Genomic DNA, 230,686 nt, shown 5'->3' with positions numbered 1-230,686 from the left:
AAACATCGTTGACATGTTCACGAACATTCGCAAAACGCATAACCAAGGCGTATTTGATGCATATACACCAGACATGAGAGCAGTACGTAAATCCGGCGTTATCACAGGTCTTCCTGATGCTTACGGCCGTGGACGTATTATCGGCGACTACCGCCGCATTGCTCTGTACGGTATTGATTTCTTGATTAAAGACAAAAAGCAACAACTAGCTGAGCTTGAAGTTGATTCCATGACAGAAGAAGTAATTCGTTTACGTGAAGAACTGTCCGAGCAAATTCGTGCACTGGGCGAATTGAAAGAAATGGCAGCTGCTCACGGCATGGATATTTCCAAACCAGCGATGAACTTCAAAGAAGCTACTCAATGGGTATACTTTGGATATCTGGCAGCAGTTAAAGAACAAAATGGTGCAGCGATGTCCCTGGGACGTGTTTCTTCCTTCCTAGACATTTATGCAGAACGCGATATTGAAGAAGGTACTTTGACTGAAGAACAAGTACAAGAAATTGTCGATCATTTCGTAATGAAACTGCGTATCGTGAAATTCTTGCGTACACCTGACTATAATGACCTGTTCTCCGGCGACCCTACTTGGGTAACTGAATCCATCGGTGGTATGGCTGAAGATGGAACCACTCGTGTTACCAAGAACAGCTTCCGTTTCCTGAACACCCTGTACAACTTGGGTCCAGCTCCGGAACCAAACTTAACTGTACTTTGGTCCGAAAGATTGCCTGAAGGTTTCAAAAAATATTGTGCTAAGGTTTCTATCGAAACTAGTGCAATTCAGTATGAAAATGACGATCTAATGCGTCCATACTGGGGTGAAGATTATGCGATTGCTTGCTGCGTATCTCCAATGCGTATCGGTAAACAAATGCAGTTCTTCGGCGCTCGTGCCAACCTGGCAAAAGCTTTGCTGTATGCTATTAATGGTGGTAAAGACGAAAAATCCGGAGCACAAGTTGGACCGGAATTCCCAGCTATCACTTCTGAATATCTAGATTATGACGAAGTAATGAAACGCTTCAAACCGATGATGGAGTGGTTGGCTAAGACTTATGTTAACACTTTGAACATCATTCACTATATGCATGACAAATATTCTTACGAACGTATCGAAATGGCACTGCATGATCGCGACATTCTGCGTACAATGGCTTGCGGTATCGCTGGTCTGTCCGTTGCAGCAGACTCACTGAGTGCGATTAAATACGCGAAGGTTAAACCAATCCGTAACGAACAAGGTATTGCAATTGACTTCGAAACTGAAGGCGAATTCCCTTGCTACGGTAACAATGACGATGCTGTAGACAACATCGCAGTAGAATTGGTTGAAACCTTCATGTCTATGATCCGTAAACACAAAACATATCGTGATGCTGTACCGACTCAATCGGTATTGACCATTACTTCGAATGTAGTGTACGGTAAGAAGACAGGTACAACACCTGACGGACGTAAAAAAGGCGAACCATTCGCACCAGGTGCTAACCCAATGCACGGACGCGACAAGAAAGGTGCTCTGGCTTCACTGAACTCTGTAGCCAAACTGCCTTACTCCGATGCACAAGATGGTATCTCCAATACGTTCTCTATCGTACCTAAGGCACTGGGTAAAGACGATGAATCCTGTAAGTCTAACCTGGTACACATGATGGACGGATACTTCCATAATAACGCTCAGCATTTGAACGTTAACGTATTTAACCGTGAACAGCTGATGGACGCTATGGATCACCCTGAGAACTATCCACAATTGACTATCCGTGTATCCGGTTATGCAGTTAACTTCATCAAGTTGACTCGCGAACAACAAATGGACGTAATTAACCGTACTTTCCACGGTTCAATGTAATTTGTTTATATTTATAAAGATCTTTCATTGAGATATGCTCTAAAATATTTGCAAGGAATTACCGCTCTTGTTTCAAGGGCGGTAATATCTTGTTCAAGAATCATTAAAATTTTAAATTTTACGGTCGCGATTAAGGAGAACACAGTCTTAAAGGCAGGGATTCTTCTTCGTGAAAGATGGACTGTTAGTCAGTCCTGGAGAAAGGATGACATCCTATGATTAAAGGTCGCATACACTCCTTGGAAACCTTTGGAACCGTTGACGGACCTGGTATTCGATTTGTCTTATTTATGCAAGGGTGCTTGCTGAAATGCCAGTATTGCCATAACCCTGATACTTGGGCTTTAGATGAAGGTAAGGAAATGACTCTAGAAGAAGTGCTTTCGGAGATCGAGCCATATTTAAACTACTATCGTTCATCCGGTGGTGGGTTAACAGTATCCGGCGGAGAACCAACTTTGCAGGCGCTATTTGTAAAACAATTATTTACGGAAGTTAAGAAGCGTTGGAATCTGCACACCACATTAGATAGTAATGGTTATAACGAAGGTGACAAGATTAATGACCTATTGGATGTTACGGACTTGGTGATGCTCGATTTGAAGCATATTGATGAAGAAGCACACATTAAGTTAACTGGTAAATCTAATGATCGGACCTTGAAGCTTGCACGTTGGCTGTCAGATCATAACCGTAAGATGTGGATTAGACATGTATATGTTCCAGGCATTCATGACCGTGAAGAGGACCTTATCAATCTAGGTCGTTATATTGGAACCTTAAATGGCGTTGAGAAATTTGAAATCTTACCTTATCATCAAATGGGTATCTATAAATGGGAAATGCTCGGCAAGGCTTATGAATTGGATGGAGTGCCATCCCCTACGGATGAAGAAGTTCAGCGGGCGTACCGCTTAGTCGAAGAAGGTCGTAAGCAGACAGCGTTGGTATAATTTATACCTACATTAAGTGGAGCCGTTCCTTCAGTGATTTACTGCTGAAGGAACGGTTTTTTTGTTATGAGGGACGTCTGATGTCATTTAAAGGGGTAATTTTGTATTTTCGCTTTAAAAAAATGATATATTTACAGCTGTTAATTAACCAGTTGGAAATACGTTATGATATATATTGTATCATTGCATTGAGTTTTTATTATTATTTTCAAAGTGTATGTATGGTTAAATTACGCCATAAAGCTTTTAATCGTAATAATTACTGAAATAAAGTTATATTATATTACATATCGTGTAGTTGATTCCGCTTTCATTAGAGATTTTTATCCCTATAGTGGATGAATCTTAACCTTACGAGAATGGAATCTGTTTTCTATAATAAGAAGTGTAAAGCACAACATTATATGGGGGGTCACAAGAAATGAAAAAAGGTATGACTTTGCTATTGTCCCTGATTTTTGTATCATCAGCTTTACTGGCAGGTTGCGGAGGCAACAACAATGCATCTTCTAACAAAGGAGATGGAAACGCTACCGCGACGAATTCAGCGGATGCTACAAATGCTCCAGCAACAGAAGAACCGGTTAGTAGCGAGCCGTTCGAAATGACGATTCGTCACACTCAAATCGGTGCCGACAAACAGAAGCGTTTAGCTATTCTGCAAGAAGTAGTGAAAAAGGTAGAAGGCGATGTACCGGGTCTGACTTTTAAGCTTGATGGAGTAGATTCAGATGTAAACCGTAAAGAAAAATTACGTGGTGAAATGGCTGCAGGTAATCCACCAGAGATCTTCGATCTTTTCGGAAGCCCTGACTCTAAGATCTATGCTAAAGAAGGTAAATTACTCGATCTGACTCCAATCCTAGAGGAACTTGGAATTAAGGATAAATTCTCAAATCTTGATCCTTTCACTTATGAAGGAAAAATTTACGGATTGCCTATCGGTGGATCTGGTGAAGGCTTCTTCTACAACAAAGAATACTACAATAGCAAGGGTTGGAAAGCTCCAACAACATTTGCTGAATTGGAACAACAATTGGCTGACATCAAGGCTGACGGCAAAGTACCTTTGGCTGGTGCATCTAAGGCTGGTTGGGTACCACTTATGCTAGCTAACCACTTGTGGTCACGTTATGCAGGTCCAGATGTAACCGCTAAGTTTGCAACAGGCGAAGCTAAATGGACTGATCCAAACGTTGTAAAAGGTTTTGCGAAGTACAAAGAATGGGTTGACAAAGGATACTTCAAAAAAGGCGAACTTGGTTTCGAGTATGCTGAATATACAACACAATTCACTAGTAGCGAAGCAATCCTCTTGTATGATGGTACTTGGAAATCTTCCGTATTTAAAGAAGGACAATCTGGCGAAGGGTTGATCGGTAAAGTTGGATTCTTCAATATTCCTCCAGTTGATGGTGGCGTAGGTGACCAAACTGCATTGATGCGTGATGTGAACAATGGCTACGGTTTCTCTGCTTCTGCTGAGAAAGATCCACGTCAATTGGCTGCTGTGAAATCTTTCATCAAAAACTTGTTTAACGAAGAAATGCAATTACGTGGTCTTGTTGAAGATGGCGTATTGCCAGCAATGAAGATTGATCAAAACGTGCTGAATGAAAATATTACGGATGATCTGATGAGCGAAATCGTAGGTGTACTTAATAACTCACAATCTTCGTTCCCAGCATTTGACTCACTTGTTCAAGCTGATGTAACTACAGAAATCAGTAACATTCAAATTCAAAAGCTAATTGGTGGTCAGACAACTCCAGAGAAAATGGGCGAAGCTTTACAGAAGGTACAAGAAGAAGCAAACGCAGCAGTTGAATAAGTAGCTGCAAATTGAATGTACCCTGGTGCCAGAACCAGGGTACATTTTTAAACTCAAAGAATTTATGTGTTTGCAAAGATCTAAAACATTCATTGTTCGCCAGATGTCAAAGCAACCGGAGGTAGTCATGAATAAAGCACTAAGAAATCCATTGGTATTTTTCCTTTTTATTCTTCCAGCACTGATCTTGTTCACGATGTTCTTCATCTATCCCATCTTTAGTTCAATCTATTACAGCTTTACTAGCTGGAATGGGGTATCTGACACAGTCAAGTCTGCCGGAATCAGTAATTTTGAGAAGGCATTAGGAGACGAACGATTCTGGATATCTGTCAAAAATAACGGTTTCTTTATTCTTTTCTCCTGTTTTGTACAGGTACCGTTAATCATATTCTTCTCGTTATTGATATCGAATGTAAAGAAGCTAAAAGGCTTGTATAAGACAGCGGTCTTCATGCCTTCTATTATGTCTACAGCAGTTATCGGTATTCTATGGGGCTTCATTTATGAGCCCAACATTGGACTTTTAAATAAGGTTCTAGGCTTAGTTGGTATTGATCCACTATACTGGCTGTCGGATGAAAGATTCGCAATGTTATCCATCCTGATCACGAATGCTTGGCAATGGACCGGATTCTACATTGTAATGGTACTTGCAGCTATTCTGTCGATACCAGGTGAATTGGATGAAGCAGCTGCCATTGATGGCGCAACTGGATTCCAACGTGCTACACGTATCACGCTTCCTTTAATTGTTCCGATCATTTCTGTTGTAATCATGTTGTCCATTGCTGGAGCAATGAAAGCGGCGGATATCGTCATTGTAATGACTAAGGGTGGACCTGCTGGTTCAACCGATGTAATGGCAACTTACATGATTAAATATGCTATCACTAACTTTAAGTACGGGTACGGTAATGCCATTGCAGTCCTGATCTTTGTATTTACATTGGTGGTTACAGCTATTTATCAGCTGCTGATAGCCCGACGCACAGAAAGGATTGAATACTGATGCCACGCGCCCTGAAAAAAAGTCTGCCACACGTCGCACTATTGTCCTATCTACTAGTTATTCTATTTCCTTTCCTGTTCGTGTTATTCTCCTCTGTGAAAAAGGATAACAATGCAATAGCGCTTAACCCTTTTGGGATTCCAAAGGAGTTCGTCTTCAATAACTACGTTGAAGCTTGGGTAAATGCCAAGATCAGCACCTACTTTTTTAACAGTTTGTACATTTCCATATTGGCTTCTGTAGTATCTATCATTCTAGCGTCTATGTTTGCTTTTGCAGTTACTCGGATGCGCCAAGGCAAATGGAATACGATTTTGTTCACCTTAGTTATGGTGGGAATGCTCATTCCAAACAACGCATTGATGCTTCCTATTTATACGATTGTACGTAAGATGGGAATTCTGAATACGCACTGGGCGTTGATTATCCCTTATATCGCGAATGCAATTCCGTTTACGATAATTATATTGGCTGCATTTATGCGCTCGTTGCCTAGAGAAATTGAAGAGGCAGCGGTCATGGATGGGTTGAAGGCACCAGGTATCTTTGCTAAAATTATTGTACCTCTAACCGTACCTGCCATGGTTACTGTATTCATTGTTAATTTCCTGGGCAATTGGAACGAATTCTTGCTGGCAAACTACTTCCTATCAAATGATGAACTACGTACGCTCCCAGTGGGTATGGTTCAATTCCGTGATCAATATCAGATGAACTATGCACAAATGTCAGCGGGTATCGTCTTCAGCGTTCTGCCAGTAATTGTGATTTATGCGATTTTACAGGAAAAAATTATTGAAGGCGTAACTGCGGGTGGCGTAAAAGGATAACTTTTTTTCTCAGTCAGGAGCACTAGCCGATGAATTTGCGCTATAAATTATTTACGGCATTTTTGGGCCTGATAATCATTCCCTTATTTATTCTAGGCATGCTTATGTTTTTCGTGACTTATAACTCAATTGAGAAGAAGTACAGTCAACAGTCGGAATACTCACTCAAAGCAATTAGTTACAGTATTTCAAATGTGTTAAAAGATATGGATAACGTTACAGACAACGGAATTGCTACCTCGGTTTTTCATATGGCACTTAGCGCAGAAGATCCTTCTAATCAAGATTTGACTGATGCTGAGCAACTCAATTTGAATGCAAGCCAGCGCAATTTCCGTAGTCTGTTGTTTAACCATCCATCGATTAGCTATGCTTTTTTATACAATTTTAACGGTAGAGGTAACTCTGAAATCGTGTCGCTTTTTAATAAGGAAAATTTCCGAACGCTACCCTATGATACTTTCAAAAAAAGTGATTTGTACCAGGAAGTAATGGATTTGAATGGCGTGCCAAAATGGCTGGCTCCTCATGAGTATCCCGAACTTACAGGAACTGAACCTGTGTTTACACAAATTCGACTCGTGAAGGAACTGAGCTTCTTTCAGAACATAGGTATTCTTGTTGTACAGATCAAAAATTGGGAGCTCGAATCGATATTTCGCAATTTAAAAATTGGGGATAGTAATCAGGATGTTTCGTTTATGCTAGTAAATGATGACGGAATGATTCTATTTGACCCAGATCAAAAGCTGGATGGGCAGGATATTCAGTCATTCGCGAATAAAGAGATTACCTTCAAAAAAGGGTTTCAGAGTTTTAAAACAGAGTATAACGGGGAGAAAAGTATTCTCTCCATGTATCATTTAAAAGATTATCCCTGGAGTCTAGTGTCTGTAACCTCATGGGACTCTTTATCTCGAGAAGTTACAGTATTTGCACGCTGGTTTGTTGGGGTTATCTTCCTTTGCTTTTTGGCAGCGGTGATCTTCAATCTATTCTTTATGAATCGCATTACTGGTGCAATAGCCGTAATTGTTCGTTTTATGCGACGTGTTGAGGATGGAGATCTAACTTCGCGGGTAGAAGTGAAGGGGAATGATGAGTTAACGCTTCTTGGTAAGGGCTTTAATGATCTTATGGATAAAATTAACCGATTGTTTAACAGAATCCATTTGGAACAGCGTCGCAAGAATCAAGCCGAGATGCGTGTTCTACAGGCTCAGATTAAACCGCATTTTTTATTCAATACGTTAGAGTCGATTAATGTTCTGGCTATACAGAATGAAGGCAAAAAAGTCAGTGAGATGGTCTACCGACTGGCAAGTATTTTACGTATTAGCATTCAGGATCGAGAAGAAATTACACTGGATGAAGAGATTAAACATCTGCGCAATTATTTGGATATTCAAAAATTTAGATTTGAGGATTTATTTGAATACGATATTGATATCCCACAAGAATTGATGAGTTGCGGCATTTTAAAGCTTACTTTGCAACCGCTTGTAGAGAATAGCATTCAACATGGATTTGAGGGTATTGATTACAAAGGTCAAGTTTCTGTGAAAGTTTGGGAGAAGCAAGGGGACTTAATTTTACGAATTGAAGATAACGGTATTGGAATTACACCATCTCAGTTGTCTATTTTCCAATATATTGTGAATGATCCTGTGGAGCAAGAGGTTGAAGTTGAACGGGAAAACCGGATGAATCTTGAACGTAGAGGCCTTGGCATTCGCAGTGTAGCGGATCGCATCCGCATTGAATACGGTGACAGATATGGAATATTTATTTGTTCCAGTCCAGGATATGGTACTATTATTCAATGTGTCATACCTAAATACGAGCAGGGGGAAGATCATTATGCTAAAAGTATTATTGGTAGATGACGAAGCCCCAATTCTGAATAATCTGAAGAGAGTGTTGCCATGGCAGGAGATGGGAATGGAGGTCGTCGGTATGGCGCGAAGCGGTATGGACGCCTTGCGCATTGCTGAAGAGGAGCAACCCGATCTTGTGTTGAGTGACATTCGTATGCCAGTGATGGACGGGTTAACTTTTGTAGGAAAGCTGCGGGAATTGGGATTGGATAGTGAGGTACTGCTTCTTACCGGGTATCAGGAATTTGACTATGCACGGGAAGCGATCCGGCTTGGGGTAAAAGAATACATTTGTAAGCCGATACATTATGAGGAGCTTGGCAATAAGGTACGTGAGATCGGAGCTAATATCCGTAGTAAACAGTTTAAGAATAAACTGTATAATAGTATCCCTTTGTTTCAGGAGATTCCTGAAGTTGACAATGGCAAAAAAACGCCGGATCAGCTAATGAACTTGGCCGCTCAATACATCACTGAACATCTTCATTCAGATATCGGGATTGAGGAAGTGGCGAATAAGATCGGCATTAGTGGCAGTTACTTCTGCCTCTTGTTTAAGAACCGTTTTGCAATGACTTTCGTGGAATACGTAACACAACAACGAATTGAAGCTGCCAAGTTTATGCTTACTAACAGCGATAAGAGCATTACGGTGATTGGTTCCGGAGTCGGTTATCAGGAACGACGTTATTTCACGAAGGTATTTCAGAAGCAGACGGGGATGTCTCCTAAGGAGTATCGTGACCGAAACGCGGTGAGGTCGGCTTCACTCTGAGGATGTTTGGACTTCCGGTCGCTGTTATCCTCGGATTTCTTGATTGGAAACCGCTGCTTGCGGTTGAAATCCGAGGATAAAGGCGAACGCTCCGCTCCTACAGTTCCAAACCTCCTCTCCGTTCCTTCTCCCTCACCACACTTCGTTGTGGGTATGGGGTCATCCCACTCCTGCGGATGTGGGGACTCCCTTGGGAATGCATGGGCTATCGATCAGCCTGCGGCTGTGATAAAGGTACATAAGTTATAACCAATTTAATGATTTTAAACAGTAGAGATGATTATCCTTAGTTATTAAGGATAATCATCTCTTTTTTTATAGAAATATAATATGCTCCCTATACTCCCAAAATTTATCATATGTTTTAATTAGAGTGTAAGAAGGAAGTGCAAGGCGATAGCCAAGCAAGCGTGAAAAAGGCTCTAGATTAGGATGATGGGGAAATGGGGGAACAGAACATGAGTGTGACGAATCCTTCCGTCAGCTTATCAGAAGTAAAAAAACGCGGCAGGGGGAGAGTGCCGAATTTTCTGAGAGTAATGAAGAAATATTGGGTGTTCTATTTGATGATGCTCCCAGCCATTATTATTCTGATCATCAATAACTACATACCGATGTTAGGGACGGTAATTGCTTTTAAGGATATCAATTACCAGAAGGGCATTCTAGGCAGTGATTGGGTCGGGTTCTCGAACTTCAAATATTTATTCTCGACAGAGACGGCGTGGATCATTACAAGAAATACCTTATTGTACAACACTGCGTTTATTGTACTCACACTATTTTTTTCACTGGCTTTTGCGATTATGTTTAACGAAATGCGCAGCAGATGGCTATCGAAATTCCATCAGAGTGCGATGTTTCTCCCATATTTTCTCTCATGGGTCGTCGTCAGTTATTTAGTATACGGCTTTCTAAGTGCAGAGCACGGGTTCATGAACAAGACACTGCTTCCGTTCTTTGGGGTTGATCCAATTGAATGGTATTCGCAGTCGCAATATTGGCCTGGGATTCTAGTGATAGTAAAGCTGTGGAAAGAGATTGGCTATACGACGGTCATTTATATGGCCGCGATCATCGGCATAGATCACGAATATTATGAGGCTGCGCTGATTGACGGTGCTTCTAAATGGAAGCAGATTCGTAAAATCACGCTGCCGCTGATCAGTCCGGTTATCATCGTAATGACGCTACTGCAGATTGGTAGGATTTTTAACGCAGACTTCGGATTGTTCTTTCAGGTGACTAGAAACGCAGGAGCATTATACTCCACTACGCAAGTTATCGACACCTATGTATATCAGACCTTCCTGGCGATTGGTGATATTGGGATGTCCTCTGCCGCGGGTCTCGTTCAATCTATTGTAGGATTTCTACTGATATTCTTAGCAAATCTAGCAGTACGACGAATAAGTAAAGATGATGCGTTATTTTAGAGGGAGGTGGGCGTGTTGAGCCAGACAGAAACTGCAATCGGGCCGTCGGGTCGTACAGGAAAGAGAGCTAAACGGCAAAGACAACCCAATGAAATTTCTAATATCTCCAATTTGTTAATTAATATATTCTTCTGGATCTATACGGCGATTTGTGTGGTCCCACTGATCCTCGTGATTATCGTATCGTTCTCAGATGAACAATCGGTTGTGCAGCACGGCTACAGCTTTTTCCCGAACAAGTGGGATATCTCGTCATATGAATTTCTGTTAAAAGATTATTGGCAAATCATAGATGCGGCTGCCGTTTCCTTATTTGTGACGGTGGTTGGAACGATTCTGAGTCTCGTAATTATGGCAATGTATGCCTATCCTATCTCGCGTGGGGATTTTCCACATCGTAATTTCTTTTCGTTCTTTATGTTTTTTACACTTTTGTTTAATGGAGGCTTAGTGCCCTGGTATCTAGTTTATACTCAAATGATGCATTTGAAAGATACGCTATGGATTCTGATTATGCCACTGCTGGTTTCAGCATTCTTTGTCATCATTTTACGAACCTTTTTTGCAAACACAATCCCGCCGGCACTAGTTGAATCCGCTAAAATTGACGGGGCACCGGAGTTTCGGATCTTCGTTCAAATCATTCTGCCTTTGTCGTTACCGGTGCTAGCTACAGTGGGATTATTTCAAACCTTGGCGTATTGGAATGACTGGTATCTAAGCTTGATCTTTATTTCACCCGAAGGGCATGTCAATCTGCAATATCTAATGTATAAGACGATGTTGAACGTTCAGTTCCTGACTGCAAGCCCTCAAGCGATGGCTGCCTTAGCTGCACAAGGTGTAGAAATCAATCTGCCGACAGAGACAGTAAGAATGGCAATGGCTGTTATTGGGATCGGTCCTATCGTATTCGTTTACTCCTTCTTCCAAAAGTATTTTATCAAAGGACTTACCGTTGGTGCTGTTAAAGGCTAATGAGGATTGGAATGGCTTAATTCGGCGTTCCATGCAAGTGTGTGAACGTCCGATTCAGCATATATAAATATTTTGAGGGAGGTTATGGTGTACATGAAGGCTATTCGAACAAGCACACTTTTAACGCTGATGCTTATCGTAGTACTCAGTCTTAGCTTAGCTGGATGCGGAGGGAATAACGGGAATAATGAAGGAGCCTCACCAGCGCCAAGTGAAAATGCAACCGCTACCAATGCTGTGGCAACAGATGAGCCCGCTGCAGATCCTACAGCTGAACCGGAGAAGAAATTAGATCCTTATACTGTTAAGTTAATCTATGTCGGTGCCGTTCAAAAGGATGAGCAGGTTGTAGAAGACGCTATCAATAAGCTTCTGGAACCTAAAATTAACGCCAAATTGGATATCGCACCGATCGACTGGGGTCCATGGGACAATGATGTTAATCTGAAGATTGCCAGTCAGGAGAAATTCGATATTATTTTTACAGCCCAATGGAAAAATTATGTAACCAATTCAGCTAAAGGTGCTTACCTCCCACTTAATGATGATAACGGCAAGTACGGTAATCTATTGAACGAATATGGCCAAGGGATTCTTAAAAATCTCGACCCGCAATTCTTAAAAGGTTCTGCGATCAATGGTGTGAATTATGCCGTTCCTACGAATAAGGAGCTAGCAGCACAAGGCGGGATCGTTTATCGCTCCGATATTGCTGATGAACTGGGTATTGATATGACGAATGTAAAGACCATTCAAGATTTGGATGCCGTGCTCAAAGTCGTAAAGGAGAAGAGACCAGACCTAACCCCACTGTACTTCAAACAAGGAGAGACCTTTAACTCCCAGTACATGGCGCAGTACGACACGCTAGGTGATGCTTCAATTCCGGGCGTTCTGCTTAAGGATTCATCGGATACTAAAATTCAATCCATGATTGAACTGGACCGTTACAAAGAAATCATTAAACTTACTCGTGAATATATGAAGAAAGGTTATATTAACAAAGATGCGGCCGTGGCTACAAATTCAACGCAAGATGCAATGAAGGCCGGTAATGTCTTTATGACAGTACAATCACTTAAACCTGGTAAAGATAGTGAATTGGCTAATGCTACAGGTTTGGTCGGAAAACTGAAACAAATTGCTTTTAACGAACCGACGATTTCTACTAGTGATGCAGCAGGATCAATGTTAGCGATCTCCGCTTCCTCGGGTGATCCAGCTCGTGCCATGATGGTATTAGATCTTTTGCACACGGATAAAGAAATCAATAATCTGCTCGTATTTGGTGTAAAAGGTGTCCATTATGATGTCGTTAGCGGTGATACGATTAAAGCTACTGAGAAAACGGGTGACTATAATACCGCTGCCGCCTGGATGCTTGGAAGCCAATTCCTGAATCCTGTATGGGAAAGTGAAGCTCCAGACAAATGGGAGCAATTCAAGGCCTTCAACTCCAAAGGTAAAGCTTCTGTTGCGCTCGGTTTTAACTTCGACGCATCCTCTATGAAGACTGAAATGGCAGCTTGTAAAGCTGTTATGGATGAATATGACATCAGTTTGGATACGGGTTCTGTTGATCCCGATACCGTATTGACTAAGTACGCCGACAAGCTGAAGAAAGCCGGACTTGATAAGATTATTGCAGAGAAACAAAAACAACTAGATGCTTTCTTGGCTGCTCAAAAATAAATACTTTAAATGAAACTAAAAGGCTATCCCCGGCATGATTAATGCGCTGGGGATAGCCTTTATTGTACGCTTGGTGAATAGGTTAGCGGAAAGAAGTATCTATTTTTTGCACTACCTGAATGGCAAGTGACCAAGCCTGCTCGGGATCTAGCTTACCTTGCTCGGCTTTGTTTAAATACTCGAGCATATTTGTTTCTACATCGGCGTGGTGCGGACCGTAGTAGGTGGGAACTACTTCTTGTGCTGCTGTAGAGAGGACACGTCCAACCTCAGAATTAGGAAAATAGGGATCAGACAGGTTATGGATCTCGGGATCGTCATAAATTTCGGGCGTGGAGGGAAATGCCCCTTCTGACTTAAATGAAATTAGCTGTTGTGCGGGCTCGGTTAACCATTTGATAAGCGCGAATGACTCCTCTGGATGACTGCCTGTTCTAGGCAAGGTAAGGACGGAACCTCCTCGATTAGCGCTATTTCCTGGGATGGTCGTTACATTCCATAATCCGCTGGCTGTTGGAGCACTACTCTTGATATGATCAATCATCCAAGCCGGACAGAGCATCACTGCAAAGTCGCCGTTTAGCAGACCTGCGCCCCAGCGCTGTGTATCTACAGCAATACCTGCGGATAGATTCAGCTTCAGAGCTTGAATTGCAAAGTCCCAAGCCCCTTTTACTGCTATATTATTTCCTATGATCAGCTCTTGGGAAGTGGGGCTGTAATATTGAAGCTTGGACTGACGCAGAAGGGTTAGATAAAGATTCTCTAAGTCATTGACAAAGGCTTTGCCTGTTGCCTCATGGACTCTAGTGCCGGCTTTGAGGAATTGGTCCCAAGTTTGGATTCGCTTTGCTACTTCTTCAGGTTTGGTAGGGAGTCCAGATAACGCGAAGATGTCAGTCCGATACAACATAGCATAGGGACCAATATCAGTCGGTAATCCGAAGATAAAATCATTACCGAGCACCTCCTGCCATTTCCAACTCAGAAATTGATTCTTTAGATCATTCGCTCCAAATGTTGTTAGATTATAAAAATAATCGGGGAACTGCTTGAAACGATCCAAATAGCTAATATCAATGGCCGCCACATCAGGGGAACTATATCCTGCTGCGAATGAAGTTTGCAGCTTGGCGGGAAGCTGCGTGGAGGTTGAGGTCTGAATATGGATTTCTAGCTCGGGATGCTGCAATTGATACTCTGCTATATGCGGCTCAAGACCTGATCCAGCCGTAAGCCAGATGTTCAGCTGGATCGGGTCTTGAAGGTCGATATCTTCCTTAGAAGGAGAGATCTGGCAACCGCTTGTATGAAGCAGCAATCCAAAGCTTAACAGGATAGTCAACAACTTAGCATTCACATGCAAGAGAACACACCTCGTCTTTATTTGTTGTGCTTCTGAAATTCCTGAGGAGTCATACCCATGTATTTCTTGAATATGAGGCTGAAGTACGCAGGATCTTTAAAGCCAACTAATTCGCTAACTTCGTAAACTTTGAGCGTAACATTATTTAGCAGTTCTATCGCTTTTTGAATACGAAGCTTGGTAAGAAAACTAGAGAAGCATTCTCCTACATCGTCTTTGAACAGACGGCCCAGATAGGTTGGATTCATGTATAATTCATCTGCAATCATTTTGAGAGAGAGGTTCTCTTGGAGTCGCGAATTCATAGCCTCAATCATCATAGAGATTACCCTGCGTGTAGCCTTCACCTGTAGTTGTTCCGTAAGCTGAGGAGAAGCTGAGCACATGGATACATCACTATAATAGATAACGGGTCGGGTACTATCCTTTTTGAGCTGTTGGCATGCCTGCAGGCTCTCATGATAAGCTGTTGCGAGGGCTCCAAGATCATAGTGAGGGTTGGAGACACCCGCGCTGAAAGGCGATTTCAAGAGGCTAGACAGCTTAATCATTATTTCCTGAGTTAGCGCCTCATCGATTCTTTCGGATTGTTCATCGGGATAAAACAACATGATTATCGCTTCTTGCTCCTCTTGAATGCCGACAACATTAGCGTAAAGCGAAAAACACTCTTCTAATATATTGATTACGGCCGCATACATCGCTTGTTCAGACCAGTACTGTGGCATAACATCACCTAGGTGATTTACAGTAATGATGACAAAAGAATGAAAGGGAGGTATGAGCTGTTCTTCAAAGTAGGGTAATGGAATGCCATAAAGTAGATCAGAAAGGCGTTTTTCCCGAAGATTCTTTTCTCGCAGCTGCGAGACTTGCCTGTGTTGCTTCTTCAATTCCAGACGTTCATACACACTTGTTACGACTTCGAGGATATTTTCAACTGAATTTGGCTTGACCAGATATTCTCGTACACCGTACCTTATGGCTTGGCTGGCATAGGAGAAATCCTGATAACCAGTGAGCAGTATCGTCTCGGTGTCAGGGTGACATTCATGGATATGCTTAGAAAGCTCGAGTCCATCCATGCCAGGCATACGTATGTCTGATATTACAAGGTCAATTGTCTGCTCCTTTAACAGTTGTATCGCTTCTAATCCGTTCTCTACTGAACCAATGATGCTAAAATTATGGTTCGCACTTCCCAGCATTTCTGACAGGGATCGTCGGACAAAACTTTCGTCGTCAACAATTAACACTTTCATCACTTCGCCCCCTACCCTTGATCGAACTGTAATGGAACAGTGACTTTTACGAGTAAGCCTCCGAGCTCGCTGGTTGATAAATGAAGGCCAAATCCATGTCCATAGATTAGTTCTATACGATGATTCAGATTGGAGAGACCGATACCCGTGTGGAGCAGCTTCTCCGGATTAACCTCGCCGCTGATTAAGGCCTCTTCCATTCTTGCCTCGCTCATGCCTTCTCCGTTATCTTCTACTGTTAGCACAAGTGAGTTGCCTTCACTATAGGCCCGAATACGTATAAGCCATACTTCGCGTAGTGTAGGTTCAAGTCCATGCGTGATAGCATTCTCTACAAGGGGCTGAAGGGTTAGCTTCATAAGCTGCCTATTCATGACCTCAGGATTCACGTGCAGATCAACCTGTAGTTTGTCCTCGTAGCGTAGTTTTTGCAGGTAAATGAACCTTTCTAGTTGTTGTAAATCCTCATCAACCGTAACAAATTCCGATCCACGATCAATGCTGTATCGAAGCAAATCGCTTAGTGCAATAACCATCTGTGACTCTTCTCGCATATGTTTATTAGCCAGTGACCAATAGATGGTGTTCAATGTATTGTAGAGAAAATGAGGGCGAAACTGTGCTTTAAGAGCTACGATCTGAGCTTGTTTTTCACTGATTTGTTTGCTTGAGAGGTCAGCAATCGTATGGTCTAGGTTTTGAAGCATGGAGTTATAGCTTGAGTATAGGATAGCCATTTCTTTATTCATGGTTGTTTTTACAAACGGTAGCGTGGTTCCGCGTTCAACGTTGCTTAGCTTGGTTGCGAGATTACGAAGCGGCTTAGACAGTGTCCACGAGAAAAAGAAGGTAAATAATAACGCTGCGGCCATCCCGAGCAGGCCAATTAAAATAATATTTCTGCGAATGCCATTTAAATCTTTAACAGCTTCTTTAGAATCAATGTAAGCAAAAATGCTCCACTCGCTGTAGGGGGAATAAGCGTAGGATACGAACATATTGCGGGAGTTTATGGTATTTGGGATGATTCGTGCTTTATGATTACTGAATTGACTTAGAATTCTATCATCCATATACAGACCTATCTCATCTGGATCGGTGGAATAAACAATAGTGTTGAAGGAATCAACAATTTGAATTTTCTCATTCTTACCAAGATGAAATTGGCTGACAGCGTTATGGATAACCTCCACAGGAAGGACGAGAAATAGGGTTCCTAGCCGATTTAAATCATTCCAATCATTAATTTGCCTAGCTCCCATGACCACTGGGATCGTGCCGTTCTGCCATACATCTACACCAAACCAGAGCATACGGCCGTTATTCTGGGCTATAGCTGGAAACCAATAGGCGCCGCGGATTTCTCTCTCGCTGTCCCAGATTACTTTTAAGGAGCTGCTATTGGTATATACCTGATTATCTGAAAGTCCGAGCAGCTTGAACTGGATGTCATAATTGATGGAACGTGTCTGTTGATCGATGTAGCGGGTGATATCCATAGCGTCAGTAGGAGGTGTGCGGGATTCTGCTAAGTCTCCTAGTGTTTCTTGAATCAAGGGACTGAACATGATCGTAGAAGAGAGTTTGTCGTTATCTTGAAGGATAGCGTCCATTTTACCTTGAAGCTGTTTGACGGACTCCAGAATATATTGGTTCGACCGGTTAAGAACGGCTTGGGATGACGATCGGTAGGACAAAAAAATCGTAAAGGCTACGATAGTGAAAATGATCAGTGAGAAACCCATGATTAATTGAACGAGGATGGAGATTTTCTTGGACATGTCATCACCCGCATGAAAAGATATTCTTCCATACATTGTAACAAAAGCAAATGAAAGCGAATATACCTTGCCGTAAAATACACATATTTATATGGATAATCTCATATTTTTCGGGTAGCGGATGAAAGGTTGTTTTTGCTTGTTTTAATACTGGGTTAATCTTTCTTTACTTTAAAATGAAACTTTTTGCGGTCGGATGCGTCTAATACTATGTTTTGTTATAACGAACGTGGCAAAAAGCAATTCTTCCGCTCCGCTGAGAGCGGTTGCGTTTTTGCGGGGAATATAAGAGGAGTATGAAAAAGACAGAGACCTACTTATATTTACAAATAGGAGCAGAGGAGTCATATCATGGATTTGAAGAAATTAACGTTAGTTGCTGTTTTGGCCATATCTCAGGCCGCCTCGGCAGTGCCGGCTTTTGCTGAATCTGTCAATAGTACCTCAGGTAATACCAATGCAGTAGGAGCAGCTGCCACATCCGCGACGGATGTAATGCCAGAAGCTACTGACCCATTACCGCCAATGCCAACTGAGGTACCAGGGGGAGTCGTATCACCTACACCAACTCCAACTCCAATCCCTGGGGCAACAGCTGAACCGACGACAACAACTGAACCGACAACAACATCCGAACCTACAGCAACAACTGCACCAACTGCTACACCACTCCCAAGTGCAACACCTGAAACCACTACACAACCTACACCAACGGATGGTGTTCGTGCTGCAGCTAGTAATCAGCTTGTACTTATGATGAACAGCAACAAAATGTACCAAAACGGCGTTGAGTATTTGGCTAATCAGCCAATGGCCGTGAAGAATGGCGTCTCATACGTTTCGATCCGAGCTATGGTAGAACGCGTAGGTGTGAAATACATTTACGATTATAAAACGAAAGAGACCATTGTTACCAAAGGAAGCGACGTAATGCGCTTTAAAACGGACAGTAAGATCTATTCCGTTAATGGTAAAAATGTGACGATGAAAGGTCCAGCTTACCAAACTAATGGTACATTCATGGTTCCTTTGACGTCCATCACCGGGGCATTAGGCATTCCTTATACCGTTGATAATGTGCAAAAACGAGTAATTCTTACGTTGAACACGAAGCCAAAAGCTTCTTTTACAGTGCCAACTGAAATTTATGCTGGTGATCCTGTGAATTTTGTAACTTCCAGCTCTTCACCGAATGGTACGGCCATTGTCGATGAACGCTGGGAAGGAAATAAGCAAGATATCTATGATACACCAGGATTTTATGTAGTATCCTATTCCGTTATGGATGCGAATGGACAGTGGAGTGATCCTTACTCTGTGACCATCAACGTACTAAAACCAAATACACCACCAGTCGCTAATTTCACGACAGACAAAGATTCTTACAAGATGGGTGAAATGATCACTTATTCGGATCTAAGCAGCGACCCAGACGGTGATCCAATTGAAGTGACTTGGACGAACAAAGCAGAAGCTTTCTTTACACCAGGTCCAGCAACAGTCGCTATTCAAGTTAAAGATTCACATGGCGCAATCAGCACTTTTGAGAAAACCATTAATATTTCAGATGAAATCTTGTACAGTAAAGAAGATTTCTATAGATTATTCGGTGCTCCGGGTAGCGTATTTAACATCGACGGATCGATGGTTCCAACTTGGCAGAAGGTAGCCTATAATCTTTCTTCTGAGCCATATAACCTTATTCGCAGTAATAGTCCAGAAACAGTGAATACGGAAGGGATCACGTATAAAGAAACATCATTCGGCGGAACTCGCTTTTTGGTCCACCACAAGAATAATATGAATATTAAAACGAAAGTGTATGTGATTGCTAAGAATAACAATCTGTACCCTACGACAATTACAACAGAGTATGTAGGCTTTGGCGGTCCAAGTTCATTTCCAGAAGGCACTGGTAAAATGTCTGTGGAACGTTACTGGAAGTCTATGATTACTAGGGAACATTATAAGACAACGGTCCTTCAACCAGGAGAAAGCGTATCGATTCTTACGGACCTAAACAAAATTGCAATGAAACCAGGCGAGATTGTATCCCTCCAAGCGGATTTATTTAGCGATTATCCTATTGAATATAATGTCATGATGATCGAAGCGAATAAAGATCCTCTAACTACACTTCCTACACTTCCAATATTGGATCGTGATGGGGTGCATAACCGAGGAACTTATGCTGATTCTACACGCATCATCACGGTTACCGACGAAGTAGGAACAACTCCTGCGAGACTTCTTCTCGGTGACAATTCGAGTGATTTGAATTTGACCGGTGTAGACCCAATGAATGGTACTGAAGCATCCAATGCAGGTAATTTTGGTGTGTTATACAAAATCAAATTCGACCGTGTTGCACCTAATTCATTGATTACGTTTAATCCACGTGGCGGTAATTACATGGGACCAGTCATGGTTAATGGTCAAATCGTACAAATGCCGAATTCAGGAAGTCTCTCTAGTGCTGACATGAACAGTGTGATTTATCGTACTGGCGATTATGGCGGCTCCGTGGAGATTTTGTTCACAGCAGCTTCTGGTAGTAACTTGCCGGTGAATTTCCTGGTTACACCGCTGCCAGCGAAGAAATAACAAAATGGGTCCATCCATTAAGTTATTTGGGATTCACCTGAAATAAAAGTCCGGCTGAATATTCCGCAAAGGAATACTCAGCCGGACTTTTTGTATTTATATGTATGATTTTACTCTGATGAGCGCTCATACGCTTGGTTGTTTCATTGACGGGGCATTTATTTTGGGGCATTATTAAGAGAGTGAAATATAAATGAACTGAAATGTTATGGGAGATGAGCGTATGCTGTCGACAGAACAAATATTAGAGGTCATGTCGGGGCAAGGTCTGCGAATCACCGACCAACGCAAAACGCTTGCCAAGTTATTCGGCGAGAATAAGGGTTATTTGTCAGCGAAGGATGTCTATGAGCATATGGGCCGCAAGTATAGCGGACTTAGCTTTGATACCGTGTACCGCAATCTGCGTGTAATGGAAGAGCTTGGTGTACTTGAACAAATCGTCTTTGAAGACGGAGTGAAATTCAAGGGAAGCTGTAATCATCAGGATCACCATCATCATATGATCTGCCTTCAATGCGAGAAAACCTACCCGATTAATTTCTGCCCGATGAATTTAACGGATACTCCTGATCAATTCCGGGTAGTCAAGCATAAATTTGAGGTGTTCGGTTATTGCAAGGAATGTGAAGAGAACCGGGAAGAAGAACTAGTCGCAGCAGCTAATCGCAAAAAAGGGGTCTAAGAATGGCGACCCTTCGTAGAACGATCCAGGCTCCCATTCGGGTGTACCGCAAGTACATTTCCCCGATTAAGCCTGCCACTTGTCGCTTCTATCCAACCTGCTCTGCCTATGCACTAGAAGCTATTGAAGTCCATGGTCCACTTAAAGGTTCATGGCTTGCTGCCAAGCGGATTGCTAGATGCCATCCCTTCAATCCAGGGGGACTTGATCCGGTTCCGCCTCTTGAAGAACACCCCACGAAGAAGGATTCTGCTCGCGCGACTTGACACGAGCCCTTGCCATTGGGTATATTCACAGGTAATAGTATGAATTCCGAGGAACGGATGAGTAAATCGGTACGCCCATTACAGAGAGCCGGAACGAGCTGAAAGCCGGTATGGAGCGTTAGATTGAATATGGTCCGGGAGGAACTGTGTTCGAGCGGGAACTGCAATTGAGGTTCACGTAAGATAACGGCGTGTTCCAGCGTTAATGGACAGTTCCCGAGAGGGAACTGGCGAAGCCTGATCTCTGTGAAGAGACAGGAAATTTGGGTGGTATCGCGTGAGTTATACTCTCGCCCCATTAAAGGGGCGGGAGTTTTTTGTCTTTTTATGAAAGAAAGGATGATTAATCAATGAGCGAAAAGAAAACTTTTTACTTAACTACACCTATCTACTATCCGAGTGATAAGCTGCATATCGGACATGCTTATTCTACCGTAGCTGGAGATGCAATGGCCCGCTACAAACGTCTACGCGGCTATGATGTAAGGTATCTTACAGGTACAGACGAGCATGGTCAAAAGATTGAACGGAAGGCAGAGGAAGCAGGTAAAACCCCTCAGCAGTTCGTAGATGACATCGTTGTTGGCATTAAGGAATTATGGCGCAAGCTAGACATCTCCAATGATGACTTCATCCGTACAACGGAAGAGCGTCATAAAAAGGTTGTTCAGGATATTTTTGATCGACTGCTCAAGCAAGGTGACATCTATAAAGGCGAATATGAAGGCTGGTACAGTATTCCGGATGAAACCTTCTATACAGAAACACAATTGGTTGATATCGTTCGAGATGACAATGGCGTAATCATTGGTGCAAAAAGCCCTGATAGCGGTCATCCGGTTGAACTGGTGAAGGAAGCGAGTTATTTCTTCCGGATGAGTAAATATGCAGATCGATTGCTGCAATTTTATGAGGAGAATCCGGAGTTTATTTTGCCGGAATCCCGTAAAAACGAAATGATCAACAACTTTATCAAGCCTGGTCTGGAGGATCTTGCGGTTTCCCGTACGACTTTCGATTGGGGTGTTAAGGTTAAAGGCGATGAAAAGCATGTAGTGTACGTATGGATCGATGCATTGACAAATTACATTACTGCTTTGGGTTACGGTTCCGAGGATCGTAGTCTGTACGATAATTTCTGGCCTGCTGATGTGCATATTGTCGGCAAAGAAATCGTCCGTTTCCATACGATTTACTGGCCAATCATTCTAATGGCGCTGGGTGAGCCTCTTCCGAAAAAGGTATTTGCTCATGGTTGGCTGCTCATGAAGGATGGTAAAATGTCAAAATCCAAAGGGAACGTAGTAGATCCAGTTACATTAATTGATCGTTACGGCCTGGATGCACTTCGTTATTACCTGCTACGGGAAGTACCATTTGGTTCGGATGGTACATTCACACCGGAAAGCTTTGTAGATCGGGTTAACTATGATCTTGCTAATGACCTTGGTAACCTGTTGAACCGGACAGGTGCGATGGTAGAGAAGTATTTCGGTGGAGAGCTTCCAGCGTATGAAGGAAATGTAACAGCATTTGATGGTGAGCTTCAAGCTGCGGCAGAGAATACTTATGCCAAAGTAGAAGAAGCGATGGAAAAAATGGAGTTCTCCGTAGCGCTAACAGCGATCGGGATCTTTATCAGCCGCACCAATAAATATATTGATGAGACACAGCCTTGGGTGCTTGCTAAGGATGAGAGCAGAACAGCTGAGTTGGCTTCCGTAATGAGACATCTTGTGGAAGGTCTTCGCACCGCTTCCATTCTACTGCAGCCGTTCTTGACGCAAACCCCAGCGAAGATTTGGGAACAGCTTGGCATCGAAGTTGGTGAATTAACGACATGGGACAGCGGCAAGACCTTTGGTCTGATTCCGGCAGGAACAAAGCTGGTGAAAGGCAATCCAATCTTCCCTCGTCTGGATGTGGAGCAAGAGGTAGCTTATATCGCCGAAGCCATGGGCGCTGGTAAACCGGCTGCTGAAGCGACCGAAGCAGCACCTGCGGCTCCTGTGGTATCCGAGCCTGAGGAAGAGCATAAAGAAGAGATCGGCATCGACGATTTCGCCAAGGCTGAGCTTCGGGTAGCTCAGGTCATTGCAGCTGAGCCTGTGAAGAAAGCCGACAAGCTGCTGAAGCTGCAGCTGGATCTAGGTTATGAGCAGCGTCAAGTCGTTTCTGGTATCGCGAAGTTTTACACACCGGAAGAGCTGGTAGGCCAAAAAGTGATTTGTATTGTGAACCTGAAGCCAGTGAAACTGCGCGGAGAATTGTCCCAAGGGATGATTTTAGCGGCTTCTAAAGGTGACCAGTTAACCATCGCCACAGTTCCAGATAGCATGCCAAATGGAGCTATTGTGAAGTAAGATTCGTTATGTAGAATCTATATATGTAATTGTTATATAAGAAAGGGAATGCTCCTTCAGCCAGCTAGGCTGTGGGAACATTCCTTTTTTCAACGTATAAGAAGGGATAAAATTCAGAATCATCTTATTAGGATTTATTGTTGACTTATCGTAATGATTACTATTATACTTCTAATAGTAAAGATTACGATTTGAGAGGGAGATCAATTTAATGGTTGCTATGAAGTCACGAATAAGTCTGCTTATACTTGCATTGGTGCTTGTATTTACACTCACTGCATGTGGACCTAAGAGCAGTGGAAGTATAGTTGAAGGGAAAGTAAATGTTGTAACTACTTTTTATCCTATTTATGAGTTTACTCGGGAAATTGGTGGAGATGATATAAATGCCATTAATCTTCTTCCGGTTGGTGTAGAGCCGCATGATTGGACACCACGCAGTCAGGATATTGTCAATACCTCCAAAGCGCAACTATTCTTGTACAATGGAGCAGGGCTTGAGGGATGGGTTCCTAATTTTCTAAAAGGACTTGATAGTAGCAGTAAAGTGGAAGCTGTTGAAGTAAGTAAAGGTGTTAATTTAATAATGACCGATGAAGATGACGGACATGATCATGGGGGAAGCGGCGAAGAGGATCATCACGAAGATGATGCTGATCATAATAGCCATTCTTCTGAGGATAGCCTTCATACGGACCCACATACCTGGGTAAGTCCAAAATCAGCGATCATCATGGCGCGCAATATAAAAGAAAGCCTTCAATCTGTGGACCCTGAGCATAAAGATGGTTATGAAGAGCGTTACAATAAGCTTGCTGAACGTTTACAGGCTTTGGATAGTAAATTTGAACAGGAGCTTACCAAGCTGCCTAACCACAAAATTGTAGTTTCGCACCAAGCTTTTGCCTATCTTGCCCGTGACTATAAGCTTGAGCAGCATGCGATTATGGGATTATCCCCAGACGCTGAGCCGCGTGGACAGGATTTAGTAAACCTGGCGAAGATGGTTAAAGAGGAGAAAATTCAATACATCTTTTTTGAAGAGCTTGTCTCCGATAAACTGGCTAAGACGTTAGCGGCTGAAGCTGGTGTGTCTACTATGGTTCTTAATCCGGTAGAGGGTCTTACTGCGGAGCAAGAAAAGAACGGGGATAACTACTTCACCTTGATGGAGAAAAATTTGCAAAATCTGATTATGGCTTTACAATAAAAAGGAAAGTATAAGGAAAAGGCGGTGCTAAAGCATGCAATCGGTATCCTTGGACTGCCATCAGCATATCATCGATATACAGGATCTTTCTTTTTCATATGGTGAACAGAAGGTGATCTCGAATCTTAACTATAGTGTAAGAGAACGAGACTTCCTTGGTATCATTGGTTCTAATGGCGCTGGTAAAACAACACTGATGAAGATGATCGTCGGTTTGCTTCCGGCAAGCAGTGGTGAAATCAAACTATTTGGAACGCCTGTCCGCAAGTTTAAAGACTGGGAACGGATAGGTTATGTTCCACAAAAGAACGCCTTCAACCCGCTGTTTCCAGCAACGGTGCGTGAAGTAGTGCTATCTGGTTTGTACAACAACAAGAATCTTATTCGAAGAGTATCTAAGGCTCAGCATCGTCAGTGCGAAGATGCACTTGAAGTGATGCGGATACAGGATATTGCGGAGAAAAGAGTAGGCCAGCTGTCAGGCGGTCAGCAGCAACGTGTATTTCTAGCACGTGCGTTGATCAACCATCCGGATCTGCTGATTTTGGATGAGCCTACAGTCGGTATTGATGCTGAATCACAAGCAGGATTCTTTGAATTAATTACACATATGCATGCCCATCATCATATGACATTCCTAATGGTGTCGCATGATATTGACATGATTAAGAATTACTTAGGGAATGAACCTGTGCAAACGAACGGTAAGATTAACTTTTTCTCCCGTCATTCTCATGATTTGCAGAATTGTACAGAGGAGAACCTGCAGCACACACTCTCTTAGGTCATAGTTAAACTCTGGTAGTAAAAGGGAACACTCGATTATTGGGGGCGTACATAGAGAATCGGATATGTTCAGTAACCCCACCTCCTACGCCAGTTGCACTTGACGGGTGTCTAGAGGGCAGAGCCCTTGAGGCCCTCCCTTAGGAGGGAGGGGTTGGGAGGAATCAAAAAAAGATTTTAATAAAAGCTTTTAAAAATGTTTCAATTGTTCTACGGAGGAGAGTTAAAGTTGGAAATTCTATTTAGCGATTTTTTTCAGCGAGCGCTTGCGGGCGGTCTTCTGATAGGCATTACAGCGCCGCTTATAGGCGTTTTTCTTGTGCTCAGACGTTTATCTATGATTGGGGATACGCTGGCTCATGTTACGATTGCCGGTGTGGCACTTGGTTTTTTGACAGGATTTTACCCGCTGGGAGCAGGTCTTATTTTTGCAGTGGTGGCTTCCTTCGCGATAGAGAAGCTGCGCAAGGCTTATAAGAGTTATGCAGAGCTCTCGATAGCCATAATTATGTCGGGCGGAGTGGCTTTAGCCTCACTCTTTTTCACTTTAGGAAAAGGTTATAATGCAGATGTTATGAGTTACTTGTTCGGTAGCATTTATACGCTAGACAATACCGATTTAATCGTAGTAGGGATCGTAACGATAGCAGTTGTAGTAGTAGTATCTCTGTTCTTTAAGGAGTTCTTCTTACTTAGCTTTGAAGAGGATGCTGCGAGTGTCAGCGGACTCCCAGTGAAGCTGCTTAACATGTTGATTACCATTCTGACGGCGCTTGTAATCAGTACTGCGATTAAAATTGTTGGATCTTTGCTGGTATCAGCTCTACTGACCATTCCTGTGGCCATCAGCTTATTGTTATCTCGAAGCTTTAAATCCTCAGTCATTCTATCCGTCATCATTTCGGAAATTGCTGTTGTAGGCGGACTAGTGGTTGCAGGAGTTTGGAATCTGGCCCCTGGTGCAACCATTGTGCTTTTACTCATATCACTATTAGTGTTGACTTTGATTGGTAAAAAGGGTTTGCCAGCATAAACAGCGAATAAAATATAGGGTATGCCCTGAAGTGACTCGAATGCTGGAAGGAGAGCCGCTACCTTGTCTAATATCAATGCAGGAATAGCCTTAGCAGCAGGGATAGCATCGTTTATATCACCTTGCTGCTTACCGCTTTATCCCTCTTATTTATCGTATATTACCGGATTATCCGTTCAGCAATTGAAGTCAGGCAGCAATACCAAAGAGGTCCGTATACGCACAATAACCCATACATTGGCATTTATTTTAGGTTTTTCAGCGGTTTTTTACACTTTGGGATTTGGTGCAGGACTATTTGGACAATTTTTTAATGGACAGCGTGATCTGATCCGGCAATTATCGGCGATTTTGATTATTGTGATGGGATTATTTTTGCTTGGGATCTTTCAGCCGCAATTTCTACTTCGCGAACGTAAGCTTGATTTAAAATGGAAGCCGGCGGGTTATGTGGGATCCTTTATTTTTGGTATCGGTTTTTCAGCGGGCTGGTCTCCATGTATTGGACCGATTCTGACTGCGATTATCGCACTTTCTGCAAGTGAGCCTGGCACGTGGTTTACGTTAATTACGGCTTATAGCATCGGGTTCGCATTGCCATTCTTTGTCTTAGCCTTCTTTCTTGGAGGAGCCAGACGTATCCTTAAATATTCAAATGTGCTGATGAAGATTGGTGGCGTTCTCATGGTATTTATGGGCGTTCTGCTCTTTACAGATCAAATGTTTCGGATCACAGTTTGGCTACAGGGAATCACACCAGATTGGCTCATTTTTTAAGTGAAATAATCAATTCCTGCTTCTGGAAAATGTTCGAATATCCGCTCTGTGATAAACTCTCGCAGGGCGGTTTGCTGTTCATCTGGATAGACATATTTATTTTGTCCCCAGCGCCCCCATTTCTTCTTACGCTTCTCCATGTCCATTTCTAGCTTGGATTTGGGGTAGCGCTTCTCTATAACCGTCTTAGCGGTTTTGGTGAATCGATGCTGAATCATTTCGAAGGTTAATCCTTTTCCGACTTCAGGGGGGAGGGTCTGGGCTAACTTGGCCAGTAGCTCAGCATAACCTTCTTGCCAGCCGTCATACCAAATAATTGGAGCAATGATAAAGCCAAGAGGATAACCCGCCCGTGCTACCTTTCCAGCGGCTTCAATACGCTCCTCAAACCGGGAGGTGGCAGGCTCGAAATTTTTAATTACATAATCTGCGTTCACGCTGAAGCGAACTCGGGTATGTCCGTTATGTTCCAAAGCAAGCAGTGGTTCAACATGTTGGTATTTGGTCACAAAGCGCAGGCGGCCAAGGGGTTCTTTTGCCATAAATGTAATCAGTTCTGCCAGAGAGCCGGTAATATGCTCAATTCCTAAAGGATCTGATGTGCAGGCAGCTTCAAAAGTGGTGATTTCTGGATTGCGCTCCTCAATATATTTTTTGGCAGCATCTATAATGTCACCTGTGTTTACATATACGCGAATGTAGGGCTTTGCTCCTAAGGTAGTCTGCAAATAGCAATAATGGCAGTGCCCCATACAGCCGGTGGCAATGGGAATAGCATAATCAGCCGATGGCTTGGATTGGTCAAATTTCAAAGTTTTGCGTAGGCCGACAACAAGCGTTCTTTTGGCAATTTTATATTGCTCGACCTCCGTTTCACCAGGGAAATTCATAATACGATTATGTGATGTGGTCATACGATATGGGATATTGTTAGCCTTTACCCATTCCATTATTTTTTCACCTTTAGGGTAATTTAAAGCATTCGGTTCAAAGAAAACAAGCTCTGGAAGAAAAAGTGCAGTAGGTTTTCTGGGTCTTTTTACAGTAGAGGGCTCTGGCGTCACTATAGTCATAAATTCACGCTCCTTTTGAATGACGAGTATGTTTATTATGTCTAACTCAGCCCCAATAGAAGCATGGCAAACATGTGCAACTCATCTGTAAGTTCCTTTGAAGGACTTGCCAAGGTGCGTTAGAAACATGTATCATTGTTAGAGCAAGGTTTGGCCCGGCGCCATGCTCATTATAGAAAAGAGGTAAAGTTTAATGCCAACACCCAGCATGGAGGATTATTTGGAGCGCATATACAAGCTCATAGATGAGAAAGGTTATGCGCGGGTCTCGGATATTGCCGAGGGACTGGAAGTACACCCCTCCTCTGTGACCAAGATGATCCAAAAACTGGATAAGGACGAATATCTCATCTATGAGAAATATCGTGGGCTTGTCCTAACCAACAAAGGGAAAAAAGTAGGAAAACGTCTGGTTGATCGCCATCAACTATTGGAGGAATTCCTCGGGTTGATCGGAGTACAGCAGGAATACATTTATAATGATGTTGAAGGAATCGAGCATCACTTAAGTTGGGATTCGATTACGCGTATTGAAACATTGGTAGAATATTTCCGCCGCGACGAAGAACGTGTACAGACTTTATATGCGATTCACAACGAACTGACAAGCGATTCTTGAAATGTTTTTCCCGAAACGGATACTGTCCTAAAAGTTATGCGCAGCAAGGCTTTCGTGAGCATAATCAGTGGATAGTATAGCCGTTTCTATTTTGTTTAGTGCAACCTTTCCCAGTTTTTAGCGTCAAAACGGATACAGTCCTTTTAAAAATATAAGAGAGTATGAGTTTTATTCGGTACTTCTTATATTTTTTGCAGAGACAGATACCCCCTTTTTAGAAGGAGGCATTCTCTCATCTGCTTGAAGGATTTATCCGTTTTTTCTTATTTTTTGGATACATATTTTTTAGATTTGGGGAGGAATTATGAATTATCGTAAATGGATGTTGAGTTTGTTAGTACTTATGTTGTTTCTGCCTTTATGGTCTCCTGGTGCACGCGCGGCAGCGGTGCAAATTACGATTGAACTGGATGGAGAGGCGCTGGTTAGTGATGTGCCTCCGTATATCACAACTTCCAATGTAACGATGGTGCCAATAAGTGTGATCAGTAAAGGATTAAATGCCGGCGTAGTATGGAATCAAAATAGTAAGACTGTAACGATCACTCAAGGAGATACGATTCTCAAGCTGACCAGTGGCCTGAAAAACGCATGGGTAAACGATACTTCGGTAGCGCTGGATACATCCGTGCAGATTAAGCAGGGGCGGGTAATGGTACCCATTCGTTTTGTAAGTGAGCAATTGGGACTGCAGGTGTTATGGGATCAGGTTAATAAGCATATTTCCTTGATCTCCAACACTGAACCACCACAATCTGTCGATCCAGAAAAACCAACGACACCAACGACACCAACAGTGCCGACGTTACCGACTATCCCTGGTGGATCGACTGGTAAGGAGATGAAGGGGGCTTGGATCTCTACCGTATTCAACCTGGACTGGCCTTCAACGTCTTCGGCAGGAAATGAAGCGAAACAAAAGCAGGAGTTTGATAATTTGTTAGACAAGCTAAAGGCTGTTGGCTTTAATGCTGTATTTGTTCAGGTTAGACCTTCAGCAGATAGTCTGTATCCATCGACTTTAGTTCCTTGGTCTAAGGTATTGACGGGTACACAAGGGAAGAATCCGGGATATGATCCTCTAAGCTATATGGTCAGTGCTGCGCATTCCCGCGGCATGCAGTTTCATGCTTGGTTCAACCCATTCCGTGCAACGACGGATGCTTCCACCTCAGCGTTAGCAAGTAACCATGTGGCAAAAGCACATCCAGAATGGATTGTGAATGCCGATGGTAAGAAATACATTAATCCAGGTATTCCGGAGGCTCGCCAGCATATCATCGACACGGTGATGGAAGTGGTTAAAGGTTACGATATCGATGGTGTCCATTTGGATGATTACTTTTATCCTTCAAATGTTACTTTTGCCGATGATGCTGCTTATTCTACCTATAATACGAAAAAGCTTTCTAAAGCTGATTGGCGCCGAGATAATATTAATGAATTTGTGCGTCAGTTGGGAGAACAGATTCATAAGGTGAAGCCAAAGGCTTCTTATGGAATCAGTCCTTTTGGAGTATGGCGAAATATTAAAAATGATAGTACAGGTTCGGACACGACTGCAGGGGTATCTGCTTATGACAGCATGTATGCGGATGTTCGGACATGGATTAAGCAGGGCTGGATTGATTATGTCGCTCCGCAAATTTATTGGAGTTTGTCCTTTAGCACAGCTCGTTATGACAAGTTAGTAGATTGGTGGGTAAAAGAAGTCGAGAATACGAATGTTAAACTCTACATCGGGTTAGCTGGTTATAAGGTCGGAGCCAGTGATCAAAAGGCTGAATGGCAAAGTGGAGATCAAATTATTAATCAGCTCAAATATAATGAGAAGTACGAAGAGGTTGCAGGTAGTATTATGTTTAGAGCGAATGACGTCGTAGTCCGCAATCCGTTCGGATTGTCGAGCTTACTGACCTTTTATTTTAAATCCTAATAGTTTAGCTGTTATTCATAAGGAGTCATGAATGTTCCCCCGTGCTCATAGATAAGCAATAGAATCTATGGGAAACGGGGGATTTTTGTGTATGGAGATTAACGCAGTATTTGAAGGAGGAGGCGTAAAGGGGATTTCTCTTGCGGGAGCAGTTGAAGCTACAGAAAGGGCAGGCTGGACTTTTAAAAGGGTAGCAGGAACCTCCTCAGGTTCGATTGTAGCCACTTTACTAGCAGCGGGCTATGAAGGGGAGGAAATGTGTCGGATAATCCAAGGAACATCCTTTTCATCGTTTCTGAAGCGAGGTCCCATTTATAATACGACTATCGTTGGTCCTGCGCTGCGAGTGTTATTGAAGAAAGGATTATATTCTGGAGAAGCCTTGGAGTCATGGATAAGAGCATTATTACTGAAAAAGGGGATCATCACCTTCCGTGATCTGCCTGCCGGTAAATTATCTATCATCGCATCCGATATCACAAATGGAAGGATATTGGTCTTGCCAGATGGCTTGGAGCAGTATGGGATCTCTCCGGAGCATTTTGAAGTGGCCAAGGCAGTGCGAATGAGCTGCAGCATTCCTTATTTTTTTGATCCTGTAATGTTAAGACTAAACGGGCAGGCAGCAAGAGGGAAATCCTTTGCCGAGCAGTTTGTGTATGTTGTAGATGGTGGGCTCTTGAGTAACTTTCCGTTGTGGCTATTTGACAGCAAGAATAATGGGAGCAAACAACCTGGGAGCAGAATTCCTACGGTAGGTTATCAAACGGTAGGTAAGACCGATCCACAGCCGCATAAAATTAGAGGGCCATTCAGTATGCTCCAAGCTATGGTAACCACCATGCTCTCTGCTCATGATGAGAAGTTTATTGAAGGGGATAAATTTGTTCGTACGGTAAAAATTCCTACGCTTGGGATTGGGACGACTCAATTTGAAATTACAAAAGCGCAAAGCGATGAAATGTATGCTGCTGGACTTAAAGCAGGAGAAGATTTCTTTAAGGAGTGGCGACCAAGATAACGAACATGATAATATCCATATGAGAAAAAAGCATCCCGCACGTTACTTAAAACGTGGAGATGCTTTTTGGAGTTCTTATGAAGTTAGTGATACTTCGGAAGCTGATCGTCATTTTTCCCTTTACTTCCTTCGATCACTTGGAAAGGATAGCTTTTGCGTTTGCCTGGTGCAGCTTGAGTCTTACGAATTCCTGCTACCTTTGACATGGTTTTCTGGGAAGGCTTCACTTTAACCTTAGATCCACTGCTGCTACGAGCGTATTTGCCTGGTCCCATTTTTTTGTAAGCATAATAAATGATTGCTAACAGTACTAGGGGGAGAATCAGCTTCGACAGCGTAAAGAAGGGCTCAGTCAAGACTCCAATCACAAAACCGAAAATCGCAAGCGTAACCGTAATCCAAAAAATTAAAGCATGCCTGATCATAGATCACTCATCCTTTCGCAGGATCCAATATGCCGCCTGACACACTTGCCTCCGAATATCCTCTTGCTTCAATCGCAGCATCAAGCTCACGCATACGGTTAAAAGAGGCAATAGATACTTCTACCTGATCGTCTTTTGGCTCTTTGGTTGTAAGGAGTTGCAGCCACAATCCAGGGTAACCCAGATATTTAAGGCCTGGTACTTCTCTTACCGCATTGGTTCCCTTTAGAACTTCGAACGACACACCAATTACGACTGGCAACAAGATAATCCGCTGGATCACTCGTTCCCAAAGATTATCCCATGGGACTACGGAGTAAATGATCACACCGAGGATAATCGTCAGCATCATAAAGCTACTTCCACAGCGGTAATGCAGACGGCTGTATTTCTGAACGTTCTGAACAGTCAGTTCTTCGCCTGCTTCAAAAGCGCTGATGACTTTATGTTCGGCGCCGTGATACTGGAACAGTCGCTTGATCACAGGTGTTTGAGAAATCGCCCACAAATAGACCAGCAAGAGAATCATTTTGATGCCGCCTTCTATGAGGTTGTGCAGTACGTAGTTATCAAATACATTTTTAAATAAAAAATCCTCTACAAATACCGGAACAAGCGTAAAAATGAGCTTTCCGAACAAGAAGGAGAGAATACCCATTACAGCAACCCCAAAAATCATTCCAAGGCTCCAGCCCTCATCCTTTTTCTTAGGCTTCGCTTTTTCCTTCTCGATATCTTCCGGTTCCAATTCATCTTCAGCGTAGGATTCGGCTGAATAGTTCAAGTGCTTAGAGCCTTTAGCGCTGGCATCTATTATACTGACAAGGCCGCGAAGCAGCGGAATCTTGCGCAGTTTCGTGACCCAGCTCTTATCGCTTTTGGGTACTTCTAAAAATGTGATTTCCTGATTCTTGCGTCGCACGGCTGTTACATTGATATGCTTACCGCCGAACATGACGCCTTCAATGACGGCTTGGCCGCCGTAACTGGGGGTTTCCTGGGACAACCAATTCACCTTCTCGTATTTAATATGATTTATATAATACATTGTAACTAATTTTTGAAGACATTACTAGTTGGATCGCCTTTTGCTGTACATACTATCTTCTAGAGAGAACGAGAGAAAAATCGGCATTGAAAATAAAGAAAGCGAGGCAATTTCATGAGCAAATCTCATCAACAACAATCGGGGCATACAAATATTTGGCTTTTTGCACTCGAATTAGGTTTTTTTGCAGGATTAATTTGGGGTGGGCTTCATTGGCTAGTCTATTGGTTCAGTTTTACCAAAGTAAGCCCTGGCTTTATCGCAGAGCCTTTTTTCAGGCATGCGTTTTTGACAACAGCATTTGGACATTTCGTGGGATATATGATGTTTATTGTATTTTCGGTCATCGCCTCCATGCTGTATGTACTGCTTCTCCGCAAGCTGAAGGGACCTTGGCCAGGCCTGGTCTACGGCGTTTTATGGTGGGCGATTATATTTATTCCTGGTTCGCAGATGTTTCTTATGCAGCCCCCATTCAAGCTGCCTTGGAACACGGTCATTAGTGAGTTCTGCATTTTTCTGCTATGGGGAATGTTCATTGGATATACAGCAGCGATCGAGTATACGGACGAACGGAAGCGTGAGCAAAGTACAGCGCTTGCCTAACGGCGCGAAAAAACTTCTCAAGGGGATATCCCTATGTTAAAATACAATGTGGCTATTTCGAGAGGAGAATGAAAATGGGTAACAAGCGTGTCTCCAAGCTGCGTAAGGTTTTGCAGGATCAAGGATTGGATGCAATGTTGATAACTAGCGGTTATAACCGCCGCTATTTAAGTGGATTTACCGGATCGTCCGGTTATGTACTGGTGACAAGTGATGATTGTTATCTGCTGACTGACTTCAGGTATATGACACAGGCCGCGGACCAAGCAATGGGGGTTAAAGTTGTAGAACATACAACTAAGTTCATTGATACAGTTCGCGAGCTTCTGCCTTCTGGTAAAGAGGTACGTATCGGTTTCGAACAGGATGATGTTTCATTCAGCGCGTACACCTCATATGCAGAAGCACTTAAGCCGGCAGTGTTAGTTCCAATTTCCAAAGCTGTGGAAGACCTTCGTATGTTCAAGGATGAGGAAGAGCTTGCCGTTATGCAACGTGCAGCAGATCTGGCCGATGCTACATTCAGTCATATTCTGAACGTGATCAAGCCGGGCATGACTGAGCGCGATGTTGATTTGGAAATGGAATTTTATATGCGTACCCATGGTGCAACTTCTTCATCGTTTGATACGATTGTTGCTTCAGGTGAACGCTCGTCCATGCCACACGGCGTAGCAAGCAGCCGTGTAATTCAAGGCAATGAATTCATTACCTTTGATTTCGGTGCATTACTTGATGGCTATTGCTCAGATGTGACAAGAACCATCGCACTCGGAGCACCGGATCCGAAGCTGAAAGAGATCTATGATATTGTGCTGGAAGCTCAGTTACATACTTTAGCACATATCAAGCCGGGTATGACTGGACGGGAATGTGATGCCTTGGCACGTGATATCATTGCTAGCTACGGATATGGTGAACAATTTGGACACAGCACAGGCCATGGACTTGGAATGGAAGTTCATGAGTGGCCGCGTTTGTCCAAACTTAGCGACGATATTATGCAGCCGGGGATGGTAGTAACTGTGGAGCCTGGTATTTATTTGCCGGGAATTGGCGGAGTACGTATTGAAGACGACATTGTGATCACGGAGAGCGGAATATCACTGCTGACCCATTCGTCTAAAGAATATACAGTACTGTAAGTAAGTGTGAAGTATTAGATTGATTATAAATTTTGGAGGGATTTTTAGTGATTTCAGTAAATGATTTTAAAACAGGTTTGACCGTAGAGGTAGAGGGAGATATTTTTACCGTTATTGATTTCCAACACGTTAAGCCAGGTAAAGGCGCAGCATTTGTTCGTTCCAAGCTTAAGAACTTGCGTAACGGTAATACAGTAGAGCGTACATTCCGTGCAGGTGAAACGATTGGCCGTGCTATTATCGAAAACCGTGGTGTACAATATCTCTATGCCAGTGGATCGGACCACGTTTTCATGGATAACGAAACTTATGACCAATTCGAATTGTCCGAAAAGCAATTGGAATGGGAATTGAATTTTCTTAAAGAGAACATGACTGTAAACATCGTTAGTTACAAAGGTGAGATTCTTGGGATCAACCTTCCTACCAGCGTAGAGTTGAAGGTTGTTGAAACTGAGCCTGGCGTTAAAGGAAACACTGCTCAAGGTGCTACGAAATCGGCCAAGCTTGAAACCGGACATAGTGTTCAGGTTCCATTGTTCATCAACGAAGAAGACATCTTGCTGGTTGATACTCGTGAAGGTAAATATATCTCCCGCGCGTAGGAAACAGAACAATAACCTAGATATTACCAGAAGAGCCTCCCCGTTTATACGGTGGAGGTTTTTTTATGAACAGTAACGGATAAAGATGCTATGGAAACCTACATTAAAATACTGGAAGTTGAGTAAAATAAGCACAGCTGAAGGGTTGATGCTGACCTTATCTTTTTTTTCACAGCGGGGAAATTTAATAAATTTTTTATGAAACCATTAACGCAAGGCACTGTTTTCGTATTATACTGATTTAAAGCGGGAAACCGATTAGAAGCAACTACATAGACCGATATGGGGAGTGAATGGGACTTTGTCACTTTATGTTATGAAATTCGGAGGCAGCTCCGTCGGCGACACTGAACGAATGAAACGCGTCGCCAAGCGCATCGCAGACAAGCAAGATGAGGGACATCGCTGCGTTGTGGTTGTATCTGCAATGGGGGATACAACAGATGATTTGATCGATACGGCGAAGCAACTAAACGGGCAGCCGCCCGCACGTGAAATGGATATGTTGATGACGACAGGTGAACAAATCTCCGTCGCTCTATTGTCCATTGCCCTGCATGGGATCGGGCGGAATGCAGTTTCTTATACAGGATGGCAGGCTGGATTCCGAACAGACGAAACTCACGGCAGAGCTCGTATCAATGAAATTGACCCGCGTCGTGTATTAGCGTCTTTGGAGCGTGAACAGATCGTGATCGTTGCAGGCTTTCAGGGAATGACTGTGGACGGTGAGATCACCACATTAGGCCGCGGTGGTTCGGACACTACAGCCGTAGCATTGGCTGCTGCTATTCAAGCTGATGTATGCGAGATCTATACCGATGTAGATGGTATTTACTCCACTGACCCACGTATCGTGAAGACGGCACGTAAGCTGAAGGAAATCTCTTACGATGAAATGCTGGAGCTTGCCAATCTGGGAGCGGCTGTATTACATCCACGTGCAGTGGAGTACGCTAAGCGTCATCAAGTTAAGCTGGTCGTTAGATCGAGCTTTAATCATAATGAAGGTACTGTTGTGAAGGAGGAAACAAGCATGGAGCAGGGAATCGTAGTTAGTGGTATTGCATTTGATAAGAATGTAGCACGTGTCAGTATTCTTGGAGTTCCTGATGTACCAGGTGTACTCGCTCAGGTCTTCGGCAAGCTTGCTGAAGAGGGCGTTAACGTAGATATCATCGTACAAAGTGGTGTACAGAATGAGCAGGCTGACTTCTCATTTACAGTTTCTCTTGATGAACTGGATCGGGCGAAGGAAGTAATTAAAGAAATTCATAAAACTTTGCCTTATCGTGAAGTTACCTCCGAGGATAACCTGGTGAAGGTATCCATCGTTGGTGCTGGTATGGTCAGCCATCCAGGGGTAGCGGCTCAAATGTTTGATGTACTCTCCCAAGAGGGTGTAAGCATCAAGATGGTCAGCACTTCTGAGATCAAAGTATCTTGCGTCATTGAATCAGGCAATTTGCCATCAATCATACAGGCGCTGCATACCGCCTACAATCTCGATACAACAGAGCAGGCTTTCGTCGGAGGTCCTAAAGATCGCCGATAAGAGCTGTGGGGAAATAAAAAGGGATGCTTACAGCTAAATGGCTGTAAGCATCTTTTTTTATTGTTTAGTAAATTATACAATACAAAAAAATGTGGATAACTCCGAAGAAAGAGGAAGGAGGGGTGAACGTGAAGAAGCAGGAAACATGGAATAAACGAGGAGTCATCCGTCAGTTTCTAAAAACCGAGCGGACCTTATATCCTCCGAAATGCATGTTTTAGTCGAGCCTACGGACAAATGTATGCGAATAATCGAATACAAATGTGCCGCCGGTAAAGTAAACGAGCCAAATGTATGCGAAAACCGAATACAATGTGCCGCCGGTAGCGTAAACGAGCCAATTGTATGCGAAAAATTGAATACAATGTGCCGCCGGTAGCGTAAACGAGCCAAATGTATGCGAAAAATCGAACATAATGTGCCGCCGGTAACGTAAACAAGCCAAATGTATGTGAAAAATCGAATACAATGTGCCGCCGGTAGCGTAAACGAGCCAAATGTATGCGAAAAACCGAATACAATGTGCCGCCGGTAACGTAAACGAGCCAAATGTATGCGAAAAATCGAATACAATGTGCTGCCGGTAACATAAACGAGCCAAATGTATGCGAAAAACCGAATACAATGTGCCGCCGGTAACGTAAACGAGCCAATTGTATGCGAAAAACCGAATACAATGTGCCGCCGGTAACGTAAACGAGCCAATTGTATGCGAAAAATCGAATACAATGTGCCGCCGGTAACGTAAACGAGCCAGCGCTGTTATTCGCCCCAGATCACCGGGAAGGGGCTTGTTATTAGGGAATAAGTGCAATACGGTCCGTCCCTAATAGATGTGCTCATTTCATCGAAATAAAGCCATTCGGTCCGCAAGCGGAACCACACTACGAAGGTGTATATGGATACGAGTATGGAATTACGGATGTACTCAGCTTGTAACTCTACCTCCATGGACGACGTCAGGCGTTTTTCTTGTTTAGACTTATAAACCGAGTTTGTTGCGGTATTCCTGCGGTGTTATGCCATAATGCTTCTTGAATAGATGAATGAAATAGCTAGGTTTTTGATAGCCAAGCAAGGTAGAAATTTCATAGATTTTTTCAGGCGACTGCTCTAGCAAGAGGATTGCCTTCTCCATACGAACACGAAGCGTATATTCACTGATTCCTTCACCAGTTTCAAGCTTGTAAATCTTAGAGAGATATGAAGGATTCAGATATACGCTTGAAGATATAGTCTGTAGTGAAGCTGTACCAGGGTTCTGCGCGATGTAATCCTGTACCTTGCGGATAATGGAGTTTCGGGAATCCTTCTCCACACTGCTAACCGAGCGTCGGTAGCTGGCGATGACCCGTTCACTCCAGTTGCGTAGCTCATCGACTGTTTGCATAGGCTGCCCGCTAGTAACGGTGTAGAAATCTTCACCGATCGTGTCAGCCAGCCATTTTTTGGTGCGATGAATAAGAGAAGAAATGGAGGAGGCAATGGCGAAATAAGCTTCAAGGATATGCTCCTGTGAGTCTCGCCATTCTTCTTCCAGCTCTTTCAGGATTGCTGCCAGCTTATCGTTGGCTGCTTCCCATTGGCCCATTTCCAGCAGCAATCCGAGAGTCGGCGTTAGGTAGAGCTCATTTAGCTGCTGCATTTCACCGCGGTTTGGTTCCTTGGCTAGTGAAATGAACAATTCGGTATCCCTTCCGATGAAATGCCTGAAACTCGCCAGTGAGGACTGATACATGGTCCGGATATCTTGCGGAAATTGGCCTCTTTTACTCGTTAGAACGGATACGCCTACCTTTAAGTAGGATTTAGCCGCACGTTGGAGCTGAAAGGCCTGTGTTTCAATCCAGACATCGAGTTCCTCTTCTTCGCTTATCTTTGTTGATTCAATCGTATTTGGAAGGGACTTGTCTGACAGCAAGCAGACGATAAATCCGTGCATATCTGTACAATGCCATAACGCCATACGGGGGCCGAACAGCTCAGCAGCAATGTTAGTCAGTGCATATTCAATGAGTGTCTCATCACTTTGATCGTACTCACCTTCTGTTGTGTCTATCCGCAGCAGCATCATGCTGTAGGAAGTGCCTCTGGCAATGGGAACTTCATACATTTGAAGTTTTTTGGAAAGTGGACCAATGGCCGGGTCCTGCTTGCCGGTAATCAGATCCCTCAGTAGATATTCCCGTAGCTTAGGCAGCTGTTCTCTAAGCGTATAATTAATTTTTTGAATCGAAATGATTTCTTGCCACTCTTGTTCAAGCTCGTCTAGTGCTTTGCGAACGGCGCTCATTAATTCTTCGTCTTCAACTGGTTTAAGGAGATAATCGCTGGATCTCAGCTTCAGCGCCTGTTTGGTATATTCAAAATCGGCAAAACCTGTGAGCAGAATGCATTTTGTATGTTTCCAGTTACGTCTGATTTCGGCAATGAGATCGAGCCCTGACATTCCCGGCATGCAGATATCAGTTACAACGACGTCGATCGAATGTTCATAGAGTAGTTCTAGTGCTTCACGTCCAGAGTAGGCTTTATGAACAATGTCGATGCCTATTTCGTGCCAGGGAAGCATATCAGCTAAATCATCTGCAAGGGCTGTCTGATCATCTATGATTAACAGTTGGTGCATTTCATGTTCCTCCTTGATGTAAGCCAGTTATGAAGCACTATCGTAATCTGACTGATTAGGCCAGTATAGCTGGGTTTCAACTCCGCCTTCCTCCCGCCTGATAATACGCAGCCCGGCTTCTTTCCCGAACTGTAGCTGTATTCGTTGCCTTGTATTCCATAAAGCACAGCCCTTATCTTCGACAGGAGGAAACGCAATCTGCCGCTGCAATGAGATAAGCTTTTCTTCCGTAAGACCAATCCCGTCATCCTGAACTGCGATAATATTATACTCTTCGGTGACATAGGCACTGATATGAATACTTCCGCAGCCTACCGGCTCTATCCCGTGCAATACGGCATTTTCAACTAGTGGCTGAAGGATAAGACGCGGCAGCTTAAGCCCTGCAAAGTCACTGGGGATATCAATCTCGTATTTTAAATCCTGAACTTTGATCGCCTGAATGGCGAGGTAGCTTTGAACCAAATCGATTTCCTCTTTCAGCTCGGCGGTTTGCCGCTCTGAGTAGGTCGTGTAGCGATAATATTTACTTAGATGCATCGTTAGCTGCATAACCGTCTCTTTCTCACCTAGACGTGTCAGACTGCGAATGAGTGTGAAGCAATTGTATAGGAAATGCGGATTAATCTGCGATTGCAGCTGCTTCAGGTTGGCGTCTCTTGAAGCTATCTGCTCCAGGTAAACATTCTGTATAAGCTGTTCAATCTGCGTGGCCATATCATTAAAGCTGACCAGTAGGAAGTGAAATTCATTATTTGGATGCAAGACATTGATCGTTGTGTAATCTCCACGTTTGACTCTGCGCACTCCACGAATAAGTTCACGAATAGGTACTTGAACGGTGTTGTATAGGAAGTACGCTGCGATAGTACTACCTACAAGCAAGAAGAAAATCGAGCTGTAGAATAAATAGCTGTTTGTTGTAATCGGCCGTACTACATCCTGAATTGGCAAATAATCCACCAGATATTGTCTGAGCTCCGGCATCCAGACGCAACTGACGGCGTATTCGCTTCCAGAGAGTGTAAGCCGTGTGAACGGATGTTTAGCGAGAACCTTCAGATCGATCTTTTCAATTAGCTCTTTCTGTAGCTTCTGATCCGCATCTATGGCTTGTATCACACTATGATCGGATGAAATAAAAAAAGGATCACCTTTGCCTCCTTTTTTGAAACGATCCAGTGCCTTGATCAAATCCGTGGCAGGAAAGCTCATTTCAACAATCAGCTTCGCCTGATCCAAGGAGGAATTAAATGGTTCGGTAATATGACGAACAAAGCGTTGCTGCCCACGATAGAAGGAGGGTACATCGGTCGTTATTTTCCAAGTCCGAGAAAAGTTGCGCCGTAGTTGGTTGTTGTCAAACACATTGGAAACATTGGAGGAAACAAAAGTTCGTGTGTCGGGGGCATAGATGCTAAGTGTTGTGTCCCATGTTGAGGAAGCGATTACAAGTTTCAGCTTGTCATCAATTTTGAGCTTTTCATTAGTCTGCTCATACAGTGTCATAATTTCGATGAATTCGAGCGCGCGTACATTGATATCTTCGCTGAGGATAAGTCCGCCTTTTGAGAGCTGCGCGGCGACATTGTCAGTCTGCACGGCAAAGTATGTAAGGTCCTTGTACATCGATTTCTCAATTTCGTCCGAGACCACACGCAGGCTTGTCTGGTTGGAGAACCAATATAGTCCCACGAGCGGAATTAGCAGGATCAGGACCAAAGAGATGATTTTTGTAAATGTATTAAAGCGTGTGTTCATGCTTGCGACTCCTTCGCTTCATGAAAGTAAGGAAACAAAAAATCAGGCATTGTTCCAAAAATCTCGGCGCAGACGACCTTATAAGGCGATTGTATACTTACTATTGCAGGATGATGTTGAAGATGTCAATCCTAAAAAATGATGGTAGAGAGGATTATGGGGATGGAAACAGCAAAAAAGATGAATGTAAAAGGCACACTGGTCTCGCGGCCCTGGCTGAAAGGATTCCTAAAACGAACATGGCCACTGCATGTAATGTTGATACCTGCTGTTGTGCTACAGTTCATCTTCGGTTATTTGCCACTTGGGGGACTTGTGATCGCTTTCAAAGACTTCAAGCCTTATGACGGAATATGGGGATCAAAGTGGGTTGGACTTGAACATTTTCGCTTTATGTTTGAATACCCGGACAGTAAGAAAGTTATTGTTAATACCGTTCTGATCGCCAGTTTGAAAATTATATTGAATGTCATCGTGCCGTTTACATTTGCGCTTCTGTTGAATGAAGTCCGGCGAAATTCGGTCAAAAGAACGGTGCAAACGCTCGTATACTTACCTTATTTCATCTCTTGGGTATTTCTCGGAGGCATCTTGACGGATATGTTATCCGCTGACGGGATGATTAATTCTGTATTACAGAATTGGTTTGGCATTGAGCCTATCCTATTTCTAGCCAGCGGCAACTGGTTCCGTTTTATCGTAGTGGTGACCGATGTGTGGCAACAATTTGGGTATGGTACGATCGTCTATTTGGCAGCGTTAGCGGGTGTGAATCCGTCGCTATATGAAGCAGCTGAGGTAGATGGCGCGAACCGTTGGAGACAAACTTTAAGCGTAACGATTCCGTCGCTGGTACCTATTATCATTGTCGTTGCTACTTTGGCTATTGGTAATATACTTAACGCTGGTTTTGACCAAATCTTTAATATGTATAACCCGCTTGTATACGATAAAGGCGATATCATTGATACGTTTGTGTACCGAACCGGTATCTTAAATGGCCAGTATAGCTTTGCTACTGCTGTTGGCGTGTTTAAATCATTGGTTGGTTTTTTACTCATAGTGGTTGGTTACAGAGTGGCCTATAAATTGGCTGACTATAAAATATTCTAGGAGGTTCAGGGATGTATTACAAAACAAGAGGATACCAGTTGTTCACAATACTTAACTATTGCATTCTTGTCATAGCTGGACTGCTCTGTATCCTGCCGATTATTCATATTTTAGCGATTAGCTTCAGTGCAAGCGCACCGGCTAATGCTCATCTGGTCGGACTTTGGCCAGTCGATTTTAATATCGAATCCTACACCAAAACCTTGAACAATCCCAATTTCTTACGGGCATTTTTTATTTCAGTGGGTCGGACGATTCTTGGCACATTTATGACGATGAGCGTGATTACCCTTGCTGCTTATTCCTTATCGAAGGATTCGTCAGTACTCAAAAGCCGTAACATCTACGCTTGGTATTTTGTCTTCACGATGCTGTTCACAGGCGGGATGATCCCTTTATATATGGTCGTGCGGAATTTACACATGATGGACACGATCTGGGCGCTTGTGTTACCGGGTGCAGTGCAAGTATTTAATATGATTCTGCTCATGAATTTCTTCAAGGCGACGCCAAAAGAGCTGGAGGAGGCTGCGTTGATTGATGGAGCAGGACACTTTACCGTACTGTTCCGTGTGTATCTCCCATTGGCTATGGCTTCTATTGCCACATTGTCGTTGTTCTCAGTTGTCGGTAGCTGGAATGCATGGTTTGATGGTTTACTATATATCAATAATTACCGTAACTATCCGCTTGCCACATTCCTACAGACGGTTATTGTATCGCAGGACTTCAGTAAGTTGACGGCGAATCCTCGTGATCTGCTGAATATCTCTCAGCGGACAGTGAAAGCTGCACAGATTTTCATAGGCATGTTGCCAGTACTGTTGATTTATCCATTCCTACAGCGGTTTTTCGTGAAGGGGATAGTATTAGGAGCGATTAAAGAGTAATAGTAAAAAGATAAAAAAATTAGTATCAGCACCAAATATCGGGTATTTCCAAATTTTTCATCGAGAATTATAGTTTGATATGTAGAGCAGGGGGAAGCGCTCTCAATACGATCTAGGGGGAAAAGAAGAAAATGCAATACAAACGGATAAGCAACATATTAATGGCTTCGGTAATGGCGCTAAGTCTGGCGGCTTGCTCAAGTAATAATAACAACAGTCCGGCAGCTTCAAACGATGCGACAAAGAAAGAAAACAGCACTACTGATAATGCAGCACAGCCAAAAAGTAATGTTGACGAAACCGGTTGGGATGGCAGCAAATATGTTGAGCCAATCACACTTACAACGGTTAAGGCCATCGGTAATAACTATTACTATAAAACCGGCGAGAGTATGGAGAACAACGTTCTTAACACTTATATGAAAGATAATCTGGGCATTGATGTGAAATATGATTGGGTTGTCACCGACACCAACCAGGCCTATCAGACGAAGATTAGACTTATGTTGTCTTCAGGTGATAAAATGCCGGACGTGATCACTTACCGCGGCGATATGGAAACGGTCAATATGCTGATTGACTCCGGACAGTTCACAGATGTTGGTGGCTTGATCGACAAGTATGCTGGCGATGTATACAAGAAGGGTATGGAGCTGAATCCGGATACCTTGTTACCAGTAACACGCGATGGCAAAGTTATGGCGCTTCCGGTTCTGGATTACGCTTATAATGACGACATGGTTCTCTGGCTGCGTCAAGATTGGATGGATAAGCTGGGTCTGCAGGCTCCTAAGACACTTGCTGATTTTGAGAACATCATGGACGCTTTTGTAAACAAAGATCCTGATGGCAACGGTAAGAAAGACACTCTTGGTCTCGCAACCGGTTTTAAAAATACTTACTTGAACTGGATCGCTGATATCAGCTGGTTGTTCGGTGATTTCGGCACCATGCCAGAACAATGGAACAAAGGTGCAGACGGTACGCTGAGCTATGGCTCGATCGATCCAGGTGCGAAGCAAGCACTGTCTACACTGAAGACATGGATGGAAAAAGGCTATATCACTAAAGATGCAGGTCTTGTCGATGAAAATGGTGGTTACGAACAATTCACTAAAGGTCAAGCGGGTGCAATTGTAGGCCGCAACTGGCTTCCTGACTGGCCGTTTGGTGATCTGCTGAACAACGTACCTGGTGCAAAATACAAAGCTTATGCAATTCCTGCCGGTCCTGATGGCAAAATTGGTACACAAAGTGGTAACCCGTCTGTTAACGGATGGATGCTGATCAATAAAGATTCGAAGCATCAAGAAGCACTGCTGCGTTATTATAACTTCTTATTCGATAACTGGGCGAATCCACAAAAAGGTGGCATTTTCGAAAATGGCTTTGCTGAAGGTTATGACTATGCCAAGCAAGCAGATGGTACTGTAGTAAAGGACCCGGCGAAATATCCGGATCTATTCCCGGGCTATGGTGACCGGACACATTTAGTTGAACCGATCTACTACTCTCTTACTTTTGACGGTGCCCGTGAGCCGGGATTGTACGCAGAGACGATGAACAAACTGGCAAATGGTGGTACGCCTGAAACACCGTATGAGATCGCTACAGCTGCGGTTCGTAAACCGGAGAATATTGAAGCCATGAAGATCGTCTTGGAGCAAAAGGATATTCGTATGAAGAATTACTTCCAAGGACCTCTGACTGAAACCATGAAATCCAAAAATGAGCTATTAAAGAAATTGGTACTTCAAACGTACTCCAAGATCATTTACGGTCAATCCCCTATCGAAGAGTTCGATACGATGGTGGCCAACTGGAAGAAATCTGGCGGTGATGAAATTACTAAGGAAGTGAATGACTGGTATATTTCCGCTAGTAAAAAATAAGCAAATAGCATCACTTATAAATGAAAAGGAACGCTGCAGATTTGAATGCAGCGTTCCTTTTCATTTATATAACAGCAAGGGAGGTAGGTCCCTGAATTTATCCTAATCGTTTGAACCGGCCCTGAATCTCTACAGTCTCCACAACATTGACGAAGGAGCTTGGGTCTGCCTCAAGAATAGTTCTCCGCAGATTTGCAAGTTCATACCGAGTCGTTACAGTCATTAGCATGGTATTTCCCTCATGACTGTATCCACCCTCTGCATTGACGACAGTGATGCCATGAGGTAACTCTCTGAGACGGGTCAGCATCATCTCCCGTTCTTTGGTAACGATAAAGCAGGTCAGCTTCACATGGCGAATATGGATCATATCGACTACTCTACTCTTTACAAAAATACAGAGCATAGCGTATAAGGCGGAATCCCAGCTTTTAAAGAAGCCTAAACTCAGAATAACTAATCCATCCATTAAGAACATGATATTCCCCATGGGAATATCCCGTTTACGTGAAATAATCGAGCCTAATATATCAAATCCCCCAGAAGAGCCCCCAGTACGGAGAGAAAAACCAACGCCCCCAGCAATAATTACTCCACCGAAAATACTTGCAAGAATGGGGTCCTTGGTCATTTGCACCTCAGGAATAATGGTAATGAACCAGGTGGTGGCCACGACGGAAAGCAAGCTTAGTAAGATGTATTTTTTCCCTACTGCAATAAATCCCCAGACAATTAAAGGAAGGTTTATTACAAAATAAAGCTTAGAAATGTACTTCGGATCCGTTAAATAACCGACGACCGAAGCCACCCCTGCTACCCCACCGCTCAGAAGCTGATGAGGAATTAGAAACAATCGCATCCCGCTTGCAATTAAAAAGGCTGAAAAAATAATGATAGCTACTTCCTTGAGTGGTCTGACTACGGTCCGCATGTTTTGCGGTAACCCGTAACTTCGAACTTGCATGACACAAATCCCCTCTTTTTCTTATGTCTTTATAGTCTGCTCTTTTTGAAAATATAAACCCACTATATTTCCAATTAACAAGGATACCACAGATGGAAGTGTTCGTAAAAAAATAATTTTATCGTACTGATTATATTTATTTATATAGGTGTGTACTATGAACTCTTTCACAGTTGGACTTGCAATTCTGTCATTTCTCCTTGTCTAAAGTGAGTAATTATCGCATATCCATGGATAAGAGAAGGACAAACCAGCCCTGAATATCATTCTGTGTGAAATAGTAAAAGTTAGGAGTGGAGTGGATTGGACAAGTATGTAAGCTGGATGGCGACTCTTCGGCTGTTCTCGGGTAGTGCGGAGATTATAGCTGCACTGATTATGCTGCGGTTGAATCAGGTAGACAAGGCGCTTGCAGTCAATTCTGGACTAGCTTTGGTAGGCCCGACGATCTTGATATTGACGACAGCGATCGGACTTACAGGGATGGCTCAGCAGTTGTCCTGGAGCAAACTGGGCTGGGTCGGTTGCGGTGTAGCCTTTCTCTTAATCGGGATTCTAAAAAAATGATAGATGATAGGCATATTGAGCGCGTACAAGCATAAATATGGAATAAAGCAATTAGATAGAGGACAACTTGGGGGTACTTTGTATGGCAGATGATTGGTTGCAATTGTTTCCTGAAAAAGTAAGAGCACTATTAAAGTGCCTTCCCCTTCCGCTACTTGGAATGGTGGAAGAGATTCGGGTCCGTGAAGGTCGTCCGCTGGAGATTAACTATTCAGGTAAATATCACTTTCTTAGAGCAAATGGCAGCGTAACGCAAAGGCCGGAAGAAGCCTATAGGCCGGATCGGGAGGACACTCATAGACTGCTAGATCTGATCAGCAACCATTCATTATATACGATGGAAGAAGAGCTGAGAAAGGGATTTATTACGATTCCTGGCGGCCATCGAATAGGACTTGCTGGTCGGACGGTGCTGAGTGGTGGTGGTGTGGAGCATCTACGCGACATTACAAGCTTCAATGTCCGCATAGCCCGTGAGGTTCCCGGAGTCGCGGATAAAGTGCTACCTTATCTGCTGGACAAGGGGAGGCAGCGAATGATGCACACCTTGATCCTCTCGCCTCCACAGCACGGGAAGACAACTCTTCTTCGCGATATCGCAAGACAAATCTCCTTAGGAGATTTGGGGAAACGTGAAGGCGGAAGACCCGGTTTGAAGGTGGGGATTGTCGATGAACGTTCTGAGATTGCCGGAAGTAGACGCGGGATTCCCGCCTTTGATGTTGGTCCGCGCACAGATATCCTCGACGGCTGTCCCAAAGCTGAAGGCATGATGATGATGATTCGTTCCTTGTCACCGGATGTATTGATCGCTGATGAGATTGGTCGTCCTGAAGACGCTGAAGCAGTCACTGAAGCGCTGCATGCTGGAATATCAGTCGTTGCTTCGGCTCACGGTAAAGAAGTAATAGAACTGGCTCGTAGACCCGGGCTTGGCGGGCTATTGGAACAAAAAATGTTCGAAAGATACGTCATTCTGCATCGCTCAGAAGCAGGGCTCTCCTTTCGTGTTCTGGATGGACAGAAACGCGGATTACTTCTTATCTCACCCGTGGATCGATTAGGTGGTGATTTACATGCTTAAGCTATTCGGTGCCGTTCTGATTGTGCTGGCTGGTACGCTAGCAGGGCTCCAATTTGCAAAACAATATGCAGACAGGCCAAGACATATCAGAGGCTTGATAGCAGCGCTACAGCGGCTGGAAACAGAAATTATGTACGGATTTACCCCATTGCCTGAAGCTATGAGGCGTATTGGGATTCAGTCTAAGGAACCGCTCAAAACATTGTTTATTAAAACAGCTGAGGAGATGAGCCCGCCCCATGATCGAAGTGCCCAGGATGCCATTCAGAGGGCTATGGACTCGCATTGGAAGTCTACCGCATTGAAGGGGACAGAAAAAGAGATTCTCCGCCAGCTCAGTTGTACTCTCGGTACAAGCGATAGGTCCAATCAGAGCACTCATATCGCGTTAGCATTGCAGCAATTGAAGCAGGAGGAGTCGGTGGCCAGAGAGGATCAAGGCAAATATGAAAAATTGAGTAAAAGCCTGGGTCTGCTGCTTGGAGCATTGATCGTCATTTTGATCTTTTAGCGAGGTGCCAGGAATGAATATTGAAGTCAATGCGATTTTTCAAATTGCCGGCATTGGCATAATTATCGCCATGATACACACGGTGCTTAAACAGATGGGAAAAGAAGATTTCGCACATTGGGTTACCGTGATCGGGTTCGTCGTTGTGCTATTTATGGTTATTCGAATGCTGGACGGACTGTTGCAGGAAATAAAAACGATCTTTCTTTTTCAATAGGCGTGCTATGGAGATCATTCAAGTTGTTGGAATAGGGCTGATATCGACCATATTGATTCTCGTGCTGAAGGAACAAAAACCGATGTTTGCCTTTCTCCTCGCTACTGCCACAGGGATTCTGATCTTCCTGTTTCTAATCGGCAAGATTGGAATGATACTTTCCACACTGGAGCGGGTGGCAGAGTCATCGGGGATGGAAATGATCTATTTGAAGACCGTGTTCAAAATCATCGGAATTTCATATATCGCTGAATTTGGAGCACAGATTGTGCGTGATGCAGGGCAGGAATCGATTGCTTCCAAAATAGAGCTCGCCGGAAAAGTCCTCATTATGGTACTAGCTGTACCCATTATCAGCATCATTATTGAAACGGTCATGAAGCTGCTACCTGCTTAAAGCAATTGAAGGAAGCTAAGCAACGATTAGGGAGGAGAAGTTATGCAAAAGTGCAGTGTTTTTCGTCCTCCAAAATTAAAAATAATACTGTTGCTGCTTCCATGCTTCTTCATTCTATGGTTTGCAGGTACAGCTCAGGTGGCCATAGCTTCTCCAGCAACTCCAGCACCTGGATCGGGGAACTCCTCCCCAGTAGACCAGTGGGTCAAGGGTCAGGTGAACAATCTGCCAACAGATAAGGTGGAGTCGTACTGGGATCAACTGATGAAGGATTACGGAGGTTTTTTTCCAGACGGGGCAACACCATCACTTATGGACATGCTGCTTCCAGGGGATAAGGGACTCAGCTTACAAGGTGTATTATCCGGGCTTCTTGGATTTATGTGGCATGAGGTGCTGTACAACGGAAGGCTGCTGGTCACGATTGTCATGGTCAGTGTGCTCAGCATGATACTGGAGACGCTACAAACCGCTTTTGAGCGAAAAACGGTCAGCAAGGTGGCTTATACGCTCTGTTATATGGTAGTGCTCGTTATTGCCGTGAACAGCTTCAATATCGCTATAGGTTATGCGAAGGATGCTATCGACCGGATGATTGATTTTATGATGGCCATGATTCCGCTACTGTTCGCGTTACTAGCTTCCATGGGGAACATTGTTACCGTCTCGGTCACACATCCACTAATTGTTTTTATGATTCATACCGTTGGCACACTGATCCACACCGTTGTCTTTCCACTATTATTCTTCTCGGCGGTGCTGCATCTCGTAAGTGCATTGTCGGAGAAATACAAGCTGACCCAGTTGGCGAATCTGCTAAGAAATATCGGAGCCGGATTACTAGGAGTACTGCTCACTGTGTTCCTCGGTGTGATTTCAGTCAGGGGAATTACGAGTTCAGTGACAGATGGTGTTACGATCCGGGCCGCTAAATATATTACAGGCAACTTTGTTCCGGTCATCGGAAAAATGTTCGCAGATGCAACAGACACAGTGATCTCAGCTTCACTCCTGGTGAAGAACGCTATTGGGCTATCCGGAGTGATCATCATTTTGTTCCTTTGCGCTTTTCCGGCGATCAAAATTCTGGTGCTTGCTCTGATCTACAATGTAGCTGCTGCTGTAATGCAGCCATTAGGAGAGACGCCGATTGTGGTCTGCCTCCAGACCATCGGAAAAAGCATGGTGTACGTATTCGCTGCTTTGGCAGCTGTATCGTTAATGTTTTTTATGGCCGTCACGATCATGCTAACCGCTGGCAATTTAACCGTCATGATGAGGTGAGCTTGAAGGCTATGCTAACAAAACTTAGCGGGTGCTTACGAAGCTAGTTTAGTACGAAGAAATTCTCTGAAGGCTATGCTAACAAAACTTTTAGGAGGGAAACGATGAGCTGGTTGGGCGATTGGCTACGAGAGATCATACTTGTCGTGCTGCTTGCATCTTTCGTTGAATTACTGCTCCCAAGCAAATCCATGGAGCGTTATGCAAGGCTGGTGCTGAGCCTCCTGATCTTACTTACCATGCTTAGCCCGATCGTTTCTCTCCTTAAAGGTGACGCAATAGCCGAGCTGAGTATAGCCATGGGGCGTCAGGAGAAAGAGGGAGGCTTATTCACAGGAGGGGGAAGTGGAGATCCCTCTTTGGAAAAGATTCTGGCAGATGGTCAAAAGCTTGCACAAGGGCGACAGGATCAAAGCCTAAAGCTGGCCGCAGAAGAGGTTGCTGAGCAAATGAGGGAGCAGATCATCAGCGAGACCGGCAAACGCGGGGTTAATGTCACTGTAACGCTCGGCATGGGGAAATCCGGCGGCTCCGGTAATGAAGATATTCCTGTCATCTCTGCAGTGAAGGTCTCAATGTCCCAAGCAACAGCTAATTCCATAGGGGCTTCAGGTAATTCCAGCGCAGCCGCTGCTCCGCCGATTGCAATCGCTCCTGTAGAGCCTGTAGAAGTAAAGATCGGTACAAATCCAGAGAGTGGATCAGCTTCTGCAGATGAGCCCAAAGCAGTGAACGGAAATGTAACAGAAAATAACACGACTTCAAGTGAAACGGAGTCCATCGTAAAGATGTTGGAACAAAAATGGGATTTGGATCCCGAAGTAATCCAAGTGGATGGCGGCGTTGTGAATAACGTCAAGTTATGAGTCTGTAGCTTCTAAACTATCAATGTTAGGAGGGATAGGAGTGGGCAATTGGCTGAAAAAGCTGGAGCAATGGGCTGGGGGTGGGGCTGGCAGTCCGAAGAGAAGTCATACTTTTCGCTGGCTAATCATTCTGGGTCTGCTGGGCGCAGCGATTATGCTGTTTAATTCCTTCGTCAATGTGAAGAAGATTGATAACGAGAATACGGGGCGTGAGCCACCGCTGAATCAGTCCTCCCAAACGGCGCTGGTACAGAGTGATCCTGGAGCTACTAACTCGTTCGAGAGTATTGAACAGACACTGGAGAACCGGACGAAGGAGATTTTGGAAAAAATCGTTGGTGTCGGTACCGTTGATATCATGGTCACTGTGGAATCCACGGAAGAAATTGTCGTGGTGCGAAATATGAACGACTCCCAGCAGCTTAGTGAGGAGACGGATGCCAGTGGTGGAAAACGTCACACGACACAATATACGAGGGATGGCGAAATCGTAACCTACTCGCAATCGGGTGATGAAACACCTATTGTGACGAAGCGGATTAAGCCTCAGGTACGCGGCGTACTGGTAGTTGCCAAAGGTGCAGAGAACAAAGTCGTTCGTGGACTTATCGAGCAGGCTATCGAAAAAGGCTTGAATGTCCCAATTCAGCGCATTTCAGTAGTACCACGCAAACAAGAGTAGCAGGAGAAAGTCAAGAAGTGAGTGCTTCCGAAGCAGCCACTAGATTAAATTTTAGGAGGAATTAAGAATGAACGGCAAAAGACAAACAATATGGTTGGTTTCTATGCTCAGTTTGATGGTTGTACTCTCGGCATACTATTTATTTACTGAAGATTCAGGTGCATCGGTTCCAAAAGACACAGCAGGAACTATGCAGGTAGACTCCTTGAAAAAAGATACAGCAAACGCAGCATTACCAACGGTTGGCGACAAAGGTATCGTTGTGAACGAAGTGGTCAATCAAGGAGATGTTGTTGCTGATGGAGGCGTTGTAGATAACGCTACAGCCACTGACGATAGTGCAGCTACTGCAACTACTGATGACAGTGCAACTACAGCGGTTAAGGATGATAGCAGTAAAGCTGCAGCAGACAGCGGTAACTCTGAGAAAGCTTCGACGGACACTGCTGCAAAAGACTCCAGTAAAACTTCTGACACGGCAGCTAAGGACACAGCAGCTAAGGACACAGCAGCTAAGGATACAGCAACTAAGGATACGGCAGCTAAGGATACAGCGGCTACTACAACATCCAAAACCCCTGCTAAGAATGATAAAGAAATCCTGGATGAAGTAGCTTCACAAAGTGTATCGGCGAGCAGCATGTTCACTAACTACCTGTATGAACGTGAGCAAAAGAATCTAAAGAGCCAACAAGACTTACTCGCTTTGATTAACGATATGGAGAAGACGCCTGCTGATAACGCAGTTGCTCAAGAACAGCTCCTTAACCTTGAAGAAAAAGAATCTAAAATTACGGGCATCGAAGAACAGCTTCAACAAAAATATGGGGAAGCCATCGTGAAGGAAGAAGCTGGGGACAGCTATAAAGTAGTCGTACTGAGTGACAAGCTGGATGTAAAACAAGCGGTTAGCATCGTTGATCTCGTAATGAAGGAACTGAGTGTGTCTCAGGATAAAGTTAGTGTTCAATACGTTTCCGAGAAATAATAAGACGTGAAATTATAGGGAAAATGACGAAAGAGCTCGGGTTCTCCCGGGCTCTTTCCATTTCTAGCGTTTATGATATAATACATAAAGTTATCTTGTCCGCTTAAGAAGTGGCTTCGAGAGAAAGCTGAAGGAGTGAACTAATGTATGTTCAAGTTGAGCGAAATTAAGGAATTAATTAAATTGCTGGACCAGACCTCCTCTGTACATGAGTTGGAGATCGAAAGCGAAGGAATGAAGCTTGCAATTCGCAAACCGGATCGCCCTGAAGCTGATGGAACAGCAGTACAGGCGACTCCTTATAATGCCTATCCCTTTACGCCTGCCCCGCAGCCGCAGAGCGTGCAGCAAGTGTCCTATCCAGTAATCAGTGAGGTTCCTCCAGCGCAGCAGCCACAAGCCGTCGCAGAAGGCAAACTACATAAAATTGTATCTCCAATGGTGGGAACATTTTATAGTGCCGCTTCTCCGGAAATGCCATCGTTCGTTAATGTTGGAGACCGTGTTGGTGAGAAAACAACGGTATGCATTATCGAAGCGATGAAGCTGATGAATGAGCTGGAAGCGGAGATTAAAGGTGAAATCGTGTCCGTACTGGCCGAGAATGGTCAGCTTGTAGAATACGGTCAACCACTATTCTTGGTTAAACCGGAATAAATACCGCAGATTACTTATGGAGCGGAAGCTTCGCAAAACTTTGGGAGGAAACGCATGAACATTCAAAAAGTGTTGATTGCCAACCGCGGCGAAATCGCGGTCCGCATTATTAGGGCCTGCCGAGAACTGGGCATTTCCACCGTCGCGGTCTATTCGGAACCTGACCGGGATTCACTGCATGTCCGGTTGGCTGATGAAGCTTACTGCATCGGTCCGATGCCGTCCAAGGACAGCTATCTGAACTTTACAAATATTATGAGTGTAGCCACCTTAACAGAATGTGATGCCATCCATCCTGGTTATGGATTTTTAGCTGAGAATGCAGATTTTGCAGAAATTTGTGAATCTTGCAATATTATCTTCATTGGGCCATCTCCAGATGCAATCAACCGTATGGGTGATAAAGCTGTGGCGAAGGAAACCATGAAGCTGGCTGGAGTTCCGATCATCCCGGGCTCAGATGGCCTTGTAGGTGATGTTGAGGAAGCCGTCATGCTGGGTCGTGATATCGGATACCCGATTATCATTAAGGCTACCGCAGGTGGCGGGGGTAAGGGCATTCGGATTGCTGAGGACGAGGAATCATTGGTGAAGCAGATTACTGCTGCACAACAGGAAGCGCAGAAGGCGTTCGGCAACGCTGGTGTATATTTGGAAAAGTACCTTACAGGTATGAAGCACGTAGAAATTCAAATTATTGCAGATAAGCATGGTAATGTAGTGCATTTAGGTGAACGCGACTGTTCCGTACAGCGTCGTCGCCAAAAGCTGATTGAAGAGGCACCTTGTTCTGTACTTACACCGGATATCCGTGAAGCGATGGGGAATGCAGCAGTTCGTGCAGCACTCGCTGTGAATTATTCGGGAGCGGGAACGCTTGAATTCTTGCTTGGACCGGATGGACAGTTCTACTTCATGGAGATGAATACTCGTATTCAGGTAGAGCATCCGGTAACGGAAATGGTTACGGGTGTGGATTTGATCAAGGAAATGATTTCGGTTGCAGAAGGAAATCCTTTGTCATTTACACAGGAAGATATCGTGATTAATGGCTGGTCTATTGAATGCCGTATCAATGCGGAAGATCCAGAACGTAATTTTATGCCTTCACCAGGTAAAATCGGCTTTTATTTGCCGCCTGGAGGTCTCGGTGTTCGTGTAGACAGTGCGGCGTACCCTGGTTATACGATTTCCCCTTTCTATGATTCTATGATTGCAAAGCTGATTGTATGGGCACCCACACGTCAGGAAGCGATTGCAAAGATGAAGCGCGCCTTGGCTGAATTTGCCGTGGAGGGAATCCATACTACGATCCCTTTCCATCAGAAACTGTTGGAGCATCCTGTATTTCTGGATGGTAATTTTGACATCAAGTTTCTGGAAGAGTATGAAATTTAGGACGACTTCGCTTTGTTTGTCATAAAGTTCGTCAAATGATATAGTATGTTTAATAAGAGACGTGCTTTACGCTTGAATTTATGAGAATCTTTGTTGAAAGGTGTGAAGTCTAAAATGAGTACATTGCCGACAGAATACGAACGGACAGAAATCGGTGAGATCCAGATTGCTCCTGAAGTGATCGAGGTGATCGCAGGTTTAGCGACCGTTGAGGTTAAAGGTGTAGCTGGCATGAGCGGTGGTTTCGCCGGTGGTATTGTTGAGCTTCTCGGACGTAAGAACTTGTCTAAAGGAGTTAAAGTAGAGGTTGGACAACGCGAAGCTGCAGTGGATGTTTCTGTAATCATTGAATATGGTAACCGTCTTCCTGAAGTGGCTGCTGAAATTCAGCGTAATGTTAAGCGTTCCATCGAGACTATGACTGGTCTGACTGTTGTGGAAGTGAATGTGCATATTCATGATGTACAATTCAAGAACAACAACACTGTAGACAAGAACGAGGAAGCTGAAACGGTTCTTCGCGTGAAATAACAGTCGTCGTTCTTCCATAAACCCCCGACAGTAAAGTCGAGGGTTTACTCTAATTTAAGGAGGTTATGAGACTCGTGGCAAAAATTTTGGACAGACTTTTGCTGTTTGTCTACAGCTTAAGTATCGGAATATTATCTGTTATTGCCATCCTCCTCTTGAGCGGTGCTATTCCTAAAACTTTGGAGATTGAGAATGGACCAGCAGCTTATATTACTGCAATTGTAGTAGCAGTTGTCTTGTTCCTTCTGAGCATCCGATTTTTCTACATCTCTTTGCGTCGTGATCGCGCTTCTTTACCTTCTGTTGATCAGCGTACAGAGTATGGGGATATCCAGATTTCAGTGGAGACCATTGAGAATCTGAGTCTGAAGGCTGCCGGTAAAGTGAAGGGAATCAGAGATCTCAAATCGCGTATTCGCGTTTCTCAGGCGGGCCTTGAAATTACAATTCGCGCAGTAGTGGATGGTGAACATTCATTGCCGCTACTAACCACAGAAGTGCAACGTCAGGTGCATGATTTTGTGCAGGAGACAACCGGTATTCCGGTTGCTGATGTGTCTGTATACATTGCTAACCTCACGCAGTCTCCAAGCTTCAAAAGTCGAGTGGAATAGAGGTGAATTTCCCTTATGTCTTGGAAAGAAGTATGGGAAAGTCACGGGGGTAGAATCGCCGGAGTGACTTTCGGCATTGGTCTAGGTTTGATATATTTAATTTGCGGTTTTTGGGATATGTTGTTCTTTGCACTGGTAGTGTTCATCGGATATACGTTCGGCAAAAGAAAGGATAACGCAGAGGCTCCCCTGTTTCAGTGGCAGGAGCTGATTACGCGTCTATCCGGACGCTGGCGTCCCTTCAAGTGAACCGCGATAGTCTTTTTCCCGGAGCAGGAAGCCGTAAGTTTGTGTTGTCCAATGCCCCTGGAAGAAAGACTTTGCGGTTTTTTTAATTGTGAAAGATATCTTTAACGGACATCGGACAATAATCCTCTAAGGATTAGGGATAGAATTCGAAGGATTTGGGCTTAAAATAATTATAGGCGATGTGATTAAAGTCTGAATTATTATCACACTTGAGGTGTGAAGTTATATTTATGGTTGCCCGACGTTATAGAAGTTTGAGTAAAGATGTTAATGCGATATAAGATTTTAGGAGGAACACATGAAAAGACGTATAGCGAGAGAGATTATTGTCCAAAGCCTGTATCAGATGGAAATGAACGATGTAGAGAGCGCGGAAGCTGTGGAAATGCTGCTGGAGGAAGCTTCAGAGGAGAATGAAACAGAGCGTGTAATTACGGACGAAATTCAGCTTAAGCACTATGTGGTGGAGCATGTAAACGGTGTGTGGGAGCACAAGGTTGCAATTGACGATATGCTTGAACATTACTTGAAAGGCTGGCAAATGAGCCGTCTGTCACGTGTGGATCGTCAAATTTTACGTCTTGCGGCGTATGAAATGGTGTTCGCGAATGATGTTCCGGCTAAGGTTGCTGTGAATGAGGCTATAGATTTGGCCAAGCATTTTGGAACGGATGATTCCGGTAAGTTTGTAAACGGTGTGCTTGGTAAGATGATCCAGGAGATCGATACAATTAAAGCTGACCATTCTTAATTTTTAAAAATATAAGCAAGTATAAGTTATTCACCTATTCTTTATGTTTTATATTTCTCGCATAAACGCTTACCGTCCACGTAAGGACGCCGAAGGTGTTTATGCTTGTACAATAGTAAAGTATATAAAAGGGGAGAGACTATCATGACAGCAGCAATCATCAGTGGTAAACAAGTATCTGAGGAAATTCGTATTGGTATTGCCCAGGAGGTTGCTGAACTGGCGAAACGTGGCGTGAAGCCCGGTCTGGCAGTAATTCTAGTAGGTGAAGATCCAGGATCACAAGTTTATGTTCGCAACAAGGAAAAATCTTGTATCAGCCTTGGTTTCCATTCGGAAGTGCATAAACTGGATGAGTCTACTACTCAAGAAGAATTGCTGGCTCTCGTAGCGCAGCTTAATGGACGCGATGATATTGATGGGATTCTAGTTCAACTTCCATTGCCTAAGCATATTGAGGAAAAAGCTGTTATTGATGCGATCTCCGTGGAGAAAGACGTTGACGGCTTTCACCCTGTAAATGTAGGTAACCTAGTGATTGGTGCTGACAGTCTGCTTCCTTGTACACCTGCAGGTGTAATTGAACTAATCAAACGCACAGGAACAGGAATGGCTGGTAAACATGCTGTAGTCATTGGCCGCAGTAATATAGTAGGTAAGCCAGTATCTTTGTTATTGCAACGTGAGAATGCTACTGTGACGATGTGCCATTCCCGTACAGCTAATATGCAAGAAATTAGCCGTCAAGCAGATATTCTAGTTGTTGCGATCGGACGCGCGAATTTCATTGACGCTTCGTACGTGAAACCGGGTGCTGTTGTCATTGATGTGGGTATGAACCGTCTGGATAACGGTAAGCTTGCGGGTGACGTTGATTATGATAGTGCAAAAGAAGTTGCCGGATACATCACACCTGTTCCGGGTGGGGTTGGACCGATGACGATTACAATGCTGATGAGCAACACGCTGATTGCGGCTAAACGCCGTCACGGCTTGGAATAGGGGTAGGAATTCATGGCGGCAGAGCGGCAGGTCTATTCGATAAAAGAACTCAACCGTTACATCCGCATGAAGCTAGACTCGGATAATTTACTTTCGGATGTATGGATTCGCGGAGAGATTTCCAACTTTACGCATCATGGTAGCGGTCATATGTATTTCACGCTAAAGGATGAGAGCAGTCGGATCAAGGCGATTATGTTTGCTTCTCATAACCAGCGCCTACCCTTTATTCCGAAGGAAGGTGCTCGGGTAATTGCTAGAGGTAATGTGACCGTATATGAACGGGACGGGCAGTACCAGTTCTATGCCACACACATGCAGCCTGATGGAATTGGTAGTCTATATTTAGCCTATGAGCAGCTGAAGAGCAAGCTTGAGCAAGAGGGGCTGTTTGCAGAAGCGCGTAAACGCCCTTTGCCTCGCTTTCCAAAGTGCATTGGCGTGATTACTTCGCCAACGGGGGCAGCTGTGCGGGATATCGTGATTACACTCCAGCGGCGGTTTCCGCAGGTGGCTATTGTGATCTATCCCGTACTGGTGCAAGGCAAAGGCGCCGCGCCTTCGATCGTGAAGGCGATTGGAGCGCTGAACCGCATGGGTGAGGCCGACGTGCTTATCGTCGGCCGCGGCGGCGGTTCGCTCGAGGAGCTGTGGGCGTTTAACGAGGAGGAAGTCGCGCGAGCGATATCGGCATCAAGGATTCCGGTCATCTCGGCCGTTGGCCACGAGACCGATTTCACGATTGCCGATTTCGCCGCCGATCTCCGCGCGGCTACGCCCACAGCGGCCGCGGAGCTGGCCGTGCCACACGCCGGCGAGCTAGCTGCGCAGCTTCGCCAGCAACAGCAGCGGCTCCGCCAAGCGCTGCAAAGACGCGCCCTGCGCGGACGCGAGCGTCACGCGGGGCTGGAACGCTCGCTGGCGCTGGCAGGCCCGCGCCGCTCGCTGATGCAGCACACGCAGCGGCTGGATCAGCTGCGTGAGCGGCTACAGCGCTCAGCGGATGCACGGCTCAGCCGTTCCCGCGAGCGCAAAGCTGTGCTGCATCATAGTCTGCAGCGGTTCCATCCGCACGGCAGTGTTGCCGCTGCGCGTCAGCGCACTGAAAGCATGCGCCGTGAGCTGATGGGTGCTATGCTGGCCCGCCTGCAGGAGAAGCGAGCTCGCTATGTAGCGGAGATTCGTCATCTGGATGCACTGAGCCCTCTTAAAGTTATGTCGAGAGGCTACAGCTTAGTCTATGACGAAGCAGAAGAACATTTAATTAAATCGCTGACCGAAGTACAGCTTGGCGATCTTGTAGTGATAAAGATGAATGACGGACAGCTGAACTGCCAGGTATGGGGAATGAAGGAGGATGGCAAAGACGATGACGAAGGAAGCGGAACTTGATTTTGAAGGCGCCATGGACCGGCTGGAGGAAATCGTACGTGAGCTTGAACACGGCGACGTTCCCCTGGAGAAGGCCATCGATTTATTTCAGCAAGGTATGAAGTTATCTCAGCTTTGCGGCAGCAAGCTTGAGCAGGTAGAGCGTAAGATCGAAATGATTACCCTAGAGGACGGAGAACTGCGTAAGAAGCCGTTTGGTGCACGTCTGGAAGGGGACGCCGATGACTCGCTTTGAGCATGAGCTTGAGAGAAACTCTGAAGGAGAAACAGTGCGTCAGCCACTGGAGGATTACATCGCGTCCTTAAGCGATCTAGTCTCACATGAACTAGAGGTTATTCTCCCCACACAATGGATGGTTCCAGAGAATTTGCAGCAAGCCATGAAGTATTCACTTATGGCTGGGGGCAAACGCCTCCGGCCACTGCTGGTGATTATCGCATGTGAAGCACTAGGAGGAAATCGAGAGGCTGCCCTGCCTGTCGCTGCTGCTATAGAGATGGTACATACCTATTCGTTAGTTCATGATGATTTGCCTGCCATGGATAATGATGATTATCGGCGCGGGAAGCTGACGAATCATAAAGTCTTCGGGGAAGCGACCGCTATTCTTGCGGGTGATGCCCTTCTGACCCATGCTTTCTACAGTGTGGTACAAGCCTCGCGTAAATTTGGCGTCCCTGCGGAAAGTGTACTATCCATCGTGGAGGATTTGGCGGAAATGGCAGGCCCTCGTGGTATGGTTGGCGGTCAGATTGCAGATATGGAAGGCGAGCAGGGTCTAACCGATCTTGCACAGCTAAAGTACATTCATCTGCATAAGACAGGAGATTTGATTATCTTTTCGCTACTAGCTGGCGGTCGTATTGCAGGTGCTAACGAGCAGCAGCTTGAGGCTTTGCATAAATTTGGAACAGCCATTGGACTCGCTTTTCAAATCCAGGATGACATTCTAGATTTGGTTGGAGACGAAGGTAAACTTGGCAAAAAAACAGGCAGTGATGTTAAGCAGCATAAAGTAACCTATCCTTATTTTATCGGTCTCGAAGCATCGCGAGAAGAAGTGAAGCAGCTTACAGAAACAGCCCGAAATGCTGTTCTGAACGGTGGTTTTCATGACAGCCAGCGCCTGCTGGAAATTGCAGATTACTTAATGGCACGTGATCACTAATTATGAACTTTCGAAACGGCTGTATTTCGACAGCCGTTTCGTTTGTGTTATAATGGGTTTTATATAATTTACAACATCTAGGAAAGCGGGGAACTATACGTGCTGCTTCCACAAATAAATGATCCTAAGCAACTAAAATCATTGTCAGTCGATGAATTAACTACCTTAGCGGAGGAAATTCGTCGATTTCTGATTGAGAAGCTTACAGCAACTGGGGGGCACCTCGGATCCAATCTGGGAGTCGTGGAGCTCACTTTGGCTTTGCATTATTGTTATAACAGCCCTCGTGACAAAATGATTTACGACGTAGGGCACCAGGCTTATGTCCACAAGATTCTGACTGGTCGTCAAGACCGCTTCGATACCCTTCGTAAATATCAGGGCTTGTGCGGCTTCGTTAAGCGCTCCGAGAGTGAGCATGATGTATGGGAAGCTGGACATAGCAGTACCTCATTATCGGCAGCAATGGGGATGGCGATGGCTCGCGATCTCAAGGGTGAAGACAATAAGGTTATTGCCGTGATTGGTGACGGTGCTCTTACTGGCGGTATGGCGTTTGAAGCACTTAACCATATTGGCCATGAGAAGCGTAAGCTGATGGTTATTTTGAACGATAATGAAATGTCAATTGCTCCTAATGTAGGAGCGATGCATAATTATCTAAGCAAAATACGTTCAGATCGCCACTATTTGCGTGCCAAAGACGAGGTAGAAGGACTGCTTAAGAAGATTCCGGCCATCGGAGGACGATTAGCAAAGACTGCTGAACAGTTAAAAAATAGTCTCAAATATATGATGGTACCTGGAGTATTGTTTGAAGAGCTCGGCTTTACGTATCTCGGTCCTGTAGACGGACATGATCTGGAGAAGATGATTGATACCTTCCACCAAGCAGATAACGTGGCTGGACCTGTGTTGGTACATGTATTAACAACTAAAGGTAAGGGCTACAAACCCGCTGAGACCGATTTCTATAAATCACATGCCATTTCACCATACAAAATTGAGTCGGGTCAGGCGCTTAAAGCTGTGGGTCCTCCAATGTACACGGAAGTATTTGGCGAGACGCTGATCGAACTGGGTCGGGAAGATTCCCGTCTGATTGCAGTTACACCTGCGATGCCAGGAGGTTCGGGCTTGTTTCCTTTTGCTAAGGAATTTCCGGATCGTATGATTGATGTCGGGATTGCGGAGCAGCATGCGGCTACTCTGTGTGCAGCTTTGGCTATGGAAGGGATGAAGCCGGTATATGCGGTGTATTCTACCTTCATGCAGCGTGCCTATGATCAGATCGTCCATGATATTTGCCGGCATAACGCGAATGTTATGTTCGCCATTGACCGCGCGGGGTTTGTAGGTGCGGATGGTGAGACTCATCAGGGTGTGTACGATGTTGCTTTTATGCGCCATATTCCGAATATGGTGATGATGATGCCAAAAGACGAAAATGAGCTGCGTCATATGATGAAGACGGCGCTTGAATATAATGACGGTCCGATTGCTTATCGCTATCCGCGTATTAACGGTACAGGTGTAGCAATGGATCCTGAACTGCGTACTATTCCAATCGGATCATGGGAACGACTGCGTACAGGCGAAGGTTATGCTGTTGTAGCCTGCGGACCTATGGTTCAAGTGGCTGAAGAAGCCGCTGATTTACTCAAGCGGGAAGGGATTCAGGTGGGCGTCGTAAATGCGCGATTCTTGAAGCCACTCGACAACTCCATGCTGCTTGATTTGGCTCACGCTGGAACCAACATGGTTGTTATTGAAGAGGCTTGCCAAGCGGGAAGTCTCGGCAGCTCGGTATTAGAATTCTACGCAGAGAATGAAATTTATGATGCTCGTGTACATCTGATGGGTGTACCTGACATCTTTGTGGAGCACGGCTCTATTAAAGAACAGCGCCAGGAAACAGGTCTTACTGTAGAAGCGCTATGTGCACGTATCAAGTCCATGATGGCTTTGAGTGCTTATAACTACAAAACAACTTCGTCTTCCTAAATGGAAGGCGGAAATTAGCAACCCTTTGAACGATCGGGAGATGACCATGGAACACCGTAAAGAACGGATAGATGTACTACTTGTTGAGCAAGGTTTTTATGAAAGCCGTGAGAAGGCTAAAGCAGCCATTATGGCAGGACTGGTGCTCGCGGATGAAGAACGCATTGAAAAGGCTGGTATGAAGGTGTCACGGGAGGCCACCCTTAAAGTTAAAGGCTCTGTGCATCCATATGTCAGTCGTGGGGGCCTAAAGCTGGAGAAGGCTCTACGCCAATTTAATATTGATCTTACGGGACGGACCATGCTGGACATCGGTGCTTCTACTGGAGGCTTTACGGATTGTGCACTTCAGAATGGAGTAAGCCATGTGTACGCGATTGATGTTGGCTATAATCAGCTGGATTGGTCGCTGCGTAATGATGAACGCGTTAGTGTGATGGAACGAACGAATTTCCGATATATGACGCCTCCAGATTTGGTGGGTCCGATTCCAGATTTTGCGAGTATTGATGTTTCATTTATCTCCTTAAAAATAATTCTTCCACCGCTCAAAGCTTTGCTTAAGCGCCCGACGGATATTGCTGCGCTGATCAAGCCACAGTTTGAGGCAGGACGGGAGAAGGTTGGTAAATCAGGTGTAATTCGTGATTCTGCTGTTCATAAAGAGGTATTAATTAATGTACTGACCATGGCGGCAGAGCTGGGTTACCAGCTGCAGGGATTAACCTTTTCACCGATTACAGGCGGGGAAGGCAATATTGAGTTTCTTGCTCACTGGAGACTAACGCCTGAATTGGCGGAAGCTGAAGAAGGTATATTACAGCCTTCAGATGCTGTATCATCAGTCATTCCAGTGGGGGATTTTCCATCCCTAGCGGATGAAGTGATTAAGCAGGCTACGGGTACTTTTAATGTAAATTCGACTCATGGAAACTCATCGCGCCGGTGAGTTTCTTTTTCCATATGGAAAATAACAATTATTCGGAAAGCTTCTAAAAAGGCAGCTTAGAAGAAGGAATTGGCATGGCTTCACGCGAATAAATCACCGAGGTGATTGATAGTGGCGGGTAGCTCTGACAAGGTCGTCATGGCGTTTATTGGAGTAGCATTATCGATTTTTATAATTTATCGGATATATATATGGCTGCAAAATTCTCCGCGTTCTTTCATGAAGGATCAGATCCCGTTTAATAAAGTGATTATTCCTCACCCATCTATAGACATACTAGAGGATGAAGGGTACGAGGTCGTTGGAGGGAAGCTCAAAATCCCGTTGTCCTTCAACGTAAACGGGGCGCAGATGTATAGCCGGTTATTTATAGATTATGTGGCGACTAAAGAGGAAGGATCAATATATTTGGTTATCCTTTCTAGACCACGGAAACCTTTGGATTTCACAGGCAGTGGCTTACGAGATACCTTGCTTCCGTACTTGCTGATTTATCCGGAATGTAGCGGAGTTTTGTATGTTAATACTGCGGCGGGATCTATTCAAGTGATTAAGCTTGGCAGAGATGACGGAGAATCAAACTGAGTCCATATTTAACTAGGTGTATGCTTCCGAAGTAGTTTTGCCGAAGCAATTCGGGGAGCATCGCTTACAAAACTAAGTTCATGCTTCCGATGTAGTTTTGTCGCTGCTAATCTGGAAGTGTCGCTTACAAAACTTTTAGGAGGCAACAATGAAGGGTCAACGACATATTAAGATACGTGAGATTATTACGCAAAAGGATATCGAGACACAGGACGAGCTGGTAGAAGCCTTGCGTGAATCTGGTTTTCAGGTTACTCAAGCTACAGTATCTCGAGATATTAAAGAGCTATTGCTCATCAAGGTGCCTATGGATGATGGAAGATACAAATATTCGCTTCCAACTGACCAACGGTACAATCCAATACAGAAGCTGAAGCGCGTTTTGGTGGATAATTTTGTGCAGATCGATTCATCGGCTAATCTTGTGGTGATGAAATGCTTACCGGGAACGGCTAACTCAGTCGCTGCTTTGATTGATAATATTGACTGGCCACAAATTATGGGGACCATCTCTGGTGATGATACCATTCTAATTATTTGCCGCCAGCCTGAGGACAGTAAGACTGTAATTTCACAAATCATGGGTTACATTTCTTAAATTATAAGAAAGTATAAATTTCATTCTATCAAATTCTTATCATCTTCTCGGAGGTGCTCTATTAGTGTTAGAAACCTTGTCTATCCGCAATCTAGCCGTCGTTGAGGCGGTAGATGTGCATTTTTATCCTGGCTTCCATGTGCTCACAGGGGAGACTGGGGCAGGTAAATCCATTATTATCGATGCGCTTGGACTGATTGCCGGAGGGCGCGGCTCCGCGGATTCTATTCGTTACGGTTGTGAAAAAGCAGAGATGGAAGCGCTCTTCAGCCTCCCAAGCGGTCATCCCGTCTGGGATACTTTAGAGCGTCTTGGCATTGAGGCTCAGCGTGAGGAGCATCTTATAATACGCCGTGAACTCACCTCTCAGGGTAAAAGTACATCACGTGTAAACGGACAGATGGTCAATCTTACTATGCTACGTGAAATTGGCGAGCAGCTGGTTAATATTCATGGACAGCATGAACACCAAAACCTATTGAAGGCAGAACGACATTTGGGACTGCTGGATACATACGGAGAACCCATTATCGGGCCGCTAAAAGCGGTATATCAGGAAAAGTATTCAGCCTTTGCGAAAGTGGAGAAAGAGCTCCGAGAGCTGCAGGAATCCAGCCAAAAGGCTTATCAAATGCTTGATTTGTACCGTTTTCAGTTAGAAGAAATTTCATCTGCAGCATTAAAACCGGGAGAAGATGAATTACTTGCCGAAGAACGGGTCAAACTATCCCACAGTGAGAAAATGATGGATTCCGTATCCGGTGCATATGAGCTTCTCTACGATAGACAAGGCTTAGAATCCATAGGTAATGTCATTTCCAGACTCGAGGATGCGGTTCGTTATGATGAAAAGGGTCTTAAATCCGTGCTTGAGCAGCTGCAATCTTCTTATTATCAACTAGAGGATGCTGCATTTCAGCTTCGTGATTACCGAGAAGAGATCGAATTCAATCCACAGCGACTCGAAGAAATCGAGAATCGTCTCGATTTAATTACCGGACTCCGCCGTAAATACGGAGATAGTGTAGAACAGATTTTAGCTTATTATGAACAAATCCATCGGGAAACCGATCTGCTTGAGAATAAAGATGAATATCTGGAGAAACTGACGACCAAACGCGATGCATTGCTTTCTGTATTGATGGATGCAGCTACTGAATTAAGTGAAGCACGGAAGCTGTGTGCGTCTGATTTAGCCACGCAAGTGGAAAGTGAGCTTAAAGATCTTCAGATGGAAAGAACCTCGCTACAGGTTAAATTAGACACGTTGGAGGACCCACGTGGAGTTGATTATAAGGGTCGGCGTATTCGTCTTACAAGACAAGGGATCGACAGTGCGGAATTTATGATTTCCCCTAACCCTGGCGAGCCGTTAAGACCTCTTGGCAAAATTGCCTCGGGTGGTGAGTTGTCGCGAATTATGTTGGCAATGAAGAGTATTTTTGCGCGTCATGATGCGATTCCAGTTCTGATTTTTGATGAGGTAGATACCGGTGTGAGTGGTCGGGCTGCTCAATCCATTGCAGATAAACTGTATAAGCTGTCCTCCACTTGTCAGGTGTTCTCCATTACGCACTTACCGCAGGTGGCTTGTATGGCTGATCATCAGTACTTAATCCGCAAAAAGGTTGAGGACGGAAGAACCATGACGGAAGTGGAATCACTCTCGAATGATGGACGTGTAATGGAGCTGGCCCGAATGCTGGGTGGGGTGGAAATTACCGAAAAAACATTGCACCATTCGCAGGAAATGCTTAATTTGGCCGAGGCAAGTAAGGCTGCAACAAGCTAAGCGGAACAATGATTGACAGTAATAAAAGCCTGGGGGCAAGGTTATCTTATAGGTACGCAATTGGCGACCACCTTTTTCGTCAAGCGAAAGAAGCAAAAGGGAGCGTGACAGCCATTGAAGCCTAACCTCAGGAAGTTAATGCCAGGCCTTTTATTTGCCTTCTTTCTTAGTTTATCGGGCATAACGGGAACCCACCAAAGTTTTGCCGCACCACTGAACAGTGAACCTGCCAAGGTGACTGCGCATGGAATGAAACCGGAACTGAAGGTGATCCCGGGAGGTCAAACGATCGGAGTAAAGGTGAAATCAGCAGGTGTTCTGGTTGTTGGACATCATCTGATTGAAGTATCCGAGAAATCCAAGCTTTCCCCAGGTGAGGTCAGCGGTTTGGTGCCAGGTGATTTGATGATCTCCATTGATGGAGAGAAGTTGGACGAGTTATCTAAGGTGGCCAAGCTTGTGGATCGTGCTGGAAAAGCGAATAATTCTCTGACGATTGTCTTTAAACGCGCTGGGAAAGAGCATACAGCCAAGCTGAAACCCGCGTATGATATTAATGACAAAGTCTGGAGGTTAGGCCTGTACATTCGAGATTCTGCAGCGGGTGTCGGCACGTTAACTTTTTATGCCCCGAAACAGGGGGTTTATGGAGCTTTAGGACATGTGATTACGGACATGAATACAGGAACACCAATTGTTGTTGGCAGTGGTCATATTGTTCAGTCCAGTGTAACTTCGATTTCTAAAAGCCAGGATGGCGATCCGGGTGAGAAACGAGCTCATTTCTTGAAAGAAAGCCAAGTGCTTGGTAATGTGGAAAGTAACACAGATTTTGGTATCTTCGGTAAAATGAGTCGTAATCCCGAGCATAGTCTTTATAAAGAACCTATTCCTGTGGCCATGAGCAATCAAGTCAAGGAAGGTCCTGCTGAAATTCTTACCGTTGTAGATGGGCAGCAGGTGGAGCGATTTAAGGTTGAGATCATTCATGTGGCACATCAGCAGACGCCAGCGACAAAGGGTATGGTCATTCGTATCACAGATCCGCGACTGATCGATAAGACAGGTGGTATCGTTCAAGGGATGAGCGGAAGTCCAATCGTTCAAAATGGACGGCTCATCGGCGCTGTAACTCATGTGTTTGTAAATGATCCTAAGTCCGGCTACGGTTGCTTCATCGAATGGATGCTTAAGGATTCTGGTGTAACCCTACAGGAGAATAGGTATCCATTAAATCTTAAGGCGGTTTAGCCTTAAGATTTTTTTGTCGAAGAATTACGAAGATCATCGAACTTTGAAATAAAATATTTAATTATAATCCATGCCAGAAAAAAAATAAAGAAAAATAATTTTCGACAGAAGGGAATTCAATCTCCATGTCGAAAATGTTAAGAGACAAGAAAAAAATGTTATTTTCGAATAGCAGATATAATTAAGGAGGAAGCAGCCAGTGCAGAATATTGAAGTGTTGTTGGCCGATGATAACAGGGAGTTTACGAATTTGCTTTCCGAATACATTTCTGAACAAGAAGATATGACGGTAACGGGTATCGCCTACAATGGTGAAGAAGTGCTTCAAATGCTAAGCGAAGCACGCAAAGTTCCCGATGTCCTTATTCTTGATATCATCATGCCACATTTAGACGGTCTGGGTGTCTTAGAACGTCTGCGTGATATGGATCTGAATCCTCAACCGAAGATCATCATGCTGACCGCTTTTGGTCAGGAGAACATCACTCAAAGAGCTGTACAGCTTGGTGCATCCTATTATATTTTGAAACCGTTCGATATGGAGGTCCTGGCAAATCGTGTACGTCAGCTTGTAGGGGTCCAAGGCAGCATGAGCTCATCCTCTAACATGTACAACTATTCGTCGACGTCCAGATCGAATGTAGTGCCGCTTACGAAGGGCAAGAATCTTGATGCTAACATTACCTCGATCATCCATGAAATCGGTGTTCCAGCACATATCAAGGGCTATCAGTACCTGCGCGAAGCGATCACCATGGTATATAACAATATCGAGATCCTTGGTGCGATTACAAAAACACTCTATCCAGCCATAGCAGAGAAATTCAAGACCACGCCTTCACGCGTTGAACGTGCCATTCGCCATGCGATTGAAGTGGCTTGGACCCGTGGCAACATCGACTCCATCAGCCATTTATTCGGCTACACGATTAATATCTCCAAATCTAAGCCTACTAACTCGGAATTTATTGCCATGGTAGCAGACAAGCTGCGGATTGAGCATAAGGTTAGTTGAAAGGGTTAGGGGCACTGCGGGGTAAGGGATTGTGGGTTGCTGGAAGGTGTTTACAGACAGTATATAAAAACCGATAGACTTGTTTTGAATCCGATAAACTTTTTCCATCTCACCCGATAAACCTTTTTGGTTTATTGGGTTTTGTTTTTGTAGGAAAAGAGATGGAGGATTTGTATGGAGTTATCGGATTTGGAGTTTTTTTTAGAAGACTTTTTAGATTGTCAAAACAAGAATTTATCACGTAAGACCGTTAACTCTTATGAACAATCTTTGAAGTTATTTGTTGCTTATTTAAAGAATCAGCATGATGTTGATAAGGTGAAAGAAGTACGAGTTGGACATATTAGGCAGTACATTGCTTATTTACAAGAGCGGGGTAAATATACGGTAGTAAATCGTGAATCTTCCAAATTGGTCAATTTTCCAGAAAACAGAGTAGACTTTAAAAAAGAAGTTTCATCAATCACAATTAATAACTACATTCGTAACATTAAGGTTTTCTTCAATTGGTTGAAACAAGAAGGAGAGTTGCTTAAAAATCCTGTTGAGAATATCTCACAAATTAAAACTGTAAGAAGACAGAAAAAGGGGATAAGTCAAGAAGAGTTTAATGGATTGATTGAAAAGTTTGATTATACTAAGTTTCATGGATATCTAAATAAAATCATCGTATTATTGTTACAAGATATACTGGCATGAGAATTGGTGAATGCTTAGAAGTAACAGTAGATGCAATCGACTTTAAGAGTAAAATGATTCTATTGACTAAAACTAAAGGTAGAATAGAACGGTATGTTTATTTTTCCAATGTGATGCAAAGAGAATTAAAGCAATATCTAAAATTTAAAGACCGATACACAGAATCGAAATTACTATTTCCAACAACCAAAGGGACTCCTTTAAGTATCCAATCGTTTGAGAAGCAATTAAAGGATGCTAGCAAGATGGCTGGGATAGATGTTCATCCTCACATGATTCGGAATAATTTCGCAAGGCACTATCTGTTAAATGGCGGAGATTTCTTTACGCTGTCTCGTATTCTTGGACATAGTTCAGTTACGGTTACAGAGCAAGCTTATATGGATTTAACACGTGAAGAAATAGCGAGGAAGTATCAAAATCATTCACCACTTAGCAAGTGGAAATTGCAAAATTAATACACTATGAGGAGTGAGGATTATGGAATACATCTTTAAAGCCGATCTTTTTAATCTTGAACTTGCTGATCAGATACATCTTGCTATGTTACCAGTAATAACAGAATTAAAACATGGAGATAATTATGCATTAACAATTAGCTTCATGTTGAATTGCTAAATGATTCTCGTATGGATTATGTAGATGTTCCTTTGAAAAAGTGGGAGACAAGTAAAACTAGGGAAGATAAGATATATCAATTACTCGGATTTCAGTTGGGGAAAATTGATGAGTTACTATGTAATAATGGACTTAAAGTAATCAGATCTACTATTCAAGGTGAGAAATTAGAATTTAACGACATTATCAAAGTTCAATTATCTCTAAAAGAGCAAAAGCATAACCTTTCTAAAAATAGAAAAACAAACAACCCACTAAAGGTGAAAAGTGTAGTACCTTGTTTACCATTTACTCAAGGTATTGTTTCCGATTTTGCAAGCGAGAGACTTTCAAAGATGTATATTGATTTAATGAAAGTAATACGTAGCAAAAAATTAATGTCTGAAATCCTAGAAATTGAAGTCACGGAAGATGAGAGAAAGCTATATAGTGCTTTTTGTAAGCAATATGGGGAGTTATGGCTGCCTACAGATGATACAAAACAAGCGCTTTTCGATAAGTTGAGAAAACGAGTAGAAAAAGTATTAGAAAAACAGTCTGATAAAGAACATTCCGAAATGTAAGTCTCACAATATAGGATTAAGCAGTTAATGCTTAGTCCTTTTTTGTTTTTATCGAACAAATTAATTGATGCTCATACACTAATTGATATGGTAAAATAATCCTATATTATCTTTATTATATTTTTATAAGAGCAGAGATCCCCAATAATATTATGTAGTGAATTTTAAGTTCCGAAGAAATTTTTGATTCTTTTCAACTTATGAATAAGACAAGCTAATATATCTTTAAGAGTGAGGTTTAAAAATGTTTTTTGGTACTTATAAGTTTATTGCGAATATGATTAGAACGAACCTACGATAGTTTGATTAAATAACTATTTCATGAGGCAGTGAGATGTTTAATAGTGTCAGAGATGAGGTTTAGTTTAGTCTAGAACGATACATCATAAATGATAAGTGCGTAAACGAAATCATGATAAAGTACGGATGTCTATGGATGAGTTTGAAGAAATTGATTCATTACTAAATATTTTATCTTCATTCACATATTAAAATTAATTTCGAGAGGTGTAAAGACATGAAAACTAAATTTTTAACTACTATATTTGTTTTGATTGCATTTCCTTTGTTATTGACTGGTTGTATTTATGCTAATGCTACTGTAGATATAAAAGCAGATGGATCAGGTAAGGTAAAAATGGTTGCTGGATATTCTAAAGAAATCCTTAACAAACTTGGACAAACACCAAAGGATTTTTCTGGTAAATATAACGAATACTACGAATTAACATCTAGTGGTAAAAAATATCTTGCTGAAACTTGGGAAGACGCATTTTTAGGACCAGATGACATGAACACAGCAGGCGTAGGTACTATTTCTCAAGAGATGGGACTTGTTGAGTTAGTTAAGCTTAATGGTGGACTTCAGTTAAATGTAAATCTTAATAGTTTTCTAGGTCCTGACATGAAAACTGATCGCATGCTCCCCAAGTTAAAAGATATTACAAAAGAATCTCTTAAGGACATGAAACTTTCTGATCTTATTGCTCAAGATGCTGATGGATTAGTACTTAAAGCAACATTTAACATGCCTTTTAATGTAAAGCAAATTGCCGGAAGTACTGATGGAGTTGTTGTAAAGGGCAAAACAATCAGCCTTGACTATCTGAAGATGATTGATTCTGGTAGTCGTGAATGGAAATTTGAATCTTTAAATCCAAATGCAGATAAAAATAAACCATTATTTTCTGATGTTAAGAGCGGTGCCTGGTATGCAAAACCTATTGAATCAGCAGCAAAAAATGGCCTTCTAAACGGATTTTCTAACGGAACATTCAAACCAAATAACTACCTAACCCTTGCAGAGCTATGCAAGATTACTCTAGCTATAGCTGGATATAAAATGGACAACAATCCAGAATACTGGGCTATGGGTCATGTTCTGTTTGCGCAGGACAATGGTTTTGTTCTTTCAGATGCTCCAGTAACGGCTGAAAATTGGGACGTTCCAGCAACTAGAGAAGAAGCAGTTTATGCCATTACGTTAGTAACAGGATTTCAAGAAGCGGTAGGAAATGTAAAAAGCGAGGACATCAAAGACTGGAACAATATTGACTCAAGAATGAAGAAAACCATTCTTGCTGCGCACAATGCAGGAATTGTTAAGGGAAATCCTAACGGGTCATTTAATGCCAAGGGCAATATTACCCGTGCGGAAATTGCACAAATTTTATCCAATATTAGCGAACAAAAGTAAATAAATAATGGTTTGAACTTATTTAGGGAGCATTAACATGAAGATCGCAAAGTTTTTAGAAAGAGTTAATTTCTTAAAAATATTAAGGAATTTATTTGACCTACTCAGTATTTCAATAAGCAAAGCGATTCGGAATTGGATTACGGCTAAGCAGGCGTCTTACACCATTCCGCCTAAAGCGAATAGTCAAAATTCATGGAAAGTCGATTGGTATCGGTACAAAGAACAGCACTTGGTTGAGTGCTTTTTCAATAAAATTAAACACTTTCGCCGTGTGGCAACTCGTTACGACAAGTTGGCCAAGTCACTCTTGTCGTTTGTATGCGTGGCTGCCATTTTTAAATTGACTGAATGATGAGTTTTCAGACACATCCTAGCACAAAGTAATAGATATTTATTGATTAGTAAATCATCAGAGAGCATTGTTCTATCTGATCTACCAACTAATTATCTGGATTCGTTGATAAAAAAGACTTCGAATAACCCGAATAATGCTATGGTTTTAACTGAGATTCATCGAATTATAAATTCAAGAAAAGTCACGATCAAATGACTGTTTTGGGGAAAGATGGTGGATTATTTTTGGCAAATGAGGAGAAGAAACATATCACCGATATGACCTTATTAGAGCTATTAAACAAATATCAAAAAGAAAAAGAAGAATTTAAACAATACGCAGATAAGACATTTATGAAAGACGTAGACGAGAAGGATGAAGTCACAAAGAAACGATATATTAAGATATATGATGATATAGAGAAGAGATAATGAATACTGCTTGCTTTATAGCAGAAAAACTATTGAAGTAATTGAGAAAAAGTTAAAGTAGTTTTCAATGAAATGGCTATTTTACGGACATATATTGAGGAGGGAACATCGCTATGAAACGCCATGTTCAAATTTTATTTATATCCTGCATTCTTTTCGTTCTAGTGGGTTGCTCTAACGAGTTAAAGGAAGCAAAGGAAAATGCTAATGCTGGTATGCATATATACTTGAGTTCACAGCAAGACTTAGAAGGCGATAATAAAATTGAAATTGGACTCAAATGGCTATTTGGGATTTTAGATGATACCGATATTCCAAAAGAAAAAATGGATGACGAGCTAACTGAAATAAGAGAAGAGGTTATGAATATACTCTCTACTACGTACATGATAACAGATGAGGAAGTCCAGAACATTTCAAGTACTAAAGATGAAGATCAGCGAAGTAGCGAAATTGAGAAGATATCAAGGATAATAGCTGAGGACATGAATCAAAAGTAACCATGGACAGTTTGGATATAATAAAGGGCATGTTTCATTAAATCTAAAGGAGTGCTCAGATGTTGAAGATGAATCTAGTTGAAAATGGTGTTGATTCATTGAAAAGCTATTAGATTTGCACGATAATATCGGTTTAGAGCACAATTTAAAAGATTCCGTTCTTTCTCTTAATTATGGTATTGAAATTTTACTAAAGTATGTTTTAGGAGAAAAGAATGAATATTTAATCTTTACTGATTTAGAAAGTATATGAGTGCTAAAGCGAAGATGAAGAAGGACGACAGTTTGCTAACAGTGTTTGACGCAAAACCAAATCTTAGAACTGTAACAATGTTTGAGGCAATTAATCGAATTAAGTTTCTTTGCGATATTGATATTCCTGAAGATCTGGAAATCCCCCTTATTTATCTGAATAGATAAGAAATAATATTATGCATTATGAAAAAAACTTAACTGATGATCAATAAAACAAACTATTCAAAAGCTACAGATGGGCTTTGATCATTGTATTTAATTTTTAGAGATACAATTTCCGATATAGGAGTGGTTTATGATAGAGCTAGAATCGAACTTACAAGAGAGCAGTACGAACTTACGATGATGGATATTCAAGTCGATATGATGCGAGATGAAAGATGGTGAAATGCAAGTTTTATTTACTAATTTGGAGGTTGTAAAATGGAACCCTGGAGTTTGAACGAAGAAGAGTATAAGATTCTTCTTTCATATATTGGATGTGGAGAAATTCCAAAAGCAGATATACTAATCTTCGGAAATGAAGAGGGCACAGGTGGATATAGTGTAACTGCAAATGTTAAAGCCAGAACACAGTTGTTTGGAAGAGATGAAATCTCCGGCTCGATAAAACATTGTATTGAAGAGAATAACTGGAGGGAAGGGTTTTATCAACCGGATGCACAAACTGGAGGAAAATTAGTTGAACAGTTTCTTCTTCCGCATGAGAAAAAACATTTAAATGACTTTACTGGCGGTGTATTCAATGCTGCTATTGCAAGACTATGTTTGGCGAGTGAACGGAGCGGTGAAGATAATTGGTTCCAAGGATCTGCTAACACTACAGCATTCAACACAATCAAAGAGTATATTCGCCAAAATCTTTACAAACCTAGAACCGAAGGTATTCAGACTGCTCTGTTAGATTGGAGACCGTTACCAAGACTTACAGAGAGCAGATGGTATACAATTGAGTATGGAGCGGTAGCGTTATCGCCCGAAAATAAGCCTAATCAAGAAAACCCATATTTAGCAGTATTCAATAAACCCAAGGCTAAGTATAACCCGAAAAGATATTCTACATCAGGCTTTAGTGACTTTAAAGAGGATATGGAATTTAGAACAAGAATAATAAAAAACGCTCTAATAAAATCAGATGCACAGATTCTACTTGGTATCGGCGGAGCTGGAGGCTTTAAAAAAGATGCTCTTGAATTAATGTTTGGTTCGAACATATTCACACCAGTACCATTTTCATGCGATATGAGAAACAGCAAGGGGCAACTGCAAAAGGCTTTTCAAGCAAATGTTCCTTTGCAAAACAAACACTTACATATATTCTTGATACCATTTCCATCTGCAGGGCAAGGATTTGTCTCACAACAGAATGCACTTAGCATGCTAGAAGAATTATCTATTAAAATGAATAAAATACTGTTGACTAAGTAATGAGATAGTGACTTAAAGTAAAAGGATTATTTCATGAGGAGTGAACGCATATGGCTAGAAGTCAGCTTTTGAAAGATTTGGTGGGCAGTAACGCAGATTTGGAAAGTGTACTCACCAGATTGAAAATTATATTAACTGATATTGATAATGAACTTTTAATGAATTGGATTGACGGAGAATTAAGAGGTTATACTGAAAATCATGAACTTCCAGGATATAGAACTATTAGTGGTGTTATTATAGGAACTTATGTTATCAATTATCGTACACAGTATACAAATTCAGAGGTTCCACTTGAATTATTGCTTTCACAAGAGATGGTTGATGAAATAAAAGTAGTGAATATTACAGATGGTATTGCGAGTATACAAAAATTGCTTAATGGGGAAAGCAGAGATAGATACGCTAAACAAATACCCACAGCTTTCTGTCACAAGATTTCAAAAGGGACGTTTCAGATTGCTCAGATGAGAGTTAATATTCCTTCTAATAATGTAGAAGGGATTGTTGCAAATGTAAAATCCAAACTGGTTGATGTGGTTATGGAACTTGAAAAACAATTCGATAATTTAGATGATCTCGATATTAAATCTCAAGTTGAAGAAGATCAAATTAAAAGAGAGCAAGTTATATATAACATAGGTCAGATAGTGTACGAAGGCTCAGTAGAAATAGGAGATGGAAATAAAATTAAAAAATCGGGCATTGGAAAATGGCTGGGGGGTGAGAAGTAGTGGGAGACATAAAAATTGGAAATGGCAACAAGATAAATAAAACAACAATTGGTCATCAACAGAACTCTAATAACAACTTGAACAACAAACCTCCAAAGAAAAAGTCTTTCGCTGAAAGACATCCTATATTACTCTCTGTTATTATTTCGCTAATTACAGGTTTTGTACTATTGTTTTCATTTTGGAAGCAGATTGTTTATTTTATCGAGAATCTATTCTAGTGAAACGATGATTTTATTATAAAGGATAATAATGGAGGGGAATATAATCGACTGGAGCATCTTGCTGACAAGTACTGCAGTTAATGCAGTAATTGTTGGCGTTGTCGGAGTTTGGTTGAGGGGACGTATAGATCAAAAAGTTGAAAGAAATAAGCAACATTTTGAAAGAGAAAAGATGGTATTGTCTAATGAAACACAAAAAAGCATCGAAATTTTAAAGTCAAATATAGGTCAATTGAGCAGTCTAAAGCAAAAAAACCTAGATCATTATCACTCTGTGAGTCAAGGTGTGCAAAATAAAAGAATTGAGGCGATTCAAAGCGTGTGGTGTGAATACTTAGATATTCGCAATAGTACTTCGCCTTTAATTAATTTCTATTCGCTTTTGTTGCCAAAGGAGTACCTCAATGAAATTAATAAGATAGACGAAGAAGATAAATTACGATTGAAAACTATTGAGGAAACATATCTCCCAAATGGATTAGACACTCTTCCTTCTTTGTATAAACTGGAAGTTCAACGTCCCCTACTTGGTGAGATAGTATATTTTAAATTTCGGTCAAGTATTTTGATTTTATACAGACTAAGATATCTATATTCAAGCATGGTCAGAAAAAAAGAAGCGATTCTTTGGACTGAGGATAGGTTGTTTATAGATCATGTTAATGTAGTTTTTAGCACAGACACCTTAACTCCTGGAGAAATTCCACTAGTTTTAGATAATCCTTTAAAACTGTTACAGTTGTTTGGTGCAATTGAATTAGAGATAAACAGAACTATTGAAAAAGTAATCTCGGGTGATGTTAGTGCAGAACTTAGCATGGAGAGAGTGAAGAAGTTAAATCAGGGATACCAATAAAATTGGCATTTTATGTTCCAATAGAAGTTACAAGATTGCTTTTACAAAAAAATCCTCTACAGCTTGCAATCCTTTTTTGTGTTCTTCTGGATCACCTGAAACAAGAATATCAATTTCAAAACCTCTCTTGTTTTTCTTTTTGTAGATTCTTTTCGAACCATCTTCAAATTCTTCGTAGTTATATAATTCTCCACTGAAAAAGATCTTTTTACTCTAATTCATCTCTCCTCAAAATACATTTTAGTTTCCTGTTTCAAATTGCACATTTATATTCGTATAATTTACTTTTATTAAATGTATTTGACGGTCTTCATAAAGAAGATAAGATTCCCTTGATGTTGGAAAAGATAATGGATTCGACGTACTTAGTGGAATTAAGCAGAACAATAATTACGTATTATGATTTCTCAATTATAAAAAGTGAAAACCATGATTTTTTATTAAGTGATCATTATGTGACTACTTCGGCATTAAGTATTAAGGGGCAGTATGTGAACGTAAGTAATCGACATCTGGGATTAAAAGATGTGCTAGTACTAATACCCTTATCTAGCAAATACTACATTGCTTACTTCAATGGAGATAAGCCAAGTTATCTAAAAACAAACCAGATTAATTTACTGGATCATGAGCAAGTTAAACAAATAAACAGAACAATCTTAAATAATTCCTACACTAAATGTATAGGACAGAATAGAGAATCAATAGAGGCAATTGTAGACGATTTTAAATATGAATCCCCTTCACGAGCTGTAGTAGGATATGAGTCAGGAAAACAGACTGCAGCACTGAGAAAGAAAGAAAGAAGTATTCTTTTATGATAGAGATATTGAACAATGGACTTTCTTCCGAGAACTAAAACATACTATTAATAGATTCACTGAAAGGAATGAGATTTGTAAATGTGGAAGTGGACTCAAATATAAAAAATGTTGTTTGAATAAAAGTGAAAGAAATTATTCGATTGTTAACAATATGCACAAAGAAGGACACCTCATAAAAATCAAAGCTCATCCAGAAGCATTGGTAGAAAAAGCTATTGACGAGTATAGTTTTATGTCTAAATAAAATATGACTTTGATTAAAAGGTAGGTGATACGTCTGATCTATATAACAGGAGATATTCACGGCTCAATAAGCGTTGGTAGTCGCTTTAATACCAAGAACTTTCCCCAAGGCAAGAAGTTAACCAAACAAGACTATGTAATTATAGTAGGAGATTTTGGCCTATTATGGGCTAATGACAGGGAAGATTTATTTTGGTTAAAGTGGCTAACCAATAAGCCATGGACAACATTATTCATTGATGGAAATCATGAAAATTTTAATCTACTCGAAGATTACCCCATAAGCGAATGGAATGGTGGCAAAGTTCATCATATTACACCAAGTATTATTCATTTAATGAGAGGTCAAGTATTTGAGATAGAAGATAAGAAGTTTTTCACTTTTGGAGGAGCTGCCTCTCATGATAAGGAGTATCGCAAGCCAGATAAATCATGGTGGGAACGTGAGATGCCAAGCGAAGATGAGTACAAAGAAGGGCTTGATAGTCTCAATATGAACTATTGGGTTGTTGATTATGTATTAACACATACCTGTTCCTACGATGCTTTAGAATGGATTTCTCAACGTTACGGAGTGCACATGGAAATAGATCAGATGCATAAATATTTCAATGAGATTAAGTCTAAATTGGAATATCAAAAGTGGTTCTTTGGACATTTTCATTATGATTCTGAGCTGCCAGATAGTCAGAGATTATTATATAGCGATATCATTAGAATTTAGTAGGATGAAAGTGGCACTTCATTAGAGGCCTGACCTGAGAAGGGAAGGGAATTGATAGGGGGGATTTAACAAATGAACTACCCTTGGAGTAAAGATATTGACTGGAAGTTACAGTCAAAAGACAAACGAGTGTACATTATGCGAGACCATAATTGGGCATTTGCTGCTTGGGAAATATCTAAAATAGAGAATAGAATTCAAGAAGGTTCAATAGTTGTTCATGTTGATTCACATTTTGATGATGTGCCAGATGGTTTAATAGTAAAAGGTTTATTTGAAGCAAAATCCAAAGAGGATATCATGAAGGTAAGTAGAAGCTATGACAGATCATCGAGGCAAGTTCCTGAGTCGAATTTGATGCACATAGACAATTTTATTTGGGCATCTGTAGGTAGAGAAACCATTGAAGAAGTGATTTTTGTTTCAAGAGACAACCTAGAACTTAACGATATCTCAAATGTACGAGAAGAGTATGCACATTGTCTCCACAGCAACTGCAAGTATAGTTCAAAACTATTCCGTCATAGTGGAGAATTTTTGAGTTCATATGACAAGAAAAGCTTTGCAGAGTACATAGGAAATAGGTCTGCTATTCTAGACCTTGATATTGATGCTTTTAATAATAGCGACATCATAGGAGATTCCGATTTTATTTCAGAAGCAACAATAAGAGAGTACGTTAAAGGCTTAAATGAGTTATATTCATGGAATTTAATAACAATCTCTATTTCGCCTGATTATTCTGGAGGAGCTACAGGGGCATCATATTTGTTGGATATAGTCTTGAGTGAGTTGGAGATAGGTTTAACCGATATGGAGAAATGGTAGGGTAAGTTTATAAAACAAATATTTTATCTAAAAGGAGACATATGAACTTGAAAAAATAGTGGGAGTGTGAAATATGAAAAAAATATTATTGGTTTGTATTATGATAATGTTGATGCTAGCATCGGCTTGTGCAAATGTTGAAATGACATCAAATCCAAATACCTCTAGTGAGCCTAAATCTGAAACAGATGAGTCTATTATTCCAAAAAACACATCCGTTTATTGTGCTCAAGAAAGTATAAATTTGGATAGTGAAACTGAAAAATATTTCTATGGAACTTGGAAAGTTGAGAAGCTTTTAGGATTTGCAAATTCATATAATGATGCTTCTGAATATCCAACAGGGCAAAATTTATTGGAGATGAAATTATCATCAAAAAAGACTTTTTTTCATCAAAAGGACTTAAAAACTATAGTGTTTATCAATATGAACTAAAAAAACCATTATATGAGATTACAGCGACATGTTATAACTCTGACTCTTTTTATAGATTATATAAAATAGATATCCCAGACTTAAATATAAATGATGTAGTAAAAGTAATAAATATAAGTGACCCTTCTACAAACCTTGGAATACCTTTAAGTTTTTTTGTTGTTAATAACGATAGGCTTATCTTGTTAGCAGAGGCAACTATTTTTGAGCTTAAAAAAATTACTGATTAAACGAATGCGATTCTGAAAATACTTGATATGGAATGGCGTTTATTATTTACGTTGTATTATAAATAGAGATCCCAACAAATTTCTATGACCAAAAATGTGTTGGGAAAGATTTTTAATGATAAGTGAACCACTGTCCGATTCAAGAGATATCAACAAATCAATGCAGTAAAAAGACACTGAGATCTTATCCATCAGTGTCTTTTTAATAGACATTTTCCCGCCAGAGGGTTGTAGTTTAAAGCAACTTAATCAGCTCTTCTAGCTCGTCAACCATACCTTTTGCAAGTTCAAAATTATTGTCTTTTAAAGCTAATTCTATTTTCATTTCAACTGCTTTTTTATTTTGTTCATTTTCTAAATAATCTTTATCAAAATGACTGGCATAAATCATCTTTCTGAATTTTCGCATACTCATTTTTCTAATCGTCTTATCGTCAATGATTAATACATAATCCATACCATTTACTACAGAATAGAAATCATGAGAAATCATGAGAATCGCACCTTTATAGTCTTCAATGGCTTTCTCCAGTGCGATTTGTGTATAGGTGTCTAAATGGCTTGTCGGTTCATCAAGAAGCAATAAGTTTGCTTTGCTAGCAGAAACTTTTGCCAATTGCAGTATATTTTTTTCGCCACCAGATAAAGATTCTATCTTTTGATTAAGAATTTCTCCTTCAAAGCCATAGTTTGAAAGATGTGCTCTAATCTCGTCATAAGTTGCAAACCCAGCATCGATGAAGTCTTCTAGTATGGTATTAGAATCCTTTAGCACTTCGTCTTGAAGCTGAGAAAGATATGCCACTTTAATATCAGCATTTATTTCAATTGAATCATGATTATTTTTAAAGATATCTCGGAGTAAAGTCGTTTTCCCGGTACCGTTTGGACCGATAAGGGCTACTTTATCTGTAGGTTTCATCTCAAAGTTAACATTTTCTAAAATCAACTCATCAAAGGAAACACTATAATTATTCACATTTAAAACAGTGATATCTTCTTCAATTTCATTGTCCACACCAAAACTGATTTTCGGTTGCTTAATATCAACGAATGGCGCTTTAATTTTTCGCGCTTCCAATCTTTCTTGAAACTTAACCCTAGCTTTTAACGCTCTCCCTCTAGATGCTTCTGAATTATAGGTTGCGATCGCTCTAAGATTATCAATAATGTTATCGTATCTCTCTATTTCTTCTTGTTCAGCGACTGCGATTTCTTGTAACTCAATTTTCGTCTGAAGTAATGAGAAGTTATACTCAATATATCGCCCATCGAACTCTTGGATCTCCATGTTTTCAAGGTGTATAATTTTGTTAAAACAATGATTCAATAGATAACGGTTATGCGTAACAACTAGCAATATTCCTTTGTGAGCATTAATAAGATTTTTAAGTGCATTTAGGTTTTCAAAATCTAAAAATACATCGGGCTCATCCATAATCATTAAGTCTGGACTAGTCAGCATTTCCTTCATCACTTGAATAAGCTTGAATTCCCCACCACTTAGATCGGATACCCTAGCATCTTTTAGCTTCAAAAGGTTGGCTAAATTTAGTTTCTTATTAATATTGCTTTCAAAATCATTTCCATCCATTAAATCAAAGGCATCTAGAGCTAATTGATACTTTTCGAGTAATGAATCAATATCTGATGATGTTTCCATTTCAGTGAGAATAGCTGTTATTTCATTTTGTATCTTAATAAATTCTTCTCCTATATATTCAAAAACGGTTGTTTCTTTAGTTCTGTCTACTTGTGAGAACTGACTTACATATCCAATTTTGCAGGTTGGGTCAATTTCTAACTTGCCTTCGAACAAATATTTTTCTGGATCCATCAGTATATCGATCAGTGTACTTTTACCACTGCCACTTGTTCCTATAAAAGCGCAATGTTGTGCTTCTTCTAACGTAAATGAAATGTTTTTATATAGTTCTTTTTGCGGAAATGCGAAGGATAAGTTATCAACTTTTATCATAGTATTACCTTTCTTTATAACTAAATTAGTGAATATGAATAGAAAGATTGAAGATCATAGATTTTGAGTTTACCGTTGATAGAGTAACACTGTTTACATACAACTTCAATCATTTCGAAATAAAGTTGTTTGTGAAATCGAAAAATCCGACTTAGAACAATAGGATCACGCCTGCACAGGTGTCGTCTTATAGCTCGATTACATCTGGCAGAAGTAAATGAAACAGTAATTTAAGAAGAGCTTGATATACAAAAAAACACTCCTTTATTGGGTTCGGAAAATCCAATAAAGGAGTGTTTTTTTGATTGAATCTAAAATTCACAAATCATTGCTCGCCCAATTCTTTTACTTTAAATTATGAATTTATGATTTAGTAGGGCCCACGAATTGATTTCTAGAAGCACCTAGACCAAATATAAAGAGTAAGACAGATGCGCCAACTAATATGAAGAGTGGAAGGGTCCAACTGTTTGTTACATCATGCAAATATCCGATTAACGCCGGGCCAATTGCAGCAAGCAGGTATCCAATGGATTGTGCCATACCGGATAGTTCTGCAGCCTGATGTGCATTAACTGTACGTAAGCTGAAAAACATCATGGACAAACTAAAAGCGAAACCTCCTCCGATTCCGAGTATAATGATCCACAAAAGAATCATACTTGGACTCCCGTAAATTAATCCTAGTGTTCCAATCAAAAGCAGAGTCGATGTAATGGCAACTAAAGAACGTTGGCTAGACATGCGCCCAGCAATGATAGGAACGATAAAAGTAAATGGAAGTAGTGCCAGCTGCATAATTGAGAGAAACCAACCCGATTGACTAGAACTGATGCCTTGATGTTTTAGGATTTCAGGTAACCATGCAATTAGAACATAAAATATTGTAGATTGTATCCCCATAAACAAGGTGATTTGCCAAGCAAGCGGGGATCGCCATATATTCATATGATTGTTGACCACCTGCTTATTGCCATCAACAGAAGTTTGTTTCGTCCGATATTTCATTTGTGGTAACCAAAAAATTATGGATACAATGCTTAGAATACCCCAGATTCCCAACGCACCTTGCCATTTCAAACCTAATCCAACTGCAAGAGGAATACTAATACCAGAAGCAATCGCGCCACATAGATTCATGGAAATGGCATAAACACCTGTCATCGTACCAACTTGTTTAGGAAACTCCCGTTTAATAAGACTCGGCAATAATACATTACACACTGCGATTGCAAATCCAATGATAGCCGTTCCGATATACAAATTAACCGCTCCAGTTAGGGAACGTAAAGCAATGCCAATGGTTAAAAAAATGAGGGAAATCAGAATGATGAGTTCCGCTCCAAACTTTCGACCTAATTTAGGCACAAAAGGTGATAACAAGGCAAAAGCAAGCAGAGGGACTGTGGAGATCAAGCCTGCTAAAGTATTGGAAATATGAGTGTTGTCCCGGATGAGACTTACTAAAGGTCCAACCGAGGTTAGGGGAGCACGTAGATTTGCCGCAATAACAATAATCCCCAGTATAATTATCCATCTTGCAGATTGCATGTGGTTTTTATGACTTGATGTTTCATCTTTACTATTAATAAATTGGTTTTGCGAACTCATGATGTCTCCTCCTACATAATTATCTTAAAAATAAATCAATACTTGTACTATCTTTTTATCTATTCTTCTGATCTTTAAAATCTTAACCATTCGCGCGAATAAAATAAGTATATTATAATTAATATATTATAACAACTGGTATATTATAATGTATTAATGTGAATTCAACTTCTTTATATTCATAAATCTTTAATTGGTTATTTTTAAAATGAGCAAAAAAATTACACAAAGAATCCTCGTTGAATGAAGATTCTTTGTGTAATTTGATAATAAAACAAACCGGAATTTTCCGAATATTAAATTCCATATTTTAAGGTGATATGTAGAACAACTTCGCTGTTCGTATGATTTGAATATGAATGTGAACCATCTGCACGAAAACTAATCGAATCATATTGATTCAATGTGTAGATTTCTTCATTAACATGAATGGTAATGGTGCCTGTCATTACCGTCGCAATTTCGGTTGTATTCATATGATGAACTTCCGGATGGTAAGAGCTGTTAGGTTGTAAATATGCACGGTACATTTCGATATCATGGCTTGCATTTTTAAATATTGGTTCAACGACCCAATTCTTTTGATCACTAGCAAATCGTAGTCCTTCACCGGCTCGGTAAAGATTTACAGGATTTTCTGATGAGAACAAAGCCATAAACGGTAAAGATATGCCTTTTGAGATTTTCCATAACATTCCAACCGTTGGATTTGTTTCTCCGCGTTCAATATTTCCAAGGGTAAGTTTGCTCACACCCGTCAGTTCTGATAATTCTTCAAGGCTCAGTTGTTTTTCTTTTCGAAGTTTTTTGAGTGTTGAGCCAACCTGTAATATAATTTGTTTTGGATCATCAACTTCCACTTGATTTCCACCTCATTCGTAGCAAATATATTGTTAAGTATATTAGTTTTCAGGATTCATTACAAAGTCAGTTTGTCATCCTAACTGAAATTTGTATTAGTTCAAATTAAGTTTCAAAGCATAGTCCATCAAATGAACTTTTTGCGAAGAAAAGAGGTTCGATATGATAAATGTTTATCTTGATGATTTGCGAGACTGCCCAGAAGGATTCACTTTGGCTAGAACATTTGAAGACGCTGTAAAACTTTTTGAAAATAATGAAGTGAATATTCTTTCGCTTGACCATGATCTAGGTGAAGACATCGAGGGAAATGAGCTGAAGAATGGGTATGATTTTGTGAAATACTTTTGTGAGCATGGTTTAAGAGCAAATAAAATTTATCAACATACGGATAATCCTGTAGGCAGAATGAATATGTACGAGACCTTGTTGGCTGCTCAACGAAGAGGTTTTATAAATAAGGATATAGAAATTTATTATTATCCCATAACAGTTAATAAGTATAGTGGAGGTTGATAAAAGAGGATTCAGAGGTTAGATTTGTTATACTTCATGTAAAGATGTCCTAATTACTACATAACTTTATACCCTAAAAGCGAGGCGTAACGAAATGAATACATCTGAGTTTCAACAGTATGTGAAGAAGTTCAGTGAAACCAAAGGTTTTGACACGAGCTCCATTGAGCAGAGAATGCTGTACTTAATGACTGAAGTAGGGGAATTGTCCAAAGAGGTGCTATCCGTATCCTTCGACCCCGGTGCAGAGAAGAAAGAAAACTTGGGATTTGAGATGTACGACGTGGTGTGGAATATTTTTGATCTGGCCAATAAACTGGATATTGATCTAGAGCAGGCATTTAAACGTAAGCTGGAAATCAATGAACAGAGATCATGGGAGTAATACAAAACAATCCAAGGACATCCCGCTCGGGAAGCCTTGGATTTTTTGATTTATAATTTTTTATTTAAATGAAGCATAACCTTCATCAGCCATTACAACACTACCGTTAATTGCACTAGCTTCTGGTAAGGAGAGCAAGTATACAGTGTCTGCAACTTGTTCAGGCAATGTTAATTTGTTACCCATTACTTTGCTCTTCATCTGGTCGACCATTCCTTGATCTTTATATCCTTGGATAATTGGCGTATCTACAGCGCCTGGAGCAACGGCAAGCACGCGGATGCCATGAACGGACATTTCAAGTGCTGCGGATTTAGTCATCATAATGACCGCACCTTTGGAAGCGTGATACGCGAATGTACCTGGGGAAGCTAGGAATCCAAATACAGAAGCTGTATTGATGATGACCCCTTTGATGCCGAGCTCACGCATTTTTTTACCTGCTGCGATAATACCGTGGGCAACACCATGCTGATTGACATTAATAACACTATGATAATCTTTAAGGTCTTGGTCTAGTACAGGAGTGACGCGGCCGATCCCGGCATTGTTGAACATAACGTCAATTCTTCCATATGTGGCAACGGTTTTCTCAACCAGTGCTTCTACCTCTTCGTATTTTGAAACATCCGTTTTGACGAAAATAGCTTCGCCACCATCCTTGATAATCTGTGCGACCGTTTCTTCACCTAATTGTTGATTGAAATCGGCAACGACCACTTGATCACCTTTACTTGCAAATTTAATTGCGGTTTGTTTCCCGATTCCACTGGCTCCACCTGTAATTACGGCTACTCTTTTGTCTGTCATTTGGGACTCCTCCTCGAGAAATATAGTTATACTAGAAATATAGGTTCATAAGGTGAAAAGGTTATATACTAACTTATTTACATTGTAGCACTTGTCTAAATTAATTAAAATTTAAGTAAATTTAATAGGTGTTAAGTAAATATTAACTTAGGGAGTGATTCAAATGAATTTAGAGCAATGCGAGAATATCGTAGAAGTCGCAAAGATTGGTTCACTAACCAAAGCTGCTCAGAATCGTCATATCACCCTGTCTGCCATAAGCCAGTCCATAACACTGCTGGAAGCGGAGCTTGGAGTTACTTTGTTCATTCGTTCGCGAGGCCAACGAGCAGTTCCCACAGCAGAGGGACAAGCCATTATCGGCAAAGCAAATGAAGTCTTGATGAAAGTAAATGAATTAAAAGCTGAAGCACAGATCTACAGCGATGCGCTTAGTGGTCATTTGAAGATTGCTACGATTCCGGGACCCATGCATCTAATCGTGAAGGTCATATCCGGTTTTAAAGCGGATTTTCCAAATGTGAAAATAGAGATTTTTGAAAAGGGACCTAAAGAAATTCTGGATAATGTGCTTCAGGATGAAATGGATATCGGACTGATGGTCTCGCCAGAGGGCTTATCAGAGAAACATAAAGGGGTCGTATTCGAGGAATTAATGGAAGGTAAGATTGTTGTAGGCGTACATCCTAAATCACCACTAGCTTTAAATACAATAATTACGCCCGAACAGTTAGTAGGCCAGACGTTGGTTTTATACGATGATCATTACATACAGGACTTTGTGGAGCGTTATTTACTGAAAGTTGGGCCAATGAATATTCTTTTTACAAGCAATAACACCCGTGCCATTGATAATGCAGTTGCGTCAGGACTCGCGATCACGATTGGGATGGATTATTCTTTTCTAAAAACATTTGAGGGTTCTCAGAAGATCATGAAGACGATCGAGCTACGATCACCAGATCATAATACTCCGGGGTCCATTGTTTCAGCTTCTAAACAAGGATCGAAAACGGTCAGAAGATTCATCAACAGGTTGAAACATGAATTTGAGGAGGGGATTAGAAGAAGTTAACAGTATGCCTTGGTAGATTTTATCTAACCTTTACGCTTCCTAGTTAATATGAACCCTATGATGTTGTCCATTTCAGATCGTAATAAGGACAGCCAAGTGGGGAGGATGTCAACACAGTGAGAAGGTATCTAAGGCAAATTAATGTGGCAGTTATTTTTGTTTTGTTGATTTCGTTGTTGCAGCCGGGAGTATTTGTTCACGCTTCCATTTCTGATCTACCAGCAACAAACTACGGAACCGTTATTGATATACGGCAAACAGAGCTTGCACCTGGGGCGATGTACACCTGGATGGATCTTCAGAATGAACGTGGTTTACAAAAGATACATGCAGTGGAGTTCAACCCAGGGCAAGGCCATTTAGAACTGCGGGCAGGTACGAAGGATGGAAAGGTATACGGTATGAAGGGTGCTACAGAAATGGCGGCTTATGCGGATTCGGCTGGAAACCGGGTGATCGCAGGGATTAACGGTGATTTTTATGAAATCTCCGGTTTTGCCACGGGTGTTCCAAATGGATTATTTATGGATGATGGTGTAATCCTGAACAGTTCAATTTCAGCTTTTACTTTCGGTTTAAAAGAAGATGGCAGCTCGATTTATGGGGTGCCGAAGCTGACCAAGAACGTAACGATTAATGGAAAAACAACTAATCTAACCAGCATCAACCGTTATCGAAATACGAATGAGCTGGTTCTTTATACGGAAGATTATAATACAACTACAAAGTCGACCAATGAGGGTGACGAGGTTGTTCTAGATATTGTCGAGGGAGAAGTGAAGAGCGGTCAGACCTTGAAGCTGAAGGTATCTGAGATTCGCAACAATCAAGGCAATACGCCGCTTACCAAAGGAAAAGTAGTTTTGTCTGCTAACGGAACGTCTCGTGCTGTTCTGCAGGGGTTATCGGTTGGCGATAACGTTACTGCGACCTTTGCGCTTAGCGGAGAATGGAATGATGTGAAGGTAGCCATTGGCGGCGAAGGGCCGCTGGTAAAAGACGGAGTAGTTCAACAAGGTGTAGGGCCTTTAGGAATTCATCCACGTACAGCCATTGGGACAAAAGCGGACGGAAGTCTCGTTCTATTCGAAGTGGATGGAAGATCTCCAGGTTTTAGCGAAGGTGTAGATACGGATGAGCTTGGCTACATTCTGAAGGATATGGGCGTTGTGAACGCCATGAATCTGGATGGTGGCGGCTCTTCTACTTTTGTGGCCAGAATGCCGGGTGCATCTGGTGTCAAAATGATGAATCAGGGCTCTGATGGCTATGAACGTAAAACCGGCAACGGTTTGCTGGTCGTCAACACAGCCCCAGAGCAATCTACAGCTTCTAAGCTGGTTGTGCAGCCGAATGCGGAACGTATTTTGCAAGGCTCCAGCTTTATGTTCAAAGCAGCAGGAGTGGACGAGAACGGCCATCCGGCACCTTATTCGGGTACGCTGAATTGGCAGGTGGACGCTGACCTTGGTACTGTCGATGCGAACGGAGTCTTCACCGCAGGAACCACTGCCGGCACAGGAACGGTAATTGTAGAGGCTGGGGCAGTCAAAGGCAGTGGGGAAATCGAAGTCGTGGATAAGCTCACAGACCTTAGGTTTCCTGATGAGATCAAAACTTATTCTTCAGGTGCTGCTGCGCAATTAACTGTGAAGGCGCTACGTAATGGACAGGTAATTCAAGCTGACAACCATAGTTTTGAATGGCGAGTTGAGGGCGAGATCGGAAGTGTGGACGAGAAGGGTTTGTTTCAAGCGACGAGTGAAAACGGGAAGAACGGGAAGATTTATGCTAAGTACGGGGACGCCCAGACCTCTTTTGAAGTAAATGTGGGGTTGCCGCCTGTAATGCTGGAGGATTTTGAGAATGGCATTGATAAATATATTGCCTCCAGTGCAGCAGCTAACAGTGTGGCAATTCAGGAAGTGACAGATCAGGATTTTGTCCGTAATGGGGATAAAGCCTTAAAGCTGGAATATGATTTTGTTAATAAAACAGGCACATCGGGTGCTTATTTAGCCGCAAGCTCAACTGCCAATCGGATTCAGATTCCGGGGTATCCTGAGAAAATCAGTATGTGGATCTACGGAGATGGCAAAAAGCACTGGCTGCGGGGACAAATTCGTGATGGCAATAATGCGGCAGTGCCCGTGGATTTTACCGATCAGGTAAATGGTGTGAACTGGACGGGTTGGAAATACGTCGAAGTATCCGTGCCTAAGGGGAAAGCCACCCCGTTAACGATGGATATGCCTGTTCGCTATATGGAGACAAGCAATCTTAACAAGAGCGCAGGTGCAATTTACGTTGATGATATTCGTGCCATTTATGGTCCGATAGAGGAGGATAGAACACCTCCTGTGCTTAAAAATGCCTATCCTGGCGTGAACGAAATTGTCAAAACAGCTACGCCAACCCTTTCCGTCAATGGTGAGGATGATGGTTATGATCCTGTGGTGCATCCGGGAACGACCCTAATCGATCCGGACAAAACACGAGTATATGTGGACGATCAAATAGTGGAGCATGGCTTTTATCCTCCAAAAGGTCAAATCACTTATAAACCAAAGGTTCCGCTTACAGAAGGCCGTCATAAAGTAAAAGTTGCCATTCGCGATTTGAGCGGTAACCAGACGATAAAAGAATGGTATTTTACAGTGAATTTGGGCTCTCCATTCTATGTGTACAAAACACCAGAAGTCATTTATGCCGGGAACACTTACACTTTGGATGTAACGGCAGAGAAAGCGGGTAAGCTGAAGGAAGGAAATCTTACGTTTGCTTTTAATCCGGCTGCAGTTAAAGATTTGCAGGTGATTCGAGGGGATAAGGTATCAGAAACGCAAATGGAATCAATCATTGATTCAGCTTTGGGCACTGTGCGTCTTAACCTAACGAATATCAATTCCTCCAATCTACGAGATACGGATCTCATCGGACAAATTCAATATACGGTTCGAAATGATTATGTGGGTCCCTTTACTCAGGAGCAGCTCGCTGGGGAGACAAGCAAACCTTTTGTAATTGAAAATACATCCGGATCTGTAACTTCGACAGAAGGTGCCGGGGTTCCTATTTCTTTTATTGGAGCGGCTGTTGAATCTCTTGTAAAGACACAGTTGATGCTCACTTGGAACCATTATGATCTTGCGAAGGGCTTTGATGTGTCTTTTGCGGTAAAAGATCTGAATGGAAGTGTCGTTGAAGGTGCGAAACTGTTGTTCGATGGATTGGAGGTACAAGGCGCAACTTCAGGGGGAAGTGGGACACTTACTACTGGCCTTGTCACTTCAGCAGAAGGAACTTTTAAATTGCAGGCGGTAAAAGGAAATACCTATAGTCCTGTAATGACGTTCAAGGTTGCTCCATATGACGGTACTGCTGCCCCGCGTAATGTTAATGTTACGATGGGCCAGGATGCAATAACTTCTCGCCAGTTCACTTGGCAGACAGAACCGCTAACCGTAAATACTGTAGTAGAATTGGTGAAAAAGGCAGAATTCACAAGCTTTCAAGCCGCGAATGTAATGAAAATTACCGGCAACAGTTCAATTTACAACACCAACAATGATGGAACGATGCGAGTTCATAAAGCGGAGGCAGTAGGGCTTATCCCTGGAACCGAATATGTATATCGTGTGGGGGATGGGGAGTCAAATGTAAGTGAGCAAGGAACCTTCGTTACAAGCGGAGGGGAGAGCGCTTCTACAAAATTCCTGTTTATCGGAGATTCTCAAGCAGATTCTAAAGCTGGATTTGGTCTTTGGGGCAATACGATAGACGCTGCTTTTGCCTATATGCCGGATGCTGAAATGCTGGTCCACGCTGGAGATATGGTGGATAAAGGCTTTGAACAAGAGCAGTGGAACTGGTGGTTTGGTGCAGCCCAAAAGCAGCTGATGAATACCACGCTTGTTCCGATTATTGGGAACCATGAAGTGATGGGAACCAATGGCGATGGGGATTACCTGGCGCAATTCAATAACCCGCAAAACGGTGCGGCGAGCGTAAAAGGTACGAATTATTCTTTTGACATTCAGGATACACATTTTGTGGTTATGAATACAGAGCATTCAGGTGCTCCGTTCACTGAACAGGCAGAGTGGCTGGATCAGGATCTATCTGCTACAGATAAAAAGTGGAAGGTGATTTTTTTCCATCAAGGGCCCTATGGCAGCATCTATTCGAATGAACAGGTGCAAGCAAAGTGGGTGCCGGTGTTTGATAAGCATAATGTGGATCTAGTGATGAACGGCCATGATCATATTTACTTGCGAACTTTTCCAATGAAGGATGGTAAGCAGGTAGCAGAAGGCGAAGGCACACGATATGTTATCGGCGGTTCCTCCGGTCCTAAGTTCTATGCGCTGACGCCACGTTTTTGGCAGGAAAAAATATATGACGAAGATGAGCAAATCTATACGGCTGTTGAAATTGGGAAGAACGAGATTACGGTTACGGCAAGAACGGTAGACGGTGTAGAAATTGACCGTTTAGTGATCGAAAATTTTGTTCCAAAATCCATTAAGCTGGATCAAATAGCTGTTGAGCTTGAGCCTGGTGCTAGTCTGCAATTGCAAGCTAAGGTAGTGCCGGATGAGGCTAATCATCTGACAAAAATTTGGTCCATCGTTCCTGACACGACAGAATCAGTAGTTACCGTAGATGGAAATGGCTTGGTTACAGCTCTAAAACCAGGGACAGCTAAGGTGAGAGTCACAGTGGCAGGTTACCCGAATGTTTTTGCGGAAAGTAAGATAACTGTAGATGCGCTGCAAGCGATTAAGCTTCAGGGCAAAGGACAACTTAAACCAGCAGAGGTCGACCAGACAGTCACCGAAGCTGTCTATGCATCCGGTAAACGAATCCCAATATTGGATGGACTTCATTATTCCAGCTCGAATGAGCATATTGCTACAATCAATGAACAGGGCTTGGTCCAGGCTCATCAGGAAGGCTCTACTGTGATCTCAGTAACCTACAGGGAGTTCGCCTCGGAGTATAGTCTCGTCGTAACAAATGATGAGGCTCCTATTCTTACAGAAATAACGATAAAAGGGCCGGATTCGCTGGAACAGGGAAATAAAGGCTCCGTTGTTGTTCAGGCGGTATATAGTGACGGAAGCAAGCAAGAATTGGTCGAGGGCGTAAGGTATGATACATCTGATCATTCCATTGCAATGATTAGTGAGAATGGGGAGCTTCACGCATTGAGTGCTGGTATAACAAAAGTCAGCGCTGTTTATAAGGGGTTCAGCACTGAATATATTTTGACAGTGACTGAGAGCACGCCAGGTACGACTCCGACACCAAGCCCAGAGCCAACACCGGAACCAACACCAAGCCCAGAGCCAACACCAACACCAGGAGGCTGGGTGCCGGGACCTGCTGTGACACCAACGCCAACTGCTACACCGACACCAACTCCGTCGGCATCTGCACAAACAGGTGTAGTAACTATAACAGCCTCTCAACTGTCAGAGAACAAGAATGCTCAAGGTGAAGTTGTGGTTTCTGTTGACGGATCGGTTACGGAATTGCTTTTGCCAAGCAATGTGGTTGAACTGCTTGGACGCGCACCGCTTAGAGTGGTTATGCAGGATTTATCCGTTACGATTCCTGCTACAGTACTGGCAGAACTTAGTAAGCTAATCTCAGCTGAGGCTCTTGCCAAGAGTACGATTTCACTACGGTTGAACACTTTAGCTAGTAATACAGCCGTGGATCTGTTGGATCGTGCAGGTACACTAGCTGGAGCACAATTGAGAGCGAAAAGTGATCTGCAAGAATGGTCGCTCAGCATCCTCACAGAAAATGGCCAGTCCTTCTCATTAAGACAGTTTGCAGAGCCGATCACGATTTCATATAAGGTCGGTGCGACTGTAGAGCAAAGCTTACTGGGTATTTATTTTATGGATGATGCCGGTAAGTTGGAGTATATGAGCAGTACATGGATGAATGGTTATCTATCTGCTGCTGTCAGTCATTTTAGTAAATATGTTGTATTAGAATATGACAAAACATTCAATGATCTGAAGCCGGATCACTGGGCTTACCTTGCTGTGAAGCAGCTTGCGGCAAAACAGCTTGTACAGGGGGTAGCTGTGGATCGTTTCGATCCAAACCGTGCGGTTACACGTGCGGAGTTTACAGCGATGTTAGTCCGTGCGCTTGGCTTAAAAGGTCAAGCAGTAGCTGGTTTCACTGATGTACCTGCTGATAAATGGTATGCAGAAGCAGTAGGGTTAGCAAAACAAGCTGGAATTGTTAACGGTCAGACCGCTTTACTGTTTGAACCGGATGCCAAGATCTCTCGTCAAGAGTTGGCAGCGATGCTGGCTCGTGCATATGCATACGCCAATAACAGCGTATCTGTAGCTAGTCTTAACGTTTCAGCATTTAATGATATTGGCACTGCACAACAATGGGCTCAAGGGGCTATCAGCGAGGTGTACAGACTTGGATTGATGCAGGGACGTGCTGTAGCGCAATTTGCTCCGAAGCAAAACGGCACACGTGCCGAAAGTGCACAGATGATCCTCAATCTGTTGAGTGTTTTGGAGTAACGATTATGGCCAGTTCCAGGTTGTTGGGACTGGCTGTTTTTTTAACAAATTGGATTAGCTGGAAGCACACAATGGTTTGCATACAGTAGATGGTTTGGGATCATTATGGTGTATTGCAGCTATTTCAACTTTTTGGTGGTCTTTTTCCAAGTTTTCGGACATCATAACTCTTATTGTCATACTTTTGCACCAAACCGTAGTATATTTAAATGAACAGTTGCATCTGAGTCCGATAGCTGAGTGAAATGGCATAAATCAGCTTAATAAGATCTCCTCGGTCCGATACGCTGTAATTCCCAACCAACGATTACAATCCAGAGCCTGGCAGATGAGTATCAAATATTCTCCTATATTTTGGATATCTATTATTATATTGGGTTTTTGGTACTAAGAATCACCCTTCAGAGGCAAGTAATTACTAGTATTAATTGTTATAAGCCAACACAAATTGTTATGTTGTGTTATGATAGTAGGGAGGTGACTCCCATGAATGATTTTGAGAACTATCCCGATGAGCTGGGTAATTTCATTCGGCACATCAGAAAGACGAGAGGGTTAACCTTAAGAGGATTGGAAGAAAAGAGCGGCATAAGTTACTCACAGCTTAGCAAGATCGAGCGTGGAGAGAGCATTCCGCTAAAAGACAATCTGGACAAGATCATCGAAGCACTTGGAACAGATCTGAAGAATCGGATGTATCATTTGGCAGACTATATGCCAGATATTGAATATATCAAGACCTTAAAGCATGGTTATGAGCTGCCACAGCTTAAACAGTCTCAGGACTACATTTATGAGACGGCATTTAACAAGCTTAAGGAATTCAGGGCAAAGGAAGGTAAAGAAACATCTTACGTTTCCTTTGATTCTAATGAAGTCATAGTTTATGAAACGGAATATGGGGCAGGAATGGTAATAGAGAAGATTGAGAAATACAATCTTACCGACGTCCTGAACGATAAGTTTGAGGGTTGCCTCGACTCCTTAAGAAAGAGCCCTCGGAAAGGGCGTCAAGCCTTTCTATTTGGCGAGTGGTTACGGGAGTGCGTTTATGAGCTGAAGGAAGAAGAACAGGATCAGGTCATACAAGCGCTCAAAGAATTTACGCAGTTTAAAGTACAACAGATAAAGGGTGCTTATAAATAATGTGTGTTTCATAAATGATCTCAAAAATGAATAATGTTGCCCTTTCTTGCAGCCATCTATTCATCTTGATCCATAAACTAACAACTAAAAATGGTTTGACAGAAAAGGGGATATTAATAATGAAAATTAACATGAAGTTTACCAGCAAGGGAAAAGTCGCTATAGAGAATTTTAATAACGAGGAATTGCTGGAGATCTTCGCACGATACATCAAGACATTATCCAAAAAGTATGATATCGAAGTTGATGTTCCTCTTGAAGAGAATCAAAATATTGTTGGTGATGGCGCTGTAATTGCGACTGCACAAAATGTGAAATGCGATGTAGAAACATTTTTCAAAGAGCTGGGTAGAGATATTAAAGTTCCTTTGAAGAAAAGACTTGGCGGAAAATTGGAAAATGTATTTAAAACGGAAATTACGGAGTAGAAGATTACTCTATTTCAGGGAGTAGTCCTTACTGAACATAAAGAAGGTAGGGCCTTCAGGAGGCTCTACCTTCTTTATGTTGATGATGTTAACATGAAGACAATCTAGAGAACACTCGCAGTGAAGCCTTAGGAAGTTATGTAATTATGTCATAATTTGCGAATTAATTTGTGTATGGGGATGTTATGATTTTTCAGTTTGAATGAGATCTCTACTGTCTAAGATCTCTCTAACAATCTCTATGAAATCTGGTAAAGCTTGTGCCTCAAGCGCTAATTTATAGATGTTAAGTAATTCTTCATCAGATATTGATTCAAGAGATGAGGGGCGTGGTGAGGGATGAAAATAGTAATTCATTTGGTTCCTCCATCATATATTTGTTATTATTACACATTTATATATATGGTATCATTTGGAATACAATCCGTCTCCTGTCATTCATCCTACGAATTTTCCTTTACATCTTAGGGGAATTATGGCATAATGACTATTTTTATGTGATAATAGATTGGTTTACTTTGAATTTTAATAAACAAAAACAATCCCGACATGTATAGTACATGTCGGGATTGTTTTAATCAGAGTCTTTCTTATGAGTAGATAAGTACTTCTTTAGGCGAGGTTCATTGGATTCCGAAACGGTAGTGAACTGCTTACCTTGATTAAAGCATACAATCTTGCGTCCGGGATCATAGCCTTCTATGTTGTTGATATTAACGACGTTGCTGCGGTCAAGGCGTTCGAATCCCTTACCCTCATACGCTACGGAAAGATCGGAAAGCGTGGTGGGGAGAATAAATTCGCCTTCTTTCGTATGGACGAATATTGTATTCTTATAATTCGAGAAATACAATATATCTTCCTCTAGAATATCACTAGAGGAACCGTCTTTCTGTAAGACACGCATCTTTTCCCCATCCTTGTTTGATTACTTGCGCAGTTCTTTCGGAACTTCAGGACTGTAAAGTGCTGGTTTTAGAATTGTTGCAAAAACAACAGCAGAAGTAGCTAGTATGTTAGATGCATAACGAGCTAAATTTTTCTTCATTCGATTGGCCTCCTTTGTAATGGAATTATAACTGTAAAGGATTGAACTAAAAATGCCAATCCAATGACAGACGAATGGATCCAAAAATTCAAAGAAACCAGAATTATGGAAATGATCTTTAAACCCAAATACCATTCTTTAGGAATCTGAGCATTAGCATCAGGATTTGGAGCACATAGAATCATTACAAGCAAAGAAAAAAGATTAATCCAAATAAAATGGTTATGTATTAAATAAGTGATATGAGGGATCAGTGAACAGATAAAGATAGATACAATATTGCAGGCCCTTGCGGTTTTTAGATGCACACCACCAGAAGACATTCTTAGGAGTATGAAGCTAAATAAGGCTAAGAATGTTTCCTTTAGCTGTCCTGTGAGCCCGCCAATGCATAACGAGGTTATAATGATTAATAAAGTATTCAGAATAATGCTAAGGGCATAATGCATGATTTCAATGGAATGTGTTTGCTCGGGATTACTTTTCTTAATGACCTCAACAATCTTAAGAGTTAAATGATTCATAATTATTTCTATCCTTTTTGTAGGAGAAATAAAGATATCCCCATAATATTATTCCATAGAAAATTGGGATCAAGAAAAAGAAAAAGGATTCAAGAAAGTAGCTGATTGAAGTAATGACAATTAGTGTAGGAAGATTAAGAGCGAATAGTATTTTTTCGCTAGTCGTTGGTTTGATTTTTACATCTGGTTTATCAGGTACAAAGTCAAATCCAATACGTTTATGACCCACATACATACCAATGAGAATCGCGGTTAATGCTGATAAGATCTGCATTGTAATCATGTTTATTGTAATCGGGTTCGAAGTATTTAGAGACATGTTGATTACAGAGTCTAATAGATACATAAGACTGGGTTGAATCACAAAGTATGTTTGATAGACCATCCCGGTTAATATAGAAGCATAGAAGGGATGAATCCGGAATAACAGCCACATAAAACAAAGCATTAGCGCATATTGTGTGAGGATATCTAATTGAAATAACTCATATTTGATTCTAATTGAATAAGAAAAAAAGCCCATGATAAAACTAGCAAACACCATCTCTTTATGATAAATGTCAATTTTAAAGATTTTGAAAGCCAGAAAGAACATTGCATATGTCTCTAGTCCTGAAAATAATATAAACAGAATAAAATCTATCATGCCGACACTCCCGATGTCTTCTAGTATAACTAACCCTATTATTGCAAGTATCGTATAAAATGGACTAAAATACAACAACTACAGTATAATTTTCCTCCTATTTTTTCAAAAAAATTCAAAATGAGAGGGGTTTAGACATGGATCGACGTCCAGAAAGCAGTGAGTATCTTGAAGAATTATCAAAGTATGTCGATTTAGTGCCAGTTGAAGGGGATATTTGCACTATTTTTAGAGCGCAGACGGATGAGATTTGTAGCTTTATTTCGAACCTTACGGAAGAACAAGGAGAGCATCGTTACGCTCCTGATAAATGGAGTATTAAGCAAATGGTTGGCCATCTAGCGGATACTGGAAGAATTATGTCTTATCGTTTGTTGCGCGTTGCAAGAGGAGATAAGACCCCGCTGGCAGGCTTTGATGAAAAGGACTATGTGCCTACCGCAAATTTTGAAGCACACACTCTAGAAAAACTACTGGCTCATTACAAGCTTGTCCGAGAGTCAACGCAAGCTCTGTTGGACACTTTGCCGGAAGATGCATGGACTCGTAAGGGAACGGTTAACAATGCAACCATCTCCGCGAGAGCAGTGGCGTGCGTATTGATTGGGCATGATCATCATCATTTGAATATTCTTAAAGAAAGATATCTGGTTTAATCGAATTTTATTTTTAAAAAAGCATTCCTGAGGCCATTGCGGCTTCGGAATGCTTTTTTAGCTAAAGGTATATATTTTGGGCTCCCCCGCAATGTACCTGAGTAAGCATCGAAGCAAAGCCTCACTTTGTGGGTATATTTTATAGTGGAGGATTCTTGTGACATTTACGGCACACTGGATAGTAGGCTTCATTGCCGCCAATTTGGATTTGCTTGCCGCTGTATACAGGCTTACCATTTTCTACTCTTAGAGCCATTGTTGCTTTACGCTCGCAGAACCAGCAAATGGTCTTCATTTCCTCGATTTTATCAGCGTAAATCAGCATGTATTTGCTGCCTTCAAATAGCTGGTTCTGGAAATCATTTTTAAGTCCAAACGCCATAACGGGAATGCCTAGTTCATCTACAATCCGTACTAGCTGTAAAATGCAGTCCTTGCTTAGAAATTGACATTCATCAATTAGTACACAGTGGGGTTTGGGCTGGTTACTGCTGACGATATTATAAATATCGGTATTCTCGTCGACGGGTATGGCCTGTTTCCGCAGCCCAATACGGGAGGAGATAAAACCAACTTCGTCCCGATCGTCTATGGATGGAGTGAAAATGAGCACCGATTTCCCTTGCTCTTCATAATTATGCGCAACCTTGAGTATCTCAATGGATTTACCGCTGTTCATTGCTCCGTATTTGAAAAACAATTGTGCCACTTCCATCTATCCTTTCGTATAAGCCAATTATCTAATCTTAAAAATGCGACCTCATTAGAGTATCATATTCGTGTCAGCTGTATCCAGTGAAAAGATTGCGATAGAATTGAATGTGGTATGATAAAAGGAATCATGTGATTGGAAAGGAAGTAATATGTGTGACTGAAAAAATAGACGAGTACAAGGAACGGTTAGCTCTGATTCAGCAGAATGGAAATCTTTCTATCGAGGCTGAGGCTTTGCTGGAAGAGATGATGGCAGATTTGGTGGAATTGAATCGAAGCAATAAAGCGCTGCGGCGGGCAATAATGAAAACTGGGCAGGCCTCCACAATGTCGACTCGTTTAAGGGATGCACTGTACGAATAGAAAAAGAGGGTATGCGAATGGGTTTGATTTTCTCTTTTCTCAAAAAATATAAAGTCGCTGCAATAGCTGCCCTAGTGATGATGCTTATTGAACTAGCGGTGGAATTGTCACAGCCTTTACTCATTTCCAAAATTATTGACCAGGGCATTAAAGAACAGAATTCCTCTGTAGTATGGCTCTGGGGCGGTGTATTGATCGGCAGCGCGGTAGTTGCGTTTATAGCTGGGGTATTAAGTTCTTTTTTTGCTGCCCATGCGAGTCAGAGCTTTGCGTTTGATCTTAGGGACAAGTTATATGAAAAGGTACAATCGTTTACATATGAAGTATTCAATCGGTTTGCCACCTCGTCGCTGATCACGCGTCTGACCGGCGATGTATCGCAGCTGCAGGACACTATATTTATGAGCCTCCGCTTTATGACACGGGTGCCACTGGTTGTGGTGGGCAGTGTGATTATGGCATTGGTTCTTCATGTGAAGCTGGGGTTATTTCTCACTGTAGCTCTACCTTTGTTGCTTCTCTTCCTTTACTTCATCATGAGAAAAGCTTCTTTGTTATTTCGCAACGTACAAAATCGGCTAGACGGTGTGAATGGTGTAATTCAGGAGAATTTAACGGGAATTCGCTTAATCCGTGTGTTCGTGCGCATGGGACATGAAATTGGACGTTTCACGGTCTTTAGCGGGAATTTGATGAAATCCACGGTATCTGCGCTACGTTTGACGGAGACAACGATGCCATTTGTTATGCTTATTGTGAATGCAGCGATTATGTCGATCCTATGGTTTGGACGGATTGAGATTGCAAATGGGGATGCTACTTTAGGAGAAACTGTTGCAGTTATTAACTACTCATTACGAACCATAGGAGCGTTGTCAGCTATATCTGGACTTGTCGTTACAATTTCCCGAGCACGTGCCTCCTCACAGCGTATTACAGAAGTGATGTCAGCAGGCGCTGGAGTTAAGGAAGGCGGAACCGCAAAGGGCGAACCGATACAGGGTCACGTCCAATTTGAAGGCATCAGCTTCAAGTATCCTGAGAGTGATATTTCGGTGCTAGAGGATATTACTTTTGAAGTTGCTGCTGGTGAGCGGGTAGCGATTATGGGAGCCACCGGATCAGGAAAGTCTTCTCTTGTCGGTCTAATCCCACGTTTATATGAAGAGACAGACGGTATCATTCGCATTGATGGGCAAAAGAGCACCGATATCGATATTTCAAGATTGCGGCGATCGATCGGTTACGTTCCTCAAGAACTGCAGCTCTTCAGCGGATCGATTCGCGATAATATCGCTTGGGGCAATGAATATGCCACACAGGAACAAATCGAACACGCAGCGGCTGCCGCACAAATTCACGCAACAGTGATGGGTCTGCCCAAAGGTTATGACACAATGCTTGGTCAGCGAGGGGTAAATCTGTCTGGTGGGCAAAAGCAACGGTTGACCATTGCTCGGGCGCTTGTGAGGAAACCTGCTATTTTGATCCTCGATGACAGTACGAGTGCGCTTGATGCTGTGACAGAAGGACTTTTGCTGGAGGCACTGAAAGAGATTTCATGTACAACCTTCCTGATTACTCAGAAGATTAGTTCTACAGCATCTGCAGATTTGATTCTGCTGTTGGACGAAGGACGCTTAATCGGTAAGGGAACACATGACGAGCTTATGACAAGCTCTGCGCTGTACCGCAAGATTTATGAATCACAGGTAGAGGAGGCGAAGCAGCATGTTCAAAGCAATTCTTGAACCCTTTCGTCACCCAAAACCCGTCATTGAGCTTGGAGCAGGAAGAAGCCTTGGTTCAGCTGCTGGAGGGAAGCCAAAAGCAAAGGCGAAGGATTGGGGCGGCACGCTCATGCGGATTTGGAGCTACCTTGCCGAGCGTAAAGCTAAGCTTTTTCTCGTTCTGTTAATGGTAGTCTTCAGCTCGGCTTTAGCACTGCTCGGGCCTTATATGATTGGTAAAGCTGTGGATGATTATCTGGAAGGCACTGGCGGACGATCGTGGACGATTTTTCTGATCAGTCTAGCTAGTGTTTATATCTTCTATTCATTAACTTCTTGGCTGCAAAATATATGGATGATTGAAATTGCCCAGGAGACCGTATTTCGGATGCGCACGGAGTTGTTTTCCCATCTTCATCGGTTGCCCATCTCATTTTTTAATCGGAGACAGCAGGGCGAAATTATGAGTCGCCTCACCAACGATATTGAGAACGTCAGCTCTACGCTGAATAGCTCAGCTATTCAGATCTTTTCCAGTGTTTTGACATTGCTCGGAACGGTGGGGGTAATGCTCTGGCTCAGTCCTCTATTGACGCTGCTCACGTTCCTTGTTGTGCCGTTAATGTTATTAGGCATGCGCTGGATTACTCGGCGTACGGGTCCGCTTTTTAAGGAACGTCAGCGCAATGTGGGTGAGTTAAACGGTTATATAGAAGAGACGTTATCCGGTCAACGGATTATCAAGGCTTTTTCACAAGAGGAACGGGTCATCGCTGGTTTTCATGAACGCAATGAGCGAATTATGCTCTCTGGATACTGGGCACAGTCGATTTCTGGCTTCATTCCTAAGCTGATGAATGGACTTAATAATTTGAGCTTCGCTATTGTGGCTGGAGTCGGTGGTTTGTTAGCGATTCGCGGAGCGATTACGGTCGGTGTGATTATTGTGTTTGTAGAATATACGCGTCAATTTACTCGCCCGCTTAATGACTTAGCGAATCAGTGGAATACACTACTGTCAGCGGTTGCAGGAGCGGAAAGAGTGTTTGAAGTGCTGGACGAAGAGACGGAAGCTAAAGATGAAGGTGCAGCCACTTCGCTGGTTAAAGTTGAAGGTGCAGTGAAGTTCGAAAAGGTATCTTTTTCATATGACGGAAGTTCTAACACACTGCATGATATTAGCTTTGAAGCGAAGCCTGGCGAGATGATTGCCTTAGTAGGACCTACCGGTGCCGGCAAAACAACACTTATCGGGCTGTTATCTCGTTTCTATGATCCTAATCAGGGGAAGATTACGCTGGATGGCTTAGATGTCACTTCGATTCGGCGTGAAAGCCTGAGGAGCCATATGGCGTTTGTATTGCAGGACTCCTTTTTATTCAAGGGCAGCATCCGCGATAATATTCGTTACGGTAGACTGGATGCTTCCGATGAAGAGGTCGAGGCGGCGGCCAAGCTGGCTAACGCTCATTCTTTTATTATCCGAATGCCGGAAGGTTATGATCGAATGCTCTCTGCAGATGGTAGCGGCATAAGCCAAGGACAGAAGCAATTGCTATCCATTGCAAGAGCCATTCTTGCCAATCCTTCGATGCTTGTTCTTGATGAAGCTACTAGCAGTATCGATACGGTGACCGAGATCAAGATTCAGGAAGGACTTCAGGCGCTAATGAAGGGACGGACTAGCTTCGTTATTGCCCATAGACTGGGCACCATCCGTGCAGCTGATCGAATTCTTGTTCTTCAAGGGGGCAGATTGCTGCAGCAGGGCTCCCATGAGGAGTTGTTGAAGCAAGGTGGCTTGTACAGCGAGTTGGTGCAAGGCGGTCGTAGAGAAGTACTTGATAAGGCTAGGCTTTAAGCTGTGCATAAAAAGGCGGGAGTTTTCAAGGAAGCGCAGGTCGCGTCCATGAAAACTCTCGCCTTTATGTAATGTGTGGATATTCATTATACATTGAAGTGAGTTGTCGGATGGTTTAATTGCAGAATGTGCAATAGATTTCGGTTGTACAATGAGGGGATAATTATGCTGCTTATGAGATCGTTTCTTGCGCAGCAGCTTGTTTCGCTTTTTGTTTCTCCTTGAACCGAGGGCCAACATAATTACGTTTGCGGTCTCTTGCCAGAATCCAGCCGCCAAGGAAAGTCATACCTGCTGCAAAGAGCAGAAACCCACCGCCGAAATGCAGCCAAGCGAAATCTGGAACAACGGAGTCATCGCCATGCATAGAGATATAATCAAAAATATCGTCCTTCATCATTAAGAAGCCCTTCATTGCGATTAAACCAGGAAACACAAGAATAAGGATGGCAATGAAGCGTGAAATTAATAGTTTCATAAGTGTCTCCTACCCCTCTTAGCCCATTAGATTCAACCATATGATAACGCTTTAGTAAGAAAAAGTCCATTTGGATATGACGTTTATAAGTTTTGTAATACGCTAAAAAGAGAGTACAATATACAATGTAAAATGAACTTACGTGTAATGACTGGAGGATACATATCATGACAATTTCATGTGACGTGGCCATACTTGGCGGAGGAACCGGGGGATATGTGGCAGCCATTCGCGCTGCACAGCTTGGAAAGTCCGTCGTCGTCATCGAAATGGACAAACTGGGAGGAACCTGCCTGCACCGTGGCTGCATTCCTAGCAAATCGCTGCTCAGAAGCGCAGAGGTATATGCTGAAATCAATGAGAGCGAGAGCTATGGCATTGAGACAAGCGGTGTACAGCTTGTATTCCCAAAAGTACAAAAGCGCAAGGAAGCGGTAGTTGAACAACTTCATCAGGGCGTACAATATTTGATGCGCAAAAATAAAATACAAGTTATTAAAGGCAAGGGGCGCGTGACGGGTCCCTCTATTTTTTCCCCGCGTAGTGGTGCTGTTGCTGTGGAACTAGAAGACGGTGAAATGGAAACAGTGGTCTCTAACCATCTTATTATTGCTACAGGATCTCGTCCGCGTGTATTACCTGGTCTGGAACCAGACGGGAAAGTTATTCTTAGCAGTGACGAAGCGCTGACCCTCGACGAGTTACCCTCTTCCATCATTATTGTTGGAGGCGGAGTAATAGGGGTGGAATGGGCCTCTATGCTGGTTGATTTCGGAGTGCAGGTAACGGTAGTTGAAGCTGCTGGTCAGTTACTGCCACAAGAGGATGAAGAGGTAGCTAAAGAGCTGCAACGCTTATTGAAAAAACGTGGGGTTAAAATACTGACTGAAACTACAGTGGATGCTGCAACCTGCAAGGTAACGGACGATGGAATTGCGATTGATGCCCGCAAGGGTGAGCAAACTCAAAGTCTATCTGCAGAAAAGCTGCTTGTATCCGTAGGTAGAGTAGCGAATGTAGAAAATATTGGTCTGGAAAATACAGATATTCGCTTTGATAAAGGAATTATTGCTGTAAATGCTAGTATGCAGACGGCTGAGCCACATATTTATGCGATTGGTGACTGTATCGGTGGACTACAACTAGCTCATGCAGCCAGTCATGAAGGCATTATGGCGGTCAACCATCTCGCTGGTGAGAAACTTCACCCTTATCATACACATCTTGTACCGCGTTGTGTCTACACACGTCCTGAAGTTGCGAGTGTGGGTCACACTGAGAAGGAAGCTAAAGCATTGGGACATGATGTCGTAACTGGTAAATTCCCCTTCTCGGCCATTGGCAAGGCGATTGTGTACGGTCAGAAGGACGGGTTTGTTAAAGTTGTGGCGGACCGAAGCAGTGGAGATATTCTCGGTGTGCAGATGATAGGTCCGCATGTTACCGATCTAATCGGGGAAGCTGCATTGGCTCAACTGCTGGATGCAACACCTTGGGAGGTTGGCGAGGCTATTCATGCTCACCCTACACTTTCGGAGATCATTGGAGAAACAATGTTAGCTGTAGATGGAAGATCTATCGGGATTTAGCTTTTCTTTTTGGGTAGAAAGGGATTATAATAAACTCAAGCCAAGTCTTAGTACCAGGTTTTAAGATCAGGATACAATTGGTCTTAAATCCTGTAAGACTCAGGCTTTATGAATAAGGAGGTATCTCTTTATGGAATCCCAAGATACTGTAGAAACGATTAACAGACATAAGCAGCTTGGACTAAGTGACGGCCAGGTCATCGATATGTACAGATATATGCTGCTCGCACGTAAATACGACGAGCGCAGTCTGCTGCTTCAGCGCGCTGGCAAGATTAACTTTCATGTCTCCGGCATTGGCCAGGAGGCGGGTCAGGTAGCAGCAGCATTTGCGCTGGACCGGCAGAATGATTATTTTTTACCTTATTACCGTGATTATGCTTTCGTACTCTCCGTGGGTATGACTACTCGTGAATTGATGCTGTCTGTGTTCGCAAAGGCAGAAGATCCAAACAGTGGTGGGCGGCAAATGCCAGGTCACTTTGGTAGTAAGCGTCTGCGTATTGTGACAGGCTCAAGTCCTGTAACCACGCAGGTCCCTCATGCGGTTGGTTTTGCTTTGGCAGCCAAAATGCAAAAGAAAAAATTCGTCTCATTTGTAACCTTCGGGGAAGGCTCTAGCAACCAAGGCGATTTTCATGAAGCTTGTAACTTTGCCGGAGTGAATAAGCTGCCGGTTATTATCATGTGTCAGAATAATCAGTACGCGATCTCTATTCCTGCTCACAAACAGCTTGGCGGTAAGGTCAGCGATCGTGCTCTGGGTTATGGGTTTCCAGGTGTGCGTGTAGACGGCAATGATCCACTGGAAGTATATCGTGTCGTTAAGGAAGCTCGGGAAAGAGCACTTGCGGGTGAAGGTCCTACGTTAATCGAAGCCATGATGTACCGTTTATCTCCACACTCCACCTCGGACAATGATTTGGCTTATCGGACCAAAGAAGAGGTTGATGAGAATTGGAAGAAGGACGGCGTAGCAGGATTCCGTAATTACCTGATCGGTCTGGGACTTTGGAGTGACGAGCAAGAACAAGATCTTATTGCTGAATGCAATCTTGAGCTTAAAGCAGCTATCGAATATGCTGACAACGCTCCGTTCCCGAAACCGGAAGATACACTGCTGCATGTTTACAGTGATTCCGACCTGAAAGGAGGAGCATAAATCATGGCTATAATGGAATATATCGATGCCATTCGGCTCGCGATGAAGGAAGAAATGGAACGCGATGAATCCGTGTTTGTGCTTGGTGAGGACGTGGGGCTCAAAGGTGGCGTATTTACAACAACAAAAGGCCTGCAAGAACAGTTCGGAGAAGAACGTGTACTAGATACACCGTTAGCGGAATCAGCTATAGCTGGTGTGGCGATTGGTGCAGCTATGTATGGTATGAAGCCGATTGCTGAAATGCAGTACTCTGACTTCATGCTTCCAGCAACGAATCAAATCATTAGCGAAGCGGCCAAAATCCGCTATCGTTCAAATAACGATTGGAATTGCCCGGTTGTCATACGTGCGCCTATCGGCGGCGGTGTATTCGGCGGTCTGTACCATTCTCAGTGTCCGGAATCGATTTTCTTCGGTACACCAGGATTGAAGATTGTCGCACCTTACTCTGCTTACGATGCAAAAGGACTTTTGAAGGCAGCCGTTCGTGATCCTGATCCGGTTTTATTCTTCGAGAACAAAAAGTGCTATAAGCTGATCAAGGAAGAAGTGCCAGAAGGTGATTACACCGTTCCAATTGGCGAAGCTAATCTGCTGCGTAAGGGAACAGATATTACGGTTATTGGTTATAGTTTGCCATTGCATTTTGCGATGCAAGCAGCAGAAGAATTGGAGCGCGAAGAAGGCATTACAGCGCATATTCTGGATCTGCGGACCTTGCAGCCTCTTGATCGTGAGGCGATCATAGCTGCTGCTCGTGAGACAGGGAAGGTTCTTATTGTGCACGAGGACAATAAAACGGGCGGTATTGGTGGCGAAGTGGCGGCGATTATCGCTGAGCATTGTCTATTTGAACTAGACGCGCCGATCTTCCGTCTTTGTGGTCCCGATGTTCCAGCGATGCCAATCAGCCCTCCAATGGAGAAGTTCTTCATGCTTAGCAAAGAAAAAGTGAAGGCGGAAATGCTTCGACTGGCGCAATATTAAAATAGTTGAGTGGACGCGAAGCTTCGTAAAACTTAAAGATTATGCTTACGAAGTGAGTTTTACTTCGTAAAACATTTGAGGAGTGAAAAGATGTCTGACAACCAAAAGTTGACTGACGTGATCATGCCGCAGCTGGCGGAATCGCTAGTATCGGCGACGATCGGCAAATGGCTGAAGAAACCGGGCGATCCGGTAGAGCAATACGAACCAATATGTGAGCTTATTACAGATAAGGTAAATGCTGAATTGCCTTCAACGATAGATGGAGTTATGGGTGAACTATTAGCGGAAGAAGGTCAGGTTGTCAATGTCGGCGAAGTCATTTGTCGTATTGCCGTGCCTGTGACTGCATCTGCTGCTGTAAACGTGACTAACACTAATACAGTTGCAGCTAATAATGTTGCAGAACAAAATGCGACTTCAACTGCTAACGAAACGATGCGTGCACGCTACTCTCCTGCGGTACAGACTTTGGCGGCTGAGCATAACATCGACCTGACTTTAGTTATGGGTACTGGTATGGGTGGCCGAATTACCCGTAAGGATGTGCTGGCCTTCATCGAAAGTGGCGGGGCTACATCTCCAGCTTCGATTTCTGCTAGTCAACCAACCCCAGTGGTGTCACAACCGCCTGCTCCACAGTTCGTTCAAGCCCAAGAGAAGAAGGCGGAAGAGCCTCTTCGCCATTCGGGTCTACATTTGAGCGAATCTCCTCGTATTCCAACAATTGAAATCGAGGGTGGACGAGGCAGCAGTTCGGAATACCTGATTGATGTAACACCAATCCGGAATACAATCGCTACAAGAATGCGCCAAAGTGTCTCGGAGATTCCGCATGCTTGGACAATGATTGAGGTAGATGTGACTAATCTGGTCGCACTGCGCAATAAACATAAGGATGAGTTCAAGCGTAAGGAAGGTATCAATCTAACCTATCTGGCTTTCATGATGAAGGCTGTTGTGAGTGCGATTAAGGATTATCCGATTATGAACTCTGTCTGGGCTGTAGACAAAATTATTGTCAAACGTGATATCAATATCTCGTTAGCGGTAGGTACTGAAGATTCGGTTATCACTCCTGTAATTAAGAAGGCTGATCAGAAAAACGTTGCCGGGCTGGCACGTGAGATTGATGAATTGGCACAAAAAACCCGCGAAGGCAAACTGAGTCTGGAAGATTTGCAGGGAGGGACTTTCACTGTAAATAATACCGGCTCATTTGGCTCCATTCTTTCTTATCCAATCATTAACTATCCACAGGCAGCGATTTTAACGTTTGAATCGATTGTAAAAAGACCTGTGGTCATTAACGATATGATAGGTGTAAGATCAATGGCTAATATTTGTCTGTCGCTGGATCATCGGATTCTGGACGGAGTGATTTGCGGTCGTTTCTTGCAACGCGTCAAGGATAACATTGAAGGATATACCCCAGATACGAAACTTTACTAAAAAATAATAACGAGCCAAACTGTGCAGGCATGAGACTGAAAAAGGGGACCTGACGGTATGAATAATTCGGATATTCGTAAGCTGCAGATTTCATATGACCCTATTATGGAGTATGGGGAGGCTTGGGATCTGCAAAAGGAAAGTGTGCACGCCATTGATGCTGGTGAGCAGCCTGAACGATTGATTCTTTTGCAGCATCCGCCTACCTATACTATTGGTTCACAGAATCATCCCGAACATCTTCTTCTAGATGAAGAGCAGCTCAAAGAAAAAGGAATTGCGCTGTTTGAAATCGACCGGGGAGGAGATATTACATATCACGGACCGGGTCAGCTTGTAGGTTATCCGATCCTTATGCTCGGTGAAGAAGGTAAGGTAGATTTACGCGGGTACTTGCGCAGTCTGGAAGCAGTGATTATTGATTATTTGGCATCCTACGGAATTGTAGGGGAACGGAAGCCGGAGTATACAGGGGTATGGGTTGGCGACGAGAAGATCTGTGCCATTGGTGTCAAGTTTAACAAAAGCAAATTCCGAAGAGGGTTTGTTACTAGCCATGGTTTTGCTTTTAACATTTCCGAAGGAATATCTGGATACGGCTTTCAAGGAATTATTCCATGTGGTATCACTGAATTTGGAGTAACTTCCTTAGAAGAGTGTGCAGGTCGTCGTTTTGAACTTCAAGATGTGGCCAAAGAATTGGTCCCGTACTTTCTAAGACACTTTCCTTACGAAGAGCAGGATGAGTTCTTTGACACTATGGCTTAAGGTTAATTAACGAACTAACAGGCAAGCCAAATAGCGGCAAGGGAATCCTTAGCCGCTATTATCAATGTTCCTTGTGTAGATATTAACCTGCAAGGAAAGGCTCGATAACCATAAAGAGCGTAGAGGCAATCATGGCGAACAACATGACGTAGATGAAGATTTTGAACCACTTATTACGTTGCATGAGTAACTCCTTTAGATTTAGTTTAAGTTAATAGCATAAAGATGGTCTTTCTGTACAACCATTGTAACGTATTCACGAAAGAGAGGGAAGTCCAGTGATTTCACAAGACAGATTGATTCAAGAATTTATGGAGCTTGTCCAAGTTGATAGTGAAACAAGAAATGAACGGCAGATTGCCGATGTGCTCAAGAGCAAATTTAACGCTCTTGGCTTAGAAGTTACCGAAGATGATTCCCAGGAAAGAACTGGACATGGAGCGGGTAATCTGTTCATTACCTGGCCGGCTGAGAACGGTGGAACTGCACCAAAGCTTCTGTTCACTTGCCACATGGATACAGTTGTTCCTGGACAAAATATCAAGCCTACGCTCGGCGCAGATGGATGGATTACAAGTGACGGGACTACGATCCTTGGAGCAGATGACAAAGCTGGACTAGCTGCACTATTCGAAGCAATCAGAGTGATTCAAGAGCAAAAATTACCACATGGTCAGATTCAGTTCGTAATTACTGCGGGTGAAGAATCTGGATTGCTAGGTGCACGTTCGATGGATCCGAGTAATTTGGATGCAGACTTCGGTTTCGCACTCGATTCCAATGGTGAAGTCGGTGCGATTGCAGTTGCAGCACCTACACAAGCAAAGATTACGATGCAAATCTTCGGAAAATCAGCTCATGCAGGTGTTAATCCAGAAGACGGCATCAGTGCGATTCAAGTAGCCAGCAAAGCGATTGCTGCCATGAAGCTTGGTCGGATCGACAACGAAACGACTGCGAATATCGGTAAATTCGCTGGCGGCGGACCTACGAATGTGGTGTGCGATCACGTTCAATTGGACGCAGAAGCACGTAGTATCGTGCAGGAAAAAGTTGGCGATCAAATCGCTTCGATGCGTGAGGCACTGGAGACCACTGTCCGCGAATACGGTGCAGAATGCGAATTCCGCAGTGAAATTATTTATCCAGCGTTCAGCTTTAATGAAAATGATCCAGTGGTACAGCTTGCACAGCGGGCTATCACTTCTATGGGTCTTACGCCGCGTCTGTTCCACTCTGGTGGAGGAAGTGACGCTAACGTATTCAATGGCTTAGATGTTCCGACCATTAATCTCGCAGTAGGATACGAGCATATCCATACCACTAAGGAACGGATTAAAGCCGAAGATATCGTTAAAGTGGCTGAGCTTGTAGTGAATATTGTTAAAGAAAGTGTGAAGGGCTAACCTTCTTATAAAATAACAGAGCAGCGATCCTACCGTAACGGTGGATTGCTGCTCTGTATTTTTTTATGGGGAGTTTAATGCAGCCAGATTTAGGGGGATCCAAAAAAGTTATTTGAGGCTAAAGGACCCAGATGACGCTATAAGCAAATTTATCGCCTTTTGGGACACCTCTATATTCGGATGCACATGTATGATTAAATCTTAAAGGAGAGAGTGAATTTAACCTGCTTTGGTTGGAATGATCTTGGATTGATCCTTTAGGGAGAGAATGTATGAGAGAGGCATATCGGGCCCATACCGCTCTATCCACCTAGCTAAAATGGCCTTGATTTCCTCCGGTTTACCTACCATTGTAACTGCGGATGAGCTTGTACGGCTGAAGATTTCGTTCATCTGAAATTCCTTCTTTCCCTTTAAGTTTGCTATAATACACCGTATGCACAATAGAGAAAAAGGAGACCAGAAACTTTATGGGAGAACAACATTTGCACAGCAAACCCGAGCTTGATGAAGTGACATTGTCTACACAGCCTGTTTTTGATGGGAAGATTATATCTTTACAGGTGGACACAGTGAGACTGCCTGATGGAAATACTGCGACACGTGAAGTTGTGAAGCATCCCGGCGCCGTAGCGGTGCTTGCTTTAAACAACAACAAAATGCTTGTTGTAGAGCAATACCGTCAGCCCATGCAACGCACTGAAGTAGAAATTCCGGCTGGGAAGCTGGATAAAGGTGAAGATCCATTAGTTGCGGCTGGTCGTGAACTTCAAGAAGAGACTGGATTTCACAGTGGAGATCTGAAATTGCTTAAATCCTTCTATACTTCTCCCGGCTTCGCCGATGAGATTATTCATTTGTATGTGACTACTAATGCAAAGCCAGGGGATATGTCCCTGGACGAGGACGAATTTCTAGAAGTTTCGGAGCTTACCCTGGAGGAAGCGTATCAATATATGGCTGACGGGCGCATCGCGGACGCGAAGACGATGATGGCAGTGTATGCTTGGCATCTATACACGCTGACAGGCCAATGGAATTAACAACTGAATTGAAAAGTTTCTATTGCGATCTGCATGTTCATATTGGACGAACGTCGGAAGGACAAGCGGTCAAAATCAGCGGTAGCCGCGAGCTTACCTTTGCGGGCATTGCCAAAGAGGCTGCAGAGCGCAAGGGACTAGAAATGATCGGTATTATTGATAGTCATTCACCAGGCGTTCTACGTGATATTCAGCGTTCCTTGGAATCTGGAGAGATGACGTTAGCTGAAGGTGGAGGGATTGCTTACCGAGGGAATACGATCATTCTGGGAACAGAGATTGAAATCCGCGAGCCTGGGCGAAAAGAGTGCCATGTGCTCGCCTACATGCCGGACGTGGAGCGCATGACCGATTTTAGTGCGTGGATGAGCCGCTATATGCGGAATGTGAATCTAAGTTCCCAGCGCCTGTATGCTCCGGCTAGGGAGCTTCAGGATGAGATTTATGGGCGGGGAGGCATTCTTATCCCTGCACATATATTCACGCCTCACAAGGGCTTGTACGGCTGTGCAGCGGAGCGTATGGCAGACATCTTTGATCTGGATCGCATAGCAGCAGTTGAGCTAGGGCTGAGTGCAGATTCGGAAATGGCGGGTTATCTTTCTGAGCTGGATGACTTCACATTCCTAACGAACTCTGATGCGCATTCACTGGGCAAACTAGGTCGCGAGTATAATGTAATGGCGTTGGCACGACCTTCTTTTGCTGAACTACGACTCGCACTAGAACGTAAGGAAGGGCGGAATGTAACTGCCAATTTCGGACTTAACCCCCGGCTGGGTAAATACCACCGAACCTACTGCGGAGGTTGTGGCAGTATTATTGACGAAGCTTATGTCACATCGGAACGCTGCCAGTATTGTGGCAGTCTTAAATTGGTGAGAGGTGTATTCGACCGGATCCTAGATATCGCAGACCGCAAGACGCCTCTAGTACCCGCAAACCGTCCGCCTTATCACTATCAGGTTCCACTTGAATTTATTCCAGGCCTCGGGAAGGCTAAGATGAACGCGTTACTGCAAGCTTTTGGCACGGAGATGAACATTTTACATGGTTGTGGTGAAGCGGAAATTGCTAGCGTAGTAGGAGTGGATTTGGCGGCTATGATCGTTCGGGCCCGCTCAGGCATATTGGAATTATCAGCAGGCGGTGGGGGAACATACGGTAAAGTCGTACAACCTGGAAAGTAGAGTTATTGTCCTAAGGACAAGTCATATCGCGGGATGTTTTCTCATATGGTGTAACATGTAACCGGAAAGGGGAACGTCTCGATGCGTAATTTAAGGCTGATGATGAAGGAACAGACGCCTCTGTATATTTTTGTCGGCGTATTATTTCTGGTAGGTGTTGTATTTGGAGCTCTTATCGTTAGTGCGCTTACGATGGATCAGCAACAGGAGCTGGGGGATTATCTAGGAAATTTCTTTGTAACGGTTGATCAGCAGGGTCTACCCGCAGCACCTGATTCGTACTGGAGTATAGCGGCCTTAAATCTGAAATGGATTGGGCTGATCTGGATCCTTGGATTATCAGTCATCGGGCTGCCGGGAATCTTGATTCTTGATTTTCTTAAAGGGGTATTGATCGGCTTTACGGTCGGTTGTCTAGTAAGTCAATATTCATGGCATGGAATGCTGTTCGCATTAGTCTCCGTGGCTCCGCACAATCTGGTACTGATTCCTGTGTTGTTAGTAAGTAGTGCAGCGGCGATCGCCTTTTCCTTACAGATGATTCGTAGCCGAGTGCTAGGACAACGTCGGACGCCAGTGACTCGACCTTTTACTATGTACACCATATTGTCACTTGTAATGGCACTGTTGATTCTGGGAATTTCTAGTTTTGAGACCTATGTTACGCCGATCATGATGCGCTGGGTTACGCCTTCACTTGTACAAGCAGTGACTACCTTGGGCTTGCAGTAAAAGCGTTTGACTTCTCAAAGCGACACCCCCTATAATGGAAGAAGTGGTTTGAAGACCGGTGAGGTTATTTTCCAAGGGGGAGGGAGACAATGGAAGCTCGGATAGACAAAATTAAGCAACAGTTACAATCCCAAGGATACAAGCTTACACCCCAACGGGAAGCGACCTTAAGAGTGCTGCTGGAGAATGAGGAAGATCATCTTAGCGCAGAAGATGTTTTTATGCTCGTGAAAGAGAAAGCTCCCGAGATCGGTCTTGCGACTGTATATCGTACCCTGGAACTTCTTAGCGAGCTTCACGTCGTAGAAAAGATTAACTTCGGTGACGGTGTCGCCCGTTATGATCTGCGAACAGATACTGCGAAGCACCATCATCATCATTTAATTTGTGTGCAATGCGGTAGTATGGATGAGATTCGCGAGGATTGGTTAGGTCCGCTAGAAGAGCGACTGGAGAAAGAATTTAATTTCACAGTGCTTGATCATAGACTTGATTTTCATGGGATATGCTATCGGTGTAGCGATAAGAATAATTCAAACGGAAATCCGTCCTAAGTCATCTTATAATGAAATTCACTTCATAAGCTCTCCCCGGTTTTTTTGCCGGAGAGAGCTTTTTAAATGATTGGTCTATTGGAGATATACATATCAGTCCGTTTTGGTGCATAAGGTGAAGGACGAGCAGATCTTAACTGTATGTTAGAGGGAGGCGTCCATATGATCGTTTCTGTGCCCAAAACAGTTCGAAAGCTGTATTTTATGATCATGTTTGTGGCTCTAAGCTATTTGCTCTACAGTGCTATGAGCTGGCTTGGTGAATGGATCAGTCCGATAGAGAATTATGGAATTCCTGAAGGCTCCGCTGTTCGGGCTTTTGATCATGCCGATCGTGGTGATGATGGTCTGGATACAAGACAGCGTTTGCGCTTCTATTACTGGTATGGAGAATGAAAGCTTCGCAGGAAGCAGGAACAAGCGAGAAGAATGTCGAAGAAAACAAGGTGGATTCATGCAGCGTATACTAAATGTACACATCTGCAGAACCCTCATGCTGAATGTGCTGCAGGAAGTCACTATGAGTAGCTGCGCCAGGACAGGAGCGTGAAATAATGAAGTCACACTTGCAGCCGTTTTTACATTATTTGTCCGGAGATAAAGGCTTGTCCCCGAATACACTGGAATCTTACGGTAGGGATGTATCGCAGTTTCTGGAGTTCGCTGAAGAGCGGGGGGCTAGTCAGCCTGATGAGATCCGAAGATCGCATGTGATATTATATCTTGGCTCATTACGCGGAGCTGGTCGAGCAACAGCAACGTTGAACAGGAGCGCAGTGTCCCTCCGTGCTTTTTTTCATTATTTACTGAAGGAACGTTTGATTGAGCAGGATCCAACACTGGACATGGAGACCATGAAGCCTGATAAGAAACCTCCTATGGTGCTTACCATTTCGGAAATAGAGCAGTTATTGGCTGCGCCGGATGTAAGTACGCCACAAGGGATGCGCGATAAGGCTATGCTGGAATTACTCTATGCAACAGGCATTAAGGTCTCTGAATTAATCTCACTTAACGTGGATGATGTGCACACGGATATGAAATTTGCGCGTTGTACAGGAACTTCTGGCAAGGAGCGGGTAGTTCCCATTGGAACCCTTGCAGCTGAGAGTGTAGCGGCTTACACTTCACTTATGCGGGACAAGCTGCTTCGTGATCACCAGGAGGAAACAGCCATGTTCCTGAATAGTCTAGGGGGAAGATTAACCCGGCAAGGCTTTTGGAAAATCATAAAAAAATATGCACGGGAAGCAAACATTGAGCAGGATATTACCCCGCATACACTTAGGCATTCCTTCGCAGCCCATTTACTGGAAGGCGGAGCAGATTTGCGTTCCGTACAACAAATGCTGGGTCATGCCGATATTTCGACGACTCAGATTTATAACGGTATAGCCCGTAAGAATATGAAGGAAGTATATGAGAGCCACCATCCTAGAGCTCGATAATTCTGCTTTAAAGATGCTTTTTGTGAGTAAGATGGTTATGATGGAATCATACTGAAAGGATAGACTGGGGAATGATCCGCAGGTTATCTTTTAGCAGAAACGGATACCTGATAAGCGGTACAATGTATCGCTGACTTCGGAAGCGTATGTCTTCTGGAAGACGGTACAGCCGTTTCTTCTTGTTGGTACGAAAGAATATCTATATTAAAAAAGGAGTGAAGACAACTATGTCCTCATTTAAACGAATTGGTTTTATTGTTCTAGATAGTGTTGGTATCGGTGAAGCGCCAGATGCTGCGAATTTCGGTGATGCTGGGTCGCACACGCTTGGTCATATATTGGATCGTGTTCCTGGTTTGAAGCTTCCTAATCTCCAGAAGCTCGGGTTAGCTAATATTGCTTCGCTGCCACCGCTAGAGCCTGTAGCTTCACCAACAGGGTACTACGGCAAAATGCAGGAAGTATCTGTAGGCAAGGATACGATGACCGGACACTGGGAGCTAATGGGGCTGAAGATTGAGGTTCCTTTCAATACGTATCCTGACGGTTTTCCAGCAGAATTGATTGAGAAGTTCGAAGCGGCAACTGGTCGTAAGGTAATCGGGAATAAACCGGCTTCCGGTACGGAGATTCTTGTTGAATACGGCGAAGAACAAATGAAAACCGGTGCTTGGATTGTCTATACCTCTGCGGACAGCGTATTCCAGCTTGCTGCACATGAAGATATCATTCCACTCGAAGAGCTGTACAGCGCTTGTAAAATAGCCCGTGAGCTGACGATGGCTCCAGAATTCTCGGTTGGTCGCGTGATTGCTCGTCCATATGTTGGCGAACCAGGGAAATTCGTTCGGACGCCAAACCGGCATGACTATGCTGTGAAGCCGCCAGAACCAACGGTAATGAACGCGCTGACTGATATCGGTAAGGATGTTATCGCGGTTGGTAAGATTAACGATATCTTTACAGGAGAAGGAGTTACGGCTTCTTATCCAACGAAGAGCAATGAGCATGGAATCGAAGTTACTATTGAGCAGCTTCGTCAACCGTTTGAAGGTTTCCTGTTTACGAATCTGGTGGATTTTGATTCTTTGTATGGACATCGTCGTGACCCAGAAGGATACGGTCGTGCACTGGAAGTGTTCGATCAGGCCCTGCCTGAAATTCTATCTACGCTCGGTGAAGATGATCTATTGATTATTTCTGCAGACCATGGTAACGATCCGATCCATAGTGGAACTGACCATACCCGTGAATATGTACCGCTCTTAATTTATAGCCCGCGGTTTAAACATCCAGAAAGTTTGGGCATTCGTGAAACCTTCTCTGATGTAGCTGCAACCATTGCTGATAACTTTGGTGCGAAGGCGCCGCAGTATGGGACAAGCTTTTTAGCGAAACTGCAATAAAAGGGTTGTGGGTTGCTCCACAACATCAATGAAGGAGGATCATCCATGAGCGCATTAACTCAAAAAGAAATTCAAGAAGCAGCCATTTATATAAAAGACAAATGTCCGGTGGCTCCGGAAATTGGATTGATCCTTGGTTCAGGCCTCGGTGTGCTTGCAGACCTTATTACTGATGGAGTAAGCATTCCATATGATGAGATTCCTCACTTTCCTGTGTCTACTGTAGAAGGACATGAGGGCGAGCTATTAATTGGTATGATCGAAGGCCGCCGAGTCGTGATGATGAAGGGCCGCTTTCATATGTATGAGGGTTATGGACCGGAGGTAACGGCATTCCCTGTACGGGTTATGAAAGAGCTTGGTATAGCGAGTTTACTAGTAACGAATGCAGCTGGTGGAGTGAACACAGATTTCACGCCGGGTGATCTTATGCTTCTTACGGATCATCTTAATATGACTGGGCGGAATCCTTTAATAGGACCTAATGATCCTGCACTTGGTGTGCGCTTCCCAGATATGTCGACCGCCTACAGTCGCCGCCTGATCCAGGTAGCCAAGGAAACGGCAGCTCAGCAGAATTTCGAGTTCAAAGAAGGCGTATATGCAGGTCTATTGGGACCTTGCTACGAAACGCCTGCTGAAATCGTAATGCTTCGTACGCTAGGTGCCGATGCTGTGGGCATGTCTACTGTATCGGAGACCATTGTTGCTCGTCATGCAGGTATTGAGGTTTTGGGCATCTCCTGTATTACTAACATGGCCGCGGGAATCCTGGATCAACCTCTCAATCATGAAGAGGTGATGGAAACTGCAGAACGTGTGCGTGAACGTTTCTTGAAACTGGTCTTAGGCTTTATTCCGAAAATGTAATTTCGGGCACTGCATTTTGAATTACTGGGAGGTCATAATTATGACACAAGTGATTAAATTTAAGCCATTGACGCATGAACAGGTAGTTAATTTAACTAAACCAAAATATATCGGATTTGCTCGCGCAAATGTCCGTGAAATGCAGGTGTAAAATGAGAGCTGTCGACATTATTCAGAAAAAAAGAGACGGTGGAGAGCTGAGCCGTGAGGAAATATCCTTTCTAATTCAAGGCTATAGTAAAGGTGAAGTTCCTGATTATCAACTTTCCGCTTGGGCCATGGCGGTTTATTTTCAAGGCATGAACGCACGGGAGACCGGTGATCTAACGATGGAAATGGCGATGTCCGGTGATCAAGTGGATCTGAGCCCAATCGCAGGCATTAAGGTTGATAAGCACTCCACAGGTGGAGTGGGAGATAAAACCACCGTGGTGCTTGCACCGTTGGTAGCCTCTGCTGGAGTACCGGTAGCGAAGATGTCCGGCCGCGGACTTGGGCATACAGGAGGTACACTTGATAAGCTGGAGTCGATCACTGGCTTTTCTATAGAGATGGATCGCGAGCGTTTCTTTGATCAAGTAGGGGAGATCGGAGCTGCCGTGATCGGCCAGTCGGGCAACATTACACCCGCTGACAAAAAGCTGTATGCCCTTCGGGATGTAACAGCAACTGTTGAATCCATCCCTCTTATTGCAAGCTCAGTGATGAGCAAGAAGATTGCAGCGGGTGCAGACGCCATTGTACTGGATGTCAAAACCGGCAGCGGTGCTTTTATGAAGACGCTTGACGATTCTATTGCGCTTGCCCAGGCTATGGTGGATATCGGCACCCATTTGGGTCGTAATACCGTTGCGATCATCAGTGATATGGATCAGCCACTGGGTTACGGGATCGGAAATGCGCTGGAAATTAAGGAAGGAATCGAGACCTTGAAGGGTCACGGTCCTAAAGATTTGCAGGAAGTCTGCCTTATTCTGGGCAGCCAGATGCTTGTTCTTGGCGGTAAAGCCAAGGATGAAGCGGAGGCTCGTTCGATTCTGATGACACATATTGAAGATGGCACAGCGCTGGAGAAATTCAAACAGATCGTGAGTGCGCAAGGCGGAGATGTTTCGCAAATCGATGATCCGGAGAAACTCCCTGCTGCTAAACGATTCATTGAAGTGAAAGCGAAGACTAAGGGTTTCATTGAGGGGATTCAAGCAGAAGAAATCGGTATTGCTGCTATGCTGCTTGGTGCAGGACGTGAAACCAAGGAATCTGTAATAGATTTGGCTGTAGGTATTCAACTCTCTAAAAAAGTTGGAGATGCTGTAGAGATTGGGGATACACTTGCAGTATTGCATATCAATGATGCCAGTGATAAGAAAGTGGAGGAAGCTGAGGGCAAGGTGTTAGAAGCTTACCGTATTACTTCTGAATCGGTTCCACCATTGCCATTGGTGTTCGCGCTTGTTACGAAGGATGGAGTAACACGGTACTAGCCAAGGAAATGTAATTATTGTCATGACAAAGACCTGAAATAGACAGTAAAACAGCGAGCCTCGTTAATAGGAGGCTCGCTGTTTTACGTTTTTGACGGAGCAGCTACAAATGCTTATCGATAAGATTGAAAATCTGAGAAGCCCCGCTGCTTGTATTACATAATACGACCACAGTCTCTCCACTAGCCGGATAGATAGCCGATCGGAAGGAAACACCGGGATCGTAGCCCATAATGTGAAACTTGAACACTTTTTCTTCTCGGAGGGTGATCCATACACCATAACCATAATAGCCTTCACCATCCACATGTATGTGGGGAGTAAGCAACAATGAAGTGAGTACTGGACTCAAAAGGGTATGGTTCATTAGCCCATTCCAGAATAACTGCATGTCAGGAGCGGTTACGAAAGCTCCACCGTCAGCGCCTCCTTTTACCGGGATTGAATAGATGTTGCTTCTCCAGCTACCGTTCTCTTCTTCTATGTATCCTAGTGCACAGTTGGCTGGTAAGGCATCTAACGTAAAGTAACCGGATTGCTCCATTCCGCAAGGCTTAAAGATGTGAAGCTCCACATAATCGGAAAAGGACATTCCACTCAATTCCTCCACCAGAAGACCTAGCACGATATATCCGGCATTGTTGTAGTGGAAACGTTCACCAGGGGTCCACATCATGGGGAGGTTTCTAAACATCGGTATAAAATCTTCCAGTTGCCGTAAAGTGTACATAGGTTGTGTCTTCCACAGTTCTTCGAAGTCATCCATGATTGTTTCATCAAAATAATCTGGAATCCCAGAGCTATGCGTAAGTAACTGATGTATGGTGATTTCAGAACTAAAGAGAGGGAACTCTACCTTCTTCAGATAGTCTGATAATCTGCTTTCGAAAGAAATCAATCCCCTTTCGACGAGTTGACAGACGGCAATTGCTGTGAATATTTTACACCCGGAAGCGATCCCGAACCGAGTATGAATATTGTTTTCGCGCTTATCCGACTTATTGGCATAACCGTGACAGCTGCTGGCGATTTCTTTATCATATTGTTTTGCTAGTACTACGCCTGAGAAATCGTTCTGTTTTGCTTCTGTCTCAATATAAGTTTCTAGTGGGTTCATTCGTATATTCACTCCTCTGTAAGACAGTATAGGTTCTTAGTTAGCATTCGTTGAAAGTCTACGATTTACCTTTAAAAGTCCTAAAATGAGAGCTAAAAAAATGGAAATACTTTAAATTTGAAATATTTTTTAATCTCCCCTATAATAAAAATGCTCTGCAACTGCTGCTGGGCTTTTTTTAATTGATGACATCCTTACTTCTTGAGATAAATAATTGTGGTTATTTCCTTAAAAATGGAATAATTTTCACCCTTTCTGACGAAACTGGAACACAGTACCTGTGATATGAAGGTTAACGTTCAGGAGGGGAACCATTGTGAGAAAAATGCGTTTTGCTGTGCTTGTGCTCTGTATCGCTGTATCGGTTCTAGGACCTATGTCAGGCGCTTATGCAGAAGAAAAAAACAAGGACTCTGGCAGTAATGCTGCCGCTGTAGACCTCGCACCGGGAGCGCGTTCTGCTATTTTGATGGACGCTGGTACCGGAACCGTTATTTATGAGAAGAACAGCCATGATAAGCTGCCTCCCGCAAGTATTACGAAGATTATGACAATGTTACTAACGGTGGAAGCGCTGGATGAAGGAAGGCTGCAGCTGACTGATAAGGTGCGAACAAGTGAATATGCGGCTTCTATGGGCGGATCGCAGATTTTTCTGGAGCCTGGTGAAGAAATGTCGGTAGACGATATGCTTAAAGGTATCGCTATGGCTTCTGGTAATGATGCTTCTGTGGCGATGGCGGAGAAAATAGCTGGTTCAGAGAGTGCTTTTGTCGATCTGATGAATAAACGTGCAGAGGAATTGGGTCTAAAAGATACCCATTTTGCCAACTGCAACGGTCTTCCAGCCGCCAATCACTATTCCTCAGCTTACGATATTGCGGTCATCAGTCGTGAGCTTTTGAAGCATGATCAAATTATCAAATATACCGGTTCCTATCAGGATTATTTACGTAAGGATTCAACCAAACCGTTCTGGTTGGTGAACACGAACAAGCTAGTGCGTTTCTACACTGGTGCTGATGGTTTGAAGACTGGTTATACTGCTGAGGCAAAATTCTGTCTGTCCGCTACAGCAGCAAGAGATGGCCTACGTGCTGTCGCTGTTGTGCTAGGCGAGCCGAACACAAAGACACGCAATAGTGAAGTGTCAGGCATGTTCGATTACCTGTTTTCGCAATATAAAGTACACACGATCCACAAAGAAGGGGATGCCATCGGCACCCTAAAGATTGAAAAGGGCGTAAAATCTGAGTTGCCGATAACAGCCAAAGAGACGTACAGTGTTCTTTTGAAAAAAGGTGTGACTCAAGAAGGCATTCGCCACGAACTAGTATTGCCGGAAAGCGTGAAGGCTCCAGTAGCTGAAGGTCAATCTGTGGGCAAGCTAGTGGTCTACCAAGGAACCCAAGTGATTAAGGAGTATGAATTAAAAGCAGGGGAAGCTGTGCCGAAAGCAGGCTGGTGGAAGCTCTTTAAGCGCACAACAGGCTCGATGTTCGGCGTAGATTAAAAACAGTTTTTTTGTAGATTACCCCCATGTACTCTGTAGATTCATAGGGGTTTTCTTCTAGTTTTGTCGTGAGGCAGGATTCCTGATTTGCCGCGTAGAAAACCTTGTCCTTGAAGGGAATAGGTACTGTCTTTCAAGGTCAGTTTTCAAAGCAACGAAGAGGAGAGTGGCAAGCATGAATTCTCATGTGGAGATGGAGCATCACAGGGGTGTGTTGATTGTCCGTTTATCAGGGGAGTTGGATCATCACGCAGCCGATTTTGTAAGAATGGATATGGATGAAGCGATTATGCGTGGTCAGGTATCGCATTTGGTTCTTAGTCTTAAGCATCTGCAGTTTATGGACAGTTCAGGCCTAGGCGTGATTCTGGGAAGGTATAAACTGATCCACAGTAAAGGTGGAAAAATGGTTGTGTGTGACGCAACGGCACCTGTGAAGCGGCTGCTGGAAATGTCAGGCCTGTTCAAAATCATGCCCCTATATGACGACGAGAGTACTGCACTCTCGGATTTGGAGGTTGCGTTATGACAAATAGTAAGGCTGGTAACTTCATGAACGTGCAGTTCGCTGCACGCTCGGAGAACGAATCGTTCGCACGTGTAGTCGTAGCGGCGTTCGTTTCCCGGCTTGATCCTACGATGGACGAGCTGAATGATCTGAAGACAGTCGTGTCGGAAGCGGTCACCAACTGTATTATTCATGGGTATGATAGTGATCCGGAAGGTATTGTGACCATTTCGGCATCGCTGGACAACGAAACGGTACATCTAACCATTGAGGATCAAGGACGGGGCATTGAGGATTTGGAGCTGGCGCAACAGCCGCTGTATACCTCTAAGCCAGAGCTGGAGCGGTCGGGCATGGGCTTTACTATTATGGAGAATTTTATGGATGAATTTGAAGTCACTAGTGAACCGGGACACGGTACTTCTATCTCAATGAAGAAAACCATCGTCTCGAAAAAAGCTTTATACAATTAGGGGTTGGAGCCATGGATGCAGAGTCAAAAAAAGCTCCGCCGACCTATTTGGACGATGCGGAGGTCAAACGTCTTATCGCGCTCAGTCAGGCCGGAGATAGTCTTGCCCGCGACACGCTTGTAAGCTGTAATATCCGACTGGTCTGGTCGGTAGTACAGCGGTTTATGAACCGCGGGTATGAGCCTGACGATTTGTTCCAGATCGGTTGCATTGGACTCCTGAAGTCCGTTGATAAATTTGACCTCAGCTATGAGGTCAAGTTCTCCACTTATGCGGTGCCGATGATTATCGGTGAGATTCAGCGTTTCCTTCGTGACGATGGCACCTTGAAGGTCAGTCGTTCCCTTAAGGAAATGGCTAATAAAGTTCGTAAGATGAAGGACGAAATGTCTAAAACGCTTGATCGTCTGCCTACGATTGGTGAAGTTGCGGAAGCGCTAGGGGTTACACCCGAAGAAGTGGTATTCGCTCAAGAAGCCAATAAACCACCGACCTCTATCCATGAGACGGTGTTTGAGAATGATGGAGATCCGATCACGCTGATTGATCAAATCGCTGACGAATCACAGGAGCGTTGGTTCGATAAGCTGGCATTAAATGAAGCTATCGGAGGCCTCAGTGAACGTGAACGTCTGATTGTCTATCTTCGCTACTATCGTGATCAAACGCAGTCGGAGGTCGCCAGTCGTCTAGGGATCTCTCAAGTGCAGGTATCCCGGCTGGAGAAGAAAATATTGCAGAATATCCGTGAGCAGATTGCTCAGTAGGATAAAGTTATTCATGTAATGACGCTTGTAAAATAGCGAATTAGAACAAAAAGCCGCCCCGAAAAGGGGGGGCTTTTTATGTGGAGGTGATCTTAATATGCATTCACTCGGTGACGAGAATGTGATCACATGGTCTATGGATATGGAAGAAAATCTGCTGACGATGTCGAGAATTTTAGAGGAATGGGCTGGTTGCACAAGTAAGACTAAACCGCACAGCCCTAGTTTTTTACGGGAACTTGTAAATGTAGTGGATCGTGATCGATATGATGCCTACATGGAAAGATTAAATGCTGGTCATATCAGTAGTCTTGAGTATCGGATGCAATTACCTACTGCAGGACTGAAGTGGGTTCAAAATATCGGCACGCCTATCCTAAATAAGGAGAACAAGATCTGCCGAATAGATGGAATTATGCTGGACATTACTGAACAAAAAACGGCACAGATTCAATTAGAGAGCACATTTTCTTTGTATCAACAGATGTTCTCTAATCTAGATGTGGCGGTTTGGTCTTACGATTACGTATCTAAGAAAGTGTTATTTATATCGGATGCCATTCTCAATATCACCGGTTATTCCGTTGAGCAGGCGAAAGAGGATGATTTTTGGCTTCGTATTGCTTATAAGGAAGAAAATCCCTTGATTCAAGAGATCATATCATCAGTTGGTCAAGGGATTCCACAACTTAGTGAATATCGAATTATCCACGCAAGTGGTGAGCCTCGATGGTTACAGGTCAGAATCATACCCAGTCTAGATGAATCCCAAGCGGTAGTTCGGCTTGATGGGATCTTGGCAGATATTACTGAAAGAAAGTTAATGAAGGAGGCTTTACTCAAAAGTGAACAGCGCTATAAATCCTTATTTGACTATAACTCAGACGTCGTATGTGAGGTGAATCTACAAGGTAATATTTTGGCAATCAATTCTGCGGCACAGCAAATTACTGGAGAAGCTTTAAGTATGGTCGGAGAGAACTTGTCCATCATGAATCTATTTGGAGTAGAAAATATAACAAGGATGTCGGATTATTTCGGAAGAACAGTACGGGGATCTGCTCAGCATTATGTTGTTGCCTCTTCGCGTAAGGATGGATCAGTGAGCCACTGGACTATGAAAAACATCCCAATTTATGTGAATAGTCGTATTGTGGGTGCTTTTGTTGTCGCTAAAGATATAACATCAACAGTAGAAGTAGAACAAAAGCTGGCACAGCGAGAAGCAGAGTACAGACTAATTATTAATAACATGAAGGATATGATGGGGGTTCTGGATCAGAAAGGAAATTTCATTGTAGCCTCCCCCTCCTGTGAGACCCTAATCGGTATTCCTGTAGGTTTAATCAAGGACACTACCATCTTAGAGTATATCGATCCAGATGAGCAAGAAAGCTTGCGTGAACAAATAACAAATATTTTTCGGACAAAAGCAAGTAAGATGTTTTACAATCGTTTTATTCACACAAAAGGTTATATCTTAAATTTAGAATGTCTTGCTACTCCCGTTCTAGGTGAGGATGGAGAAGTAATGAGTATCGTAATTGTAGCAAGAGACATTACCAAGAGAGTCCAAATGGAACAAGAATTAAGGGAAAGCGAGGAATTCAATCAGCAGCTGATCAAGATGTCGCCTGAAGCGGTCGTTCTGCATAGCGATTATAAGTTTGTTTATGTAAATTTCTCTTGTCTTGGATTATTTGGAGTTAGCGATGAGAGTCAATTGATCGGTAAAAATATTTTCAATTGGGCGCATCCGGAGTATCTGCCGCTGGCGAAAGAACGCATGCGTGAGATCTATAAAGAACCCTATAAGATCTTAGTTCCTATTGAACAAAAGGTCGTACGTTCAGATGGGACGATTATCGATGTAGAGGTAACAGCTAGCTCCATTTTGTACAAAGGAAAAGTCGCATGTATCTCTATATTTAGGGATATTAGTGATCGAAAAAAAGCAGATGAGGATAGACAACATACAGAGCAGATTATTCGAGAGAGTGAGGAACGGTATTTTCGCCTGCAAACGAGTCTCGATCAGTTCTCCCAAGATCTTTTTGGTGTGATGAAGATTAGTCATATGGAACAGCGGTTACTTAGAGAAGTCAGAGAAACTCTGCAGATAACAAATATAAAATTTATCGCAGTTGAATCTAACCATGATAAATTATGTGAAATTATCGAGACGGAGCAAGGGTATTCACTCAAGATCGGGGAGTCCCGAGGAAAGAGCTACTTGCTATCGATTAACGAGAAGACGCTTTTACTAGAAATCAGTTCTATTCGTGTGTGGCTGGAGACGATTACCCGGTATGTCAGTGTTCTCTTTGATCATTTTTTGCTTATCGAAGATTTAACGAAGGATCTTGAGCTAGCGGCTTCTAAGCAAGTGGCGCCTACATGGCTTCTTCGCTTTATGTTTAATTTATCAGAGAATGAGCGAAAACGGCTTGCTCAGGATTTACATGACTCAGCGCTCCAAGAACAGATTATCTGGTATCGTAAGCTGGATTTTCTCTTAGGTGAAAGGTCCATTAATGGGGAACTTAGAGAACAACTAGAACAGATCTCAGAAGGTTTACTTGATGTTATTTATCAACTGCGGATTATTTGTAACGAGCTCCGACCTCCTGCATTAATCAATGAAGGTCTTATCTCCTCGCTGGAGACGTTGTTTGAATTTACGCAGCTACGTACCAACTATCAGATTTATTTCGAGTCTGAAGGATTCACGCATAAGTTAGATGATGAAGTGCTTATAGGTCTGTACCGTATTGTGCAAGAGCTTTTAGCTAATGCAGCAAAGCACTCTTTTGCGACAGAAGTCCACATCACCTTAGCTAGTGAAGACAATCATATTCATTTGGATTATAAAGATAACGGAATCGGAATGAATTTATTTGGTGAGGATTCACTTACAAGTATGGGAATTTATGGGATGAAGGAAAGGGTTCGAAGTATGGATGGGTCAATAGTATTCCGATCGCCAGATAAAAAGGGATTAGCGGTCAATATATCTATACCTGCAGATTAATCATGCGGCATAACAATTGGATAGAGGGGTAGTCATAGGCATGATTCAAATATTGTTAGTGGATGATCATCCATCTGTTATGGAAGGGACTAAAATGATATTAGAGCAAGAGGGAGACATGAAGGTTACTCTAGCTAATTCAGCGGATGAAGTGCTTGAAATGGTGAGTAGTCATTCCTTTGACGTAATGTTATTTGATCTTCATATCGCGGATGTGAATGGGATTGATTTGGCGAAGCAAGTATTAACAATGAACGCGGATGCGATTATCTTAATCTACACCGGATATGAATTTACTAACAAATTTAACCTGATGATCGAATCGGGGATCTTTGGTTTTATCTCAAAAACAACCAATAGAGAGCAGTTGATTACAGCGGTAAGATGTGCATTAAGAGGGGAAGTCATTCTACCGCGGACCTTAGTCAAGCAGTTAAGAAAAGTACCGCCTAAAGGATTAGAAATCAATGATGAACAAACAACCTCCATGATTAGCAAAAGGGAACATGAAATGCTGACGGAAATCGCAAAAGGAAAAAGTAATAAGGAAATAGCGGAGATTGTGCTTATGAGTCAGCGGTCACTAGAATATAGTTTAACGAATTTGTTCCAAAAGCTAAATGTGAAATCTAGAATTGAAGCGGCTATAAAAGCTAAACGGCTCGGAATATTGAAGGAATCAGATTTTACTAATTCATTGTGAAAATACGTAACAACCCTATAGATTGAAATCCCGATCACTAGATAGTGAGGCGGGATTTTTTGTTTTGCGCGTCATTGCGGAGCTACGCAATAATTTTGCGTGATCACGCTATTTATTTTCGGTTACCATATTCTTCTTACCGTTTATGATGAAATAGTTCCTAAGAATTACTAAAAATTGACTAACGTAATGAGGTGCAGAAGGATGAAATGGTTTTATAATTTGAGAACAGCAGTGAAGCTAATCTCAGCATTTGTGTTGGTATCAGTCATTTTATGCTTTGTAGGATTCTATGGAATAAGTAATTTGAGTAAGATGGATGAGTCCATCGAGGATATGTATAAAAATCGCTTAACACCGATTGCCTATCTCGGTGAAGCGAATGAACTTTTTTTAACGAATAGAATAAACATCCGGGATATAAATACGATGGCCCAAACCGAGGTGAAGAAAAAAGAATATCGGGATAAATTACATAAGAATGTCCAAAGCATTGAAGACATCATGAGTAAATATAGTAAGACAAGATTGAGAGAAGAAGAATTAGAGAAAATGAAGGATTATCCTGAGATCTGGCAACGCTATACCACCAGCGTGGATCATGCAATTGAATTGGATAAGAAGATCATTAGTAATGAAGAATATACGAATTATTTGCTAACAGGAGATTTACAGCTGGCCACTACAGAGATGACGGATTTCTTGCAAGGTTTAATTGATATCAATATGAAGCAGGCACAGGAATCCAGTGATAACGCCAATGAATTATATCAATCCTCTCGGTTGATTACCTTTAGTGTTACTATCATTGCACTTTTAATCAGCGTGGGTTTTGGCTATCTAATCTCGCAAATTATAGCACGGCCTCTTAATCAAGTGATGCGCCTGCTAGGTAAAGTAGCCAATGGAGACTTAAGCGAAACTTCGAATCTAAATTCTAAGGATGAGATCGGAAAACTTGCGAATTCTGTGAATGAAATGGTTCTGAACTTAAGGCATACTGTGGGGGGGATTTTGTCCTCTGCGGAAAGTGTCTCGGCGGCAGCACAGCAAATATCAGCAAGTACTGAGGAAGTAGCTAGCGGCAGTATGAGTCAAGCCACTGCAGCGCAAACGATGAATGAGTTGTTCCGAGAATTGTCTGAAGCGATTAATTCAGTAGCTCAGAGTGCAGAGCAAGCCTCAGAGCTGTCAGATCATACGATGCGTATTGCTCAGGATGGAGGTGCGGTGGTTACTGACTCCATTCAAGGGATGACGTTACTTAACAACCAAATGTCTAGACTAGAAGAAGGCTCAGATAAAATTGGCGAGATCATTGCGGTCATTGATGATATTGCAAAACAGACAAATCTGCTGGCTCTTAACGCAGCTATAGAAGCGGCTCGTGCAGGTGAACAGGGCCGAGGCTTTGCCGTTGTAGCGAATGAAGTAAGAAAGCTAGCAGAGCGGAGCAGTGAGGCTACTAAGCAAGTCACGGACATTATTAAAGAAATGCAGAAGAATACGCAGCATAGCGTGAAGGCTGTAGTCGAAGGCGTAGCTTTTTCACAAAAAAATGGGGAAGCCTTTGATCATATTCTCTCTATGGTGAACGATACCGCTCATAAAGTAACAGAAATCGCTGCTGCCAGTGAAGAACAGGCCGCGCAGTCATCAGAAGTGTTGTACTCGATCGAGAGCATATCGGCAGCAACGGAAGAAATGGCGGCAAGCAGTAGTGAAACGGCAACAACGGCTAATGCATTAGCACAGCTTGCGGAGGAACTAAATGCACTCGTATCTATTTTTAAAGTTAAATAAACCGTGTCATGGGGATCATCATTGATAGGAGAGGAGAAGTAGTGCAAAAGTTAAAGGTGCTCGTTGTAGCTACTTCAGTAATGATGCGTAAACAGATCTCGAACCTTATTGCGGAGGATTCAATTATCGAGGTCATTGGAGCAGCTCGAAATGCATCCGAAGCGGTTAGTATGGTTCAAGAATTCAAGCCTGATGTCGTGACGATTGATATAGAAGTGCCAGAATTGAATAGTTTAGTAGCGCTCTCTAGTATTATGTCGCAACGTCCAACCCCTATCCTTATCCTAAGCTCGGGATCAAAGGATGGAATAACAGCAACTATCACAGGTCTACAGAACGGAGCTGTAGATTTTATATCCAAGCCCACTCAAATCCATGGACCTGATTTATCCCAAATAAAAGACGAGCTAATATTCAAAATTAAACAAGCTGCTCAAATTCCTTTGAGAACCCTTATCCTTAACAATATTACTGTTTCGAAAGTGATGACAGGACTACAGGCAGAAGACAATTCTAAGAACGGATGTACGGAAGAATTCGATCAAATCGTAGCCATAGGATGTGGAGTTGGTGGTCCGAAGGCGCTTGAAATCGTAATTAGCTCGCTCCCGGCAAACTTCCCATATCCTTTATTAATCGTTCAGCATATGCCACCCAAGTATACGAAAGTATTAGCAGAACGATTGAATCGATTCTCAAGTGTACGGGTGGTTGAGGCGAAAGATGATCAATTGGTACATGGCGGAACGGCATATATCGCACCTGGTAATTGTCATATGACCGTAGTTCAGCAAGGGCAAGTATGTAGAATCAAACTTCACAAGAAAGCTTCAGTGAACGGATACCGTCCATCCATTGATGTATTGTTCGAATCGATTTCTGGACTGAAAATCTTGAAGCAGCATTTGATTCTAATGACCGGAAGGGGAAACGATGGCGCGAGAGGCATGCTGAATGCCAAACAAGCTGGCGCCCAATCTACCCTTGTAGAGTCGCAAGAGACTTCGATTGTAAATGAAATGCCTGAAGCGGCGGTTGAGCTCAAGTGCGTGGATTATGAAGTTCCTTCATTTTTGTTAGCCTCGAAGATTATGGAGGTTACGGGGATGTTGGACGAACAAATTTGATGAATAATCATTACCATAGGCGTTGGTAGGAGGAAAATCCACCAACGCTTTTTTTATGTAAACCTAGGGTTTCATCCCAAGTGGGGATAAAATTCCTATAGATCTATTCTATGTTGACACTTCCAAATGATAACGATTATCATTTGAGTTGTGAATGGCTTTATTTGTATTGGCGAAGAAGGAGAGGCTTTCGATGGCTTTAAAAATATTGAATTTGGAGATTCATGATCTTTTTGAACAATTTACAGAGCGGATAGAAGGGCATGTTGAGCACAACCAGTGGGAACAACGTCTTACCATACCCTCGCATATCGGTCAGGGAAGCATTACACGTACGCGGATTCGTCCAGGCATGGAGATCATGTATACGGATATAACTTACGAACAAGATATGAAGCTCTATATTCAGGAAGCTTGTCCGTTGTTCGAACTAAGCTATAACGTGAGTGGAGAAATCTATTGCGAATGGAACGGCAAGGAAAGTCACACGGAGAAACAAACAGGCAATGTTCTTTTTTTAGAGGATGTTCAGGTGTATGAAGAGAAAAAAGCTGGTGTCTCCAATCAATTGTTAGAAATACGGCTAGCTCCTAGCGAACTGCTGTATTATGCCGGAGATCTAGCGGAGAAACAACAGATGGAGAACTGGCTTAAACATCATCGTGGAAATATTGACCGTTATCCTGACACTGCGGCGATTCGAAAATGTGTCTTTGAAATGATCCATTGTACTTATCATGGAACATTGAGACGATTATATATGGAGAGCAAAGCGCTTGAATTTATCGCTTTATTTGGGGAGTCCGATGGTTACGGCTCTATGAGCGGGAGTATGACGTTCCGGCATGATGATATTATAAATCTAAAGCGGGTACATGAGTTGGTGCAAATCCATTTCGAACAACCGCTGTCCATACGTGAGTTAGCCAAGCGGGTAGGCATCAATGAATTCAAGCTAAAAAAGGGTTTCCGTGAGTTATTTGGCATGACGATCTTCGAGCTTGTTCGTATAAAGCGGATGGAGAAGGCACTTTGGTACATGGAGGTAGAAGGTTTGAATATAGGAAAAACAGCCGTTTCGGTCGGATATAGTAATGTCAGCAATTTCACGACAACCTTCCGTAAGCACTACGGCTGCAATCCAAGCGAGTACTTAAAACGTATCGAACAACAGACTTTGGAGCGAAATAGGATCTAGAAGGATTTGTACTTACAGATGGCTTCATGCAGTAGGACATAGGGTTCGGAATCGAACACTATATTCTGCCTGTTTGAGGTTTTTTTGTGTTTGCTCCCTTATCAAGGAGTAAACCTCCCTTAACAGGTAGAGAAAAAGACTATTATAATTGATAATCATTATCATAGATTTCATGAAGAGGTGGTCATACAATGCAAGAAGTTGATTCGCGACGTTGGTATGCGCTATGGGTTATTCTACTTCCAACATTACTCATTTCATTGAATACTTATATGATTCAAGTCGCCCTTCCATTAATGCAACATCGCTTGAATGCGAGCTTCTCTGAAGCACAGCTTATCGTCACCGGATTTTCGCTAGGATTAGCTGTGGCGTTGATCATTAGTGGTAAGCTTGGGGATATATACGGCAGAAAACGAATGCTGATTATCGGAGTGAGTGGATTTACGATTATGGCAGTGTTGGGTGGTTTGACCTCAGATCCGACACTTCTGATTGTTATTCGCATCGTACAAGGTATGGCAGCTGCGCTTATCCAGCCTCAGGTTTTGTCTACACTTCAGGTCAGCTTTCTGCCAAAGGAAAAAGGGCTTGTTTTCGGTATTTATGGTGCAATGATTGGCATTGGATTCGCTTTCGGATTCATTCTCGGAGGCACTATTGTGAATTGGAATCCGTTCGATCTCGGTTGGCGGACGGTATTTTTTTTCAATGTGTCTTTCGGACTTCTCGTCTTGCTGTTAATGCCGATTGTTCCTGAAACACGAGCCGAGCAGACGCACAGTATTGATTGGACGGGAAGCTTCCTACTGCTGATCAGTTTGTTTCTGCTGATCTATCCGTTATCTGAGGGACAAAAACAAGGGTGGCCCTTGTGGATCTCAGGCTGTCTAATTATAGCTTTATTCGTGTTGTTTACTTTTATCTGGGTTGAAAATCGGAAAGGAAAGCAGGGGAATTGTCCATTAGTCGATCTGTCTATTTTCAGACATAGAACATTTAGTATAGGTCTGGCGACCGTGCTTGTCCTTTATCTAGGCATGTTCTCCTTCTTTTTTGTTTTAAGCTACTATATGCAATTTGGCTTGCACTATAATGTTCAAGATACAAGTTTGGTTTTTTTGGCTATAGGTATAGGCTTTTTTCTGACTTCCCTAATCTCGTCTCGAATGGTCAAAAGATGGGGGATGAGTGTACTTAAAATAGGAGCGCTGATGATGGGATGCTCTAGTTTATTGCTTATATGGGAGCTAAATGTGGATGCGACGCATCTGCTGGGCGCACGAAATATTTTAATATTATTGATATATGGCTTCGGTCTCGGCATGGCTACTACACCATTAGTCAACGTCACGCTCAGTTCAGTACCAGCAAGGATTACGGGCACAGGATCAGGTCTGATCACTACATTTATGTATTTAGCAAACTCGTTAGGGGTGGCTCTAATCGGTATTTTGTTCTCCACTTCGTTGAAACATTCTCTTTTGGAAGCAGATTTATCGGATTATGTAAGGGCGTTTTCCTTCTCACTGGCAGCTATCGGAGGACTTGCTTTTACTGGTTTTGTTTGTCTTTGTTTCTTGCGAGAGCGGAAATGATAGAGGAGGAATCAAGTTTTCTTGTTCTGTGAGGAATCTAACAACCGTTCTCTTCACTTAGTTTTATAGTATTTACAGGAATAACATAATTCCATTTAATGTTAATCTGCCAATCAATGAAGGGGACGGTGCGAGCATGCCTATTCTAGAGGTAGAGAATCTCTCAAAAGAATATAAAGGCAAGGGCAAAATGAATGTGTTTCGGGCGCTAAACGGCATAAGCCTGAGTGTGGATAGCGGAGAGCTTGTAGCGATTATGGGGCCTTCGGGGAGTGGTAAAACGACGCTGCTGAACATCCTTAGCGGGATCGACACGGAATATAGTGGGGTAGTCCGGATTGCAGAGACTAGTATAAGCGAGATGTCTAAGAATGAGCTTGCACTGTTTCGCCGGCAGCGAATGGGGTTCGTTTTTCAAGATTACAATCTACTGGATAGCCTGACCCTACGGGAAAATATAATGGTGCCCATGGTTCTGGATGACCAAGAGGGAGACGACATCAATACCAAGACAGATGAGACGTTATTGCTCTTTGATCTGGGCGAGGTGAAGGATAAATATCCGTATATGGTTTCAGGAGGACAGCAACAACGAGCGGCGATTAGCAGAGCGATTATTAATGATCCAGAGGTGATCTTTGCGGATGAGCCGACGGGGAATTTGGATTCCAAATCCTCAAGTATAGTGATGAAGACCTTCGCCAAACTGAATGCTCTGAAAGGAGCAACAATTGTGATGGTCACACATGATCCTTTTGCGGCCAGCTATTGTAATCGCGTGCTCTTTATCAAGGATGGGAAGGCTCTATTAGAGATTACTAGGGACAATAAAGAACGGAGAGCATTTTTTGATAGGATTCTGGAGAGTCTGGCCTTCATTGGAGGGGGAGAAGATGACCTTTAGGAGAATGGCTATTCAGATTTTTAAGGCGAACCTTAGAAGGTATTTGTTATTTTTCCTATGCAGCAGCTTTACGATTATGGTCTTTTTCGCCTTTTACTCCCTGTACACGAACCCTGATTTTAATGACCCCTATCAAGTAAATGGAATGGTGTCTGGTAATTTATATGCTCCTTTCTTGGTTATGAGAGTGTTTGCTGTTCTATTTATTGTATATGCGCAAATGGCCTTTTTGAAATTTAGAAAAAGCGACTTTGGGCTGTTAATGGTGCTTGGAATGACGAGCCACAATATCCGTAAAATTATTTTGTTAGAAAATAGCATGATCGCATTAGCTTCGATTCTCACGGGTTTAGGTGCAGGGTCGGTCTTCTCCGGTCTTTTCTTCTTCATCATCTCGTTGTTTGTTAATATAGGGGGCAGTTCTTTTTCACTTACACTGGAAAGTTATCTGTATACCATTAAATTCTTCGGGATTATTTACATAGCTGTGATTGGAATCCAATTAATATTAACGCTGAGATACAACATTGTACGCCTTTTAAAAGAATCCAGAACCGCAGAACGTAGCCTTCTTCATGGTAAAATCACAGGGATCATCGGAGTCGTACTACTGGGGATCTCCGTTTATGATATGATTACTCATTACAGTCCTGATGATGCCCGTATGATGTTAATCAATCTGGGAGTAAGTATGGTGGGTGTCTATTTGCTGCTGTCAGGACTTGGGGACTGGATGAAACTTTTTATATCGCGATCAAGCAGAACCTATCACAAGCACCTGCTGTTTAGTTCCAATTTGATCTATACCCTTGGTCGCTCCAAAATAGTGCTTTCTCTTATCACCTTCCTCGTCTTCATAACAATTTCTCTAAGCGGTATTATTTTTTATTTGACCTGGAATGCTGAGGATATTCCTGTTGCAAACAATCCATATGATATTGCCTATGCAGAAGTATTCGGGAAAAATAGTATCTCACCAAAAATACTAAGCGAGATCACGGATCATGGCGCCACGCCGCTGCTTTCACACGAAAAGCTGGAGTATATCGACTTGTTTAATTTCAAAATATTTCTGGACCAGAATATAAATGCATTAATCGGCACTGATTATCATGTGGAGAAAGATCACTTTCTTAATCTTGCCTTAGTTGCTCGAGGAGAAGAATGGAAGAATCAAAGACCAGAGATGCCAACCTTCGAAATGAAGCTTTCTTCCGGGAATCATACGTTGTACTCACAAGGACTTATATTTAAAATGCTATTTAACCCTGTGCCGAATCTTATGAATGGTCTTCATGTCATTGTTAACGAAGAGGATTATATGGCGCTGAAAGCGGAAAATAAAAAAGCGATCGGTAACCTTCAGCTCCTGAATTTTAAGGATTGGAAAAAAACTGCGGATATAGATGCTAAGTTAAATGCCGCTTTAGCCAAATATAACAAAGACAATACAGAGTCCTGGTATGGCAATGAGCGGCAAGAGGCCCTCGTATTCTCTACGAAGTCTAGAATAAGTGACTATCTACAGTTACAGGAGTCTGGCCGATTTGGAATCTTCGTAATTTCATTTGTTGGTTTAATATTTTTCGGCGCCTCCGGGATAGTGCTGCATTTCAGTATTCAGACCGATTTAGAGCGTGAGAGGATCAAATTCAGGAAGCTGAACAAGATTGGAATTACTTCTAAGGACGTGGCTCGCATTATAGGCGGCCCTTTAAAAGTGCTGTTTTTTCTCCCGTATGCATTAGGTATTGCATTGTCTTCTTTTTATGTTGTTAGTTCTTCCAGAGTTGAAATGTCTACAGCTCTGGAGCCGATGTGGTTTTGTTTGTTGGTAGGCGGAGCATATCTTTTATTTCAAGTTCTTTTTTATCGTATATACACCAAATTATACACTCGCAATATGCTGGCTCATATCGGACTGCTTGATGTTCCCACAACGAATAATACAAGATGTAAATTTAATTCCAATTATGATAATATTAACAAATAAAATCGTGGGGGGATTCCATTTGAAAAAGATTTTTTCCAGAATTGCAGTCGCATTAATGATCTTGATCCTTGTTGCGATAGTCACTTGCTTTTATATTGGTGAATTCACCTATGCGTATGGATTAATTTCGGTGCTGTTTTTCGTATTTGCGGGGATGGGGCAGCTCTATAAGCTTAAAAATGATGAGTATATGTACAAAAAATTAAATAACACTGATGAGTATAATGAATATACTAGATGATATAAATTTAATAGAAACTTCTTATGTATAACCAAAACACCCCACTTTAGGCGATGCCTAATAAGTGGGGTGTTTCTTTATGTGTCTATTCTTATTTCTTACCGTTGCGCTCAAGAATCATATCGACGAACAGATCGATTTGTGCGGTAATGGCAATAGGATCATAGCGATAAAAAGTATCAAAATCGTTGTAGAACAGATGGTCGTTCTTCGCAGCAGCAAGTCCGTTCCAAACGGGTGATTCCTTCAGCTCTTTCAGCTTATCACCTTTTTTATCAGGATCATAAGTAGTTAGGAACATGTAATCCGCTGCATATTCTGGCAACAGCTCCATGGATAGCTGCAGTGTTTGGTTGTCATTGCTGTTCTTAGTAGGCATTTTCAGCTTAAGTGCATTATAGAGGGCTTGTCCACCACGGCCCGCATTGTTACCGAAGGTCCATAGCTCACCTTTGTCAGTCAGCTCATAAATTCCGAATGTATCATTTTCATTCACGACACCTTTAAGCTTTTCGCGGCCTTCAGCAGCCTTTTTCTCAAAGTCAGCAATGAATTGCTCAGCTTTATCAGGTGCTCCTACAATATCTCCAAACAGTTTTACGGTTTCATAGATGTTCGTAGCAGTTCCGTATGGAATATGAATGGTTGGAGCGATTTTGGATAAAGCATCATAGTTGTCATCGTACATAACTACAATTAGATCAGGTGCAAGTTCTAGTGCTTTCTCAGCATTGACTGGAGCACCAACATCTTGTGTGTTTTTGAGCAGGTCTTTCAAGAAGGGGTTATCAAAAGTACTAGGTTCAACGCCTATGACGTTAGCTCCAACGGAGAGTAATTCCCCACCATAATAATCTGTAACGATCCGCTGAGGTTTAACTGGGATTTGAACAGTACCTTTAGTAGTTTCATAGCTGCGCATTTCGGCAGCGGAAGCATCAGGAACAGCTGTTGCCTCTGCACTCGGGGCTGTTGTTGCTTCAGTTGTCGCTGTTGGTGTATTAGATGAAGCCTTGTTGTTTCCCCCGCAAGCCGTCACAAATACAGACAATAACATTACGAGTGCCAGGATGGGGAAAAGGGTCTTTCTTTTTAGCATGGTAAACCTCCCTAAGTATATGTACCAAATGATAATAATGAGAATCATTATCATCATTATTATCAATTTGAACTGTATCAAAGCTTAGAATTTCTGTCAATGCAATAAATTAAATGGTACCAATTAAATCTATCTATTGCCAAACCTAGGAAATGTAATTTACAATAGTCTAATGATAATGAGAATCAATTTCACAGAAATAGGGTGGCATTCATGAATCAACAGATAACTACCAGGATAGGAGCCGATAAAGGAGTAGTTAAACGAGAATTTCGTTCACGTCCTTGGGCGGCAACATTAATCTTGGTCGGCGGTCTGGCGCTATTATTATTAGGAATCGCTGTTTCCGTCTCCTTCGGTGCAGCAGATATTAAGCTGTCTGTGGTATGGTCAGCTGTGTTTCACTTTGATCCGGAGATCATGGATCATCAGATTATTAGAGAATTAAGATTACCTCGTGTACTTGGCGGAGCAATGATAGGGGCTAGCTTTGCAGTTGCAGGTGCCATTATGCAAGGGATGACGCGAAATCCATTGGCTGATTCAGGTCTGATGGGTATCAACTCAGGCGCAGGATTTGCGCTTGCACTATGTTTTGCTTTTTTTCCAAATTTATCGTTTATGTATTTGATTCTATATTCTTTCGTGGGTGCCGGCGTAGGCGCGGGTGTCGTATACGGAATAGGATCACTTGCTAAGGGAGGATTAACTCCTGCTCGTTTGGTGCTGGCCGGTGCTGCTTTTAGTGCACTTTTGTCTGCGCTGAGTGAAGGGGTAGCTTTATATTTTCACATCGGTCAAGATTTAGCCTTCTGGTACGCGGGAGGTGTGGCTGGAACGAAATGGATCCAACTCAAAATCATGTTCCCTTGGATAGGGGCCGCTTTAATTGGTGCAATGGTAATCTCTCGATCGATCACGATGCTCAGTTTAGGTGACGATGTTGCGAAAGGTCTAGGTCAGCGTACAGGGCTTGTGAAGTTGGCAGGTGCATTAATCGTATTGATTTTGGCTGGATCATCGGTTGCCGTAGTTGGTGCAGTTGGTTTCATTGGACTAATTATTCCGCATTTGACACGATTTTTTGTGGGTGTCGATTACAGATGGATTATTCCTTGTTCAGCGATCCTCGGCAGTCTACTTGCTGTATTTGCAGATTTAACTGCGCGGATGATTAATCCACCTAATGAAACGCCACTTGGAGCTATTATTGCACTGATTGGTGTACCATTCTTCCTTTATCTTGCACGTAAAGAAAGGAGGGAGCTGTAATGATGGAAAAGACGACATTCGGTTCCTTCGAAGCCGCCAAAAACAAACGGGGCTTAATTATCATGATTTCGTTGGCTGTACTAATTGTGATTGCTTTTATTATTAGTATGAATACAGGTTACATACGTTTGACTCCTATGGAGTTGATTAATACATTGTTCGGTAAAGGAACCGACAAGCAGGAGTTAATCTTGTTTCAGTTTCGGCTGCCACGTATTGTGATTTCCGTTCTAATTGGGGCAGGTCTGGCTGTATCCGGTGCTGTGATGCAGGGCGTCTTTCGTAATGCGTTGGCGGACCCTGGTATCTTAGGGATTAATGCTGGTGCAGGAATTATGGTTATGCTGTTGATCTCTTTTTACCCTACGGCAACCGCGGCTCCAGTGTATCTGCTGCCAATGGTAGCGTTCGTCGGTGCGGGGCTTACAGCTGCCTTAATCTATGCTCTAGCTTATAAACGGCACCAAGGAATATCGCCTATGCGTCTACTGTTGACTGGTGTAGCTGTCGCAGCTGGGATGAGTGCAGCTATGATCGTGCTTACGCTAAGGCTTGATCCAGAAAAATACCAATTCGTCGCTACTTGGCTAGCAGGCAGCATTTGGGGAACAAGCTGGAAGTTTGTACTTTCACTCCTACCGTGGATTCTTATTCTGGTGCCTTATGTCATCTATAAGGCAAGGGTGATGAACGTACTGAATCTAGGGGAGCAGACCGCTGTGGGACTTGGTGCCGCAGTAACGAAGGAACAATTTCGGCTTCTTGCGGCTGCGGTAGGATTAGCAGCGGCGAGTGTCGCTGTCAGCGGTGGAATTGGTTTTGTGGGATTGGTCGGACCCCATTTGGCGAGACGGTTAGTTGGGCCGAAGCATCAACTCATGCTTCCGACTTCGGCACTGCTTGGGTCACTACTCGTTATTACAGCGGATACCATTGGACGCTGGATCCTCCAGCCGTCTGAGATTCCTACGGGTATCGTTGTAGCTGTAATTGGAGCACCATACTTTTTGTATTTGTTAGCCCGTACGAAATCTTGATGAAAGTAGGCTGATCTCTCACCAGAAGGAGCGAATTATTAACATGTTGCGTCGTTTTTTTGCTTACTATAGGCCCTATAAGGGATTGTTTATTCTTGATTTTTCTTGTGCTATTGCTGCTGCACTACTTGAACTGGTCTTTCCGTTAGCCGTTAACCGGGTAGTAGATGATCTGCTGCCAAGCGGCAATTGGAGATGGATACTCTATTCATGCCTCGGCTTGCTGGGGATATATATTGTCAGTGCCTTTATGCATTTCGTCGTCACTTACTGGGGGCATAAGCTGGGGATTAATATCGAATCGGATATGAGAAAAAAGCTTTTTGACCGAGTTCAGAAGTTATCTTTCAATTTCTTTGACAACAACAAGACCGGCCATCTAGTATCCCGGATGACAAATGATTTGATGGACATCGGTGAGATTGCCCACCACGGTCCAGAGGATCTCTTTATAGCAGTAATGACGCTGCTCGGTGTGTTCGGCATTATGCTCAGTATCAATTGGCAATTAGCTATTCTGACGTTTGTAATCGTTCCGCTTATGATTTATTTATCCATGTACTTCAGCCGGAAAATGTCTAAAGCCTTCCACATCATGTTCGCGGACATTGCTGACTATAACGCACGCGTGGAGAACAATGTAAGCGGGATCCGCGTTGTGCAAGCTTTTGCTAATGAGAATCATGAAATTTCCCGTTTTGCGGTCAATAACGAACGCTTCCGTATAACGAAGCTGATGACCTATCGAATTATGGCTTGGAATTCATCCTTTAGCTTTGTTCTCATGAAACTGGTCTCGTTATTTGTTCTCGTATGCGGAACATATTTTGTAATCCAGAAGCAAATGACCTACGGTGAATTTATTGCTTTTGTGATGTTGTCCAATGTATTTTTAGGACCATTACAACAGATTAACTCGGTCATTGAGACCTATCCCAAAGGCATTGCAGGTTTTAAACGTTATCTCGAACTGCTGGAGACGGAGCCGGATGTTGATGATGCGATTGACGCTAAGACAGTTCATGATCTTAAGGGGAATATAACCTTCCATGATGTGGCTTTCGCCTACAGCGATAAAGAGAACGTACTCCAAAATGTGAATCTATCGATACAAGCAGGAGAGACCGTTGCTCTGGTTGGTCCATCTGGTGCGGGTAAGACAACGCTTTGCAGTCTACTACCTCGCTTCTATGATGTAAGTGAGGGTAACATTAGCATTGATGGAATTGATATTCGTTCCATGAAGCTTGAATCTCTTCGTTCACACATCGGGATTGTACAGCAAGATGTATTTCTGTTTGACGGAACCATCCGTGAGAATATCGCTTACGGGCGGTTGGGTGCCTCCGATGAAGAAATCTGGGAGGCAGCACGGCGCGCCCAACTGGAAGAGCTGATCAAATCCCAGTCTGCTGGGCTGGATACTATGATCGGGGAGCGGGGCGTTAAGCTCTCTGGAGGTCAGAAGCAGCGGCTGTCCATTGCCCGGATGTTCCTGAAGAATCCAACGATTCTCATTCTAGACGAAGCCACATCGGCGTTGGATACCGAGACGGAGTCCGCAATTCAGGAAGCACTTGCAGAGTTGTCACAAGGTCGTACGACGCTTGTTATAGCTCATCGATTGGCAACGATCAAGAATGCCGACCGTATTGTTGTTGTTGCGGAAGGTGGTATCGCTGAACAAGGCAGACATGAAGAACTGTTACAGACTACCGGAATTTACAGTCGACTACATGAGGCACAATTTGGAGCGTAAGAAGCTAAGGGCATCAATAGAATATACTTTTGGAGGGACATAATGAACAATCAACTGGAATTATACGATGTAACGATTATTGGCGGCGGACCTGCTGGGATGTATACAGCTTTTTATAGTGGAATGAGAGACCTCAAGACGAAGTTGATTGAAGCGAAGGATGAGCTCGGAGGAAGAATGCTTATTTATCCTGAAAAAATGATCTGGGACGTAGGCGGAGTAACGCCGACTCTCTGTCATCAGCTGATCGGGCAGCTCAAGGAGCAGGCGCAGACCTTTGAACCCACCATTGTGCTGGGACAGCAAATCATGAATCAAGAGAGACAGGAAGACGGGACATACATCTTAACCTCGTCTACCGGGGAACAACACTGGACACGAACCGTAATTCTGGCAATTGGCTACGGAATCCTACAAATGGCTAAGCTCGAAATCGAAGGTGCGGATCGCTATGAGGTGACGAATCTTCATTATACCGTTCAGGAGCTAGAGCCATTCCGTGGCAAAAGAGTGCTGATCTCCGGCGGAGGAGACTCTGCAGTAGATTGGGCAAATGAACTGGAGTCCATTGCAGCAAGTGTAACGATTGTGCACCGTCGTGAACAGTTTGGGGGTCATGAGAAAAATATTGTGCGGATGAAGGAATCTTCGGTCAATGTCCACGTGCCCTATGCAGTAAGCCAATTACACAGCAGTAATGGGGAAACGATAGATCAGGTGACGATCAACCACATAGAGACAGGTGAATCAGAGCAATTTGAAGTGGATGCAGTGATCGTAAACCATGGTCTTAAGAGCGATTTTGGTCCGTTAAAAGAGTGGGGCCTTGATATGGGCGAATGGTGTGCGAATGTATCTGATAAGCTGGAGACCAATCTCCCAGGCATATTTGCAGCTGGTGACTTTGTGGATTATACAAGTAAGGTACGTTTAATTGCCGGTGCTTTCACCGATGCAGTGCTGGCGCTTAATAGTGCCAAGCTGTTCATAGATCCAACTGCGGCTAAAGTTGCTTATGTGTCTTCTCACAATGAGCGGTTCAAAGAGAAGAATAAGGCGCTTGGTGTCGTTGACGACCATTAATAGCGGTAAATTCTTAAGGAATAGGTTTGATTTTAGTTGTTGAGCGTATAGGGCTTCTTATCCATTTCGAGCGGAGAGAAGCCTTATGCGCCTTCTTTATATTTCAAGGTTTAATAGCCTGATGATCTGGAAGGGAGCAGGAATGAAGCTATCTAATAATAACCTGGTACACAGAATTTATATGTTAAAAGAGGCTGGGAAACGCCAATGCGGCGGTGGTCACATCAGTAATCTCCAGATGGCCCAGTCCCCACTCTTCCTGACACCAATAGAAGCGACCGTTCTAATAACCATTGAAGGAGAGACAGTAGCTCTTAAAATAGGTGAAATTGTTTTTTTAAGTGCAGGTACGACTTATCAAATTAATGCTCCATTAGAGACCGTTATCTCTGTTCTAGCAATCTCCTATGAGGTATATGGGCTAAGTAATAGCACTGAGCAAGAATTGGTCTATGGACTTTGCCGTGAAATTTTTCCGGTCAATGGGATTTTACCTATACGTACGACGAATAAAATAAGCCGCTTATTCAGCGAATTGGAAGACGTTGCTGCCAATAATTTAGAAACACAGGCAGATAGAATTCAATCCTTGCTGCATCAGCTACATCAATTGGTCGTAGAGGCTGATGCTGAAGCAGACATTACGGATAGTTCATATTTCAGAATGCTCTCTTATATTCACCAGAACATCCAAAAGGAGATTACGCGAGAGATGATGTCTAGAATGATGGGATTTAATCCTCGCTATTTCTCAGTATGGTTCCGCAAGCAGACGGGGTGGAGCTTCACCGAATATGTAGCTCATTTAAGAGTGAATAAAGCGAAAAAATATTTGATGTCCAGCCAAGCAACAATACAGCAAATTTCTCAAAAAGTAGGCTATTCAGATGGACTATATCTGAGCCGGAAATTCAAGCAAGTTACCGGGATGACTCCAACAGATTTCCGTTTGCGTCCCAAACCGAAGCGGATTGTAGCGTTGCAATTTTTCGGGGATTTACTTGCGCTGGGTGTGAAGCCTGTCGCGGTTGAAAAAGATGTGATGAACTACTCATTGCTTTTACAGCCGGAACTGGCGGATGTACGATCGTTTGAGTTGCAGGGATGTTCGGCGGAAGCGGACTTGTCTGGACTGGAAGCTGATATAGTCATTGCACCGACCTATCTGAGCCCCCGTCAGCTTAAATGGATGGAAAAGTTGGGTCCACTAGTTACGGTGGAATGTGATGAAATGGACCGCTTAGAACAGATTCGTTTATTCGGCAGACTGCTGGGAGAAGAGGAGAGGGCAGAAGCATGGATAAGACACTATCATTTGAAAATAGATTTGGCCAAGCAGCGCTTGTCCTCACTAATTGAATCTGGTGAAACGGTAGCGGTGTATGAGATTAGGCAAGATAACAGTATTTATATCTGGAATCATACAGCCCGAGGTGTGTACAATCTGTATCCAATGCTAGGGTTAGCTCCGCCGGACAAGGTAAGGTCAGATGTTCTGGAGCGGAATGATCATCTATGCATCTCACTGTCGGAATTGCCAATATACGCGGCTGACCATATGTTTGTGGTTGTATCAGGACGAGAGGACTGGATGTCGAGAACACGTAAACGCATTAGCAAGAGTGTGGTTTGGCGCAATCTTCCAGCATTCAGGAATGAACGCATATATTACCTCAAGCTTGAGGAATTTTGGGGCAGCGAAGGGCTTGCACTCGAACGTCAGTTGGAGATACAGACAGATTTGTTAATCGGCTATAAGTTAAGCTGACAATCGTCCATAGCCAAATTGATGTATTAGCGTGTATATATGTTTTCCCACGGAGACGTTATATTAAACATGGATCTAAATGATATTGATTATCAATATCACAATAATATAAAGTCTCAAGGGGGATTTACATTGTACAGAGTAATATCGTTAGGAAAAACAAGTATGATAGCCGTTGTACTTACGCTGGTGCTAATGTTGAGCGCATGCGGACAAGCTGCTAATCAGGGGAATGCTCCAGCTAGCACGTCTGCTGAAGTGGCTAAAAGCACTAATGATTCTGTAGTTGCCAGCACGGAGCCGGCTGCTGATGCAGAGTACTGGACATACGAAAGCGATAAAGGTCCGGTGCAGATCCCACGCAATCCACAAAGAATTGTAATTCCGGTACAAGACTTTATCGGTGATCTTCTGACGCTGGGGGTGACGCCCATTGCCGTAGCTGGGAATGACATCTTGAATCATCCATATTTCAAAGAGGCGCTTACAGGTGTAGAAGTAGTGGGTGATGACATGACGGTGTCCCTGGAGAAAATAACGAGCCTGGAACCGGATTTGATTATCACTTATCAGGAAGATACCTATGAGCAAATCTCCAAGATTGCTCCGACTGTCTTTATTCCTTGGGGCAAATACGACTATAAGGAACGATTGATCGAGATCGGGAAAATCTTGAACAAGGAGCAGCAGGCTGTAAAATGGGTGGCGGATTTCAATCAGAAGCTGGAAGCGAAGAAAGCGGAATTGGCCGATCTGATCGCAGCTGACAAAAAGGTGGCAATCTTTGAAATTGCCGGTAAAGAGCTGTATCTATACGGTTCGTCATATGGGCGTGGTGGAGAGATTATATACAACGGATTGGGGCTGCATGCACCAGATCTTGTCGAAGAGGTAGCCTTTAAGGAAGGCTGGGCTTCCCTTTCTCTCGAAACGCTGCCCGAGTATCTAGGAGAAGCTGATTATATATTCCAAGGCTTCAGCCGTGGTGTGGAGCAGGACAAGCTGGACATTCTGGACAGTGTCTTCTGGCAAAGTCTACCTGCTGTTAAGGCGGGTCATGTGTTCACTTACGATCTCAAAACTTATTATCTCTCTGATGCTTATGCGCTGGACAAGCAGCTGGATGAGATAGTCACGTTGTTGAAGTCCCTACAATAAGTTAAATTTGAAGCGTGAGATAAAAACACTCACAGATAAAACGCATTTAGATGCTTATAAGTTATCTTAGTAGGAATTTTGTACAACAATAAAGGGATGTCCGCTTAGCCGCTATGGCTTCGGACATCCCTTTTCCTCATGCATTATTTATTATTTATTAGCCAATCGGCCAGCTCTTCGGTCTGGGTTAATACCGCGATAGGGTCATAATACCAGGAACGTTCTTCTTTCCAAACATAGAGGTGTCCATTTTTGACTGCAGGAAGGTTGCCCCAAAATGAATCAGCCTTGTAATCAGCTTCTGTAAGGTTATTTGAGGTTAAGATAATATAATCTCCGGCATACTTAGTTAACGCTTCTTTAGATATTTCCGCCCATTGCTTCTCCATAATCTCCGCTGCTACTTCTGTAGGCGGCTTGCGACCAAGCGCTTGATAGATGGGCTGTCCGCCTCGGCCAAAGTTATCGCCATAGACCCAGATAGATTTTCCACCGTCTTCCATGATGGAGAAGGTTGCATCCGCCGGGAGGACCTTGTCCACTTTTGCTTTAGCTTCGGCTATCCGTTTGTCATAATCTGCAAGCCAATTCTTTGCTTCTTGTTCCTTTCCAAGGAGTTCTCCGAAATAGGTTAATTCTGCATGAGCATCTTTTAAATCCCCGTAAGGCACAATGATGGTAGGAGCAATTTTGCTAAGCGTTTCATAGCTTTCTGCTTGTCCCGAAATAATCAAGTCAGGATTTAGTGCGATGATTTTTTCAGGTGACATTTTACCGTACGCTCCTGTGTCTGTAACACCGGTAAGAGCCTCCTTATAATACATATTCTCTAAGGTCAAGCCTGGAGCTCCGATAGGAATGGTATCAAGAGCTATTAGACTTCCCAAGTATTCCTCAGCGACAATTCGTTTAGGATGAACAGGGATTTCAACATCACCTTTTACGGTATTTACTGTCTTGACAGCAGGGGTTTCAGCACTTTCTGCTTCTTGACTAGTTTCGGTTGGTGCTTGTGTTGCTGCTGTTGTATTACTGGTGTTACTGGTACCACCTGTATTCTCCACCGTAGTATTGGAATTTCCACAAGCTGATAGGACTAGAATTAACGTCAGCATGAAGGGAAATAGAAGCCAATGATTCTGTTTCGAAGTATTCTTTTGTAGATTATGCAATTTGTTGTTCCTCCTATGGTAATTGATTATCATTCTCAATAAGAACTTTACAATCTTCTCTGGTTATTTACTATGGACGAATATGATCTTCGTTTGTGCATATTTATGATGTCATCACACGCAGCAATTCTTTAAGCTGTGCTTGAGAAGACAGCGGATCAAATCCATAGAACATGTCACCCTGGTTCAGGATGTATACCCGATTGTTACGGACTGCATCTAACTGCTTCCAATCACGAGAACGCAGAAGGCGAGAGAGGCGTTTTCTTCCCTCAGAAGATGATGGGATGCTAGTGATAATAATATAGTCTGCAGGATAGGTTCCGATTTCCTCAATAGAAGACACTAGATACCCTGAATCCATTATTCCGTTCTCCATAATGATAGATGGTGGCTTGAATCCAAGATCTCCGTACAAAATCTGACACCCCCTACCGTAACTGCTACTGAAACAATAAGCTGCTCGGGAACTAAGCTCCCAAACGATAGCTGTCCCTCTTTCCGATCCTATCGAATGGTTCAGTTTCTTATTGGCAGCATGGCAGAGCCCATCGTAATGACCTAACCATTCTTCTGCTCGCTGTCGCCGGTTGACTACATCAGCGATCAAACCAAATTGCTCTCGCCAGCTCATTTGCATAAAGGGTAATTCAATGACCGGAGCAACTGGAGTCAGCATCTTATTCTCAGGAATGTTGTAGCTGATAATGATATCCGGCTCTGCTAAAGCTATCGAATCAAATAGAAGGGAAGAGTTACCTTCGTTCATCGTAAGTTGTTTGGAGGCTGGCACTTGCTCTAAGCTCCGATGCCAATCCGAATAAACACCGAGTTGAGGCATAATTTCCAGTACCCGTAGGATAGCTGTGTGATTGTAGTTTAAAGCAACAATTTTTTTGTTCTTATTCTGATAGGCTGTAGGTGAAAGACCCACGAGCTGCTTGAACTTACGGCTCAGATAAGTTCCTTCTTCATAACCAACCTCATGCGCCAGAGTTGTTAGATTTGGGGAACTGGTGAGGATTCGTTGCTGTGCTCTGCGGATTCTTAACAGTGTAATATAAGCGCTGAAAGTTTGACCCATAATTTTACGAAAGGTACGTGAGAAGTGTTCAGGGCTTACCCCAGCTAACGTAGCCATCTGCTCCCGAGTAATATCTTCGTTGTAATGAGCTTCTATGTATTCAAACACATTTTCAATCCAGCTTCCTGACGTCTCCTTTTTCGCAGCCAGTTCATGATGAAGATCCACGATGAATTGAGTGAATAATTGCTGGACCTTAAACGGTTTCCGATCATCGGGTTCTATCCAAGCACTGTAAAGCTCACCAGACAGTGCGATCAATTGTGTGGAGGCGTGGTGTAAGGCTGGTCTGCCATTTAGAAAATAATGCTCTTGCCTACGGTTGGGCATACTGGTGTACTCTATCCACATCCCCTGTAACTGTTGCTCAGTCTCTAGCTTCAAATTTGAAGTTGCAGCAAAGGTCATGATGCTTCCGGATTCGAGGCTATGAAGTTCGCTATCTATCTCAAGCTGACCTTTACCTTCCCAGACAAAAATAATACAGGAATTCGTAGCTGGGATGTTATCGGTTGCGTAGTGGGAAAGACTTGTTAGGCTACTAATCTTAACAGGCATATAAAAAGGATGGGAATGATGTGGCATCCCGCCGGATTGGATGGGCATGGTAGAAATCGCTCCCTTTTTTCAATGATAATCATTCTCAATTATAGTATACCAGTCTTTCTCTCTATTGACTATAATGGCTCTTATGATAGTGTTTAGAATAATCCGCTAACGAATATTTTTAGGTATGAAAGGAATGGGGATTTCATGACAACTTGGAATTTACAAGGAACCGTAAGTCACTTGTTGATATGTAATGGTAGCAGCTGCAAGAAACATAAAGGTGAAGAGGTAGCTGAAGCGATAGAAGATGAGATTGAAAAGCAAGGTGCACAGAGTCTTATACATACGACGGTAACCCGTTGTAATGGTAGATGTTCAGATTCCTGCGTCGTGATCGCATACCCTGAAGGTGTGTGGTATAAAGAGATCACACCTAAATCAGCGAAATCGCTAGTACGGAAGCATTTACAGGGCGAGAGACTTGAAGATCATCTGCTGTATACATATGATGGTCAGCTGATGGCTGCAAATGACAAGGGAGCTAAAGGGAAGAAGAAAAAATAGCTGTCAACTGATCGAAGCTTCGCAGCTAAGTGAAATCAAAGTAGAAATGATTGAAGTACCGTCAATGCGCTGGCGGTATTTTTTTGTCTTTTCAGGAAAGCAACTTCGTTTCTTTTTGTTTAGTAGAGGATTATGATTGAATGAAAAGAAGATCTAGGGGGAATAGACATGTTTAAGAGGCTTACAATGGATGATCATGCAGAAACGGCGCAGTTGTTTGCGGAATCTTTTTGTGTATTACATGAAGAAACTTTTCATACATATATGATGCTTGCGACTGAAGAATACAGTACTACGATTGCAGAATTCATGGCGTAGCAGATGCCAAAAACCCGGATTCTAACAAAGTATATCAATCGATTGGTTTTGTGGAGGCGGGCAGAATTGCGGATATCAAATTTGACTTGCGCCCCTAACGTTGACTATGCTATTAAAAAGTGAATAAAATAACACTTCATATAAGGCGCATGGGGGAGAGGGTTCGATGGAGAGGCTGCAGGTGTGGCCGGGGAAGTTTAAGAAGTTTTTTCTGAACAATAAATTTGTGGTAACCTTACTTGTTTTATTGTTAACTGGGGTAACTATCCTGGTGTTCTCAAAGATACCGTTTATTTTTACGCCTATATCTGTATTGCTGCACACGGTGGCTGCACCATTGTTACTATCCGGTATCGCTTATTACTTGTTGAATCCGTTAGTAGACCTAATGGGAAAAAGATTCAGGATGAAACGTGTGTATGCAATCATCATTCTTTATCTGTTAATTGCGGGTATTATTACGTTGATTCTGGTGATGGTGATTCCGATTCTTCGAACGCAATTATCTGGTTTGATTGACGATTTTCCAAGGTATAGTGACTTGATCCAGGAACGATTTATGAATCTGACGGGAAGCGAATTCTTTGGTCAAGTTCAAGATAGTATAGGAACCAACCTAAGTGAAATCACCAGTAAAATTACGGCTTGGGGCACTTCTTTTCTGAATAATGCGCTAACAGGTGTAGGAAGCTTCGTCGGAGCCGTTACGGAGATTGTGCTGGCGGTGGTGACGACACCGTTTATTCTATTCTACTTGCTTCGTGATGGAAAAAGGTTGCCAGATTACATTTTGAAATTTGTACCTACCGCGCTGCAGCCGCAGACTCGGATGGTAATGTCGGAAATGAACGCCCAGGTATCATCCTATATTCGAGGGCAAATTATAGTAAGCTGCTGCATTGGTGCGCTGCTCTATATTGGCTACTTGATTATTGGTCTGGAGTATTCACTTGTCCTTGCCATTGCTGCTGCATGTACAGCAGTTGTTCCCTATTTGGGTCCGGCAATTGCTATTACACCAGCCTTAATTGTGGCCATGGTCACTTCGCCATTTATGCTGCTGAAGATGATCATCGTTTGGACGGCTGTACAGCTGATTGAAGGAAAGTTTATCTCTCCGCAGATTATGGGCAAGACACTGAAGATTCATCCGATCACGATCATTTTTGTGATTATTTTTGCCGGCAAAATGTTTGGCGTTCTTGGCATTATCCTTGCAGTTCCTGGTTACGCGGTGCTCAAGGTTGTATTTACACATATTTTTCAATGGTTCCGGTTCCAGTCCGGATTGTATAAGCAGATTGAAGAGAATAAGGAATAATGTGGAAGGGTGAAATGTAATGGTAGGACCGATAGCAGTAACCTCTTACGGTAAGCTTCAAGGACGAGAGGAGGATGGCGTGAACGTTTGGCGTGGAATCCCTTTTGCCGATCCACCAGTTGGAGAGCTTCGATTTCGTGCGCCGCAGCCACCAGAAGCTTGGAGCGGAATTAGAGATGCTTCTGAATTTGGTCCAGTTAGCCATCAGCCAGCGGATACGAGAGGTACGCGTTTCGGTGGCTTAACACCTCGTCATTCTGAAGATTGTTTATATTTAAATGTATGGTCACCTGCATCCCCAGGCGAGGCACTCCCTGTAATGTTTTGGATCCACGGGGGTACATTTGTGACTGGTGCTGGAAGTCAGCCACAGTTTGATGGCACTAGTTTCGCGAAGAATGGTAATGTAGTCTTGGTGACGATTAATTATCGACTGGGACCATTTGGTTTTATGCATCTGTCTTCGCTTGGTGATGGATTTGCGTCTAATCAAGGCTTGCTGGATCAAATTGCCGCGCTGGAATGGGTAAAGCTTAATATTGCCGCCTTTGGAGGCGACCCTCAGCGAGTTACGGTATTTGGAGAATCAGCTGGCAGCATGAGTATCGCTGCCCTTCTGGCTATGCCTGCTGCAAAGGGATTATTTGCTGGAGCGATCATGCAAAGTGGGGCTGCTCAAACCTTGCCAAATCAGCAAGGAAAAGATATTGCTGTAGCATTACTTACTGAACTAGGCATTTCTCCTGATGGAGATACTAGCCTACTTAATACGTTCTCAGCGGAACAAATTATAGAAGCAGCCACAAGAATGACTATTAAATTAACGGGTGGTTCAATAGGCATGTTATTTCAGCCTGTCATTGATGGGGATACGCTTCCTGTAGATCCTGCACAGGCTGTGGCAGAAGGATCAGCCCAGGGTATTCCTTTGTTGATTGGAACCAATCGAGATGAGGGTAATTTATTTTTCAGGGGAGAAACACCAGGTGCAGACTTTGATGAATCGCTCAAGGCGCTGGAGCAGATGATGGGAACTGGAAGTCTGGCGGAGGTTGCCAGCCACTATTCTTCTACATGGGAAGGACAGGCGGAGATTCTAACGGATCTATATTTCTGGGGAACCTCTATATCCTTAGCTGAGAATCAATTGGCCTATGCGCCTGTTTGGATGTATCGTTTTGATGGGACGGTCCCTGGCCATCCATTGTTAAATAAAGCTGTACATGGTGCGGAAATTGTCTATGCTTTTAACAATCTGTCTCATGTAACTCGCTTGGGTGCGGAAATTACACCGGCGATGCAAAAATTGGCTGAAAGTATGCATACGGCATGGATTGCCTTTGCTCATCGAGGAAACCCAGCTACATCTGAGCTATCATGGCCTGAGTATAATCTGGAAGAACGTCCTACACTGATCTTTGATGAAGAGATGCGAGTAACTCAAGATCCCGCTTCAGAGAAACGCAAGAGAATTGTCTCTATTCTAGTTTGAGAAGTCTGAGGAGATGAACGGGGATGAAGGTCCAAGGATTTAATCATGTGACGGTAAATGTGAGTGATTTATCACGTTCATTGAATTTTTATACTGGTATTTTGGGTCTTCAGCTAATACACAAAGGGAATACAGATGCCTATCTGGAATGGGGAAGCGCCTGGATTTGCCTCATTGAAAAGCCAGAATACACTGAATTAATGGGCAGTGTAATTGGGATAGACCACATTGCCTTTAGTATAGCGGAAGAACATTTCGAGGAGGCTGTACAGGTACTCCGTACCCACGAAGTACGAATCATTAGAGGACCTGTTAAAAGGGGAGTAGGCTGGACCGTCAACTTTCTCGATCCAGATGGGATTCAGTTAGAGCTACACACCTCTAATCTAAGAGAACGAATGGGTGTTTGGAATAACAAACAAAAATAAAATAAAAAGGGGAGCTTCTTAGCCAATTGGCTAAGAAGCTCCCCTTTTTTCTATCGACCTAAATATTCCTTAATCCCTAGAACTACTGCTTCGGCTATCCTATTCTGTACATCTACTGTGAAGAGTAATGCTTCGTCCTTGGTATTACTTAAGTAACCACATTCTAATAAAATGGCTGGCATTTTAGTTTCTCTTGTTACATGATAATTTGCTTGACGAACCCCTCGATCCTGAAGACCTGTAGCAACAGTAAGATATTTATGAACGGTTTGCGCGAATAATAAACTATCTTTACGTGTGTAATAGGTCTCTGTACCACTAGGATTGCTCTTACTGCCCACTGGGATACTATTGGCATGGACAGAGATAAACAAATCTGCTTTTACCTTATTGGCGAGGTTGGATCTGTCCTGCAGGGTCGGGTATGTATCATCACTTCGAGTGAGCACAACCTCAATATTTGGCTCTTTCTTTAGTAATTCTGCAATTTTTAGTGCTGTTGGCAAGGTGAAATCTTTCTCTTTGCGGTTACTTCCAGTGCCAGGATCTTTCCCACCATGTCCTGCATCAATAACGATTATCTTCTTGTCTGTGTTGCCAGTAGAAGGTGGAGGCGTTGTGACCGGTACTTCAGGTACAGTGGTTGCAGGAGGCGCTGTGCTTGTCCCATTTAGATCCACTATAATAAGTCCATCGTTAGCATTCGTTACACTGTAGTTATTCGCACTGTTCAGATCAATCACGATCCGGATCGTAGAGGGAGAACTACTGAATAATGAATAACGAATGGTTGAGACGTTAGGATATTCGGTAATCGTCAACTGCCCACTTTGGTTTTTTCCGACAGAAAGGTTCTGATGAAAGCTGTCGCCAAAGCTGGTATTCGGTAAATCTACGACAATTCGGTCTTTATCTGTCATTGTGAATACATTTGGTGTTACACTGCCGTTCATCGCGATGATGAGCTTGTTATCGATAAAGCTAAGATTTGTGACTGCTGCCGTCGAGGTGTTTCCATCAGTTGTTGTGTTACTATTCGCTCCATTATCAGAGGGTGCGGTTACAGATGTGTCTGGAACTGTAATTTCTGGTTCGCTTCCGCCAATCTCTGGTACTGGAGAAGTTAAGTATACCGTTTTGGTCACATTATCCCAACCGACAGTAGTTCCTGTCTGTTCACCAACAAATCTTAAAGGAACGAGGGTCGTGTTGCCACTGAGAAAAGGAGGGTTGTCCAGTTTTACCTGTTTCCCCGAAGCCTCTGCCATCGCATTATTCACGATAAGCTTTAATGTCGTTCCCTTTTGCTCAATGGTTGCAGTCTTGGTCACATTATCCCATTTCACGGTATAACCAAGCTGCTCAGTAACGAGGCGAAGTGGAACCATCACGCTTCCATTTACAATTTGAACTTGTGCTTCTTTTGAAATCTTAAGATCATTGCCGTCTAGATTGATGTGTGTCTCTGCAGAGCCGGCATAACCAGTTCCTGGATGAACCAGCACCAACAAAAGCAGCAGTAACGCCAAAAAACCAAACTTCTTCATCTGCAATCCCTACCATCCCCGTTTCTTGGTTTCTAGCAATTCTTACTTTTTCTTCCTATGATGCAGTTTCGGCTTATATAAATCTTAAACGACAATAGTTTCCAAAAGTTGCGCTCTTTTAGAGTGAAAAAGGAAAAATTTCGGTATAAAAAGCGAAAAGAGAGCTTTCCCAAACATTTGGGTTAGATCTCTTTCCCTAACAACATTTTATTGCAAAGAAGTATATCCCGTTTTTTCTACCAATTCCTGACCTTGAGCAGATTGCATCCAATCTAGAAAGGGCTGAATATTGGGGTTGTCACTTCCAGCAGTCACAGCATAAAATTCTGTAGCCAAAGGGTACTGTCCACTGCGAATACTCTCTTTGTCGGGCTTAACACCATCGATGGCGAGTAGTGCAATTTCCCCACTTTGATTCATTTCTGAGGCGTAAAATAAGAAGCTGTACCCGAGTGCATTTTTATAATTGCGATAACTGGAGGTTTGTTTAATAATTCCGCTCATAATATCCGCCACGTCTTCCTTAGGAGGTGTCATGAGTGTAGTGTCTCCCATAAACTTTTGCAGCATCGTCTGGCTCCCACTATCCTCTGGGCGTTGAAAAGCGCGAATACGGTTATTAGCTCCGCCTACATCTTTCCAATTGGTGATCTTGCCTGCGTAGATATCTTTAAGCTGGGCGGTGGAAAGTCCAGTTACTTCGTTTCGTTTATTCACAAAAAATACGAAAGCCTCGCGGCCGATGGGTGTGAGCTTCAGCTCGACGCCTTTTCGCTTCGCATGTTTCTGTTGGGCAAGAGAAGGAGCAGCGACAAAGATAATATCAGTTTCACCTTCGATTAGTCTTTTGTAAGCTTCCGGTGTGCTACTGCAAATCACTTGACTTGTTTGAAAATCATATGGATTATAACTTGCCGCAGGATAAGCAGATTGCACGAAAGCTGAATACAGTGGGTATAGTGCGGTAGCGCCATCCAATTTTGGTAAGTTGTTATCGATATGATATGAAGAAGGTTTATCCAAATTCACTGCTTTGGTATTCTCAGCAAAAGGTTCGTATTGTACCAAATTAACTTCCCGATCATCGACCGTGGCAATGCTGTTGATATATGCTTGTTTGATCTCATATCCTGCGGTTACGAGCACACTAAGTCCGAGGATGGATAGCAATATAATATTGCTTGTTTTTCGGGACAACACATTAAATATAAGGAGTACAACATAAATAGCTATCACAACAGATAAAATCGCCACAAGTGGAGTATAAAACATTAGTCCCCCGAAAAGCGCGATAATTATGGAACCTATGAATCCTAAAAAAGCTATGACTCCGACAGCAAAAAAGGAGAACAATAACTTCGTCCAGAATGACTCCTTCATCCAAAATGATTCTTTCATAACAACCTCCTTAGAAAAATTCCTAAACTATGGAAAAATAAACATAATTTCATTATACAGATTTTTTTGGATGAGACAGTAGAACAATAACGAATAAAATATGTAAGAAAAGCTGTGATACATGAAAATTTTATGTATATTTTCATAAAGTACTGGACGAATGGCAAGAAGAGGTTTATTCTGAGATTGTGAAAAAAACAACGGAATACAAGATTCTCGGGGTAGGGTGAAATTCCCAACCGGCGGTAATGTTCAAAGCGAACTAAGCCCGCGACTCACTTGTTCTGCTTGCAGAGAAGTGACTGATCTGGTGTGAATCCAGAGCCGACGGTAAAGTCCGGATGGGAGAGGATCATAAGATAAAGGCGCTAGGAGTCTATCCTGTACGTCTTTATTGATAATGCCCCCGAGTCGACCTTTTATGGTGATTCGGGGGTTTTTGGTCTCTTATCGAGGGTTTGTATCGACAAGGAGAATGGAATTATGAGTAATGTAACAGCTTCATCATCAGCTAATAAGGTAAGCAGCACGTCGCCGTTACGCAGTGGGTTTTGGCTCGTTGTGTTCGGTGCAGCACTATGGGGCGTTGATCCGCTCTTTCGTATTATCCTCTTAAAATCTTTGACCTCATCGCAAATTGTTCTTTTGGAGCATGTGGTGCTTTTCTTGGCTGCTTCCCCTGTTCTTTGGCGTCACCGGGCGGAGCTAAAAGGTATTGGATTTCGCCAGATTGGAGCTTTGCTAATTGTTTCCTGGGGAGGTTCTGCCGGGGCGACAATTCTATTTACGATGGCACTCTCCAGTGGGGATTTAAATGCTGTGCTGTTGCTGCAAAAGCTTCAGCCGATATTCGCTATCGGTCTTGCAGCCTTAATTCTTAAAGAACGTCTGCCTAAAAATTTCGGAATCCTCATTATTGTGGCACTGGTAGGAACCTATCTCCTGACCTTTGGCTGGAGTATTCCATTCGGACATGTGAACAACTTTATCGGTGTTAGCAGTCTGATGGCCTTAGGAGCGGCCGCATTGTGGGGTGGCTCAACAGTAATGGGACGTTATCTGCTTGGGTCTATGAAATATGAGACAGTGACTTCCCTAAGATTTATATTGGCGCTGCCGTTGCTTTTCGTTATCACCACATTAGAAGGTGCTCCTTGGCAGATTAATGGTGGGTTTGGTGCATCTGCTGCCATAGCCATTAATTTGTTGCTGCAGGCTCTGCTGCCAGGACTACTCAGTATGCTGATGTATTACAAAGGACTAAGCACTACTAAAGCTTCCTTCGCTACATTGGCTGAACTAAGCTTTCCTATGACGGGAGTAATCATTAACTGGATCGTATTCCAGCAGCTCGTCACGCTACCGCAAATTATCGGGTTCGCGTTGATCTGGACCGCTTTATTCTTCATATCGAGTCAACAATCTAAAGCACAAACGCTCTGAACAGACTCTGATTGTATAGATTGAACTAAATAAAGTATAAAGGGATGACTGGAATGCCTAGCGGCTTTCGGATCATCCCTTTTTGTATGTCTCTACAATACATTAGACTGCAAAAACTGCAGAAATGTTTCGTACGTAGCATATAGCGCAATAATTTAAGCCTTTACAATAGAGAAGACGATAACAGTGCTTGAACAAGCTATCACCTGTCTACCTCATTTTGCAGGCAGAAATTATCTATGCGTTAATGAAGATTATTTGTACAATAGAGGCTATGACATTTGAGTCGGAGTGTGAAGGAAAGTGTATAGATATAATTTATTTACCAAAATCGTAAGTATCATGGTCATCATGCTGATTCCTATTACGATCCTCTATTTCTATTCCAATAAGACGACCACGGATGTGCTACGTACGGAGTTAAATACTTCGAACAGCAATCAGCTCAGTTTTTTTCAGAATCAAGTAGAGAGTAATATGGAGCTGTTGTCCTCCTGGCCGATCCTGCTCATTCATGATCCTGATATTTTGAGCTTGAAGGATACTTATTTGAAGGGAACACATTTGAACCTGGATGCGATTAACCTGATTAAGCGGATTCAGACCAAAATCAGTATTCAGGAAAGCTCCTCCAACTGGAAGAGTAAGTTGTACCTCTATTCACCGTCCATCCACCGAATGGTGTCAGAGAATGATGCTATACCGTATTCGGATGAGGATTTGAAGCGGGAAGTTAAGTCAGGCTGGCATGTAGAAAAGATCGTTGAGCAAGATGGCGACCATTTTGTGTTCTCTTGGTTTTCTTTTACCCCCTTCATGTCAGAGTTCACTCCTGAAAAGGTCAATACGATTATGAAAGTGGAGTTTGACAGCCGAAACATTGAAGATATGCTGGATAAATTCAAAAGTGATGGCAGGAGAGATCCTTTTTATTATAAACAGGGTACTGGACTTATCTTTAACCGTAGTGCTGACAAGCTGCTAGCTAATGAATTGGTAAAAAGGCTGGAGCAAGAGCAGCTGAAGCAAAGTGAAAATCGTACAGTGAACATTAATGGTGAGTCCTACAGTGTAAACATAGTCTATTCGGATAAAATGGGCTGGTATTTGATCGACTATATGCCGCTGTCAGAAATACTACATCCGATCCAAACCTCCAATCGCTTATTTTATTTTGCTATTGGTGCATTGTTATTAATGAGCTGTCTCGTAGCCTATCTACTATATGTTCAGGTGCAGGTGCCCGTTAGATTATTGGTTGGAGGCTTCCAGAGATTGAAGCAAGGAGACTACTCTGCTCGGGTGGAGATCAAAGGTAAGAATGAGTTCAGCTTCCTGTCCGGAAGGTTTAATAGCATGGTGGAACAGATTCAGAAGCTGATTGAGAATGTGTTAATGGAAAAGATCCATGTCCGAGAAGCTAGATTAAAGCAGCTTCAATCCCAGATCAATCCGCATTTCTTTTATAATTGTTTCTCATTTATTACGAGTATGGCGAAGCTCGATAATATGGGTGCTGTCGTCGGTATGTCGCATAATTTATCCCGGTATTACAGATATACGACCCGCCAAGAACGCGATCTTGTCGCTTTATCTGAAGAAACGGAATTTGTGACTCACTATCTGGAGATCCAAAAAATGAGGATGAGCAGACTTCAATATGAAGTTCTTATCCCGCCGCAAATGCGGAAAAGAGATCTTCCTCCGTTGGTTCTTCAGCCTTTGGTCGAGAATGCGGTTATCCATGGGATTGAACCTGTCTCTAAAGAGGGGCTGGTGCGAATTACGGGCACATGCAACGGAAGAGTTATGACATTAACGGTTGAGGATGACGGAAAAGGCATGACCCCGGAGGAAATTATCGTATTGGAAAATAAGCTAGGCAAAGCGATGGATGAAGAAATGGGCTGCGGGCTTTGGAATGTGCATCAGAGAATGCGGCTGCGTTTTGGTGAGGATGCAGGATTGACGATTGCACCATCATCACTCGGAGGATTGCAGGTTAAACTTCAGTGGTTGTTACCGCTAACTGACAATAATATGGATGACATCTAGGAGGGTATATGATGATAGAGATATTGTTAGTCGATGATGAGCCTTATGTAACAGAAAGTCTGGCCCGCACGATTCCGTGGGACGAGATTGGCGTAAAGCAAGTGCATCAGGCGGCATCGGGTGCCGAGGCTCTGGAAATATTGGAACAGCAGGACATAGATATCATGGTTACTGATATTTCAATGCCTGGAATGTCCGGTTTGCAATTAATTGAAACGGTGAGCGAGAGATGGCCGGATATCCGGTCGATTCTGCTGACAGGTTTTTCTGATTTTCAGTACGCTAAGAAGGCGATTCAGCTACAGGCTTTTGATTATATTTTGAAGCCAGTAAGTGATGAGGAATTTATCAATAGTATCTCCGGAGCGATTGAGTCTCTAAAAGACGAATGGGAGGCACATGATAAATATCATTTGCTACTCTATAATCGCAAAGCCGATTACAGTGTTTTACGGGCCAACTTGATGCATGAATTACTACTTGGAAGAGTGCTGTCTGAGCGGACACTTGCATTAAAGCTTAAGGAATATGAAATCTCTTTCGAATCAGATGTTGAAGCGGCGATGTTATTGATTCAGCTGGGTAAACATTATGCCGCAATGGATCATCATTCAGTTTCCCTAATGGAATATGCCATCGGCAATATTGCCGAGGAGCTCTTTAAGGAGCAGTTCCATGTCTGGTTTTGCAAAGCACCCCATGATTGTTTAATTTTGCTTGTGGAACTGAAGCCAGTCATCCAGCGAGAGTTAGAGAAGTCGAATAATTACGATGCTGCGAGACAACAAATCCTTAAGTCAGCCATTGCTAACTTCAGAATTAGTGTGAGTAACTACCTGAAGGGTGAGATATCGCTTATCGTAACGGAGTGGTTTGCTTTTCCCGAAGGGATGACGGCTGCCTATCGAAGTGGCTTAAGTTCAATGTATTTGACAACACATAATGAAACAGGCTCGGTACTTTATCTGGGGGATCGTCATCTTCAGGAGATGATGAGCATCAAATCACTCGAAAGCCTTTATCGTCCGCCAACGCTCATTCATTTGCTGGAATCTAAGCAATGGGATACAGCCCGCCAGAAGATAGCTGATGTGTTCCGAGATATGGAGAATGCACGCTTTTCAAGTGAGCATCTGTATGAAGTCTTTCTGTCCATTACTAATGCATTCATGTACATTGCCCACAAAGGGGGGCAGTTCATCTCACAAATCGACCAATATGCGTTCGATCCGATGTTGACTCAGAGCATCATTGTTTCTTTTGACAAACTGAAGGACTGGGCGTTCGATATGCTAAACAAGCTTCAGAAGGAACTCTCAGAAAGTGATCAGAACACGAAAAGTTATATTATTAAGCAGGTACATGAGCTGGTAGGGAACCATTCTGGGCATGATCTGTCGGTCAAGACGATAGCGGATCATGTGTATCTGCACCCCGTATACTTATCTAAAATATATAAGGCAGAGACAGGAGAAGGGCTCGGAGACTATATTATCCGCATGCGGATGGAACGTGCACTTTATTTACTTAAGAATACGAATAAAAAAATCTATGAAATCACTACCGAACTCGGATATCAGAATCCGCAATATTTCAGCAAAATGTTCAAAAAGCATTACAATATGACACCAAATGAATTTCGTGACGGATAGAGAGGTTGAGAAAGGTGCAGAAACCTTGTTTAAATGACGTATTCGACATCATCTTCGTTCCCTATAATTAAGTCATAACCAACACTTAAGGAATCTAAGGGGGAACAAAATGAGCGCGATGAAGAGAAAAAAATGGCTGCCGCTCCTGTGTATGAGTATGCTTTTGGTAGGTAGTCTCGCAGGTTGTTCGGGCAATAATGCCGCTGATGGAAAGAATACAGCCGGTGATACGACTACCAATACAACATCTAATTCTGAAAACGCCTACAAGGATAAATATGATCCTGAGGTAACCATTACAACGGTATGGGGTGTTGACCCTGAGCTTAAATTCAAGAACGGGGAAAGCATTGAGAATAACGTTGCTACGAAGTGGACAAAAGAAAAGTTCGGCATCAATATTAAATCACTTTGGTCCATCACAGATACGAATGGTGCTTTTGGAACCAAGCTACGCCTGTCGATGTCATCTGGTCAGGAAATGCCTGATGTTGTAACGATCGGTACAGGTGATAGCACGATTGCTCAGGATTTGATCGATTCCGGTATGTATGCTGAAGTGGGGACCCTGTTCGATAAATACGCCTCAGCTACTTGGAAAGAAGCCATGGCACAGGATCCTAACGTATGGAACCAATACAGCCGCGATGGCAAAAAAATGGGTCTTCCTGTACTTGATTACGCGTACAACCATGATTACATTCTCTGGATCCGCCAAGATTGGCTAGACAAGCTAAATATGCAAGCACCTAAAACGATTGATGAGCTGGAAAAGGTTATGGATGCCTTCAAGAATCAGAACCCTGATGGCTTGGCACCAGATAAAGTAACTCCGCTCAGTATCGGCTTTAAGACATCGATGAACACTTGGATGGGCGATCCTTCTTGGATCTTCGGTGCTTACGGAACTCTTCCACAGCAGTGGAATCTTGATGCTGATGGTAAATTGGAATACGGTTCTGTAAATGCAGGTATGAAGCAAGGGCTGGAAAAAATGAAGGAATGGCTCGCAAAGGGTTATATTCCTCAAGAAGCAGCACTTTGGGATGAGAACAAAACAGCTGAGCCAGCAGTGGCGGGTACAGCAGGTATTCTCCCAGGACCTTACTGGATGAGCGGTTGGCCGCTTCAGGATACTGTGAAGAATGCTCCGAATGCTGTATGGGCTCCAATTGAAATTCCAGCGGGACCAGATGGTAAAGTTATGCGTCATGGTACACAGTTCACCAACGGTGTAACTCTGATTAGCACTAAAATGAAAAATCCAGAAGCATTCTTCACCTATCAAAACTATCTGTTCGATAACTTCGCTGATCCTAAGCCTGGTAGCGAGCTAGATAACGGTCTCTTCGCAGGATATGACTATGAACTAGATGCAAACGGTAAGATGATTGATAATGAAAAAATTGCTGGTGGTTATGTGAACAGCGTTCGTTATATGCTGGTTCGTGACGGTGCCCGGATTCCGGATGCCCAAATGAAAGCTCTTCTTAACCTTGCAGATGGTGCTGAACCAACCACTCGTTTGGAGAAGGATGTAGCTGTGAACTATGGTAAGGATACCCCTGCGGCTGCAAAGGTTCTGCTGGCACAAGAGGATAAATCCTTCAAAAATATGTTCACTGGTCCTACTACTGAAACTATGAAATCGAAGATGGATTATCTGAACAAAATCGAGAACCAAACGTTTAATGAGATCATCTATGGCAACAAGCCACTAGAAGCTTTCGATACCTTCGTAACGACCTGGAAATCAGGCGGCGGCGACCAAATCACTAAAGAAGTAAATGAATGGTATGACAGCGTAAAATAATGCTCTGTTAAGGGTATAAGTAGCACAATTAGGGACTGTTTCCTCAGCTGTTTATTTAGCTGTGGGAACCGTCTCTTTTTGCGTTAGCGGTTATCCGAATTTGTATAAATTAGCTTCTGTTTCTATACGGTAAAGAGATTGGTTTTGTACCATATATATTGGTTTTGCTCGCTATTTGGGGAATCCTGTCGTTGCTATAATTTGAGTATGGTTACAGAAGAACTTGACACGATATGGGGGACCAAGGATGAGAACACTTAAAAAAACATGGCCATTTCACTTAATGTTGCTGCCGGCGATGATATTCCTGATCATCTTCAGCTTTATACCGATGGGCGGAATTGTGATGGCGTTTCAGGATTATAAGCCATGGCTAAAAATTTCGGGATCAGCGTGGGTTGGATTAGATAATTTCCGCTATCTATTTGAACGTAATGACAGCATGCAGGTCATTTGGAACACATTGATTATTGCCGTTCTGAAGATGATCTTCAATCTGGCTGTGCCATTTGTTTTCGCCATTCTTTTGAATGAGATTCGCAAGGTTTATATACAGCGTACAATTCAGACATTGGTTTATTTACCTCACTTCTTGTCTTGGGTCATCCTTGGCGGGATCTTGCTAGATTTGCTTGCTACAGATGGCTTCGTCAATCAGATCCTCGGCAGTATGGGGATTAAACCCATCTTTTTCTTAGGAGATAATAACTGGTTTAGGTTCACGGTCATTCTCACGGATGTATGGAAGGAATTTGGTTATAACACGATCGTCTTCCTGGCTGCTCTAGCAGGAATTAACCCTTCATTATATGAAGCTGCTGAAATAGATGGTGCAACCCGCTGGAAACAGACACGTTTTATCACAATGCCTTCTCTACTGCCAATGGTTGTTGTGGTAGGTACTCTGGCTCTCGGAAATGTATTGAATGCAGGGTTTGACCAGATCTTTAACCTCTACAATCCGCTGGTCTATCAGAAAGGCGATATTATCGACACCTTCGTATACCGGACAGCTATTCTGAATGGTGAGATGGGCTTTGGTACAGCAATCGGACTGTTCAAGTCAGCCATTAGTATGGTCCTAATCCTTGTTTCGTACAGTCTGGCTAAAAAATGGGCAGGATATCGCATTTTCTAAACTACCAACGGAAGAGGGAGACCTATGTATTACAAAACTAGAGGTTATCGTATTTTCAACATATTCAATACTTGTTTTCTGATCATACTCGCACTCATGTGTATTGTTCCTCTGATTCACGTATTAGCTGTATCTTTCAGTGCCAAGTCTGCGGCTGATGCCAATCTGGTGGGCTTGTGGCCAAAGCAGTTCTCTCTGGAAGCTTATAAAAAGACAATGAATAATCCGATATTCCTACACTCTATATGGGTATCCGTACAAAGAACTGTACTCGGAACCGGACTTACGCTTCTGATTACTTTTCTGGCAGCTTATCCGCTATCTAAGGAAAACTCAGCCTTCAAAGGTCGGAATGTTTATTCCTGGTTGTTCGTGTTCAGCATGGTGTTTAATGGTGGTCTGATTCCATTCTATATTGTTATTCAAAAGATTGGCTTAATGGATTCCTTCTGGGTACTCGTTCTGCCAGGTGCGGTGAATACATTCTTGGTAATTCTGATGCTGAACTTCTTCCGCGGTATTCCTAAAGATTTGGAGGAAGCTTCGCTAATTGACGGCGCAGGACATTTCCGTACCTTGTTCAGCATTTACTTACCGATTTCATTACCATCGATTGCGACGATTGCACTGTTTAGTATGGTGTTCCACTGGAACTCCTGGTTCGATGGACTGTTGTACTTGAACAATTCCAAGCAGTTTCCGCTGGCGACCTTTCTGCAGACCGTTATCATTCAACGGGATATGAGCTCCATGAGCATTAATCCGAAGGAGATGGAATTAATCTCGCAGACAACGGTTAGAGCCGCGCAAATCTTTATCGGGGCTGCTCCTATTCTAATCGTATATCCATTCTTGCAGAAGTATTTTGTTAAAGGAATGACACTTGGTTCTGTAAAGGAGTAGGGATGATGATAACGACATTTATCAATGGAATGGACATCTCGTTTTTGGATGAAATAGAGCAGGGTGGAGGCAAATTCCATAGTCGCTCTGTTCGGACTGCTGAGGAAGGTGAGGATTTACTCCACATCCTTAAGGACAATGGAGTAAATGCCATACGGCTGCGGATTTGGAATGACCCTCCAGGTGTCTTTTGCAATTTGGAACGGACGCTGGTTATGGCAAAGCGGATCAAAGAAGCAGGGCTGGATTTTCTACTGGATTTTCATTATTCAGATATATGGGCGGATCCAGCTAACCAATGGAAGCCAAAAGCTTGGGAGGCACTTGACTTCAGTGGTTTGACATCCGCCGTGTATGAGTATACACGCGAGACCCTTGAAGCTTTACAGTCCCAAGGCACACTGCCCGATATGGTGCAGATCGGTAATGAAATTACGCCAGGCATGTTATGGGGAGAAGGCAAGGTTGATGGAGATTGTGATACTCCGGAGCAGTGGGAGCAGTTCACTACGCTAGTTAAAGCAGGTATAGCGGGTGCGAAATCCGTCGATTCTGACTTGTCCATCATGATCCATATTGACCGGGGTGCTGATCATCCGGCGAGCCGTAACTTTTTTGATCGTTTCTTAGAACATGGTGTAAATTATGATGTTATCGGATTATCATTCTACTCTTGGTGGCATGGTACTTTGGACGACTTACAGCTTAACCTGAACGAATTAGCGCTGCGTTATAACAAGGATATCATTGTGGTGGAAACAGCCTATCCATGGACACTGAATGCACCTGAAGGATTTCCAGTAATTGTGAATGAGGAAGCCCAGCTCCATGATGGTTATCCAGCCACAGAAGAGGGTCAAGCTAAGTATATGAAGGATTTCATAAACGTAATTGAGAATACACCTAACGGAAAAGGAATCGGCTTTTATTACTGGGAGCCTGCTTGGATTCCTTCGCAAAAGGAATGGTCTGTTGGGCATGAGAATGGGTGGTCCAATTTAGCTCTGTTTGATTTTGAAGGCAAGAAACTGGATTCGCTCCATTTCTAAAGATTATTAGAAAAGAAGACAGCCAATGGTTAAGCACCGTGGCTGTCTTCTTTTTTAATTCAAAAAGGCATCTAAAGCCACCGTAGGCTTACCAGAAGAATCAAAGGCACCTTTTGTGTAAGCGTACCATGTACCATAACTCTCCGGTTCCCAATAGAACACGCCAAGCCCTTTGCCGCCACTTACCGATTTTGTTTTGCTAATGATGTCGGTAAGAAAAGCTTTCGCCGTTGTTGGAGCACTAACGTCCATGCCGACCTCTGAAATGATCACCTCTTTACCATACCGGGCAACCATATCATTTATATTCGTTAATGTCTGAGCGTTCAGTGTAGACCAGTTGCTTGTAGTGGGATATAGTGACATGCCGATCACATCATAGTTGGCACCGTTAGACTTCAGACCGTCAAACATCCAGCGGAATAAGGAATTGTCGTAGCCGTTAGAGAGGTGGACGATGACTTTTGAACTACTACTGACCGCTTTTACTGCACTATATCCTGAATTGATCAACGCGGCAAAATTACTCATACTTACAGAAGCTTTTCCATCCTCCCAAAGCATTCCATTATTCGTCTCGTTCCCTACCTGTACCCATTCCGGCGTAACACCGCTAGCTTTGAGTGTATTCATAACATCATACGTGTGGTCATATACCGCTGTCTTTAGAGCTGTAAAGTTCTTGCTGGTCCAGGCAGCAGGTTTCTTCTGATTGCCGGGATCTGCCCATGTATCACTGTAATGAAAGTCAATCATGATTCGGAAACCCATGTTCTTGGCCCGAACGGCCTGTTTCACAACATCGGCTTTGTTAGAGAAATTAATGGAAGGGTTAACCCAGACCCGTAGTCTAATGGAGTTCATTCCGTGATCTTTGAGAATTTGCAGTAGGTCTTGTTTCACACCGTTATCATTGTAAAAAGACCAATTATAGTACTCCATCTCCGATAGCCAGCCTACATCAGCCCCTTTTGCAAAAGTCGTAGCAGCTTCCGCTGGTTTGTTATTCCCAAAGTTGAAACACATACTAAACACGAGAGACAGGCAAACGAACAATTTGAACGTTGTTTTTGAGTTCTGTTTGTTCATGATCATAACCTCCGGATTAGGATTTTAACAACAGGCGCCCTTAGTTTAGCGATGTTTGTATCCGTTTACATAAAACTCCTCCCTTTCTCTTTTATAACAAGATTGTAAGGTGGGGTAAGCATTCCCGATACCAATAAAAATTCAACATTTCAGCATCTTTGGAAATTGATTCAGAGCTACAAGAGTAAAAATAAGGCTTTACTCCCATACTACCGTTATCTTGCACCGGAGCTACTTGACCACAACCTTTAGGAGGAATGCGGATGAAACAACATTCTGCTCCCGCCATCTATATACAGCTTAAGAACCGGGTGACGGTGCCCAAAGGTAAAGGTGTCACATTGGGTGATATTGCATTTTTGATCGCGGAGCCAGAGCTGAAAGAGTCGCTGGAATCTATTCTGCTAATGAAACCAGAGCAAAGTGACGGCAATCTGATATTGATTGATCTTCTGATGGTTATTCCCCGCATTTATGAGCTTTTGCCGGAAGCGGACATTGAGCCGATCGGCGAAGGCAGAACGATTGTTCAGATTGAAGGTCCAGTGGAGAGGCGGAAGCCTTCAGTAGCGATGTTTGTCTTAGTGTGGCTGCTGCTGTTCTTTGGGTCTGCGCTGACCATCATGAATTTCCATGCGGATGTAAACATGCAGGAGGTTCAAATCCGAATCGTGGAGATGATCACCGGTCATCGGGATGAGCATCCGGTTGTATTTCAGATTGCGTATTCTGTAGGAATCGGCTTTGGGATGGTCATTTTTTTCAACCATTTATTTAAGAAAAAGTGGAATGAAGAGCCTACACCGCTAGAAGTGGAAATGTACCTGTATCAGAAAAATATCGACCAATACGTCATTAATGAGGAGTATAGCAAAATGAGGCGCCGTGGAGAAAATCAACCAGAGAACGTGGAGGACGGAAGATGACGGCACCTATAACACTAGGGTTGAATTTGCTGCTGGGTATTGCAGGGGGGATCGCTGTAGGTGGTGGTGTGATCGCTTTATTTGTGGTTCTCGACATGGTGCCCCGTCTGGCTCAATTAACTTCTTCTTACGATAAAGTACATTGGTACGAGGGTGCGATGGTAGTTGGATCATTGCTAGGAACCGTAAGTGATTTTTGGAATTGGAAAATATCCTCAGGTCCTTTAGTTGAACTTGGTATAGGACTTTTTGACGGGATTTTTGTAGGGATGCTCGCTGCAGCATTGACCGAGGTATTAAATGTGCTGCCGATACTCGCTAAACGCTTGAACATGACACATTATTTGTTCGGGCTGTTAATGGCGATGGTAAGCGGGAAGGTCGCGGGTTCTTTGTTCGACTGGTTTGTATACCGACAGTAAACGGGGGTTATGGAATGAGCAAATTTATTCACAGCGGTGATTCTGTGCCAGAAGAGGATCATCAGGAAGAAAACGCTGCGGCTGCCGCAGCAATGAAGAATACCGCAGAGGATCTAGTTGATGATCATACCGAGGTTAACGGAGCTTCTATGACCAGTGAAGACGCAGATCCGGCGGAAAATACTACAGCAACTGATCCGAGTCAAGAACAGCAGGATGCAGAAGCATCTGCGGAGCTAGGGGCAGAAGAGCAGAGTACCGAAGCGTCAGCACAGCCCGATTCCGGGCAACAGGATACAGAAGCATCTGCGGAGCTAGGGTCAGAAGAGCAAAGCGCTGAAGCATCAGCTCAGCCGGATTCCGGGCAACAGGATGCAGAAGCATCTACGGAGCTAGGGGCAGAAGAGCAAAGCACTGAAGCATCAGAACAGCCGGATTCCGGGCAGCAGGATGCAGAGGCATCGGATGAGCTTGGGGCAGAAGAGCAAAGCGATGAAGCTGCACAGCCGGATTCCGGGCAGCAGGATGCAGAGGCGTCAGATGAGCTCGGGAATCAGGAGCAGAATGAGCCTAGTAAAGGATTTTTTGCCAGGTTATTCGGCTTAGATTCAGACTCTGAATCCGAAGATGAGGCGCAAGATCAGAATACCCAACAAACAGGCGGATCAGAGTCCGCAACAGAGTCCGGGGAAGAATCTCAAGCCAAAGTGACGCCAAAGTCCAAACTATCTAAAAAGCAAGCGCAACAAGAGTCACAAGACAGCAATAAAAAGGGAAGCAGCAAGCTACAGAAGAAACGAGATCGCGAGCACTCCAACTCATTAAAAGAATCCGTCATTTACTGGCAAGGTAATGATGAAATCCCAATGTCCTTGCAAGATACGAAACAAACACTTACTGAGGTAATGGGACTGGGCACAAGCTTTGATGTAACGTTCAGACAGATGTCCTTTGGCGGACATAAGACAGCTCTACTCTGTTTAAGTGGTTTTACCAACACAGATGTGACCGATGATATTCTAAAACGTCTGACCTATCTCACCTCTGAGAATCTGTCTACGGGTGTGCTGTCTAGCTTTATGAATGAATATGTCCCTCACATCCAGGTGGAAGAGGGGAATTCTTTAAGCGAAAGTATCGAGAAGGTACTTGAAGGCTTGAGCGTGCTATTCGTCGAAGGTGAGAACAAAGTTATCATCATGGATACTCGTTCTTACCCTAGTCGCAGTCCAGCCGAGCCTTCGATTGATCGGGTGGTGCGCGGTGCGCGCGACGGTTTTACAGAGACTTTACTGAGCAATATCTCGCTTGTCAGAAGACGGGTTCGAGATCCAGGGCTGAAATATGAGCTATTTCGGGTTGGACGACGGACACAAACAGATGTATGCGTGGCTTACATTGATGATATCGTTGATAAAACACAGGTTATGTCTGTTATCGACAAAATCAAAAGCATTGATATTGATGGTATTCCTCTGGCAGATAAACAATTAGAGGAGGCGATTATCGGCGGTGGATGGAATCCATATCCTATGGTGCGTTATTCTGAACGCCCCGACGTCGTAGCTTCCAATTTATTGGAGGGACGGGTAATACTGTTTGTAGATACCTCACCAATTGTTATTGTTCTTCCGACTACTTTTTTTGATCTTTGTCAGCATGCAGAGGAGAATCGTCAGACTCCTTTTATGGGAACGTACTTGCGGTGGGTCCGTTTCATCGGTATATTTGCGTCCATGTTCCTGCTGCCGCTATGGATGTTGCTTGTCATTCATCCTGAACTAAAGCCGGCTATGCTGGATTTCATTGGACCTCAAAAGACCGCCAGAATTCCAATACTCGCCCAGTTTCTAATTGTGGAGCTTGGGGTTGATTTACTGCGGATGGCTGCAGTACACACACCAACGCCTTTAGGTTCAGCGATGGGTCTGATTGCAGCTATATTGATTGGCGATATAGCGGTTCAGAGTGGTTTGTTTGTAAACGAGGTAGTTCTGTATATGGCTGTAGCCTCCATTGGTATGTTTGCAACCCCGAGTTATGAGCTGGGTCTTGCGAATCGAATCGTCAGGCTTGCGTTGCTAGTTGCCGTAGCGGCATTCCAGGTGCCAGGATTTATGATTGGCACGACGCTACTGACTATTTTCCTTACTACCCATCGCTCCTATAACTCGTCTTATATGTGGCCGTTTATACCTTTTAATGCAAAGGCAATGAGTGAAATTCTAGTGCGTAAGCCAGTCTTAAGCTCGAAGACAAGGCCGTCTTTCAACAAAACTAGAGACAATACAAGGGTGCCGCCTACTCAAAAGAATGATTAACAATCGTAGGAAAATACAAAACTACTGCAAATTAGTCCATTCAATGGAGTTCCCACTGTCTGTTATACTGAATACACTAAAGACAGGGTGGAACCTTGATATTCCACAGAAATTGGAGGACTAAAGAATGTTTCTACACGGTACTAGCCGAATTAACGATGCTGGGCATTTGGAGATCGGCGGATGTGATGTAACTGAATTGAAGGCGGAATATGGAACCCCGCTATATATATTGGACGAGCAATTGGTGAGACAACGTTGCCGGGAATATATGGATGCTTTTAAATCCTCTGGACTTGGGTTCCAAGTAGCTTATGCAAGTAAGGCGTTCTCAGTAATGGCTATGGTTCGTTTGGCTGATGAAGAAGGCTTATCGCTTGATGTTGTATCTGATGGCGAACTTTATACTGCTTTGCAAGCTGGCTTTCCTGCAGAACGCATTCATTTTCACGGCAACAATAAGACGTCTGAAGAGATCGAAATGGCGATTGATGCCGGGATCGGCTGTTTTGTAGTCGATAATCTGGTAGAGCTTAATCTTTTGCAGTCGATTGCATCACGTAAAGAAGTTAAGGTTAACATCTTGTTACGTGTGACACCAGGTGTCGAAGCTCATACGCATGAGTATATAACAACAGGCCAGACCGATTCCAAATTTGGATTTGATATCGGTAATGGATCAGCTTATGAAGCAGTTAAAGCGGCAGTCAGCAAAAAGAATTTAGTGCTGCTTGGCGTACATTCCCATATTGGTTCTCAAATTTTTGAAACGGATGGATTCCAGCTTGCTGTTGAACGTGTAGCGAGTTTTGCTCGTAGTGTTAAAGAAGGTTTGGAAGTGGACTTCCGTGTAGTAAACCTAGGTGGAGGTTTTGGTATTCGTTATGTTGAGGGGGATACCCCATTACATGTTTCTGAATATGTAACTGCAATTACGGATGCCGTGAAGACTCATTTTGCTGGAATCTATAATGCTTTGCCTGAAATTTGGGTGGAGCCGGGCCGTAGTATTGTTGGAGATGCAGGTACTACACTTTATACAGTAGGTACGAACAAGGATATCCCAGGCGTGCGTAAGTACGTTGCCGTCGACGGTGGGATGACTGATAATCCACGTCCTGCATTGTACCAATCTAAATATGAGGCATTACTTGCTAATCGTGCGAATGAAGAGGCTACAGAAACTGTATCCATCGCTGGTAAATGCTGCGAGAGCGGAGATATGCTGATCTGGGATGTAGAGCTGCCTGAGGCTGAAAGCGGCGATCTGTTGGCTGTAGCCTGCACAGGCGCTTACAATTACTCCATGGCGAGCAACTACAACCGGCTTCGTCGTCCGGCTTTAGTGTTCGTTCAGAACGGACACAGCGATCTTGTAGTGCGTCGCGAAAGCTATAATGATCTTATTGCCAACGATATTGTTCCTGAGCGTATCGCTAAACAAGCTGCTGTTGCTAAGTAACAGCCGTTAATGTTAGGTAGGGAAAACTGGTAAGGCATAAAGAGCAAGCAGGAATTACTCCTGCTTGCTTTGCTTTGTGCGTAGTTTCATAGTAATATAATTGAGGTATTCTAAATTTGTTAATTTTGAAAGGGGTCATTTACATATGGCAAAGCAAGCGAAAATTACTCTTGAAAATGGCGGCGTAGTGCTGATTGACTTGTTCGATCAAGATGCACCAAACACTGTAGCTAACTTTGAAAAGCTAGCAAAAGATGGTTTCTACAATGGATTGACATTCCACCGTGTTATCCCTGGTTTCGTAGCTCAAGGCGGATGTCCTAACGGAACTGGATCTGGTGGTCCAGGATACACAATCAACTGCGAAATCAACCCAAACAAGCACGAGCGCGGAACACTTGCTATGGCACATGCGGGTAAGAACACAGGCGGAAGCCAGTTCTACATCTGCTATGCACCGCAACCACACTTGGATGGAGTTCACACTGTATTCGGTAAAGTAGTTGAAGGTATGGATCTTGTTGATACTTTCAAAGGACGCGACAAAATGACTTCGGTAGAAATCATCGAAGCTTAAGAATTCTTAATTTAAAAAGGCTAGTCTCCGGATTATCGGAGGCTGGCCTTTTCTTATTTAATAGGGAATCCGGCTTATTCGTTTACGTCTCGATTTACGCTGCTCTGGCACCCAGAAGAATACCAAATACATGAGCAGAAACACAATGAAGGCAAACAACTCTTCAACAAGCAGGTAATAAGGATAAGGCCCGAAATAATCCAATACAGAATAAGTGCTGGGCTTATGAGATAAGAACATGTAGTTAGATCCTAGGATGTAATTGGCGATCCACACACAAGCGGCCACAATGTTTAGTCCAAGCATGGTGAACAGGAGGGATTTCCAAGTGGGCTTATAGCCCTCAATCCAGGTCATATAAAGAGAAGCGAGAACAATACCACCATGTGCTATAAAGAACAGTAGAAATCGGAAATGAGGGAATGGATAGACCAGATTCGGTGTGAGTAAAGCAATGAATGCTCCACCAATCCCAGCAAAATACAGAAAGGAATATAGTGCTCGGCTGCGAGTGATCAGCATGATAACGGATAGTAGTAAAGTAATTCCGCATAGTTCGAGCGGGAGTGAGCTGCTGGATTGCCATACGCCTTGAGAGAGGTACCATATTTGAAGTCCTGTTTCTGAGAACAAAAGAATAATAATCAGCAGCAAGCGCACACTTTGCCGAAGTCTCACATCAGTCCGAATCTCGAATCTTAAACTGTAAAACAGTATACAGACCAATGTAATGATAGACAGAGCAATCCAATGTGAAGGGGAGAACATAATGAAATCCTCCGTACGCTGTCGATCAAAATAAGATGAAAGATGCATGGAACCAACCTCCTTCGTACCTAAAAAGCACTTCAAAAAACATCTTTGTAAATTTTTGATATTTTCTGTTTCGAAACATCCAAAAAATGGTTATATATGTATGCATTCTGTCAGCTACCCACAAAAGGATGGCTTTTCATTATTTTAACATAAGATGGAGCAATGGGCGCGGAATTACATAAGAAGCATTCGAGCATGAGGAATGGCAGAGATTACGCTTCAAGAGGGGATACAAACATAGAAAAATCAAATTGGAAAAGGAATTGGAGGCTTTAGGATAATGTTAAAGAAAAGAATAAGTGTGTTGATCGTTATTCTGATGCTTGTAGCGCAATATGCCTATGGCATCGGGTTCACTCCACAAGTACAAGCAGCGGCAATCGATCAAGAGCGGAATATCATCACCAGTGTCTCAATGGCTGTATATGGTGAAGACGGGCAGACGGTTACGGATAGCGTCTATGAGCAAGAAGCTAATGTAACATTAGATTATACGTGGTCTCTTCCTAAAGCTCATCCGTACAAGCAAGGTGACACCTTTACCTTTCAGCTTCCAGAGCAGTTTCAGCTTTTTAATGATATTAGCGGCTTGTTGGTCTCAGAGGATGGAGATGTAGGAACTTTTACAGTTGAGCAGTTATCACACCAAGTAACAATGACCTTTAACGACTACATAGAAACGCATGATGACGTGCAAGGAACGCTTCGGATCAATACTAAGTTTGATAAACAAAAAATCTCAGGAAGTACTGTTCAGCAGATTTTATTTCCGGTGAGCGGTGGTGTTCAGACGGTTACTGTGAATTTTAAACCGAATGTAGGATCGACCATTGAGAAGAGGGGGATTCCTCAGGGGTTTAATGCAGACCATATTCTATGGTCTGTTGACGTAAATAAATCATTAAAAACTGTTGGAAATGCAGTCGTAACGGACCCTATACCAACAGGTTTGTCACTTAGCACTCCGGTTACTGTGAGTGTGTATCAACTGAGTATCCAGTTGGATGGTTCGGTAACACAAGGCGCACTACTCGATACCAGTAAATATTCTACAGAGTTCACTGGAGGATCGTTAAATGTTCATTTCACTGATCCTGTGATTTCGAGTGCTTACCGTATTGAATACTCCACAGCTATTACTGATGAGCATCGGCTAAGCTTCACGAATACAGCGACTTTTACAGGAGATGGGCAAGTTCCTGCAAGTTCTTCTGCTACTGTTCAAGTAGAACGAGGAGGAAGTTTGAACAAGTACTCTAGCGGATATGACTGGAGCAATCAAATCATTTCCTGGGCAATCGAATATAACTATAATAAAAAAAAGATTCCGCAAGGAAATGCTGTACTAAAGGATTTGTTTAATGATTCTCAAGCGTTAGTAGCCAATTCTATAAAAGTATACACGGTGCAACTGGATTCAGCGGGTACAGCAACGTTGAGTAATCTTTTGACCAAGGATATTGATTATACTGTAGTTGCAGCTTCAGACGTGAATAAGTCAGGGTTCACCTTACAATTTAAACAAGATGTAACATCTCCTTATCGAATCGAATATAAGACCAAAGCTGTAAAGCGTGTGTTTGAAGATACCATAATCACTAATACAGTTACGGACAGTACCTATACTGGAGAAGCTACACGCTTAATACGGTCAGCCATTTTGTATAAGAACTTATCAGGCGTAGATTATCAGAATAAAACGGTTGGATGGAAAGTCACATTAAACAGTGATAACTATCCAATGGGTCAGGTTGAAGTTACGGAGTCATTCCCGTTTGGCGGACTGAAGTTTATTCCGGAATCACTCGTAATTAGAAATTCTAATGGGAATGTATTGAATCCTTCCAAATATAGTTTGGTTTACAATGCTCCTGTTCAGGCTAATAAAGGATTCAAGGTTGTCTTTAATTCGCAGATTACTGGTCTTTATACGATTAGCTATACAACGGAATTTAATAAGGATTGGATTTGGTCTAATACTGAAAATTTCAATAGCAAGGTTAGGATGGACTGGTTAGACACGTCCGAAATTCCTCGCACAACAGAAGCAGAAGGGCTATTTATTCCAAGAACGGAAGCGAAAAGCAATGGTTTGAAGTTTGGTTCTTATAATGCTTCAACTAAAGAATTAGCTTGGACATTAGGGGTCAATTATAATAGCAAAACGGTTGCAGAGCCAGAAGTCGTGGATATTTTGAAATCGGGTCAAACCCTGGTTCCTGGATCGCTGAAAGTATACACCATGAATGTTGCTAAGAATGGAGACCCAACGAAAGGTGTCGAGGTAAATAGTAGCAAATACACTTACAGTGTTAATGGTAATAATGAGCTGAAGCTTTCCTTTACAGATGCTATTCAATCCGCGTATTATATAGAATTTCATACAAGTCTTGAAGGCAAAGTCATTGGCACTTCTATTGATAATAAAGCCAGTCTCTATGATGGGGCAAAAAAGGTATCCAAGGATTTGAACGCTACCGTAAAGATTCCTTATGGAGACGAATATCTCTTGAAAAATGGTGTTCAGAATGGCGAAAAAATCGATTGGAGCATTCAAATTAATCGTAGTCAGTCTACTGTGAAGAATGCGTTAATCAACGATACTCCTAGCGCTAATCAGATTCTGCTGCAGGATTCATTCCATCTGTATCCTACAATCGTAGCTGAAAACGGGGATGTAACAAAAAGCGAGCCTGAATTGATTCAGGGTATCGATTACAGTTTAGAAATAAAAACGGATGTAGACGGCAAGCAGTCGTTTGATTTAAGCTTCGCCAAGGAGATTAGTAAACCTTATATTCTAGACTATCAATCCCTGATTATGGCGAATACAGGAGACAAAGTAATTAATTCTGTTCGTTTCAGTGGTTTTAATGTTATCGAAATAAGCAAAGATTCTTCTAAAGAAATTATCGTCGGTGTGTCGAGTGGATCAGGATCAGGCAGCGGGGTTAGAGGTTCCTTGATGATTAAGAAGCTGGATGCAGAGGACAACTTGAAGACGCTGGCAGATGCAACTTTTGCACTCTATCGCCTTAACGGCTCAGACCGGGTATTTATTAATAGCTTAACCACAGATTCCGCTGGTACAGCAACATTCAATAAATTATGGTTGGGTAACTACGTATTGATTGAGACGACAGCTCCTAGTGGCTATGTACTTGATCCTAAAGAGCATCCAGTGTCCATTCATTCTTCATCAACGAATCAACTCATAATTACGAATAAAAAAGCAGTTGAGCCTACGCCTACTACAACGCCAGAACCAACTATAGTCCCAACCGCAACACCAGCAGCTTCATCGGAACCGACGGCTACTCCGTCAACAGAGCCGACATCAGGACCTGCGTCTACACCAACCTCAGGAGCCCCAGGAGGTCCGTTAACACCTACACCTACGAGTTCGCTGGTGCCAGGAGTAATCATCAATGATCCGGCAGTACCTGCTGGCCCTGGGAATACGACCGATCTGGAATCCGCGACATCAGAAGAAGAAGGAACTCCTGATTTAGTTATTACAGATGAAAATGTTCCTTTGGGTGAAGTCGACATTGTTGATGAGGAAGTTCCGAAAGGTACCATCAACAACAGCACTTCAAGTGCCCCTCAGCTTCCAAAGACGGGAGAAAGTAGCCCTGCGCCGCTCTACATGACAGGTATTGGATTAATAGCCATAGGCTATATTCTAAACCGTGTGTTTAGACGTGGAGGAAACTTAAAGTAAGTGAATAAGTATGATTTGAAATTGAATGGAAAGAAGCACCCGGCGTGATTATAGTCGGGTGCTTTTGTTTGTGTTCAGAACCTATTCACTCGCAGGGAAGGAAGTCTCGAATTCGGTTTGTTTACGTGAGCTTTTGGCTGAAATTGTTCCACAGTGGAGCTCTGTGATGCTCTTGGCAATCGCGAGTCCTAAGCCGCTTCCGCCAGTCTCCCTGGAACGTGACTTATCTACACGATAAAATCGCTTGAATAAGTGGGGGAGGTCCGTGGCAGGGATCGGGTTACCGTAATTCGTGCATGTAGTAATCACACTGTTATCTTTTCTATAAACGGAAATATCTAGAATTTTACCTTCTTTACCGTATCTAACCGCATTGGTAAATAGGTTCTCATATAATCGTACTAACTCGTCCGCATCACCATGGATAATCAAAGGGCCCATATCCGTATGAATACGGCAGGTCATATCCGCTTGCTCCAATACGGGAGCGAATTCCTCGACAAGCTTTTTGAGCAGCTTGCCGAGATCTAAAGGCTCCATATTAAGGGGAAGCCCGTTGCTGCTAACACGTGTATATTCAAATAAATCGTCGATTCGCTTTTTAAGAGTCAGGGACTTCTCATAGGCGATATTCACATAATAACGCAGCTCAACCTCGTTCTTATAACGATCCTTCTCCACATATTCCAGGAATCCCAGTACAGAAATTAGAGGGGTTCGAAGATCATGGGATACACCAGTGATTAGGTCGTTTTTTGCTTTCGCTGCTGCTCGTTCTTCATCTATAGCGGATTTTAGCTTGCCCGCCATGAGGTTCATATTTTCCGCGAGTTTACCGAGTTCATCCGTTCCTGTTACTGGTACCTTGAAAGATAAGTTGCCGTCAGCAATCGCTTGAACCCCGCTTGAAATGTTATGAAGATGGCTTGTTGTATTTCTGGATAGCTTCAGGATGAAAAAAATAAATAAAGGAACCCCAATGAGAATCACTATAGAAGTAGAACCGATGTTATTGGTCACCCAGCGGATGAGTTTAACGCCCCAGAAGGAATGAGAAGGATTGAGCCATAGCAAAAGGGATGTCCCATAATAGCCGACCAATAAAATTGCTGCTGTAAGAGCTAGACTCGTTAGGCTAAAGCCAACTATTTTCCAAGATAAGGTATCGAATCTTTTAAAGTTCAACTAGAAGAACCTCCTTTTTCCAGTTTGTAGCCAACGCCCTATACCGTCTTTAAATACAGTAGTTTACTCGGCTTAGCTTCAATTTTTTCTCTGATTTTTCGAATGTGTACCATGAGTGTATTACTGAGTCCAGTAATTTTATCTAGTTCCTGACCCTTGGCAGATAACATAATAATCGGGAATTTTTGTGTTTCTCGAATTTTTATACAGGCCTCTATACCGTCCGTACTACAAGAAGTATACAATATTCTCGATTGAAATCCTTATTTCAAGGCCGGCGAGGATCGATGGGAAACAGTTTGTTTAGCTCTTTGAAAAACTTAAAGCTATCATAAAGCCTTCCACATACCAAAGATGAGACAGGCGAACTTCCCAATGGCGGCATGTAAAAGTAAAAAGTAAACTTAATAGTTTCTTAACAAGCCTTAAGATTTGGGAAGCGGCTATGCTATAATAATTTCAAATTCAATAGGTTGGAGGAGAATTGGAAGATGTGGAAAGAGTTTAAAGCTTTTGCCCTGAAAGGAAATGTACTAGATTTAGCCATTGCTGTCGTTATCGGAGCAGCTTTTGGTAAGATTGTGACTTCATTAGTATCTGACATCATTACGCCAATTGTCGGCTTGATAACAGGTGGTATAGATCTGAAGGATCGGGCTCTAAGTGTTATGGTTATGCATAATGAACTGATTATTCCTTATGGGCAATTTTTGCAGGCGGTAGTTGATTTCTTTATTATTTCCTTCTCAATCTTTATGGTGATTAAATTGGCTAATAAATTCCAGCGTAAAGAAGCCGTTAAAGTTGAAGTGGTGGAGACGCCAGCACCCGCAGAAGATATCGTGTTGCTAACGGAAATTCGTGATTTGTTGAAACAACAAGAACGCGGATTGTAATTGGAAAAAGAAAAAGAAAAAGAAAAAGAAAAAGAAAAAGCGCCTGGAGATACAGTCCAGGCGCTTTTTCTTTTGTTATGTAAATGTATGGAATGGGTTTTAACTGTACATTTGCAGGCTATATATTACCATGTCGTTTCTTCTAGTAATCACCATACCTCTCAGAATTAAGTTACAAATTTTAAGTAAATATATAAAACGCACTTGCATTTCGAAGGTGTAAGTGATAATTTTGTTAGTAAGGAAAACTTGAACCTCAATTAAATAAAGGATCAATCCTTCAGGGCAGGGTGTAATTCCCTACCGGCGGTGATGTTGTTGTAGAGTGCTTATTTATTAAGTTTATCTACCACACTTAGTCCGCTACCCGGCTCGCGTTGTTGACGCGAACGGTGGACCCGGTGAAATTCCGGGACCGACAGTATAGTCTGGATGGAAGAAGGAGAGGTTAACCGCTTGTCTGTAATAGACAGGTGGACTGCAGTATTTTCATTTATTATGTGCGATATTTCACAATTGCCGTCGTTTGACGGTTATTTACGCACACTTTTATTTGGACTGCCGATAAACTCTCGCATAACCCATCTTTACTCCTCCTGGAGAATGAGATGGGTTTTTCTGTTTTTACGCATCAGATAGACAGTAAGTGGATAGGAGGAACGAGATGGATAATATGAATGACGAGTTTTATATGTCGTTAGCGCTGGATATGGCAGAACGTGCCCAAGGACAGACGGGAATTAACCCTGTAGTTGGCTGTGTTGTTGTAAAGAATGGAGCGATGATTGGACTTGGAACTCATTTGCAGCGCGGAACAGGTCATGCTGAGGTTCATGCCTTGAATATGGCGGCTGGCCAAGCACAGGGCAGCACTGCCTACGTAACACTGGAACCATGCAGTCACTATGGCAAGACTCCGCCCTGCAGCCAAAGGCTGATCGACGAGGGAGTAGCCAGAGTGGTAGTCGCTTGTGAAGATCCTAACCCTCAGGTTGCGGGTCGCGGCGTTCAAATGCTGCGTGAGCATGGCATTGAAGTAGAAGTAGGGTTGCTGCGTGAACGTGCGTTGCGGTTGAATGAGCGTTTTATCAAGTATATTTTAACAAAACAGCCTTTTGTTACGCTCAAGAGTGCCAGCACGCTGGATGGTAACCTAGCTACTAAATCTGGTGACAGTAAATGGATTTCAAATGGTGAAGCGCGGGAGATCGTACATACGCTGCGGCATCGGCATCAGGGAATAATGGTCGGTGTGAACACAGTGATTGCAGATAATCCTTCACTGACGACAAGAACGGAAGTGCCGGGTATTCATCCGATACGGATTGTGATTGATTCTGGACTACGTATTCCTTTGGATTCAGCAGTTGTAAGTGACGGTCTAGCGCCTACTATCATCGTGACAACTGAAGCCGCAGATGATGAAAAGAAAGCAGCACTTCTTCAAGCAGGTGTGCAAATCATTGTTAGCGGAGCAGGACCACGGGTGGATTTGAAGGCTGCTATGGTAACACTCGGTGAAATGGAAATCGGATCGATTTTACTTGAAGGCGGAGGCACGCTAAATGGTGCGATGCTGGAGAGTGGGCTAGTTGATCGAGTGATTCTCTTTTTCGCTCCAAAGATTGTTGGCGGTGGTGCTGAAGCGAAAGGGACGTTCGTATTTCCTGGTATAGAGCTAATGAAGGATGCGATTTCTCTGGAGGGATTGGAAGTAAAAGTGCTCGGAGATAATGTATGTATCAGCGGTACTCCGGTACGCTAAAGTGAATGGTTACAAAACTCAATCGTGTGCTTCCGGAGCAAGTTTTGTTCGGAGAGATAGCGGAGAAGTGTTACTCACACAAAACTCCTAGGAGGGAAAGCATGTTCACTGGATTAGTCGAAGAAGTTGGCACTCTGAGAAGTGTCTCCACCGGTGGAGAAATGATGGTGCTGAACATTGCCGCTTCCGTCATCATGGATGATTTGAAGATTGGTGATAGCGTATCGGTTAATGGCGTCTGTCTTACAGCGACAGCTTTAGGCGAGAACTATTTTACAGTGGATGTCATGCCTCAGACCTATCGAAACAGTAATCTGAAGGAGCTACGTCCTGGCAGTCGGATGAATCTGGAGCGAGCAATGGCAGCCGGTGGTCGATTTGGAGGTCATATTGTTCAGGGACATGTAGATGGCACTGCTGTCATAAAAAGTGTAAAGCGTGATCAAAATGCAGTAGTCTATGAGATTGCGCCGGATCGCAAATCGCTGTTTAAATATATCATCCCTAAAGGGTCGATCACGATTGATGGCATTAGCTTAACAGTAGTAAAGACGACGGCTTCATCGCTTACTGTATCCATTATTCCGCATACGTTAGGGGAAACTGTGCTAACTTATAAGCGGGCAGGAGATAGTGTGAATATTGAGTGTGATGTCCTGGGCAAATATGTAGATCATCTTCTTCATTATGGCTCAGCTGCACAGGATGAAGAAAGTGATAGCAGTTCCGGGATTAGTCGTGATTTCTTGGCGGCAAACGGATTTGTTTAAATAATGAGTAAGCTTACGAAGAAGGGAATAATCCTTCGTAAAGCTATTAGGAGGATAGGATCATGAGCGAACAATCGAAGAAGGATAGTGTCTTGGATCCGATTGAAGAAGCGATATATGATTTAATGCGCGGCAAAGTCATTATCGTGGTGGATGATGAAGATCGTGAGAATGAAGGGGATTTTATAGCTCTTGCTGAACGGGCGACACCAGAAGTCATCAATTTTATGATCACTGAGGGACGTGGTTTGGTCTGCATGCCAATTACCGCTGAGCGTGCGGAAGAGCTTGAACTACAGGCTATGGTCAGTCACAATACAGATAATCACGGCACAGCCTTTACTGTATCGGTTGACCATATAGATACAACTACTGGTATATCAGCAGGGGAAAGATCCTTGACTGTAAAGGCCATGATTGACCCTAAAGCGAAGCCGTCTGATTTCCGTAGACCTGGCCATATGTTCCCGCTGATTGCGAAAAAAGGTGGCGTACTACGCCGTTCCGGACATACAGAGGCTGCTGTTGATTTAGCCCGTATGTGTGGTGCATATCCAGCCAGTGTGATTTGTGAAATCATCAAAGAAGATGGCTCGATGGCCCGGTTGCCTGATCTGGTTGAGATTGCTAAGAAGCATGATCTTAAGTTGATCAGCATCAAAGACCTCATTCACTATCGGAACGAGAAGGAACAGCTCGTCAATCGCGAGGTGTCTGTACGTCTGCCTACCGATTTCGGTGAGTTTCAGACCATTGCCTATACAAATGAAGTGGATGATAAAGAACATGTAGCATTGGTGAAGGGCGATATTTCCGGTGATGAGCCAGTGTTAGTACGAGTACATTCCGAATGCTTGACGGGTGACGTATTCCACTCCCATCGCTGCGATTGTGGTCCCCAATTTGAAGCAGCGCTTCGGCAGATCGAAGCTGCTGGTAGAGGTGTGTTGCTCTATATGCGTCAAGAAGGCAGAGGCATTGGTCTTATTAATAAGCTTAAAGCCTACAAGCTTCAAGAAGAAGGACTCGATACTGTAGATGCCAATCTAAAGCTTGGTTTTCCAGCAGATTTGCGTGATTACGGGATTGGAGCACAAATTCTGAAGGATCTAGGTATAAGTCAAATTCGTCTCTTAACGAACAATCCTCGAAAGATCAAAGGGTTAGAAGGTTATGGATTGGAAGTTGTTGAGCGAGTGCCAATTCAAATGCCGGAGAATAAGGATAATACTAATTATCTCCATACGAAGCAGGCGAAACTTGGGCATTTGCTGTCTTTTGACGACATTGAACAAAATGAGGATTCGAAAGTATAATCACACACAATAAAAAACGAAGGGTAGATGAATGATATGCCGAAATATTTAGAAGGACATTTAGTTTCCGAGGGGTTAAAATACGGAGTCGTAGTAGGACGTTTTAATGAATTTATTACTAGCAAGCTTTTGTCAGGTGCACTTGATGCATTTAAACGCCATGGTGCTAACGATGATGAAGTAGATGTTGCTTGGGTTCCAGGCGTGTTTGAAATTCCGTTAATCGCTCAAAAAATGGCGGAAAGCGGTAAATACGACGCTGTAATCACTTTAGGAACTGTTATCCGTGGCTCTACAACGCACTATGATTATGTATGTAATGAAGTTGCAAAAGGGGTAGCTGCGATCAATCTTAAAACCGGCGTGCCGACGATTTTTGGCGTAGTAACTACTGAGAATATTGAACAGGCCATTGAGCGTTCAGGAACCAAAGCAGGGAATAAAGGCTGGGATGCTGCGACTGCTGCGATTGAAATGGCGAATCTTAACAAACTGTTTAAGTAAGTCAGCTATTGACGAATCAGTCGAATTCGTGCTTATTTATAGTATAAGAAGAAAGCATGGATTATAGAGCCCTTTCTACTTGTGTAGCGTCCTTTAGGGTGCTGCACTTTACTTTTTTTGGCGGGAGGATGCTTCGTGACTGTATTGTACAAGCTGGAAACGTTTGAAGGTCCGCTGGATCTGCTTTTGCATTTAATTGATAAGGCGGAAATCGACATCCAGGACATTCCGGTCGCCGAGATCACCGAACAGTATATGGAATACCTGCGAAGTATGCAGGAGCTTGAACTGGATATTACGAGTGAATTTCTCGTGATGGCCGCAACCCTATTATCTATAAAGAGCAAGCTATTGCTGCCCAAACCACCGGTCATTGAGATCGATGATTTTGAATATTACGAAGAAGATGAATTTGATCCACGAGCTGAACTTGTTCAGCGACTGATTGAGTATCGTAAATTCAAGAGTATTGCTGTTCATTTAATGGATATGGAGAGCGAGCGGAGCTTGATTTTTACGAAGGAGCCGGAGGATCTGGGTCCATACGTGCCTGAAGAGATTGACCATACGCTAAAAGGACTACATACTTCCGACCTTATAGCTGCTTTCCGTAAAGCACTTAGTAAGGCGGCAAGAAGGTCATCTTACCAGCGGATCACCCGGGACGAAATATCGGTAAAAGATCGTATACGTGATGTATCGGATGCGCTGCAGCGCAGAGGGAAGGGCGGTAGGCTCCACTTCTCAGCACTGCTTCACGATGAAATGGCGCGGCACGAAATCGTAGTAACTTTTCTTGCGATTCTGGAACTAATGAAAATGAAGGCGATTTTTTGCTATCAGGAGAAATTGTTTGAGGACATCGTAATGGAGTGGAGAGGAGGAGAACACTTCAATGGATTACAAAACGCTGAAATCGATTATTGAGGGCCTGTTGTTTCTATCAGGTGATGAAGGGATCTCCGTACGGCAAGTAGCCGAGATTACAGAGCAGCGGCCAGAGCTTGCAGCTGGAGCATTAGAAGAACTGAAAGAGGATTATGTAACGCAGGAGCGGGGGTTACAGGTAGTCCAAATCGCCGGGAATTATCGGTTGGCTACATTACCTGAGCATGCCCATTATTTTGAACGCTTGGCTTATTCCCCATCCAGATCAACCTTGTCTCAGGCCGCATTAGAGACATTGGCGATCGTGGCCTATCGTCAGCCCATTACACGGGTGGAGATCGAAGAGATTCGAGGCGTGAAATCCGAACGTGCTATTCATACGCTGAATAACAAGGATTTGATCCATGAGGTAGGTCGTGCGGAGGCCGTAGGGCGTCCAATCTTATATGGGACGACTAAATCATTCTTGGAGAGCTTTGGCCTAGCAAGTCTGAATGAGCTGCCAGAACCATCTAACTTCGAATCCACTGATAATTTGGAAGAGGAGACACAGCTATTGTTCAATAAGCTGGATACTCAAATGACGTTCGAGGATATAGAGCAACCTTAGTTTTTTTTGTTATTCCGCAATGATTTGTATTGCTGGGACTGCCCATAAACCATTCATAATGGTTTATGGGCAGTCCCTATTTTTTTGTAGAGCCACATTTTTTAGCCAAACCCCGAATTTTTTCCAGATTAAATTGCCATACTAAACCAAAGGTTCCCATTATTAAGGTTTCTTGGAGGTAAATACGTGACGTTATGGCTTGGAATACCCCTCGGATTGCTGGTACTGGCAATGATCCTGGTTCTGTCTTCATCTATCGATTTCCGCATCCGGTGCTATAAACATGACAAAAATGATCTGATCGAGTTAGATGTTAAGACACTTTTTGGTCTGATCAAACTCCACTATGAACTGCCTCGATTGGTCTTTAAGGGATTGGAGCAAGGCGTGCTTGGGAAGTTTAAAGAGACGGGTACCGCGACTACAGGTGTTGACACTGTAAAGGAAGAACAATTCGATAAAGAAAGAATTGAGCGCTGGCGGGACAATGTACAGCTAGCAGTGAAATCCACACGTGGATTGAAGAAGTGGTTCAAGGAAACTGTATCACATGTCAAAATATCAAAGCTCGACTGGTCCACAGACTTCTCACTAGGTGATGCGGCAGACACTGCCATAGTATCAGGAGCCGTCTGGGGATTGAAATGGAGCATCGTTGGATTTATTTCGCAGAGGGTCAAATTGAAACACAATCCACGAGTGTTTGTGAAGCCTGTTTTTCAAGATGAGCATTCTTTTTCAATGGAGTTCGTATGTGAGGGTAAATTGTCCGTTTCCTATGCCGTATACGCATCATTGCAGCTTCTTCTTCGTGTCTTGAGGGAGGCGGGGGGAATCAGTAAGTGGAGAAAATTACTAAAACGGATGCGTAGGGAGTCTCATGGGCAAAGTTTAGAATGAAAGTTACATACAAATGCGTGGATGTGGGGATGATAAGCGCTGTAGAAGCAAGAGAAATCGTACTCAATTAAAGGAGGAAACAATATGAGCGACCATCCTATTCAGGGTCTAATGCAAACAGCGATGGAAAATATCAAGGGTATGGTAGATGTTAATACGATTGTTGGAGATCCAGTACAAACACCTGACGGGAGTATTATTCTGCCGATTAGTAAGGTGGCCTTTGGGTTTGCTGCAGGGGGTAGTGATTATCGAGTAGAGGATTCTATAAGTGGATCAAGCTCCCAAGGCGGTGTCAAAATGCTTCCTTTTGGTGGCGGTAGTGGGGGCGGTGTCTCCATCAGACCGATCGCTTTTCTAGTGGTTGGTAAGGATGGGGTAAACATTGTGCCACTCGACAATCAAACGCATTTGTTCGAAAAAATTATCGATGCCACGCCTGGGCTCATCGACAAAATCCAGACAATGTTCCAAAGCAGCAGTTCTTCAGGTCAAGCTGGGTCAACTGCTACACAAGCACCACAAGCACCACAAGCACCACAAGCACAAGCATCACAAACACCTGCTAAACCCGATCCAAGTACATCCCAATCTTCAACACATTAGGTACACATAATTCAACAAATAGCCTCGGGGATATCGCCTTACATCAGGCGGTGTCCCTTTTTGTGTGGAGAGGACATACCCTAAGGCTGGTCCGCATACACTTGTACAACATAAGCATGAAATGAATGACTTTACTTAAGAACCGATAAGAATCCGGAGGATAAATATGAAGACAATAACCCGTAAATTTCCAATCGCCTTATTACTGAGCATTTTGCTGCTGTTTCTGACACCGCTAACTTTGATTCATGCGGAGAACAGCTCCATATCTACGCATGCAAGGGCAGCGGCGCTGATTGATGTGGAATCCGGGCGTATTTTGTATAGCAGTCGAGGAGATGAGCCGATGCTTATTGCCAGCCTGACTAAAATAATGACTGCCCTCGTCGCTATTGAGAATGGTGATTTAGCATCCAAAGTCAAAGTTGGTAAAAATGCTTTCGCCAAAGAAGGCTCCTCTATTTATTTACAGCAAGGTGAAGAGATGACGCTGGAAAATATGCTGTATGGTCTAATGCTGCGCTCTGGGAATGATGCGGCAACAGCGATCGCTGAACATATCGGCGGTTCTGAAGAAGGGTTTGTATACCTGATGAACAATAAGGCTGAAGAGCTCGGATTAAAAAATACTCATTTTGCTAATCCGCATGGTCTAGATGCTGAAGGCCATTATTCGAGTGCTAACGACTTAGCCGTACTGACGGCGTATGCTCTTCATAATCCTGTATTTAAGCAAATTGTGAAGACACAGGAGAAAACTGCGGACAATCCAAATGAGAAATGGGATTACAAGTGGAGAAACAAAAATAAAATGCTGTACTTATATGAGGGCGCAGATGGTGTGAAGACAGGATATACCAAAAAAGCGCTACGCTGCCTTGTCAGCTCAGCGACCAGAAACGGCCAGCAGCTTGTCGCAGTGACCATAAATGATGGGGATGACTGGAATGATCATGCCTCACTGCTAAACTTTGGATTTAATCACTACCCACTAAAAACAATGATCGAACGTGGGGACCCCGTGAGCGGTTATGACTTCGTGACAGCCAAAAAATTTGCCTATCCGCTCGGACAAGGGGAGCAGGATAGAGTGACCACCAAACTTGTCTTAAATCAGATCCCTTCGGCGTCAGCCAAAGCTGCAAGATCAAACTTTGGATTACAAGGGGTTCTCGTTCTAGATCTAGGTGGCAAGGAGATAGGCCGGGTTCCAGTATATACACGAGAGTCCTTACCACCTGAGGAATCCGCTTATACTAAAAAATATAGTACAACGCAAGCACACACTTATCCTGCTGATAATTGGTTTCAGGCTATAGGGAGTGCACTGAAGGCGTTATTTAAATTGGGTGAAAGTTCCAAGTAAGCAGATAGCTGAATAATGAAGAGGGAGGCGTATCCATGATTAACGGGATCTGGCTAGGAATGATCATCATCGGTTTTCTGTTCGCCGCCGTTAACGGCAGAATGGATGAATTTACAGCCGCCGTATTCGACGGAGCCAAGAGTGGGGTTACAGTAAGTTTCGGCTTAATAAGTGTGCTTGTATTCTGGCTAGGAATCATGCGGATCGCAGAGGATGCTGGTTTGCTTAAAAAAATAGCCAAGATTCTTGGGCCAATCGTAGCCTTCCTCTTTCCAGATGTGCCGAAGGGCCATCCTGCAATCGGATATATTCTCTCCAACATGAGCGCTAATTTGCTTGGACTTGGCAATGCGGCTACACCTATGGGGATCAAGGCGATGCAGGAGCTGCAGAAGCTCAACCCGGATAAAGAAACGGCCACACCAGCCATGTGTACCTTACTGGCGCTTAACACAGCAAGCATTACGCTAATTCCCGCGACACTAATTGCGATCCGATTGAATTACAATTCGGCAGATCCTGCGGGAATAGTAGGCACAACCCTCGCCGCAACGGCTGTGGCGACTCTTGCGGCTATAGCGGCTGACCGGTTTTTCCGAAGGATGACATTGCTGCGCAAACCTCCAAAGCCGCCGTCAGCAAAGTCTGGTTCTGCTCCATTGGCCAAGACGTCGCTGCCTAATTCTTCATTGAAAGGGTGAGCATGACTTGTACCAGTTAATCAGTCTCCTATCGGCATGGGCGATTCCTGTCATGATTACGTTCATCCCGCTCTATGCTTTTACGCGTAAAGTCCCGGTGTATGAGTCATTTGTTGAAGGGGCCAAGGATGGATTTGGAACGGCAATCGCGATTATTCCTCATCTTGTGGGAATGCTTGTGGCGATCAGCGTCTTTCGTGCATCGGGCGCACTCGACTTCCTAATGGGATTCATATCTCCTGCTCTGCGGGGACTTGGCGTACCTCCAGAAGTACTGCCGCTCGGCCTTCTGCGGCCCCTTACTGGGACAGGCTCGCTTGCTTATACCACGGATCTGATTCGCGTTCATGGTCCGGATTCTCTAATCGGCATGATTGCCTCCACCATACAAGGCAGCACGGACACAACGCTCTATGTATTAACGGTTTATTTTGGAGCCGTTGGTGTGCGTAACGGACGTTATGCACTTAAGGTAGGTCTATTCTCCGATGTTGTTGGCTTCGTCGCCGCGATCGCGGTCTGCCTCCTGCTTTTTGGGTAGGAGGCGTCACCCCCTTTCCTTCCTCGACATATGCTATTGCAGCAATGTGGAGGGAGGCAATCCGCTATGAACTACAAAGGTTTTATTCTGCATCAGTCTCGCTGTACTTCCATTAATGGCAAAGGCTTTGATTTCTGGGTTGGTGTGGACGGAGCCATTTATGCAGCACCGCTGCTGACCGATCCGGAGTATATTCACATTTGCTTGGAAGGTGATTTCAGCAGGGAAGATGGCATTCCTCCATTATCTGGAAGGAAGGAGCAGGTATTTGCCACAGGTAAACTCATTTTAGAACTGGTAGAGCGCTACCAAATCTCCCCTTTAATCATCGAACCCCACAATAATTACTGCCCAGGCGCATTTTTTCCATGGAATGAACTTGTGATTTATCCCTCTGATGGTTATCATTAATCTGAGGTGACTAGTCGAAAATGGAAAGATTACAGAAAATTTTGGCGCAGGCAGGTGTGGCGTCCAGACGTAAGTGTGAAGAAATGATTTTGGCCGGTAAAGTGGAAGTCAACGGGGAACTCGTAACTACGCTTGGCACGAAGGTGGACCCCGCAACAGATATTATTAAAGTCTCCGGTAGACTGATCCGGGGCGAGAACAAAATCTATATTATGTTCAACAAACCTAAAGGAGTCATTACAAGTGCTTCCGATCCAAAGGGTCGCAAGGTTGTAACAGACTACCTTAAAGGAATTACAGAACGGGTTTACCCTGTAGGCCGTCTGGATTATGATACGGAAGGACTGCTGCTGTTAACGAATGATGGAGATTTCGCTAACTTGCTTACCCATCCTAAGCATCATGTACCTAAGACGTATCACGCTACGGTCAAGGGTATTCCGCACGGTACTGCACTGGACAAGCTAAAGGCTGGGATCAAGCTGGAAGATGGTATGACAGCGCCTGCCGAAGTAGAGTACAAAGATATTGATGAAGCGAATAAAGAAGCAGTAATCAGCATTACGATTCACGAGGGACGTAACCGTCAGGTACGACGCATGTTTGATGCGATTTCACACCCCGTTCTCCGTCTGAAGCGGATTTCATTCGGGGATATTATGCTGCAAAATCTTAAACGTGGATCCTACCGTCATTTGACTAAAGATGAAATTAACCATCTGCAGCAAATTGCCAAAGCAGGATTACTCAAAGAAAGAACTCCACGTAAAGAGTCATAAAGACACACAATATTCACAATTAAACCCCCTAATACTGTGACGAAATTCGCTATAATGTTCATAGGATGTTCACACCTTACAACATAAGTATGAGTTGCGTCACAGAAGGGGGCTTTACATGTGGGTAAGGCGAGAAAACCAATTCAAATCGTAATTCTGTTTCTAATCGTTCTAGTGGGTGGTTATGCAATTGGTTCCTCTGTATTTGGTGGAAGCGGAAAACCAGAGGAAGGTAGTAAAGCGCCTGCCATTGATTTGCTGGGTCTTGATGGACTTGGGCATACGTTAGACGAGTATAAGGGGAAGGCTATTGTGCTGAATTTCTGGGGCTCATGGTGCACGCCATGTGTAAAAGAAATGCCGGCTCTCCAAGCACAATGGGAAAAATGGAAGGACAAAGATGTAGTCGTTATTGGAATCAACGTAGGTGAAGATCAGATGACTGTCGAGAATTTTGTGAAGCAAGTCAATATTGATTTTCCGATTTTGATGGACACGGGACGAGACGCTGTACGAAGTTATGGTATTTCTCCACTCCCCACTACTTTTTTTATTAATGCAAAGGGTAAAATTGACAGCATTCATATTGGCCAGCTTGATTTAGATTCACTAGATGATCAAATTGGGAAGCTGGTGGATTGATGAGTGAACGCGAGGCTTTTATAACCAATACCAAATGTGAATGTGGCCATCAGAACCCTGTAGGCACTGTTCTATGTGAAGCATGCGGAAAGCCGCTTGGCAAAGAATCGGACTGGGGCGAGAATCTGGAAATGCGTTATGATGGTGTAGCCCGTCGTTCGCAGCGTGTTAATCCAAGCATTATTGATCGAGTTTGGAACTTTTTTTCATCTGTCAAAATAGCGATATATCTAATCGTTTTGACACTGTTAGGCTCTATGCTGGGAACCATTTTCCCTCAGGAGAGTACTTTCCTTAATATTGATGCATCGAGTTATTATAAGCAGGAGTACGGAACTGCTGGGGATATCTACTATAAGCTTGGACTTTCACATACATACGAATCCTGGTGGTTTGTGACTCTACTCGTAATGATTGGTGCTTCACTAGTCATTTGTAGTTTGGACAGAGTACTTCCGCTATATAAGGCATTAACTAGGCAGAAGATTCGGAAACATCGTCAGTTCTTAACTCGGCAAAAGGCTGTGCTAGTTACTGAAGTGCAAGAAGAACCAGAAGCTTGGGTTGCTCGGGTGGTTCAGCCTATGCGTAAAAAGGGCTACCGAGTCAAGACGGATGGAGGAGCTCTGCTGGCAGAGAAACACCGATTCAGCCGCTGGGGGCCTTACGTAATACATATTGGTTTGATTATTTTTTTACTTGCTGTACTGGCAAGAGGATTGCCGGGTCTCAACATGGATCAGCATCTTGCTTTCCCGCAAGGGGAGATTACACAGATTCCGGATACTACCTACTATTTAAAAAACGAGAAATTCACCGTAGAGTTCTACACCGATGAAGAGATGCCAGAGGAGTTTCGAGGCAAAAAGATCCTTCCAAAATTATTCCAAACTAAAGCAGTGCTATATAAATGTTCCGCGGATTGCTCAGATCCTACTAAGAAACCGCAGCTTACCGAGGTGACAACGCATAATATCCAAGTAAACTCACCTTTGGATTATAAAGGATTGAAAGCGTATCAGTTTGATTATGATCTAACACCTGTGCTGCGTTCTGTACAGCCAGTGCTTAAGAATTCCACCACTGGGGAGTCGTACGGTAAATTCAAACTGGATATGAAGAATCCGCAGCGTACAATTACAGCGGGACCCTATACGATGACTTTAAAAGAGAAATATATGGATTTTGGACTGAATGAGGATGGTCAGCCGATATCTAAGTCGCCTTATCCGAATGCACCAGCATTCTTATTCTTGATTCAAGGACCGAATTTGCCAGCGGAAGGGCAGCAGTACTTCTATTTTCCTAAGCAGGTAGATAAGTCTCAGTTTCAGCAGGTGGCTATTAACGATAAGCTTGGTGGCAGCAATAGATTTCTTGAGCTTGAAGTGGACAACATGAGCGATGTTGATTTTTCGGAATCGACTACATACTTGAATATACGTATTGATCGTGCAATGCCTTTTGTATGGTTAGGTGCAGCAATCGTGATGCTGGGTTTAATCCTTGGATTTTACTGGCAGCATAGACGCATCTGGCTTACCGTTGTAAACGGAGAGCTAATACTCGGAGGACATACGAACAAGAATTGGTTCGGTTTCCGTCGTGAGATCGTTTCTATTTTAGAAAAAGTAGATATGGTAGTCGATGAAAAATCAATAGATAATGGAGGAGGCCTTACATGAGCTTGCTCGATATCAGCAGTGCCGTCTTTATTGCCGCATTCTTATTATACAGCGGGTCGTTTATGTTATTCACTATCGCTATCATGGGTCGCAAGTGGTCGGGCCGCAAGCCAGAGGAACATACTGCTCGATGGGGTAAAATAGCTTTTATTGTTTCTTCTATAGGTCTTATCTTTCATCTTATTTATTTCTTTACACGTTGGTTTGGTGCAGGACATATTCCAGTCAGCAATATGTATGAGTTCATGACTTTCTTATCCATGATGGTTATGGTAGCCTTTACAGTGATGTACGCGATCTATCGCAAAGTTATTCTCGGTCTGTTTGCAGTTCCAATTAGCATTATTGTGATGGCGTACGCAGCTGTATTTCCACAGGAGGTTCAGCCGTTAATTCCATCCCTGCAATCGAACTATCTCAAGATTCACGTAACACTGGCAGCACTAGGTGAATCCTTTTTCGCGGTAGGTTTTGCGGCAGGGCTGATGTATCTGCTACGGACTGTTAATTTTTCCAGTAAAGAGAAGGCGGATCGTAAGCAACAGAGACTGATTGAATTTACTCTCTTTTCAATCATTGTTATAATTGGGTTTCTGGGTTCAGTTTTTGCTTTCCGCGGAGCAGGTTATGAGACTGTTTTTGTTCGTCCCAACGTTACGATTGACAGCGCAGGGCAGGAAAATAGTACAATAGAGAAAGTGAGTTATCGAATGCCGCCGATTGTGGCTCCTCACAATAGCGAAATTGAAAGCTTCCAGTCGTTTCTTGGCATGAAAGAACCTCTCTTTGAAGCTCCTTCATGGATGAATGGTGTGAATGCTGGCCGGAAGTTTAATACTGTAATCTGGTCGATTCTTTCCGGATTACTCCTTTACGGAATTCTTCGCTTGATCGTACGCAAGCCACTAGGCGCAGCGATTCACCCGGTTATGGAGGGGATTGATGAAGGCGATCTAGATGAGATAACGTATAGGGCGATAGCCATTGGCTTTCCTATTTTCACATTAGGCGCTTTGATTTTTGCAATGATATGGGCGCAAATAGCCTGGGGAAGATTCTGGGGATGGGACCCCAAAGAAGTCTGGGCACTCGTTACTTGGCTTTTCTATAGTGCTTATCTTCATTTACGATTGGCTCGTGGATGGCAAGGGCGAAAATCTGCCTGGCTTGCCGTTCTAGGCTTTTTGGTCGTAATGTTTACCTTAGTTGGCGTTAATCTAGTCATCGCCGGACTTCATTCTTATGCGGGGACGGACTGAGCATAGTTTACCTGCTAACACAGCACAATGGATTTAAGGTTACGTTCTACTGTATTTGATGAAGGGGTTGTTGTGAAATGGCAGATCATTTAAACAGAATTCTGGTAGTGGATGATGAGGAACGCATTCGCCGCCTGCTAAAGATGTATCTTGAAAAAGAAGGTTATGAAATCGACGAAGCTGAAGATGGCGAAATCGCTCTTCGCAAAGCAACAGCAAATGACTACGGTCTAATTTTGCTGGATGTTATGCTGCCTGGCATTGATGGAATGGAAGTGCTGACCCGACTCAGAGGGGTCAAATCGACACCTGTCTTAATGCTTACAGCTAAAGGCGAAGAGATTAATCGTGTACAGGGCTTTGAAATGGGCGCGGATGATTATGTCGTGAAGCCATTTAGTCCTCGCGAAGTGATTTATCGCGTGAAGGCCATTATGCGCCGTTCTTCAGCAACAGCATTTTTGTCCAAAGAGAGCAACTCCAGTAATAACATTGTATTCACTCATCTTATTATTGAGCATGACGCACACCGAGTAACTGCTGGTGGTGAAGAAGTGAGTCTGACACCGAAAGAATACGAACTGCTGCATTATTTGGCGATTTCACCGGATAAAGTGTTCTCTCGTGAAGAACTGCTTAAAGATGTTTGGAATTATGAGTTTTTCGGAGATTTGCGTACAGTCGATACTCATGTTAAGCGTCTTCGTGAAAAACTGAATAAAGTATCACCGGAATCCGCGGCGATGATTACAACTGTATGGGGTGTAGGCTACAAACTTGAGGTACCTAAATAAGTGAACTTCTGGAGAAGTCTTGTCGGCAAGCTGTGGGTCACGATCATCTGCCTGGTCGCTGTCGTGCTTATTACACTCGGGTTGTTTCTACTTCCCTATATCGACAGCAACTTTGCTAATTCCGGCGATATCAAACGTTTATTTATGTATACGTGCATGATCGGATTTTCTTTGACGACATTCTTCGCGTTGTTCTTGTTTACCAAGATCACTCAACCGATGCAACGTGTCATCGAGGCTGCAAACAACATTCGACGTGGTGAATACGGAACAAGGCTGACGCTGGTCACAAGTGACGAGATTGGCCAATTGGCGACTTCCTTCAACCATATGGCTGAGGAGTTGGAAGAGAATATTCGCAGTCTGCACCATGAGAAGGGTCATCTATCCAGTGTATTACGCAGCATGAGTGATGCTGTAATCACCTTTGACATCGAAGGCCAGATTATTCTGACCAATCCGCACGGTCAATCGCTACTTGAGAGCTGGAGCGATTTAGAGTGGGAACAAGAGAGTGACATTGAACCTCATATGGAAACGGCTGAGAGTAATGTTCCACCTCCCCTGCGTCCTTTATTTTTGAGCACGTTGAAACAAGGCGGCGATGAGCGTTCTAATGTACATGTCCGGCAGGGCGTGTGGTCCGTCCATATGGCACCTTTATATTCTGAGGGTAGCATTCGTGGAGTGGTTGCTGTTCTGCGTGATGTGACTGAAGAAGTACGACTCGAAAAAATGCGCCGTGACTTCGTGGCAAACGTCTCTCATGAGATTCGGACGCCATTATCGATGATGCAAGGTTATAGTGAGGCTTTACTTGACGGCATGGCTTCTTCACCAGAGGAAAGCAGTGAACTGATTCAAGTCATTCATGATGAATCGCTCCGTATGGGACGTCTTGTAAAGGATCTGCTCGACCTTGCGCGAATGGAAGCTGGACATACGGATATGTTGAAGGCAGAAGTAGATGTGAACGAACTGCTGGAACGAGTGTATCGGAAATTTTCCGTACGTGCGAAAGAGCGTGATATTCATCTGCAGCTAAATAAAGAGAGCGATGTCCTTGTTCTTAAGGCAGCGGATGAAGATAAGCTTGAGCAGGTCTTAACCAATTTGCTCGATAATGCTTTTCGTCATACGCAGGGTGGCAAGAAGATTACAGTTCATACAGGAACTTGTGTCTTAGAAGGGCGTCGCTATTTTGAAATTAAAATTCAGGATGAAGGCGTCGGCATTCCGCAGGAAGATCTGCCTTATATATTTGATCGTTTCTACAAAGCCGATAAGGCACGTGTACGGGGAGAATCAGGTGGAACGGGACTCGGGCTTGCGATTGTTAAAAATATTGTTGAGTCGCATCACGGAACCATTTCAGCTTCCAGTAAGTTGGGCGAAAGTACAACCTTTACCCTAAGACTTCCTGTCGAAAAACAGTAATTCCAAACACAATGTGTGATAGCGCCTCTGACAGCAGAGGTGCTTTTTGTTGAAACAAACACATTAATCTTGTTCATCGTGGAACATATCTCATTGTTTATGCTTGGGAGGCCATCAAATGATTTTATCTTTAGACCAAGGGACTACCAGTTCACGAGCCATAGTGTTCGATGAGGACGCTAGAATCGTCTCACAAGGGCAATATGAGGTTGAACAATCTTTCCCACACCCTGGCTGGGTGGAGCATGACCCAGAGCAAATCTGGGCGTCACAGCTTGCAGCTGCAAGAGATGCGATTACTCAGGGCGGGATAACACCTCAGGAAATATATTCCATTGGAATTACAAATCAGAGGGAAACGGCCCTGATCTGGGATAGAGCAACAGGCAAGCCGATTTATCCTGCGATTGTGTGGCAGGACAGACGTACTGCAGAGCTGTGTGAAGAGATCAAGAGTAAGGGGTTAGAGGGACTCATTGCTAGCAAGACGGGACTCGTTGTGGATGCTTATTTTTCTGCAACAAAATTCTCATGGATTCTTGATCATGTAGACGGCGCACGAGAGCGGGCGAATAATGGCGAGCTACTAGCTGGGACAGTAGACAGCTGGCTAATCTGGAAGCTTACTGGCGGGGCTGTACATGCTACTGATGTAACTAATGCATCGCGTACGATGCTATATAATCTACATGAGCGCTGCTGGGACGAAGAGCTAATGAAGGAGCTTCGTGTACCACGCTCCATCCTGCCAGAAGTGAGGATGTCCGGTAGTGAATTTGGAGCAGCAGACGCGCAGTGGTTCGGGACAGAAATACCTATTCACTCTGTATTGGGGGATCAACAAGCTGCTTTGTTTGGACATACTTGTCTTGAACCCGGCAGTGCCAAAAACACATATGGAACTGGATGCTTTATTCTGATGAATACAGGTACAGAAGCTGTAGTCTCCAGTCATGGGTTGTTGACTACTGTAGCTTGGGGAATGGGGGATGAACTCTATTATGCACTCGAGGGCAGTGTGTTTGTAGCTGGAGCGGCTGTACAATGGCTTCAGGAGGGGTTAGGACTCATAACGGAGCCGGCAGGCTCGGAAGATAAAGCACGGGAAGTAGAGGACAGTGAAGGGGTTGTCGTCGTACCTGCTTTTACTGGACTAGGTGCCCCTTATTGGGATATGTATGCACGTGGAGCAGTTTTCGGTCTAACTAGAGGAACCACCTCGGGGCATTTGGTAAGAGCAACGTTAGAGTCATTAGCATTTCAGTCTAGAGATGTAATTGGGGCGATGGAAAAAGATGCAGGCATGCCATTGACCGGACTTCGTGTAGATGGTGGAGCGGTTCGTAATGATTTGCTGATGCAGTTCCAGTCTGATATCCTCGGTAGTGAAGTTACTCGAACTACATATGCGGAGACGACTGCGCTGGGAGCAGCACTTCTGGCTGGATTAACCTCAGGAGTCTGGACAAGAGAGCAGCTAGAAAGCTTTAACAAAGCTGAGAGGGTCTTTTCACCTGTAATGGGTATAGAAGAGCGTGAAAGACGTTACAACGCCTGGAAAGACGCTGTAGCGCGTACCATGGGCTGGGAAAAACATGAAAGATATCAGTGATCAGGGAGATGCATATGTCTATGTTTAATGGAACAGAATCTGATCTACCGAGTGGACTATCTAAGCCTGCACTTCGAGCACTTCATGGTGCTGGGTATACACAGATTCACCAAATCAGTATGCTCACTGAGTCAGAGCTTCTGCAGCTCCATGGGATGGGACCAAAAGGGATTGATGTACTACGGCGTGCGCTCACTGAAAAGGGGTTATCCTTTGCCAGCGAGTCCTAAAGAACAGATCAACCTAAAAAGCGGCAAGCTAAGGATAATCCTTGGCCTGCCGCTTTTTAGGTTGTAACGCTTAATATTCAATAACAAATGCTACGTTTTGCCATCCAGCGCCCACTGTCCAGAACAGAACTTTATCTCCGCGTTCGATCTTTCCTGTAGTAATAGCTTTGTGTAGAGCGATAAACGGGCTACTGGTTGAGGTGTATCCGAATTCATCACCTATGTAAACCGCAACCTCACGATCAATACCCACTTTTTCACAAACACCAACGATATTAGGCAGTGAAAGCTGTGAGAAACAGGCCGCTTTAATAGATTCAGGCGCTATGTTGTTATCAGATAGAAGTGTGCGAATCGATTCAGAAGCAGCATCTACGCAAATGGAATCATCAAATGGAATGAATTTCACATTGAATTCTCCAGCCGCGACGCCTTTTCTACCCAGATTAGCCAAGCCTTCAGCCGGGAACATGGAGTTGCCGTAAACGCATGTGTCTGTTTGATAGACAGAATCAATGAAGCCTACCGCATTATCATCGCGCACAAGAAGGACTGCCGCAGCTGCATCACCGAAGTTAGCATAATAGACTGGATCATTCTTATCTGCATGAGGTGCTACATAATCGGATCCGATGACCAAAGCACGTTTAATTCTAGGATTGGCTTGCATTTGACGGCTCACCTGTTCTACGGAAGCAGTCATACCTGCACAGTTAGCGTTGCTATCTATACAAATTGTATGGGATGCGCCGTTAATTAAACGGTGAATCATTAAAGAGTTAGTAGGAAAGATATATTCAGGAGTTTGACTTGCATAGGCAATAAGATCGATATCAGCGCCAGTGAGACCATTTTTATCCAACACATTACTGGCAGCCTCAAAAGCCATCGTAAGAGAATTTTCTTCCTCATTCTTAATGCTATAGCGCGTATCACGACCTAAAGTGGTCAGTAGACCTCGGATATCAATACCCTTTTCGTCAAAATGCTTAATAAAAAAGTCGTTACCAACTTTATTACTAGGATGATAGATATCAATGTCTTGAATACGAATTCCGGTCATATGAATGAATCCTCCTGAAAAACTCTATAGTTTTTTTAGTTATAAGAAGAATTAAGCTGTAACGGTGGAAATGATCTCGATGTTATCTAGTCCTGCTTTACGACCCAGACGAGCAAGCTGCATTTTAAGAATTGGGTTATTCTCAAGGGTTAGATTTACTTTTACAAATCCATCATTCTTAAACATTACGAAGCAACCTTCCAAAAGAGGCACAACATCAGGTGCAGTTACGTTTAGCTTTCTGCAGTCGATTTGTAATTCATAGTCTGCTGGAGTGATAGGATTAATAGTTTGTTGATAAGCTTGGATAGATTTCAGACCATCTTCTTCAGAAAATGTTCCTTCCAGCTCAATATTGATCACTTTTTTAGTAGTGTCTGTCTTTAAAATAAACTGTCCCACGTTAACATCTCTCCCGATATTTTAATTTACTGAAAATAGTTACTTTATTTCTTCAATCGTTTCGAGAAGAATATTAAAAGCGGTGATGATTCTAGGTGCCCCTATAGCGGGTACTAAGTGTAATAGAATACCTTTGAGTTGTTCTACAGTAACACCCACACGAAGAGCCATGACATAATGAACACCCAATTGATCAAACTGACCCATCGAAATCAGGGCAGAGATAACTGTGATTTCCTTCCAGTCAGCTTCGATTGTGTTGCGTTGAAAAATATCGCCGTAGGCATTCCCCATAATAAATTCAGCCAAATCGGGGAAATGTTCTTTAATCGGAGCCAGTGCTTTAGCTCCGTAGTCTCCAGAGAGATTCGTGAAGTGGTTCAGACCACTGTTTACATTGTCTTTCATAAGTGACCTCCTAATTTAGGTTCAAAGTACGGTGAGCAGTCGGAGGGACCTCATCACGGTCTGTTAGCAGTTCAATGACGGCAACACGGTTGATGGCAACAGCGTCCTTGATGGCTGTTTCGAACTCCTCCGCTGTCTCACATTTGTAACCCTTAGCGCCTAGTGATTCTGCGAATTTCACTGCATCCATAGGGACTTCGTAGATAGTTCCGTCAATACGTCCTGTAGTTTTTTCCATACCTTTTAGAGCCATATCTAGCTGTTTATTATTCACAACAATGAATATGACAGGAATATCCTTGCAGACAGCAGCGTTAATCTCTGCGCCTAGCATCATAAAGCAACCGTCTCCTGTAATGCAGAAGATCGTTTCTTCTGGAGCAGCAACCTTTGCACCAATCGCCATCCCGATAGAATTACCCATGCAAGCAAAGTAAGCATCGAAAACAAAACTGCCCGGTTTCTTAACCTTGTACCATTTCGCAGCATGGAAACCGTGACTTCCATCATCAACAAAGACTGTGCTGTTATAAGGAATCAAATCACTCATCGTACTCAAGACCGATGCAAGTGAAAGGTTTGGTAAAATCGGAGGCTCTTCGGTATAATCAGAATTTGTCGGTGCTTCGCGTTTTGTGATGTTGTTCGTGTCAATATTATTGAGATAGTAAACTAGATTGTCGCGTAGATCTCCAGTCACTGGAATTGTTTTAGAGAACAATATTTTTCCGACAAAAGTCGGATCGCTATCAAACTGAATTAATGTTGCAGGATGATTTTCCCTTTTAAGATTACAAATAGTCATATCACTTAAACGTGACCCGAGAACGATAAATAGATCACTTTGATTCAGCAAGTCATCCCCATGGGTACAACCGCCTACTCCAATTGGACCGTGATAGAGTGGATGATCCCAAGCTATAGCCCCTTTACCACCTGGAGATGTAACTACAGGAATATTAAATGTTTCCGCTAATTGAATTAGCTCACTATGTGCTCCTGAGCGGTTAACGCCTTTACCCGCGATAATTATTGGATTCTTAGAGTTATTTATAGCATCAAGTACACGGTCGATATTAGCATGGCTAACCAGTGATTCGCGTTCAGGGATTACAATATTACATTCCTCTAGCAATTCCGTTTGGACATCAAAGGGAATACAAAGGTGAACTGGACCACGATTACCGCTCAAAGCAATGGATATGGCATGATTAAAGATTGTGTTAAAGTGATCTCCACGTTCAATAAGCTTGCTATACAAGGTGGCAGGTCTAAACATATCAGCTAAATCAGCTAGAAAAGAAGTAGAGTCCTGACATTGGGGAATTCCAAGCTCTTTAATAGATTGATGGCCAGTAATAAATAGGACAGGTAGGTTGTTAGCCTTAGCATGTGCTGCTGCAGTTAATAGGTTTGTTCCACCAGGACCTGAAGTACCAAAAGCTACACCTAGTTTTCCAGTTTTAAGCGCATACCCGGCTGCTTCGAAGCCGGAACTGGACTCATGTCTCCCAGGAATAAATTCAATACCGTAATCTACCATTTTAAGAACAATAGGACAAATGGATTTCCCAATAATACCAAAGGAATGGGTAACACCTAGGTTCCGTAGTGCTTCCGACATGTAATCTGCGACTGTCTTCAAAAAATACACCTCACAAGTTGATTGTTATTTTAAAATCAAACATTAGAAAACCTGTGCTCTGAATTAGGGCACAGGTTGGTGGCATAAATCGCCATAGAGACTGAACAATTGTTCAGTCGTCTTGGTTATCTGCAACCTGGCAGTCATGGCCTCTGATTAAAAATGAGGCTGTAGATCCATGGTTTTGCGTCATCCTCTTTCGAAGATTTTGCCAATATTAATTTTAAAATTTATAAGAAGAATTTTCCTTTACAATATATTCCTAGAGAACCTTTGTCAATATATTTTCGCAAATTAACTCGAATTTTGACGAAAGTCTTGTCCAACCTATGAAATAATAGATATAAAAAAACTCCCCCTAAGTCAAAACTTAGGAGGAGTTTTTGGACTTGTTTATATATTTTTGCAAGTGACTTAAAACTTGAAAATATGGATAGTCTTCTGTAGATTAAACACAGCCTGTGTCATTTTCTCAGTTTCTTCAGCAACGGACTGCAGGGCATTAATTTGTTCATTCATAGCGGCGGATACTTCCTCGGTGCCGGCAGCGGTTTGCTGTGTGATTGCAGAGATATTCTCTATTGCACTTGAGATTTTCAAGGCACTTTCCAACATCAGATCACTTTCAGCAGAGAAGGAAGAGATTTGCTCGGTAATATACTGCACACTTTGCACAATTTGAGCAAAGATATGAGCAGATTGAGTGATCATCTCATTCTGTACCTGTACGACTTCTTCGTTGATAGCGATATTGTCAATCGCTTGTTTGATATCAGTTTCGATGCTCCGAACTAAGCCAAAGACTTCCTTCGTTGAAGCTGTTGATTCCTCGGCAAGTTTACGAACCTCCTGTGCGACTACAGCAAAACCTCGACCATGCTCTCCGGCGCGTGCTGCTTCGATGGAGGCATTCAGCGATAAGAGGTTGGTCTGCTCAGCGATCTCTGTGATGGTTTTTGTAATCATCGTAATTCCGCGAGCATTATGAGACAGGGCTTCGATAGTATCAGCTACTTTTTGAGTAGCCTGGATGTTTTTGCGCATGCCTTCAGCTTGAGTATCAACGGACTGCCGTCCTTGTTCAACTAGTTCTAATGTATGTATTGAACGTCTGTTCATTTCTTTCGTTGAGTTCGTATAATTGGATACTTTATTCTCAATATCTTTAATGGATTCTGTCATTTCAGCGATATCCGTAGATATTTCATTTGCACCAAGAGCTAGCTCGTTAGACGAAGAGGCTACCTGTGCCATGACAATTTTCAAATTCTGATTCTTATCTTCGATTCCACGGCTTGCATCCATAACTTGACGAGTGATTTGTGATGCTTCTGTCAAAATCTTCTTGAGCTTGTCAATCATAGTATTAAAGGAACGACTTACGTCCCCCATAGACCCGTTCTCGTCGGCTCTACTAGTAAAATCCCCTTTTGAAATACTATGAGATACATTCGCGATGTCATCAAAAGAAGATGTAAGCGTTCTCTCGATAAAGCGGGCCACTGGGAAAGTTAGAGCAGCAAGAACAACGATTAGAACAATACCCAAAATAATGTTGCCTAAGATCATAAAAGTAACTAAAACAGGAATGGCAAATAGTGCGGCAACGAGGTAACATCCGGCAACAATTCTTTGTTTTAACGGAAGTTTATGCATCCAGTTCATTGGTATAATGTCCTCCTTATTAATATTATGTATTGGTGTTATTATATGGGATTTAAAGGTGATTGGTCTATAGTAAGAACTGACATAAATCTTCTTTTCGGAGTAGTTCTTTAGATTTCGTGTCAAAAATCCTCATAAATAGCGGAAATTTTTGCGATAGCAGACTTTACCATCTCTAAAAGTTCTTGCGGTGAAAGTACAATAACCGAGGGACTAAAAGAAAGGATTATCCGGCAGGCCGACTCGATCGTATTAAATTCGGCATCTACGTTCACCCACTCAGCATTGCTTGTTGGCTCTATTAATTGGACAGAGACGAATCTTTCTCGCTGTAATTCTTTTAAGACAGATGTTTTAACCCTTAGCTTTACTTGATACTTTGGCAGTGCTGCTTTAAAGGCCGTGGTGGACTCTTCCCAGTACTGTTTTAAATCAAAGTCATCAGGTCTTTTAAACCACTCATGTGTCTCCTCAACGTTAACTAATCTGGACACACGAAAGGTTCGTAGTTCATCTTTGCTTTTGGCTACGACATACCATACTCCGCGTTTTGCAACTAACCCAAGAGGTTCAATGAAACGGACCGTTGTCTCGTTGCTCCGGAGATAAGTGATTTTTACTTTACGGTCCTCCCAAAGTGCTCTCTGCAGTACAGAAAGGAACGGATAAGTCTCATCCGAAGGATGCCAACTGGCGCCATCAATATGAATACGCTCGCTTAGGTAATTTGCTGGGTTACTAAGTCGATGTGAGGATGCAGCCTCTAGTTTGAGAAGAGCGGAAGAGTAGTCGTCTTGTATCCCCAGATCCTTCATTATAGATGCGTCAGCGGACAGAAGCAGTGAACCAATCTCTTGTGGCTTCATTCCCGTTAGGGAGGTTCGGTACCCTTCAGTTAGCATCCAGCCTCCTTCACGACCACGTTCAGCTAAAATGGGTATTCCTGAAGCACTTAATGCTTCCATATCACGAAACACAGTTCGTTCTGATACCTCGAGTGTTTGGGCCAATTCTCTAGAAGTCATTTTTCCACGATTTTGCAACAGAAGTAATATTGATAACAAACGGTCGGCTCTCATTAGGCTATTGTACCTCCTCGAATTAATGATTGGACGATCACCATTAATCATTTCTAAATTATGATTATATTATATATGTCAGTTGATGTCATATATACGGGTTATACTTATAAAACGTAAGGAATATTCACAGAATATTGAAATCCGAATTCATGTGGAAAGGGTTGAGGGCTATGACATTGAAAGGGAAAGTCGCATTGGTTACCGGGAGCAGCAGAGGTGCTGGGAGGGGGATCGCTTTAGAATTAGCGAGAAGAGGAGCTTTTGTCTATATTACAGGGAGGACCACAGATGTATCCGTCACAGAACATATTAAGGGGAGTATAGATAGCGTACTTAGAGAAATAAAAGAGAGTGGAGGTTCTGGTGCGGTAATACGATGTGACCATACGAAGGATCAAGAAACAGAAGCAGTGATCCGCCAGATCGCTGAAGAGCAAGGTCGGCTCGATATCTTAGTTAACAACGTATGGGGAGGCAATGATTTAGCTATCGAGCAGAAGCCTTTTTGGGAGCTGCCTACAGCTCATTGGGACAATATGTTTAATGCCGGTGTGAGAGCACAGATGATCACAAATTATTACGCAATTCCCTTGATGCGCAAGGCAAAAACTGGTGGTCTAATTATCCATACAACCTTCTGGGATCATTATAAATATTTAGGCAACTTTTATTATGATCTTTCTAAAAATGCACTTTTACGTATGGCTTTCGGATTGTCGAAGGAGTTAAAGGATGACGGCATTGCGGTTATGCCACTTTCACCTGGATGGATGAGAACAGAAGCGGTTCTAGAAGCCATGAATACAGATGAGGAACATTGGCAAGAAGTTGAGGAACTGAAAATGAGTGAATCGACGACATATATTGGTCGAGCAGTGACTGCACTAGCCGCTGATCCAGAGGTTATGTCTATGTCCGGTGAGCCACAGCTGGTTGGAAAGCTTGCTGAAAAATATGGTTTTACAGATATTGATGGAAGGATAATCCCTTCGTTCATAATATAGGAAGAAAAAGATTCGTAAAATATAAGAAAGGCCACTCCAATACATTCTGGAATGGCCTTTCTATATTATAGATTAAAGAAGGATGATTTCTTCAGCAGTGTTAATTTCTGGTAAACCAGCGAGTTTCACAAGGACTTGCTTAGGAACGGCTTTGTCAACGGTCAGCAGCATGATTGCAGCGCCCCCAACAATTTTACGTCCCACTTGCATGGAAGCGATGTTTACATCGTTCTCACCAAGCAATGTACCCACGAGTCCGATAATCCCTACTTTGTCGTTATGGGATACAAAGATTTGATGACCTTCAGGAGCAATATCAACTGGGAACTTATTCACTTGAACAATCCGTTCTCCGTAACCTTGCAGCAGGGTGCCGGCAACAAGATACTCTTGGTCACGATCAGCTTTTAGAGTAACAGTAATCAGGTTGGTAAAGCCTTTAGTTTTAGAAGCTTTAGTTATTACTACGTTCACGTCGCGTGTTTTCGCTAAATGCATGGAGTTTACGATATTAACGTCCTCTGCAAAGTGGCGGGAGAGCACACCTTTTACAATGTAGCGGGTTAGTGGTTGGGTATCTACATCCGAAAGATCACCAGCGTATTCAACATGGATCTCACGGATAGCAGCAGCTGCAATTTGGGTAACAAAGCTGCCCAGTTTTTCCCCAAGCGTGAAGTAAGGTTGAAGCTTATTCATTACACTTGGAGCCACTGGAGGAATGTTGACCGCGTTAATGAACGGTTCATTGCGCAGAATATGCAACACTTGCTCCGAAACATCGATCGCCACATTTTCTTGAGCTTCAATCGTAGAAGCGCCAAGGTGAGGAGTCACGATGATTTTTGGATGAGACAGGAAAGGATGATCTGCTTGCGGCGGCTCTTTCTCAAATACGTCGAACGCAGCGCCAGCAACAATACCGCTATCTATAGCTTCTACTAATGCCATTTCATCAATTACACCACCACGTGCACAGTTGATGATGCGCATTCCCTTTTTCATCACTTCGAATTGTGGGCGAGAAATCATATGGCGTGTTTCCGGAGTAAGTGGAGTGTGCACAGTAATGAAGTCTGCTCCGCGAACAACATCGTCTACGGAAGCCAATTTAACTTCCATCTTTTCAGCACGTTCAGCTGTTAGGAAAGGATCGAAAGCAAGAATTTCCATACCGAAAGCTTTAGCACGTTTAGCCACTTCGCTACCGATTCTGCCCATTCCGAGTACACCTAAAGTTTTGCCACGAAGCTCTACACCTACGAATGTTTTTCTATCCCAGGTTCCACCGATTGTTTTTGCATAAGCTTGTGGAATATGACGGGCCAGAGCCATCATCATTGCGAAAGCATGCTCACAAGTCGTAATTGTATTTCCATCAGGAGCATTGATTACAACAATACCACGCTTTGTTGCAGCATCCAGTTTGATATTATCTACACCAACACCTGCACGACCAATTACTTTTAGATTTTTTCCTGCTTCGATGATTTTGTCTGTTACAGTAGTTTGACTGCGGACAAGGAGACCATCGTATTCACCGATAATTGCAATGAGTTCGTCTTCGCTGAGTCCTGTTTTTTTGTCAACAACTACATCTTCTGCGTCCATCAATTGCTGAATGCCCAAATCACTGATTGGATCCGATACTAATACTTTAAACATGGTTTCTTATCCCCCTTAAAGTTGAAAAGCTTTATATGTCGAGGACGCCTTTTTGGGCAATCCACAATACCTGAAGATTCACGAACTAGTAGAGAAAAAACATGCGATAATAGTAGATCAACGCGGTGTCGCATAAAAGAAGCTGCGTGCAGAAGTACCGCGGAATCGGTAACTTTGGGCAAAAGGATAGTATAGATTAGGTATTTAGAAATTAAAAAAACTCCCGACCCCCATACTACTGCCGTAGTAAGGGACGAGAGTTATCTTCGTGGTACCACCCTAATTCACTGCAACTTGGAAGAAGCAGCCTCATTGGCCTGCAAAGGCCACACTGGTAACGGAGTTGATCCGATTGCACCTACTTTAAGGTTCGATACAATATCTCAGGAGCGCTAAAGACATCTGTTTGTCACCGGTTTGCACCAACCACCGGCTCTCTGAAGACTTCCAGAATCTTTGTTCCATCATCGTTTTTGATTGATTAATTTTTTCATAATGTAACACGGTAATGTAGATGTGTCAATAGGCTTTGAAAGTAGGCTTTCTTGAAGTGAACTTCATTTTTCGTTATGATTCAATGACTGGTTCTATTCATAAAAAAACGGGAGCTGTGGAATCGTCTCCTTGCTATAGTACTGCTCTCGCCACTTCATAAAATCCTCTACCTGTATAGCACCTGTGGAAATAAGCAGGGTTACTGAGGACTGAACATCCGTAAGATTCAATGAACTGGCTGTACCAGAATGTATCAAATCGTCTATTTTTGCAGTAATGTCCTGAGGATCGTAGGCTGCAAAAATTCCGCGATTTAACATCATATCAGCGATGGATGCGTTCTTTTGAAGAAGAGGCATTTTTTTCCACTGGATAAAGGACATGGTCTTTAGCTCACCAGCAACAGAAGGGATTTTCTGGTTTGTCTTAGAGCCCCACTTTAGCATAGAATCATAAAAGTTCTTTTGTGCGAGCAATCCGAATTTAACCGCACCGGCAGTATAAGGATCATTTTTCAGCAATTTTGCCGTCTCTGCACCAGATGCACTTGCACTTATTTCACCAGAAGCTTTTGAGAATAAAGTTAAGCTTTTGAGTATGTTTAGCTGTGATTGATGTAATAAGGGAGAGTCGGAAAAGATAGAATCCTGGTTAACTCTTTCATATTGTTTATCTGCTAGAAGGCTAAGATTCTTCATAGCTGCTGCATTTACACGGGCATCTGTACTGCGTGCCAACTTGTCCACTTGTGTGTTCCAATTCTGCTTGAATTCCCGATAAGGCAAAAATACGTTATGATAGAAAGTAACAAGATCCTTCTGTTGGTAAGAGCCCGTGAATTCTTCTAATCCATATCCATTACTGCTCTTTTGTTGCTCATATTTAGCTTCCGTTTTGTCTGCGCCAACCTTGACGCCTGTGAAAAATGCGGCGAAGGCGCAAATAAGGAAAAACAAAAAAAATAGAGTGTACAACATTTGTGTACGGGAGTTACGTTGGCTCATAATAAGTGCTCCTTTTTCTGGGGGAATTATCCTATGTATTATGTATTGATAGCAACATTATGGACGGTTTCTCTTTCGGAGCTGCCCCAAAAAATTAAAGAACAGGCAGGTCACGATGAAAAAATTCAAATTTGGCGAGATTAAGATAAAAAAAGTAGAGCCAGGTCAGTTAACAGACCGTCTTCTGCTCCTCAATCTCTACATTACTCAGGGTCTTACATTAATTATCGGTTTGATATGGATATTATTTCAGAAAAGAAATCCTTTTCAGCTATTAATTTTTCCAGAAAACGTACAATTTGTGGCATGGGGTCTTGGACTTGCTGCTGTAATGCTGGTAGTTGATTATTTATTGACTCATATTGTACCTGAAGAAAGCATGGATGACGGGGGAATAAACGACCTTTTATTTCGAAATCGGCCCGTATGGCACATTGTTGTAATTGCAGCTATGGTATCGATCTGTGAAGAGCTTCTGTTCAGAGGAGCCATTCAGTATTCCATTGGTCCTTATTGGACGAGTATTTTGTTTGCTCTTATTCATGTTCGCTATTTGCGCCACTTTGTACCTACCGGATGGGTATTCTTAAGCAGCTATGGTCTTGGATATATATACATTCAATCAGGAAGCCTATGGGCACCTATACTATGTCATTTCTTCATCGACCTTTTCTCTGGTCTGGTGATCCGCTACAGGAGGGAATCATGAGTGAGGAATTGAGCCGGTTGAAGTCTCGTCAGAAAAAGCGCAGTGGCGAAGGCAAAACTTCTGGCAAAAGTAAAAAAACGAATCCGCGATCGGAGGGGGCTCCTAGAAAGAGCAATCATTCCCGGACAACAACGGCAACTTTGTCAAGGAAAGCGCGCCGTCCTGCGGCTTCTGCGAAGGGATCTAACGCTGGAAACAAAGAGCAGGAAGAATCTGTTCCATCACGTTCGAATACGTATTCATCAGAACGGGTTCGGCTTAGTAAAATGTTTGTTAACTCTCTGATTTTCATTTTTGTAATATTGCTGGTAGCGCTCCTCTGGTGGGGAATTGAAGGGGCGCCGCCTTTGAGTACTTTATGGTGATTTTTTGGATTTGGGGATTGGTTGTGGTTGTGCTTTTGATCGCGCTAATCATTGCAGTGATTATGGTGAGTAACGCCTTTAGAAACAGAATTATTACCGAGGAAATAATTTTGAAGTCGCTCCCAGATGAGTTTGATGGATTTCGTCTCTTATTTATAACTGATATCCATCGCCGCCGCCTTCCAACAGCACTGCTGACTCCGTTAAAGGGAAAGGTGGGTGCTGTTTTATTAGGCGGTGATCTAACGGAAAAAAACAGTCCTCTGGATCGACTGACTGATAATATGACTTTAGTGACTTCTATTGCTCCTACCTATGTAGTACATGGAAATCATGATTATCGAGCTGATATTTCACTAGTTGATCAGATTATCCGGGGCAGTGGTGCAAAGCTGTTAATGGATGAGAATGTGCGTATTGAACGTGAGGGAGCTTCTCTTTGGTTAACGGGAGTGGATTTTCCGAAAAAGGGTGGTAACACTTCTTATCGTCCATTACCTGAATTAACGTCACGTGCTTCTTCAATAAATAACACTTGTCGTATCATTCTTGTTCACGATCCGCTCTGGTTGTCCAAACGTCAAAGTGTGCCAGCGGATCTGATATTAGCAGGCCACACGCATGGAGGGCAGGTCATTCTTCCTTTTTTGGGTCAAAGGCATGTGGAAAATTTCTATCATAAATATGATGCAGGAATGTTTCAATGGCCCAGAAGAGATGGGACAGGAAGGGATGCGAAGCTGCTGATTAGCAGAGGGTTTGGAACCTCTCACTTGCCGATCCGCTGGGGAAGTCCTGCTGAGATGCACGTGCTAACGCTCCGTAAAGAGAAACATTAGAAAACTGTCTTTGTACCGATTGAACGGGCGGACAAAAAAACAGGTAATCTCCTTTCCAACAAGGGGATTACCTGTTTTTATTTATCCTAATTAGGAATTAGCGCATCTTAAGCTCAATACTGCGAGGATCTACAAAGCTATAACCCTTGCCTTCAAGAGTAGTAAGCAGTTTATCCAACGCTTCAACTGTCCAAGGTAGCTCATGCATCAGAATATTACTGCCAGAATGCAATTGATCCGTCACATTTTTGATTAACTTATCTGTTTTTCCGGTTTCTTTCTCTTTCATTTCCCAGTCCAGTGATCCATTGGACCAGGTCATATACAACATCCCATTCTCAGCGGAAATCTTCTTCCCTACATCTCCGCCAGCACCATGTGGAGGACGGAAAAACTGAGGGGCTTCACCAATAATCTCCTTGACCGCATTTTGAACGTCTTCGATTTGCTTTTTGACCTCAGTGTAAGACTTGTCCTTCAACACAATATGATCCCAGCTATGGTTGCCGATAATCCCTCCGCGGTTATGAATTAACTCTAGAAGCTCGGGATGCGCTTTAACGCGGTATCCATTCACGAAGAAGATCGCTTTGGCCTGATGTTTGTCCAGAACATCCATTAACGGATTAATCATTTCCGCATCTTTGGGACCGTCATCAAAAGTGAGTAACACGACTTTTTTATTTGTAGTTTCCTCATTTGGGACGATGTCGTAATTTTTGTTCATATGGTACAGCAGTGGAATTTCAGCGGAGGCTTCATCCTTACTGGCTGTATTATTACTACCTGTAGTTCCTCCATCTGCTGACGCTTCAGGGGTAGGGCTGGCTGTAACTTCAGGGGAAGGCGCTGTAGTTTCTGCGCTCTGTGTAGCTGCCGCCGTAGGCGTATTGTTTGTGGTGTTTGTATCCTTTCCATTCGCACCGCTGTTGCCACAGGCTGTCAGCAGTAAGGTAGCCAGTAGGAGCACTGATGTCATTTTACCCACTTTTTTCAACTCGCTTTCTTCTTATTAGGTTGCATGAGCGGCAATCTTTCCGCGAACACTAAACATGATTTTACCATACAAGGAGGCTGGAAATATGAATACTTCGTCATTTTTATGTGGGGTGCTGATGGGCGTCGCAGCCAGTATGATTATGTCCAAAAAGCGGAATTCTCTAATGTCTTCGCTGGGGCAATCGGGCGGTTCCATGAGTGGAGCAGCAGATAAAGCAAAAGAAAAAATAATTGGTATGGCTACGACAGGGTTTGGAAACACTGCTGCTTCAAGCAGCAATGCAAGCAGTAATACAAGCAGCAATGCTCAAAGTAATGGTTCGAACAGCGGAACCTCTGAGCATAAAACGGAATCACCGGCAAAATCAAAAGAATCCAATCTCAAATTACTGAAGGATTTCATTCGCAACAATCCTGAAGTGAAGAGCGAAGTGGAGCAAATTCTTAAAGAAACGCATACTGCCATACCGGGATTGTAACCGTAAAGGACTCCTTCAGAATCATTTTGAGGATGAAATATTCCGCAGAATGATTCTTTTTTATATTCAAGGGCTTGAAAGTGGTTTATGAATTAGAATAAGCTCTTCAGTAGTGGCAATGCTTTAAGAGGATTTTATATATTTATTTTCGTGCATTTATCTCTGCAAAATGATAACATACATACATAGTAACCATTTTTGGCTCATTACTCGGGACTCATCATACATTATAATAAATGAGCTTGCAAAAGGAGGATCCTGTCATGAGAATAGAGCGATTAAGTCAAGATAAGATACGGATTTTCCTCACTTTTGACGACCTGAGCGAGCGGGGCATCCAGAAGGAAGACATGTGGCAGGAAGTTCCTAAGGTTCATGACCTGTTTACGGAGATGATGGACCAAGCATATAGTGAACTAGGTTTTGATGCTACCGGTCCGCTTGCCGTAGAAGTTTTCGCATTGCCCGCCCAAGGCATGGTCGTTATAGTGACCCGAGGAAAATATGATCACCATCAGTACGGTGCGTCCGGGGAAGAAGAATTGCCAGAAGAGATTTACGAAATGGAAGTTACTCTTGAACAAAGCGACTCCATTGTATATGCATTCCGCGATTTCGAGGTTCTTGTTGAAGCGGCACATGTGCTCATTGGTAATATTACTTCCCAGGGGAAACTGTATTCTTATAACAATAAATGGTATCTGTACTTCGATCCTAAGGAATTTGAAGAAACAGCGTTGTCAGGTCTTGTTGGCGTACTAGCTGAGTTTGGAGATTCCTCACCGGTTACTGAAGCTGTCCTCGATGAATACGGGAAGACAGTAATGCCGGAGAATGCAGTCCAGTTATTGTGCACTCATTTTAAGCGTCAGGATTAAATAGCATGATAGGGCTGATAAGCATCATTTTAGCTGATTAGCCCTATTCTTGTTCTTGATGGTATGGCGGTCATTCTTGAATTAAAGCTGTTATCTGCCTTGCTGTAATCAGCAGAATAAGGCGCTAGGGATATAGGGAGGTTATTCGGTGCTCGTGTTATCGGTTATTTCGTCGGCAGTAGCGCCGGGACTTGCTCTGCTGACCTTTTTTTATTTGAAAGATAAGTATGATCAAGAACCGCTTCATATCGTTATTAAGGTGTTCCTTCTAGGCCTTCTGATTGTATTCCCTGTTATGATCATTCAGAGAGGACTAATGCTGGGACTGAATGGCGGTCCTTATGTGGAGTCGTTTCTCATATCCGCTGGCGTGGAAGAATGTCTAAAATGGTTTGTGCTTTACCATATGATTTACAATCACACCGAATTTGACGAGCCATATGATGGGATACTATACGCCGTAGCGATTTCGCTCGGCTTCGCAACAATAGAAAATATAATGTACGCTTGGTATAGCAATGCATCAATCGGTTCCATGTTCCTGAGAGCACTGCTTCCGGTTTCTGGACACGCTATGTTTGGTGTAATCATGGGCTATCATTTAGGGAGAGCCAAGTTCTCAAAGGGAGCTAAAACAAAAGGGATTCTGTTAATCTCTATCTTGCTGCCATGGTTGTGGCATGGGATTTATGACTTTATTTTGAGTACGACAGCTAACTACTGGATATGGTTTATTGTTCCTCTGATGGCTATTCTATGGTACGGAGGGATGGGGAAAGTGGATAGGGCGAATAGCCGGTCCCCTTTCCGCTTTCTGAAACGAGAAGAAGAGGTTAACCTATAATCGAGATGGACACACTTATATTCAAAGGATTGTTCCTTAGCGGGAGATTCCAGAGAGGAGAGAGGTGTCTTTTTTTGCGTATAAAAGTCCGTATACTTTGCAAACAATGCGGTGAGACCTACATATTAAGAGGGATAAAAGAGCAGGGTGTGATTCAAACCGGCTTTAAGCAATGCCTTTGCAGTAATAGCAGTGGCTTTGAAATCGAAGAGAGAGCATAAGCGCTATGCTATGCAAATTTGGAGTGAAATCCCTCTATTCAAACACTTTAGTCATATTGTGTTACAGAAGGGTGCATAAGACTCCTAGTTTATTGTCAAACTAACGCCAATAAGCTATCGAAAGGAGTCTTGTAGCCCTATGTACAAAAGATTAAGTGCTGTAATGTTCCCGCTGACTGCGCTGCTGTTAATTGGAGCGCTCGTGTGGGGTTATCAGGAGAATCAGGAGAAGAATGCGATCCTAATTAAGGCGGAGAACCAATATCAGCGTGCCTTTCATGATTTGTCTTACCACGTGGAGCGTCTTCATGGAGAGCTGGGAAACACACTAGCTGTTAACTCCGCTTCTAACGGGATGCACCGCAAAGGACTTGTTAATGTGTGGCGGATGACCAGTGAGGCGCAAAATGAAATTAATCAGTTGCCACTCACATTACTGCCATTTAGCAAAACGGAGGAGTTTCTGTCCAAAATCTCAAACTTTTCTTATAAAGCTGGGATTCGTGATTTCGCTAAGAAGCCTTTGACAGATGGTGAATTGAGCAATTTAAAAGCATTGTATAAGAGCTCTGGAGAAATCTCAAAAGATTTGCAAGATGTTCAGAATAAAGTGATTGGTAGCCGTTTGCGCTGGATGGATGTTGAAACCGCATTGGCTACAGAGAATAAGGCAGAAGATAATTCGATTATTGACGGCTTTAAGTCGGTGGACAAACGTGTCGAAGGTTACCCGGACCTGGATTGGGGTCCTTCAGTTGCAAGCATTTACGATAAACGCTCTGTAAAAATGCTCGGAGGTACCCCTGTTTCAGTTGAAGATATCAAACGTAAAGCCATTAAGTTTGCTAATGCAGGCTCAAATGCTAAGGTAGACGTTAAAGAAAACGGAAAAAATACGAAGTGGCCTTCTTATACGGCTACAGTCAGTGGTTCGAATAATAAGCAGATTATCAGTATGGATTTCACCAAAAATGGTGGTTTACTGATCTCTTATTACGATAACCGTGAGATAGGACCTGCTAAGGTGACCCTAGAAGAAGCAGTTACTAAGGCGGAGCAGTTTCTTAAGAAAAAAGGATATCCTCATATGACTGCGGTTAATGCTGACCGTTATGATAATATCGGGAATTTAACCTTTGTAACGAGCCAAAATGATGTCTTGATTTATCCTGAGAAAATGACGATCCGCATTGGACTTGATACTGGGACAGCGGTTGGATTTGAGGCTAGCGAATATGTCAATGAGCATAAGGACAATCGTAAAATTCCAAAGCCAAAGCTGACTCTGGCGGAAGCGAAGAAATTTCTGAATTCGGATTTCAATGAGAATTACCATCGCATGGCGTGGATTAAAAATGATGACTCCGTAGAAGTCTTGACTTACGAATTTGGCGGAGAGGTAAATGGTACTCAGTATCGTATTTATCTTAATGCGGACGACGGCATTGAAGAGTCCGTGGAAGAAATCAGGCCTTCTTCAGGAGTAGAACAAAAGTGAAAAAACAGGGCGCATCCATTATTTGGATGGGCCCTTCTTTATTTTTGAAATTCAAATAATATTTATCTCATTGGGTGATATTCCCATGCTATAATCATTGTTAACTATACTGATTTGGCGGTGACATCTTTGTATCCTAAAATTAATGAATATCTATACATACAGGTTGCTTCCAGTGACGCTGCTGAAGCAGAAGTTGAATATAGATCGAGAATTGCAGAGACAGAGGACGACGCATTCCTGATTGAAATTCCTATGCAGGAGAGTGACGGTCGTCTGAAACGACTTTTTATGGGGGACGAGCTTTCGGTTTATTTTATTACTGAGGGTGGCATTAAAAATTACTTTAATACTCATGTTCTCGGGTTTAAAGAAGATGTAATTCGTATGGTCCGGATACAAAAACCAGAGGCGGATTCGATTTTCAAAATTCAGAGACGAAGCTTTTTTCGGGTGAATGCAGATCTTGAATTAGCTGTGAAGGATAGCTTTGGCAAAAGATTCCTTGTACGTACAGATGATATCGGCGGAGGAGGAACGTCTTTCTTGGTGGATCACCAAGTGAAGCTCGAGGTGGGAGCGAAATTATCCTGCTGGGTTCTAGTGCCTTATCGAAATGGTAGTATTGAGCATGTGGACTTTGAAGGTGAAGTGGTTCGGATTAAAAAGCTTGAAAACGGGCGCCAATTGGCCATGCTGAAATTTGTGGCTATTACGGATAATGAGCGTCAGAAAATAATACGTTACTGCTTTGAACGACAGTTTGATTTCCGCAACCGATAGGCATTTTTCTTAGCTCTATTAAGTGTTCTGATTTTGCACTGAAGTATAAACTGTGGTATAATTTTATAAGTCGCAGGCAATGCCTGCTTTTTTCTTGATAATATCATCAAGCATATCCATTTGTATGTGCTCCTTGATATTGCAGGAACGAACTTGACATCGCTAGATGCTTTTCTTATGAAAGAGTGTTTGAGGAGGAATGCCCCGTTGGATAGGCAGGGTACACATACTTACGACAGAATTAACGTCGCCATCGACGGACCTGCCGGGGCAGGCAAGAGTACTGTAGCCCGATTGGTAGCGCAGAAGTTGTCTTATATTTATGTCGATACAGGCGCAATGTACCGGGCAATCACCTGGTATATGATCCGAGAAGGCATAGAACCGGAAGATCAGAATCAAGTGAACCAGAAAGTTCACGATATGGTTATTGAGCTTATTCCGGAAAAAGACATCCAGAAGGTGCTGATTAATGGGGAAGACGTAACGCCGCATATTCGGAGTCTTCAGGTTAGCGGCCTTGTGTCGCAGTATTCGAAGATCGAAGGTGTAAGGTCCAGACTGAGTCATTTGCAGCGTCAGATGGCGCTTCGCAAAGGCGTTGTAATGGATGGCCGCGATATCGGTACGACCGTGCTGCCCGATGCCGAAGTAAAGATTTTTATGACGGCAAGTGTGGAAGAAAGAGCTCTCCGTCGTTATAAGGAATTGAGAGACGCGGAATCGGTGACGCTTCAGCAGCTTGAACATGATATTGCACAGCGGGATCGTCTGGATGAAGGACGGGAGATTTCACCGCTGCGACGTGCGGAAGATGCGATTCTTCTCGACACGACCTTTATGGATATCGATCAAGTCGTGGAGGCCATTGTATCCCATTGTAGATCTCATGTTGACGGGGAGAGAAATCATTTATGATTTATGTATTTTGCCGAGGATTGCTTCGCTTGATTTACGCAATTGTTTTCCCGCTTAAGATTGTGGGGGAAGAGAATGTGCCAAAGGAGGGCGGGGTGCTGCTCTGTGCCAACCATATTAGTTTGCTGGATCCGATGACTATCGGGATTAAGTTAGACCGTCAAGTAAAGTATATGGCTAAGGCAGAACTTTTTGAGGTTCCTGTGCTTGGCTGGCTCATTAACAAATTGGGTGCTTTTCCGGTCAAACGTGGTGGTGTAAGCAAAGAATCCATTAAAACGGCCCTTAACACACTTCGCGGTGGTAATGTCATGGGTATCTTCCCGGAGGGTACGCGTAACTCTGACGCCGGAGTTGCCAAGAAAGGTGCTGCAAGCTTTGCACTTCGAAGCGGTGCTGCAGTTGTTCCAGCCGCTATTGTCGGTGAGTACAAACCCTTTCGACGGATGGTTGTAGTCTATGGGGCTCCTATAGATCTCAGTCAATTTGCCGGTGCAGGAAGTGAATCTCTCGAGGCTGTTACCGATGTCATTATGGAACGCATCAATGAGATGAAGAAGTCGGGTATACCAACTGTTGGTTAAGGGATAAACGGAATCACAAATTTCGTCCTGTGCTATGATTAAATAACGGCATAGTCGCTATTTTTTGGAACATACTATCTTCAAGTGTAATTTGTAATACCAAGCAATGCTTGTTTTGAACTCTGCTATACGCAGGTTTAAATAAATGGGGTTTTGAATCGAGGAGGCTAATCACATGTCTGAAGAAATTAAAAATCAGGAAACTACGGAGAGCAATGAAACCGTAGAAGCGGTGGAATCCGCTGTGACAGAAAATAACGGAGCTGTAGAAGAAGTTGCTGCCGTTAACGAAGAAGAAGTGACTAACCAAGCTGACTTGGAAATCATTTCTCTGAAAAAAGGCGATACCGTGAAAGGAACAATCGTCAAAATTGAAGATAACCAAGCTTATGTAAGCATTGGATATAAATACGACGGTGTGATTCCGATTCGCGAATTGTCCGCAGTACAACTGGACAACGCTGCTGCAGCAGTAGAAGTTGGACAGGAAGTAGAATGTAAAGTTGTTAGCATCAACGACAACAAGGAAAGCCTTGTTCTTTCCAAACGTGCTGTTGATAGCGAAAAATCATGGGAAGATCTTGAGAAGTACTTTGCTTCCCAAGAAGCTTTCGAAGTTACTGTGGCTGACGTTGTTAAAGGCGGTCTAGTAGCTGATGTTGGAGCACGTGGATTTATCCCAGCTTCCATGGTTGAGCGTCACTTCGTTGAAGATTTCAGCGATTACAAAGGCCGTACCCTTCGCGTTAAAGTGAAAGAACTTGACCGTGAGAACAGCAAAGTAATCCTGTCCGCTAAAGAAGTTCTTGAAGAAGAGTTCGAAGCTAATAAGCTTAAAATTATGGCTGAACTGTCTGAAGGTCAAATCATTGAAGGTACTGTACAACGTCTGACCCAATTCGGCGCATTTGTTGATGTTGGCGGAGTTGACGGTCTTGTACACGTATCCGAAATCGCTTGGAATCACGTAGAGAAGCCTTCTGATGTAGTTTCTGAAGGTGATAAAGTACGTGTTAAAGTACTTAAGGTTGATCCTGAAAAAGGAAAAATCAGCCTGAGCATTAAAGCTGCTGCTCCAGGTCCTTGGGACTCTGCTGCTGGCGAAATCAACATCGGTGATGTTGTAACAGGCGTTGTAAAACGTCTTGTGAACTTCGGAGCATTCGTTGAATTGCTTCCAGGTGTGGAAGGTCTTGTGCACATTTCACAAATCTCCCACAAACACATTGCTACTCCACACGAAGTATTGAAAGAAGGACAAGAAGTACAAGTTAAAGTACTGGACTTCAATCCATCCGAGAAACGTGTTAGCCTGAGCATCAAAGAAACTGAAGAAGCTCCAGCACCTACTGCTAGACCTGAACGCAGCAACAGCAGAGACAGAGCTCCTAAAGAAGTATTGAATAACCCTAACGTTTCTCTAAGCAACGAAGGCCTTAGCTTCACGCTTGCTGAACGTTTTGGAGACAAGTTGGACAAATTCAAAGGTAATAACTAATCCTGCTTTTTGAATATACGGGTAAAGTAATCGGCGAGCCCTCGATACGGGGGTTCGCCGATTCTCTTTTTCCAGTGACAGAAAGATTTATTGGAACTAACATGAGTGTTAGCCAATTTTAATGTTTTTTGCTATGATGAGTATCGTAAGGATGACAGGAGGAATGAATATGGCAAGACCCGTTGTGGCAATCGTTGGGAGGCCTAACGTCGGGAAATCGACGATTTTTAATCGGCTGATTGGCGATAGATTGGCCATTGTAGAAGATAAACCGGGGATTACACGTGACCGGATTTATGGTATTTCAGATTGGAACGGTAAGTCGTTCAGTGTGATTGATACCGGAGGTATTGAAATTGATGGAGATGACACGATTCTGAAATCAATCCGCGTTCAAGCGGAGCTGGCGATTGAAGAAGCGGATGTTATTGTATTTATGTGTGAGGCGAAGAGTGGTGTGACGAATTCAGATGAAGAGGTAGCTCAGATTCTGTTCCGTTCAGGTAAACCGATCGTTCTTGCCATCAATAAAGTGGATAATATGAAGCGTGCAGATGATATTTATGAGTTCTATAGCCTAGGTTTTGGAGATCCAATCGGAATTTCCGGTAGTCATGGTACAGGACTCGGTGACTTATTGGACGCTGTCGTAGAACGTCTGCCAGAGAAAATAGATGATGAATATGATGACGATGTCATTCGTGTAGCTTTGATTGGCCGTCCGAATGTAGGTAAATCCTCTTTGGTTAACGCAATTCTGGGTGAAGAACGCGTTATCGTTAGTGATATTGCAGGTACTACTCGCGATGCTATTGATACGCCTTTTGAACGTGATGGACAACGTTATGTGCTTATCGATACTGCAGGTATGCGCAAAAAAGGCAAGGTATATGAGAACATTGAGAAATACAGTGTTATGCGTGCGATGCGTGCGATTGAACGGGCTGATGTGGTTCTCGTTGTAATTAACGGTGAAGAGGGCATTATCGACCAGGACAAGCATATCGCTGGTTATGCACATGAAGCTGGTAAAGCATCTATTTTTGTTGTGAACAAATGGGATGCCATTGAGAAAGACGACAAGACTATGCAGAACTTCGAATCTAAGATTCGTGACCACTTCTTGTTTATGAGTTACGCACCGGTTGTTTTCTTGTCGGCTTTAACTAAACAGCGCCTGCAAAAACTGCTACCAGTGGTGCAGCATGTATCTCAACAGCATGCACTACGCATTACTACGCATCTGGTGAACGATGTTGTATCGGACGCCATTGCGATTAACCCTCCTCCAACTGACAAAGGCCGTCGCTTACGTATTAACTACGTAACGCAGGTTGCGGTGAAGCCACCGACGATCGTGGTGTTCGTAAATGACCCATCGCTGATGCACTTCTCCTATGAACGTTACTTGGAGAATAAAATCCGCGCGGCGTTTAATTTCGAGGGAACGCCAATCCGTCTCTTTACACGGCGCAAATCCGAAAACGAAGGTTAGGGGAGAAGAAGTGTGGCGCTTGAACTTCTGGTTATCGTTGTAAGCTATTTGCTTGGTTCTGTCAGCTTTAGTGTGCTGTTCGCCAAGCTACTAAAGGGAATTGATATCCGTCAATATGGGAGCGGCAATGCGGGGGCTACCAATACACTTCGTGTACTGGGAAAAGGTCCTGCGATATCTGTGCTAGTACTGGATGTACTGAAGGGTGTTGCCGCAGTTTGGTTAGGAACTTGGGTAGGCGGCTGGGGAACCTGGGTTGCTGCTCTTTGCGGAATCGCTGCCATTGTCGGACATAACTGGCCGCTTTACTTTCGTTTCCGTGGGGGAAAGGGCATCGCTACTACGATCGGTGTTATGGCCACACTGTGTTTATGGCCTGCACTGCTCGCTGGTGTTATCGCCATAGGATCTATCTTTATCACTCGTTACGTGTCACTTGGCTCGTTGATTTTTGTCGCGCTGACACCGGTCTTTCTATTGTTGACAGGATTTACACAGCCTGTGCTCTGGACCAGTATTATCATTGCGGTTTTTGCCTTCTGGCGGCACCGGACGAACATTGTTAAGATTGTAGAGGGCCGTGAGAACAAGATAGGCTCAAAAGTAAAAGGAGGGAATCGTGTTGTCTGATAAAGTAACCGTACTAGTAGCGGGGAGCTGGGGAACTGCGCTGGCAAGTGTGCTGGCTGCGAATCACTCGGAAGTTTATCTGTGGACACGTAACTCTGATCAAGCTGCCGAGATCAATGGTTCTCATTTCAATAATAAGTATTTACCGGGGATTTCTCTGCCTGCAAACATCATTGCAACCACCGATCTGGAGACCGCAGTTTCCGGTTCTAAAGCGGTTGTTATTGTAGCCCCATCTTCAGGTATGCGACAGGTTGCTCGCAGTCTGAAGCCGTTCTGGAAGGATGAAATGCTATGCGTTCATGCTACGAAGGGCTTTGAGACTGAAAGCAAGAAACGGATGTCCATCGTTATTGCTGAAGAACTCGGCTGTGACGAAGGGCAGATTGTCGTTCTCTCCGGACCGAGTCATGCAGAGGAAGTAGTGCGCCTGTGTCCTACTACAGTTGTTGTGGCTTCACCTGATGATAAGCGTACTGCTGAAGCACAGGAATTGTTCATAAACAATGATTTTCGTGTATATACGAACCGTGATCAGGTAGGAGTAGAGCTTGCCGGCGCACTAAAGAATATTATTGCACTCGGTGCAGGTCTATCCGATGGTCTAGGATTTGGGGATAATGCTAAGGCGGCGCTTCTGACACGTGGACTGGCCGAGATTTCTCGGGTGGGCGTCGAGCTTGGAGCGAATCCTTTGACCTTTGCAGGGCTTGCAGGTGTTGGCGATCTTGTAGTGACTGCTACGAGCCAGCACAGCCGTAACTGGCGTGCTGGCTTTATGCTCGGGCAAGGGAAACCACTGGATGAGGTACTGGAGTCGATGGGAATGGTTGTCGAAGGTATTCGTACCACGGAGGCAGCTTATGCCATTTCCATCAAGCTAGGGGTCCAAATGCCCATTACAGATCAAATTTATCATGTCCTTTTTAAAGGTAGAAGTCCGCGTAGTGCTGTTGAGGCTCTGATGGGCCGTGATCGTAAACCTGAGCTTGAGGCAATATCTCAGGAAACTTGGGAGCAGTGGCATTCCTGATCCTGTTCACCTTTTTCCGCAAATTCTCATATGTTGTATTGGGGATTGACGGAGGAGGGATGAAAAGTGAGCAGAGATTTTTCCAAGGATGCATTGAACGCCATTAACAAAAAGGCGGGCAAGAACATTACGGAAAGTGCCGTCAAAAAGCTAGCCAGTACGGTCAAACCAGGAACTACGCAGAATGAAGCCCAGCTCCGCCAGTTAATTAAGCAGGTGTCATCGATGGCGAAAGTGCCGGTCAGTGAAGCTACTGTGCAGGAAATTGTTAATGCCGTCAAAAAAGGCGGCGCAGGTTCCGGCACAATGGAGTCTTTAATGAAAATGATGCTTAAAAAATAGCTTTAGGTTGGGTGAGCAAAAGATTCAGAATCCATGAGATTCTGTTATCTTTTGCTCTTTTTTTATTTATTGGTAAACTCTCACAGCTAAAATATCTTAATAATAATATATAAAAAATGATGTTTTTTTACAGAATAGGATAAGGTCATGATATAATAATCCCTAATATATTACAGGCGAATGGGGGCTTTGACCTTGGATCCGATGACAAAAATGTGGTTGTCCCTGATTGCAATGCTGATTATGGGACTGTCTGTATTTCTAATAACTTTTGCTCGGAGCAAAACAAAGGGACTGCTTAAAGCATTGCTATCTATCCTTGCGTTTGTCATCATGTTAGTTGGCCTATTGGGCGGAGTTGTTTCGATTATGTAAGCAGTTACATAATGTTGAGGAAGGAAGTAACATCATGAAATCGCAAAATGGCGTCACCGTTATGTTTCAACCTGAAGGTCGTAAAGCTGTGGTGAATCGTGGTATCTCGTTACTGGAGGCAGCTCGTAAAGCCGGAGTGAGCATTACCACTCGCTGTGGAGGCAAAGCAGGCTGTCTGATGTGCAAGGTTAAAATTGCGACTGAAGAGGCCACAGCGCTGAGACCGCCAGGGGATATTGAACGACGTAAGCTTGGAACTACGTTAGAAGAAGGAGTGCGTCTGGCTTGTCAGGCTGCCGTATGGAGCGATGTGACCGTTCAGGTGCCAGAAGATCCACTTAAGGCTGCTGTACGCCGTAAGCTTGAAGCTGCGCGGCGTGGGGAAGAAGATGAGCTGTGGTAGTGTTAGATTGTCACCGTGGGAGGGACTCGGTTGGAGTTTATACGAAGAAAGAAGAAGCTAAAGGCAGGAGCAAGACTTTTTCTGGTAGTGATGTCAATCGCTCTTACTCTTTCCGGATGTCTGTATCCTGGAGAAGAAAAGCGTGCTAGCGTTAATTATCGAGAAAGTGTTAAGCGGATACAAGCAGCCGTTGATGATTTTCAACAAGAGGAAGGTGTGCTTCCGATCCTTAATGCGGATGAAGCTACTCCAAGATATGAGAAGTTCCGGATAGACCTAGGCAAGCTGAACAATAAGGGATATTTGGATGATATTCCGGCTACGGCTTTTGAACAGGGCGGAAGCGCTTATTTTCTTATTTTGAATGAGGAAAGCGATCCAGTTGTTAAGGTGATGGACCTTGTTACCGTTCAAAAGGTGAATGATGTGCAGCGTCAGATTAATCGTTATAAATCAGCTCATGACGGCTCTTTGCCCGTACTAGATGAGCTATATCCTGGACTTTACACCATTGATCATAAGAAAGCAGGAACAAGCTCCATATCATTAACTAGCGTCTATTCTGGGCAGGTTCTTGATTTCATCATGGATAAGGCTGGAACGGTCTATGTAGATTATGTCTTTGATATTATTGCTGCCATCGAAAAGAATGGTGGGGAACATGACGAGAAAAAAGATTTGCGACTAGATCTGGAGGAAGCTTCCTATTACGTGCCCGTGAAGTCTTTGCCGTATCTATGGATTAACAATCAGCCTGTCCCGCAGTCTCCTAGTTGAAGTGAAAGTTAAAGCTTAAGAGCGTCTAAGCTTCGGTTATATCCGAAGGTTTAGGCGTTTTTGTGTTGTTCAGATATTGCCTTAAAAGAAGCTTAATTGTCTTACATAAATCGTAGATGGAATTAAGGTTCAGTTTAATGGCGCGTAAGACTGGATTGCTAGAATGAAGGTAAGAAGGGAGATTTAGTTCAGGCTAGAGATGAATCGTGAATAATTCATAATCGTTCAAAATTACAGACAAAAGGATGTTGATGAGATGAAAAAAAAATTCATATGGACGCTTGCAGCGGCCTTAGTCCTGACCCCACTTATCCCTACAGGCGCGTTGGCTTCTAGCAGCGTAGTTGAGGTTCCTTCTAAGACGCTTGAGAAGCTCGCTTCTGAGAAAGCAGCGCTTCTAACTGAACAATATGGGATAACCAGCGTGCAGTATGCCTTGATCGACAATGGAGTGATCAAAGTATCGGGACAAAGTGGATTTAACGACGCAGAAGGGAAAATCCCTTTAACGAAGGAAACAATCTATGGTATTGGCTCTACGAGCAAAATGTTTACGGCGTCAGCGGTCATGAAACTAGTTGATGAAGGCAAGATCAATCTCCATACTCCTGTCGTACAATATATAACGGATTTTAAGATGGAAGATGAACGTTATAAAAAGATTACCCCACGCATGTTGTTGAATCACTCATCCGGTTTGCAGGGTTCGACTTTAACTAGTGCATTTCTATTTGATGATCCAGATACGTACGTACACGATTCACTGCTGGAGAACTTGTCTACACAGAAATTAAAGGCAGAACCGGGAGCTTTTTCAGTGTATTGCAATGATGGTTTCACGCTCGCAGAAATTCTTGTAGAAAGAGTCAGTAACATGACATTTACTACATTCATTCATGACAATTTTGCTGTACCTTTGGGTATGAACCATACCATGACGCCACAAGACATGGTAGATTCAAGCAAATTTGCCGGCCTTTACTCTCCTGCATATGAGGGGCAGCTTCCAACGGAGACGACCAATGCGATTGGTACAGGCGGAGTCTACTCTACTGCGGAGGATTTGGTCCGATTCTCGCAAATCTTTACTGGGAAGCGAGCAGATGTACTCTCAACCAAATCAGTACAGGCCATGGAGCAAGAAGAGTATAGAAAGGGATTTTGGCCCAAAGACGGGGATAATTCTGCTGACTACGGACTTGGTTGGGATAGTGTGCGATTATTCCCTTTTAACGATTATGGTATAAAAGCTCTTGTTAAAGGAGGAGATACACAGATGTATCAATCCTCTCTCGTCGTGCTTCCTGTACAGAATATGGCTGCAGCAGTCATTACCTCGGGCGGGAGCTCCTCAATTAATCAACTGCTGGCAAGTGAACTGCTCCTTCAGGCGATGAAAGAGAAGGGCGCAATTAAAGAAATCAAGCCAGATAAATCATTTGGCAAGCCAGTTAAGGCTGACATGCCAAAAGATCTTGTGAAATACGCAGGTTATTACAGTACTCTAGGTGATCAGTGGAAGGCAGCTATCAAAGACGGGGAACTCTTGTTATCAGGAATGACTGCTCCGGAACAAAAATTTATTTACACCACGGATGGAACTTTTGTTGATGAGGAAGGCAACACAAAGGTTAATTTTGTAAAGGAAAGCAACGGACGGACTTATTTGTGGATGAGCCAGTATATTTCGGTTCCTGAATTAGGCCAGCTTGCGTATTCTGAATATAAGGCGGAGAAATTGGAAGTTGCAGCACTGAATAAACAAACCGCAGATGCATGGGCAAAAAGAGAAGGTAAGTTATACTATCCAGTCAACGAGAAATTTAGTTCCATCACCTATATGAACATGATTAGGCCAACAATACAGACAAGTGAGGGTTATTTCAAAGCTATGAAGATAACAGGTCCAAATACGGCTGGGAGCCAGCACCAAATTCCTGGCATCGCGGGCCGAGATACATTTGATATTCTTTTCTATGCCAAAGAGGGCATAGAGTACTTTAATGCGGCTGGAACCTTGTATATGAGTGAGGACGGAGTGAAGCCGCTCTATAAAGGCAAATCGTCGATAGCTACGATACAAGCTGATGGTTATGCTAGATGGTTCAGTGTTCCCGAAACAGCGGCTGGAAAGAAAATGGTAGTTAAGATGCCAGCAAAAGGTGCTTTTATGGTATACGATGAAACGGGAGCCCTAGTGAATAACACGGTCATTAGTAGTAACAATGAGGTTGTACTACCTATTAAGGGCAATATTGTATTTGCCGGGAATGCCGGAGCTTCATTTGGTATTACGCTACTGAAATAGAGAGTAGATACGCATATATTGGATTGGGCCAGCTATTATAGCTGGCTATTTTGTTAGTTCTATCAATGAACCCTACCTCATATGATGGATGAGAAAGCTTCCGGGCGTCAGACGCCTTGCGGCGCGCACAACTAATTTTTAGAAATTACATTGCAAAATGCGCGATTATGGGTCATAAATTCGTTCCGGATACATATGATGATACTAGTCCAAATGCATGTCCGAGCATTCGGAGTTTAGCGCGGGGCCAGTACGTCCCGGTCGAAAGCAGCTAGGCTTCGGGCGGGCATACGATAAGTCCGGTTGATGTCCTGCAAGGGTCAGATTACCGGCGGAACGCGAAGTCGATGCTCTTCAGGCATTTTTTCTTCGGAGTAATATGAGGAGGGGATCTCTTTTGGAAAAAGTGGATATTTTCAAGGACATTGCCGAGCGTACCGGCGGAGACATTTATCTTGGCGTCGTCGGCGCGGTTCGCACGGGGAAATCGACATTTATCAAGCGCTTCATGGAAACAATTGTTCTGCCTAACATCACGAATGAGGCAGATCGGGTAAGAGCTGTGGATGAGCTTCCGCAAAGCGCAGCAGGCAAAACAATTATGACCACTGAACCTAAGTTCGTGCCTAACAACGCAGTCCAAATCAAGGTTGCGGAAGGGCTTGAGGTTAACGTTCGACTGGTAGACTGTGTGGGTTACGCTGTAGAAGGCGCTAAAGGCTACGAGGATGAGAATGGACCACGAATGATCTCTACACCTTGGTTTGAGGAGCCAATTCCTTTTCAGGAAGCGGCAGAAATCGGGACCCGTAAGGTCATCCAGGAGCATTCAACGCTTGGTGTTGTAGTAACAACAGATGGTACGATTGCAGAAATTCCGCGGAACTCGTACGTGGACTCTGAAGAGCGCGTCATTGCAGAGCTGAAGGAAGTGGGTAAGCCATTTGTGCTTGTCATTAACTCCACTCGCCCACGCAGTGAGGAAGCACAGCAGCTCCGTAGCGAGCTAGCCATCAAATACGATATCCCTGTCATGACACTCAGCGCAGCAAACATGACCGAAGAGGATGTAACAGGCGTACTGCGTGAAGTATTGTACGAATTCCCTGTTCATGAAGTAAATGTGAACTTGCCAAGCTGGGTCATGGTGCTTGGAGAGAATCACTGGCTGCGTAGTAGCTATGAGAACTCCGTTCGCGATACGGTAAAAGACATTCGCCGCTTGCGGGATGTTGACCGGCTCGTATCTCAGTTCACAGAGTATGATTTTATCGATAAAGCAGGCCTAAGTGGTATGAACATGGGTCAGGGTGTAGCAGAGATCGATCTGTATGCCCCAGAAGAGCTGTATGATCAGGTTCTGATGGAGGTAGTAGGGGTTGAAATCCGTGGCAAGGATCACTTGCTCCAGCTGATGCAGGAATTCTCACACGCGAAAAGGGAGTACGACCGTTTCTCGGAAGCTTTAGAAATGGTCAAGACTACCGGTTATGGTATTGCTGCTCCTTCACTAGCTGAAATGGCGCTAGATGAACCAGAGCTGATTCGTCAAGGCTCTCGCTTTGGGGTTCGCTTAAAAGCCACCGCACCATCTATTCATATGATTCGTGTTGATGTTGAATCTGAGTTCTCACCAATCATTGGTACAGAGAAACAAAGTGAAGAGTTGGTTCGTTATTTGATGCAGGATTTCGAGAACGACCCGATTAAGATTTGGGAATCCGATATTTTTGGGCGCTCCTTGCATTCCATTGTGAGGGAAGGTATTCAAGGCAAGATCGCGATGATGCCGGATAATGCGCGCTACAAATTGCAAGAAACGCTTGGTCGGATCATCAATGAAGGCTCAGGCGGACTTATTGCAATTATTCTCTAACTTAAATTTAAGCAGATTGGAAGAGTGGGAGAGATCCCACTCTTTTTATGCGTAAAAATAACGAAACTTGATTCCTAGTTCCTATAATAACGGTGAATCTGACTCAATTTTTTTTCTGAAAAGAAGAATTAACCTGGTCTTATAGGTCTATAAAATTAGATGGCAATTGGACGTTTATGCAAGCATAGATGATAATTTCTACTCCTTTTTTGTCTAACTGCTTGAATTTATGGATGGGCTGTATTACTATAAGTTTGTTGCGCTTCAAGGTCTATGGGCGCCAGTGTTCAGTAATAAACGGGATTATCACGTATATTTTACGTTTAAACGGAAACAGTGTATGATACCGGAAATTTACTCAGGGAGGTGAGAAAACATGAATAAATCTGATTTGATCAATGTAGTTACAGAAGCAACTGAACTTCCCAAGAAGGATGCTACTAAAGCTGTAGATGCGGTTTTCGAAGCAATTACAGAAGCGCTGCAAAGCGGTGATAAAGTGCAACTGGTTGGATTCGGAAACTTTGAAGTGCGCGAACGTTCCGCACGTAAAGGCCGTAACCCACAAACTGGTGAAGAAATCGAAATTCCTGCAAGCAAGGTACCGGCATTCAAACCTGGTAAAGCGCTGAAAGACGGAATCAAATAAAGATTTCTACATATCAATCCCATAGTCTTTTTAAGTAACAACTATGCCGCCCTCCAAGGCGGCATTTGTTTTTTGGAATAGCATGAGCTGTACATTAGGTTTAGAGGAGGATCAGCGATGACGGATAAAAATACGAGCGAAAATCCGCTTCCGACAGGTAGCGACTATATTGTGGTTAAGGCCAAAGAAAATGGCGTTCAAGTCATTGGGCTAACTAGAGGTACGGATACACGCTTTCATCATACAGAGAAGCTAGACAAGGGTGAGGTGTTGATTGCCCAATTTACCGATCATACCTCAGCAATGAAAATCCGCGGAAAAGCTGAAATTTTAACGAAACACGGACAATTGGAAAGTGAAAGCTGAAAAGCAGGCATAGCCTGCTTTTTTTCAAAATATAGTAAGGGTGAATGATCATATCCACTAAAAAAGTGGGTACTATGGATAAGGGGGCGTGTCCATGAACAAAGCCTGGTTGATTGGTGCCGTATTACTCTTGACTGCGACCTCTGCTGTTATTTTGCCGAAACTGGCAGACTTAGACTCATCCGTACAGCAGAGAAATGGGACAGTGGAGACTTTTACTGGCAGCCATAACATAGTGCTGGGCAATGACAATCTTGTTGATGTTCTGGGCGCTCTTCCGTTGACCTTATCCATAGATAGCGTTGGCTGGGAAGATCATGTTCTGTCACTGGATCTGAAAGTGAGCGGGAACGATCATGAACCTGAGGAACTCTATCAAAATATGGCTCAGGCCATTTCCTTTGCTATTCAGGAAACCTCGAATGTGGATCAACTTCTACTTCGCATTGTGGTAGAAGATAAATGGCTTGGTAGCCGCCGACTGCTGTTAGCTGGTGATATCAGACGTTCTGAATGGTCTTATACGCTGCAAGATGAACTTCAGTCTGCGGGTAATCTTCCTATATCGGATCGTCTCAAAACGGGCTTCCGCATTAGTGAAACCGAGCTCTGGAAGAAACAGTTCATTTATCCTTGAAAGGATTAAAAGAAACTCAGGCGTACCACAGTGCGTGACAAAAAAACATGTGATATAATAGACAAGATTGTGAACAAACGAATTATTATTATGTCAATGGCTTCGGAGG

At 43.2% G+C, this 230,686-nt stretch carries 218 protein-coding genes, 1 pseudogene, 3 riboswitches and 1 other annotated feature (2 of these 223 running past the window's edge); of the genes and pseudogenes, 178 read left to right on the top strand and 41 right to left on the bottom strand.

The window, feature by feature from the left end; all coding sequences use genetic code 11:
• The 10 genes from pflB to MKX41_RS16320 all read left to right on the top strand — a co-directional run.
• Positions 1–1,858, top strand: the 3' portion of a protein-coding gene (gene pflB, locus MKX41_RS16365; RefSeq protein ID WP_042190525.1) for a formate C-acetyltransferase. The gene continues 404 nt to the left of window position 1, outside the view; 1,858 of the gene's 2,262 nt are visible here — the last part of the coding sequence; its start codon lies off the left edge, out of view; the stop codon is at positions 1,856–1,858.
• A gap of 215 nt (positions 1,859–2,073) precedes the next feature.
• Positions 2,074–2,811 (top strand): pyruvate formate-lyase-activating protein, encoded by a 738-nt coding sequence (gene pflA, locus MKX41_RS16360; protein WP_340971884.1) that lies wholly within the window; start codon positions 2,074–2,076, stop codon positions 2,809–2,811.
• Positions 2,812–3,232: 421 nt separating this feature from the next.
• Entirely contained in the window at positions 3,233–4,642 is a 1,410-nt protein-coding gene (locus MKX41_RS16355) for an extracellular solute-binding protein (protein WP_042190521.1), read from the top strand.
• A gap of 127 nt (positions 4,643–4,769) precedes the next feature.
• Positions 4,770–5,654: a carbohydrate ABC transporter permease gene (locus MKX41_RS16350; protein WP_042190519.1), complete on the top strand. Its 885-nt coding sequence runs from the start codon at positions 4,770–4,772 to the stop codon at positions 5,652–5,654.
• On the top strand, positions 5,654–6,484 hold the full coding sequence (locus MKX41_RS16345) for a carbohydrate ABC transporter permease (RefSeq protein WP_042129876.1): 831 nt from the start codon (positions 5,654–5,656) through the stop codon (positions 6,482–6,484). Before MKX41_RS16350 ends, MKX41_RS16345 begins: the two co-directional genes overlap by 1 nt.
• 29 nt (positions 6,485–6,513) lie before the next feature.
• Positions 6,514–8,370 (top strand): cache domain-containing sensor histidine kinase, encoded by a 1,857-nt coding sequence (locus MKX41_RS16340; RefSeq protein ID WP_076284461.1) that lies wholly within the window; start codon positions 6,514–6,516, stop codon positions 8,368–8,370.
• Positions 8,345–9,136: a response regulator transcription factor gene (locus tag MKX41_RS16335; RefSeq protein WP_340971878.1), complete on the top strand. Its 792-nt coding sequence runs from the start codon at positions 8,345–8,347 to the stop codon at positions 9,134–9,136. Before MKX41_RS16340 ends, MKX41_RS16335 begins: the two co-directional genes overlap by 26 nt.
• Before the next feature lie 458 nt (positions 9,137–9,594).
• Entirely contained in the window at positions 9,595–10,572 is a 978-nt protein-coding gene (locus MKX41_RS16330) for an ABC transporter permease (RefSeq protein ID WP_256716415.1), read from the top strand.
• A 15-nt stretch (positions 10,573–10,587) separates the two neighbouring features.
• Entirely contained in the window at positions 10,588–11,550 is a 963-nt protein-coding gene (locus tag MKX41_RS16325; protein ID WP_231573325.1) for a carbohydrate ABC transporter permease, read from the top strand.
• Between the two features lie 93 nt (positions 11,551–11,643).
• Positions 11,644–13,242 carry an ABC transporter substrate-binding protein gene (locus tag MKX41_RS16320; protein ID WP_340971872.1) on the top strand — a complete coding sequence of 533 codons (1,599 nt, stop codon included), beginning with the start codon at positions 11,644–11,646 and terminating at the stop codon, positions 13,240–13,242.
• A gap of 82 nt (positions 13,243–13,324) precedes the next feature.
• Here the strand turns inward: MKX41_RS16320 and MKX41_RS16315 are convergent, their stop codons facing one another.
• From MKX41_RS16315 to MKX41_RS16305, 3 genes are read right to left on the bottom strand one after another with little or no spacing between them, the layout of a single operon-like run.
• Complete coding sequence (locus MKX41_RS16315) at positions 13,325–14,602, bottom strand: ABC transporter substrate-binding protein (RefSeq protein ID WP_340971869.1); 1,278 nt, start codon at positions 14,600–14,602, stop codon at positions 13,325–13,327.
• 23 nt (positions 14,603–14,625) lie between these two features.
• Positions 14,626–15,870: a response regulator gene (locus tag MKX41_RS16310; protein WP_340971867.1), complete on the bottom strand. Its 1,245-nt coding sequence runs from the start codon at positions 15,868–15,870 to the stop codon at positions 14,626–14,628.
• 11 nt (positions 15,871–15,881) lie between these two features.
• Positions 15,882–17,651, bottom strand: a complete 1,770-nt coding sequence (locus MKX41_RS16305; protein ID WP_042190508.1) for a sensor histidine kinase — start codon at positions 17,649–17,651, stop codon at positions 15,882–15,884.
• 351 nt (positions 17,652–18,002) lie between these two features.
• Here MKX41_RS16305 and MKX41_RS16300 point away from each other — a divergent pair, with 351 nt between their 5' ends.
• From MKX41_RS16300 to MKX41_RS16265, 8 genes are all read left to right on the top strand, one after another.
• The gene (locus tag MKX41_RS16300) at positions 18,003–20,255 is read left to right on the top strand and encodes a copper amine oxidase N-terminal domain-containing protein (protein WP_042190505.1); all 2,253 of its coding nucleotides are present in this window, start codon (positions 18,003–18,005) and stop codon (positions 20,253–20,255) included.
• Between the two features lie 223 nt (positions 20,256–20,478).
• Positions 20,479–20,940 (top strand): Fur family transcriptional regulator, encoded by a 462-nt coding sequence (locus MKX41_RS16295; RefSeq protein WP_042190503.1) that lies wholly within the window; start codon positions 20,479–20,481, stop codon positions 20,938–20,940.
• A 2-nt stretch (positions 20,941–20,942) separates the two neighbouring features.
• Positions 20,943–21,206, top strand: coding sequence for a membrane protein insertion efficiency factor YidD (gene yidD, locus MKX41_RS16290; RefSeq protein WP_042190501.1), 264 nt, complete (start codon positions 20,943–20,945; stop codon positions 21,204–21,206).
• Positions 21,207–21,556: 350 nt separating this feature from the next.
• On the top strand, positions 21,557–23,569 hold the full coding sequence (gene metG, locus MKX41_RS16285) for a methionine--tRNA ligase (RefSeq protein WP_076284468.1): 2,013 nt from the start codon (positions 21,557–21,559) through the stop codon (positions 23,567–23,569).
• A 211-nt stretch (positions 23,570–23,780) separates the two neighbouring features.
• Complete coding sequence (locus MKX41_RS16280) at positions 23,781–24,779, top strand: metal ABC transporter solute-binding protein, Zn/Mn family (protein WP_042190497.1); 999 nt, start codon at positions 23,781–23,783, stop codon at positions 24,777–24,779.
• Positions 24,780–24,813: 34 nt separating this feature from the next.
• A complete protein-coding gene (locus MKX41_RS16275) occupies positions 24,814–25,563 on the top strand; it encodes a metal ABC transporter ATP-binding protein (protein WP_042190495.1) in 750 nt (249 codons plus the stop codon).
• 231 nt (positions 25,564–25,794) lie between these two features.
• A complete protein-coding gene (locus tag MKX41_RS16270) occupies positions 25,795–26,598 on the top strand; it encodes a metal ABC transporter permease (RefSeq protein ID WP_042194307.1) in 804 nt (267 codons plus the stop codon).
• 63 nt (positions 26,599–26,661) lie between these two features.
• Positions 26,662–27,375 carry a cytochrome c biogenesis CcdA family protein gene (locus MKX41_RS16265; protein WP_339797658.1) on the top strand — a complete coding sequence of 238 codons (714 nt, stop codon included), beginning with the start codon at positions 26,662–26,664 and terminating at the stop codon, positions 27,373–27,375.
• Here the strand turns inward: MKX41_RS16265 and splB are convergent.
• Complete coding sequence (gene splB, locus MKX41_RS16260) at positions 27,372–28,448, bottom strand: spore photoproduct lyase (protein ID WP_340971856.1); 1,077 nt, start codon at positions 28,446–28,448, stop codon at positions 27,372–27,374. The two genes, MKX41_RS16265 and splB, sit on opposite strands and share 4 nt — an antisense overlap.
• Before the next feature lie 193 nt (positions 28,449–28,641).
• Here splB and mntR point away from each other — a divergent pair, with 193 nt between their 5' ends.
• The 3 genes from mntR (at position 28,642) to MKX41_RS16245 (ending at position 32,024) form a co-directional block, all read left to right on the top strand.
• Positions 28,642–29,067, top strand: coding sequence for a transcriptional regulator MntR (gene mntR / locus MKX41_RS16255; protein ID WP_042190488.1), 426 nt, complete (start codon positions 28,642–28,644; stop codon positions 29,065–29,067).
• A gap of 304 nt (positions 29,068–29,371) precedes the next feature.
• Positions 29,372–31,003: a family 10 glycosylhydrolase gene (locus MKX41_RS16250; protein ID WP_340971853.1), complete on the top strand. Its 1,632-nt coding sequence runs from the start codon at positions 29,372–29,374 to the stop codon at positions 31,001–31,003.
• A gap of 91 nt (positions 31,004–31,094) precedes the next feature.
• Positions 31,095–32,024, top strand: coding sequence for a patatin-like phospholipase family protein (locus MKX41_RS16245; RefSeq protein ID WP_340971851.1), 930 nt, complete (start codon positions 31,095–31,097; stop codon positions 32,022–32,024).
• Between the two features lie 83 nt (positions 32,025–32,107).
• Here MKX41_RS16245 and MKX41_RS16240 read toward each other — a convergent pair whose 3' ends face one another.
• The gene (locus tag MKX41_RS16240; protein WP_042190481.1) at positions 32,108–32,449 is read right to left on the bottom strand and encodes a hypothetical protein; all 342 of its coding nucleotides are present in this window, start codon (positions 32,447–32,449) and stop codon (positions 32,108–32,110) included.
• Between the two features lie 7 nt (positions 32,450–32,456).
• Positions 32,457–33,404, bottom strand: coding sequence for a DUF1385 domain-containing protein (locus tag MKX41_RS16235; protein WP_371916578.1), 948 nt, complete (start codon positions 33,402–33,404; stop codon positions 32,457–32,459).
• A 207-nt stretch (positions 33,405–33,611) separates the two neighbouring features.
• Here MKX41_RS16235 and MKX41_RS16230 point away from each other — a divergent pair, with 207 nt between their 5' ends.
• From MKX41_RS16230 to MKX41_RS16215, 4 genes are all read left to right on the top strand, one after another.
• Positions 33,612–34,103 carry a YqhR family membrane protein gene (locus MKX41_RS16230; RefSeq protein ID WP_076284474.1) on the top strand — a complete coding sequence of 164 codons (492 nt, stop codon included), beginning with the start codon at positions 33,612–33,614 and terminating at the stop codon, positions 34,101–34,103.
• A gap of 74 nt (positions 34,104–34,177) precedes the next feature.
• Positions 34,178–35,248, top strand: a complete 1,071-nt coding sequence (locus MKX41_RS16225; RefSeq protein WP_340971847.1) for a M24 family metallopeptidase — start codon at positions 34,178–34,180, stop codon at positions 35,246–35,248.
• Positions 35,249–35,295: 47 nt separating this feature from the next.
• A complete protein-coding gene (gene efp / locus MKX41_RS16220; RefSeq protein WP_042190473.1) occupies positions 35,296–35,853 on the top strand; it encodes an elongation factor P in 558 nt (185 codons plus the stop codon).
• A gap of 301 nt (positions 35,854–36,154) precedes the next feature.
• Complete coding sequence (locus MKX41_RS16215) at positions 36,155–37,408, top strand: aspartate kinase (RefSeq protein WP_042190470.1); 1,254 nt, start codon at positions 36,155–36,157, stop codon at positions 37,406–37,408.
• 982 nt (positions 37,409–38,390) lie between these two features.
• On the opposite strand, the gene MKX41_RS16210 is transcribed toward MKX41_RS16215, so the two are convergent.
• Both MKX41_RS16210 and MKX41_RS16205 read right to left on the bottom strand, forming a co-directional pair.
• Positions 38,391–40,037 (bottom strand): response regulator transcription factor, encoded by a 1,647-nt coding sequence (locus tag MKX41_RS16210; RefSeq protein ID WP_340971842.1) that lies wholly within the window; start codon positions 40,035–40,037, stop codon positions 38,391–38,393.
• 27 nt (positions 40,038–40,064) lie between these two features.
• A complete protein-coding gene (locus tag MKX41_RS16205) occupies positions 40,065–41,798 on the bottom strand; it encodes a sensor histidine kinase (protein WP_340971839.1) in 1,734 nt (577 codons plus the stop codon).
• A 180-nt stretch (positions 41,799–41,978) separates the two neighbouring features.
• Here MKX41_RS16205 and MKX41_RS16200 point away from each other — a divergent pair, with 180 nt between their 5' ends.
• From MKX41_RS16200 to MKX41_RS16190, 3 genes are all read left to right on the top strand, one after another.
• Complete coding sequence (locus MKX41_RS16200; RefSeq protein WP_340974946.1) at positions 41,979–42,911, top strand: ABC transporter permease; 933 nt, start codon at positions 41,979–41,981, stop codon at positions 42,909–42,911.
• An 11-nt stretch (positions 42,912–42,922) separates the two neighbouring features.
• Positions 42,923–43,801, top strand: coding sequence for a carbohydrate ABC transporter permease (locus MKX41_RS16195; protein WP_283908428.1), 879 nt, complete (start codon positions 42,923–42,925; stop codon positions 43,799–43,801).
• Positions 43,802–43,932: 131 nt separating this feature from the next.
• A complete protein-coding gene (locus MKX41_RS16190; protein ID WP_340971834.1) occupies positions 43,933–45,693 on the top strand; it encodes an extracellular solute-binding protein in 1,761 nt (586 codons plus the stop codon).
• A gap of 97 nt (positions 45,694–45,790) precedes the next feature.
• On the opposite strand, the gene MKX41_RS16185 is transcribed toward MKX41_RS16190, so the two are convergent.
• Entirely contained in the window at positions 45,791–46,657 is an 867-nt protein-coding gene (locus tag MKX41_RS16185; RefSeq protein WP_081382878.1) for a YitT family protein, read from the bottom strand.
• 303 nt (positions 46,658–46,960) lie between these two features.
• On the opposite strand from MKX41_RS16185, the gene MKX41_RS16180 reads away from it, so the two are divergent.
• The 41 genes from MKX41_RS16180 to MKX41_RS15980 all read left to right on the top strand — a co-directional run bounded on the left by MKX41_RS16180 (position 46,961) and on the right by MKX41_RS15980 (position 80,606).
• Positions 46,961–47,224 carry a YqhV family protein gene (locus MKX41_RS16180; protein WP_371915730.1) on the top strand — a complete coding sequence of 88 codons (264 nt, stop codon included), beginning with the start codon at positions 46,961–46,963 and terminating at the stop codon, positions 47,222–47,224.
• Between the two features lie 82 nt (positions 47,225–47,306).
• Complete coding sequence (gene spoIIIAA / locus MKX41_RS16175; protein WP_340971832.1) at positions 47,307–48,308, top strand: stage III sporulation protein AA; 1,002 nt, start codon at positions 47,307–47,309, stop codon at positions 48,306–48,308.
• Positions 48,301–48,819 (top strand): stage III sporulation protein SpoIIIAB, encoded by a 519-nt coding sequence (gene spoIIIAB / locus MKX41_RS16170; protein ID WP_042190466.1) that lies wholly within the window; start codon positions 48,301–48,303, stop codon positions 48,817–48,819. Before spoIIIAA ends, spoIIIAB begins: the two co-directional genes overlap by 8 nt.
• A 13-nt stretch (positions 48,820–48,832) precedes the next feature.
• On the top strand, positions 48,833–49,036 hold the full coding sequence (gene spoIIIAC / locus MKX41_RS16165; RefSeq protein WP_036682849.1) for a stage III sporulation protein AC: 204 nt from the start codon (positions 48,833–48,835) through the stop codon (positions 49,034–49,036).
• Between the two features lie 7 nt (positions 49,037–49,043).
• On the top strand, positions 49,044–49,433 hold the full coding sequence (gene spoIIIAD, locus MKX41_RS16160) for a stage III sporulation protein AD (protein WP_042129828.1): 390 nt from the start codon (positions 49,044–49,046) through the stop codon (positions 49,431–49,433).
• Between the two features lie 42 nt (positions 49,434–49,475).
• Positions 49,476–50,717 (top strand): stage III sporulation protein AE, encoded by a 1,242-nt coding sequence (spoIIIAE, locus tag MKX41_RS16155; RefSeq protein ID WP_076299515.1) that lies wholly within the window; start codon positions 49,476–49,478, stop codon positions 50,715–50,717.
• A 104-nt stretch (positions 50,718–50,821) separates the two neighbouring features.
• Positions 50,822–51,583, top strand: a complete 762-nt coding sequence (spoIIIAF, locus tag MKX41_RS16150) for a stage III sporulation protein AF (protein WP_052404383.1) — start codon at positions 50,822–50,824, stop codon at positions 51,581–51,583.
• 40 nt (positions 51,584–51,623) lie between these two features.
• A complete protein-coding gene (gene spoIIIAG / locus MKX41_RS16145; RefSeq protein ID WP_042190462.1) occupies positions 51,624–52,265 on the top strand; it encodes a stage III sporulation protein AG in 642 nt (213 codons plus the stop codon).
• 67 nt (positions 52,266–52,332) lie between these two features.
• On the top strand, positions 52,333–53,253 hold the full coding sequence (locus MKX41_RS16140; RefSeq protein WP_149646746.1) for a SpoIIIAH-like family protein: 921 nt from the start codon (positions 52,333–52,335) through the stop codon (positions 53,251–53,253).
• A 147-nt stretch (positions 53,254–53,400) separates the two neighbouring features.
• Positions 53,401–53,910: an acetyl-CoA carboxylase biotin carboxyl carrier protein gene (gene accB, locus MKX41_RS16135; RefSeq protein WP_042190457.1), complete on the top strand. Its 510-nt coding sequence runs from the start codon at positions 53,401–53,403 to the stop codon at positions 53,908–53,910.
• 54 nt (positions 53,911–53,964) lie between these two features.
• Entirely contained in the window at positions 53,965–55,308 is a 1,344-nt protein-coding gene (gene accC, locus MKX41_RS16130) for an acetyl-CoA carboxylase biotin carboxylase subunit (protein WP_042190455.1), read from the top strand.
• A gap of 114 nt (positions 55,309–55,422) precedes the next feature.
• Complete coding sequence (locus MKX41_RS16125) at positions 55,423–55,839, top strand: Asp23/Gls24 family envelope stress response protein (protein WP_042132343.1); 417 nt, start codon at positions 55,423–55,425, stop codon at positions 55,837–55,839.
• 74 nt (positions 55,840–55,913) lie between these two features.
• Positions 55,914–56,453, top strand: coding sequence for an alkaline shock response membrane anchor protein AmaP (gene amaP, locus MKX41_RS16120; protein ID WP_042129814.1), 540 nt, complete (start codon positions 55,914–55,916; stop codon positions 56,451–56,453).
• A 15-nt stretch (positions 56,454–56,468) separates the two neighbouring features.
• Positions 56,469–56,702 carry a DUF2273 domain-containing protein gene (locus tag MKX41_RS16115; RefSeq protein ID WP_042190453.1) on the top strand — a complete coding sequence of 78 codons (234 nt, stop codon included), beginning with the start codon at positions 56,469–56,471 and terminating at the stop codon, positions 56,700–56,702.
• 298 nt (positions 56,703–57,000) lie between these two features.
• The gene (nusB, locus tag MKX41_RS16110; RefSeq protein ID WP_042190451.1) at positions 57,001–57,453 is read left to right on the top strand and encodes a transcription antitermination factor NusB; all 453 of its coding nucleotides are present in this window, start codon (positions 57,001–57,003) and stop codon (positions 57,451–57,453) included.
• Positions 57,454–57,597: 144 nt separating this feature from the next.
• A complete protein-coding gene (gene folD / locus MKX41_RS16105; protein ID WP_042129810.1) occupies positions 57,598–58,455 on the top strand; it encodes a bifunctional methylenetetrahydrofolate dehydrogenase/methenyltetrahydrofolate cyclohydrolase FolD in 858 nt (285 codons plus the stop codon).
• A gap of 12 nt (positions 58,456–58,467) precedes the next feature.
• Positions 58,468–59,847, top strand: a complete 1,380-nt coding sequence (gene xseA / locus MKX41_RS16100) for an exodeoxyribonuclease VII large subunit (protein WP_340971811.1) — start codon at positions 58,468–58,470, stop codon at positions 59,845–59,847.
• Positions 59,825–60,082 carry an exodeoxyribonuclease VII small subunit gene (gene xseB / locus MKX41_RS16095; protein WP_042129807.1) on the top strand — a complete coding sequence of 86 codons (258 nt, stop codon included), beginning with the start codon at positions 59,825–59,827 and terminating at the stop codon, positions 60,080–60,082. The genes xseA and xseB overlap by 23 nt, the downstream gene beginning before the upstream one ends.
• Positions 60,069–61,016 (top strand): polyprenyl synthetase family protein, encoded by a 948-nt coding sequence (locus MKX41_RS16090; protein ID WP_076284484.1) that lies wholly within the window; start codon positions 60,069–60,071, stop codon positions 61,014–61,016. Before xseB ends, MKX41_RS16090 begins: the two co-directional genes overlap by 14 nt.
• A 99-nt stretch (positions 61,017–61,115) precedes the next feature.
• Positions 61,116–63,020 (top strand): 1-deoxy-D-xylulose-5-phosphate synthase, encoded by a 1,905-nt coding sequence (gene dxs, locus MKX41_RS16085; protein WP_076284485.1) that lies wholly within the window; start codon positions 61,116–61,118, stop codon positions 63,018–63,020.
• Between the two features lie 46 nt (positions 63,021–63,066).
• A complete protein-coding gene (locus MKX41_RS16080; RefSeq protein WP_340971803.1) occupies positions 63,067–63,969 on the top strand; it encodes a TlyA family RNA methyltransferase in 903 nt (300 codons plus the stop codon).
• A 111-nt stretch (positions 63,970–64,080) separates the two neighbouring features.
• Complete coding sequence (locus tag MKX41_RS16075) at positions 64,081–64,554, top strand: hypothetical protein (RefSeq protein ID WP_256716299.1); 474 nt, start codon at positions 64,081–64,083, stop codon at positions 64,552–64,554.
• Positions 64,555–64,702: 148 nt separating this feature from the next.
• Positions 64,703–65,152, top strand: coding sequence for a transcriptional regulator AhrC/ArgR (gene ahrC, locus MKX41_RS16070; RefSeq protein WP_042190440.1), 450 nt, complete (start codon positions 64,703–64,705; stop codon positions 65,150–65,152).
• A gap of 64 nt (positions 65,153–65,216) precedes the next feature.
• Positions 65,217–66,944: a DNA repair protein RecN gene (gene recN / locus MKX41_RS16065; RefSeq protein WP_042190438.1), complete on the top strand. Its 1,728-nt coding sequence runs from the start codon at positions 65,217–65,219 to the stop codon at positions 66,942–66,944.
• Positions 66,945–67,082: 138 nt separating this feature from the next.
• On the top strand, positions 67,083–68,195 hold the full coding sequence (gene spoIVB / locus MKX41_RS16060; protein ID WP_081382880.1) for a SpoIVB peptidase: 1,113 nt from the start codon (positions 67,083–67,085) through the stop codon (positions 68,193–68,195).
• A gap of 199 nt (positions 68,196–68,394) precedes the next feature.
• Positions 68,395–69,210: a sporulation transcription factor Spo0A gene (gene spo0A, locus MKX41_RS16055; protein WP_042129795.1), complete on the top strand. Its 816-nt coding sequence runs from the start codon at positions 68,395–68,397 to the stop codon at positions 69,208–69,210.
• Positions 69,211–69,384: 174 nt separating this feature from the next.
• Positions 69,385–69,909 (top strand): tyrosine-type recombinase/integrase, encoded by a 525-nt coding sequence (locus MKX41_RS16050; RefSeq protein ID WP_340971795.1) that lies wholly within the window; start codon positions 69,385–69,387, stop codon positions 69,907–69,909.
• A complete protein-coding gene (locus MKX41_RS16045; RefSeq protein ID WP_340971793.1) occupies positions 69,906–70,367 on the top strand; it encodes a tyrosine-type recombinase/integrase in 462 nt (153 codons plus the stop codon). Before MKX41_RS16050 ends, MKX41_RS16045 begins: the two co-directional genes overlap by 4 nt.
• 171 nt (positions 70,368–70,538) lie before the next feature.
• Positions 70,539–71,090 (top strand): hypothetical protein, encoded by a 552-nt coding sequence (locus tag MKX41_RS16040; protein ID WP_340971791.1) that lies wholly within the window; start codon positions 70,539–70,541, stop codon positions 71,088–71,090.
• A gap of 517 nt (positions 71,091–71,607) precedes the next feature.
• Complete coding sequence (locus tag MKX41_RS16035; protein ID WP_340971787.1) at positions 71,608–72,786, top strand: S-layer homology domain-containing protein; 1,179 nt, start codon at positions 71,608–71,610, stop codon at positions 72,784–72,786.
• 37 nt (positions 72,787–72,823) lie between these two features.
• Positions 72,824–73,141, top strand: coding sequence for a hypothetical protein (locus MKX41_RS32325; protein ID WP_445671319.1), 318 nt, complete (start codon positions 72,824–72,826; stop codon positions 73,139–73,141).
• Between the two features lie 194 nt (positions 73,142–73,335).
• A complete protein-coding gene (locus MKX41_RS16025; protein ID WP_340971784.1) occupies positions 73,336–73,554 on the top strand; it encodes a hypothetical protein in 219 nt (72 codons plus the stop codon).
• A 113-nt stretch (positions 73,555–73,667) separates the two neighbouring features.
• Positions 73,668–74,054 carry a hypothetical protein gene (locus MKX41_RS16020; protein WP_340971783.1) on the top strand — a complete coding sequence of 129 codons (387 nt, stop codon included), beginning with the start codon at positions 73,668–73,670 and terminating at the stop codon, positions 74,052–74,054.
• 678 nt (positions 74,055–74,732) lie between these two features.
• Complete coding sequence (locus MKX41_RS16015) at positions 74,733–75,737, top strand: hypothetical protein (protein ID WP_340971781.1); 1,005 nt, start codon at positions 74,733–74,735, stop codon at positions 75,735–75,737.
• Between the two features lie 50 nt (positions 75,738–75,787).
• Positions 75,788–76,471, top strand: coding sequence for an AbiTii domain-containing protein (locus MKX41_RS16010; RefSeq protein ID WP_340971779.1), 684 nt, complete (start codon positions 75,788–75,790; stop codon positions 76,469–76,471).
• A gap of 252 nt (positions 76,472–76,723) precedes the next feature.
• On the top strand, positions 76,724–77,551 hold the full coding sequence (locus MKX41_RS16005; protein ID WP_340971776.1) for a hypothetical protein: 828 nt from the start codon (positions 76,724–76,726) through the stop codon (positions 77,549–77,551).
• 335 nt (positions 77,552–77,886) lie between these two features.
• On the top strand, positions 77,887–78,372 hold the full coding sequence (locus MKX41_RS16000; RefSeq protein WP_340974942.1) for a DUF4238 domain-containing protein: 486 nt from the start codon (positions 77,887–77,889) through the stop codon (positions 78,370–78,372).
• 7 nt (positions 78,373–78,379) lie between these two features.
• Positions 78,380–78,619 (top strand): SEC-C metal-binding domain-containing protein, encoded by a 240-nt coding sequence (locus MKX41_RS15995; protein ID WP_340974939.1) that lies wholly within the window; start codon positions 78,380–78,382, stop codon positions 78,617–78,619.
• A gap of 24 nt (positions 78,620–78,643) precedes the next feature.
• Positions 78,644–79,342 carry a metallophosphoesterase family protein gene (locus MKX41_RS15990; protein ID WP_340971772.1) on the top strand — a complete coding sequence of 233 codons (699 nt, stop codon included), beginning with the start codon at positions 78,644–78,646 and terminating at the stop codon, positions 79,340–79,342.
• A gap of 72 nt (positions 79,343–79,414) precedes the next feature.
• Positions 79,415–80,170, top strand: coding sequence for a UPF0489 family protein (locus MKX41_RS15985; protein ID WP_340971769.1), 756 nt, complete (start codon positions 79,415–79,417; stop codon positions 80,168–80,170).
• Positions 80,171–80,243: 73 nt separating this feature from the next.
• Positions 80,244–80,606: a hypothetical protein gene (locus MKX41_RS15980; RefSeq protein ID WP_340971766.1), complete on the top strand. Its 363-nt coding sequence runs from the start codon at positions 80,244–80,246 to the stop codon at positions 80,604–80,606.
• Positions 80,607–81,071: 465 nt separating this feature from the next.
• Here the strand turns inward: MKX41_RS15980 and MKX41_RS15975 are convergent, their stop codons facing one another.
• From MKX41_RS15975 to MKX41_RS15965, 3 genes are all read right to left on the bottom strand, one after another.
• Positions 81,072–82,814 carry an ABC-F family ATP-binding cassette domain-containing protein gene (locus tag MKX41_RS15975; RefSeq protein ID WP_076284494.1) on the bottom strand — a complete coding sequence of 581 codons (1,743 nt, stop codon included), beginning with the start codon at positions 82,812–82,814 and terminating at the stop codon, positions 81,072–81,074.
• A gap of 363 nt (positions 82,815–83,177) precedes the next feature.
• Positions 83,178–84,425: a CynX/NimT family MFS transporter gene (locus MKX41_RS15970; protein WP_340971763.1), complete on the bottom strand. Its 1,248-nt coding sequence runs from the start codon at positions 84,423–84,425 to the stop codon at positions 83,178–83,180.
• A 296-nt stretch (positions 84,426–84,721) separates the two neighbouring features.
• Complete coding sequence (locus tag MKX41_RS15965) at positions 84,722–85,285, bottom strand: helix-turn-helix domain-containing protein (protein WP_076284496.1); 564 nt, start codon at positions 85,283–85,285, stop codon at positions 84,722–84,724.
• A gap of 163 nt (positions 85,286–85,448) precedes the next feature.
• Between MKX41_RS15965 and MKX41_RS15960 the strand changes: the two genes are divergently transcribed.
• Complete coding sequence (locus MKX41_RS15960; RefSeq protein ID WP_340971761.1) at positions 85,449–85,802, top strand: cyclic-phosphate processing receiver domain-containing protein; 354 nt, start codon at positions 85,449–85,451, stop codon at positions 85,800–85,802.
• A 94-nt stretch (positions 85,803–85,896) separates the two neighbouring features.
• Positions 85,897–86,187, top strand: a complete 291-nt coding sequence (locus tag MKX41_RS15955; RefSeq protein ID WP_042190426.1) for a MazG nucleotide pyrophosphohydrolase domain-containing protein — start codon at positions 85,897–85,899, stop codon at positions 86,185–86,187.
• A 60-nt stretch (positions 86,188–86,247) separates the two neighbouring features.
• On the opposite strand, the gene MKX41_RS15950 is transcribed toward MKX41_RS15955, so the two are convergent.
• Positions 86,248–86,997: an SDR family NAD(P)-dependent oxidoreductase gene (locus tag MKX41_RS15950; protein ID WP_042190424.1), complete on the bottom strand. Its 750-nt coding sequence runs from the start codon at positions 86,995–86,997 to the stop codon at positions 86,248–86,250.
• A gap of 163 nt (positions 86,998–87,160) precedes the next feature.
• Between MKX41_RS15950 and MKX41_RS15945 the strand changes: the two genes are divergently transcribed.
• From MKX41_RS15945 to MKX41_RS15930, 4 genes are all read left to right on the top strand, one after another.
• On the top strand, positions 87,161–88,072 hold the full coding sequence (locus tag MKX41_RS15945) for a LysR family transcriptional regulator (RefSeq protein WP_340971754.1): 912 nt from the start codon (positions 87,161–87,163) through the stop codon (positions 88,070–88,072).
• A 116-nt stretch (positions 88,073–88,188) separates the two neighbouring features.
• Entirely contained in the window at positions 88,189–94,638 is a 6,450-nt protein-coding gene (locus MKX41_RS15940; RefSeq protein ID WP_340971752.1) for a phosphodiester glycosidase family protein, read from the top strand.
• 486 nt (positions 94,639–95,124) lie between these two features.
• On the top strand, positions 95,125–95,784 hold the full coding sequence (locus MKX41_RS15935; protein ID WP_042190416.1) for a helix-turn-helix domain-containing protein: 660 nt from the start codon (positions 95,125–95,127) through the stop codon (positions 95,782–95,784).
• A gap of 119 nt (positions 95,785–95,903) precedes the next feature.
• Positions 95,904–96,212 carry a hypothetical protein gene (locus tag MKX41_RS15930; protein ID WP_042190413.1) on the top strand — a complete coding sequence of 103 codons (309 nt, stop codon included), beginning with the start codon at positions 95,904–95,906 and terminating at the stop codon, positions 96,210–96,212.
• Positions 96,213–96,395: 183 nt separating this feature from the next.
• Here MKX41_RS15930 and sda read toward each other — a convergent pair whose 3' ends face one another.
• The 5 genes from sda to MKX41_RS15905 all read right to left on the bottom strand — a co-directional run bounded on the left by sda (position 96,396) and on the right by MKX41_RS15905 (position 98,430).
• A complete protein-coding gene (gene sda, locus MKX41_RS15925; protein ID WP_081382883.1) occupies positions 96,396–96,569 on the bottom strand; it encodes a sporulation histidine kinase inhibitor Sda in 174 nt (57 codons plus the stop codon).
• 217 nt (positions 96,570–96,786) lie between these two features.
• Positions 96,787–97,119, bottom strand: a complete 333-nt coding sequence (locus MKX41_RS15920; protein ID WP_042190411.1) for a LytTR family DNA-binding domain-containing protein — start codon at positions 97,117–97,119, stop codon at positions 96,787–96,789.
• A gap of 21 nt (positions 97,120–97,140) precedes the next feature.
• On the bottom strand, positions 97,141–97,260 hold the full coding sequence (locus MKX41_RS15915) for a cyclic lactone autoinducer peptide (RefSeq protein WP_143759448.1): 120 nt from the start codon (positions 97,258–97,260) through the stop codon (positions 97,141–97,143).
• Positions 97,257–97,784 (bottom strand): accessory gene regulator ArgB-like protein, encoded by a 528-nt coding sequence (locus tag MKX41_RS15910; protein ID WP_340971747.1) that lies wholly within the window; start codon positions 97,782–97,784, stop codon positions 97,257–97,259. Before MKX41_RS15910 ends, MKX41_RS15915 begins: the two co-directional genes overlap by 4 nt.
• Positions 97,765–98,430, bottom strand: a complete 666-nt coding sequence (locus tag MKX41_RS15905) for a hypothetical protein (protein ID WP_340971745.1) — start codon at positions 98,428–98,430, stop codon at positions 97,765–97,767. The genes MKX41_RS15910 and MKX41_RS15905 overlap by 20 nt, the downstream gene beginning before the upstream one ends.
• 137 nt (positions 98,431–98,567) lie before the next feature.
• Here MKX41_RS15905 and MKX41_RS15900 point away from each other — a divergent pair, with 137 nt between their 5' ends.
• A complete protein-coding gene (locus tag MKX41_RS15900; RefSeq protein WP_340971743.1) occupies positions 98,568–99,086 on the top strand; it encodes a DinB family protein in 519 nt (172 codons plus the stop codon).
• A 139-nt stretch (positions 99,087–99,225) separates the two neighbouring features.
• Here the strand turns inward: MKX41_RS15900 and MKX41_RS15895 are convergent, their stop codons facing one another.
• Positions 99,226–99,795, bottom strand: a complete 570-nt coding sequence (locus tag MKX41_RS15895) for a thymidine kinase (RefSeq protein WP_042129772.1) — start codon at positions 99,793–99,795, stop codon at positions 99,226–99,228.
• A 158-nt stretch (positions 99,796–99,953) separates the two neighbouring features.
• Here MKX41_RS15895 and MKX41_RS15890 point away from each other — a divergent pair, with 158 nt between their 5' ends.
• Genes MKX41_RS15890 through MKX41_RS15880 form a run of 3 tightly spaced genes read left to right on the top strand, consistent with a single transcriptional unit; the run spans position 99,954 to position 103,754 of the window.
• Complete coding sequence (locus tag MKX41_RS15890; RefSeq protein ID WP_042129770.1) at positions 99,954–100,163, top strand: hypothetical protein; 210 nt, start codon at positions 99,954–99,956, stop codon at positions 100,161–100,163.
• Between the two features lie 17 nt (positions 100,164–100,180).
• Entirely contained in the window at positions 100,181–101,914 is a 1,734-nt protein-coding gene (locus tag MKX41_RS15885; RefSeq protein WP_340971737.1) for an ABC transporter ATP-binding protein, read from the top strand.
• The gene (locus MKX41_RS15880) at positions 101,895–103,754 is read left to right on the top strand and encodes an ABC transporter ATP-binding protein (protein ID WP_042190395.1); all 1,860 of its coding nucleotides are present in this window, start codon (positions 101,895–101,897) and stop codon (positions 103,752–103,754) included. Before MKX41_RS15885 ends, MKX41_RS15880 begins: the two co-directional genes overlap by 20 nt.
• Before the next feature lie 172 nt (positions 103,755–103,926).
• Here the strand turns inward: MKX41_RS15880 and MKX41_RS15875 are convergent, their stop codons facing one another.
• A complete protein-coding gene (locus tag MKX41_RS15875; protein WP_042190393.1) occupies positions 103,927–104,232 on the bottom strand; it encodes a DUF2627 domain-containing protein in 306 nt (101 codons plus the stop codon).
• 167 nt (positions 104,233–104,399) lie between these two features.
• On the opposite strand from MKX41_RS15875, the gene lpdA reads away from it, so the two are divergent.
• The 5 genes from lpdA to lipB all read left to right on the top strand — a co-directional run bounded on the left by lpdA (position 104,400) and on the right by lipB (position 110,193).
• Positions 104,400–105,821 carry a dihydrolipoyl dehydrogenase gene (lpdA, locus tag MKX41_RS15870; RefSeq protein ID WP_340971733.1) on the top strand — a complete coding sequence of 474 codons (1,422 nt, stop codon included), beginning with the start codon at positions 104,400–104,402 and terminating at the stop codon, positions 105,819–105,821.
• A gap of 130 nt (positions 105,822–105,951) precedes the next feature.
• Positions 105,952–106,983, top strand: coding sequence for a thiamine pyrophosphate-dependent dehydrogenase E1 component subunit alpha (locus tag MKX41_RS15865; protein ID WP_042190387.1), 1,032 nt, complete (start codon positions 105,952–105,954; stop codon positions 106,981–106,983).
• A 3-nt stretch (positions 106,984–106,986) separates the two neighbouring features.
• Positions 106,987–107,973, top strand: coding sequence for an alpha-ketoacid dehydrogenase subunit beta (locus MKX41_RS15860; protein ID WP_042190385.1), 987 nt, complete (start codon positions 106,987–106,989; stop codon positions 107,971–107,973).
• Positions 107,974–108,063: 90 nt separating this feature from the next.
• Positions 108,064–109,425 (top strand): dihydrolipoamide acetyltransferase family protein, encoded by a 1,362-nt coding sequence (locus tag MKX41_RS15855; RefSeq protein WP_340971724.1) that lies wholly within the window; start codon positions 108,064–108,066, stop codon positions 109,423–109,425.
• A 57-nt stretch (positions 109,426–109,482) separates the two neighbouring features.
• Positions 109,483–110,193, top strand: a complete 711-nt coding sequence (gene lipB / locus MKX41_RS15850; protein WP_339242826.1) for a lipoyl(octanoyl) transferase LipB — start codon at positions 109,483–109,485, stop codon at positions 110,191–110,193.
• An 82-nt stretch (positions 110,194–110,275) separates the two neighbouring features.
• Here the strand turns inward: lipB and prli42 are convergent, their stop codons facing one another.
• On the bottom strand, positions 110,276–110,377 hold the full coding sequence (gene prli42 / locus MKX41_RS15845; RefSeq protein WP_094872112.1) for a stressosome-associated protein Prli42: 102 nt from the start codon (positions 110,375–110,377) through the stop codon (positions 110,276–110,278).
• A 94-nt stretch (positions 110,378–110,471) separates the two neighbouring features.
• Between prli42 and MKX41_RS15840 the strand changes: the two genes are divergently transcribed.
• Positions 110,472–111,599, top strand: a complete 1,128-nt coding sequence (locus MKX41_RS15840) for a tripeptidase T (RefSeq protein WP_340971721.1) — start codon at positions 110,472–110,474, stop codon at positions 111,597–111,599.
• Between the two features lie 219 nt (positions 111,600–111,818).
• Here the strand turns inward: MKX41_RS15840 and MKX41_RS15835 are convergent, their stop codons facing one another.
• On the bottom strand, positions 111,819–111,992 hold the full coding sequence (locus MKX41_RS15835) for a hypothetical protein (RefSeq protein ID WP_179085764.1): 174 nt from the start codon (positions 111,990–111,992) through the stop codon (positions 111,819–111,821).
• A gap of 77 nt (positions 111,993–112,069) precedes the next feature.
• On the opposite strand from MKX41_RS15835, the gene MKX41_RS15830 reads away from it, so the two are divergent.
• From MKX41_RS15830 to MKX41_RS15790, 9 genes are all read left to right on the top strand, one after another.
• The gene (locus MKX41_RS15830) at positions 112,070–112,642 is read left to right on the top strand and encodes an NUDIX hydrolase (RefSeq protein WP_076299537.1); all 573 of its coding nucleotides are present in this window, start codon (positions 112,070–112,072) and stop codon (positions 112,640–112,642) included.
• Entirely contained in the window at positions 112,633–113,832 is a 1,200-nt protein-coding gene (locus MKX41_RS15825; protein WP_340971715.1) for an endonuclease Q family protein, read from the top strand. Before MKX41_RS15830 ends, MKX41_RS15825 begins: the two co-directional genes overlap by 10 nt.
• 81 nt (positions 113,833–113,913) lie before the next feature.
• On the top strand, positions 113,914–114,564 hold the full coding sequence (gene spoIIM, locus MKX41_RS15820; protein WP_076284509.1) for a stage II sporulation protein M: 651 nt from the start codon (positions 113,914–113,916) through the stop codon (positions 114,562–114,564).
• Between the two features lie 89 nt (positions 114,565–114,653).
• On the top strand, positions 114,654–115,118 hold the full coding sequence (fur, locus tag MKX41_RS15815; RefSeq protein WP_042129744.1) for a ferric iron uptake transcriptional regulator: 465 nt from the start codon (positions 114,654–114,656) through the stop codon (positions 115,116–115,118).
• 162 nt (positions 115,119–115,280) lie between these two features.
• Positions 115,281–115,514: a DUF4227 family protein gene (locus tag MKX41_RS15810; RefSeq protein WP_188114651.1), complete on the top strand. Its 234-nt coding sequence runs from the start codon at positions 115,281–115,283 to the stop codon at positions 115,512–115,514.
• Between the two features lie 158 nt (positions 115,515–115,672).
• Entirely contained in the window at positions 115,673–116,566 is an 894-nt protein-coding gene (gene xerD, locus MKX41_RS15805; protein WP_340971710.1) for a site-specific tyrosine recombinase XerD, read from the top strand.
• A 227-nt stretch (positions 116,567–116,793) separates the two neighbouring features.
• Positions 116,794–117,972 carry a phosphopentomutase gene (deoB, locus tag MKX41_RS15800; protein ID WP_340971707.1) on the top strand — a complete coding sequence of 393 codons (1,179 nt, stop codon included), beginning with the start codon at positions 116,794–116,796 and terminating at the stop codon, positions 117,970–117,972.
• 45 nt (positions 117,973–118,017) lie between these two features.
• Positions 118,018–118,842, top strand: a complete 825-nt coding sequence (locus tag MKX41_RS15795) for a purine-nucleoside phosphorylase (protein WP_076284512.1) — start codon at positions 118,018–118,020, stop codon at positions 118,840–118,842.
• A 152-nt stretch (positions 118,843–118,994) separates the two neighbouring features.
• Positions 118,995–120,326: a pyrimidine-nucleoside phosphorylase gene (locus tag MKX41_RS15790; protein ID WP_340971701.1), complete on the top strand. Its 1,332-nt coding sequence runs from the start codon at positions 118,995–118,997 to the stop codon at positions 120,324–120,326.
• A gap of 103 nt (positions 120,327–120,429) precedes the next feature.
• Here the strand turns inward: MKX41_RS15790 and MKX41_RS15785 are convergent, their stop codons facing one another.
• Positions 120,430–121,443, bottom strand: coding sequence for a serine hydrolase domain-containing protein (locus MKX41_RS15785; RefSeq protein WP_340971698.1), 1,014 nt, complete (start codon positions 121,441–121,443; stop codon positions 120,430–120,432).
• A 376-nt stretch (positions 121,444–121,819) separates the two neighbouring features.
• Between MKX41_RS15785 and MKX41_RS15780 the strand changes: the two genes are divergently transcribed.
• The 13 genes from MKX41_RS15780 to MKX41_RS15720 all read left to right on the top strand — a co-directional run bounded on the left by MKX41_RS15780 (position 121,820) and on the right by MKX41_RS15720 (position 137,302).
• The gene (locus MKX41_RS15780; RefSeq protein ID WP_340974936.1) at positions 121,820–122,956 is read left to right on the top strand and encodes a D-alanyl-D-alanine carboxypeptidase family protein; all 1,137 of its coding nucleotides are present in this window, start codon (positions 121,820–121,822) and stop codon (positions 122,954–122,956) included.
• A 175-nt stretch (positions 122,957–123,131) separates the two neighbouring features.
• Positions 123,132–123,485 (top strand): anti-sigma F factor antagonist, encoded by a 354-nt coding sequence (spoIIAA, locus tag MKX41_RS15775; protein WP_042129729.1) that lies wholly within the window; start codon positions 123,132–123,134, stop codon positions 123,483–123,485.
• Complete coding sequence (spoIIAB, locus tag MKX41_RS15770; protein ID WP_042129726.1) at positions 123,482–123,937, top strand: anti-sigma F factor; 456 nt, start codon at positions 123,482–123,484, stop codon at positions 123,935–123,937. The genes spoIIAA and spoIIAB overlap by 4 nt, the downstream gene beginning before the upstream one ends.
• 11 nt (positions 123,938–123,948) lie before the next feature.
• The gene (sigF, locus tag MKX41_RS15765; protein WP_042129724.1) at positions 123,949–124,704 is read left to right on the top strand and encodes an RNA polymerase sporulation sigma factor SigF; all 756 of its coding nucleotides are present in this window, start codon (positions 123,949–123,951) and stop codon (positions 124,702–124,704) included.
• Positions 124,705–124,801: 97 nt separating this feature from the next.
• Positions 124,802–127,735 (top strand): sensor histidine kinase, encoded by a 2,934-nt coding sequence (locus MKX41_RS15760; RefSeq protein ID WP_340971690.1) that lies wholly within the window; start codon positions 124,802–124,804, stop codon positions 127,733–127,735.
• 40 nt (positions 127,736–127,775) lie between these two features.
• A complete protein-coding gene (locus MKX41_RS15755; protein ID WP_340971688.1) occupies positions 127,776–128,438 on the top strand; it encodes a response regulator transcription factor in 663 nt (220 codons plus the stop codon).
• A gap of 204 nt (positions 128,439–128,642) precedes the next feature.
• A complete protein-coding gene (locus MKX41_RS15750) occupies positions 128,643–130,241 on the top strand; it encodes a HAMP domain-containing methyl-accepting chemotaxis protein (protein ID WP_076284517.1) in 1,599 nt (532 codons plus the stop codon).
• A gap of 41 nt (positions 130,242–130,282) precedes the next feature.
• On the top strand, positions 130,283–131,368 hold the full coding sequence (gene cheB, locus MKX41_RS15745) for a chemotaxis-specific protein-glutamate methyltransferase CheB (protein WP_340971684.1): 1,086 nt from the start codon (positions 130,283–130,285) through the stop codon (positions 131,366–131,368).
• Between the two features lie 193 nt (positions 131,369–131,561).
• The gene (locus tag MKX41_RS15740) at positions 131,562–132,566 is read left to right on the top strand and encodes a helix-turn-helix transcriptional regulator (protein ID WP_340971681.1); all 1,005 of its coding nucleotides are present in this window, start codon (positions 131,562–131,564) and stop codon (positions 132,564–132,566) included.
• A 191-nt stretch (positions 132,567–132,757) separates the two neighbouring features.
• Positions 132,758–134,164, top strand: a complete 1,407-nt coding sequence (locus MKX41_RS15735) for an MFS transporter (RefSeq protein ID WP_340971678.1) — start codon at positions 132,758–132,760, stop codon at positions 134,162–134,164.
• A gap of 136 nt (positions 134,165–134,300) precedes the next feature.
• Positions 134,301–135,068, top strand: a complete 768-nt coding sequence (locus MKX41_RS15730) for an ABC transporter ATP-binding protein (RefSeq protein WP_076299542.1) — start codon at positions 134,301–134,303, stop codon at positions 135,066–135,068.
• Positions 135,058–137,061: an ABC transporter permease gene (locus MKX41_RS15725; protein ID WP_340971675.1), complete on the top strand. Its 2,004-nt coding sequence runs from the start codon at positions 135,058–135,060 to the stop codon at positions 137,059–137,061. The genes MKX41_RS15730 and MKX41_RS15725 overlap by 11 nt, the downstream gene beginning before the upstream one ends.
• Positions 137,062–137,080: 19 nt before the next feature.
• The gene (locus tag MKX41_RS15720) at positions 137,081–137,302 is read left to right on the top strand and encodes a hypothetical protein (RefSeq protein ID WP_340971672.1); all 222 of its coding nucleotides are present in this window, start codon (positions 137,081–137,083) and stop codon (positions 137,300–137,302) included.
• Between the two features lie 91 nt (positions 137,303–137,393).
• Here the strand turns inward: MKX41_RS15720 and MKX41_RS15715 are convergent, their stop codons facing one another.
• Positions 137,394–138,401: an ABC transporter substrate-binding protein gene (locus MKX41_RS15715; protein ID WP_339266250.1), complete on the bottom strand. Its 1,008-nt coding sequence runs from the start codon at positions 138,399–138,401 to the stop codon at positions 137,394–137,396.
• A gap of 213 nt (positions 138,402–138,614) precedes the next feature.
• Here MKX41_RS15715 and MKX41_RS15710 point away from each other — a divergent pair, with 213 nt between their 5' ends.
• The 6 genes from MKX41_RS15710 to MKX41_RS15685 all read left to right on the top strand — a co-directional run bounded on the left by MKX41_RS15710 (position 138,615) and on the right by MKX41_RS15685 (position 146,478).
• Positions 138,615–139,673, top strand: coding sequence for a FecCD family ABC transporter permease (locus tag MKX41_RS15710; RefSeq protein WP_042190334.1), 1,059 nt, complete (start codon positions 138,615–138,617; stop codon positions 139,671–139,673).
• Positions 139,674–139,675: 2 nt separating this feature from the next.
• On the top strand, positions 139,676–140,710 hold the full coding sequence (locus MKX41_RS15705; RefSeq protein ID WP_042194295.1) for a FecCD family ABC transporter permease: 1,035 nt from the start codon (positions 139,676–139,678) through the stop codon (positions 140,708–140,710).
• Positions 140,711–140,753: 43 nt separating this feature from the next.
• A complete protein-coding gene (locus MKX41_RS15700) occupies positions 140,754–142,469 on the top strand; it encodes an ABC transporter ATP-binding protein (protein WP_340971664.1) in 1,716 nt (571 codons plus the stop codon).
• Between the two features lie 42 nt (positions 142,470–142,511).
• Complete coding sequence (locus MKX41_RS15695; RefSeq protein ID WP_340971663.1) at positions 142,512–143,552, top strand: NAD(P)/FAD-dependent oxidoreductase; 1,041 nt, start codon at positions 142,512–142,514, stop codon at positions 143,550–143,552.
• Between the two features lie 142 nt (positions 143,553–143,694).
• Entirely contained in the window at positions 143,695–145,320 is a 1,626-nt protein-coding gene (locus tag MKX41_RS15690; RefSeq protein ID WP_340971662.1) for an AraC family transcriptional regulator, read from the top strand.
• Positions 145,321–145,452: 132 nt separating this feature from the next.
• A complete protein-coding gene (locus tag MKX41_RS15685; protein WP_256716300.1) occupies positions 145,453–146,478 on the top strand; it encodes an iron-hydroxamate ABC transporter substrate-binding protein in 1,026 nt (341 codons plus the stop codon).
• Positions 146,479–146,621: 143 nt separating this feature from the next.
• Here the strand turns inward: MKX41_RS15685 and MKX41_RS15680 are convergent, their stop codons facing one another.
• Positions 146,622–147,650, bottom strand: a complete 1,029-nt coding sequence (locus MKX41_RS15680) for an ABC transporter substrate-binding protein (protein ID WP_256716301.1) — start codon at positions 147,648–147,650, stop codon at positions 146,622–146,624.
• Between the two features lie 103 nt (positions 147,651–147,753).
• Positions 147,754–149,340 carry an ABC transporter substrate-binding protein gene (locus tag MKX41_RS15675; protein ID WP_340971658.1) on the bottom strand — a complete coding sequence of 529 codons (1,587 nt, stop codon included), beginning with the start codon at positions 149,338–149,340 and terminating at the stop codon, positions 147,754–147,756.
• 147 nt (positions 149,341–149,487) lie between these two features.
• Here MKX41_RS15675 and MKX41_RS15670 point away from each other — a divergent pair, with 147 nt between their 5' ends.
• The 5 genes from MKX41_RS15670 to MKX41_RS15650 all read left to right on the top strand — a co-directional run bounded on the left by MKX41_RS15670 (position 149,488) and on the right by MKX41_RS15650 (position 153,406).
• Positions 149,488–149,847 (top strand): (2Fe-2S) ferredoxin domain-containing protein, encoded by a 360-nt coding sequence (locus tag MKX41_RS15670; RefSeq protein WP_042190321.1) that lies wholly within the window; start codon positions 149,488–149,490, stop codon positions 149,845–149,847.
• Positions 149,848–150,015: 168 nt separating this feature from the next.
• The gene (locus tag MKX41_RS15665; RefSeq protein ID WP_340971653.1) at positions 150,016–150,165 is read left to right on the top strand and encodes a hypothetical protein; all 150 of its coding nucleotides are present in this window, start codon (positions 150,016–150,018) and stop codon (positions 150,163–150,165) included.
• 166 nt (positions 150,166–150,331) lie between these two features.
• A complete protein-coding gene (locus MKX41_RS15660; RefSeq protein WP_076299548.1) occupies positions 150,332–151,486 on the top strand; it encodes an AI-2E family transporter in 1,155 nt (384 codons plus the stop codon).
• Between the two features lie 19 nt (positions 151,487–151,505).
• Entirely contained in the window at positions 151,506–152,978 is a 1,473-nt protein-coding gene (locus tag MKX41_RS15655) for a carboxylesterase/lipase family protein (RefSeq protein ID WP_340971649.1), read from the top strand.
• 23 nt (positions 152,979–153,001) lie between these two features.
• Entirely contained in the window at positions 153,002–153,406 is a 405-nt protein-coding gene (locus MKX41_RS15650; protein ID WP_340971647.1) for a VOC family protein, read from the top strand.
• Positions 153,407–153,456: 50 nt separating this feature from the next.
• On the opposite strand, the gene MKX41_RS15645 is transcribed toward MKX41_RS15650, so the two are convergent.
• Both MKX41_RS15645 and MKX41_RS15640 read right to left on the bottom strand, forming a co-directional pair.
• Complete coding sequence (locus tag MKX41_RS15645) at positions 153,457–154,953, bottom strand: N-acetylmuramoyl-L-alanine amidase family protein (protein ID WP_340974933.1); 1,497 nt, start codon at positions 154,951–154,953, stop codon at positions 153,457–153,459.
• A 207-nt stretch (positions 154,954–155,160) separates the two neighbouring features.
• Positions 155,161–156,351 carry a PstS family phosphate ABC transporter substrate-binding protein gene (locus MKX41_RS15640; RefSeq protein ID WP_340971643.1) on the bottom strand — a complete coding sequence of 397 codons (1,191 nt, stop codon included), beginning with the start codon at positions 156,349–156,351 and terminating at the stop codon, positions 155,161–155,163.
• A gap of 208 nt (positions 156,352–156,559) precedes the next feature.
• Positions 156,560–156,708, top strand: a riboswitch (FMN riboswitch).
• A gap of 126 nt (positions 156,709–156,834) precedes the next feature.
• On the opposite strand from MKX41_RS15640, the gene MKX41_RS15635 reads away from it, so the two are divergent.
• The 7 genes from MKX41_RS15635 to MKX41_RS15605 all read left to right on the top strand — a co-directional run bounded on the left by MKX41_RS15635 (position 156,835) and on the right by MKX41_RS15605 (position 166,404).
• Complete coding sequence (locus tag MKX41_RS15635) at positions 156,835–157,794, top strand: DMT family transporter (protein ID WP_076299551.1); 960 nt, start codon at positions 156,835–156,837, stop codon at positions 157,792–157,794.
• A 303-nt stretch (positions 157,795–158,097) separates the two neighbouring features.
• Complete coding sequence (locus tag MKX41_RS15630) at positions 158,098–159,849, top strand: sensor histidine kinase (RefSeq protein WP_076284532.1); 1,752 nt, start codon at positions 158,098–158,100, stop codon at positions 159,847–159,849.
• 11 nt (positions 159,850–159,860) lie between these two features.
• Positions 159,861–161,501 carry a response regulator transcription factor gene (locus tag MKX41_RS15625; protein ID WP_042190308.1) on the top strand — a complete coding sequence of 547 codons (1,641 nt, stop codon included), beginning with the start codon at positions 159,861–159,863 and terminating at the stop codon, positions 161,499–161,501.
• Between the two features lie 109 nt (positions 161,502–161,610).
• Entirely contained in the window at positions 161,611–163,314 is a 1,704-nt protein-coding gene (locus tag MKX41_RS15620; RefSeq protein WP_340971637.1) for a sugar ABC transporter, read from the top strand.
• A gap of 247 nt (positions 163,315–163,561) precedes the next feature.
• Complete coding sequence (locus MKX41_RS15615; protein ID WP_042129685.1) at positions 163,562–164,452, top strand: ABC transporter permease; 891 nt, start codon at positions 163,562–163,564, stop codon at positions 164,450–164,452.
• A 24-nt stretch (positions 164,453–164,476) separates the two neighbouring features.
• Entirely contained in the window at positions 164,477–165,355 is an 879-nt protein-coding gene (locus MKX41_RS15610; protein WP_042190304.1) for a carbohydrate ABC transporter permease, read from the top strand.
• Positions 165,356–165,357: 2 nt separating this feature from the next.
• Complete coding sequence (locus tag MKX41_RS15605) at positions 165,358–166,404, top strand: glycoside hydrolase family 53 protein (protein WP_340971632.1); 1,047 nt, start codon at positions 165,358–165,360, stop codon at positions 166,402–166,404.
• 54 nt (positions 166,405–166,458) lie between these two features.
• On the opposite strand, the gene MKX41_RS15600 is transcribed toward MKX41_RS15605, so the two are convergent.
• A complete protein-coding gene (locus MKX41_RS15600; RefSeq protein ID WP_340971629.1) occupies positions 166,459–167,493 on the bottom strand; it encodes a glycoside hydrolase family 53 protein in 1,035 nt (344 codons plus the stop codon).
• Between the two features lie 263 nt (positions 167,494–167,756).
• On the opposite strand from MKX41_RS15600, the gene MKX41_RS15595 reads away from it, so the two are divergent.
• From MKX41_RS15595 to MKX41_RS15575, 5 genes are all read left to right on the top strand, one after another.
• Complete coding sequence (locus MKX41_RS15595; RefSeq protein ID WP_339266226.1) at positions 167,757–168,419, top strand: stage V sporulation protein AA; 663 nt, start codon at positions 167,757–167,759, stop codon at positions 168,417–168,419.
• Positions 168,416–168,841: a stage V sporulation protein AB gene (locus MKX41_RS15590; protein WP_076284537.1), complete on the top strand. Its 426-nt coding sequence runs from the start codon at positions 168,416–168,418 to the stop codon at positions 168,839–168,841. The genes MKX41_RS15595 and MKX41_RS15590 overlap by 4 nt, the downstream gene beginning before the upstream one ends.
• A 707-nt stretch (positions 168,842–169,548) precedes the next feature.
• Positions 169,549–171,162, top strand: a complete 1,614-nt coding sequence (locus MKX41_RS15585) for a spore germination protein (protein ID WP_076284655.1) — start codon at positions 169,549–169,551, stop codon at positions 171,160–171,162.
• 127 nt (positions 171,163–171,289) lie between these two features.
• Entirely contained in the window at positions 171,290–172,624 is a 1,335-nt protein-coding gene (lysA, locus tag MKX41_RS15580; RefSeq protein WP_076284538.1) for a diaminopimelate decarboxylase, read from the top strand.
• 145 nt (positions 172,625–172,769) lie between these two features.
• A complete protein-coding gene (locus tag MKX41_RS15575) occupies positions 172,770–173,201 on the top strand; it encodes a peptidylprolyl isomerase (RefSeq protein ID WP_042190291.1) in 432 nt (143 codons plus the stop codon).
• 57 nt (positions 173,202–173,258) lie between these two features.
• Here the strand turns inward: MKX41_RS15575 and MKX41_RS15570 are convergent, their stop codons facing one another.
• Positions 173,259–174,017: a YwaF family protein gene (locus MKX41_RS15570; RefSeq protein ID WP_076299557.1), complete on the bottom strand. Its 759-nt coding sequence runs from the start codon at positions 174,015–174,017 to the stop codon at positions 173,259–173,261.
• A gap of 280 nt (positions 174,018–174,297) precedes the next feature.
• Between MKX41_RS15570 and MKX41_RS15565 the strand changes: the two genes are divergently transcribed.
• Positions 174,298–177,741, top strand: a complete 3,444-nt coding sequence (locus MKX41_RS15565; protein WP_340971624.1) for a collagen binding domain-containing protein — start codon at positions 174,298–174,300, stop codon at positions 177,739–177,741.
• A gap of 81 nt (positions 177,742–177,822) precedes the next feature.
• Here the strand turns inward: MKX41_RS15565 and MKX41_RS15560 are convergent, their stop codons facing one another.
• Positions 177,823–178,926, bottom strand: coding sequence for a sensor histidine kinase (locus MKX41_RS15560; protein WP_340971622.1), 1,104 nt, complete (start codon positions 178,924–178,926; stop codon positions 177,823–177,825).
• A 122-nt stretch (positions 178,927–179,048) separates the two neighbouring features.
• Positions 179,049–179,150: pseudogene (locus MKX41_RS32320) on the bottom strand (DNA-binding response regulator); the annotation flags it as partial.
• A gap of 267 nt (positions 179,151–179,417) precedes the next feature.
• On the opposite strand from MKX41_RS32320, the gene mscL reads away from it, so the two are divergent.
• From mscL to MKX41_RS15445, 22 genes are all read left to right on the top strand, one after another.
• Positions 179,418–179,822 (top strand): large-conductance mechanosensitive channel protein MscL, encoded by a 405-nt coding sequence (mscL, locus tag MKX41_RS15550; RefSeq protein WP_076284542.1) that lies wholly within the window; start codon positions 179,418–179,420, stop codon positions 179,820–179,822.
• Entirely contained in the window at positions 179,823–179,993 is a 171-nt protein-coding gene (locus MKX41_RS15545; protein ID WP_340971620.1) for a hypothetical protein, read from the top strand.
• A 101-nt stretch (positions 179,994–180,094) separates the two neighbouring features.
• A riboswitch (FMN riboswitch) is annotated at positions 180,095–180,270 on the top strand.
• Between the two features lie 216 nt (positions 180,271–180,486).
• On the top strand, positions 180,487–181,587 hold the full coding sequence (gene ribD / locus MKX41_RS15540) for a bifunctional diaminohydroxyphosphoribosylaminopyrimidine deaminase/5-amino-6-(5-phosphoribosylamino)uracil reductase RibD (protein WP_042190282.1): 1,101 nt from the start codon (positions 180,487–180,489) through the stop codon (positions 181,585–181,587).
• Positions 181,588–181,688: 101 nt separating this feature from the next.
• Positions 181,689–182,357: a riboflavin synthase gene (gene ribE, locus MKX41_RS15535; protein WP_042190280.1), complete on the top strand. Its 669-nt coding sequence runs from the start codon at positions 181,689–181,691 to the stop codon at positions 182,355–182,357.
• Between the two features lie 62 nt (positions 182,358–182,419).
• Positions 182,420–183,673, top strand: coding sequence for a bifunctional 3,4-dihydroxy-2-butanone-4-phosphate synthase/GTP cyclohydrolase II (locus MKX41_RS15530; protein WP_076284543.1), 1,254 nt, complete (start codon positions 182,420–182,422; stop codon positions 183,671–183,673).
• Positions 183,674–183,709: 36 nt separating this feature from the next.
• The gene (gene ribH, locus MKX41_RS15525) at positions 183,710–184,177 is read left to right on the top strand and encodes a 6,7-dimethyl-8-ribityllumazine synthase (RefSeq protein ID WP_042194286.1); all 468 of its coding nucleotides are present in this window, start codon (positions 183,710–183,712) and stop codon (positions 184,175–184,177) included.
• A 135-nt stretch (positions 184,178–184,312) separates the two neighbouring features.
• On the top strand, positions 184,313–185,104 hold the full coding sequence (locus MKX41_RS15520) for a segregation and condensation protein A (RefSeq protein WP_042190275.1): 792 nt from the start codon (positions 184,313–184,315) through the stop codon (positions 185,102–185,104).
• Entirely contained in the window at positions 185,073–185,675 is a 603-nt protein-coding gene (scpB, locus tag MKX41_RS15515) for an SMC-Scp complex subunit ScpB (protein ID WP_042190273.1), read from the top strand. The genes MKX41_RS15520 and scpB overlap by 32 nt, the downstream gene beginning before the upstream one ends.
• Before the next feature lie 186 nt (positions 185,676–185,861).
• Positions 185,862–186,575, top strand: coding sequence for a DUF2953 domain-containing protein (locus MKX41_RS15510; RefSeq protein WP_340971613.1), 714 nt, complete (start codon positions 185,862–185,864; stop codon positions 186,573–186,575).
• A gap of 84 nt (positions 186,576–186,659) precedes the next feature.
• Complete coding sequence (gene ytfJ / locus MKX41_RS15505; RefSeq protein ID WP_340971611.1) at positions 186,660–187,181, top strand: GerW family sporulation protein; 522 nt, start codon at positions 186,660–186,662, stop codon at positions 187,179–187,181.
• Positions 187,182–187,347: 166 nt separating this feature from the next.
• Positions 187,348–188,547, top strand: coding sequence for a D-alanyl-D-alanine carboxypeptidase family protein (locus MKX41_RS15500; RefSeq protein WP_042190269.1), 1,200 nt, complete (start codon positions 187,348–187,350; stop codon positions 188,545–188,547).
• A gap of 35 nt (positions 188,548–188,582) precedes the next feature.
• Positions 188,583–189,248: a nucleoside recognition domain-containing protein gene (locus MKX41_RS15495; protein ID WP_042190267.1), complete on the top strand. Its 666-nt coding sequence runs from the start codon at positions 188,583–188,585 to the stop codon at positions 189,246–189,248.
• Positions 189,249–189,300: 52 nt separating this feature from the next.
• On the top strand, positions 189,301–189,789 hold the full coding sequence (locus MKX41_RS15490) for a spore maturation protein (RefSeq protein ID WP_042190265.1): 489 nt from the start codon (positions 189,301–189,303) through the stop codon (positions 189,787–189,789).
• 66 nt (positions 189,790–189,855) lie between these two features.
• Positions 189,856–190,200, top strand: a complete 345-nt coding sequence (locus MKX41_RS15485; protein ID WP_340971606.1) for an N-acetylmuramoyl-L-alanine amidase — start codon at positions 189,856–189,858, stop codon at positions 190,198–190,200.
• 20 nt (positions 190,201–190,220) lie between these two features.
• Positions 190,221–190,979 (top strand): pseudouridine synthase, encoded by a 759-nt coding sequence (locus MKX41_RS15480; RefSeq protein ID WP_036676166.1) that lies wholly within the window; start codon positions 190,221–190,223, stop codon positions 190,977–190,979.
• A gap of 120 nt (positions 190,980–191,099) precedes the next feature.
• Positions 191,100–191,621: a redoxin domain-containing protein gene (locus MKX41_RS15475; protein ID WP_042190261.1), complete on the top strand. Its 522-nt coding sequence runs from the start codon at positions 191,100–191,102 to the stop codon at positions 191,619–191,621.
• Positions 191,621–193,306, top strand: coding sequence for a cytochrome c biogenesis protein ResB (gene resB, locus MKX41_RS15470; RefSeq protein WP_340971604.1), 1,686 nt, complete (start codon positions 191,621–191,623; stop codon positions 193,304–193,306). Before MKX41_RS15475 ends, resB begins: the two co-directional genes overlap by 1 nt.
• Positions 193,303–194,565, top strand: coding sequence for a cytochrome c biogenesis protein CcsA (gene ccsA, locus MKX41_RS15465; RefSeq protein ID WP_042190256.1), 1,263 nt, complete (start codon positions 193,303–193,305; stop codon positions 194,563–194,565). The genes resB and ccsA overlap by 4 nt, the downstream gene beginning before the upstream one ends.
• Before the next feature lie 77 nt (positions 194,566–194,642).
• Positions 194,643–195,359 carry a response regulator transcription factor gene (locus MKX41_RS15460; RefSeq protein ID WP_036676174.1) on the top strand — a complete coding sequence of 239 codons (717 nt, stop codon included), beginning with the start codon at positions 194,643–194,645 and terminating at the stop codon, positions 195,357–195,359.
• Complete coding sequence (locus MKX41_RS15455; RefSeq protein WP_340971601.1) at positions 195,360–196,796, top strand: ATP-binding protein; 1,437 nt, start codon at positions 195,360–195,362, stop codon at positions 196,794–196,796.
• Between the two features lie 118 nt (positions 196,797–196,914).
• Positions 196,915–198,408, top strand: coding sequence for a glycerol kinase GlpK (glpK, locus tag MKX41_RS15450; RefSeq protein ID WP_340971599.1), 1,494 nt, complete (start codon positions 196,915–196,917; stop codon positions 198,406–198,408).
• 14 nt (positions 198,409–198,422) lie between these two features.
• Positions 198,423–198,638: a DNA-binding protein gene (locus tag MKX41_RS15445; protein WP_179086697.1), complete on the top strand. Its 216-nt coding sequence runs from the start codon at positions 198,423–198,425 to the stop codon at positions 198,636–198,638.
• Between the two features lie 70 nt (positions 198,639–198,708).
• On the opposite strand, the gene MKX41_RS15440 is transcribed toward MKX41_RS15445, so the two are convergent.
• The 6 genes from MKX41_RS15440 to MKX41_RS15415 form a co-directional block, all read right to left on the bottom strand.
• Positions 198,709–199,701 (bottom strand): 3-oxoacyl-[acyl-carrier-protein] synthase III C-terminal domain-containing protein, encoded by a 993-nt coding sequence (locus MKX41_RS15440; RefSeq protein ID WP_042190247.1) that lies wholly within the window; start codon positions 199,699–199,701, stop codon positions 198,709–198,711.
• Positions 199,702–199,752: 51 nt separating this feature from the next.
• Complete coding sequence (locus tag MKX41_RS15435; protein ID WP_042190245.1) at positions 199,753–200,103, bottom strand: hypothetical protein; 351 nt, start codon at positions 200,101–200,103, stop codon at positions 199,753–199,755.
• A gap of 39 nt (positions 200,104–200,142) precedes the next feature.
• Positions 200,143–200,511 carry a carboxymuconolactone decarboxylase family protein gene (locus tag MKX41_RS15430; RefSeq protein ID WP_340971595.1) on the bottom strand — a complete coding sequence of 123 codons (369 nt, stop codon included), beginning with the start codon at positions 200,509–200,511 and terminating at the stop codon, positions 200,143–200,145.
• Positions 200,512–200,521: 10 nt separating this feature from the next.
• Complete coding sequence (locus MKX41_RS15425; RefSeq protein WP_052404378.1) at positions 200,522–202,165, bottom strand: thiamine pyrophosphate-binding protein; 1,644 nt, start codon at positions 202,163–202,165, stop codon at positions 200,522–200,524.
• A gap of 118 nt (positions 202,166–202,283) precedes the next feature.
• A riboswitch (cyclic di-GMP riboswitch) is annotated at positions 202,284–202,379 on the bottom strand.
• 191 nt (positions 202,380–202,570) lie between these two features.
• Entirely contained in the window at positions 202,571–203,821 is a 1,251-nt protein-coding gene (locus MKX41_RS15420; protein ID WP_042190241.1) for a methyl-accepting chemotaxis protein, read from the bottom strand.
• Positions 203,822–203,943: 122 nt separating this feature from the next.
• Positions 203,944–204,900, bottom strand: a complete 957-nt coding sequence (locus MKX41_RS15415; RefSeq protein ID WP_042190239.1) for a helix-turn-helix transcriptional regulator — start codon at positions 204,898–204,900, stop codon at positions 203,944–203,946.
• Positions 204,901–205,073: 173 nt separating this feature from the next.
• Between MKX41_RS15415 and MKX41_RS15410 the strand changes: the two genes are divergently transcribed.
• On the top strand, positions 205,074–205,907 hold the full coding sequence (locus MKX41_RS15410; protein WP_339797472.1) for an SDR family NAD(P)-dependent oxidoreductase: 834 nt from the start codon (positions 205,074–205,076) through the stop codon (positions 205,905–205,907).
• A 72-nt stretch (positions 205,908–205,979) separates the two neighbouring features.
• Here the strand turns inward: MKX41_RS15410 and serA are convergent, their stop codons facing one another.
• Both serA and MKX41_RS15400 read right to left on the bottom strand, forming a co-directional pair.
• Positions 205,980–207,572, bottom strand: a complete 1,593-nt coding sequence (gene serA, locus MKX41_RS15405) for a phosphoglycerate dehydrogenase (RefSeq protein WP_076284555.1) — start codon at positions 207,570–207,572, stop codon at positions 205,980–205,982.
• A 246-nt stretch (positions 207,573–207,818) separates the two neighbouring features.
• Positions 207,819–208,049 (bottom strand) — a binding site (T-box leader).
• A 110-nt stretch (positions 208,050–208,159) separates the two neighbouring features.
• Positions 208,160–209,071: a hypothetical protein gene (locus MKX41_RS15400; RefSeq protein WP_042190235.1), complete on the bottom strand. Its 912-nt coding sequence runs from the start codon at positions 209,069–209,071 to the stop codon at positions 208,160–208,162.
• A 115-nt stretch (positions 209,072–209,186) separates the two neighbouring features.
• Between MKX41_RS15400 and MKX41_RS15395 the strand changes: the two genes are divergently transcribed.
• From MKX41_RS15395 to MKX41_RS15385, 3 genes are read left to right on the top strand one after another with little or no spacing between them, the layout of a single operon-like run.
• Positions 209,187–209,780, top strand: a complete 594-nt coding sequence (locus MKX41_RS15395; protein WP_339242740.1) for a CPBP family intramembrane glutamic endopeptidase — start codon at positions 209,187–209,189, stop codon at positions 209,778–209,780.
• Complete coding sequence (locus MKX41_RS15390) at positions 209,777–210,145, top strand: hypothetical protein (RefSeq protein ID WP_339242738.1); 369 nt, start codon at positions 209,777–209,779, stop codon at positions 210,143–210,145. Before MKX41_RS15395 ends, MKX41_RS15390 begins: the two co-directional genes overlap by 4 nt.
• Entirely contained in the window at positions 210,139–210,984 is an 846-nt protein-coding gene (locus MKX41_RS15385) for a metallophosphoesterase (RefSeq protein ID WP_340971587.1), read from the top strand. Before MKX41_RS15390 ends, MKX41_RS15385 begins: the two co-directional genes overlap by 7 nt.
• Positions 210,985–211,081: 97 nt before the next feature.
• On the opposite strand, the gene MKX41_RS15380 is transcribed toward MKX41_RS15385, so the two are convergent.
• Positions 211,082–211,981 (bottom strand): polysaccharide deacetylase family protein, encoded by a 900-nt coding sequence (locus MKX41_RS15380; RefSeq protein WP_445671318.1) that lies wholly within the window; start codon positions 211,979–211,981, stop codon positions 211,082–211,084.
• A gap of 85 nt (positions 211,982–212,066) precedes the next feature.
• Here MKX41_RS15380 and MKX41_RS15375 point away from each other — a divergent pair, with 85 nt between their 5' ends.
• From MKX41_RS15375 to MKX41_RS15275, 21 genes are all read left to right on the top strand, one after another.
• The gene (locus MKX41_RS15375) at positions 212,067–212,462 is read left to right on the top strand and encodes a hypothetical protein (protein WP_042190229.1); all 396 of its coding nucleotides are present in this window, start codon (positions 212,067–212,069) and stop codon (positions 212,460–212,462) included.
• A gap of 263 nt (positions 212,463–212,725) precedes the next feature.
• Complete coding sequence (locus MKX41_RS15370) at positions 212,726–213,340, top strand: genetic competence negative regulator (protein ID WP_042190227.1); 615 nt, start codon at positions 212,726–212,728, stop codon at positions 213,338–213,340.
• 148 nt (positions 213,341–213,488) lie between these two features.
• On the top strand, positions 213,489–214,184 hold the full coding sequence (gene prsW, locus MKX41_RS15365; protein ID WP_042129603.1) for a glutamic-type intramembrane protease PrsW: 696 nt from the start codon (positions 213,489–213,491) through the stop codon (positions 214,182–214,184).
• A 360-nt stretch (positions 214,185–214,544) separates the two neighbouring features.
• Positions 214,545–215,903 carry a germination protein YpeB gene (ypeB, locus tag MKX41_RS15360; protein ID WP_076284556.1) on the top strand — a complete coding sequence of 453 codons (1,359 nt, stop codon included), beginning with the start codon at positions 214,545–214,547 and terminating at the stop codon, positions 215,901–215,903.
• A 129-nt stretch (positions 215,904–216,032) separates the two neighbouring features.
• Positions 216,033–216,686, top strand: a complete 654-nt coding sequence (locus MKX41_RS15355; RefSeq protein WP_042190221.1) for a flagellar brake protein — start codon at positions 216,033–216,035, stop codon at positions 216,684–216,686.
• Positions 216,687–216,893: 207 nt separating this feature from the next.
• Positions 216,894–217,604: a (d)CMP kinase gene (cmk, locus tag MKX41_RS15350; protein ID WP_231573321.1), complete on the top strand. Its 711-nt coding sequence runs from the start codon at positions 216,894–216,896 to the stop codon at positions 217,602–217,604.
• Positions 217,601–218,188 carry a lysophospholipid acyltransferase family protein gene (locus tag MKX41_RS15345; protein ID WP_042190219.1) on the top strand — a complete coding sequence of 196 codons (588 nt, stop codon included), beginning with the start codon at positions 217,601–217,603 and terminating at the stop codon, positions 218,186–218,188. Before cmk ends, MKX41_RS15345 begins: the two co-directional genes overlap by 4 nt.
• 175 nt (positions 218,189–218,363) lie before the next feature.
• The gene (rpsA, locus tag MKX41_RS15340) at positions 218,364–219,686 is read left to right on the top strand and encodes a 30S ribosomal protein S1 (RefSeq protein WP_256716304.1); all 1,323 of its coding nucleotides are present in this window, start codon (positions 218,364–218,366) and stop codon (positions 219,684–219,686) included.
• Between the two features lie 169 nt (positions 219,687–219,855).
• Positions 219,856–221,181, top strand: a complete 1,326-nt coding sequence (gene der / locus MKX41_RS15335) for a ribosome biogenesis GTPase Der (protein WP_042190218.1) — start codon at positions 219,856–219,858, stop codon at positions 221,179–221,181.
• Between the two features lie 12 nt (positions 221,182–221,193).
• Positions 221,194–221,811, top strand: coding sequence for a glycerol-3-phosphate 1-O-acyltransferase PlsY (plsY, locus tag MKX41_RS15330; RefSeq protein WP_042129592.1), 618 nt, complete (start codon positions 221,194–221,196; stop codon positions 221,809–221,811).
• Positions 221,804–222,844 carry an NAD(P)H-dependent glycerol-3-phosphate dehydrogenase gene (locus MKX41_RS15325; RefSeq protein ID WP_076299572.1) on the top strand — a complete coding sequence of 347 codons (1,041 nt, stop codon included), beginning with the start codon at positions 221,804–221,806 and terminating at the stop codon, positions 222,842–222,844. Before plsY ends, MKX41_RS15325 begins: the two co-directional genes overlap by 8 nt.
• A gap of 66 nt (positions 222,845–222,910) precedes the next feature.
• Positions 222,911–223,186: a stage VI sporulation protein F gene (locus MKX41_RS15320; protein ID WP_076284557.1), complete on the top strand. Its 276-nt coding sequence runs from the start codon at positions 222,911–222,913 to the stop codon at positions 223,184–223,186.
• Positions 223,187–223,381: 195 nt separating this feature from the next.
• Positions 223,382–223,561 carry a DUF2768 family protein gene (locus MKX41_RS15315; protein WP_042129589.1) on the top strand — a complete coding sequence of 60 codons (180 nt, stop codon included), beginning with the start codon at positions 223,382–223,384 and terminating at the stop codon, positions 223,559–223,561.
• A 34-nt stretch (positions 223,562–223,595) separates the two neighbouring features.
• Positions 223,596–223,964: a 2Fe-2S iron-sulfur cluster-binding protein gene (locus MKX41_RS15310; protein WP_149646812.1), complete on the top strand. Its 369-nt coding sequence runs from the start codon at positions 223,596–223,598 to the stop codon at positions 223,962–223,964.
• A 30-nt stretch (positions 223,965–223,994) separates the two neighbouring features.
• Positions 223,995–224,741 carry a DUF3939 domain-containing protein gene (locus tag MKX41_RS15305; RefSeq protein WP_256716305.1) on the top strand — a complete coding sequence of 249 codons (747 nt, stop codon included), beginning with the start codon at positions 223,995–223,997 and terminating at the stop codon, positions 224,739–224,741.
• A 256-nt stretch (positions 224,742–224,997) separates the two neighbouring features.
• Complete coding sequence (locus tag MKX41_RS15300; RefSeq protein ID WP_340971572.1) at positions 224,998–227,049, top strand: serine hydrolase domain-containing protein; 2,052 nt, start codon at positions 224,998–225,000, stop codon at positions 227,047–227,049.
• A gap of 397 nt (positions 227,050–227,446) precedes the next feature.
• On the top strand, positions 227,447–228,925 hold the full coding sequence (spoIVA, locus tag MKX41_RS15295) for a stage IV sporulation protein A (protein WP_042129583.1): 1,479 nt from the start codon (positions 227,447–227,449) through the stop codon (positions 228,923–228,925).
• A 376-nt stretch (positions 228,926–229,301) separates the two neighbouring features.
• The gene (locus tag MKX41_RS15290) at positions 229,302–229,574 is read left to right on the top strand and encodes an HU family DNA-binding protein (RefSeq protein ID WP_036676223.1); all 273 of its coding nucleotides are present in this window, start codon (positions 229,302–229,304) and stop codon (positions 229,572–229,574) included.
• 117 nt (positions 229,575–229,691) lie between these two features.
• Entirely contained in the window at positions 229,692–229,940 is a 249-nt protein-coding gene (mtrB, locus tag MKX41_RS15285; RefSeq protein WP_042190204.1) for a trp RNA-binding attenuation protein MtrB, read from the top strand.
• A gap of 94 nt (positions 229,941–230,034) precedes the next feature.
• On the top strand, positions 230,035–230,577 hold the full coding sequence (locus MKX41_RS15280; RefSeq protein ID WP_340971569.1) for a hypothetical protein: 543 nt from the start codon (positions 230,035–230,037) through the stop codon (positions 230,575–230,577).
• Between the two features lie 30 nt (positions 230,578–230,607).
• Positions 230,608–230,686: the start of a heptaprenyl diphosphate synthase component 1 gene (locus tag MKX41_RS15275; RefSeq protein ID WP_231573320.1), read on the top strand. The gene runs 875 nt beyond the window's last position; only the first 79 of its 954 coding nucleotides appear in the window; the start codon lies at positions 230,608–230,610; its stop codon lies beyond the right edge, outside the window.

The organism is Paenibacillus sp. FSL R5-0475, assembly GCF_038004585.1.
Classification (GTDB): Bacteria; Bacillota; Bacilli; order Paenibacillales; family Paenibacillaceae; genus Paenibacillus_AQ.
This window is presented reverse-complemented; position numbering and strand designations above follow the sequence as displayed.

Excerpts from the sequence above, each read along its gene's own strand:
- pflA (WP_340971884.1), top strand. The coding sequence starts at position 2,074 with ATGATTAAAGGTCGCATACACTCCTTGGAAACCTTTGGAACCGTTGAC.
- MKX41_RS16355 (WP_042190521.1), top strand. The coding sequence starts at position 3,233 with ATGAAAAAAGGTATGACTTTGCTATTGTCCCTGATTTTTGTATCATCA.
- MKX41_RS16350 (WP_042190519.1), top strand. The coding sequence starts at position 4,770 with ATGAATAAAGCACTAAGAAATCCATTGGTATTTTTCCTTTTTATTCTT.
- MKX41_RS16345 (WP_042129876.1), top strand. The coding sequence starts at position 5,654 with ATGCCACGCGCCCTGAAAAAAAGTCTGCCACACGTCGCACTATTGTCC.
- MKX41_RS16340 (WP_076284461.1), top strand. The coding sequence starts at position 6,514 with ATGAATTTGCGCTATAAATTATTTACGGCATTTTTGGGCCTGATAATC.
- MKX41_RS16335 (WP_340971878.1), top strand. The coding sequence starts at position 8,345 with ATGCTAAAAGTATTATTGGTAGATGACGAAGCCCCAATTCTGAATAAT.
- MKX41_RS16330 (WP_256716415.1), top strand. The coding sequence starts at position 9,595 with ATGAGTGTGACGAATCCTTCCGTCAGCTTATCAGAAGTAAAAAAACGC.
- MKX41_RS16320 (WP_340971872.1), top strand. The coding sequence starts at position 11,644 with ATGAAGGCTATTCGAACAAGCACACTTTTAACGCTGATGCTTATCGTA.
- MKX41_RS16310 (WP_340971867.1), bottom strand. The coding sequence starts at position 15,870 with ATGAAAGTGTTAATTGTTGACGACGAAAGTTTTGTCCGACGATCCCTG.
- MKX41_RS16305 (WP_042190508.1), bottom strand. The coding sequence starts at position 17,651 with ATGTCCAAGAAAATCTCCATCCTCGTTCAATTAATCATGGGTTTCTCA.
- MKX41_RS16300 (WP_042190505.1), top strand. The coding sequence starts at position 18,003 with ATGGATTTGAAGAAATTAACGTTAGTTGCTGTTTTGGCCATATCTCAG.
- MKX41_RS16295 (WP_042190503.1), top strand. The coding sequence starts at position 20,479 with ATGCTGTCGACAGAACAAATATTAGAGGTCATGTCGGGGCAAGGTCTG.
- yidD (WP_042190501.1), top strand. The coding sequence starts at position 20,943 with ATGGCGACCCTTCGTAGAACGATCCAGGCTCCCATTCGGGTGTACCGC.
- metG (WP_076284468.1), top strand. The coding sequence starts at position 21,557 with ATGAGCGAAAAGAAAACTTTTTACTTAACTACACCTATCTACTATCCG.
- MKX41_RS16280 (WP_042190497.1), top strand. The coding sequence starts at position 23,781 with ATGGTTGCTATGAAGTCACGAATAAGTCTGCTTATACTTGCATTGGTG.
- MKX41_RS16275 (WP_042190495.1), top strand. The coding sequence starts at position 24,814 with ATGCAATCGGTATCCTTGGACTGCCATCAGCATATCATCGATATACAG.
- splB (WP_340971856.1), bottom strand. The coding sequence starts at position 28,448 with ATGACTATAGTGACGCCAGAGCCCTCTACTGTAAAAAGACCCAGAAAA.
- mntR (WP_042190488.1), top strand. The coding sequence starts at position 28,642 with ATGCCAACACCCAGCATGGAGGATTATTTGGAGCGCATATACAAGCTC.
- MKX41_RS16250 (WP_340971853.1), top strand. The coding sequence starts at position 29,372 with ATGAATTATCGTAAATGGATGTTGAGTTTGTTAGTACTTATGTTGTTT.
- MKX41_RS16245 (WP_340971851.1), top strand. The coding sequence starts at position 31,095 with ATGGAGATTAACGCAGTATTTGAAGGAGGAGGCGTAAAGGGGATTTCT.
- MKX41_RS16240 (WP_042190481.1), bottom strand. The coding sequence starts at position 32,449 with ATGATCAGGCATGCTTTAATTTTTTGGATTACGGTTACGCTTGCGATT.
- MKX41_RS16235 (WP_371916578.1), bottom strand. The coding sequence starts at position 33,404 with ATGTTCGGCGGTAAGCATATCAATGTAACAGCCGTGCGACGCAAGAAT.
- MKX41_RS16230 (WP_076284474.1), top strand. The coding sequence starts at position 33,612 with ATGAGCAAATCTCATCAACAACAATCGGGGCATACAAATATTTGGCTT.
- MKX41_RS16225 (WP_340971847.1), top strand. The coding sequence starts at position 34,178 with ATGGGTAACAAGCGTGTCTCCAAGCTGCGTAAGGTTTTGCAGGATCAA.
- MKX41_RS16210 (WP_340971842.1), bottom strand. The coding sequence starts at position 40,037 with ATGCACCAACTGTTAATCATAGATGATCAGACAGCCCTTGCAGATGAT.
- MKX41_RS16205 (WP_340971839.1), bottom strand. The coding sequence starts at position 41,798 with ATGAACACACGCTTTAATACATTTACAAAAATCATCTCTTTGGTCCTG.
- MKX41_RS16200 (WP_340974946.1), top strand. The coding sequence starts at position 41,979 with ATGAATGTAAAAGGCACACTGGTCTCGCGGCCCTGGCTGAAAGGATTC.
- MKX41_RS16195 (WP_283908428.1), top strand. The coding sequence starts at position 42,923 with ATGTATTACAAAACAAGAGGATACCAGTTGTTCACAATACTTAACTAT.
- MKX41_RS16190 (WP_340971834.1), top strand. The coding sequence starts at position 43,933 with ATGCAATACAAACGGATAAGCAACATATTAATGGCTTCGGTAATGGCG.
- MKX41_RS16185 (WP_081382878.1), bottom strand. The coding sequence starts at position 46,657 with ATGCAAGTTCGAAGTTACGGGTTACCGCAAAACATGCGGACCGTAGTC.
- spoIIIAA (WP_340971832.1), top strand. The coding sequence starts at position 47,307 with ATGGCAGATGATTGGTTGCAATTGTTTCCTGAAAAAGTAAGAGCACTA.
- spoIIIAB (WP_042190466.1), top strand. The coding sequence starts at position 48,301 with ATGCTTAAGCTATTCGGTGCCGTTCTGATTGTGCTGGCTGGTACGCTA.
- spoIIIAC (WP_036682849.1), top strand. The coding sequence starts at position 48,833 with ATGAATATTGAAGTCAATGCGATTTTTCAAATTGCCGGCATTGGCATA.
- spoIIIAD (WP_042129828.1), top strand. The coding sequence starts at position 49,044 with ATGGAGATCATTCAAGTTGTTGGAATAGGGCTGATATCGACCATATTG.
- spoIIIAE (WP_076299515.1), top strand. The coding sequence starts at position 49,476 with ATGCAAAAGTGCAGTGTTTTTCGTCCTCCAAAATTAAAAATAATACTG.
- spoIIIAF (WP_052404383.1), top strand. The coding sequence starts at position 50,822 with ATGAGCTGGTTGGGCGATTGGCTACGAGAGATCATACTTGTCGTGCTG.
- MKX41_RS16140 (WP_149646746.1), top strand. The coding sequence starts at position 52,333 with ATGAACGGCAAAAGACAAACAATATGGTTGGTTTCTATGCTCAGTTTG.
- accB (WP_042190457.1), top strand. The coding sequence starts at position 53,401 with ATGTTCAAGTTGAGCGAAATTAAGGAATTAATTAAATTGCTGGACCAG.
- accC (WP_042190455.1), top strand. The coding sequence starts at position 53,965 with ATGAACATTCAAAAAGTGTTGATTGCCAACCGCGGCGAAATCGCGGTC.
- MKX41_RS16125 (WP_042132343.1), top strand. The coding sequence starts at position 55,423 with ATGAGTACATTGCCGACAGAATACGAACGGACAGAAATCGGTGAGATC.
- MKX41_RS16115 (WP_042190453.1), top strand. The coding sequence starts at position 56,469 with ATGTCTTGGAAAGAAGTATGGGAAAGTCACGGGGGTAGAATCGCCGGA.
- nusB (WP_042190451.1), top strand. The coding sequence starts at position 57,001 with ATGAAAAGACGTATAGCGAGAGAGATTATTGTCCAAAGCCTGTATCAG.
- folD (WP_042129810.1), top strand. The coding sequence starts at position 57,598 with ATGACAGCAGCAATCATCAGTGGTAAACAAGTATCTGAGGAAATTCGT.
- xseA (WP_340971811.1), top strand. The coding sequence starts at position 58,468 with ATGGCGGCAGAGCGGCAGGTCTATTCGATAAAAGAACTCAACCGTTAC.
- xseB (WP_042129807.1), top strand. The coding sequence starts at position 59,825 with ATGACGAAGGAAGCGGAACTTGATTTTGAAGGCGCCATGGACCGGCTG.
- MKX41_RS16090 (WP_076284484.1), top strand. The coding sequence starts at position 60,069 with ATGACTCGCTTTGAGCATGAGCTTGAGAGAAACTCTGAAGGAGAAACA.
- MKX41_RS16080 (WP_340971803.1), top strand. The coding sequence starts at position 63,067 with ATGGAACACCGTAAAGAACGGATAGATGTACTACTTGTTGAGCAAGGT.
- ahrC (WP_042190440.1), top strand. The coding sequence starts at position 64,703 with ATGAAGGGTCAACGACATATTAAGATACGTGAGATTATTACGCAAAAG.
- spoIVB (WP_081382880.1), top strand. The coding sequence starts at position 67,083 with ATGCCAGGCCTTTTATTTGCCTTCTTTCTTAGTTTATCGGGCATAACG.
- MKX41_RS16050 (WP_340971795.1), top strand. The coding sequence starts at position 69,385 with ATGGAGTTATCGGATTTGGAGTTTTTTTTAGAAGACTTTTTAGATTGT.
- MKX41_RS16045 (WP_340971793.1), top strand. The coding sequence starts at position 69,906 with ATGAGAATTGGTGAATGCTTAGAAGTAACAGTAGATGCAATCGACTTT.
- MKX41_RS16040 (WP_340971791.1), top strand. The coding sequence starts at position 70,539 with ATGGATTATGTAGATGTTCCTTTGAAAAAGTGGGAGACAAGTAAAACT.
- MKX41_RS16035 (WP_340971787.1), top strand. The coding sequence starts at position 71,608 with ATGAAAACTAAATTTTTAACTACTATATTTGTTTTGATTGCATTTCCT.
- MKX41_RS32325 (WP_445671319.1), top strand. The coding sequence starts at position 72,824 with ATGAAGATCGCAAAGTTTTTAGAAAGAGTTAATTTCTTAAAAATATTA.
- MKX41_RS16025 (WP_340971784.1), top strand. The coding sequence starts at position 73,336 with ATGACTGTTTTGGGGAAAGATGGTGGATTATTTTTGGCAAATGAGGAG.
- MKX41_RS16020 (WP_340971783.1), top strand. The coding sequence starts at position 73,668 with ATGAAACGCCATGTTCAAATTTTATTTATATCCTGCATTCTTTTCGTT.
- MKX41_RS16015 (WP_340971781.1), top strand. The coding sequence starts at position 74,733 with ATGGAACCCTGGAGTTTGAACGAAGAAGAGTATAAGATTCTTCTTTCA.
- MKX41_RS16010 (WP_340971779.1), top strand. The coding sequence starts at position 75,788 with ATGGCTAGAAGTCAGCTTTTGAAAGATTTGGTGGGCAGTAACGCAGAT.
- MKX41_RS16005 (WP_340971776.1), top strand. The coding sequence starts at position 76,724 with ATGGAGGGGAATATAATCGACTGGAGCATCTTGCTGACAAGTACTGCA.
- MKX41_RS16000 (WP_340974942.1), top strand. The coding sequence starts at position 77,887 with ATGTTGGAAAAGATAATGGATTCGACGTACTTAGTGGAATTAAGCAGA.
- MKX41_RS15985 (WP_340971769.1), top strand. The coding sequence starts at position 79,415 with ATGAACTACCCTTGGAGTAAAGATATTGACTGGAAGTTACAGTCAAAA.
- MKX41_RS15980 (WP_340971766.1), top strand. The coding sequence starts at position 80,244 with ATGAAAAAAATATTATTGGTTTGTATTATGATAATGTTGATGCTAGCA.
- MKX41_RS15975 (WP_076284494.1), bottom strand. The coding sequence starts at position 82,814 with ATGATAAAAGTTGATAACTTATCCTTCGCATTTCCGCAAAAAGAACTA.
- MKX41_RS15970 (WP_340971763.1), bottom strand. The coding sequence starts at position 84,425 with ATGAGTTCGCAAAACCAATTTATTAATAGTAAAGATGAAACATCAAGT.
- MKX41_RS15960 (WP_340971761.1), top strand. The coding sequence starts at position 85,449 with ATGATAAATGTTTATCTTGATGATTTGCGAGACTGCCCAGAAGGATTC.
- MKX41_RS15955 (WP_042190426.1), top strand. The coding sequence starts at position 85,897 with ATGAATACATCTGAGTTTCAACAGTATGTGAAGAAGTTCAGTGAAACC.
- MKX41_RS15950 (WP_042190424.1), bottom strand. The coding sequence starts at position 86,997 with ATGACAGACAAAAGAGTAGCCGTAATTACAGGTGGAGCCAGTGGAATC.
- MKX41_RS15945 (WP_340971754.1), top strand. The coding sequence starts at position 87,161 with ATGAATTTAGAGCAATGCGAGAATATCGTAGAAGTCGCAAAGATTGGT.
- MKX41_RS15935 (WP_042190416.1), top strand. The coding sequence starts at position 95,125 with ATGAATGATTTTGAGAACTATCCCGATGAGCTGGGTAATTTCATTCGG.
- MKX41_RS15930 (WP_042190413.1), top strand. The coding sequence starts at position 95,904 with ATGAAAATTAACATGAAGTTTACCAGCAAGGGAAAAGTCGCTATAGAG.
- sda (WP_081382883.1), bottom strand. The coding sequence starts at position 96,569 with ATGAATTACTATTTTCATCCCTCACCACGCCCCTCATCTCTTGAATCA.
- MKX41_RS15920 (WP_042190411.1), bottom strand. The coding sequence starts at position 97,119 with ATGCGTGTCTTACAGAAAGACGGTTCCTCTAGTGATATTCTAGAGGAA.
- MKX41_RS15915 (WP_143759448.1), bottom strand. The coding sequence starts at position 97,260 with ATGAAGAAAAATTTAGCTCGTTATGCATCTAACATACTAGCTACTTCT.
- MKX41_RS15910 (WP_340971747.1), bottom strand. The coding sequence starts at position 97,784 with ATGAATCATTTAACTCTTAAGATTGTTGAGGTCATTAAGAAAAGTAAT.
- MKX41_RS15905 (WP_340971745.1), bottom strand. The coding sequence starts at position 98,430 with ATGATAGATTTTATTCTGTTTATATTATTTTCAGGACTAGAGACATAT.
- MKX41_RS15900 (WP_340971743.1), top strand. The coding sequence starts at position 98,568 with ATGGATCGACGTCCAGAAAGCAGTGAGTATCTTGAAGAATTATCAAAG.
- MKX41_RS15885 (WP_340971737.1), top strand. The coding sequence starts at position 100,181 with ATGGGTTTGATTTTCTCTTTTCTCAAAAAATATAAAGTCGCTGCAATA.
- MKX41_RS15880 (WP_042190395.1), top strand. The coding sequence starts at position 101,895 with ATGTTCAAAGCAATTCTTGAACCCTTTCGTCACCCAAAACCCGTCATT.
- MKX41_RS15875 (WP_042190393.1), bottom strand. The coding sequence starts at position 104,232 with ATGAAACTATTAATTTCACGCTTCATTGCCATCCTTATTCTTGTGTTT.
- lpdA (WP_340971733.1), top strand. The coding sequence starts at position 104,400 with ATGACAATTTCATGTGACGTGGCCATACTTGGCGGAGGAACCGGGGGA.
- MKX41_RS15865 (WP_042190387.1), top strand. The coding sequence starts at position 105,952 with ATGGAATCCCAAGATACTGTAGAAACGATTAACAGACATAAGCAGCTT.
- MKX41_RS15860 (WP_042190385.1), top strand. The coding sequence starts at position 106,987 with ATGGCTATAATGGAATATATCGATGCCATTCGGCTCGCGATGAAGGAA.
- MKX41_RS15855 (WP_340971724.1), top strand. The coding sequence starts at position 108,064 with ATGTCTGACAACCAAAAGTTGACTGACGTGATCATGCCGCAGCTGGCG.
- lipB (WP_339242826.1), top strand. The coding sequence starts at position 109,483 with ATGAATAATTCGGATATTCGTAAGCTGCAGATTTCATATGACCCTATT.
- prli42 (WP_094872112.1), bottom strand. The coding sequence starts at position 110,377 with ATGCAACGTAATAAGTGGTTCAAAATCTTCATCTACGTCATGTTGTTC.
- MKX41_RS15835 (WP_179085764.1), bottom strand. The coding sequence starts at position 111,992 with ATGAACGAAATCTTCAGCCGTACAAGCTCATCCGCAGTTACAATGGTA.
- MKX41_RS15830 (WP_076299537.1), top strand. The coding sequence starts at position 112,070 with ATGGGAGAACAACATTTGCACAGCAAACCCGAGCTTGATGAAGTGACA.
- MKX41_RS15825 (WP_340971715.1), top strand. The coding sequence starts at position 112,633 with ATGGAATTAACAACTGAATTGAAAAGTTTCTATTGCGATCTGCATGTT.
- spoIIM (WP_076284509.1), top strand. The coding sequence starts at position 113,914 with ATGCGTAATTTAAGGCTGATGATGAAGGAACAGACGCCTCTGTATATT.
- fur (WP_042129744.1), top strand. The coding sequence starts at position 114,654 with ATGGAAGCTCGGATAGACAAAATTAAGCAACAGTTACAATCCCAAGGA.
- MKX41_RS15810 (WP_188114651.1), top strand. The coding sequence starts at position 115,281 with ATGATCGTTTCTGTGCCCAAAACAGTTCGAAAGCTGTATTTTATGATC.
- xerD (WP_340971710.1), top strand. The coding sequence starts at position 115,673 with ATGAAGTCACACTTGCAGCCGTTTTTACATTATTTGTCCGGAGATAAA.
- deoB (WP_340971707.1), top strand. The coding sequence starts at position 116,794 with ATGTCCTCATTTAAACGAATTGGTTTTATTGTTCTAGATAGTGTTGGT.
- MKX41_RS15795 (WP_076284512.1), top strand. The coding sequence starts at position 118,018 with ATGAGCGCATTAACTCAAAAAGAAATTCAAGAAGCAGCCATTTATATA.
- MKX41_RS15790 (WP_340971701.1), top strand. The coding sequence starts at position 118,995 with ATGAGAGCTGTCGACATTATTCAGAAAAAAAGAGACGGTGGAGAGCTG.
- MKX41_RS15785 (WP_340971698.1), bottom strand. The coding sequence starts at position 121,443 with ATGAACCCACTAGAAACTTATATTGAGACAGAAGCAAAACAGAACGAT.
- MKX41_RS15780 (WP_340974936.1), top strand. The coding sequence starts at position 121,820 with ATGTCAGGCGCTTATGCAGAAGAAAAAAACAAGGACTCTGGCAGTAAT.
- spoIIAA (WP_042129729.1), top strand. The coding sequence starts at position 123,132 with ATGAATTCTCATGTGGAGATGGAGCATCACAGGGGTGTGTTGATTGTC.
- spoIIAB (WP_042129726.1), top strand. The coding sequence starts at position 123,482 with ATGACAAATAGTAAGGCTGGTAACTTCATGAACGTGCAGTTCGCTGCA.
- sigF (WP_042129724.1), top strand. The coding sequence starts at position 123,949 with ATGGATGCAGAGTCAAAAAAAGCTCCGCCGACCTATTTGGACGATGCG.
- MKX41_RS15760 (WP_340971690.1), top strand. The coding sequence starts at position 124,802 with ATGCATTCACTCGGTGACGAGAATGTGATCACATGGTCTATGGATATG.
- MKX41_RS15755 (WP_340971688.1), top strand. The coding sequence starts at position 127,776 with ATGATTCAAATATTGTTAGTGGATGATCATCCATCTGTTATGGAAGGG.
- MKX41_RS15750 (WP_076284517.1), top strand. The coding sequence starts at position 128,643 with ATGAAATGGTTTTATAATTTGAGAACAGCAGTGAAGCTAATCTCAGCA.
- MKX41_RS15740 (WP_340971681.1), top strand. The coding sequence starts at position 131,562 with ATGGCTTTAAAAATATTGAATTTGGAGATTCATGATCTTTTTGAACAA.
- MKX41_RS15735 (WP_340971678.1), top strand. The coding sequence starts at position 132,758 with ATGCAAGAAGTTGATTCGCGACGTTGGTATGCGCTATGGGTTATTCTA.
- MKX41_RS15730 (WP_076299542.1), top strand. The coding sequence starts at position 134,301 with ATGCCTATTCTAGAGGTAGAGAATCTCTCAAAAGAATATAAAGGCAAG.
- MKX41_RS15725 (WP_340971675.1), top strand. The coding sequence starts at position 135,058 with ATGACCTTTAGGAGAATGGCTATTCAGATTTTTAAGGCGAACCTTAGA.
- MKX41_RS15715 (WP_339266250.1), bottom strand. The coding sequence starts at position 138,401 with ATGCTAAAAAGAAAGACCCTTTTCCCCATCCTGGCACTCGTAATGTTA.
- MKX41_RS15710 (WP_042190334.1), top strand. The coding sequence starts at position 138,615 with ATGAATCAACAGATAACTACCAGGATAGGAGCCGATAAAGGAGTAGTT.
- MKX41_RS15705 (WP_042194295.1), top strand. The coding sequence starts at position 139,676 with ATGGAAAAGACGACATTCGGTTCCTTCGAAGCCGCCAAAAACAAACGG.
- MKX41_RS15700 (WP_340971664.1), top strand. The coding sequence starts at position 140,754 with ATGTTGCGTCGTTTTTTTGCTTACTATAGGCCCTATAAGGGATTGTTT.
- MKX41_RS15695 (WP_340971663.1), top strand. The coding sequence starts at position 142,512 with ATGAACAATCAACTGGAATTATACGATGTAACGATTATTGGCGGCGGA.
- MKX41_RS15690 (WP_340971662.1), top strand. The coding sequence starts at position 143,695 with ATGAAGCTATCTAATAATAACCTGGTACACAGAATTTATATGTTAAAA.
- MKX41_RS15675 (WP_340971658.1), bottom strand. The coding sequence starts at position 149,340 with ATGCCCATCCAATCCGGCGGGATGCCACATCATTCCCATCCTTTTTAT.
- MKX41_RS15670 (WP_042190321.1), top strand. The coding sequence starts at position 149,488 with ATGACAACTTGGAATTTACAAGGAACCGTAAGTCACTTGTTGATATGT.
- MKX41_RS15665 (WP_340971653.1), top strand. The coding sequence starts at position 150,016 with ATGTTTAAGAGGCTTACAATGGATGATCATGCAGAAACGGCGCAGTTG.
- MKX41_RS15660 (WP_076299548.1), top strand. The coding sequence starts at position 150,332 with ATGGAGAGGCTGCAGGTGTGGCCGGGGAAGTTTAAGAAGTTTTTTCTG.
- MKX41_RS15655 (WP_340971649.1), top strand. The coding sequence starts at position 151,506 with ATGGTAGGACCGATAGCAGTAACCTCTTACGGTAAGCTTCAAGGACGA.
- MKX41_RS15650 (WP_340971647.1), top strand. The coding sequence starts at position 153,002 with ATGAAGGTCCAAGGATTTAATCATGTGACGGTAAATGTGAGTGATTTA.
- MKX41_RS15645 (WP_340974933.1), bottom strand. The coding sequence starts at position 154,953 with ATGAAGAAGTTTGGTTTTTTGGCGTTACTGCTGCTTTTGTTGGTGCTG.
- MKX41_RS15640 (WP_340971643.1), bottom strand. The coding sequence starts at position 156,351 with ATGAAAGAATCATTTTGGATGAAGGAGTCATTCTGGACGAAGTTATTG.
- MKX41_RS15635 (WP_076299551.1), top strand. The coding sequence starts at position 156,835 with ATGAGTAATGTAACAGCTTCATCATCAGCTAATAAGGTAAGCAGCACG.
- MKX41_RS15625 (WP_042190308.1), top strand. The coding sequence starts at position 159,861 with ATGATAGAGATATTGTTAGTCGATGATGAGCCTTATGTAACAGAAAGT.
- MKX41_RS15620 (WP_340971637.1), top strand. The coding sequence starts at position 161,611 with ATGAGCGCGATGAAGAGAAAAAAATGGCTGCCGCTCCTGTGTATGAGT.
- MKX41_RS15615 (WP_042129685.1), top strand. The coding sequence starts at position 163,562 with ATGAGAACACTTAAAAAAACATGGCCATTTCACTTAATGTTGCTGCCG.
- MKX41_RS15610 (WP_042190304.1), top strand. The coding sequence starts at position 164,477 with ATGTATTACAAAACTAGAGGTTATCGTATTTTCAACATATTCAATACT.
- MKX41_RS15605 (WP_340971632.1), top strand. The coding sequence starts at position 165,358 with ATGATGATAACGACATTTATCAATGGAATGGACATCTCGTTTTTGGAT.
- MKX41_RS15600 (WP_340971629.1), bottom strand. The coding sequence starts at position 167,493 with ATGAACAAACAGAACTCAAAAACAACGTTCAAATTGTTCGTTTGCCTG.
- MKX41_RS15595 (WP_339266226.1), top strand. The coding sequence starts at position 167,757 with ATGAAACAACATTCTGCTCCCGCCATCTATATACAGCTTAAGAACCGG.
- MKX41_RS15590 (WP_076284537.1), top strand. The coding sequence starts at position 168,416 with ATGACGGCACCTATAACACTAGGGTTGAATTTGCTGCTGGGTATTGCA.
- lysA (WP_076284538.1), top strand. The coding sequence starts at position 171,290 with ATGTTTCTACACGGTACTAGCCGAATTAACGATGCTGGGCATTTGGAG.
- MKX41_RS15575 (WP_042190291.1), top strand. The coding sequence starts at position 172,770 with ATGGCAAAGCAAGCGAAAATTACTCTTGAAAATGGCGGCGTAGTGCTG.
- MKX41_RS15570 (WP_076299557.1), bottom strand. The coding sequence starts at position 174,017 with ATGCATCTTTCATCTTATTTTGATCGACAGCGTACGGAGGATTTCATT.
- MKX41_RS15565 (WP_340971624.1), top strand. The coding sequence starts at position 174,298 with ATGTTAAAGAAAAGAATAAGTGTGTTGATCGTTATTCTGATGCTTGTA.
- mscL (WP_076284542.1), top strand. The coding sequence starts at position 179,418 with ATGTGGAAAGAGTTTAAAGCTTTTGCCCTGAAAGGAAATGTACTAGAT.
- ribD (WP_042190282.1), top strand. The coding sequence starts at position 180,487 with ATGGATAATATGAATGACGAGTTTTATATGTCGTTAGCGCTGGATATG.
- ribE (WP_042190280.1), top strand. The coding sequence starts at position 181,689 with ATGTTCACTGGATTAGTCGAAGAAGTTGGCACTCTGAGAAGTGTCTCC.
- MKX41_RS15530 (WP_076284543.1), top strand. The coding sequence starts at position 182,420 with ATGAGCGAACAATCGAAGAAGGATAGTGTCTTGGATCCGATTGAAGAA.
- ribH (WP_042194286.1), top strand. The coding sequence starts at position 183,710 with ATGCCGAAATATTTAGAAGGACATTTAGTTTCCGAGGGGTTAAAATAC.
- scpB (WP_042190273.1), top strand. The coding sequence starts at position 185,073 with ATGGATTACAAAACGCTGAAATCGATTATTGAGGGCCTGTTGTTTCTA.
- ytfJ (WP_340971611.1), top strand. The coding sequence starts at position 186,660 with ATGAGCGACCATCCTATTCAGGGTCTAATGCAAACAGCGATGGAAAAT.
- MKX41_RS15500 (WP_042190269.1), top strand. The coding sequence starts at position 187,348 with ATGAAGACAATAACCCGTAAATTTCCAATCGCCTTATTACTGAGCATT.
- MKX41_RS15495 (WP_042190267.1), top strand. The coding sequence starts at position 188,583 with ATGATTAACGGGATCTGGCTAGGAATGATCATCATCGGTTTTCTGTTC.
- MKX41_RS15490 (WP_042190265.1), top strand. The coding sequence starts at position 189,301 with ATGATTACGTTCATCCCGCTCTATGCTTTTACGCGTAAAGTCCCGGTG.
- MKX41_RS15485 (WP_340971606.1), top strand. The coding sequence starts at position 189,856 with ATGAACTACAAAGGTTTTATTCTGCATCAGTCTCGCTGTACTTCCATT.
- MKX41_RS15480 (WP_036676166.1), top strand. The coding sequence starts at position 190,221 with ATGGAAAGATTACAGAAAATTTTGGCGCAGGCAGGTGTGGCGTCCAGA.
- resB (WP_340971604.1), top strand. The coding sequence starts at position 191,621 with ATGAGTGAACGCGAGGCTTTTATAACCAATACCAAATGTGAATGTGGC.
- ccsA (WP_042190256.1), top strand. The coding sequence starts at position 193,303 with ATGAGCTTGCTCGATATCAGCAGTGCCGTCTTTATTGCCGCATTCTTA.
- MKX41_RS15460 (WP_036676174.1), top strand. The coding sequence starts at position 194,643 with ATGGCAGATCATTTAAACAGAATTCTGGTAGTGGATGATGAGGAACGC.
- glpK (WP_340971599.1), top strand. The coding sequence starts at position 196,915 with ATGATTTTATCTTTAGACCAAGGGACTACCAGTTCACGAGCCATAGTG.
- MKX41_RS15445 (WP_179086697.1), top strand. The coding sequence starts at position 198,423 with ATGTCTATGTTTAATGGAACAGAATCTGATCTACCGAGTGGACTATCT.
- MKX41_RS15440 (WP_042190247.1), bottom strand. The coding sequence starts at position 199,701 with ATGACCGGAATTCGTATTCAAGACATTGATATCTATCATCCTAGTAAT.
- MKX41_RS15430 (WP_340971595.1), bottom strand. The coding sequence starts at position 200,511 with ATGAAAGACAATGTAAACAGTGGTCTGAACCACTTCACGAATCTCTCT.
- MKX41_RS15420 (WP_042190241.1), bottom strand. The coding sequence starts at position 203,821 with ATGAACTGGATGCATAAACTTCCGTTAAAACAAAGAATTGTTGCCGGA.
- MKX41_RS15415 (WP_042190239.1), bottom strand. The coding sequence starts at position 204,900 with ATGAGAGCCGACCGTTTGTTATCAATATTACTTCTGTTGCAAAATCGT.
- MKX41_RS15410 (WP_339797472.1), top strand. The coding sequence starts at position 205,074 with ATGACATTGAAAGGGAAAGTCGCATTGGTTACCGGGAGCAGCAGAGGT.
- serA (WP_076284555.1), bottom strand. The coding sequence starts at position 207,572 with ATGTTTAAAGTATTAGTATCGGATCCAATCAGTGATTTGGGCATTCAG.
- MKX41_RS15400 (WP_042190235.1), bottom strand. The coding sequence starts at position 209,071 with ATGAGCCAACGTAACTCCCGTACACAAATGTTGTACACTCTATTTTTT.
- MKX41_RS15395 (WP_339242740.1), top strand. The coding sequence starts at position 209,187 with ATGAAAAAATTCAAATTTGGCGAGATTAAGATAAAAAAAGTAGAGCCA.
- MKX41_RS15390 (WP_339242738.1), top strand. The coding sequence starts at position 209,777 with ATGAGTGAGGAATTGAGCCGGTTGAAGTCTCGTCAGAAAAAGCGCAGT.
- MKX41_RS15385 (WP_340971587.1), top strand. The coding sequence starts at position 210,139 with ATGGTGATTTTTTGGATTTGGGGATTGGTTGTGGTTGTGCTTTTGATC.
- MKX41_RS15375 (WP_042190229.1), top strand. The coding sequence starts at position 212,067 with ATGAATACTTCGTCATTTTTATGTGGGGTGCTGATGGGCGTCGCAGCC.
- MKX41_RS15370 (WP_042190227.1), top strand. The coding sequence starts at position 212,726 with ATGAGAATAGAGCGATTAAGTCAAGATAAGATACGGATTTTCCTCACT.
- ypeB (WP_076284556.1), top strand. The coding sequence starts at position 214,545 with ATGTACAAAAGATTAAGTGCTGTAATGTTCCCGCTGACTGCGCTGCTG.
- MKX41_RS15345 (WP_042190219.1), top strand. The coding sequence starts at position 217,601 with ATGATTTATGTATTTTGCCGAGGATTGCTTCGCTTGATTTACGCAATT.
- rpsA (WP_256716304.1), top strand. The coding sequence starts at position 218,364 with ATGTCTGAAGAAATTAAAAATCAGGAAACTACGGAGAGCAATGAAACC.
- der (WP_042190218.1), top strand. The coding sequence starts at position 219,856 with ATGGCAAGACCCGTTGTGGCAATCGTTGGGAGGCCTAACGTCGGGAAA.
- MKX41_RS15310 (WP_149646812.1), top strand. The coding sequence starts at position 223,596 with ATGAAATCGCAAAATGGCGTCACCGTTATGTTTCAACCTGAAGGTCGT.
- MKX41_RS15300 (WP_340971572.1), top strand. The coding sequence starts at position 224,998 with ATGAAAAAAAAATTCATATGGACGCTTGCAGCGGCCTTAGTCCTGACC.
- MKX41_RS15290 (WP_036676223.1), top strand. The coding sequence starts at position 229,302 with ATGAATAAATCTGATTTGATCAATGTAGTTACAGAAGCAACTGAACTT.
- mtrB (WP_042190204.1), top strand. The coding sequence starts at position 229,692 with ATGACGGATAAAAATACGAGCGAAAATCCGCTTCCGACAGGTAGCGAC.
- MKX41_RS15280 (WP_340971569.1), top strand. The coding sequence starts at position 230,035 with ATGAACAAAGCCTGGTTGATTGGTGCCGTATTACTCTTGACTGCGACC.